Source organism: Salegentibacter salegens (genome assembly GCF_900142975.1).
Lineage (GTDB): Bacteria > Bacteroidota > Bacteroidia > Flavobacteriales > Flavobacteriaceae > Salegentibacter > Salegentibacter salegens.
The window spans coordinates 3,803,131-4,009,999 of the sequence record NZ_LT670848.1 but is presented as its reverse complement, the minus strand read 5'-3'; the positions used below and the strand labels follow the sequence as shown (position 1 = coordinate 4,009,999).

181 protein-coding genes, 3 pseudogenes and 1 riboswitch (1 of these 185 cut by a window edge) are annotated in these 206,869 nt (G+C 37.5%); of the genes and pseudogenes, 96 read left to right on the top strand and 88 right to left on the bottom strand.

What is annotated here, in order from left to right:
* The 5 genes and pseudogenes from B5488_RS18065 to B5488_RS17790 form a co-directional block, all read left to right on the top strand.
* Positions 1 to 659, top strand: a pseudogene (locus B5488_RS18065) (metalloprotease); the annotation flags it as partial.
* Positions 660 to 714: 55 nt separating this feature from the next.
* Positions 715 to 978 carry a hypothetical protein gene (locus B5488_RS18060; protein WP_197686269.1) on the top strand — a complete coding sequence of 88 codons (264 nt, stop codon included), beginning with the start codon at positions 715 to 717 and terminating at the stop codon, positions 976 to 978.
* 372 nt (positions 979 to 1,350) lie between these two features.
* Positions 1,351 to 1,503 carry a hypothetical protein gene (locus B5488_RS18445; RefSeq protein ID WP_407690211.1) on the top strand — a complete coding sequence of 51 codons (153 nt, stop codon included), beginning with the start codon at positions 1,351 to 1,353 and terminating at the stop codon, positions 1,501 to 1,503.
* Positions 1,448 to 1,741, top strand: coding sequence for a hypothetical protein (locus B5488_RS18440; RefSeq protein ID WP_407690210.1), 294 nt, complete (start codon positions 1,448 to 1,450; stop codon positions 1,739 to 1,741). The genes B5488_RS18445 and B5488_RS18440 overlap by 56 nt, the downstream gene beginning before the upstream one ends.
* Entirely contained in the window at positions 1,630 to 3,648 is a 2,019-nt protein-coding gene (locus B5488_RS17790) for an alpha-ketoacid dehydrogenase subunit alpha/beta (RefSeq protein WP_407690224.1), read from the top strand. The genes B5488_RS18440 and B5488_RS17790 overlap by 112 nt, the downstream gene beginning before the upstream one ends.
* Before the next feature lie 96 nt (positions 3,649 to 3,744).
* On the opposite strand, the gene B5488_RS17785 is transcribed toward B5488_RS17790, so the two are convergent.
* The 3 genes from B5488_RS17785 to B5488_RS17775 are packed head-to-tail and all read right to left on the bottom strand — an operon-like array spanning position 3,745 to position 6,609.
* Positions 3,745 to 5,265: a PH domain-containing protein gene (locus B5488_RS17785; protein ID WP_079733427.1), complete on the bottom strand. Its 1,521-nt coding sequence runs from the start codon at positions 5,263 to 5,265 to the stop codon at positions 3,745 to 3,747.
* On the bottom strand, positions 5,255 to 5,782 hold the full coding sequence (locus B5488_RS17780; RefSeq protein WP_079733426.1) for a PH domain-containing protein: 528 nt from the start codon (positions 5,780 to 5,782) through the stop codon (positions 5,255 to 5,257). Before B5488_RS17780 ends, B5488_RS17785 begins: the two co-directional genes overlap by 11 nt.
* Positions 5,770 to 6,609, bottom strand: coding sequence for a 1,4-dihydroxy-2-naphthoyl-CoA synthase (locus B5488_RS17775; RefSeq protein WP_037320904.1), 840 nt, complete (start codon positions 6,607 to 6,609; stop codon positions 5,770 to 5,772). The genes B5488_RS17780 and B5488_RS17775 overlap by 13 nt, the downstream gene beginning before the upstream one ends.
* A gap of 106 nt (positions 6,610 to 6,715) precedes the next feature.
* On the opposite strand from B5488_RS17775, the gene B5488_RS17770 reads away from it, so the two are divergent.
* On the top strand, positions 6,716 to 7,207 hold the full coding sequence (locus B5488_RS17770; protein ID WP_079733425.1) for a hypothetical protein: 492 nt from the start codon (positions 6,716 to 6,718) through the stop codon (positions 7,205 to 7,207).
* Here the strand turns inward: B5488_RS17770 and B5488_RS17765 are convergent.
* From B5488_RS17765 to B5488_RS18055, 8 genes and pseudogenes are all read right to left on the bottom strand, one after another.
* Positions 7,204 to 8,040: a CvfB family protein gene (locus B5488_RS17765; RefSeq protein WP_079733424.1), complete on the bottom strand. Its 837-nt coding sequence runs from the start codon at positions 8,038 to 8,040 to the stop codon at positions 7,204 to 7,206. The two genes, B5488_RS17770 and B5488_RS17765, sit on opposite strands and share 4 nt — an antisense overlap.
* Before the next feature lie 114 nt (positions 8,041 to 8,154).
* Positions 8,155 to 8,499, bottom strand: coding sequence for a DUF2853 family protein (locus tag B5488_RS17760; RefSeq protein ID WP_079733423.1), 345 nt, complete (start codon positions 8,497 to 8,499; stop codon positions 8,155 to 8,157).
* Positions 8,500 to 8,566: 67 nt separating this feature from the next.
* Positions 8,567 to 10,300, bottom strand: coding sequence for a 2-succinyl-5-enolpyruvyl-6-hydroxy-3-cyclohexene-1-carboxylic-acid synthase (menD, locus tag B5488_RS17755; protein ID WP_079733422.1), 1,734 nt, complete (start codon positions 10,298 to 10,300; stop codon positions 8,567 to 8,569).
* A gap of 250 nt (positions 10,301 to 10,550) precedes the next feature.
* A complete protein-coding gene (locus B5488_RS17750) occupies positions 10,551 to 11,699 on the bottom strand; it encodes a chorismate-binding protein (protein ID WP_079733421.1) in 1,149 nt (382 codons plus the stop codon).
* Positions 11,700 to 11,702: 3 nt separating this feature from the next.
* Positions 11,703 to 11,867: pseudogene (locus B5488_RS17745) on the bottom strand (PaaI family thioesterase); the annotation flags it as partial.
* Between the two features lie 63 nt (positions 11,868 to 11,930).
* Positions 11,931 to 13,178 (bottom strand): IS4 family transposase, encoded by a 1,248-nt coding sequence (locus B5488_RS17740; RefSeq protein ID WP_079736478.1) that lies wholly within the window; start codon positions 13,176 to 13,178, stop codon positions 11,931 to 11,933.
* Between the two features lie 77 nt (positions 13,179 to 13,255).
* A pseudogene (locus tag B5488_RS17735) lies at positions 13,256 to 13,519 on the bottom strand (PaaI family thioesterase); the annotation flags it as partial.
* A 147-nt stretch (positions 13,520 to 13,666) separates the two neighbouring features.
* A complete protein-coding gene (locus B5488_RS18055; protein WP_079736475.1) occupies positions 13,667 to 15,526 on the bottom strand; it encodes a motility-associated ABC transporter substrate-binding family protein in 1,860 nt (619 codons plus the stop codon).
* A gap of 196 nt (positions 15,527 to 15,722) precedes the next feature.
* Here B5488_RS18055 and B5488_RS17725 point away from each other — a divergent pair, with 196 nt between their 5' ends.
* Together B5488_RS17725 and B5488_RS17720 are read left to right on the top strand one after the other, a co-directional pair.
* Entirely contained in the window at positions 15,723 to 16,358 is a 636-nt protein-coding gene (locus tag B5488_RS17725; protein WP_079736474.1) for an alpha/beta hydrolase, read from the top strand.
* Positions 16,359 to 16,445: 87 nt separating this feature from the next.
* Positions 16,446 to 17,714 carry an NRAMP family divalent metal transporter gene (locus B5488_RS17720; RefSeq protein WP_079736473.1) on the top strand — a complete coding sequence of 423 codons (1,269 nt, stop codon included), beginning with the start codon at positions 16,446 to 16,448 and terminating at the stop codon, positions 17,712 to 17,714.
* A gap of 21 nt (positions 17,715 to 17,735) precedes the next feature.
* Here the strand turns inward: B5488_RS17720 and B5488_RS17715 are convergent, their stop codons facing one another.
* The 3 genes from B5488_RS17715 to dnaK form a co-directional block, all read right to left on the bottom strand.
* Positions 17,736 to 18,338: a hypothetical protein gene (locus B5488_RS17715; protein WP_079736472.1), complete on the bottom strand. Its 603-nt coding sequence runs from the start codon at positions 18,336 to 18,338 to the stop codon at positions 17,736 to 17,738.
* Between the two features lie 114 nt (positions 18,339 to 18,452).
* Positions 18,453 to 18,842 (bottom strand): hypothetical protein, encoded by a 390-nt coding sequence (locus B5488_RS17710; protein WP_079736471.1) that lies wholly within the window; start codon positions 18,840 to 18,842, stop codon positions 18,453 to 18,455.
* A gap of 240 nt (positions 18,843 to 19,082) precedes the next feature.
* Entirely contained in the window at positions 19,083 to 21,014 is a 1,932-nt protein-coding gene (gene dnaK / locus B5488_RS17705; protein ID WP_079736470.1) for a molecular chaperone DnaK, read from the bottom strand.
* A gap of 314 nt (positions 21,015 to 21,328) precedes the next feature.
* On the opposite strand from dnaK, the gene B5488_RS17700 reads away from it, so the two are divergent.
* From B5488_RS17700 to B5488_RS17685, 4 genes are all read left to right on the top strand, one after another.
* The gene (locus tag B5488_RS17700) at positions 21,329 to 22,762 is read left to right on the top strand and encodes an L-serine ammonia-lyase (protein WP_079736469.1); all 1,434 of its coding nucleotides are present in this window, start codon (positions 21,329 to 21,331) and stop codon (positions 22,760 to 22,762) included.
* A gap of 250 nt (positions 22,763 to 23,012) precedes the next feature.
* Positions 23,013 to 23,633, top strand: coding sequence for a CPBP family glutamic-type intramembrane protease (locus B5488_RS17695; RefSeq protein WP_079736468.1), 621 nt, complete (start codon positions 23,013 to 23,015; stop codon positions 23,631 to 23,633).
* Between the two features lie 74 nt (positions 23,634 to 23,707).
* The gene (locus B5488_RS17690) at positions 23,708 to 24,712 is read left to right on the top strand and encodes an alcohol dehydrogenase (protein ID WP_079736467.1); all 1,005 of its coding nucleotides are present in this window, start codon (positions 23,708 to 23,710) and stop codon (positions 24,710 to 24,712) included.
* A gap of 254 nt (positions 24,713 to 24,966) precedes the next feature.
* A complete protein-coding gene (locus B5488_RS17685; RefSeq protein ID WP_079736466.1) occupies positions 24,967 to 25,998 on the top strand; it encodes a formylglycine-generating enzyme family protein in 1,032 nt (343 codons plus the stop codon).
* A gap of 5 nt (positions 25,999 to 26,003) precedes the next feature.
* Here the strand turns inward: B5488_RS17685 and B5488_RS17680 are convergent, their stop codons facing one another.
* Positions 26,004 to 26,459 (bottom strand): nuclear transport factor 2 family protein, encoded by a 456-nt coding sequence (locus tag B5488_RS17680; RefSeq protein WP_079736465.1) that lies wholly within the window; start codon positions 26,457 to 26,459, stop codon positions 26,004 to 26,006.
* A gap of 62 nt (positions 26,460 to 26,521) precedes the next feature.
* On the opposite strand from B5488_RS17680, the gene B5488_RS17675 reads away from it, so the two are divergent.
* The 4 genes from B5488_RS17675 to B5488_RS17660 are packed head-to-tail and all read left to right on the top strand — an operon-like array spanning position 26,522 to position 30,009.
* The gene (locus tag B5488_RS17675) at positions 26,522 to 27,640 is read left to right on the top strand and encodes a glycoside hydrolase family 18 protein (protein ID WP_079736464.1); all 1,119 of its coding nucleotides are present in this window, start codon (positions 26,522 to 26,524) and stop codon (positions 27,638 to 27,640) included.
* A 60-nt stretch (positions 27,641 to 27,700) separates the two neighbouring features.
* On the top strand, positions 27,701 to 28,519 hold the full coding sequence (gene panB, locus B5488_RS17670; protein ID WP_079736463.1) for a 3-methyl-2-oxobutanoate hydroxymethyltransferase: 819 nt from the start codon (positions 27,701 to 27,703) through the stop codon (positions 28,517 to 28,519).
* A 44-nt stretch (positions 28,520 to 28,563) separates the two neighbouring features.
* Complete coding sequence (locus B5488_RS17665) at positions 28,564 to 29,262, top strand: RluA family pseudouridine synthase (RefSeq protein ID WP_079736462.1); 699 nt, start codon at positions 28,564 to 28,566, stop codon at positions 29,260 to 29,262.
* 18 nt (positions 29,263 to 29,280) lie between these two features.
* Positions 29,281 to 30,009, top strand: a complete 729-nt coding sequence (locus B5488_RS17660; protein WP_079736461.1) for an energy transducer TonB — start codon at positions 29,281 to 29,283, stop codon at positions 30,007 to 30,009.
* On the opposite strand, the gene B5488_RS17655 is transcribed toward B5488_RS17660, so the two are convergent.
* A complete protein-coding gene (locus tag B5488_RS17655; protein ID WP_079736460.1) occupies positions 30,010 to 31,554 on the bottom strand; it encodes a hypothetical protein in 1,545 nt (514 codons plus the stop codon). It abuts the gene before it with no gap.
* Between the two features lie 147 nt (positions 31,555 to 31,701).
* Between B5488_RS17655 and B5488_RS17650 the strand changes: the two genes are divergently transcribed.
* The 4 genes from B5488_RS17650 to leuB all read left to right on the top strand — a co-directional run bounded on the left by B5488_RS17650 (position 31,702) and on the right by leuB (position 36,208).
* Positions 31,702 to 32,874, top strand: a complete 1,173-nt coding sequence (locus B5488_RS17650) for a 2-isopropylmalate synthase (RefSeq protein ID WP_079736459.1) — start codon at positions 31,702 to 31,704, stop codon at positions 32,872 to 32,874.
* A 48-nt stretch (positions 32,875 to 32,922) separates the two neighbouring features.
* Entirely contained in the window at positions 32,923 to 34,305 is a 1,383-nt protein-coding gene (leuC, locus tag B5488_RS17645) for a 3-isopropylmalate dehydratase large subunit (RefSeq protein ID WP_079736458.1), read from the top strand.
* Positions 34,306 to 34,920: a 3-isopropylmalate dehydratase small subunit gene (leuD, locus tag B5488_RS17640; RefSeq protein ID WP_079736457.1), complete on the top strand. Its 615-nt coding sequence runs from the start codon at positions 34,306 to 34,308 to the stop codon at positions 34,918 to 34,920.
* A 172-nt stretch (positions 34,921 to 35,092) separates the two neighbouring features.
* Complete coding sequence (gene leuB / locus B5488_RS17635) at positions 35,093 to 36,208, top strand: 3-isopropylmalate dehydrogenase (RefSeq protein ID WP_079736456.1); 1,116 nt, start codon at positions 35,093 to 35,095, stop codon at positions 36,206 to 36,208.
* A gap of 273 nt (positions 36,209 to 36,481) precedes the next feature.
* On the opposite strand, the gene argH is transcribed toward leuB, so the two are convergent.
* The 34 genes from argH to B5488_RS17465 all read right to left on the bottom strand — a co-directional run bounded on the left by argH (position 36,482) and on the right by B5488_RS17465 (position 78,281).
* On the bottom strand, positions 36,482 to 37,759 hold the full coding sequence (argH, locus tag B5488_RS17630; RefSeq protein ID WP_079736455.1) for an argininosuccinate lyase: 1,278 nt from the start codon (positions 37,757 to 37,759) through the stop codon (positions 36,482 to 36,484).
* A gap of 61 nt (positions 37,760 to 37,820) precedes the next feature.
* Complete coding sequence (locus B5488_RS17625; RefSeq protein ID WP_079736454.1) at positions 37,821 to 38,891, bottom strand: M20 family metallo-hydrolase; 1,071 nt, start codon at positions 38,889 to 38,891, stop codon at positions 37,821 to 37,823.
* Positions 38,888 to 39,670, bottom strand: a complete 783-nt coding sequence (gene argB / locus B5488_RS17620) for an acetylglutamate kinase (RefSeq protein ID WP_079736453.1) — start codon at positions 39,668 to 39,670, stop codon at positions 38,888 to 38,890. Before argB ends, B5488_RS17625 begins: the two co-directional genes overlap by 4 nt.
* A gap of 36 nt (positions 39,671 to 39,706) precedes the next feature.
* Complete coding sequence (locus B5488_RS17615) at positions 39,707 to 40,681, bottom strand: N-acetylornithine carbamoyltransferase (protein ID WP_079736452.1); 975 nt, start codon at positions 40,679 to 40,681, stop codon at positions 39,707 to 39,709.
* 167 nt (positions 40,682 to 40,848) lie between these two features.
* On the bottom strand, positions 40,849 to 41,982 hold the full coding sequence (locus tag B5488_RS17610; protein WP_079736451.1) for an aspartate aminotransferase family protein: 1,134 nt from the start codon (positions 41,980 to 41,982) through the stop codon (positions 40,849 to 40,851).
* A 2-nt stretch (positions 41,983 to 41,984) separates the two neighbouring features.
* On the bottom strand, positions 41,985 to 42,779 hold the full coding sequence (gene proC, locus B5488_RS17605) for a pyrroline-5-carboxylate reductase (RefSeq protein WP_079736450.1): 795 nt from the start codon (positions 42,777 to 42,779) through the stop codon (positions 41,985 to 41,987).
* A gap of 189 nt (positions 42,780 to 42,968) precedes the next feature.
* Positions 42,969 to 43,931 (bottom strand): N-acetyl-gamma-glutamyl-phosphate reductase, encoded by a 963-nt coding sequence (argC, locus tag B5488_RS17600; protein ID WP_079736449.1) that lies wholly within the window; start codon positions 43,929 to 43,931, stop codon positions 42,969 to 42,971.
* The gene (gene argG / locus B5488_RS17595; protein ID WP_079736448.1) at positions 43,928 to 45,115 is read right to left on the bottom strand and encodes an argininosuccinate synthase; all 1,188 of its coding nucleotides are present in this window, start codon (positions 45,113 to 45,115) and stop codon (positions 43,928 to 43,930) included. Before argG ends, argC begins: the two co-directional genes overlap by 4 nt.
* A 122-nt stretch (positions 45,116 to 45,237) precedes the next feature.
* Positions 45,238 to 45,873 carry a GNAT family N-acetyltransferase gene (locus B5488_RS17590; RefSeq protein WP_079736447.1) on the bottom strand — a complete coding sequence of 212 codons (636 nt, stop codon included), beginning with the start codon at positions 45,871 to 45,873 and terminating at the stop codon, positions 45,238 to 45,240.
* A 335-nt stretch (positions 45,874 to 46,208) separates the two neighbouring features.
* A complete protein-coding gene (gene ilvA, locus B5488_RS17585) occupies positions 46,209 to 47,483 on the bottom strand; it encodes a threonine ammonia-lyase IlvA (protein WP_079736446.1) in 1,275 nt (424 codons plus the stop codon).
* A 3-nt stretch (positions 47,484 to 47,486) separates the two neighbouring features.
* Positions 47,487 to 48,962 (bottom strand): ketol-acid reductoisomerase, encoded by a 1,476-nt coding sequence (gene ilvC, locus B5488_RS17580; RefSeq protein ID WP_079736445.1) that lies wholly within the window; start codon positions 48,960 to 48,962, stop codon positions 47,487 to 47,489.
* A 9-nt stretch (positions 48,963 to 48,971) separates the two neighbouring features.
* Positions 48,972 to 49,502: an acetolactate synthase small subunit gene (gene ilvN / locus B5488_RS17575; protein ID WP_079736444.1), complete on the bottom strand. Its 531-nt coding sequence runs from the start codon at positions 49,500 to 49,502 to the stop codon at positions 48,972 to 48,974.
* Positions 49,502 to 51,235: a biosynthetic-type acetolactate synthase large subunit gene (gene ilvB, locus B5488_RS17570; protein WP_079736443.1), complete on the bottom strand. Its 1,734-nt coding sequence runs from the start codon at positions 51,233 to 51,235 to the stop codon at positions 49,502 to 49,504. Before ilvB ends, ilvN begins: the two co-directional genes overlap by 1 nt.
* An 11-nt stretch (positions 51,236 to 51,246) precedes the next feature.
* The gene (gene ilvD, locus B5488_RS17565; protein ID WP_079736442.1) at positions 51,247 to 52,920 is read right to left on the bottom strand and encodes a dihydroxy-acid dehydratase; all 1,674 of its coding nucleotides are present in this window, start codon (positions 52,918 to 52,920) and stop codon (positions 51,247 to 51,249) included.
* A 518-nt stretch (positions 52,921 to 53,438) separates the two neighbouring features.
* On the bottom strand, positions 53,439 to 54,962 hold the full coding sequence (locus B5488_RS17560) for a bifunctional GNAT family N-acetyltransferase/carbon-nitrogen hydrolase family protein (RefSeq protein WP_037320845.1): 1,524 nt from the start codon (positions 54,960 to 54,962) through the stop codon (positions 53,439 to 53,441).
* Between the two features lie 522 nt (positions 54,963 to 55,484).
* Complete coding sequence (locus B5488_RS17555) at positions 55,485 to 56,117, bottom strand: response regulator transcription factor (protein WP_079736441.1); 633 nt, start codon at positions 56,115 to 56,117, stop codon at positions 55,485 to 55,487.
* The gene (locus B5488_RS17550) at positions 56,110 to 56,898 is read right to left on the bottom strand and encodes a sensor histidine kinase (RefSeq protein ID WP_079736440.1); all 789 of its coding nucleotides are present in this window, start codon (positions 56,896 to 56,898) and stop codon (positions 56,110 to 56,112) included. The genes B5488_RS17555 and B5488_RS17550 overlap by 8 nt, the downstream gene beginning before the upstream one ends.
* Positions 56,888 to 57,604, bottom strand: a complete 717-nt coding sequence (locus tag B5488_RS17545; RefSeq protein WP_079736439.1) for a hypothetical protein — start codon at positions 57,602 to 57,604, stop codon at positions 56,888 to 56,890. Before B5488_RS17545 ends, B5488_RS17550 begins: the two co-directional genes overlap by 11 nt.
* Positions 57,604 to 57,990 (bottom strand): hypothetical protein, encoded by a 387-nt coding sequence (locus tag B5488_RS17540; RefSeq protein WP_079736438.1) that lies wholly within the window; start codon positions 57,988 to 57,990, stop codon positions 57,604 to 57,606. Before B5488_RS17540 ends, B5488_RS17545 begins: the two co-directional genes overlap by 1 nt.
* A gap of 1,126 nt (positions 57,991 to 59,116) precedes the next feature.
* The gene (locus B5488_RS17535) at positions 59,117 to 59,974 is read right to left on the bottom strand and encodes a 5-oxoprolinase subunit C family protein (RefSeq protein ID WP_079736437.1); all 858 of its coding nucleotides are present in this window, start codon (positions 59,972 to 59,974) and stop codon (positions 59,117 to 59,119) included.
* On the bottom strand, positions 59,964 to 60,695 hold the full coding sequence (gene pxpB, locus B5488_RS17530) for a 5-oxoprolinase subunit PxpB (RefSeq protein WP_079736436.1): 732 nt from the start codon (positions 60,693 to 60,695) through the stop codon (positions 59,964 to 59,966). Before pxpB ends, B5488_RS17535 begins: the two co-directional genes overlap by 11 nt.
* Positions 60,692 to 61,441, bottom strand: a complete 750-nt coding sequence (gene pxpA, locus B5488_RS17525) for a 5-oxoprolinase subunit PxpA (protein WP_231919770.1) — start codon at positions 61,439 to 61,441, stop codon at positions 60,692 to 60,694. Before pxpA ends, pxpB begins: the two co-directional genes overlap by 4 nt.
* 113 nt (positions 61,442 to 61,554) lie before the next feature.
* The gene (locus B5488_RS17520) at positions 61,555 to 62,775 is read right to left on the bottom strand and encodes an Nramp family divalent metal transporter (RefSeq protein ID WP_079736435.1); all 1,221 of its coding nucleotides are present in this window, start codon (positions 62,773 to 62,775) and stop codon (positions 61,555 to 61,557) included.
* Entirely contained in the window at positions 62,775 to 63,926 is a 1,152-nt protein-coding gene (locus B5488_RS17515; RefSeq protein ID WP_079736434.1) for a DUF2891 domain-containing protein, read from the bottom strand. The genes B5488_RS17520 and B5488_RS17515 overlap by 1 nt, the downstream gene beginning before the upstream one ends.
* A 202-nt stretch (positions 63,927 to 64,128) precedes the next feature.
* Entirely contained in the window at positions 64,129 to 65,667 is a 1,539-nt protein-coding gene (locus B5488_RS17510) for a YifB family Mg chelatase-like AAA ATPase (protein ID WP_079736433.1), read from the bottom strand.
* 47 nt (positions 65,668 to 65,714) lie between these two features.
* Positions 65,715 to 66,575, bottom strand: coding sequence for an N-acetylglucosamine kinase (locus B5488_RS17505; RefSeq protein WP_079736432.1), 861 nt, complete (start codon positions 66,573 to 66,575; stop codon positions 65,715 to 65,717).
* Positions 66,576 to 66,671: 96 nt separating this feature from the next.
* Complete coding sequence (gap, locus tag B5488_RS17500; protein WP_079736431.1) at positions 66,672 to 67,670, bottom strand: type I glyceraldehyde-3-phosphate dehydrogenase; 999 nt, start codon at positions 67,668 to 67,670, stop codon at positions 66,672 to 66,674.
* Between the two features lie 18 nt (positions 67,671 to 67,688).
* Entirely contained in the window at positions 67,689 to 68,675 is a 987-nt protein-coding gene (gene pfkA / locus B5488_RS17495) for a 6-phosphofructokinase (protein WP_079736430.1), read from the bottom strand.
* A gap of 124 nt (positions 68,676 to 68,799) precedes the next feature.
* The gene (locus B5488_RS17490) at positions 68,800 to 70,239 is read right to left on the bottom strand and encodes an alpha-amylase family glycosyl hydrolase (RefSeq protein WP_079736429.1); all 1,440 of its coding nucleotides are present in this window, start codon (positions 70,237 to 70,239) and stop codon (positions 68,800 to 68,802) included.
* A gap of 132 nt (positions 70,240 to 70,371) precedes the next feature.
* Positions 70,372 to 72,228: a glycoside hydrolase family 13 protein gene (locus B5488_RS17485; RefSeq protein WP_079736428.1), complete on the bottom strand. Its 1,857-nt coding sequence runs from the start codon at positions 72,226 to 72,228 to the stop codon at positions 70,372 to 70,374.
* 181 nt (positions 72,229 to 72,409) lie between these two features.
* Positions 72,410 to 74,716: a glycoside hydrolase family 65 protein gene (locus B5488_RS17480; protein ID WP_079736427.1), complete on the bottom strand. Its 2,307-nt coding sequence runs from the start codon at positions 74,714 to 74,716 to the stop codon at positions 72,410 to 72,412.
* A gap of 81 nt (positions 74,717 to 74,797) precedes the next feature.
* Positions 74,798 to 75,457, bottom strand: coding sequence for a beta-phosphoglucomutase (gene pgmB / locus B5488_RS17475; RefSeq protein ID WP_079736426.1), 660 nt, complete (start codon positions 75,455 to 75,457; stop codon positions 74,798 to 74,800).
* 319 nt (positions 75,458 to 75,776) lie between these two features.
* The gene (locus B5488_RS17470; RefSeq protein ID WP_079736425.1) at positions 75,777 to 77,123 is read right to left on the bottom strand and encodes an MFS transporter; all 1,347 of its coding nucleotides are present in this window, start codon (positions 77,121 to 77,123) and stop codon (positions 75,777 to 75,779) included.
* A gap of 135 nt (positions 77,124 to 77,258) precedes the next feature.
* Positions 77,259 to 78,281, bottom strand: a complete 1,023-nt coding sequence (locus tag B5488_RS17465; RefSeq protein ID WP_079736424.1) for a LacI family DNA-binding transcriptional regulator — start codon at positions 78,279 to 78,281, stop codon at positions 77,259 to 77,261.
* 225 nt (positions 78,282 to 78,506) lie between these two features.
* Between B5488_RS17465 and B5488_RS17460 the strand changes: the two genes are divergently transcribed.
* From B5488_RS17460 to B5488_RS17440, 5 genes are all read left to right on the top strand, one after another.
* Positions 78,507 to 81,425, top strand: a complete 2,919-nt coding sequence (locus tag B5488_RS17460; protein ID WP_079736423.1) for a SusC/RagA family TonB-linked outer membrane protein — start codon at positions 78,507 to 78,509, stop codon at positions 81,423 to 81,425.
* Positions 81,426 to 81,449: 24 nt separating this feature from the next.
* Entirely contained in the window at positions 81,450 to 83,036 is a 1,587-nt protein-coding gene (locus B5488_RS17455) for a RagB/SusD family nutrient uptake outer membrane protein (RefSeq protein WP_079736422.1), read from the top strand.
* 18 nt (positions 83,037 to 83,054) lie between these two features.
* Entirely contained in the window at positions 83,055 to 84,194 is a 1,140-nt protein-coding gene (locus B5488_RS17450) for a SusF/SusE family outer membrane protein (RefSeq protein WP_079736421.1), read from the top strand.
* 163 nt (positions 84,195 to 84,357) lie between these two features.
* On the top strand, positions 84,358 to 85,815 hold the full coding sequence (locus B5488_RS17445) for an alpha-amylase (protein ID WP_079736420.1): 1,458 nt from the start codon (positions 84,358 to 84,360) through the stop codon (positions 85,813 to 85,815).
* Between the two features lie 442 nt (positions 85,816 to 86,257).
* Positions 86,258 to 88,813 (top strand): adenosylcobalamin-dependent ribonucleoside-diphosphate reductase, encoded by a 2,556-nt coding sequence (locus B5488_RS17440; protein ID WP_079736419.1) that lies wholly within the window; start codon positions 86,258 to 86,260, stop codon positions 88,811 to 88,813.
* Positions 88,814 to 89,162: 349 nt separating this feature from the next.
* Here the strand turns inward: B5488_RS17440 and B5488_RS17435 are convergent, their stop codons facing one another.
* The 10 genes from B5488_RS17435 to pabB form a co-directional block, all read right to left on the bottom strand.
* The gene (locus B5488_RS17435; RefSeq protein ID WP_079736418.1) at positions 89,163 to 91,733 is read right to left on the bottom strand and encodes a cellulase family glycosylhydrolase; all 2,571 of its coding nucleotides are present in this window, start codon (positions 91,731 to 91,733) and stop codon (positions 89,163 to 89,165) included.
* A 9-nt stretch (positions 91,734 to 91,742) separates the two neighbouring features.
* On the bottom strand, positions 91,743 to 92,639 hold the full coding sequence (locus B5488_RS17430) for a hydroxypyruvate isomerase family protein (protein ID WP_079736417.1): 897 nt from the start codon (positions 92,637 to 92,639) through the stop codon (positions 91,743 to 91,745).
* A gap of 208 nt (positions 92,640 to 92,847) precedes the next feature.
* Entirely contained in the window at positions 92,848 to 93,552 is a 705-nt protein-coding gene (locus tag B5488_RS17425) for an NUDIX hydrolase (RefSeq protein WP_079736416.1), read from the bottom strand.
* Between the two features lie 51 nt (positions 93,553 to 93,603).
* Positions 93,604 to 95,193, bottom strand: a complete 1,590-nt coding sequence (locus B5488_RS17420) for a solute:sodium symporter family transporter (protein WP_079736415.1) — start codon at positions 95,191 to 95,193, stop codon at positions 93,604 to 93,606.
* Positions 95,194 to 95,263: 70 nt separating this feature from the next.
* Positions 95,264 to 96,259, bottom strand: a complete 996-nt coding sequence (locus B5488_RS17415; RefSeq protein WP_079736665.1) for an aldose epimerase family protein — start codon at positions 96,257 to 96,259, stop codon at positions 95,264 to 95,266.
* Positions 96,260 to 96,269: 10 nt separating this feature from the next.
* Positions 96,270 to 98,090: a DUF885 domain-containing protein gene (locus tag B5488_RS17410; RefSeq protein ID WP_079736414.1), complete on the bottom strand. Its 1,821-nt coding sequence runs from the start codon at positions 98,088 to 98,090 to the stop codon at positions 96,270 to 96,272.
* 3 nt (positions 98,091 to 98,093) lie between these two features.
* Positions 98,094 to 99,941 carry a CocE/NonD family hydrolase gene (locus tag B5488_RS17405; RefSeq protein ID WP_079736413.1) on the bottom strand — a complete coding sequence of 616 codons (1,848 nt, stop codon included), beginning with the start codon at positions 99,939 to 99,941 and terminating at the stop codon, positions 98,094 to 98,096.
* A gap of 150 nt (positions 99,942 to 100,091) precedes the next feature.
* Positions 100,092 to 102,110 carry a protein-disulfide reductase DsbD family protein gene (locus tag B5488_RS17400; protein ID WP_079736412.1) on the bottom strand — a complete coding sequence of 673 codons (2,019 nt, stop codon included), beginning with the start codon at positions 102,108 to 102,110 and terminating at the stop codon, positions 100,092 to 100,094.
* Positions 102,107 to 103,417, bottom strand: coding sequence for a tRNA lysidine(34) synthetase TilS (gene tilS / locus B5488_RS17395; RefSeq protein WP_079736411.1), 1,311 nt, complete (start codon positions 103,415 to 103,417; stop codon positions 102,107 to 102,109). The genes B5488_RS17400 and tilS overlap by 4 nt, the downstream gene beginning before the upstream one ends.
* A gap of 71 nt (positions 103,418 to 103,488) precedes the next feature.
* Entirely contained in the window at positions 103,489 to 104,799 is a 1,311-nt protein-coding gene (gene pabB / locus B5488_RS17390; protein ID WP_079736410.1) for an aminodeoxychorismate synthase component I, read from the bottom strand.
* A 214-nt stretch (positions 104,800 to 105,013) separates the two neighbouring features.
* Here pabB and B5488_RS17385 point away from each other — a divergent pair, with 214 nt between their 5' ends.
* Positions 105,014 to 105,970: a sterol desaturase family protein gene (locus B5488_RS17385; protein WP_079736409.1), complete on the top strand. Its 957-nt coding sequence runs from the start codon at positions 105,014 to 105,016 to the stop codon at positions 105,968 to 105,970.
* Here the strand turns inward: B5488_RS17385 and B5488_RS17380 are convergent.
* The 3 genes from B5488_RS17380 to B5488_RS17370 are packed head-to-tail and all read right to left on the bottom strand — an operon-like array spanning position 105,967 to position 107,124.
* Entirely contained in the window at positions 105,967 to 106,515 is a 549-nt protein-coding gene (locus tag B5488_RS17380; protein WP_079736408.1) for an NADPH-dependent FMN reductase, read from the bottom strand. The two genes, B5488_RS17385 and B5488_RS17380, sit on opposite strands and share 4 nt — an antisense overlap.
* Positions 106,481 to 106,894, bottom strand: coding sequence for a hypothetical protein (locus tag B5488_RS17375; RefSeq protein WP_079736407.1), 414 nt, complete (start codon positions 106,892 to 106,894; stop codon positions 106,481 to 106,483). The genes B5488_RS17380 and B5488_RS17375 overlap by 35 nt, the downstream gene beginning before the upstream one ends.
* Positions 106,885 to 107,124 (bottom strand): hypothetical protein, encoded by a 240-nt coding sequence (locus B5488_RS17370; RefSeq protein WP_079736406.1) that lies wholly within the window; start codon positions 107,122 to 107,124, stop codon positions 106,885 to 106,887. The genes B5488_RS17375 and B5488_RS17370 overlap by 10 nt, the downstream gene beginning before the upstream one ends.
* A 250-nt stretch (positions 107,125 to 107,374) precedes the next feature.
* Here B5488_RS17370 and B5488_RS17365 point away from each other — a divergent pair, with 250 nt between their 5' ends.
* The 3 genes from B5488_RS17365 (at position 107,375) to B5488_RS17355 (ending at position 110,777) form a co-directional block, all read left to right on the top strand.
* A complete protein-coding gene (locus B5488_RS17365) occupies positions 107,375 to 108,724 on the top strand; it encodes a DEAD/DEAH box helicase (protein WP_079736405.1) in 1,350 nt (449 codons plus the stop codon).
* Positions 108,725 to 108,729: 5 nt separating this feature from the next.
* Positions 108,730 to 109,602, top strand: coding sequence for an aldose 1-epimerase family protein (locus B5488_RS17360; protein ID WP_079736404.1), 873 nt, complete (start codon positions 108,730 to 108,732; stop codon positions 109,600 to 109,602).
* Positions 109,603 to 109,682: 80 nt separating this feature from the next.
* Complete coding sequence (locus B5488_RS17355) at positions 109,683 to 110,777, top strand: DUF748 domain-containing protein (protein ID WP_079736403.1); 1,095 nt, start codon at positions 109,683 to 109,685, stop codon at positions 110,775 to 110,777.
* Between the two features lie 119 nt (positions 110,778 to 110,896).
* Here the strand turns inward: B5488_RS17355 and B5488_RS17350 are convergent, their stop codons facing one another.
* Together B5488_RS17350 and ytxJ are read right to left on the bottom strand one after the other, a co-directional pair.
* Entirely contained in the window at positions 110,897 to 111,139 is a 243-nt protein-coding gene (locus B5488_RS17350) for a hypothetical protein (protein ID WP_079736402.1), read from the bottom strand.
* Positions 111,140 to 111,232: 93 nt separating this feature from the next.
* The gene (gene ytxJ / locus B5488_RS17345; protein WP_079736401.1) at positions 111,233 to 111,622 is read right to left on the bottom strand and encodes a bacillithiol system redox-active protein YtxJ; all 390 of its coding nucleotides are present in this window, start codon (positions 111,620 to 111,622) and stop codon (positions 111,233 to 111,235) included.
* 180 nt (positions 111,623 to 111,802) lie between these two features.
* Here ytxJ and clpB point away from each other — a divergent pair, with 180 nt between their 5' ends.
* Complete coding sequence (gene clpB, locus B5488_RS17340; RefSeq protein ID WP_079736400.1) at positions 111,803 to 114,373, top strand: ATP-dependent chaperone ClpB; 2,571 nt, start codon at positions 111,803 to 111,805, stop codon at positions 114,371 to 114,373.
* 29 nt (positions 114,374 to 114,402) lie between these two features.
* Positions 114,403 to 115,641 (top strand): IS256 family transposase, encoded by a 1,239-nt coding sequence (locus B5488_RS17335; RefSeq protein ID WP_079733433.1) that lies wholly within the window; start codon positions 114,403 to 114,405, stop codon positions 115,639 to 115,641.
* 211 nt (positions 115,642 to 115,852) lie between these two features.
* Here B5488_RS17335 and B5488_RS17330 read toward each other — a convergent pair whose 3' ends face one another.
* Positions 115,853 to 116,038 carry a CsbD family protein gene (locus B5488_RS17330; RefSeq protein ID WP_079736399.1) on the bottom strand — a complete coding sequence of 62 codons (186 nt, stop codon included), beginning with the start codon at positions 116,036 to 116,038 and terminating at the stop codon, positions 115,853 to 115,855.
* Between the two features lie 120 nt (positions 116,039 to 116,158).
* Here B5488_RS17330 and B5488_RS17325 point away from each other — a divergent pair, with 120 nt between their 5' ends.
* Together B5488_RS17325 and B5488_RS17320 are read left to right on the top strand one after the other, a co-directional pair.
* Positions 116,159 to 117,253 (top strand): esterase-like activity of phytase family protein, encoded by a 1,095-nt coding sequence (locus tag B5488_RS17325; protein WP_079736398.1) that lies wholly within the window; start codon positions 116,159 to 116,161, stop codon positions 117,251 to 117,253.
* A gap of 4 nt (positions 117,254 to 117,257) precedes the next feature.
* Entirely contained in the window at positions 117,258 to 117,797 is a 540-nt protein-coding gene (locus tag B5488_RS17320; RefSeq protein ID WP_079736397.1) for a SixA phosphatase family protein, read from the top strand.
* 65 nt (positions 117,798 to 117,862) lie between these two features.
* On the opposite strand, the gene B5488_RS17315 is transcribed toward B5488_RS17320, so the two are convergent.
* Positions 117,863 to 119,248: an NAD-dependent succinate-semialdehyde dehydrogenase gene (locus tag B5488_RS17315; RefSeq protein ID WP_079736396.1), complete on the bottom strand. Its 1,386-nt coding sequence runs from the start codon at positions 119,246 to 119,248 to the stop codon at positions 117,863 to 117,865.
* Positions 119,249 to 119,377: 129 nt separating this feature from the next.
* Positions 119,378 to 120,121, bottom strand: coding sequence for a DUF6503 family protein (locus tag B5488_RS17310; protein WP_079736395.1), 744 nt, complete (start codon positions 120,119 to 120,121; stop codon positions 119,378 to 119,380).
* A gap of 161 nt (positions 120,122 to 120,282) precedes the next feature.
* Here B5488_RS17310 and B5488_RS17305 point away from each other — a divergent pair, with 161 nt between their 5' ends.
* From B5488_RS17305 to B5488_RS17290, 4 genes are all read left to right on the top strand, one after another.
* A complete protein-coding gene (locus B5488_RS17305; RefSeq protein WP_079736394.1) occupies positions 120,283 to 120,717 on the top strand; it encodes a lipocalin-like domain-containing protein in 435 nt (144 codons plus the stop codon).
* Positions 120,718 to 120,911: 194 nt separating this feature from the next.
* Positions 120,912 to 121,376 carry an SsrA-binding protein SmpB gene (gene smpB / locus B5488_RS17300; RefSeq protein ID WP_075326275.1) on the top strand — a complete coding sequence of 155 codons (465 nt, stop codon included), beginning with the start codon at positions 120,912 to 120,914 and terminating at the stop codon, positions 121,374 to 121,376.
* 7 nt (positions 121,377 to 121,383) lie between these two features.
* The gene (locus B5488_RS17295) at positions 121,384 to 122,559 is read left to right on the top strand and encodes an MFS transporter (RefSeq protein ID WP_079736393.1); all 1,176 of its coding nucleotides are present in this window, start codon (positions 121,384 to 121,386) and stop codon (positions 122,557 to 122,559) included.
* 73 nt (positions 122,560 to 122,632) lie between these two features.
* Positions 122,633 to 125,122 carry a DUF5686 and carboxypeptidase regulatory-like domain-containing protein gene (locus B5488_RS17290; protein ID WP_079736392.1) on the top strand — a complete coding sequence of 830 codons (2,490 nt, stop codon included), beginning with the start codon at positions 122,633 to 122,635 and terminating at the stop codon, positions 125,120 to 125,122.
* 245 nt (positions 125,123 to 125,367) lie between these two features.
* On the opposite strand, the gene B5488_RS17285 is transcribed toward B5488_RS17290, so the two are convergent.
* The 4 genes from B5488_RS17285 to ruvX all read right to left on the bottom strand — a co-directional run bounded on the left by B5488_RS17285 (position 125,368) and on the right by ruvX (position 127,370).
* Complete coding sequence (locus B5488_RS17285; RefSeq protein ID WP_079736391.1) at positions 125,368 to 125,802, bottom strand: DUF5606 family protein; 435 nt, start codon at positions 125,800 to 125,802, stop codon at positions 125,368 to 125,370.
* A 60-nt stretch (positions 125,803 to 125,862) separates the two neighbouring features.
* A complete protein-coding gene (gene def / locus B5488_RS17280; RefSeq protein ID WP_079736390.1) occupies positions 125,863 to 126,453 on the bottom strand; it encodes a peptide deformylase in 591 nt (196 codons plus the stop codon).
* Positions 126,454 to 126,493: 40 nt separating this feature from the next.
* Entirely contained in the window at positions 126,494 to 126,856 is a 363-nt protein-coding gene (locus B5488_RS17275) for a four helix bundle protein (RefSeq protein ID WP_106197172.1), read from the bottom strand.
* 106 nt (positions 126,857 to 126,962) lie between these two features.
* Positions 126,963 to 127,370 carry a Holliday junction resolvase RuvX gene (gene ruvX, locus B5488_RS17270; protein ID WP_079736388.1) on the bottom strand — a complete coding sequence of 136 codons (408 nt, stop codon included), beginning with the start codon at positions 127,368 to 127,370 and terminating at the stop codon, positions 126,963 to 126,965.
* A gap of 124 nt (positions 127,371 to 127,494) precedes the next feature.
* On the opposite strand from ruvX, the gene B5488_RS17265 reads away from it, so the two are divergent.
* The 3 genes from B5488_RS17265 to B5488_RS17255 all read left to right on the top strand — a co-directional run bounded on the left by B5488_RS17265 (position 127,495) and on the right by B5488_RS17255 (position 129,821).
* Positions 127,495 to 128,181 (top strand): hypothetical protein, encoded by a 687-nt coding sequence (locus B5488_RS17265; protein ID WP_079736387.1) that lies wholly within the window; start codon positions 127,495 to 127,497, stop codon positions 128,179 to 128,181.
* Positions 128,182 to 128,216: 35 nt separating this feature from the next.
* Positions 128,217 to 129,032 (top strand): 2,3,4,5-tetrahydropyridine-2,6-dicarboxylate N-succinyltransferase, encoded by an 816-nt coding sequence (locus tag B5488_RS17260; RefSeq protein WP_079736386.1) that lies wholly within the window; start codon positions 128,217 to 128,219, stop codon positions 129,030 to 129,032.
* Positions 129,033 to 129,158: 126 nt separating this feature from the next.
* Positions 129,159 to 129,821, top strand: coding sequence for a glycosyltransferase family 9 protein (locus B5488_RS17255; protein ID WP_079736385.1), 663 nt, complete (start codon positions 129,159 to 129,161; stop codon positions 129,819 to 129,821).
* A gap of 141 nt (positions 129,822 to 129,962) precedes the next feature.
* Here the strand turns inward: B5488_RS17255 and B5488_RS17250 are convergent, their stop codons facing one another.
* Positions 129,963 to 130,946: an IS5 family transposase gene (locus tag B5488_RS17250; protein WP_079733655.1), complete on the bottom strand. Its 984-nt coding sequence runs from the start codon at positions 130,944 to 130,946 to the stop codon at positions 129,963 to 129,965.
* Between the two features lie 81 nt (positions 130,947 to 131,027).
* Between B5488_RS17250 and B5488_RS17245 the strand changes: the two genes are divergently transcribed.
* Together B5488_RS17245 and B5488_RS17240 are read left to right on the top strand one after the other, a co-directional pair.
* Entirely contained in the window at positions 131,028 to 131,462 is a 435-nt protein-coding gene (locus B5488_RS17245) for a glycosyltransferase family 9 protein (protein ID WP_079736384.1), read from the top strand.
* Positions 131,459 to 132,490: a CDP-glycerol glycerophosphotransferase family protein gene (locus B5488_RS17240; protein ID WP_079736383.1), complete on the top strand. Its 1,032-nt coding sequence runs from the start codon at positions 131,459 to 131,461 to the stop codon at positions 132,488 to 132,490. The genes B5488_RS17245 and B5488_RS17240 overlap by 4 nt, the downstream gene beginning before the upstream one ends.
* 118 nt (positions 132,491 to 132,608) lie before the next feature.
* Here the strand turns inward: B5488_RS17240 and B5488_RS17235 are convergent, their stop codons facing one another.
* Together B5488_RS17235 and B5488_RS17230 are read right to left on the bottom strand one after the other, a co-directional pair.
* Positions 132,609 to 133,454, bottom strand: coding sequence for a glycosyltransferase (locus B5488_RS17235; protein ID WP_079736382.1), 846 nt, complete (start codon positions 133,452 to 133,454; stop codon positions 132,609 to 132,611).
* 23 nt (positions 133,455 to 133,477) lie between these two features.
* Complete coding sequence (locus B5488_RS17230; RefSeq protein ID WP_079736381.1) at positions 133,478 to 134,221, bottom strand: lipopolysaccharide kinase InaA family protein; 744 nt, start codon at positions 134,219 to 134,221, stop codon at positions 133,478 to 133,480.
* A 205-nt stretch (positions 134,222 to 134,426) separates the two neighbouring features.
* Between B5488_RS17230 and B5488_RS18050 the strand changes: the two genes are divergently transcribed.
* From B5488_RS18050 to B5488_RS17190, 8 genes are all read left to right on the top strand, one after another.
* Complete coding sequence (locus B5488_RS18050) at positions 134,427 to 135,188, top strand: DUF5672 family protein (RefSeq protein ID WP_079736380.1); 762 nt, start codon at positions 134,427 to 134,429, stop codon at positions 135,186 to 135,188.
* A gap of 3 nt (positions 135,189 to 135,191) precedes the next feature.
* Positions 135,192 to 135,938: a glycosyltransferase gene (locus tag B5488_RS17220; RefSeq protein ID WP_231919768.1), complete on the top strand. Its 747-nt coding sequence runs from the start codon at positions 135,192 to 135,194 to the stop codon at positions 135,936 to 135,938.
* A gap of 141 nt (positions 135,939 to 136,079) precedes the next feature.
* Complete coding sequence (locus B5488_RS17215; RefSeq protein WP_079736379.1) at positions 136,080 to 137,195, top strand: glycosyltransferase family 4 protein; 1,116 nt, start codon at positions 136,080 to 136,082, stop codon at positions 137,193 to 137,195.
* Positions 137,182 to 137,751, top strand: a complete 570-nt coding sequence (locus tag B5488_RS17210) for an L-threonylcarbamoyladenylate synthase (RefSeq protein ID WP_079736378.1) — start codon at positions 137,182 to 137,184, stop codon at positions 137,749 to 137,751. Before B5488_RS17215 ends, B5488_RS17210 begins: the two co-directional genes overlap by 14 nt.
* 336 nt (positions 137,752 to 138,087) lie before the next feature.
* On the top strand, positions 138,088 to 139,521 hold the full coding sequence (locus tag B5488_RS17205; RefSeq protein ID WP_407690209.1) for a CCA tRNA nucleotidyltransferase: 1,434 nt from the start codon (positions 138,088 to 138,090) through the stop codon (positions 139,519 to 139,521).
* 33 nt (positions 139,522 to 139,554) lie between these two features.
* Positions 139,555 to 140,580: a COX15/CtaA family protein gene (locus B5488_RS17200; RefSeq protein ID WP_079736376.1), complete on the top strand. Its 1,026-nt coding sequence runs from the start codon at positions 139,555 to 139,557 to the stop codon at positions 140,578 to 140,580.
* Between the two features lie 24 nt (positions 140,581 to 140,604).
* Positions 140,605 to 141,114, top strand: coding sequence for an IS1096 element passenger TnpR family protein (locus tag B5488_RS17195; protein WP_079736375.1), 510 nt, complete (start codon positions 140,605 to 140,607; stop codon positions 141,112 to 141,114).
* A 264-nt stretch (positions 141,115 to 141,378) separates the two neighbouring features.
* Positions 141,379 to 142,437: a nucleoid-associated protein gene (locus B5488_RS17190; protein ID WP_079736374.1), complete on the top strand. Its 1,059-nt coding sequence runs from the start codon at positions 141,379 to 141,381 to the stop codon at positions 142,435 to 142,437.
* Positions 142,438 to 142,760: 323 nt separating this feature from the next.
* Here the strand turns inward: B5488_RS17190 and B5488_RS17185 are convergent, their stop codons facing one another.
* Positions 142,761 to 143,831, bottom strand: a complete 1,071-nt coding sequence (locus B5488_RS17185; protein ID WP_079736373.1) for a hypothetical protein — start codon at positions 143,829 to 143,831, stop codon at positions 142,761 to 142,763.
* A gap of 94 nt (positions 143,832 to 143,925) precedes the next feature.
* On the opposite strand from B5488_RS17185, the gene B5488_RS17180 reads away from it, so the two are divergent.
* The 5 genes from B5488_RS17180 (at position 143,926) to B5488_RS17160 (ending at position 151,954) form a co-directional block, all read left to right on the top strand.
* The gene (locus B5488_RS17180) at positions 143,926 to 144,831 is read left to right on the top strand and encodes an ABC transporter ATP-binding protein (protein ID WP_079736372.1); all 906 of its coding nucleotides are present in this window, start codon (positions 143,926 to 143,928) and stop codon (positions 144,829 to 144,831) included.
* Complete coding sequence (locus tag B5488_RS17175; protein WP_079736371.1) at positions 144,831 to 145,667, top strand: ABC transporter permease; 837 nt, start codon at positions 144,831 to 144,833, stop codon at positions 145,665 to 145,667. Before B5488_RS17180 ends, B5488_RS17175 begins: the two co-directional genes overlap by 1 nt.
* Positions 145,668 to 145,691: 24 nt before the next feature.
* Complete coding sequence (locus B5488_RS17170; protein WP_170065292.1) at positions 145,692 to 148,451, top strand: T9SS type B sorting domain-containing protein; 2,760 nt, start codon at positions 145,692 to 145,694, stop codon at positions 148,449 to 148,451.
* A gap of 161 nt (positions 148,452 to 148,612) precedes the next feature.
* Positions 148,613 to 150,622, top strand: coding sequence for an excinuclease ABC subunit UvrB (gene uvrB, locus B5488_RS17165; protein WP_079736369.1), 2,010 nt, complete (start codon positions 148,613 to 148,615; stop codon positions 150,620 to 150,622).
* Positions 150,623 to 150,736: 114 nt separating this feature from the next.
* Entirely contained in the window at positions 150,737 to 151,954 is a 1,218-nt protein-coding gene (locus B5488_RS17160) for a hypothetical protein (protein ID WP_231919767.1), read from the top strand.
* Positions 151,955 to 152,091: 137 nt separating this feature from the next.
* Here B5488_RS17160 and B5488_RS17155 read toward each other — a convergent pair whose 3' ends face one another.
* Positions 152,092 to 152,406 carry a rhodanese-like domain-containing protein gene (locus B5488_RS17155; RefSeq protein WP_079736368.1) on the bottom strand — a complete coding sequence of 105 codons (315 nt, stop codon included), beginning with the start codon at positions 152,404 to 152,406 and terminating at the stop codon, positions 152,092 to 152,094.
* A 195-nt stretch (positions 152,407 to 152,601) separates the two neighbouring features.
* Between B5488_RS17155 and B5488_RS17150 the strand changes: the two genes are divergently transcribed.
* The 13 genes from B5488_RS17150 (at position 152,602) to B5488_RS17095 (ending at position 163,353) form a co-directional block, all read left to right on the top strand.
* Positions 152,602 to 153,051, top strand: coding sequence for a MarR family winged helix-turn-helix transcriptional regulator (locus B5488_RS17150; protein WP_079736367.1), 450 nt, complete (start codon positions 152,602 to 152,604; stop codon positions 153,049 to 153,051).
* A 2-nt stretch (positions 153,052 to 153,053) separates the two neighbouring features.
* Positions 153,054 to 153,686: an NAD(P)H-dependent oxidoreductase gene (locus tag B5488_RS17145; RefSeq protein WP_079736366.1), complete on the top strand. Its 633-nt coding sequence runs from the start codon at positions 153,054 to 153,056 to the stop codon at positions 153,684 to 153,686.
* A gap of 34 nt (positions 153,687 to 153,720) precedes the next feature.
* Entirely contained in the window at positions 153,721 to 154,299 is a 579-nt protein-coding gene (locus B5488_RS17140; protein ID WP_079736365.1) for a YceI family protein, read from the top strand.
* Positions 154,300 to 154,363: 64 nt separating this feature from the next.
* Positions 154,364 to 154,864: a YceI family protein gene (locus tag B5488_RS17135; RefSeq protein WP_079736364.1), complete on the top strand. Its 501-nt coding sequence runs from the start codon at positions 154,364 to 154,366 to the stop codon at positions 154,862 to 154,864.
* Positions 154,865 to 155,238: 374 nt separating this feature from the next.
* Positions 155,239 to 156,633: an anthranilate synthase component I family protein gene (locus B5488_RS17130; RefSeq protein WP_079736363.1), complete on the top strand. Its 1,395-nt coding sequence runs from the start codon at positions 155,239 to 155,241 to the stop codon at positions 156,631 to 156,633.
* A 135-nt stretch (positions 156,634 to 156,768) separates the two neighbouring features.
* Positions 156,769 to 157,335 (top strand): anthranilate synthase component II, encoded by a 567-nt coding sequence (locus B5488_RS17125; protein WP_079736362.1) that lies wholly within the window; start codon positions 156,769 to 156,771, stop codon positions 157,333 to 157,335.
* Positions 157,336 to 157,462: 127 nt separating this feature from the next.
* Complete coding sequence (gene trpD, locus B5488_RS17120) at positions 157,463 to 158,455, top strand: anthranilate phosphoribosyltransferase (protein WP_079736662.1); 993 nt, start codon at positions 157,463 to 157,465, stop codon at positions 158,453 to 158,455.
* A gap of 239 nt (positions 158,456 to 158,694) precedes the next feature.
* Entirely contained in the window at positions 158,695 to 159,480 is a 786-nt protein-coding gene (gene trpC / locus B5488_RS17115; protein ID WP_079736361.1) for an indole-3-glycerol phosphate synthase TrpC, read from the top strand.
* A gap of 169 nt (positions 159,481 to 159,649) precedes the next feature.
* Positions 159,650 to 160,297 carry a phosphoribosylanthranilate isomerase gene (locus B5488_RS17110; protein WP_231919766.1) on the top strand — a complete coding sequence of 216 codons (648 nt, stop codon included), beginning with the start codon at positions 159,650 to 159,652 and terminating at the stop codon, positions 160,295 to 160,297.
* Between the two features lie 481 nt (positions 160,298 to 160,778).
* Positions 160,779 to 161,960, top strand: a complete 1,182-nt coding sequence (gene trpB, locus B5488_RS17105; RefSeq protein ID WP_079736359.1) for a tryptophan synthase subunit beta — start codon at positions 160,779 to 160,781, stop codon at positions 161,958 to 161,960.
* Between the two features lie 266 nt (positions 161,961 to 162,226).
* Complete coding sequence (trpA, locus tag B5488_RS17100) at positions 162,227 to 162,994, top strand: tryptophan synthase subunit alpha (protein ID WP_079736358.1); 768 nt, start codon at positions 162,227 to 162,229, stop codon at positions 162,992 to 162,994.
* A 77-nt stretch (positions 162,995 to 163,071) separates the two neighbouring features.
* Positions 163,072 to 163,215 (top strand): hypothetical protein, encoded by a 144-nt coding sequence (locus tag B5488_RS18000; protein WP_172840006.1) that lies wholly within the window; start codon positions 163,072 to 163,074, stop codon positions 163,213 to 163,215.
* A 3-nt stretch (positions 163,216 to 163,218) separates the two neighbouring features.
* A complete protein-coding gene (locus tag B5488_RS17095; RefSeq protein ID WP_070054019.1) occupies positions 163,219 to 163,353 on the top strand; it encodes a 30S ribosomal protein THX in 135 nt (44 codons plus the stop codon).
* A 391-nt stretch (positions 163,354 to 163,744) separates the two neighbouring features.
* Here B5488_RS17095 and B5488_RS17090 read toward each other — a convergent pair whose 3' ends face one another.
* The 4 genes from B5488_RS17090 to B5488_RS17070 all read right to left on the bottom strand — a co-directional run bounded on the left by B5488_RS17090 (position 163,745) and on the right by B5488_RS17070 (position 172,123).
* Positions 163,745 to 164,404, bottom strand: coding sequence for a uracil-DNA glycosylase family protein (locus B5488_RS17090; protein ID WP_079736357.1), 660 nt, complete (start codon positions 164,402 to 164,404; stop codon positions 163,745 to 163,747).
* Positions 164,405 to 164,673: 269 nt separating this feature from the next.
* On the bottom strand, positions 164,674 to 168,126 hold the full coding sequence (locus tag B5488_RS17080) for a pyruvate carboxylase (RefSeq protein ID WP_079736355.1): 3,453 nt from the start codon (positions 168,124 to 168,126) through the stop codon (positions 164,674 to 164,676).
* Positions 168,127 to 168,539: 413 nt separating this feature from the next.
* Positions 168,540 to 170,825 carry a TonB-dependent receptor gene (locus B5488_RS17075; RefSeq protein WP_079736354.1) on the bottom strand — a complete coding sequence of 762 codons (2,286 nt, stop codon included), beginning with the start codon at positions 170,823 to 170,825 and terminating at the stop codon, positions 168,540 to 168,542.
* 11 nt (positions 170,826 to 170,836) lie between these two features.
* Complete coding sequence (locus B5488_RS17070) at positions 170,837 to 172,123, bottom strand: PQQ-dependent sugar dehydrogenase (protein ID WP_079736353.1); 1,287 nt, start codon at positions 172,121 to 172,123, stop codon at positions 170,837 to 170,839.
* A gap of 156 nt (positions 172,124 to 172,279) precedes the next feature.
* Here B5488_RS17070 and B5488_RS17065 point away from each other — a divergent pair, with 156 nt between their 5' ends.
* Complete coding sequence (locus B5488_RS17065) at positions 172,280 to 174,031, top strand: M14 family metallopeptidase (protein WP_079736352.1); 1,752 nt, start codon at positions 172,280 to 172,282, stop codon at positions 174,029 to 174,031.
* Here the strand turns inward: B5488_RS17065 and B5488_RS17060 are convergent.
* Positions 173,999 to 174,622 carry an NUDIX hydrolase gene (locus B5488_RS17060; protein ID WP_079736351.1) on the bottom strand — a complete coding sequence of 208 codons (624 nt, stop codon included), beginning with the start codon at positions 174,620 to 174,622 and terminating at the stop codon, positions 173,999 to 174,001. The two genes, B5488_RS17065 and B5488_RS17060, sit on opposite strands and share 33 nt — an antisense overlap.
* Before the next feature lie 7 nt (positions 174,623 to 174,629).
* Here B5488_RS17060 and pyrE point away from each other — a divergent pair, with 7 nt between their 5' ends.
* Positions 174,630 to 175,271 (top strand): orotate phosphoribosyltransferase, encoded by a 642-nt coding sequence (gene pyrE / locus B5488_RS17055; protein WP_079736350.1) that lies wholly within the window; start codon positions 174,630 to 174,632, stop codon positions 175,269 to 175,271.
* Between the two features lie 3 nt (positions 175,272 to 175,274).
* Positions 175,275 to 175,667 carry an SRPBCC family protein gene (locus tag B5488_RS17050; protein WP_079736349.1) on the top strand — a complete coding sequence of 131 codons (393 nt, stop codon included), beginning with the start codon at positions 175,275 to 175,277 and terminating at the stop codon, positions 175,665 to 175,667.
* Between the two features lie 120 nt (positions 175,668 to 175,787).
* Here B5488_RS17050 and B5488_RS17045 read toward each other — a convergent pair whose 3' ends face one another.
* Positions 175,788 to 176,519, bottom strand: a complete 732-nt coding sequence (locus tag B5488_RS17045; protein WP_079736348.1) for a biotin--[acetyl-CoA-carboxylase] ligase — start codon at positions 176,517 to 176,519, stop codon at positions 175,788 to 175,790.
* 95 nt (positions 176,520 to 176,614) lie between these two features.
* On the opposite strand from B5488_RS17045, the gene rsfS reads away from it, so the two are divergent.
* From rsfS to B5488_RS17015, 6 genes are all read left to right on the top strand, one after another.
* Entirely contained in the window at positions 176,615 to 176,986 is a 372-nt protein-coding gene (gene rsfS, locus B5488_RS17040; RefSeq protein WP_079736347.1) for a ribosome silencing factor, read from the top strand.
* Positions 176,987 to 177,010: 24 nt separating this feature from the next.
* Positions 177,011 to 179,077: an ATP-dependent zinc metalloprotease FtsH gene (ftsH, locus tag B5488_RS17035; protein WP_079736346.1), complete on the top strand. Its 2,067-nt coding sequence runs from the start codon at positions 177,011 to 177,013 to the stop codon at positions 179,075 to 179,077.
* A 99-nt stretch (positions 179,078 to 179,176) separates the two neighbouring features.
* Entirely contained in the window at positions 179,177 to 179,788 is a 612-nt protein-coding gene (locus B5488_RS17030) for an LUD domain-containing protein (RefSeq protein ID WP_079736345.1), read from the top strand.
* Positions 179,789 to 179,791: 3 nt separating this feature from the next.
* Positions 179,792 to 180,595: a phosphatidate cytidylyltransferase gene (locus B5488_RS17025; protein ID WP_079736344.1), complete on the top strand. Its 804-nt coding sequence runs from the start codon at positions 179,792 to 179,794 to the stop codon at positions 180,593 to 180,595.
* Complete coding sequence (locus tag B5488_RS17020) at positions 180,585 to 181,241, top strand: phosphatidylserine decarboxylase family protein (RefSeq protein ID WP_079736343.1); 657 nt, start codon at positions 180,585 to 180,587, stop codon at positions 181,239 to 181,241. Before B5488_RS17025 ends, B5488_RS17020 begins: the two co-directional genes overlap by 11 nt.
* A complete protein-coding gene (locus tag B5488_RS17015) occupies positions 181,234 to 181,527 on the top strand; it encodes an acyl-CoA-binding protein (protein ID WP_231919765.1) in 294 nt (97 codons plus the stop codon). The genes B5488_RS17020 and B5488_RS17015 overlap by 8 nt, the downstream gene beginning before the upstream one ends.
* Before the next feature lie 31 nt (positions 181,528 to 181,558).
* Here B5488_RS17015 and B5488_RS17010 read toward each other — a convergent pair whose 3' ends face one another.
* On the bottom strand, positions 181,559 to 184,189 hold the full coding sequence (locus B5488_RS17010) for a valine--tRNA ligase (protein ID WP_079736342.1): 2,631 nt from the start codon (positions 184,187 to 184,189) through the stop codon (positions 181,559 to 181,561).
* Positions 184,190 to 184,324: 135 nt separating this feature from the next.
* Between B5488_RS17010 and B5488_RS17005 the strand changes: the two genes are divergently transcribed.
* The 3 genes from B5488_RS17005 (at position 184,325) to murB (ending at position 187,190) form a co-directional block, all read left to right on the top strand.
* The gene (locus B5488_RS17005; RefSeq protein ID WP_079736341.1) at positions 184,325 to 184,714 is read left to right on the top strand and encodes a DUF1573 domain-containing protein; all 390 of its coding nucleotides are present in this window, start codon (positions 184,325 to 184,327) and stop codon (positions 184,712 to 184,714) included.
* A gap of 269 nt (positions 184,715 to 184,983) precedes the next feature.
* Positions 184,984 to 186,174, top strand: a complete 1,191-nt coding sequence (locus tag B5488_RS17000; RefSeq protein ID WP_079736340.1) for a pyridoxal phosphate-dependent aminotransferase — start codon at positions 184,984 to 184,986, stop codon at positions 186,172 to 186,174.
* A 2-nt stretch (positions 186,175 to 186,176) separates the two neighbouring features.
* Positions 186,177 to 187,190, top strand: a complete 1,014-nt coding sequence (gene murB, locus B5488_RS16995; protein ID WP_079736339.1) for a UDP-N-acetylmuramate dehydrogenase — start codon at positions 186,177 to 186,179, stop codon at positions 187,188 to 187,190.
* A gap of 97 nt (positions 187,191 to 187,287) precedes the next feature.
* Positions 187,288 to 187,374: riboswitch (TPP riboswitch) on the top strand.
* Between the two features lie 133 nt (positions 187,375 to 187,507).
* Here the strand turns inward: murB and B5488_RS16990 are convergent.
* Entirely contained in the window at positions 187,508 to 188,128 is a 621-nt protein-coding gene (locus tag B5488_RS16990; protein WP_079736338.1) for a fasciclin domain-containing protein, read from the bottom strand.
* 231 nt (positions 188,129 to 188,359) lie between these two features.
* Here B5488_RS16990 and B5488_RS16985 point away from each other — a divergent pair, with 231 nt between their 5' ends.
* The 6 genes from B5488_RS16985 (at position 188,360) to B5488_RS16960 (ending at position 194,488) form a co-directional block, all read left to right on the top strand.
* Positions 188,360 to 188,572, top strand: coding sequence for a membrane or secreted protein (locus B5488_RS16985; RefSeq protein WP_079736337.1), 213 nt, complete (start codon positions 188,360 to 188,362; stop codon positions 188,570 to 188,572).
* Positions 188,573 to 188,577: 5 nt separating this feature from the next.
* Complete coding sequence (locus B5488_RS16980) at positions 188,578 to 189,681, top strand: glycosyltransferase (protein WP_079736336.1); 1,104 nt, start codon at positions 188,578 to 188,580, stop codon at positions 189,679 to 189,681.
* Complete coding sequence (locus tag B5488_RS16975; RefSeq protein ID WP_079736335.1) at positions 189,672 to 190,244, top strand: RNA polymerase sigma factor; 573 nt, start codon at positions 189,672 to 189,674, stop codon at positions 190,242 to 190,244. The genes B5488_RS16980 and B5488_RS16975 overlap by 10 nt, the downstream gene beginning before the upstream one ends.
* 73 nt (positions 190,245 to 190,317) lie before the next feature.
* On the top strand, positions 190,318 to 191,196 hold the full coding sequence (gene lipA, locus B5488_RS16970) for a lipoyl synthase (protein WP_079736334.1): 879 nt from the start codon (positions 190,318 to 190,320) through the stop codon (positions 191,194 to 191,196).
* Positions 191,197 to 191,214: 18 nt separating this feature from the next.
* Positions 191,215 to 192,222, top strand: coding sequence for a type I glyceraldehyde-3-phosphate dehydrogenase (gap, locus tag B5488_RS16965; RefSeq protein ID WP_079736333.1), 1,008 nt, complete (start codon positions 191,215 to 191,217; stop codon positions 192,220 to 192,222).
* 40 nt (positions 192,223 to 192,262) lie between these two features.
* Positions 192,263 to 194,488 carry a response regulator gene (locus tag B5488_RS16960; RefSeq protein WP_079736332.1) on the top strand — a complete coding sequence of 742 codons (2,226 nt, stop codon included), beginning with the start codon at positions 192,263 to 192,265 and terminating at the stop codon, positions 194,486 to 194,488.
* A 107-nt stretch (positions 194,489 to 194,595) separates the two neighbouring features.
* On the opposite strand, the gene lpxK is transcribed toward B5488_RS16960, so the two are convergent.
* Complete coding sequence (lpxK, locus tag B5488_RS16955) at positions 194,596 to 195,582, bottom strand: tetraacyldisaccharide 4'-kinase (RefSeq protein ID WP_317041951.1); 987 nt, start codon at positions 195,580 to 195,582, stop codon at positions 194,596 to 194,598.
* Between the two features lie 122 nt (positions 195,583 to 195,704).
* Between lpxK and B5488_RS16950 the strand changes: the two genes are divergently transcribed.
* On the top strand, positions 195,705 to 196,799 hold the full coding sequence (locus B5488_RS16950; protein WP_079736330.1) for a Nif3-like dinuclear metal center hexameric protein: 1,095 nt from the start codon (positions 195,705 to 195,707) through the stop codon (positions 196,797 to 196,799).
* Positions 196,800 to 196,801: 2 nt separating this feature from the next.
* On the top strand, positions 196,802 to 197,581 hold the full coding sequence (locus B5488_RS16945) for a zinc ribbon domain-containing protein (RefSeq protein WP_079736329.1): 780 nt from the start codon (positions 196,802 to 196,804) through the stop codon (positions 197,579 to 197,581).
* 116 nt (positions 197,582 to 197,697) lie between these two features.
* Here B5488_RS16945 and B5488_RS16940 read toward each other — a convergent pair whose 3' ends face one another.
* The gene (locus B5488_RS16940) at positions 197,698 to 198,339 is read right to left on the bottom strand and encodes a hypothetical protein (RefSeq protein WP_146128756.1); all 642 of its coding nucleotides are present in this window, start codon (positions 198,337 to 198,339) and stop codon (positions 197,698 to 197,700) included.
* Positions 198,340 to 198,723: 384 nt separating this feature from the next.
* Between B5488_RS16940 and B5488_RS16935 the strand changes: the two genes are divergently transcribed.
* The 3 genes from B5488_RS16935 (at position 198,724) to B5488_RS16925 (ending at position 201,680) form a co-directional block, all read left to right on the top strand.
* On the top strand, positions 198,724 to 199,329 hold the full coding sequence (locus B5488_RS16935; RefSeq protein WP_079736327.1) for a hypothetical protein: 606 nt from the start codon (positions 198,724 to 198,726) through the stop codon (positions 199,327 to 199,329).
* A 4-nt stretch (positions 199,330 to 199,333) separates the two neighbouring features.
* A complete protein-coding gene (gene msrA, locus B5488_RS16930) occupies positions 199,334 to 199,996 on the top strand; it encodes a peptide-methionine (S)-S-oxide reductase MsrA (RefSeq protein WP_079736660.1) in 663 nt (220 codons plus the stop codon).
* A gap of 196 nt (positions 199,997 to 200,192) precedes the next feature.
* Entirely contained in the window at positions 200,193 to 201,680 is a 1,488-nt protein-coding gene (locus B5488_RS16925; protein ID WP_079736326.1) for a potassium/proton antiporter, read from the top strand.
* Here B5488_RS16925 and B5488_RS16920 read toward each other — a convergent pair.
* Positions 201,672 to 203,033 carry an FAD-dependent oxidoreductase gene (locus B5488_RS16920; protein ID WP_079736325.1) on the bottom strand — a complete coding sequence of 454 codons (1,362 nt, stop codon included), beginning with the start codon at positions 203,031 to 203,033 and terminating at the stop codon, positions 201,672 to 201,674. The genes B5488_RS16925 and B5488_RS16920 overlap by 9 nt on opposite strands.
* Positions 203,034 to 203,334: 301 nt before the next feature.
* Here B5488_RS16920 and B5488_RS16915 point away from each other — a divergent pair, with 301 nt between their 5' ends.
* From B5488_RS16915 to B5488_RS16900, 5 genes are all read left to right on the top strand, one after another.
* Positions 203,335 to 204,444, top strand: coding sequence for an alkene reductase (locus B5488_RS16915; protein WP_079736324.1), 1,110 nt, complete (start codon positions 203,335 to 203,337; stop codon positions 204,442 to 204,444).
* Positions 204,445 to 204,552: 108 nt separating this feature from the next.
* A complete protein-coding gene (locus B5488_RS16910; RefSeq protein ID WP_079736323.1) occupies positions 204,553 to 204,798 on the top strand; it encodes a hypothetical protein in 246 nt (81 codons plus the stop codon).
* Positions 204,799 to 204,909: 111 nt separating this feature from the next.
* Positions 204,910 to 205,560 carry a flavin reductase family protein gene (locus B5488_RS16905; RefSeq protein WP_079736322.1) on the top strand — a complete coding sequence of 217 codons (651 nt, stop codon included), beginning with the start codon at positions 204,910 to 204,912 and terminating at the stop codon, positions 205,558 to 205,560.
* A gap of 361 nt (positions 205,561 to 205,921) precedes the next feature.
* Positions 205,922 to 206,077, top strand: coding sequence for a lmo0937 family membrane protein (locus tag B5488_RS17935; RefSeq protein ID WP_106197114.1), 156 nt, complete (start codon positions 205,922 to 205,924; stop codon positions 206,075 to 206,077).
* Between the two features lie 129 nt (positions 206,078 to 206,206).
* On the top strand, positions 206,207 to 206,869 hold the 5' portion of the coding sequence (locus tag B5488_RS16900) for an SDR family oxidoreductase (RefSeq protein ID WP_079736321.1). 96 nt of this gene lie beyond the right edge of the window; the window shows 663 of its 759 coding nt (coding positions 1–663); the start codon lies at positions 206,207 to 206,209; its stop codon lies off the right edge, out of view.

The window sequence follows — 206,869 nt, the reverse complement described above, 5'->3', positions numbered from 1 at the left end:
ATATAGAAGACCCCAGGTATAACCAACTATTTTTTATGCCAGAATTCAATTATAACTTGTACGATGGTATTTCTATTGGGCCCAAATTGTATAATAAAACGGTTCTTTCAAAAACCTTCAATTTTAATATTTCACCCAAATATGGTTTTAATAGTGAAACCATAGTTGGCTCGGCATCTCTTAGCAATACCCACCAGTTTGAAAAAAAAGAACTCTACAAAATCTCTTACGGCCTGGGAGGAACGCGCTATTCGTATGGTTACAATCTATTCTATGAAAAATACACGCCGTTTTTAAATTTTTCTTTCAGAGATAAATATTTGCGTGATAATGAGCGTCAAAATTTATTGATAAGAAATGTAAATGTAAGGCGGGATAGCGATCCAGATAAAACATTAGATGAACCTAACTATAATGTTTTCAACATTAATTATAGATACAGCAAGCCCCATTTGGTAGATTATTATAGCGCTTCTTTTGATTTTCAACTGGCAGAAAAATTCAGTAAAATTTCCATGAGCCTGGAATATCGAAAATTGTTTAGAAATAATCGTCAAATCAATCTACGCTTCTTTACCGGTACATTTTTGTATAGCGATGATATGGAAACCAATTATTTCAGTTTTGCTTTAGATCGCCCCTACCGATTATCTTTTTGATTATAATTACTACGGAAGAAGCCAGGGTTCAGGTTTATTCAGTCAGCAAATTATTGTGGCAGAAGGTGGGTTTAAATCCCAATTACAACCCGAATATGCTAACCAATGGCTAACCACTTTAAATGCCAGTACTAACCTCTATAAATGGTTTTTTATATATGGTGATGTAGGTTTGGTGAAAATCAGCATCAAAATGCACGGTTTTTTATACGATTCTGGCGTTCGTTTAAGTTTAGTAGACGATTATTTTGAAGTTTTCTTTCCTGTTTATTCTAATTTAGGCTGGGAAGTAGCTCAGGAAATTACGACCAGAAAATAAGGTTTATTGTTTCTTTAGATCTAAACACATTAATCAGGTTGTTTACCCGCCGCTGGTATTAACAAAGATTTAAATGCTTAGGTAATTCTTAGCAATCTTCAATTGAATTACATTTTAATCAGTATTTACTATTAAATTCTATATTTCTTTTCAGTAAATACAATAAAAATCTTTTAAAATACACTTTTCTTAAAATATTTTGATTTTAATGAATTGTGTACAATCTAAGTTTTCGTTACATTTGTTATTATTCATAAATTACGTTCATGCAAAGCGAAACAAAAACTAAAGATTCAATTTCATTTGAGGATTTCAAGACCGAGGTGCTGGCAGATTTTAAAAATAGCCGTTACCAGCCGGGAATGTAGCCTTTTGGGTAGACGCGAAGTGCTTACCGGAAAAGCTAAATTCGGAATCTTTGGCGATGGAAAAGAAGTGCCACAGCTTGCTATGGCAAAAGCTTTTAAAAATGGTGATTTTAGATCTGGTTACTACCGTGACCAAACTTTTTATGATGGCCATTAATCAATTTAGCATAGAACAATTCTTTTCCGGTTTGTATGCCGATTCTAACCTGGAAAACGAACCAATGTCTGGCGGAAGACAAATGGGAGGCCACTTTACCACCCACAGTCTTAATGACGACGGCAGCTGGAAAAACTTGATAGACCAAAAAAATTCCAGTGCCGATATCTCCCCAACAGCCGGCCAAATGCCAAGACTTTTAGGCCTTGCCCAGGCTTCAAAATTTATAGAAACGTAGAAGGTTTACCTGCCGAGAAATTTTCAGAAAACGGAAATGAAATCGCCTGGGGAACTATTGGAAATGCCAGTACCAGCGAAGGCCATTTTTGGGAAACCCTGAACGCTGCAGGCGTAATGCAGGTGCCTATGGTTTTAAGCGTATGGGACGACGAATATGGGATTTCGGTACACGCCAAACATCAAACTACAAAAGAAAATATTTCTGAAATCGTAAAAGGTTTCCAAAGAGATGAAGAAAATAAAGGCTACGAGATTATCGTGGTTAATGGCTGGGATTATGTAGCGCTAATTGAAGCCTACGAAAAGGCTGAAAAAATAGCACGAAGAGAACATTGTCCGGTTCTTATTCACGTGGTAGAACTAACACAACCACAAGGGCACTCTACTTCCGGTTCTCATGAGCGATACAAAAATGAGCAACGTTTGTCCTGGGAACGTGAATACGATTGTAATGTAAAGTTTAGAAAATGGATTTTAGAGAACAATATTAGCACAGATGAAGAGCTGCAAAATATTGAAAAAGAAATAAAACGCGAGGTAAGAGAAGGCAAGAAAAAAGCGTGGAATAAGTATGCTGAACCCACCAAAGCCAAACAAAAAGAATTACTCGTTGTACTTTCTAAACTGGCAAAAAATACCGAGAAAAAAGATACAGTAGTTAAACTTGCTAAAGATCTTAACGCTAATAAAGAACCGCTTAAAAAAGATCTTGCGGTTGCAGCAAGAAAGACTTTAAGGGCAATTAGAAAAGAAAATTCTGAAGAAAAATCCCAATTACTGAATTGGCTTAAGGAATTTGAAAAAGATATGGCTAATGATTATAACAGCCATTTGTATATTGAATCTAACGGGATTCAAACTGAAGTTTTACCGGAATATGATGAAGATTCAGCTGAAGTTGATGGAAGAATTATTCTGCGTGATAACTTTGACCAGATTTTTGGCAATATCCCTGAAACCCTCATCTTTGGTGAAGATACCGGTGAGATTGGTGATGTAAACCAGGGACTGGAAGGTCTTCAGAAAAAATACGGAAAACTACGCGTTGCCGATGTTGGTATTCGCGAGGCCACGATCCTCGGCCAGGGAATTGGAATGGCAATGCGAGGTCTAAGGCCTATTGCTGAAATTCAATACCTGGATTACGTTATGTATGCTATACAGGGGATGAGTGACGATCTTGCTACCTTACAATACCGAACCAAAGGAAAACAAAAAGCTCCGCTAATTATAAGAACCCGTGGCCATCGCTTAGAAGGAATTTGGCATAGTGGTTCCCAAATGGGAGGAATTCTAAACCTGGTACGCGGAATGTATGTTCTGGTACCAAGAAATATGACCAAAGCAGCAGGTTTTTATAATACTCTTTTAAAACAGGATACTCCTGCGCTATTGGTGGAGTGCTTAAACGGGTACCGTTTAAAAGAAAAAAAACCGAGTAACTTAGCCGATCTTAGAACGCCAATTGGCAAAGTAGAAACCATTAGAGAAGGAAGCGATATTACCTTAGTTTCTTATGGCTCTACCTTAAGAATTGTAACTCAAACGGCTGAAGAATTAAGTGAATATGGTATTAATGCTGAAGTAATAGATATTCAATCTCTACTTCCTTTTGATTTGGATCACGACATTGTAAAAAGCGTAGAAAAAACTAACAGACTTCTGGTTATAGACGAGGATGTTCCGGGAGGAGCCTCAGCCTATATTTTAGATAAGGTTTTAAACGAGCAAAACGCCTGGAGATACCTGGACAGCAAACCGCAAACACTAACCGCTAAGGAACATCGCCCGGCTTATGGAACCGATGGAGATTATTTTAGTAAACCTTCAGCAGAAGATATTTTTGAAAAGGTTTATTCAATTTTCAACGAGGTAAATCCAGAGGAATATCCGGCGATACGATAAATCTTGTTAATTGTTTAAAGTGAAAATCCCCAATCTAGTTTTAGATTGGGGATTTTTTTTATTTTAACTTCTTGCGAGTAACAAATTCAACACTTCTTACATCCAGTTTTTTGAACTAACCTCTGCCTTATACAACACATAATTTACGTATTGCAAAATATCTCTATTCACAGCATAAAAGTTTAAATCACCCCCGGCGGTATGGAAAACTACATTCACGAGGTTTTTTCTTTTATACCAAATAGGTTGCTTTACACTTATAGATTGGATTTTAAATAATTCCAGGGTTTCTTCGGTTTTATTCCAAAAGCCAGTTTTTTTCTGAAGAAATTCTTCGGTAATTATAAGTTTTCTAGCTCTAAAGGCAAGAATTTGTAAAGATAAAGCGGCAAGCATATATAAACTTGCTACGGCTAAAACAGCCCATAATTTTAGTCTTATAAAATCTGTAAAATACCAGAGTGCGAGAAATATCAATACCGGCAATACTGCCAATGAAATTTTTCTGAATAATAATAATTTATCTGGTCTAAAGGTCGTGCTGAAACTAGATTTAGAAGATTCTGGATATAAAAAATACTTTATCTTTTTTACGATCTCTTTTCCCAGGCCGGGAATCTTTATTTTATTTTTTTGAAGTTCATTTTCGCTGCTGGATAAGGAAATTTGGGCTTCATAAAGATTGAACCGCTTTTGAACCGGGTTGGTTTTAATTCTCATCAATTGAAGCCGTCTTGGTTGAAGGGAAACCTTGGTATTGGTTTTTAACCCCATTTCTACCTCCATTTTATCCTTATTCTGCTGAATTGTTAAGCCATAATACTTAATAAATACTTCAATAATTGTAATACTTATACTTAAAAGTAAGAGAAGCACAAAAAGCAGTGCTAAGAACCCGATAGATTGCAAGACCCCAGAAAACTGATCAAAATAAACTTCAACATCTTCTACCCGATCTTTAAAATAGGTGTTTACTCTATTATAAATAGTCATTACAAATGCAAAAACCAACGAAAGCCCGCGAAGATAATTAGTGCTTATCCCAATTTTAAGAAGCGTGAGAAATCCTACCTTATGAGTCCAAAAAACCTCGTTATTATCCTCAGTTTCTAAAGATTCTTCTATTGAATTTTCTTCGGTATTTTTAGCTTTCGCTTTTAATAGAATTTTTGAAAGCTTATTAGCATCTTCGCCAGATATAGCTTTAATTTCAACCTCTTTTAGATTGCTTCCAGCGGTATCAATTATCAGGCTGTACACCTTGATTATTCGTTGCAGAATAGAACGTTTAAAATAAACCTGCTGAATTTTATCAAAAGGAATCGCAGTATTTTCGGTAGAAAAAATTCCTTTTTCCAACACAAATTCCTCCCGTTTATAATCTATATAAAAAACAAATTTGCGATAGTACAGGTAGCTATAAATAAAGGTTAGAATCCCAATAAAAAGCAAACCCAAACCAATATAAATTAAAGTATTTCTACTGGGGCCGCTAACTAACAAATAGGCACCAACCGCCCAAAAAGTTCTAAATAATTTATAGAGGCTTGAAATAAATATAAGAAGGATTCCGGCTATAGATTGGCGCTGGGCGTTACTGTAGGCTTCAGGATTCATCTTCAGAAATCTTAACCGCAATTGCCTCTTTTAATTGAACAGCCATTTCGGGATCTAAACCGGGAATAGTAATATCACTTCCTCCTCCACCGGCAGTAAAAATATTAAGGCTGGAAATTCCTAAAATCTTATCCCAAATCCCTCTTGAAATTGAAGCGTGCTGTACCCTATTAAACGGAATTACCGTTGTTTTACTAAAAATAAATCCTCTTCTATAAATAATATCTCTTTCCCTTATAGCATAACCCAAACTTTGAAGCAGCTTATAATTATTCCAAAATCTAAATATAAAAGCGATTAATACAAAGGCAAAAATAATTCCCGATTGAATATAATTTAGCTGAAAAAACCAAAAAACACCAAGCGCCACAGTAAGCACGAGCATAAAAATGCCCGTCTGAATATTCATTTTTATAAGATATTTAGACGAAACTGAAGAAAACGCTACCGACTCATATTTGGGCAGGGAAGCTAAATCTATTTGTTCGTTACTAAAATCTTTGGCTATGGAATCCATTTTTTATCAAAATTAGGTTTTCTTTTTTCCAGAAAAGCATCACGGCCTTCTTTTGCTTCATCTGTCATATAAGCAAGTCGGGTAACTTCTCCTGCAAACACTTGCTGGCCAACCATTCCGTCATCGGTCATGTTCATGGCGAATTTCAGCATCTTTATAGAAGTTGGCGATTTTGCCATAATTTCCTGTGCCCATTCATAAGCAGTATCTTCCAGCTCATCGTGCGGAATTACCGCGTTCACCATTCCCATTTCATAAGCTTCTTGCGCAGAATAATTTCTTCCGAGGAAAAAGATTTCCCGTGCCTTCTTCTGCCCTACCATTTTCGCCAAATAAGCTGAACCATAACCGGCATCAAAACTAGTTACATCGGCATCGGTTTGTTTAAAAATAGCGTGTTCTTTACTGGCAAGTGTTAAATCGCAAACTACGTGCAAACTATGCCCACCTCCTACTGCCCAGCCGGGAACTACACAAATTACAGCCTTTGGCATAAACCGTATTAACCGCTGAACTTCCAAAATATTTAATCTATGGTAGCCATCTTCACCTACGTAACCCTGGTGTCCACGTGCTTTTTGATCGCCACCGCTACAAAACGCCCATTTCCCGTCTTTTGATGATGGGCCCTCGGCCGAAAGTAAAACGCAGCCAATTTCAGTATCTTCGTGTGCATTATGAAAGGCATCTAACAGCTCTGAAGTAGTTTTAGGTCTAAACGCATTGCGAACATCGGGACGGTTAAAAGCAATTCGCGCCACGCCACCCGATTTTTTATAAGTTATATCTTCGTATTCTTTTACAGTTTTCCAGTTGATTTCACTCATAGGTCTTTATTTTATTCAAAAATAAGCTTTTCAATTTATCTTAATATCTTTGCTGTGCAATTAGATTTGCATTGTTTTTGCTATATTAAAGACAAAAGCCCTGAAAATGAAATTTCGCTTCCTATTTCTAAGTCTGTTTTTATTCAGCATAACTTCAGTTTCTGCCCAGGAATACTGGGATATTGCCGATTTTGAAATTAGCAACTACAGTATAGAACCTTCCTGGAGCGATCTTAGTTTTGGACAACAATTCTTTAAAGGAGATTTTGATCTTCCCAGCGGTGAATTTATAAATGTAGATGAAAACAAACGTTCTAGCGTAGATATGGTTGGAATCCTGGAACAGCAGCGTAATATGAAAAAACGCACCGTAGATATTGGAAGTCCTTTACCTACAACCACGCAAAAGAAAAAAGCTTTCGAAATTTCTAATAATTACCGACTTAGGGATAATGACGAAGTTTACAATGATGCCCTGAATTCGAATCCTTATTACCAAAACCAGCGAATTTATCAAAACGCCCTTCACAGGCAAACCCAGCGAAGAATGTATTACGGCTCACAATATTACTCGCCAAGAGGGAGCTACTTTTACTAATCTTCTTTAAGATAAATACCGTCGTCTTTAATATCTATTTTTCTTTGTTTATAAAGATTCCCTGCGGCACGCTTAAAGCTCTTTTTGCTAATTCCTAACTGACTGTGAATAGCTTCGGGAGAAGATTTATCGGTAAGGTTTAGATAACCTTCGTTTCTCTTTAATTTATCAAGGATTAACTCAGCATTTGGTTCAATACTTCTGTAACCTGGTCTTTGCAGGCTAACATCAATTTTGCCATCGGGACGGGTTTTAGTGATAAATCCGCGCATTTCATCACCAACATTTATTTCCTGGAAAACATCGTCGTGATAGATCAAACCTAAATGCAGCTGATTAATAATTACATTGTAACCTAAATCACTTTTATTGCTAATTATAAGATCTACCTCTTCAAAAGGCGCTATGGTTAATTCAGAATTATCCAAAAATGCATGTACTTTGCTTGAACCTACCAAACGATCGGTTTCTTCATCTAAATAGCAAAAAATAAGATAGCGTCCGCCCTTTTTCATAGGGTAAGCCTGCTCCTTAAACGGAACAAATAAGTGTTTTTCAAGTCCCCAATCTAAAAAAGCACCAAATTCAGTGGTTTCTACACATTTTAGAAAAGCAAATTCATCAAGTTTCACTAGAGGTTCTAAGGTAGTTGACACTGGTCTTTCTTCATGATCCAGGTAAACAAAAACATCAATCTCTTCACCTATTTCAAAAGTTTCGGGTATATATTTATTCGGAAGTAAAACTTCATTCCCTTCATTATCTGTTAAGAAAAGTCCAGGCTCGGTTTCCCTTACAATATTAAGCGTATGATTTTCACCAATTCTAAGCATAATCTATATTTTGAGGTGCAAAGATACTTTATATTTTACGGTTTCTCTATAAAACAGAAAAATCCGTCTTTCACTCCAGAAAAACGGATTTTTATAATATTTAGACCATTTATTTTATTTAAAAACACTTTCTTTTTTAAAGTATTTTGTAAGTAAATAATAGACTACCGCACGATACTTATTCCTATTAGATTTACCATATTTTTCCATTACGGCATTTAAACCTACATCTAATTTCTCGTCATCCTTAAGCCCTAATTTTTTGATTAAAAAATTGCGTTTTACGGTTTCCATTTCAGACTCTGAAGAACTGGAAACGGTTTCAGCATCGCTTCTAAAAATACTTGGACCACAAGATTCGGTTACTTTTCTAAGCAAACCAACATCGGGTTCTTCGCCCGTTTTGTCTTTCACATCCTGAATGTATTTACCTACTTTTTCATCGGTTTTTGTACTCATAATTAAGAATTTTGGTTTATTTCTCAACAAGTTACTTAAATGAGTGTTTATCAACGAATTTAAATTCTTAAGATTTCATAAAATTGAAGTATTCCAGTAGCACTTTATCGTTAATCTTTCTCGGTGTAAAAATTTCCAGGATTTTTGGTTGAACCGAATCGCTAAAAAAAGTTTTTAATTGCTCTTTTATTTCTTCGGAAGTTTCCGCAGAACGGTATTCAAAACCGTACATTTCACTTAACGATTTCGCCTGAAGCTGATGCGTGGTTTCAAAATAAGTCTCAAAATTCTCTGTATTCTTATTTCCGGGTAGGATTCTAAAAATCCCGCCTCCGTTATTATTCAAAATTATTATTCTAAAATTCTTCGGAATATAATTATTCCACAACGCATTGCTATCATAGAAAAAACTCAAATCTCCTGCTATCATTAACGTAGGTTCAGCATTTAAAGAAGCCGAACCAACTGCCGTAGAAATACTACCATCAATTCCGCTTGTACCTCGATTACAAAAAATACGCAAACTTTCCTTCCACTTAAACAATTGCGCATACCTAATCGTAGAACTATTACCAAGGTGTACAATATAATTCTCAGGCACCGCGGGAACAATTTCCTGCATCGCTTTAAGGTCTGAATACGGAATTTCGTCCATATACTCTTCGTGCCGAACCTGGCGCTTGCTTTTCACTTCCTTCCAGAACTTTCCATAATCACTTTCTACATTTTCGGTAAGCGAAAAGAAATGTTTAAAAAATGAATTTACAGTGGTTTCAAAATGCTTATTTAAGCAGAAAAATGTGTTGTAGGCTTTTTTAGAATCGATATGCCAGTGTTGTTGGGGCTGGTAATTTCTTAAAAATGCTTTAATCTTTTTTGAAACGATCATTCCGCCAAAAGTCAGTAATATTTCCGGCTGAAGCGTTTTGAATAATTCTTCCCGATTTTCATCTTTTTCAATCGGGCCTATAAGAGTATCAATTCTCGTAAAAAATTCAGGATGATTTAAATTCGAGGTGGTTTCAGTAAGCACAATAACCGAATCGTCTTTGGCGAGTTTTTCCAGAAATTCCTGTTCCACTGCATTAGGTTGCGCCACTCCAACAATTACCATTTTCCGCTTTGCTCTATTCCAAAGCTCGGCATAACCGCCTAATTGACTTTCGGTATAGGTACGTTCTTTAATTTCTGGCAGAATCTGTATGGGATTTACCTCAACATTCTCTACCAAATCGTACAAAGGTTCATAAAAAGGAACATTAATATGAACCGGTCCCTTCTCTTCTATCGCTTTGTTTAGCGCCAGATTGACTTCCCGCTCGTTATGTTTTTGCGATTCAAATTGTTTTTGCTGAAGTTTTTTATCGGTTGCTTCAGAATCTAAAACTAATTCTGAATGCAAGTTCGCCGAATATAAAATATGGTTTTCAAATACGTTTTTCTGCCTAATTGTTTGTCCGTCGCCAATATCTATACGTTCAATAGGCCGGTCTGCCGAAATAATTACCAGCGGAATATCACTATAAAAAGCTTCGGCAATCGCCGGATAATAATTTAGCAATGCAGAGCCCGAAGTACAAACCAGGGCCACCGGTTTTTGTAATTGCTGCGCCATTCCTAAAGCATAAAAAGCAGCGCATCTTTCGTCTACAATACTGTAAGGCTTAATATCGGGATGGTGCGTAAAACCAATGGTTAAAGGCGCATTTCTAGAACCGGGAGAAATTACTACGTGATTTATATTTTTAGCAACGCATAGCGCTACAATAGATCTGGCAACAGGTATTTTGGAATATTTCACAAAGTTTATTTTTCAAACCAGACCTCACAGGTTTTGAAAACCTGTGAGATCTTTATTTTTAACCCCGTCAACCTAAACTTGATTCAGGTTCTAGGTTGAACGATAACATAGATTCTGAAATAATCCCGAAGCATCGGGACAGAGTAACGAGAAATTTTACATTAGAACTAGTAGATTTTTCAACCTTATTAGTTAATTTGAATAGCTCAAAATTACAATTTCAAAAGGATTTCCAGTGGAGGTTTTGACCTTATTTAACAAGTACCGATTTTATGGTATGCGATTTATTTACGGTTTCCTGCCATTCATCGGCAGGATTGGAATCTTTTGTAATCCCACCACCAATAAATAACCTGGCTTTTCCCGCTTCCAGTTTCATGCAACGTAGATTTACAAATAAGGAAGTTTGTTTCAGGATGCTTCCATAAGCTTGATTTTCCTGGTTTCTGCGATTGTTATTTCGCTTTACCTCCTTTTTCATATTCAATTCTCCTAAAAAGCCCGAATAAAATTCGCGATCATAGTCTTCATTTTCTAAAATAAATTGTTGCGCCATTTTCTTCGGAAGTCCGCATACGGCTGGAGTTGGGTGTAAGGCTAAAATCAAGCTTTTAAGGCTTGTTTTTTTTTCCAGATTCAACATTCCCGTTATATCGGTTTGCAAATGCAGCAAATTACCGGCTTTAGATGTATATGGCTCTGATTTATGAATGGTGCCCGAAACTTTATGTTCGAGATTTTCCAAAATCGAATCGGTAACAATTTGTTGTTCTTCAATTTCTTTTTCTCCCCAGTTAACAGACGAAGTTCCCTTAAAAGCCTGGGTTCCCGCCAGGGCCATAGTTTTAAATTTATCACGCTCTACGTTTAAAAGTGTTTCTGGTGTGGCACCAAGCCAAATCCCGGTTTGGGGATGAAACCAGAAATACACAAAAGCCGTTTCATATTTTTTAAGCAAATTCTTAAAAATATCCAGGGCATTGAGTTGGGTTTGCACATCTTCTTTACGGGACAAAACTACTTTTTTCAATTCTCCCTCTTCTATGACTTCAATCCCCTTTTGAACCAATTTTTCGTGCTTAATTTTCGCTTCATTATTGGTATAAGCCGGGGGAAATGCTGTGTTTTCTTTCTTTACTCCTTCTAAATTTTCAGCCGGGTATTCCGCAGTAATAATTTCGGCATTTTCTGAGGGAATCAAAAATGTATTTTCAGCATTTTTAAAAGGCGAAAATATAAATCCGTTTTCGGTGAAATTACTGGTTTTATAAATTTCAGCTGAATCCTGAAGCAAAGCTTTGGTTAACCCATTCTTTGCCTTAGGATTTCTATAGGCTACAAAGGGATTTCCGCTTTGAATTTGTGCATCTAATTTTGTGAAAAATTCGTCGCTCATCATTTTTTATTTCTTTTTTGGCAAAGCTATGGTAGTCAGTTTTACCATAGAAATCAGGTTATCGGCTTCGTCGGTAATTTTTATTTCGCACAACTGCGTTGTTCGGCCTTTATGAATAAATGAAGCCCTGGCAAACACAAAACCTTCAGCAATACTTTTTAAATGATTGGCCACACTCATCCGAAAGTTTTTGACTTTAAACCTAAAACCTTCGGCCACCCCTATTTTCAGGCTTCAATTAGGGCTAATGGGAGAAAATAAGTCTGGATCTACCCTATAGTGGAGTTTGGTCTGACCCCTTATTCTTTTCGCCCCTTCTCCTACGGTATTGCAGGCATAATCGAGGGTAAGATAAAAACATAGACAGATCCTGATCTTTTCCACGAAATTGGAAAATGCATGTTCTTTTTTGGCTATTGTCCTCACAATTATCTGGAGCAGCAAATAGGTTATGAGCGCGATGTATATTTGTGATTTTACGGCGTTCTCACTGGTTCCAAGGAAGGTCTTTATTTGGAGGTTCTGTTTTATCGCCTTAAAAAAAAGTTCAATATCCCATCGTTTTTTATAAAGGTCCGCGATGGTCCTGGCGCTCCAATCCAAGTTGTTGGTGATTATTTCTATCACTTTGTTCTCGTCCTGCTTATAAACGTGCACCAACCGGAGAGGGTGTTCCGCAATGCCTGTTTCCACGGCCTTCTTGCTTGGTAAAACGATGATCTCGTCTTTTAGGATATCCTGATCGCTACCTTCGGGGAGCTCCAGTTCTTCCAAGGTTTGATAGACCGTATTGATCTTGATGCGAGTGACAAAAACATTTTCTGCCGCGATCCTCTGGCGCATCAACAGAAAATCGAAGTACGCCCTGTCCTCCACGATGACCGTTCCCTTTCGGAAAACGGATTGGGCCAGTCCTTTGCTGTCATGGAGCTTTGCCTCTGTTATATTGACCATATCGGGGATCATCATGGCATCGTCCCAGCAGGTATGTATTTTTATACCTCCTTTAGCTGTCCGAAACTTTGCCCAATCGAACATGGACAGACATAGACTGATCGTGGTGCTGTCGATCAATTTTATGTCACGGTCTTTGATTTCCTTGATTATATGAGACTGTCCGTGCTTCGACAATAGTCGGCCATAGTGCCCTAACAACCGGTAATATAAGCTCTCGAAGACTTTATAACTCCTCTTTTTGTTGCCATCGCTCATGGTAGAACGCGCTGGGCTCTGCTCAAGACCCAAATCCGAAATAAATGTTTCGCTGACCCCGATACCAGTGGAAATGTCACTAAGAGTGTAGCATTTATTCAGCTGTCCGAAAGTTTGGGCAACGAATTGATCGTAGGTCTTATATCTGCTGCACCCCTTGTCGCCATTGTGCTCATCGGCACAACGCGTGAGCATCCAGCGAGGACATAGGTCAATTATTTGTCGAAGAAGAGGTTTGTTTGTATTTTTAGTGCGCCTGAAGAGTCCCATAAAAATTATTTTTTTTGTCCAAAACAAAAATAAGGGATTCTCAGGCTATTTTATTTTTCAACTTTCGGATGGTTGTGATGATTGGCAGAAATTTCAATCCCGCGTATAAAAAACTCTTCCGTATCTAAAAAAACATAACTGGCCATACTGCCAACACTTTCTGCCAAAGCCACGCTGGCGCCACCGTGCAACACGCCATCGGGCTGGTGCACTTTTGGGGTAACCGGCATTTTGGCTATTAAATAATCTTCCCCCACTTCGGTAAATTCAATTTCCAAAGTTTCCATAAGCGTGTTTTTACACACTTTTTTAGAAAGGTCCAGAATTTCTTCTTTGGTCATCATTTAAAAAATTGGTTATATCGTAAAAGTACGAAACCAATAATAAAAATAAGTATTGAGAAAGAAGTAAGAGGCTAAGAACAATTTGCACTGTTTATAAAAAAAGCCGCTTTATAGCGGCTTTTTAATTGATTAAAAATTTATTTATTAATATCCTGTAGACGAAGATTGATTAGATATACGTGTGGTTGTTGCTCTAAGTTTCGATCTTGCTGCCTGCTTAAGTTCAGTTATTGGTGCTGTATCTATTTTTGCTACTCCCCCAAGAACTAAAGTATTTGTAGTATCATAGAATAAGGCAAAGTCTCCATCTCCGGGTTCTATTACAGAAGCACAGGCAATAGTTAGATCTTCTATACCTGCCATAATGGGATGATCTCTATTCGATGCTGAAGGTAATATGGTATAATCACAATCAACTCGTCCACCACTATTGAATAAAACCGCACCCATATTTGCAAGGAACTGATTTTCGACTTCAATATTTGCATAAAATGAGTCATACTCCCCAACAAAAATTATTCTTCCACCATCGGCAGCAAATTGCTTTAAAGTATTGATTTCGTCTACCGTATATTGCGAAGTTGGCATAACCAGCATCACTATTTTAACATCTGAAGGAATGCTTGTTAAAGAACCTACAGTTGAGAAAATACTCTCTACGGTAAAACCTTCATCTTCCATAACAGATTCGGTGGTAGCCCATCCTGTTTCGGTACATTCTCCATTACTATAGCATCTTGCATTGCGCCCACGATCTATCCAAACTACATCACCGCTGTTTCTTACTCCCGTGGTTGTATAATTCACGAGATTTTGAACAAATCTCACATTATCGGGATCTGCGAGGGCGGTATTATCAAATATATTTATATCGTTTAATACAACCACATCTCTTCCGGGAACCTGGATACTTTCACATCCAACTGTATCTACTTCTACTCCGGGATCTGTATCTGGACATTCATCAATATCATTAGGAACTCCATCCCCATCATCGTCTGAGCCGGTTTGACCACCATCATCATCTTCGCAATTAAAGAATATATGCCAGTAATTCATGTTATCACCATCTACAAAGAAACTCTGTACCTCGTTCCAGCTTAAATCTTCAGAAATAGGATCTACAGCGCCTGGTGCAGGATAATTAGCATCCCAATTCGTCAGGGTAGCAGTAACCCTAATATAATCAGTATCGGGTCCCTCTCCATATATAGGAGCTGGAATAGCTAAACATAAAGGATCGGCATACCAGTCGCCAGAATCGTCATCTTCTGTATTCCCTGTCATTGGCATTTCGCCGGTATATAACGGTATATTGTTATCATCACCTATATAAGTTATATCAAATGTATAATTAGCGGTAAAATGTCTTCCAGCATCGTTACAGTAATTGGCAAATACGCAGAATTCATAAATTTCTACAGGTATAATATCAAAGAATTGATAGCCGAACAGATTCACATCTCGGTCATCAAAGCACAATACCTCAACATCGGTATAGGTTTTGGATCCTGCTCTCAAATCCCAGCTAAAAGGAAGGGATTGAGAAACGATGCCAGCAAAATCGCTTCCAGTCTTGGGAGCTGCCCATATTACTTCTCCTGGAGCACCTCCATCGTCATTCCATACAAGAAAATCGTTTAAGGTAACAGAGACTGTTGTTTCGCCGGAAGCCACAGGAATTTCCAGAGCTTCATCATAATCGGTAAACAAATCATTTCCATCAATTATAATGGGAACAATAACATCTACAGGTGTATTAGCATCACCATATACCAAAGAAATTTGTGCATAAGCTGGCGCATCTTCTGAACATTCAGGAAGGTCGGCCTCCTGTTTTTGGAGGGCTTTTCTTATCTCAGCATCAAGCACAGGACCTAAGTAAAGCTCTGCTACACCATCTGAAACTTGTTGCTCGACTCCAGGGTTCTCATCTTCACTACAAGAAAAACATACAACGCATAGGAAAACAGATAAAAATAATCTAGTTATAAAAATTTTCATAATAATTAGTATTAATTAATTTTGTTGGTTATAAATAATAGGGGGGAATTTATTGCATAACACGATTGTTTATTGCAATAATTAAAGGTCACAGGGCCTAATAATGTACTCTTCGAAGATATTTTAAATTTAATGAGAAATTCTCAATGATTAAGGGAGGGTTTCCCTTTAAAAAACACATAAAAACCAATTCTGAATGAGTACCGAAAAGCTGCTTTCTTACCAGATCACAAACACCTACAGCGTTTTAAACGATTTTACTGAAAAAACAAAAACCGTATGGCTGGTTTGCCACGGAATTGGCTATTTAAGCAGATATTTCCTGCGACACTTTCACCACTTAAACTCTGAAGAAAATTATATTATCGCTCCGCAGGCCCAGTCTAAATATTACCTTAACAACGAGTATAAACACGTAGGCGCATCCTGGCTTACCAAAGAACGCACCGAGGCCGAAACCGAAAATGTATTAAATTATTTAGATGAAGTTTACAAAGCTGAAAACCTCGAAAATGCACCCAGACTTATTATTTTAGGATATTCGCAAGGAGTTTCGGTAGCGACACGTTGGATCGCGAAACGAAGAATTAAGTGCGATGAATTAATTATGCATTCAGGAAAAGTTCCAGCAGAATTAACGAGGGAAGATTTTCAATTTTTAAAAAATACCAATTTCACCTTTATTTATGGGACCGAAGATGAATACCTAAAAAATGGAATTATTAAAGTGGAGGAAAAAAGACTAAAAGATTTATTCCCTGATAATTTTGAAATAAAAACATATAACGGTGGTCACGAAGTTAATACCGACCTTATTGGTGAATTTGCTTAATTTAAGAGAATTTTGAAACCTTATACTATTCTTTCTGAACCTGTCACTTAGAGCGCAGTCGGGAAGTCTATAAAGTCAAACTTTGAAATGAAACAAAAAACTACTTCAAAATCATCCATTTTAAAAAGTATAGGACCCGGTTTTTTACTGGCGGGAGCGGCTATTGGGGTTTCGCATTTAATACAGGCCACCCGGGCCGGTGCCGATTATGGATTTATCCTCATCTGGGTTTTGATTATAGCTTGTATTTCAAAATACCCTTTTCTTGAATTTGGTCCCAGGTTTGCCGCAGGTACCGGAAATCACCTAATTACCGGTTATAAAAAGCTTGGTAAATTTCCTTATTGGATCTATATTTTAATTACTGTAGGAAGTATGTTTATTATTCAAGCCGCGGTGACTATTGTGACTGCTGGCCTGGCCGAGCGTTTATTCAATTTTGGCTGGTCTCCTTTTCTTTGGAGCGGAATTATTCTCGCTGCTTGCATCGCCTTATTGCTAATAGGAAAATATCCCGGACTTGATAAAAGTATGAAAGTGATCGTTACTGCATTAACCCTCGCTACACTCGCTGCAGTAATTATGGCTTTTGGTGCGGGAACGGTTAACGATGCAGTTACCACCAAACCGCCTTCGTTATGGACTACCGCCAGTTTGGGTTTTATAATCGCTTTTATGGGATGGATGCCTATTCCGCTAGATGCTTCGGTTTGGCATTCTATCTGGACTAAAGAGAAAGCATTACAAAACCAACAAAAAATTTCTGTAAAAGGTGCTTTCGCCGATTTCAATGTGGGTTATTTTTCGGCTGCTTTTATAGGTTTGCTATTCTTTTTGCTTGGTGTTTTAGTCATGTTTGGCAGCGGAACTTCATTTTCTAGTAATAGTGTGGAATTCTCGAGTCAGTTGGTGGAATTATACGGAAAAACGCTTGGCGAATGGAGCAAACCTTTAATTTCGGTTGCGGCTTTTATTACCATGTTAAGTACGGTTTTAACCGTAACCGATGCTTACCCTAGAGTAATTTCTGAATTAAAAAACCCGGAAAAGGATAAACCTGAAGACAAAAAAGAAAAATGGAAAATTTACCGAATTTCCATTTTTATTATCCCGGTTCTTTCGCTTTCTATTTTGTATTTTCTCTCCGGTTCGTTTACAATTTTGGTAGATTTCGCCGCCGGACTTTCATTTCTATCAGCACCATTTCTAGCCTGGTTTAATTATAAACTGGTTACAGGAAAGCAAATGCCTGAAAAACACCGCCCTGTAAAGAGTTATAGGATTTTCAGCTTAGTATGCTTCGCTCTTTTAGTAGTTTTTAATTTTGTGTATTTGTATATTACGTTTTTAGGATAGTGACGCTATAATAAGCACTAACTATCTGTCTAAACAAAATTTAAAATCTATAGCAACTGCTTTTTCTACACTAATTTCTTCAGTACAAATCCCCATGATATCATCCATTATACAATTAGGATCATCTGATTGTTTAACTTTAGTCATTTCTGATATATCACCTATTAGCGAACCAGTAATAACTCCATCTTCATAATTATCAAAACTTAGAGTAAAGCCTTCTTCACTCGGAGTGTTCAATTCTCTTATGGGTAATTTGTGAACATAAGCATATGACATACTATCTGTTTTTTGTTCAGGAAATCTTATAACAAAATTCAAGTATTCGAAATTGTTTCTTAAAGTTTCAAGGCTAAAATTATTTTCAATTTGGGAATTGAAGTACATGGTAAATTCTAACTCAGAGTCATTATATTGGAAATCAATTAAATTTAAAAACTCCTCACCGCACGTATCACTCATGGCACAGTAAGTTTCGGTTTCTGCACAATTTTCCTCTAAACCAATATTAAGAGAAACAGGATCGGTATTGAAATTTTCTTGTTCATCATCAGTATTTTCCGGACTGCAGGCCAAAAAAATAGTTGTCGAACTCAAAATTGATAATAGAATAAATTTCTTCATAATTTTTGGTATTTATATAGTAGATGTAAAAATCACAAAATGGTTGCTGTAAAAACGAAAAAAGCGCAATTTCTTTCAGAATTAGGAATTTTGCGCCTCTTAAAACTGAATCATTTATACATTACAACTAAAGATTTCCTCGACCTCTCGCCCTGGACTATTTACGAACTCCATGCTTTCTTCAATACTAAATGATTCAACCTTTTTTCCCGTACAGTTGTATAAAGTAATCTCGTCGAATCCATTGCATACCGGGTCTGTCATTTGAATATAAAAAACTGTTTCGCCTTCATATTCACTTTTTAAAATAGAGACCTTACAGGCATATTCACCGCAGTTTAACTCAGTTATTAAATCCTGCATCCACTCTAATTCTAATGGTTTATCTGCAGTGCATGCGTTTTGAACTTCTAGTTGTGAATCTGCAATCACTTCATCATCATTATTGGTACAAGAAATTATCGTTGCTGAAAAGAATAATGCAAATAGTATAAATTTTTTCATAATTGTTGGTATTTATATAGTAGATGCAAAAAACACGAAATGGTTGCGTGTAAAAATGAAAAAAGCACAACCAAATTAATGATTGCGCTTTTTTTTATTGCTCAGATGTGAGTTTGAGGTTTTAAGATCCCGAAGCAAGTTCGGAATAAGCCTCTCGTTTTCTTGAGATCCCGACTTTCGTCGGGATAAGCGATTCGCACATTTTTCACAACGCTTTGCGCTATGAAAATGGCTCTCTGCTTACTTCACTTCCTCAAAATCTACATCTTCTACGTCGTCTCCACTCTTAGAGTCCTTTCCTCCAGCTTGCTCTCCACCTTCAGCTCCGGTAGCACCTTGTTGTGGTCCTGCCTCACCGTCTTGGGCTTCAGCTTGTGCTTTATACATTTCTTCAGAAGCTGTTTTCCAGGCTTCGTTTAATTTGTCTAAAGCAGGAGTGATTTGATCCAGCTCTTTAGTTTCGTAAGCTTTCTTCAATTCTTCTAAAGCTTCTTCTACCGGCTTTTTCTTATCTTCAGAAATCTTATCACCAAATTCCTTCAACTGCTTTTCAGTTTGGAAGATCATAGCATCAGCTTCATTAAGCTTATCTACTTTTTCTTTGGTTTTCTTATCAGCATCAGCATTTGCTTCAGCTTCTTTCTTCATTTTCTCGATTTCTTCCTCTGTTAATCCTGAAGAAGCCTCGATACGAATATCCTGAGATTTACCGGTTGCTTTATCGGTAGCGCTTACTTTAATGATACCATTGGCATCAATATCAAAAGTCACTTCAATTTGAGGTGTTCCTCTTGGCGCTGGTGGAATTCCGTCTAAGTGGAATCTACCAATTGTTTTATTATCGGTCGCCATTGGACGTTCACCCTGCAACACGTGAATTTCTACTGAAGGCTGATTATCGGCCGCGGTAGAGAATGTCTGTGATTTCTTAGTTGGGATCGTAGTATTAGACTCGATAAGTTTCGTGTTAACTCCTCCCATAGTTTCAATACCTAAAGAGAGTGGAGTAACATCAAGTAACAATACATCTTTTACATCTCCAGTTAATACACCACCCTGGATAGCTGCACCAATAGCAACAACCTCATCTGGATTCACCCCTTTAGAAGGTTTTTTACCGAAAAATGCTTCTACTTCTTCTTGAATCTTAGGCATACGGGTAGAACCACCAACAAGAATTACCTCATCGATATCGCTTTTTGAAAGTCCTGCATCGCTAAGTGCTTTTTTCACAGGATCCATAGAGCGTGTTACTAATTCTGAAGCTAATTGCTCAAATTTAGAACGGCTAATAGTTTCTACAAGGTGTTTTGGTCCGCTTGACGTTGCCGTTACATAAGGTAAGTTGATTTCTGTTTGTGTTGAAGAAGACAACTCAATTTTAGCTTTTTCAGCAGCTTCTTTTAAACGCTGAAGTGCCATTGGGTCTTTTCTTAAATCGATATCTTCAGCTTTCTGAAAAGAATCTGCAAGATAATCGATTAATACCTCATCAAAATCATCACCACCAAGGTGCGTATCACCATTTGTAGACAATACCTCAAATACACCATCACCTAATTCCAGGATAGAGATATCAAAAGTACCACCACCAAGGTCATATACAGCGATCTTTTGGTCCTGAGATTTTTTATCAAGTCCGTAAGCAAGAGCTGCAGCAGTTGGTTCGTTTATAATACGGCTAACTTTCAATCCTGCGATCTCACCGGCTTCTTTTGTAGCCTGACGTTGAGAATCGTTAAAGTATGCAGGTACGGTAATTACCGCTTCAGTTACATCCTGTCCAAGATAATCTTCTGCGGTTTTCTTCATTTTCTGAAGTACCATTGCAGAAAGTTCCTGCGGAGTATATTTTCTACCGTCAATCTCTACACGTGGAGTATCATTATCCCCCTTAACAACTTTATAAGGAACTCTTCCAGCTTCTTTAGAAGCTTCAGAATATTTATTCCCCATAAATCTCTTTATAGATGCTACGGTCTTTGTTGGGTTAGTAACAGCCTGTCTTTTTGCAGGGTCACCAACCTTTATTTCGCCACCTTCTACAAATGCGATTACAGATGGTGTAGTTCTTTTTCCTTCGGCATTAGGTATTACCGTAGGCTCGTTACCTTCCATTACTGCAACGCAAGAGTTGGTAGTACCTAAGTCAATTCCAATTATTTTACCCATAATTCTATTCGTTATATTTTATATTATTGATTTCAATTCTTCGAGGTCTTAAAGTCAATCATTATGCCAGCGGAAAACTTATGACAGGTTGTCATTTTTTCCTGAAAGCACTTGCCAAATCTGCGCTTTAATCGATCATCGAAATTTAAATACACCTGAATTCTCCTTAAAACCAAAAATATTATTACACTATATTGCCTCTCCATCTTATTTCAAAGTAGTTTACTCCCTACGAAATCGTTTTAATATTTTTTCAATTCATTCTACATCATACTAACAAATCCTTATTTTTGTAGCAAAATAGGAGTTATACAATGCGAAAAATTGAATGTATTAGTGTTTTTGATATGTTGAAGGTGGGCGTAGGCCCTTCCAGTTCTCATACTTTAGGTCCCTGGCGAGCAGCGCAACGCTGGATTGCAGAATTAAAGCAAAAAGGGACTTTTGATGACGTGGAACACATTCACATAGATCTTTATGGCTCTCTTTCCCTTACCGGTATAGGTCACGCCACAGATATCGCTACCATTCTGGGACTTTGCGGCCATGATCCTGTAACTATGGATATTTCCATTATTGATTCTGAAATTGAAAAAATCAGGGAATCTAAAAAACTCCATTTAAACGCTGAAAGAGAGATTGATTTTAGCATTGCTGAAGATGTGAAATTCAATCGTAATTTCCTTGAATTTCATCCCAACGGAATGACCTTTCGGGCAACTCTGGTAAACGGTAAAAAAATATCTTCTTCCTTTTATTCTATTGGCGGCGGTTTCGTTGTTAAAAAAGAACGTAAAAACGCCAGTAAGAAGATGAAAAGCTTTTTGGAATTTCCCTTTCCAATTGAAAAAGCTACAGAACTTCTCGCCTACTGCAAAGCTGAAAACAAACCTATTTCTGAAATTGTTCTGGAAAATGAAAAATCCCTTAGAAGCGAAGAAGAAATAAATTCCGGTTTAAAACAAATTTGGGATGTGATGCTGGAATCTATGTACATTGGCTGCCATACCGAAGGAACCCTTCCCGGCGGACTTAATGTAAAACGCCGTTCTTTTGAAATGCATCAGCGTCTTATTGGCGAAGAAAAATATAACTCTCCCGAAGAATGGACCAGTGCTATTAGAAGAACTGAAGTAAAATTTAGGCAAATCCTTAAGTGGGTTAGCTGTTTTGCTATTAGTGTGAACGAGGTAAATGCATCTTTGGGTCGTGTAGTTACCGCACCTACAAATGGTAGTGCCGGCACCGTACCTTCAGTAATGATGTATTATATGGTAATCGAAAACCACGAGGCTACTTTTGAAGATATGAAACGCTTTATGTTGGTTGCCGGTGAAATTGGCAGTCTCTTTAAAAAAGGTGCCACGATCTCTGCCGCTATGGGGGGTTGCCAGGCCGAAATTGGCGTATCCTCGGCAATGGCTGCCGGCGGATTAACAGAATTACTTGGTGGCACACCAGAACAGGTCCTTATGGCTGCTGAGATTGCGATGGAACATCACCTTGGTCTAACCTGCGATCCTATTGCCGGTTTGGTGCAGGTGCCTTGTATTGAAAGGAATGCGATGGGCGCCATAAAAGCCATTAACGCTGCTGAAATTGCTCTGGAAAGTGATGCCACTAAAGCTAAAGTTCCACTGGATAAAGTGATTGAAACAATGTGGGACACCGCAAAAGATATGAATTCCAAATACAAAGAAACCTCAGAGGGCGGACTTGCAGTTAAAGTGAATTTAAGCGATTGTTAGTAATAAATAATTATAATCGTCATTGCGAAGAGCGAAGCGATGCGGCAATCTGTTTTTGATCTGTTCTCGGTTTTCGGTTATTGTTCATTTTTTTAATTATCAGTTTTTATTATTTCACAAATAAAAATTCGTGAATTCGTGGCTTAAAATATCACCACAGTATTAAATTGCAGCAATAATCAAATTCAATCCTTTGCAGCTTCCAAAAATCCCACCTAAAGTCAGCAATCTCTTTCGCAACTACTGGTTCATGATTGGGACCTATTTTTTGTTTTTCTTTCTACTGGGATTTTTAAATACATTTTTACCGGAATTAGACCTGGAAAAATACCAGCAAACCGAACTATTCGATTTAATGAACGAAAGTCCGTTGGCATTTGTCCTAATGGCGGTAATTATCGCGCCACTCCTGGAAGAAAGTATGTTTAGAACACTTATAAAACCTTCTTTTACCGAAATCTATATTTTCATTTGTGCTGTACTTGCCTTTGTAGGACTCGGTTTTATTCCACAGGAAGCTCATTCATTACTTAAATATGGCCTGGTAATTTTATCGGCTATTATCATTTTTCTGTTTTTACAATCTCTTACTCCTTCAAGGTTTCTTAGAGTATTTCGCATAATTCTATACCGGAATTATAGGTTTATTTGGCTACTTACTGCTGTGCTTTTTGGGCTGGTTCATATTTGGAATTATGTTGAAGGATGGGAATTTGATCTTATTCTATTTATATTAATTTTTCCAAGAATTATCGCCGGGTATTTCTTCGGAAAAATAAAAGTCGAAAACGGAAACCTTATCTGGCCAATCGCTATGCACGCCATGAACAACGGAATTGTAGTATTCTTCCTTCTTCCAAAGCTTTTATAAACTTATTTAACAAAGGATTAAAACAGAAGCATTTAGCCTTTTTGTAACTTCAGTTTCCAACCAAAAAAAAAGTTATGAAAGCTGTACAGGTAAAAGAAAAAGGTGGTGATTTTCATGTTGTAGATATCGACAAACCTTCACCAAAAGAGAACGAAGTTTTAATTAAAGTAGAAGCTTGCGGTATTTGCCATAGCGATGCTTTTGTAAAAGATGGCGCGTTTCCAGGCATTGAATATCCGCGCGTTCCCGGCCACGAAGTGGTAGGAATTATAGAAGAAGTTGGTGCACGCGTAAACAACTGGAAAAAAGGCCAGCGCGTTGGTGTAGGATGGCACGGCGGACATTGTTTTGAATGTGAACCCTGCCGCCGCGGTGATTTTATAAGCTGCGAAAACGGAAAAATAAGCGGAATCTCTTACGATGGTGGTTACGCCGAATTTATGACAGCTCCACAAGAAGCCGTGGTAAATATTCCTGAAGAATTATCTTCGGCAGAAGCCGCTCCCCTGCTCTGTGCCGGGATTACTGTTTTTAACGCTTTACGAAATTCAGGAATTACAGCCGGAGATACCGTTGCCGTGCAGGGAATTGGTGGTTTAGGCCATCTGGCTTTACAATATGCGGCAAAAATGGGAATGCGCACCGTGGCAATTTCTACCAGTGACAGCAAAAAAGAGCTAGCCGAAGAATTAGGCGCACATCATTTTATAAACGCCAAACAAAAAGATGCTGCCAAAGAATTGAAAAAGCTGGGCGGTGCTAAACTCATTTTGGCCACTGCTCCAAATAGCGAAGCAATTACCTCTGTAATTGGTGGTTTAGGAATAGACGGGAAGCTATTAATGGTTGCAGCAACCGGAGATCCTATTCAAGTTTCTCCAATGGAACTTCTAATGGGTAGAAAATCGGTTGCCGGTTGGCCTAGCGGTACCGCAATGGATTCTGAAGATACTTTAAAATTTAGCGCAATGACCGGGACAAAACCTAAAATAGAAGAATATCCGCTAGATAAAGTTAGCGAAGCCTACGATAAAATGATCAATAACAAAGCGAGATTTAGAGTGGTTTTAAAACCTTAATAGACTTTTATTTTTAAATAAACTGCCACGAAATTTTCAAATATTAATTTTGAATTTAGTGGCTTTTTATTTTCGTGATTTTGCCACCAATAATACTTTTTGAAAGTTCTGCTTTCTAAATTTCAGAAAACCTATTGAATATTCTTATTCCTTTTATGAGTATAAAATTTGTATGTTCTTGGCTGGAAAACATTTTCAGTATCAGTTAATCTTTAGTTGGAAACACTTCTATACCTTTAGCCGAAAATTTAAAAATGCGTTTCTTCCTTTCAAAATATACTATTATCACTTTTCTATTTTTTTCATTTTTCAGCTGTAAAAATCAGGAAAAGGAAAAAAATGAAACTTCCGAAGAAAATATTCAACAAACTGAAAAATCCTACCACAAAAAATATTTAGAAGAAATTGCTGAAATCAAAGAACGCGATTCGGTTTCAACTTCCAAAATGCTAAAAATTGAAGGTGGGGATTATACGATGGGTGGAAATTCGCAACAAGCCAGGCGCGATGAATTTCCGCAGCATCAAGAAACTATTGAAACCATTTGGGTAGACGAAACGGAAGTAACTAATGCCGAATTCAGGAAATTTGTAGAAAAAACCGGTTATATAACAACCGCCGAGCGCAGTTTTGAAATCAACGGAGAAAGTTTTCCTCCCGGCGCAATGGTTTTTGATCCCGAAAATCCGCAGGCCTGGTGGAAATTTAAAGAAGGTGCCAACTGGAAACATCCACAAGGCCCGCAAAGTGATATTGAAGGAAAGGAAAATCATCCCGTAGTGCAGGTTTCCTGGTACGATGCCTTAGCATACGCGAAATGGGCAGGAAAACGTTTACCAACAGAAGCAGAATTTGAATACCTGGCCCGAGGCGGAAAAGAAAATCAAATCTACCACTGGGGAAATGATTTTGAAAAAGCTACCGGGTTTGTTAATTTTCATCAGGGTGATTTTCCTGTTGCTAACGAAGTAAAAGATAATTTTGAGAAAACAGCGCCGGTAAAAAGTTTTTCTCCCAATGCTTTCGGGCTTTATGAAATTGCAGGAAATGCCTGGGAATGGGTTTTAGATACTTATTATCCCAATGCCTACTCAAAACTGGAACAACGCACCGATGGTTATTTCAAGGAATATTTTAATGCAGAACAACAAAAAGTTATTCGTGGTGGTTCATTTTTATGCAGTGAATCTTATTGTACAGGTTATAGAAACGCTGCCAGAATGAGTTCTACTCCCGAAAGTGGCCTGGAACATTTAGGCTTTAGATGTGTAAAAGATGTAGAATGAAGAAATTATTCGCACCCCAATTTACTGCGCGTATCAACCAGATAAATAATTTTCCATTCGCCTTTAGACTTCATCAATTGAAAAGTGTTCACGCCGCAATGACTCAATTCATTATTTATAAAAAACGAATAAGGAATACTTACATTGGCGATCATATCATTGATATTAATTTCGAATCCATGTAATTGTTCTTCAAATTTAGTGGTCTCCGGAATTGACGCAATAGATTTTAAAAAAGTAGTGTATTCTTCGGTAGAAAGGGTAGTATTTCCTTCAGCATCAATAGCTACAGATTGCATTTTAATTTCTGGATGGGCAAAATTTCGTAATGCTTTAGAATCCTGGGCGTGAAAAGCTTCAAAAAAGTCTTCGATCAAATTTTGAAGATCTTCTTTTTCTGAATTTTGACTCCAGCCTAACTGGCAGAAAAACAAAAAACTAATTAGGAATAACTTATTCATTAAGGTATTTTTATAGAACCGCTAATTTAGTATTTTAAACCTTCAAGCTAATCCCTTAAACTATGAAAAGAGCATCTGTAATTTCTCTAATTCTACTTTTAGTTTTTCTTTTTAGTAATTCAGCATTAAGAGCACAAAAGAAGATTGTGGGGTATATTGTAGCCGGCAATGTTGATGACAGGTTTAATGAAATTTTTGCCGAAAAACTTACTCATATAAATTATGCTTTTGCAAATATTAAAGACGGAAAAATTATAGAGGGAAATCCCAAAGATGTAGAACGCTTAAAGAAATTAAACAGTTTAAAGAATAATAATCCCGAATTAAAAATCCTGATTTCGGTTGGGGGCTGGACCTGGTCTGGTGGCTTTTCTGAAGCTGTGGCTACCAAAAGTGACAGGGAGCGATTTGCCAACAGCGGAATTTCATTTCTTAAAAAACACAATATAGACGGGATAGATTTAGACTGGGAATATCCAGGACAACCGGGAGCAGGAAATAATCATTCTCCCGACGACAAAGAAAACTTTACCTCTATCTTGAAGCTTTTTAGAAAAAAGTTAGATTCGGTTGGCAAAATTGATAATCGAAATTATCTATTAACTATTGCCACCGCTGCAAATGAAGAATATTTAAAGCACGTTGAATTAAACAAGATTCATCCCCACCTGGATTTTATTAATATTATGAGTTATGATTACCAGGGAGGTTGGAACGATTCTACTTCGCATCATACCAATTTATATGTCTCAGAAACCGATCCCGAAGTTTATAAACAGAGCACTAAAAAGGCTGTAGAAGAACATTTAGCGGCTGGCGCTCCTTCAGAAAAACTTGTTATAGGAATGGCTTTTTATGGGCGCGGTTGGCACGAAACCCAAAACAGAAACTCAGGTCTTCACCAAAAAGCTTTCGGAAATTCTTTCAGTATAAATTATCGGGAATTAAAAGACAGTTTAAAAACAAGTAATTACAGGCGCTTGTGGGATAAAACGGCTAAAGCACCCTATTTATGGCGCGAAGATACCGGCACCTTTATCACCTATGATGATCCCGAGTCTATAAAGGAAAAAGCTCGGTTTATTAAAGAGAATGATCTTGGTGGCGCAATGTTTTGGCAATACCACGGAGACGATGGCGAATTATTAAAATCGCTTTTTACTGAACTTAAAAAACAATAAAACCAGCTTCTTGCCTTAAAACCGCGTGTTTTTGTACTTTTACCTTCCAAAATTGGAAATATGTCTATAGCTAAGAAAGAATATAAAAGAGTTACCACCAAGTCATTGGTAGATATGAAAAAGAATGGCGAGAATATCGCTATGCTTACCGCATATGATTACTCGATGGCAAAAATTGTAGATGGCGCCGGAATAGATGTAATTCTTGTGGGAGATTCTGCCAGTAATGTAATGGCTGGCCATGAAACTACCCTTCCTATTACTTTAGACCAAATGATTTATCACGCAACCAGCGTGGTAAGAGCTATAAATCGTGCGCTTGTTGTTGTAGATCTTCCGTTTGGAAGTTACCAGAGTGATCCTAAAGAAGCTTTAAGATCGGCTATTAGAATTATGAAGGAAAGCGGCGGACACGCTGTAAAACTTGAAGGTGGAAAAGAGATTAAAGAATCGCTTAAACGAATCCTTAATGCCGGAATTCCGGTGATGGGACATTTGGGTTTAACACCACAATCAATTTATAAATTTGGTACATATACCGTTAGAGCAAAAGAGGAAGAAGAAGCTGATAAGTTGAAATCTGATGCGCTATTGTTAGAACGTCTTGGTTGTTTTGCCATAGTTTTAGAAAAAGTTCCGGCAAAACTCGCTAAAGAAGTGGCCGAAAGTATAAGCATTCCAGTAATTGGAATTGGCGCCGGCAACGGTGTAGATGGCCAGGTTTTGGTGGTTCACGATATGCTGGGAATGACACACGAATTTAACCCAAGATTCTTAAGAAGATACGCCGATTTACATACCGAAATGACCAAAGCTTTTGAAGGCTATCGGGACGATGTAAAAAGCAAAAAGTTCCCATCTGATGATGAGCAGTATTAGTTTAGTGAACAGTTACAGTTGGCAGTACAAATAAAAACTTCTCTTTGGAAAAAGTAATTTCAGATAAAAACAACCTACAGGTACTTTTTGAAGACAACCACATTATTGTGGTAAATAAACGGCCCGGTGATATTGTTCAGGGCGATAAAACAGGCGATAAGCCGCTAAGCGAAGTCGTAAAATCTTATATAAAAGAAAAATATAATAAACCCGGAAATGTCTATTTGGGCGTAGTTCATCGTCTCGACAGGCCAACCAGTGGCATTGTTCTCTTTGCGAAAACCTCTAAAGCTCTTCCCCGGCTCAATAAACTTTTTCAAGAAAAAGAAGCGCAAAAAACTTATTGGGCAATAGTAAAAAATCCTCCGCCGAAAAAATCGGATACTTTAGTTCATTTTTTGAAAAGAAATCCGAAACAAAACAAATCTTACGCACATATTAAAGAAGTTCCTGAAAGCAAAAAAGCTATTCTGGAATACCGACTTCTGAAAAAACTCGATAACTACTTTCTGTTGGAAGTAGATTTGCATACCGGGCGACATCATCAAATTAGAAGTCAGCTTTCGGCGATAGGCAGCCCGATTAAGGGAGATCTAAAATACGGATTTGACCGAAGTAATAAAGATGCCAGTATTCACCTGCACGCCAGGGAACTTAAATTTATTCATCCTGTAAAAAAAGAAGAAATCCAAATTATTGCACCTCCTCCAGATGAAGTGCTTTGGAATAATTGTATAAACTAAAAACTACCTAAATCACCTATGAAGAATCTTTACCTCAGCTTAATTTTTACTGTTATTTCATTTTCCGCATTTGCCCAGGATACCATTTATATGGATAATAAGTACCAGGACTTGGATACCAAAGAAGGCGCTGAATATTTTAAAATTATCACTCCCACTCCAGACCAGAAATATGATTTTCTACGAACTACCTATTTTATAGATGGAACGAAAAAAGCGGAGCACACTTACGATCTTAGAGGTAAAACAAAGGTTTATGATGGTTTGCATAAACAGTTTTATAAATCTGGCGAGTTATTTTATCAGCTTCCTTTTAAAAATGGAAAAAAGCACGGAACGCTTATCGCCTATTGGGAAAATGGAGATCTAAGAAGAAAGGATGTTTTTAAAAGAGATAAGCTAAAAAAAGGGCAGGTATGGAATGAAAAAGGTGAGGAAATAGAGTATTTTGAATATCATATTCCTGCTTCCTATCCGGGCGGTGAGAAAAGATTATATAGTTTTTTGCAGGAAAATATAAATATTCCACAGGAACATGATAAAGACATGGAAGTTAAGGTAGTTTTGATGTTTACCATAAATCCTGACGGAGATCTATCTGAAATTAAGATAGTAGATGGCGCTCCACATCGTTACAATGCAGAAGCTGTAAGGGTTTTGACCAAAATGCCAAAATGGAATCCTACCAAACGTTTTGGAGAACCCATTGCTACGCGATACGCTCTACCTATAATCTTTAGAAAATAACTAACGGCTCACTAAAGCCACTTTCTCAGCAATAACATCGGCTACAGGGCGGTTTTCTATTTTACTTTCCAACCAGGAAAGGATATCAAGATAGAGGAATGCCCTGCGTTCGTAAGGATGATCTTCATATTCCTTTAGTTTACTGTGCAGCTTTTTAAATTCATCTTTAATTTCAAGAGGCGAAACTTCGGGTAAATTTCTAAGAAAACGAATCATTTCTTTCTGTACCTCGTGCAAATCGTTCATTTTAATTAAAAACTTATAGGTAGATTTTACTAAACGGTCTAAATGATAATCCAGGCCGGCTTCATAATGGGCTACCAGACTTAAAATTCGGGCGAAACACATAAGGTCTTCCCGCATTTCCAGCGATTTGTTATTGATGATTTTATTTAGGAATTCGATACACTTTTTATTGTTTCCGTCACCAAAATATAAACAGGCAATTTTATAATAAAACACCATAATGTGATGCTCATCAATTCGGTCTTTATATTTTTTCACCCGTTTCTGAATTTTTTCGACTAACACATCCCCATTGGAAAAATTGCCCTGCATAAAGCGTAAATTCAGTTTATTGGAGTATAAATAAAGAAAAGCCAGGGCCTTGATATTATCATCGTCGGGGATTTTGGCGTCCTTCAGCATCCCTTCAAGATTCTTAAGGGTTTTCTCGAATAAATTGGTATGATTAAGGTAAAATAAAGATTCCAGTAAATAATGATTTCCTTTTAAATAGGAAACGGGGTGAATAGATACCAAATGTTTATGCTCGTTAAAAAGATCTATCCATTTCATAGAATAACGGTAGCACGCCAAAAAATCCTGGGTAATAAAGCTAAACCATAAATGAGCTTTATAGAGCCAAAGCTTTTCTCTAAAACCTATGTTTTTAATCTTATATTCCGGAAGGCTCTGGTAAAAATAATTTCTGATACTATCAGCTTCTTCCTGAGTTCTGGCATATCCCATTTTCAGGAATATAGCATATAATTGTAAAGATAAATTTGAAAGTTTACTCGAAATTAAATTTAGATCACTCAAATCCCGGGTTTGCTGGATAAGGCTTTCGGCCCGGTTTTCTATACTTCGGGTAATATATTGTGATTCTATTATCTTTTCCAGCTCCAGAATCTCATAAGCCAGGTTTTTTTCCTCATATTCAAGCGCCTGTCCTTTTATCTTATCGAGCAATTTCAGACTTTGTTTATACAATCCTTTTCGGTAAAGGATATATGCAAAATCAAACTGCTCTCTAATTTGCACCGGTATACTCTGGTGCGCAGGATTCAGCCTTAAACTAATAAGAATTTGCTTGTATAAATGTGCTTTTACATTAGACAGTTGCTGCTTGCTAATTTTTGTTTTTAAAAGAATTTCTTTCTCATTGTACTTCTTTAGCTTGGTCATTACCTTAAATAAATTCAGGAACTTACTATCGGTATTCACACCAATTCTTCCAACATACAATGAAAACTGGCGCTTTTCTGAAGGCGAAAGCGACTTTATCAAAGAAAATAAGTTATCGGTTAAATCATTAGTCATTGTAACAGAATCGTTTATAAAACACTGATTTACAGTGATATTACATCTTATTTTTTAGTTTAATTATCGTAATGACCTAATCCGCGCAGGTCTGGAGTGTATAGATTAACAATACTTTAGTTAAAGATAAAGCAAAATAAATCTCTTATGAGCACAGAAAAGGTAGAAATTTTTGACACGACGTTACGAGACGGAGAGCAAGTTCCAGGTTGTAAATTAAATACAGCCCAAAAACTTAAAATCGCTGCACGCCTTGATGAGCTGGGAGTAGATGTTATAGAAGCAGGTTTCCCTGTTTCAAGTCCCGGCGATTTCCAATCGGTTTACGAAATCTCTAAACTGGCAAAGAATGCCGCCGTTTGTGGACTCACCCGTGCTGTTAAAAAAGATATCGAAGTTGCAGCTGAAGCTCTAAAATATGCCAGAAAGCCACGTATTCATACTGGAATTGGTACTTCAGATCCTCACATTAAATATAAATTCAATTCTACAAGAGAAGAAATTATTATTCGCGGTGTAGCTGCAGTAAAACACGCAAAGAATTTTGTTGATGACGTTGAATTTTATGCCGAAGATGCAGGAAGAACAGACAATGAATTTTTAGCTCGTGTTTGTACCGAAATGATCAAAGCCGGAGCAACAGTATTGAATATTCCAGACACTACCGGATATTGCCTTCCAGAAGAATATGGAAGAAAAATAAAGTATTTAAAAGACAACGTAAAAGATATTGATAAGGTCACGCTTTCGTGTCATTGCCATAACGATTTAGGCCTTGCTACTGCAAACGCAATTGCCGGGGTAATGAATGGTGCACGCCAAATAGAATGTACTATTAACGGAATTGGCGAGCGTGCCGGGAATACCGCTTTAGAAGAAGTCGTCATGATCTTAAGACAGCACCCCACTTTAAATTTAAATACACACATAGACCCTAAATTCCTTTTTGACACCAGTTGTATGGTTTCTCGAGAAATGGGAATGTTCGTGCAGCCAAATAAAGCTATTGTAGGTGCCAATGCCTTTGCACATAGCTCCGGAATACACCAGGACGGCGTGATTAAAAACCGCGAAACCTACGAAATTATAGATCCTGCAGAAGTTGGCGTAACCGAATCGGCCATTGTACTTACTGCAAGAAGCGGAAGAGCAGCTTTAGCCTACAAAGCAAAGAAAATGGGATACGATTTAACCAAACTTCAGTTAGATGAAGTTTATTCAGAATTCCTGAATTATGCTGATGCCAGAAGATGCGTGGAAGACAACGATATTCACGAAATAATGGAAATTTCAGAAAGAAAAATAAGAGCCATAGCCTAAAATGCCAGCAGAAAGCTGAACACAAATTGGGATTGAATTTATAAAAAAATGAAGAAAACTTTATTCGATAAAATTTGGGATGCACACGTGGTAGAATCTATACCCGATGGTCCCGATATTTTATATATCGATAAACACTTAATACACGAAGTCACGAGTCCTCAGGCTTTTAATGAGCTAAAGGAGCGAGAAATTTCAGTATTCAGGCCAGATAAGACTGTAGCAACAGCAGATCATAATACACCGACTGAAAATCAACATTTACCGGTTAAAGATTTATTGTCTAGAAAACAGCTTAAAGAATTAACCCAAAATTGCGAGGAAAATAATATTACACTTTACGGCCTGGGCCATCCTTATAACGGGATTGTTCACGTAATGGCTCCTGAACTTGGAATTACCCAACCGGGAATGACGATGGTTTGCGGCGACAGTCACACCTCTACTCACGGCGCTTTTGGCACTATTGCCTTCGGAATTGGCACCAGCCAGGTTTCCCAGGTTTTTGCCAGCCAGTGTGTTTTGGTTCAAAAACCAAAAAAATTACGCGTAAATGTGAACGGTAAACTCAAAAAAGGGGTTTTACCAAAAGATGTGATTCTTTATATAATAAGCAAACTCGGAACAAATTCGGGAACCGGATATTTTTGCGAATATGCAGGAAATGTATTCGAAGAAATGTCTATGGAAGGCCGAATGACGGTTTGTAATATGAGCATAGAAATGGGTGCCCGCGGTGGCCTAATCGCTCCAGATGAAACCACTTTTGAATATGTAAAAGGCAAAGAATTCGCACCAAAAGGTGAAGAGTTTGAAGCAGCACAGGCATCTTGGAAAACGCTAAAAACCGATGAGGACGCTGAATTCGATCAGGAATATTCATTTGAGGCCGAGGATATTGAACCGATGATTACCTACGGAACAAATCCCGGGATGGGCATAAAAATCACCGGCGCCATTCCAATGGAAGGTGGAAAAAGCGATGCTAAAGCTTTGGCTTATATGGGCTTTAAACCCGGTGAATCTTTACTCGAAAAAACCATTAACTGGATTTTTATTGGTAGTTGTACTAATTCCAGAATTGAAGATTTTCGCCAGGCAGCGGCTTATATAAAAGGTAAACAAAAAGCAGCAAATGTAAATGCACTAATTGTGCCCGGTTCACGCCAGGTTGCAGCGCAAATAGAAGCTGAAGGACTTCGAGAAGTATTCGAAAATGCAGGGTTTACACTGCGACAACCGGGTTGTTCGGCTTGTTTAGCAATGAACGACGATAAAATTCCTGCAGGCGAATACTGTGTTTCTACCAGTAACCGAAATTTTGAAGGAAGACAGGGACAGGGTTCCAGAACCATATTAGCGAGTCCGTTAACTGCTGCGGCTACAGCTATTTCAGGGAAATTAACCGACTTTACAAAACACTTAAATTAAATGGAAAAGTTTATCACATTAACCGATACGACGGTTCCTTTAGAAATAGAAAACGTAGATACCGATCAGATTATTCCGGCTAGGTTTCTAAAAGCTACTGATAAAGCTGGCTTTGGAGAAAACCTTTTTCGGGACTGGCGTTTTGATAAAAACGACCAGCCAAATCCTGAATTCGCTTTAAACAAAACAGAATATAAAGGATCTATTTTAGTAGCCGGAGATAATTTTGGTTGCGGCTCCAGCCGGGAACACGCCGCCTGGGCTTTAAAAGCCTATGGATTTACCGTAGTTGTTTCCAGCTATTTTGCCGATATTTTTAAAGGAAATGCACTTAATAACGGATTGCTTCCGGTTCAGGTAAGCCCGGAATTTTTGGACCAGCTTTTCGTTGAGATTACCAAAGATCCTTCCGTAGAAATTAAGGTTGACCTCGAATCTCAGAAAATTGGGATTCCGAAGCAAGATATTTCAGAAAGTTTTGAAATAGATCCTTATAAAAAAACCTGTATGATCAATGGTTTTGACGATATAGATTTTCTGGTAAGTAAACTGGACGCTATAAAAGAATTTGAACAGAAAAAATCACAAAAACTACAAGGGACCACAGCCTTGTAGTTTTTTAGATAATTAGAAGTGTACTGAAAGCTGATTTTTTAACGTCATCCTGAACTTGTTTCAGGATCTAAGTTGACAAGGTGTTAGAAGCTGAAACAAGTTCAGCTTGACGAAGATTAAAAATCTGAGACGTTTCTAAATAAAAAATAACCACACATAAAGAAGAAGAAAAATGAAATTAAAAATAGCAGTCTTGCCCGGAGACGGGATAGGCCCCGAAATTACACAGCAATCAGTAAAAGTTTTAAAAGCTGTAGCAGATCGTTTCGATCACCATTTTCAATTTGAAGACGCCTTGGTAGGTGCGGCAGCAATAGATTTGCTGGACAATCCGTTACCTGAAGCTACGCTGGAATTGTGCAAGAAATCTGATGCTGTGTTATTTGGGGCGATAGGACATCCAAAATACGATAATAACCCAGATGCTAAAGTAAGACCTGAACAGGGGCTTTTGCAATTAAGAAAAGGTCTCGGACTTTTCGCTAACATTAGGCCCGTAAAGGCTTACGACAAACTTATAGAACAATCGCCTTTAAAGGCAGATCGTATTGCCGGTGCCGATATGGTAATTTACAGAGAACTTACTGGCGGAATTTATTTTGGCGATAAATTTACTGCCGAAGATGGCCAAAGCGCTACCGATGTTTGCACCTACTCGGTAGAAGAAATTTCCCGGGTGGCTCACCTGGCTTTTAAAGCTGCTGAAAAGCGTTCAAAAAAATTAACTTTGGTAGATAAAGCCAATGTATTGGAGACCTCCAGGTTATGGCGTAAAACAGTTACCGCAATTGGTAAAGAATATCCCGAAGTAGAACTGGATTTTCTTTTTGTAGACAATGCCGCAATGCAAATGATTTTGAATCCGACCCAATTTGATGTAATTCTTACGGAAAATATGTTTGGCGATATCCTTTCAGATGAAGCCAGCGTAATTGGCGGAAGCATCGGCTTACTCGCATCTGCATCGGTAGGAAAAGAAAGCGCGATGTTTGAACCTATTCACGGGTCATATCCGCAGGCAACCGGAAAAGGAATTGCAAACCCGGTAGCTTCCATTTTATCTTCAGCCATGCTTTTAGAGCATTTCGGACTTATAGAAGAAGCTGAAGCGGTGAAAAAAGCGGTAGAACTTAGCATTAAGCTAAATGTTTGCACCATAGACATTAACAAAGACAACCATTATACCACGGAGAAAGTGGGTGATTTCCTTGAGGGGCTTATCAGTGAAGTTGATAATATTAGCATTAACAACGAAAATCTAAACCTCAGGCAAATGACTATTATTTAAGATTATTTTTCTTCATTTATGTTTTGACCTCTCGCATTTCGTGTGGTTTTGCGGGAGGTTTTTTAGTGATACCCACTAGACAGGCGTTTGAGAAGACGTCTGTCTAGTGCTGGTAGAACTATCCCGACTTTAGTCGGGATCTTATTTTCGGTGTGTTTCTTAAAATACCGGAAGAATTAACAAAAAGTGACGCTCCTATGGAGCTCACATTCATCCTGTTCCTATTTCTAAAAATATTTCGCTTCTAACGGAGCTATTATTGAATAACCTAGTCTAAACCTGATCCTTTTTTCTCCTAATCTCTTCCAGCGCAAGATTATCTTTACTTCCCAAATGAGAATGCTTCTTACCTTCCGCAGCTTCATAAGTTCCTTCCTGAACCTGGCCGCCAATAATCTGATAAGCTTCTCTAAATGATTTTCCCTGCATTACCAAATCGTTGATGCTATCTACCGTAAATAAATATTTATATTTTTCATCCTTCAAATTGATATCCTTCACCTTAATTAAAGCGATGGAATGGATAAATATATCCAGAATCTCTTTAATATTTTCAACCGCATAAATGCTATTCTCTTTTATCAACTGGTAATCGCGATGATAACCACTCGGCAAATTATTGGTGATTAAGATCATCTCGTTGGCAATGCTTTGTAGCTTATTACATTTCCCTCGAATCAATTCAAAAACATCAGGGTTCTTTTTGTGAGGCATAATACTGGAGCCGGTAGTAAGCTCATCGGGAAAAGTGATAAAATCGAAATTTTGACTCATATACAAACAAATATCCATTGCAAACCTGGAAAGCGTATTGGAAACCGAAGCGATATTCGAGGTTACCGTTCGCTCACATTTTCCACGTCCCAATTGTGCGGCTACTACGTTATATTTTAAAGTTGAAAACCCCAACTCTTTGGTAGTAAATTCCCGGTCTATAGGAAATGAAGAACCGTATCCTGCCGCTGATCCCAATGGATTCTGGTCTACAACTTTTAAACCGGCTTCCAATAAATAAAGGTCGTCTACAAGCAGTTCTGCATAAGCCGAAAACCATAAGCCGAAACTTGAAGGCATCGCTACCTGTAAATGTGTATACCCGGGAATTAATTTTTCCTGATGTTCATCTGCAAGATCTAAAAGAATATCTATCAATTGCTTCGTTTTACCAGAAATCTCCTGTAGATTTTCTTTAAAATACAATTGCATCGCCACCAAAACCTGGTCGTTCCTGGAGCGGGCGGTATGAATTTTCTTTCCGGTATCGCCTAAAGCTTTTGTAAGTTCAAATTCAATTTTCGAATGTACATCTTCAAAATCTTCTTCAATCTCAAAAGTTCCGTTTTCAAGTTGTTGCTGAAGTTTAGCCAGTTCATTTTCAATATCTTCAACTTCGTCTGAATTAAGAATCCCAACTTTTCCCAGCATTCTGGCGTGCGCTTTTGAAGCTTTTAAATCGTATTCAGCAATATGCATATCCAGCTCACGATCGTTTCCTACCGTAAACTTTTCTATTTTTTTATCTATAGATAATCCTTTATCCCAGAGTTTCATAGTTTCGTCTTATTTCCAGATCTCACAGGTTTTTAAAACCTGTGAGATTTAATTAATTTGTTTATTCTTTTAAAGTTCTTTTCAGCAACCGAACATACTTCTCAATCCCTTCTTCCACTTCTTTTACATAAATAAATTCATCTGCAGAATGCGACCTGGTAGAATCTCCCGGACCTAATTTTAAAGAAGGGCAATTCAGCATAGCTTGATCTGAAAGCGTAGGCGATCCATAGGTTTCCATTCCCAAGGCAATTCCTGCTTTAACCAGTTCGTGATCTGGAGGAATGGAAGACGAGTTTAACCGAAGTGAACGCGCTGTAATATCATCTACAGGTGCTTTTTCCTGAAGAATTTGATCAATTTCAGCATTGGAATAAGCATCGTTCACCCGAACATCAATTACCAGATCTACGTGACCCGGCACTACATTATGTTGGCTTCCGGCATTAATTTGGGTTACCGTAAGTTTTACTTTCCCCAAAGCTTTAGATTCCTTCGGAAAATCAAATTCCTCAAACCATTTCAAAACATTAGCAGTCTTATAAATCGAATTATTATCGTTAGGATGTGCCGCGTGTGAAGGTGTGCCTTTTACTTTAGCATCAAAAACTACAAGGCCTTTTTCGGCAATTGCCAATTGCATTAAAGTAGGCTCACCTACGATTGCTACGTCTATTTCTGGCATTTTCGGCAACATACAGGCAATCCCGTTTTGGCCATTAATTTCTTCTTCCCCGGTTCCAGCGAAGATTAAGTTATATTTTAAATCTTTGGTATCATAATACCAGGTAAAAGTCGCAAGTAAAGAAACCAGGCAACCACCCGCATCATTGCTGCCCAAACCATATAACTTTCCGTCCTCAATTTTAGCTTCAAATGGATCTCGAGTATATGCTGAATTCGGTTTTACCGTATCGTGATGTGAATTTAGAAGCAAGCTGGGTTTGTCTGGGTCAAAGTACTTATTGGTAGCCCAAACATTGTTTAAATGCCTATAAAAAGTCATCTCCTTTTCCTTAAACCAGCCTTCCAGCAAATCGGCCGTTTTATCTTCTTCCTTAGAAAAAGACTGGGTCGCAATGAGTTTTTTAAGTAATTCTATCGCATCATTCTGTAATTCTTTGAGCTTCATTCGTTACTTATTTTAGTATAAACAGATTCTTTTTTTAGCAGCCTGAAATCTCCCAAACATATATTCTTAACGCCGCTTTCTAAAGCCTCAAAACAGTTATGCAATTTGGGCAACATTCCATCACTAATTACTTTTTCTTTCAATAACTCCTGATATTTCTTACGGGTGATATTTTCAATTACCGAATCATTGTCTTCTGCATTTGCAAGCACGCCTTTTTTCTCAAAACAGAAGTATAGTTCGGTTTCATAAATTGAACTCATTGCTTTAGCGATTTCTGCAGCTACAGAATCGCCATTTGTATTTAAAAGCAATCCTTCTTCTGTACAGGAAATAGCCGAAAAAACGGGAGTGATATTTTGTTTTAAAAGGGAATCGATAAACTTAGAATTCACCTTCTGCACATCCCCAACAAAGCCGAAATCGACTTCCTTCACAGGACGTTTTTTAGAAATAATACTCATCCCGTCTGCACCACTTAAACCAATTGCATTAGTTTGAAGCCCCTGAAGTTTGGCAACAATATTTTTATTGATAAAACCTCCATAAACCATAGTGATCACCTTAATCGAATCGACATCAGTGATTCTACGCCCCTCAAACATTTGGGTTTTATAACCTAGCTTTCCTGCAATTTCGGTAGCAAGATTTCCCCCACCATGAACAAGAATTTTCGGACCTTCTAAATCAACAAAATCATTTAAAAATTCGGCGAATTTCGATTCATTCTCAATGAGCTTCCCTCCTATTTTTATGACTTTTAAAACCTCTTTTTTCATTTGTTCTTTATGATCAACTCGAGCCGCGTCGAGATTTTAAGCATTTTTACCTAATTCGGTTTGCTTTACCTTCTCTTCTAGAATCCTTTTTAACACTGCCTGAGCAGCAAAAGTGCGATTTCCCGCTTGCTGAATTACCACAGAATTTTCAGAATCCAGAACTTCATCAGCAATTACCATATTTCTTCTAACCGGTAGACAATGCATTACTTTTGCGTTATTGGTTTGCATTAATTTTTCTGCTGAAAAAGTCCAGTTTCTGTCTTCGCTTAGTTTCTGTCCATAACTTTCATAACTGCTCCAGTTCTTTACATACACAAAATCGGCATCTTTTAAAGCTTCATCCTGATTATGGATTATCGGGATATTCTTCGTGATTTCAGGATTCAAATCATAACCCTCAGGATTGGTGATCACAAAATTAACATCCAGCTTTTGCATTATTTCAGCAAAAGAATTTGGAACACTTTGCGGCAAAGTTTTTGGATGTGGCGCCCAGCTAAGCACAACTTTTGGCCTGTCCTTTTTCTTTAATTCTGTAATAGTAATGGCATCGGTAAGTGCCTGCAATGGGTGGCCTGTAGCGCTCTCGAGATTTACAACGGGTACTGATGCATAATTTTTAAAACTATTTAATACCGTTTCGGCTTCATCTTTTTCTTTATCATTTAAATCCGGAAACGCCCTCACCGCGATAATATCACAATATTGCGATAATACGGCGGCCGCTTCTTTAATATGTTCAGCTTTATCAGAATCCATTATAGCTCCATCTTCAAACTCCAGTTTCCAACTATCGCTTCCGGCATTCATTACCATTACATCCATACCCAGCAATTTCCCCGCTTTTTCGGTACTTAAGCGCGTTCGCAAACTCGGATTAAAAAACAGCATTCCCAGGGTTTTCCCTTTGCCTATTTCCAGCGAAGAGGAAGCTTTTTTTAACTCCAGCGCTTCGGTGATTAATTGCTGCAAATCTTTTATATCTGATAATTCTGTGTAATTCTTCATTTTATTTTCTTCTTTTCAAGCGATCTAAAAGTTCTCAACCTCGTCATCCTTAACTTGTTTCAGAGCCTGCTCCGGAAATTATTCGGAGATCTAACATATTAGAAGCTGAAACAATCCCGAAACCTCGGGACAGCTTGACGATTTTTTTTTTAAAAGCGCTTCTTGTATTATTTCAAGTCTAAAACAATCTTTAAAGCTTTAAATAACTCATCAAAATGTTCCTTTTTAATATTTAAAGGCGGTAAAATTCGCAACAGCTTTTTGTTGGCAGAAGCACCCGTAAAGATTTGATGTTTAAATAAAAGCTCTTTTCTTATTTGCGCGATCTCAAAATCGAATTCTAAACCAATCATCAATCCGCGACCTTTGATCTTTTTTATCTGTGGATTTTCAGCCGCTTTTTCTTTTACATATTCAAAAAGTTCGCTGGCATTTTTTAAAAGGTTTTCCTTTTCAATAATATCCAAAACCGAAATTCCTGCCGCGCAGGCCAGGTGATTTCCTCCAAAAGTAGTTCCCAACATTCCTGATTTTGCTTCAATAGTTTTATCTATTAAAATCCCACCAATGGGAAAACCATTGCCCATTCCTTTCGCAATAGAAATAATATCAGGCTGAATTTCATGTTTCTGAAAAGCGAAAAAATCACCGGTCCTGCCGTAACCCGACTGCACTTCATCGGCAATTAAAACCGAATGGTACTTTTTACATAATTCAGCCGTTTCTTGGTAAAACTCAGTTGAAGCTTCATCCAAACCACCAACTCCCTGTATCACCTCAAAAATAACCGCAGCCACATCGCCCTTTTTCAACTCGTTTTCAAGAGCTTCAATATCTTCAAAAGCAAGTTTTGTAGCTTTATGGTTTTGATTGAAGGGTGCTTTGATGTTTTCATTATCGGTCACCGCAACCACTCCTGATGTTCTTCCGTGGAAAGCATTTTCAAAATAAATAACCCGGTCTTTCCCAGTTTGAAAAGAAGCGACTTTCAAAGCATTTTCGTTTGCTTCAGCACCCGAATTACATAAAAACAGGCTGTAATCTTTTATTCCTGCAACTTTTTCCAACTTATCGGCAAGTTTATTTTGTAAAGGATTTTTAACCGAATTGGAGTAAAAACCCAGTTTCGACACTTGCTTAGAAATTGCATTTAAATAAGCCGGATGGGAATGACCAATCGAGATTACAGCGTGACCACCATATAGGTCAAGATATTTCCTATCCTCTTTATCAAACACATAAGCGCCATCACCTTTTATCGGCGTGATATCGTAAAGCGGATAAACATCAAATAAGTCCATAGTTAATCGGTTGTTATCGTGTTTATTTTTTTAAATGAAGCCTGTATTCCTTTTATTAAAGACGAGCTAAGGCCATTGTGTTCCATTTCATTCAAACCTTCAATCGTACAGCCACGTGGCGTGGTTACTTTGTCTATTTCTTCTTCGGGGTGTTTACCAGATTCTAAAAGCAAGCTGGAAGCACCCAAACAGGTTTGCATGGCCAGTTGCTGTGCATCTTTTGCATCAAAACCAAGTTGTACCGCTCCCTGGGTGGTAGCGCGAATAAGCCGCATCCAAAATGCGATCCCACTGGCACAGATTACCGTGGCAGCCTGCATTTTATTTTCTGGTATAATTATAATGTTTCCCAAACGATTAAAAATAGCTTCAGCAATAGCGATGCGTTTCTTGCCTTTTTCGTTACTGCAAAGGCAGGTCATAGATTTTCCCACCGCAATTGCCGTGTTGGGCATTGAGCGAACAATAAACTGTTCTTCCCCAACAATAGCTTCAATAGCAGCGATTTTAAATCCGGTAATTGTAGATATTAAGACGTGCTTTTCATGAAGATCGTCTTTAATTTCTTCCAGAATCCGTTCCATTTGTGTAGGCTGCACCGCAAAAATCAGGATGTCTGAATTTTGTACCGCTTCCCTATTATCACTTGTGACCTTAACCTTGGCATATTCCTCATACTCCTGAATTTCTTCAGTTTTTCTTTTGGTGAGGTACAAAGTGGTAAACGCATTGTTTACAATAAGTCCTTTTGCAATGGAAAGTCCGAGATTCCCAGCTCCTATAATAGCTATTTTCATTTTTTTGGTTTTAGTTGGTTATTCTTGCCACGAATTCACTAATATTCTGTAAAAAACCTTTATAAAACTCGTCATTGCGATCCCGATTTTTATCGGGAGAAGCAATCTCCAATTACTAGTTATAAATTGTGAGATTACTTCACTGCGTTCGTAATGACGTTTAAATTCGTGTATTAGTGGCATATCTCATTAAAAATAACTCGCTTTTAATTTTAAGCCGGCGGTTTCTTCAAAACCAAACATCAAATTCATATTTTGAACAGCCTGTCCTGAAGCACCTTTCAGTAAATTATCAATCACACTGGTAATCAAAATCTTATCGCCGAATTTCTGTAATTGCAAGAGACATTTATTGGTATTCACTACTTGCTTTAAATGTAAATCTTCTTCAACAACAAACGTAAAAGCCGAATCCTGATAAGCTTCAGCATATATCGCTTTTACTTCCTCCAGGCTGCCTTCAAATTTTGTGTAAGCTGTAGCATGGATTCCCCTTGAAAAATTTCCCCTGTTCGGTATAAAATTAATTTCCGGGAGTTTAAAATTCTGAAGTAGTTTTAGGCTCTGCCCTATTTCATTTAAATGTTGATGTTCGAAAGCCTTGTAACTGGAAAAATTATTATCCCTCCAGGTGAAATGCGTAGTTGCAGAAAGTGAGGTGCCAGCACCCGTTGCCCCGGTAACCGCATTGATATGAACATCATCATGCAATAATCCAGCTTTGGCAAGTGGTAGAATAGCTAAGCTAATAGCCGTGGCAAAACAACCGGGATTGGCTATAAAACTAGCTTTTTTGATCTTTCCTTTATTATATTCAGGAAGACCGTACACAAAGGAATGTTCGCCGCTCATCCTGTAATCAGTGCTTAGATCTACGATTTTAGTCTTTTCTGAGAACTGATTTTCAGCAAGGAATTTTATCGAATTTCCATGTCCTAAACATAGAAAAACCACATCTGCATTTTTGTTGATCTCGCCGCTGAATTGAAGCTCAGTTTCACCAAGTAAATCCTGGTGTACTCCTGCCACAGGTTTTCCGGGCTGGGAAGTGCTGTAAACAAAATCCAGTTCAGTTTCAGGGTGGTTTATTAGTATCCTGATAAGTTCGCCGGCCGTATACCCCGCACCTCCAATTATTCCTGCTTTAATCATTTCCCTTCTTTTACGTGTTGGTAAATTTTCCCGGCATTCGATAGAATTTTGATAAATCCTTTTGCATCATCTGCAGTCCATGCTTTATTTTCTTCGCCGTAATTTCCAAATCCGCTGTTCATTAAATCGTTTTCCGAAGAAATTCCGTCTAAAGTAAATCGGTAAGGATGCAAAGTCACGAATACATCACCGTTCACCTGCTCCTGCGAACTTTGTAAAAAGGCTTCCAGATTGCGCATTACGGGATCCAGATACAAACCTTCGTGAAGGTGTGTGCCGTACCAATTGGCCATATAATCCTTGTGCTGCAGTTGCCATTTGCTAAGCGTGTGCTTTTCCAGCAAATGATGTGCTTTGATAGTGATTAAGGCCGCAGCAGCTTCAAAACCAACCCTTCCTTTAATCCCTATAATCGTATCGCCCACGTGAATATCCCTGCCTATCGCATATTTTGAAGCGATATTTTCAAGAATTTCAATATTTTTTTCAGGCGTATTTTCTTTTCCATTTACTGCGGAAAGTTCCCCTTTGGTAAACTTTAAACTTATCTGTTTTGGTTCTTTTTCCTGTAGTTGGGAAGGATAGGCACTTTCAGGCAAAGGTTTTTCTGAAGTGAGCGTTTCGGCTCCCCCTACGCTGGTTCCCCAAAGGCCTTTGTTTACCGAATATTTCGACTTTTCCCAATTCATTTCCACGCCATTTTGTTTCAGGTATTCAATCTCTTCCTGACGGCTAAGTTGCTTATCCCTAATAGGAGTGATTATCTCAATTTCCGGAGCGATAATCTGAAAGATCATATCAAACCTCACCTGGTCGTTTCCAGCACCTGTACTACCGTGGGCAATATATTTCGCATCGATCTTTTTCGCATAATTCACGATCTCGATGGCCTGTACAATCCTTTCTGCACTTACTGATAACGGATAGGTATTGTTTTTCAAGACATTTCCGAAGATTAAATATTTTACCACTTTCTGGTAAAATGAGGAAACCGCATCAATATTCTTATAGGTCTTTGCCCCAATTTTTTGCGCGTTTTCTCCAATTTTTTTAATCTCTTCTTCTGAAAATCCCCCGGTATTTACACTAACTGCGTGGACTTCAAAATTTTCTTCTTTAGATAAATATTTTGCGCAGTAAGAAGTGTCTAAACCTCCACTGTATGCTATAACTACTTTTTTCATTTGACTGATTTACTATGTTAACGTCATCCTGAACTTATTTCAGGATCTAACTAGCTTAGAAGCTGACTTCTCGACTACGCTCGAAGTGACAGGTTCAGCTTGACGATCAATAAATTTAATTTCTAACTGTCGTTTTTCTCCTTTTTATAAAACAAGGTTTGTTTTATATTCTTTAACCTTTTAAAAGCTTTATCATTCAAACTTTCCTTTTTCTGCGTTTGTTTGGAATCTTTTTTTCTTTCAGGGTCATACATCATCCCGGTACAGAGGCACATTTTTCGTTCGGTCCTGGTAAGGATATCGTAATTTTTACAGGTTTGGCAACCTTTCCAAAAAGTTTCATCATCGGTTAACTCAGAAAAGGTTACAGGCTGATATCCCAGCTCGTAATTTATTTTCATCACCGCCAGACCGGTAGTGATCCCGAAGATTTTAGCATTTGGATACATTTTCCTGGAATGGTTAAAAACCACTTCCTTGATCTCTTTGGCTAACCCCTGATTTCTATAATCGGGATGTACAATAAGTCCGGAATTGGCCACATACCTATCGTGGCTCCAGGTTTCGATGTAGCAGAATCCGGCGAATTTATCGCCGTCTAAAGCGATAACTGCATTCCCCTTTTCCATTTTTCCAATGATGTATTCGGGAGTTCGCCGGGCGATGCCGGTGCCTCGAACCTTTGCAGATTCTTCTATAGTGGTACAAATAATCTCAGCGTATTGAGCGTGAGATTTATTAGCAATGATAATCTTCATTAGCTAAAGAATTAATGAGAAAATAAAATTTGATTTGTTCTTTTTGAAAGGGGAACCGGACTCACCTAAGTTCCATTAAATTATACACGCACAAACGTGCGACGCGGGAAGCGGCGGCGAATTGGTGTGATTTCAGAAGTAATTCTGAAATTTAAATTGGCTGGTATGTTTTGTGGATCTTTCAAGTTATAATTAAAATCAAATAATATTAAAATAGAATAATAGTTTTACTTCTTACCTGCGGCGGCGCGGGAAGAAGCGAAAAACGGGAAATATTATTTGTTTCATTGAAAGCATATTGTAAATGTACATAATTATTTTAACCAACAAAATATTTATACTAAATATTGAAACAAATTAGGCTTATCGTTGAGATATTCCCCGTAAAAATTCTTCGCTTTCATCCTGGCAACCAATGGCTCAAAATCTGCAGGATCGTTTAATTCTATCCCCACAACTGCTGGGGCATTTTCACGATGATGCTTCTTTGAGTATTCAAAATGTGTAATATCGTCTTTAGGACCTAAAACCTTATCCAGAAAATCTTTCAGAGCACCTGCACGCTGTGGGAAACTTATTACAAAATAGTGCTTTAAACCGGCATATAAAAGAGCCCGTTCTTTAATCTCTGCAGTTCGGGTAATATCGTTATTGCTGCCGCTTACAATACATACCACGTTTTTACCTTTAATATCTTCGGCAAAAAAATCGAGCGCACTTATCGCCATAGCTCCCGCTGGCTCTACCACAATTGCATCCTGGTTATAAAGATCCAGGATACTTTGGCAAATCTTACCTTCAGGTACCGTGATCATGTGATCAAGATTTTCTTTACAAATCTCAAAATTTCGGGTTCCCACTTTTTGCACCGCGGCACCATCTACAAACCGTTCAATAGATTTTAATTCTACCAATTTTCCTTCTTTTAAAGAAGAGGTCATAGAAGGTGCGCCCTCCGGCTCTACACCAATTATCTTTGTATTTGGTGATAGTTCTTTAAACATTGATGACAATCCGGCTAAAAGTCCGCCACCCCCAAGTGGGGCGAAAACATAATCTATAGGTTCAGTTGCCTGTTCCAAGATTTCCAGCCCAATAGTGGCCTGGCCTTCAATCACTTTTTCATCATCAAAAGGATGTATAAAAACCAATCCTTTTTTATCACCATGTTTAATAGCACTTTTATAAGAATCATCAAAAGTATCCCCTTTTAAAACCACTTTAACCCACTCGCCACCAAACATATTTGTTTGTTCTACTTTTTGCCTGGGTGTGGTAATTGGCATATAGATTACGCCTTTCACCTGCAATTTATTACAAGCAAAAGCTACACCTTGCGCATGATTTCCGGCGCTGGCACAAATCACCCCTTTAGCTAACTGATCTTGCGGAAGACTCGAGATTTTATTGTAAGCCCCGCGAATTTTATAAGAACGCACCTGTTGCAAATCTTCCCTTTTCAGCATAACATTAGCTGAAAACTTTTTGCTATAGGTAAAAGATTGCATCAAGGGTGTTTTTACCACCACTTTAGAAATCCGCTCAGCTGCTTCTTTAACCGCCGCTAATTGAGGTTTGTATATTTTTTTATCTGCCAGCAAAGTATCCATAATTTATTCCTGTATTTTTTTCATTGCAGTCATCGCTTTTCTAAGCTTTCCTCCTACTTTTTCCACAGGGTGTTGCCTAATTTCATCATTAATGGCTATTAACTGCTGATTATCCACTCCGGTATAATCGGTTCCAAAAGAATGGCCTATCACCTCTTTTGGTAAAGCATTTACATAATCTTTAATTAAAGGTTTTGCCGAATGATCAAATAAATAGCAACCATATTCCGCGGTATCAGAAATTATCCTGTTCATTTCAAACAATTTCTTTCTCGCAATGGTATTGGCGATTAGCGGAGTTTCGTGCAGCGATTCGTAATAAGCCGAATCGGCAATAATTCCTGCTTCTACCATAGTTTCAAAAGCCAGTTCCACGCCCGATTTTACAAAGGCTACCAACAATACTCCTTTATCAAAATATTCCTGTTCTTTTATTTCTGCTGAAGTCGCTTCAGTTTTTTCAAAAGCAGTTTCCCCGGTTGCAGCGCGCCATTCCAACAATTCTTTATCGCCGTTTGCCCAGTCTTCCATCATTCTGCTGCTAAAGGCTCCAGAAATAATATCATCCATATGCTTTTGAAAAAGTGGACGCATAATTTCTTTTAATTCTTCGGAAATCTCATCGGCCTTGATCTTGGCAGGATTTGAAAGCCTGTCCATCATATTGGTGATCCCACCGTGCTTTAAAGCTTCGGTAATAGTTTCCCAACCATACTGAATCAATTTCGCAGCGTAAGCAGGTTCTGCTCCTTCAGCCACCATTTTATCAAAACTCAGGATAGATCCAGTTTGCAGCACTCCGCATAAAATGGTTTGTTCCCCCATTAAATCAGATTTTACTTCAGCTACAAAAGAAGATTCCAAAACCCCGGCTTTATCTCCTCCGGTGGCTACGGCATAAGCTTTAGCCCATTCAAAACCAATTCCCTGCGCATCGTTTTCAGGATGTACCGCAATTAAAGTCGGCACTCCAAAACCACGTTTATATTCTTCACGAACTTCACTTCCAGGGCATTTTGGCGCCACCATAATTACGGTAATATCTTCCCGAATTTTCATTCCTTCTTCCACGATATTAAAGCCGTGAGAATAAGAAAGCACCGCATCTTTTTTAATATGCGGTTGGATGGCTTTTATTACCGAGGTATGTTGCTTATCTGGCGTAAGGTTAATCACCAGATCGGCGGTTGGGATCAATTCTTCATAGGTCCCAACTTTAAAATTATTTTCTGAGGCGTTTTTAAAAGACTGGCGTTTTTCTTTGATGGCTCCTTCCCGAAGCGCATAAGAAATATCCAGTCCGCTATCGCGCATATTTAAACCTTGATTTAAGCCTTGCGCACCACAGCCCACAATTACTATTTTTTTTCCTTTTAAAGCAGCCACTCCGTCGCTGAATTCATCACTACCCATAAACCTACAGGTTCCCAGTTGGGCTAATTGTTCACGTAAAGAAAGACTGTTAAAATAATTCGTCATCACTTTTATTTAATTGGTTGTATCAAATTGTTCTAAAATGTTCGAGATTGGCATTTCGTTCTTGGTCACTGCAATAGTGCCAGAGCGTACGAACTGCATCAATCCATAAGGTTTTAATTTTTCGTAAAGACTATCGGTTTCATGACGTTTTCCAGTTTTTTCAATGACAAAAAACTTTGGGGTAACCGTCACGATGCGTGCGTTAGATCCTTTTATAAAATCCTGAATATTAAGATCTTCAACAAAATCGGCTGAATTTACTTTATACAAGGCGGTTTCCTGGTAGATCATTTCATCATCGGTATGGTAAAAAGCTTTAATTACTTCTATTTGCTTTTCAATTTGTCCAACGATCTTTTTTACCTGATCTTCTGTGACCTGTACTACGATTATAAAGCGCATCACCCCGTTTACTTCACTTCTAGAAGCGGTAATGCTCTCAATATTAATATGCCTTTTCTGAAAAATAGCCGCAATACGACTCAAAAGGCCTATGTTGTTTTCGGTATAAATCGAAACGGTGAAATTTTTCTTTTCCATTACTCTAATCTTATTTCAGAAACTGAAGCCCCGGTAGGCACCATTGGGAATACATTTTCTTCCTGTTCAACTTTTACTTCAAGGAAATAAGCTTCTTTAGAATCCATCATTTCCTTAACCGCATCTTTCAAATTTTCACGCTCACTTACCTGTTTGGCTTTAATATGATATCCTTTGGCAATCGTTATAAAATCGGGATTTACCATTTCTGTGGAAGCATATCGCTTTTCGAAAAACAACTGTTGCCACTGGCGCACCATTCCGAGGAAATCGTTATTTAAAACCACGATTTTTACCGGAACTTTTGTTTGAAAAATAGTTCCTAATTCCTGGATAGTCATTTGGTAACCACCATCGCCAATTACTGCTACCACATCGCGTTCTGGCGCACCCATTTTAGCACCAATTGCAGCTGGAAGTGCAAATCCCATAGTTCCAAGTCCACCGGAAGTAACATTACTCCTGGTTTGATTGAATTTTGAATACCTACAGGCCACCATTTGATGCTGACCAACATCTGAAACGATTACAGCATCTCCTTTTGAGCATTTATTGATCTCATCAATAACTTCTGCCATTCCGATTTTTCCACGCTCAGCATTTAAATCATTTTTAATGATTTTATCGAATTCAATTTGATAATAATCTTTAAACTTTTGATGCCAGGCCTCGTGTTTATTCGGTTTTAAAAGCTCCAATAAGATTTTTAGGGTTTCATTTACGTTCCCCAAAACCGGAATATCGGCGTAAACGTTTTTATTAATTTCAGCCGGATCTATTTCAAAATGAATCACTTTAGCCTGTTTGGCATATTTCTCCAAATTTCCGGTTACCCTGTCGTCAAAACGCATCCCGATAGCGATTAAAACATCACATTCGTTGGTTAATACATTCGGACCATAATTGCCGTGCATTCCAACCATTCCCACATTCAACGGATGATCTGTTGGCATAGCTGACAGTCCTAAAATGGTCCACGCAGCGGGAATACCCGATTTCTCTACTACCTGTTTAAAAAGTTCTTCGGCACCGCCTAAAATCACTCCCTGACCAAAAATGATCATAGGTTTTTTGGCATTATTTATCGCTTCGGCAGCTCTTTCTACTTCTAATAGATTAATTTCAGGTTTAGGTTTATAACTTCTAATCCCTGAACATTTTTTATATGAAAAATCTAGCGTAGCAAACTGCGCGTCTTTTGTAATATCAATCAACACAGGTCCCGGTCTTCCTGAACGTGCTATAAAAAAAGCTTTTGCTAAAACTTCCGGAATTTCTTCAGCTTTAGTCACCTGATAATTCCACTTGGTGATTGGTGTGGAAATCCCAATAATATCGGTTTCCTGAAAAGCATCGCTTCCCAGTAAATGTGAACCTACCTGCCCGGTGATACATACCATGGGTGTAGAATCTATTTGTGCATCGGCAATTCCTGTCACCAAATTGGTGGCTCCGGGACCCGAAGTCGCCATAGCAACACCTACTTTCCCGCTTACCCTGGCATAACCCTGTGCAGCGTGAGTAGCGCCTTGTTCGTGGCGCGTGAGGACGTGGTGAATTTGGGTTTGGTATTTGTACAATTCATCGTAGACGGGCATAATTGCTCCGCCGGGATAGCCGTAAAGCGTATCAACCCCTTCCTCCAACAAACATTTTATCACCGCTTCAGCTCCTGAAACCGTGGTTGTTTTTGGAGAAGCTGTTTTTTCGAAACTAGCTGTTTTAACTTCCATAATTCACCTTATTAAAATTCGTCGGTAACACAACCTTGTGAGGCCGATGAAACCGTTCTTGCATATTTGTAAAGCACACCCTTATTAAATTTTAAAGCGGGGGCTTTCCAATTTTCTTTTCTTTTCTCTATTTCTTCTGCTGAAAGCGCAACTTCAATTTTATTAGTTTCAGCATTTATGGTAATCTGGTCTCCATCTTTCAGGAATGCCAGCAAACCACCTTCCTGGGCTTCCGGGGTAATATGCCCGACGACAAAACCGTGGGTTCCGCCTGAAAATCTTCCATCAGTAATCAAAGCCACATCTTTGCCGAGTTTCGCACCCATTATTGCTGAAGTAGGCTTAAGCATTTCCGGCATTCCAGGACCACCTTTTGGGCCCTCATACCGAATGACGACGACATCTCCTTTTTTTACTTTTCCTTCTGAAATTCCATCGTTAGCATCATATTCACTATTAAATACTTTAGCTGTTCCGGTAAATTGCAAACCTTCTTTTCCGGTAATTTTCGCCACAGAACCGCCTTCAGCAAGGTTTCCGTAGAGAATCCTGATATGCCCGGTTTTCTTTATCGGGTTATCCAAAGGTCTAAATACATCCTGGCCTTCTTCCATATCTGGAACATCAGCCAGGTTTTCAGCTAAGCTCTTTCCGGTTACGGTCAAACAGTCGCCGTGAAGCATATCGTTTTTCAGCATATATTTTAGAACCGCGGGAATTCCGCCTATTCTATGAACATCTTCCATCGCGTACTTTCCGCTTGGTTTTAGATCAGCCAAAAACGGGGTACTATCACATATTTTTTCAAAATCGGTTAAGTTAAAATCAACCTCAGCTGATTTCGCGATAGCCAAAAAGTGTAATACCGCATTTGTAGATCCACCTAAAACGGTAAGTAATCGAATAGCATTTTCCAGCGATTTACGATTCACTATATCGCGGGGTTTAATATCTTTTTCAATTAGTAAACGAACCGCCTTTCCTGCTTCTTCGCTCTCGGTTTTCTTTTCTTCACCCACCGCTGGATTAGAAGAATTATAGGGTAAAGCCATCCCCAAAGCTTCAATAGCCGAAGCCATGGTATTCGCGGTGTACATCCCACCGCAGGCACCTGCGCCGGGACAAGCTTTTTCTATAATGCTTTCGTATTCTTCTTTATCTATATCTCCAGCAGTTTTTGCACCCCAGGCTTCAAAAGCGGAAACTACATCCAGTTTTTTACCGTCATGACAACCGGAAGCAATTGTACCACCATAAACCAAAATTGACGGACGGTTAATTCTTAACATTGCCATAAGCGCACCGGGCATATTTTTATCGCATCCCACCACGGTGATCAATGCATCGTAAGACATCGCGTGAATTACCGTTTCCATAGAATCAGCAATAATATCGCGAGATGGCAGCGAATATCGCATTCCCGGGGTTCCCATAGAAATCCCGTCACTAACACCGATGGTATTAAAAATTAAACCAACAAGCTCATTCTCATTAGCGCCCTTTTTAACCAATTTAGCCAAATCGTTAAGGTGCATATTACACGGATTGCCCTCGTAACCGGTACTGGCAATACCAACAAATGGTTTTTTAAAATCTTCTTTGGTTAAACCTATTGCGTGCAACATTGCCTGTGATGCCGGTTGCGAATCGCTTTGTGTTAAAACTTTACTGAATTTGTTATGCATTACTTATTTCTTCTTCGTGTGATTTAAAGATTAAAAGTAAGCCGATAAGTTGTCAAGGCAGTATTTTCGGAATAAAAAGCACTACTTTCGGAATAAAAATAACAGATTTAAATAGCTGTTTATCAGTATTTTAAACCTGTTTTAATTACGATAGCTGAAAAGACTTTTTGGAGAGGAAAAATTTCAATACTAAAAAGCCCAAAATTTCAAGAATTTCGGGCTATTGAAGTATTCTTAATTTATTAGGGTATTTTTTGTTTTTTGAGTGTTTTCGGGTGAATTTCTAATAATTTGATAATTCCACCCGATCCTCGAAGATCACTATCTTTTTCAGAAGAGATTACCACGGCCCTGGCCTCGCTAAGTGCAGAAAAAAACAAGCTTCATTGCGAAGGAGGGACAACTGAAGCAATCTATTGAGAAAAACCCTTCCTTCTAAGGGCAGATCGCCGCGCTCGTTCCGCGCTCTCGATAACGAGCAAAACTGCCTACTGAAAACTGAGACTGCTTACTGAAACCTACTTTTTCTTCTTTAAAGAATACAAATCCTTCCTCCTGTCTTTCATATTTCTAACACTTCCAAAAGCGTGCAGCTCTTTTAGTAGATCCAGGTCTACATCTACTAATAAGGTACTTTCAGTATTTGGGGTGGCTTCGGCTTTTATTCCGTTTACGGGAAATGCGAAATCTGAAGGCGTTAATACCGCGCTTTGAGCATACTGGATGTCCATATTATTTACTTTGGGTAAATTCCCTACAGATCCTGCAATGGCAACATAACATTCATTTTCTACCGCCCTGGCCTGTGCGCATATTTTTACACGAGAATATCCGTTTTGCGTATCGGTCATAAATGGAACAAAAAGAATATTCATTCCTTCTTCGGCTAAAATTCGGCCAACTTCAGGAAATTCAATATCATAACAAATTAGTACACCAATTTTTCCGCAATCGGTATCAAAGGTTTGGAGTTTGCTACCGCCCTTCATTCCCCAGGCCGATTCTTCAGCCGGAGTAATATGTAATTTTTCATAACGCTCATAACTTCCGTCGCGGCGACATAAAAAACCAACATTATACATATGTTCACCAATCACCATAGGCATACTTCCGGTGATGATATTTATATTGTAATTCACCGCAAATTCCTGGAAGGTTTCCAGCAAACGTTCGGTATACGTTGAAAGTCCACGGATAGCCTCAGGTTCAGTTAACTCGTTAAATTCGGCCATAAGTGGCGCGTTGAACAATTCAGGAAAAAGAATAAAATCACTCTGATAATCACTTACCGCATCTACAAAGAATTCAATTTGTGAAACCAGCGCATCATAATCCTTAAAAAGTCGCATTTGCCATTGTACCAAACCAAGCCGAACTACGGTTTTGGGCGTATCAATCAATTTAGTGGTTTTGGTGTAGTAAATATTATTCCACTCCATTAATACCGCATATTCCTTACTTTCGGCATCACCGGGCAAATAGCCTTTAATTACTTTTTTTACGTGAAAATCGTTAGAAAGCTGAAAAGACAACACAGGATCATGAATTTCCTGCAGTTTTACTTTCTCAATATATTTTTTAGGGGTGAGTTCTTTAGAATATGTCGCGTAATTAGGAATACGCCCACCAAACACAATAGATTTTAGATTAAGCTGCTCACAAACCTCTTTTCGGGCTTCGTATAAACGTCTTCCCAAGCGCATTCCGCGGTAATCTGGATGAATAAAAACATCTATTCCGTATAAAATATCACCGTTTTTAGTGTGGGTAGAAAAATTTTCACCACCAATAATTTCATCGTAAGTATGATCTTCATCAAACTTTTTAGAATCGATAATGATAGAAAGTGCACAGCCGGCAATTTTATTGTCTATAATTATGCAAAACTGCCCTTCGGGAAATTTATTGACCAGGTTCCTAATTTCGTCTTTACTCCAGTATTCCTCTGGCATTTTCTGGTAGCTCTTTATCATAGAAACTTTAAGTTCCTGATAATCTTTAAGCTTTAAATTTCGAAGTTCAATTTTGGGAGTTTCGTTCACGACATTATTTTTTTGAGATTGCGAAGATACAGCAGAAAGTAATGGTTTAAAAATGGGAAAGTGATTTGCCACGAATTCACGGATAATTTTTCGGAATTGTGTCCTATCTGCGTTAAACGTCACCCTTAAGTTTGACGTCACCCTGAACTTGTTTCAGGGTCTAAGTAGAGCTTAACTACTTTTCATCTTAGATGCTGAAATAAGTTCAGCATGACGTGGAAAAATATTAAAAATGAGTTCAACAAGAGGTGAAAAAAGAATCTCACGCACGTCACATTGATTTCAGAGCCTGCTCCGAAATTTATTCGGAGGTCTAAGTTGTGGAGAACACAAATCATGTTAGATGCTGAAACCAGTTCAGCATGACGTGGAATTCGTCACCCTGAATTTATTTCAGGGTATAGGCTGTTTTTAATTCTCAAAAAATACAGCTCACTTATTTCATTCCTGGATTCCCGAAGAAAATTCGGGATAAAGTCTGAAACGAGTTCAGCATGACGTTAAAATAGAGGTGCAAGAAGCTTACAACAACAAAATCCTGTGTTTAATAGCATACAAAACCAAACCGGTTCGACTTCTTACGTTTAGTTTATGAAACAAACTTTCACGATATCCATCTATGGTTTTTGGGCTAAGGTTCATTTCGTTCGCCACTTCTTTATAGGTCATTTCAGAACAAGCCAAGCTAAGAAATTCCAGTTCACGTTTGGTAAGGTTAACGAGTTTATTTTCTTTATTCTTATTTTTAATGGCTTCAGAAACCGCATCGCTATAGAAAAAGCCTTCTTTTATCACTTCATCCAGGGCAAACTTAAACTCATCGGGATCTATATCTTTTAACAAATAACCGCGACAACCCAATTTCACCATAAAAGTCACGGTTTCCTCATCGTCTTCCATAGTAAGCGCCAAAACTTTTTGGTCGGGAAAATTTTCTTTAAGCCAACTCATCGTTTCAGGGCCATCCATTATTGGCATCCTAATATCCAGTAAAACCAGGTCTGGTTTGGGTTGGTTCGCCTCAAATTGGGTGACCAATTCCTTGCCATTTTTATGAATTCCCGCCACTTCATATTCCGGAAACGAGTTCACCATATTTTTTAAGGATTGCGCAAATAAGGTGTGATCGTCTACAATTGCTACCGTATTATTCATCTTGTTGCCCCTTTAAAGAATAACGTAAAGATAAGGAAGTTCCCACGCCTATAGAAGTTTCCATCTTAAACTTTGCCTGTATCAGCACTGCCCTGCTTTCCATATTGAATAATCCTGAATTCTTCTTCACCGCTTCCATATCAAACCCCTGCCCGTTATCTTTTGCAGTAATAATAATTTCTTCGGAAGCAAAAGTAATATGGACACTTAATGCTGAAGCCTTCGCGTGCTTGATCACGTTAGAAAAGAATTCCTGAAGTATCCTGAATAAAATAATGCTGTGTTGCTGCGGAATTTCCTGTTTTTCGCCGGTTATTTCCAACTGAGTTTCGATAACGCCCATACGCTGAAACCTTGCCAGTTCATTTTCTACCGAAACCACCAAACCGGCATAACCAATCACCTGGTTGTTTAAGGATTTTGAAAGCGATCGCACTTCCTGAAGCGAATTCGCCACGGTTTCTTTAATTTCTGAAACAGAGTTTTGCTCGGCTGCAGGTAGCTTTTTTGAATAAATATTGAGCTGCATTTTGGCAACAGAAAGTAACTGACCAATATTATCATGCAACTCCCAACCTACATTCTTTAAAGTTTGTTCCTGCATTTCTAAACGCGATTGGGAAATTTCCCGCTCAAAACGCTGTTTAGCCTCAAATTGCTCTTGCAGCATTTTATTTTTACGCCTTTGGTACACCACAAAAAAAACGATCACAAAGGCTGTTAGCAGCAAGATGACTACCACAAAATAGATAATGAGTAAAATTTCTTCTTTAGAAAGCATTTTTTAAATTCTTAGAAGTTGGTTTTCTCTTATTGGCCAACCATAAAAAGGCAATACTATAAGCACTATACATAAATATATTCATTGCGATCATAACCGAACCACTCATCTCCACAAATTCCGGACTTTTATTATTAAAATATTTAAAATAAATAATGATAGGAGTTGTAGTTAAAAAAAACAGAAGTGCAGGAAAGGAAATATAGAAACTAATTTCCCTTTTGATATTTAGAATTTTAGAACTCAGTAAAATTTCAAAGTAATAATAGAAAATAACTCCCAGCAGAAAAAAACTTCCCAATAAATAAGTAACAACTGAATTACTCTGGAAAAATACATCTGAAAATATTAAATTAATAATGCAAATTATCACATATAATAATAAAGCTTTATCAATAAATTTTCTTGTTTTATTACTTGAAATATTCCACTTAAAATAAAGTATATAAACAACAAAACTTATAATCAGATGAGGATTATGCAGCCAAAAGTTTTGATACCAAAAGGTTCCCTTAAGGTAATGTAGCGGTTCATTCCAATAGATTATTGTTGGAATTGTTCCTATGATTTCAATAAAGTATGTTAGTAGTAAAAAATAAGCAAAAAAGCCGACCCCTTTATCGGTCGGCTTTTTCTTATAATAATAAAGGCCTGAGATTGCCGCAAAACCTTCGAGCAAAATTACCAGAAATATAAGAATTTGCATTAATAATTGTTTGGAGGCCAGCCTGAAGTAATAGTATTATAAGGCTCAATTTCATAATTATTAGGGTCAGAATCTTTCTCAGCCGTTTCAGTTTCACCCTTGGCTTCTTTGGTGGGCGAGAGAAACATGGTCGTATAACTTTTTTTCTCTTTAGTTTTAGGATAAGCCCCTAAATAAAACCGAATTCCCGGTTTCTCTATACCCTGTTCTTTAGATTTCTCCTTTACGTAATCAAGGTATTCCTGTAATTCGTCTAGGCTATACCAGAATTCGCGGGTATCTTCATAACCCTCGGCGTCCCTAATATCTTTTCCACGGGTCTTCACCCATTCGTCCTGTTCCTTACGCGCTTCTTTAACGCTAATACATTTTTTTGGTTTTTTCATTTTAAGTTGGTTGGTTGGTTAAAACTTAATTTTTTGTTAAGGTAAATTTAGGGGAATTTTTCTGTTTGGCAAATCTTTGATTAGCAGTTCTTTGTTTTTCGTTTGTTGTTTAGTGTTGGTGTTAAGGCTTGCCACGAATACATGAAAATTTTTTTCAAGTCACTGTGCGCAGGAAAGCCCCCTAGTCTCCAAAGAGGTTGTTTTTATGCATCCTATTATCTTCCTCTTCAAATAGTTCGTCACCCTGAACTTGTTTCAGGGTCTAACATGTTAGATGCTGAAATAAATTCAGCATGACGTTCTGAAAAAAGGGGGTTTTTCCCCTTGTAAAAAGTGTAGTTATCCTCTACTTTTGATATAGTCATTTTAGTTAGCTAAAGTGTTTTGGGGCAAAAAAGTGTCGTCAATGGTGGAAAATCTGATTGGTAGGGTAATCAGGTTTTTCGTAAACCGGGCGGCACTTTTTTATTAGTGAAAAGCCCCCTAACCCCCGAAGGGGGAATGTTATTTATCTTCTGAATCGTACAATTAAACTACAGATTTAGTCATTAAGAGTCTTGAAGTTTTACTCAATAATCGCGATTTAATCATCCGAGGCTTGCCTCGGAATTAAAAATATTTCTTCTAAGGCCTTGGTCCGCAATGAATATTCTAGAGCAAACTAATCCCGATTTTACATCGGGATAAAAGCCCCCTAATCCCCAAAGGGGGAATTTTTCATTATTCTCTTATCTTCTCCTTCAAATAGTTCGTCACCCTGAACTTGTTTCAGGGTCTCACATGTTAGATGCTGAAATAATTTCAGCATGACGTTTTGAAGAAAGGGGATTTTTCCCCTTGTGACGAGGATTCTTATCTTCTACATTTGACATAGTCATTTTAGTTAGCTAAAATGTTTTGGGGCAAAAAAGTGTCGTCAATGGTGAGGAGTCTGATTGGTAGGGTAATCAGGCTTCTAGTAAACCACGACGGCACTTTTTTATTAGTAAAAAGCCCCCTAGCCCCCAAAGGGGAATTTTTATTTATCCTCTTATCTTCTCCTTCAAATATCTCGTCACCCTGAACTTGTTTCAGGGTCTACCATGTTAGATGCTGAAATAAATTCAGCAAGACGTTTTAAGAAAGATCACCATTTAAACAAAAACCTAATCTTATCCCCTGCCTTTTTCTGCGACATCATATTAATTCCTTTCTCGCTTAACTGCAAAACCCTTGGATAACCACCCGTAGTTTGGCAATCGCGCATAAGAACGATTAATTTTCCGCCGGGAGTAAGTTGAACCGTGCCGGGAAGCACCGGACCGGTAATAATAGGTTCCAGTTCGTTTTCTAAGATCTCACTAAGCTGGATCGCCATTCTATTATTATTTTTATCTATGCTGAAATTACTCTGTCGTAAATGACTTTTTAGAGTCTCGGTGAGTTTATTAAACTCTGGGCCAACAAAAACTTCAATTTCTACAGAATTCAAATATTCGTCATCAAACTTTATCGCAGCGTGAGTCTCGTATTTTTCTTCCTCAGAAGCTTCGTATTGCAGTTGCATTCCTTTCTCGAGCTTTTCATGGCTGGTAATGTCTTCGTACCAACTTCGGCTTCCCAGGACCTTTTCAGTTTTAAATCCGTTGAGAATTGCTAAATAAGAACGCATTCCAAGTTCTGGCCTTCCAAAAGATAAAATATCTCCTTCCCTAATTTTTACTACTTCATTATTTTCAATTTCTTCATCATTTAATTTTGGAGAAAGATTAGCGCCGCTAATCGCAATTTTTGTGGCAGCTGAAAATTTGAGCTTTGGTCCCATTTGGGTAATTTCCATCACCGCGGCATCGGCCTGATTTTGCAAAATAAGGTTGGCGGTTTTTAAAGCGATTCTGTCCATCACTCCGCTTAAAGGAACTCCGTATTTTTGAAATCCACGACGACCAAAATCCTGGATTGTTGAAAATAATCCCGGATGTAAAATTTCAACTTCAGCCTTCATAATTTTCTTTTTTTAGTTGAAAAGTACCTTTGGAAATTTGCTTCGAAATTTCTTCAAATTGTTCTTTAGAAACCGAATAAAATTTCACTTTATCACCGGCAGAAATTTCACAGGGCGGATCGTTATTTTTATCAAAAAATTGAACCGGACAATTGCCTAAAATTTGCCATCCGCCGGGACTGGATTTTGGATAAATCCCGGTCTGGTTTTCACCTATGCCAACAGCTCCTTTTTCGATCTTCATTCGGGGCTGGCTTTTACGGGAAATTTGAAGCTTCTTATCCAGTCCTCCCAGGTATAGAAATCCGGGTAAGAAACCGGTAAAATAAACCGTGTAAAATGCTTTGGTATGAAGCTCAATAATTTCTTCTTTTGAGAGGTTTTTTTCTTTGGAGATGTGTTCCAGATCCCAACCGAATTCATCTTCATAGCAAACCGGCAAATGGAAAATTTGTTGGTTATTTATTTTTCCTATCTTAGCTTCACCAAACAACTCTTTAACCGCCGAAACCTCGCCATAGAGGTTTTCTATACTAAACATATAACTAATTAACAACGAGTTGTATGTATTGATTACTTCAACATTTACTTCATTATAAAATTCTTCCAATTTTTCCCTATAAAAAAGAAGCTTTTCCAGAAGCTTTTCATTAATCTCAGGCTCAAATTCTATCAGAATCCCCCGCTCCCCCATCGGCATTATTTTAGGAAAATCGCTCATTTTGTATTCTTAATTTTTATGTTGTGTTCAGCAAATTTTTGCTTTAAAAATTTAATAATTTCAACTGAATTTGGAGTATCACTATGCAGGCAAAAAGTAGTGGCGTTACAACTAATTTTAGCACCGTTTGCACAAGTAATTTTCCTTTCAGAAAACATAGAAAAAAGATGTTCATAAACAGCCTCTTTTTCGCTTATCAAGGCGTTAGATTTTGAACGTGAAACCAGGCTTAAATCAGGCTCATAATTCCGGTCTGCAAATGCTTCAAAAACGATTGGGATTTGACCTTTTGCAAGTTCAGAAATTAATGATTTTGGCGGACAAAATAGTGCTAAATTTTGATCTAATTCCAGTAAAGAATCAATGATAATTTTAGCTGTTTTTTCATCTTTCGCGGCTTCGTTATAAAGTGCTCCATGAGGTTTTACATGAGTGAGTTTTATCCCTTCTGCTTCCGCCAATTGTTTCAAACTTAAAATTTGCGCAACTATAGAACGCTGCAATCCTTCCGCAGAAATCTTCATTGGTTTTCTCCCAAAATTCTCCTTATCAGGATACGAAGGATGCGCTCCTATTTCTACTCCATGCTCCACAGCAAGTTTAATAGTTTGCAGCATGGTGTCCAGGTTTCCGGCGTGACCGCCGCAAGCAATATTGCAGGCTGAGATATGCGGCATTAGCTCGGCGTCAAAATCGCCGCCTTCGCCTAAATCGCAGTTTATATGGATTTCTTTTATCTTTTTCATTTTAAATTATGCAATTTTCTACTAATTAAACTTCTATACAATATCAGGAACTTTATACCTACAAGGTTTTAGAAACCTTGTAGGAAGATAAAATAGATAATCTATACAAGTTATTAAAAACTCTGTAGAACGCTTAGAATGGCTTTAATTCCTAAAAATACAGAAAGCGCAATAACAAGCACTCCCAGTGTATTTTGAAGTTTAGAATTGCGATGTTTGCCCAAAACAGAGGCTTTGTTGACTACCCAAAATAAGAAAATCGCAATTACAGGCAATAGAATTCCATTGGCAATTTGGGCGAAGCGTATAATCTCAATAGGATTAATTTGCAGGGAAGAGAAGAAAACACCCAAAATAAGAACCACGGCCCAGACCGTTTTAAATTTCGCTGACTTCATTCCTCCTTTCCAACCAAAGCAGCCTTTTACTACGTAAGCGGCTGCTAAAGGAGCGGTAATAGAAGAAGTAATCCCTGCGGCTAAAAGTCCCAAAGACATAAACCAGGTGGCAAATTTCCCGAAAAGCGGTTCCAGGCTTACAGCCATATCTGCAGCTGAATTCACATTAGTCAAACCCGAAGAAGCCGCGCTTATTAAAATTGCCATAGAAACCGTACCACCAAGAATTATAGAAACTATAAGTTCTTTCCTGGCAATTGGCAAATAAGAAGCTTCTTTCCATTTTTCACTAACGAGAGAAGCATGTAAAAACAAGTTATACGGAACAACGGTAGTACCTACGATAGCCATCACCGTAAGCAATCCGGCAGCATTGCTTTTTGGAATAAGTCCGTTTAAAATCTCTAGAATATCAGGTTTGGTAAGAATGGCAGTAAGCACAAAACTTATACTCATTAATAAAACCAGGCCTATAAAGATCTTTTCGAGGGTTTTGTAGCTTCCGGTGAATAAAAGTATAAACGCGACGGCGCCAATAAAAATACTCCATAAATTGAGCGTAAAATCGCCTAACTGGAGATTTTGAATTCCGAAGATAGCTTCAGCACCAAGAACAGCACCGGTAATATTCCCCGCCTCATAAGCGGCATTACCGATAACTATTGCTGAAAAAATAAGAATTATGGCTAAAACCCTGAATAGCGGTTTTTTGATTTCTTCGCGGATAACATCGCTTAAGCCTTTTTGCGAAACCACGCCAAGTCGCGCTGCCATTTCCTGTAAAATAATACAGGAAAATATAGAAAGTAATAAGGCCCAAAGTAAGCTGTAACCAAATTCAACCCCGGCAAGCGTACAAACGGTAACCGTTCCCGGCCCAATAAAAGCGGCCGAAACCAGGATTCCCGGACCAAGATTGTTAAGAAAATTTCGCACTACATATCTTTAGATTCCTGCAGGGCATAAAGAGCGAAGCTGCCAAGCCAGTGGCCGCCTTCGTAACTGTCACCAACTAAATTCGGAAAAGAATATGCTACATGCCTATCGGCGATTTCCTGTAAATGAGAAAATTTATCGGGATATTGATTTATTAGTCCGTAGAAAACCCAGGCACGGCTAAAGTTAAGTCCGTCAAGATGCACAAGTTTTCCATCGGTTCTATCTGAAACTTCCCCAACTTCCATCTCAAAATCTTCAGATTTTAGCTGTGGGAGAAAGTCTTCCAACCACATTTCAAAAGCATTTTTTGGCAAAACGCGGCGCATAATATTCACTTCTTCCAAACAAGGCGACAAGAAGTCGAACCCACCCGGTTCCCAGGTTATAGGGCAATCATCATCTTTTAAATAAAAATCTTTTGCTCGTTTTGAAATTAGTTCCTGGAGCTCTGTATTTTCTGTTGCAACGGCATAATCGTGTGCAAAACTTAATCCAAAAGCGGTATTGGCGTGTTCCCCAACTCTAATTGGATAATTCAGTTTTGGAAGAAACTCCAGGTATTTATTCACAATAAGATTGGTAAGCGGATCTAAATTTTGTTTTAATTCTTTAGCAAGAGGGTCGTTCCAGGTTTCAATTTCTTCAGCGAGTTTCAGTAGCCACGCCCATCCATAAGTACGTTCAAAAGAATCACTTTGTTCCCGATTAAAATAAGCTACTTCACCCTGAATATTTTCGGCAGAAAGCGATTCCTTTAGTTTTTCTTTAATGGTTTCAGCTTTCTCCAAACCGGGAAATTGCTTGAGTAAACTCAACATAGACCAATGCGCATGCACAGACGAATGCCAATCGAAACAACCGTAAAATGCAGGATGTAAATCTGAAGGTTCGCCTAAAGCTTCTTCATTTTCCAGGGTTTGATTAAGTTTATTAGGATATTCGGTATTAATACAATTTAGCGGAAGTTCGGCTAACCTATTGGCTTCCTCTTTAGTAAATTCCACACGGTCTTCACCCAAAAAATTTCCGGTTGAAGAATTTTCTTCTTTAATAGTATCACTCTCCATTTCGGAAACTTCTTTAACCTCTGGTTCTCCTTTACACGCCAATACGGAAACGGCAATAAGAAGAAGTAAACTTTTTTTCATAGTAATTTGGTCTTAGTAAACTGGGCCCGGAACTCAATTCTTCACAAGGCATTAAAAAAGAATTATTTGATTCTAATTTTTCAAATTAAACTACCTCGCAGCATTAAATCTCGATTATCGAGTAAATATAAATTTAAAAGTTGACATATTTAAACCTACAAGCTGTTCAAAAATATCAAAATTAACTTAAAATAAAAGAAATTTACCCCAACCAGCCATCTCGGTCCAGGCTTCTATATTGGATAGCCTCACTAATATGATTTCCTTTTATATCCTTTGAATTCTCCAAATCGGCGATGGTGCGGGACACTTTTAAAATACGATCGTAAGCCCTGGCAGAAAGATTTAAACGCTCCATTGCGGTTTTAAGCAATGCTTTTGAAGCTTCATCTAAAGCACAAAATTTACGAATTTGCCTTACACTCATTTGCGCATTATAATGCACTGAATCAGATTCCGCAAAACGCTCGGTTTGAAACTGGCGTGCCTGCGTAACTCTTTTCCTAATTTCAACGCTACTTTCCCCACGACGTTCTTCACTCAATTTTTCAAAAGGAACTGGAGTGACTTCAATATGGATATCTATCCTGTCTAATAGCGGGCCGCTAATCTTACTTAAATAGCGTTGCATTTCAGCTGGAGAGGAAGTTGCAGGTGCATCAGGGTCGTTAAAATAACCACTGGGGCTTGGGTTCATACTTGCTACCAGCATAAAACTGGATGGATAGGTTACCGTAAATTTAGCACGGGAAATAGTTACCTCACGATCTTCTAGAGGTTGACGCATCACTTCTAATACGCCGCGTTTAAATTCTGGTAATTCATCTAAAAATAAGACGCCATTATGTGATAAAGAAATTTCTCCCGGTTGCGGATACGCCCCACCGCCGACAAGTGCAACGTCTGATATTGTGTGATGAGGGCTTCTAAAAGGCCTTTGACACATTAAACCCACATGTTCTTTTACCCGGCCAACAACACTATGAATTTTTGTTGTTTCCAGCGCCTCGTGCAAGGTCATTGGCGGTAAAATACTGGGCAATCGTTTTGCAAGCATGGTTTTCCCGGCTCCAGGCGGACCAATAAGAATTATATTATGACCACCTGCTGCGGCAATTTCCATACAACGCTTAATAGATTCCTGACCCTTAACATCGGCAAAATCGTGTTCAGGGTGGTCCAGGTTTTTGTAGAATTCTTCTCGGGTATTAATTATGGTTCGCTCTAAAGCTTCATCTTTATCGAAAAAGTTGATTACTTCAGTAATATTTTCCACTCCGTAAACTTCGAGTCCACTTACTATGGCAGCTTCTTTAGCATTTTGCTTCGGAAGGATAAAACCTTTAAAACCTTCTTCTTTTGCTTTTATCGCAATAGGCAATGCACCTTTTATGGGTTGCAAGCTTCCGTCTAACGAAAGCTCACCCATAATAAGATATTCTGATATATTTTCTGCTTTAATTTGGCCTGAAGCGGCCAGAATCCCGAGGCTTAAACTAAGATCGTAAGCCGAACCTTCTTTTCTAAGATCGGCCGGCGCCATATTTACGATAATCTTTTTACCGGGAAATTTATAGCCATTATTTTGAAGGGCGGCAGCAATTCTAAAACTGCTTTCCCTAACCGCATTATCGGGTAATCCCACTAAGTGATACCCAATGCCGGTTGCTACATTTACCTCTATAGTAATTGTAGTTGCCTCTACCCCAAATACGGCACTTCCATAAACCTTTATAAGCATTTAAGTGTAAATTTCTTAAATGTACTAAAATTTATGAAAAATAGTAATTAATTAGGCGTAAGTACTTCTTTTCTATAATATTCTATTAATGCATCAATTGGTCTACGCACAATATTTCCAATTTCAATCCCATAAGGTTGGGCAACTGCACGAATTATATCTTCGCTAAAATAAGCTATGGTACCAATAAAATGTACAGGTGTATTTTGGGCTTGTTTGTAGCACATTACACGGGAATGAATAAAATCGGTAATTCCTTCGTGTACTAATTTGTAGAAATAGCCATTACGCTCGTTAGAGAATATAAATTCAGCAAAAGAAGCGAGATAGGTATTTGGATTTTCTTTACGATAGAGATTTTTCTTAATCTCATCAGACTCCATATTATATAACTTACCAAATTCTACCGCAAGTTCGGGAGGCATTCTTTTGTAGTAGTAATCCCTAATTAGTCTTTTTCCGAAGTAATTTCCACTAGCTTCATCCATAAGAATATAACCCAGGGAATGAACGGCCTGGTGAATATCCTTGCCATCAAAGTAACAACTGTTAGAACCGGTACCAAGAATACATACAATTCCTGGCTCTGTAGTGGCGGCGTAAACCGCGGCTACCATATCTTCAAGAATTATGACTTCTTCTACATTGGTAAAGAAATTAGTGAAAATTCCCTCCAGTAATTTTTTAGGCGTTTCGGTACCACAACCGGCGCCGTAAAAATGCACGCGTTCTACTTTGTCTTTTACTTCTCTTAAATCGGCATTTTCTTCAATACGTTCTTCCAATACTCCCTCGGGAAATACTGCCGGATTTAATCCTTTTGTGCGGGTTCTAAGTAATTCTTCCCCCGTTGCACTAAGTAAAATCCAGTCACATTTTGTAGAGCCACCGTCCGCTATTAATATCATGTGTGTGTGAATATGGTTTAATTAAAAAGCCTGAGGAAAGCGCTAAAAGATTAAAATAATCTAAGCATAGCTTTCTTCAGGCTCTAAAATAAAATATTAAATTGAATTAACGTGTGCCGCTAAATCCAAAAGTTTGGCAGAATAACCATATTCGTTATCATACCATGCAATTAATTTAAAAAAGTTATCGTTAAGTGCGATTCCAGCATCAGCATCAAAGTTACAGGTATGTGCATCTGATACGAAATCCTGAGAAACCACTGCATCATCGGTATAAGAGATCACTCCTTTATAAGCTCCTTCAGAAGCTTTTTTGAAAGCAGCTTTAACCTCATCGTAAGTCACAGACTTTTCAGTCTTAACTGTAAGGTCTACTACAGAAACATCAGCAGTTGGTACTCTAAAAGCCATCCCGGTAAGTTTTCCATCTAATTGTGGAATTACTTTACCTACAGCTACAGCTGCACCGGTTGAAGAAGGGATAATATTCATAAGTGCACTTCTTCCACCTCTATAATCTTTTGCCGATGGTCCATCTACAGTAAGCTGAGTAGCCGTAGTTGCGTGTACGGTAGTCATTAAACCTTCAACAAGACCAAATTCATCGTCTATTACTTTTGCAAGTGGAGCAAGACAGTTTGTTGTACATGAAGCGTTAGATACAATAGTATCTTCTGGCTTAACATCCTGGTGATTCACACCCATTACAAACATTGGTGCAGTTTTAGATGGTGCAGAAATTACAACTTTCTTAGCTCCTGCTTTTATATGTGCATTTGCAGTATCTTTTTCTTTAAAGATACCGGTACAGTCTATTACAACGTCTACTCCAACGTCTCCCCATTTAAGGTCTGCCGGATTTTTCTCTGCTGTAATACGAATTGTATTTCCGTTTACTACAAGGTTTCCGTCTTTTACATCAACATCACCTTTAAATCTACCGTGAACAGAATCGTATTTCAGCAAATAAGCCAAATGATCTACATCAAGTAAATCGTTGATTGCTACAACTTCTACATTATCTTTTTCAGCCGCGATTCTAAACGCTATACGTCCAATTCGGCCAAAACCATTAATTCCAATTTTTGTACTCATAATTTAAATTTTAAAAATTTACACTGAAGTGATGTTTGCCACCCTTCTTAATTCCTGATCAAATTCCCTGTCTTCTTTTAAAGCAGTTTCCAAAGGCACGTGTACCACTTTTTGATGGTGCACGCCTAACATGATATTGGTTTTACCATCGGTTAATGCTTCAACCGCACCAACACCAAGCTTACTGGCCAGAACACGATCAAAACAACTTGGAGAACCTCCTCTTTGAATATGACCCAATACAGAGACTTTAATGTCATATTCTTCGTGGCTTTGCGAAATGAATTCAGCTAACTGAAAAATATTCTTTCCGCTCTTTTCACCTTCAGCCACCACGATAATGCTGGAGGTTTTTCCAGATTTTTTACTTTTTTCCAAAGAATCCATCATACGTTGAATCCCCTGGTCTTCTTCCGGAAGCAATATTTCTTCGGCTCCTGCACCAATACCACTATTTAAAGCAATATCACCTGCATCCCGACCCATAACTTCAATTAAGAATAATCGGTTATGAGAACTCGCGGTATCCCGAATTTTATCTATGGCTTCTACCACCGTATTTAAAGCGGTGTCGTAACCCAGGGTATAATCGGTACCGTTAATATCGTTATCTATAGTTGCGGGAATGCCCACAATTGGAAAATTAAACTCGTTGTTAAAATAAAGGCCTCCGGTAAAAGTTCCGTCTCCCCCAATCACTACCAAAGCATCTATACCGGCATCGACAAGATTTTTATGAGCTTTAGCCCTTCCTTCTTTGGTTTTAAATTCTTCCGATCGGGAAGATTTTAGAAAAGTTCCTCCTTTATTAATGATGTTTCTAACAGATCTTGCGTTAAGTGGTTCAAAATCTGCCTCTATAAGTCCCTGGAACCCGCGGTAAACACCAACACATTCCAGATTATAGTATGAACAAGATCTAACAACCGCCCTTATAGCGGCGTTCATTCCGGGTGCATCACCCCCAGATGTTAAGACTGCAATTTTATTGATTTTTTTTGCCATTAGGCCAAATCTATTTTAATTCTACAATATAACCTAATTTCCTAAAAAACTAAAACGTTTTCGGTTAATAACTAACAAAAACAGCCCTTTCGAGAGGGCTGTTTTTAGTATTTTAGTAAATTTATTACTTATTTATTAAGATAAAGTACTGCCAGGACTCCAAATCCATATTTTTATCTTCTGAAATTTCTAATGTTTCACCTGATAAATAGTTTTCAAAAGTCCCATTTAATTGAATGCTGAAACTGGTATTTTCATCGCTCATATTAGCAATATAAATCAGCTCTGCACCATCTTTTTCCCTTTTGAAAGCAAGAACTTTTTCTTCTTCTGAAGTTTCAATATTCTCATAAGAAGCGGCTTCTTTTGCACCGTGAAGGGCTTTATTTTCATTTTTTAACTCACCGAGTTTTTCCAATAAAGGCCAAACTTTACCTTTTTCCTTCGGAATAGTATCTTTTTCAAAAAATAAAAGCCTTTTGTCCATATCATATTCCTGCCCACTGTATATTAATGGCATTCCCGGTAAAGTATAAGTAAGTGCCATCATAGCTTCTGAAGCATCTCCCATCCTCTCCTTTACAGTACCATTCCAGGAATTCTCATCGTGGTTGGTTACAAAACTCATCAAATAATCATCTTCCTGGTAAGTGGAATCTATTTTATGCATATAAGCATCCCAATCTTTAGCAGTCTTTTTACCCTGTGCCATTTCATTCATTATATGGTGACCTTCCCAGTTATAACCCATATCAAAAGCATTTTCAAAAAGATCTTTGTCTTCTGACTCTGCCAACATGAAAATTGGCTTAATTTCCTTTAATTGAGGAACAATGCTTTCCCAGAATTCGGTTGGTACTTCCCCGGCAACATCAGCTCTAAAGCCGTCTATATTATATTCTTCTACCCAGAACTTCATTTCTTCACCCATAGCTTCGAGAAGCTCTTTATTTTCAAAATTTAGGTGAGCCACATCGGTCCAGCCCCAGGACTCCCCTGTTGCAGGATTTATAGGATCGGTAACTTCGCCTTTAGAATTTTTATGATAGTAATCAGGGTTCTCTTCTATCCATTTGTGATCCCAACCGGTATGGTTCGCCACCCAATCCAGGATTACATACATCCCGTTTTCGTGGGCAGTTTCTACCAGTTCCTCGAAATCTTCAAAATCCCCGAATTCAGGGTTAACATCGGTATAATCTGAAATCGCATAATAACTGCCAAGATATTTTTCTCTCTCTTCCGCATCTTCAATATCTTCTACGGAAAGATCTCCAGTTGCCTTTCTATTTTTCATAGAAATAGGATAAACAGGCATTAACCAAATTACCTTTACTCCCAATTCTTTTAACTGCGGAATATCTTTGGTAAAAGCATCAAAGGTTCCTTCCGGTGAATACTGGCGAATATTTGCCTCATAAATCACTGCTGATTCTAGAGACTCGTTAGAAACGGGATCTATCGCTTTTTGTTCTTCTTTTTGCTCTGGCTGTTCCTTTTTCTCATTGTCTTTACAAGAAAACAAGGCCGTACAAGCCAGCAGTATTATTAATGTTTTTTTCATTTTTATTTATTTGATATTTGATTGGTATTCTTTTTTTAACGTCAAGCTGAACTTGTTTCAGCTTCTAATGTGATATTAAATTCAAACATGTTAGATCCTGAAACAAGTTCAGGATGACGTATCAAGATTTCTTTACTCCATTTTCGTGGTAAAGAAAGAAACCCCTTCTTCACTTAATTCCAGAGAGTTTTCCCACTCAAAAGTTTCTTCTGAAATCAGATTTTTAAAAGTTTTTCCTGCTAAATTCAATTCGCTGAAACGTTCCAGGTCTAGACTAACTGCTTCTTCACTTTTATTCAGAATTAATACTACAACCTCATCTCCAGATTTTCTTGTAATTAGATAAGTACCGTCTTCCGGAGCAAAATGTTTGGTCTCTCCTGAATGAATTGCCTCACTGTTTTTGCGATAATTCATCACTTTTTTAACGAATTCCTGCATATCAGCCTTTTCGTCTGAAAGTCCTTCACCGGTAAAAGCATTCACTTCGCTATCGTCCCAACCGCCGGGGAATTCGGTTCTAATTAAACCGTGATCGCCTGGATTTTCGGTATCGTCCATTAAAATTTCCGTACCGTAATACATTTGGAAAATTCTCGGCAAAACCGACATATAAGCGATGGTCATTTTGGTTTTGGCTACACTTTCTCCAAGTTGGGTATAAATTCGGCTTTTATCGTGATTATCGGGAAAGATCATTATGTTTTCCGGATCGGCGTAAGCAAAATCATTGGAGAGGCCTTCGTAAATTTCTACGAGCCCTGTGCCCCAGGTTTCCTCGGCTTTTAAACCGGTTACAATTTTTTCCTGCATCGCGAAATCCATGGTAGATTTCAGGTTAGAATCATAGCCATTATCAACGCCATCCTGCCAATAGCGAATAAGCAGCGGATTTAAGCTCCACTCCTCACCTACAATATTAAAATTAGGATATTCCGTCATTATCGCACCGGCCCATTCGCTCATAAATTCCTTATCGGGATAAGGATAAGTATCCTGGCGAATTCCACCCAAACCAAGGGTTTCTATCCACCAAATACTATTCTGAATAAGGTATTTGGCCATAAACGGATTTTCCTGGTTTAAATCTGGCATGGTTTCTACAAACCAACCTTCAGTCATTCCTTTTTTATCGCTTTCTGAAGCATATAAATCCTGGTTGGTAGTTCTACGATGATTGGAATACACCAACTCTTCTCCATTTTCAAATTTCTCCTGGAAGTTAATCCAATCTTCAAAAGGTAGATCTTCCATCCACCAATGCTCTACACCGGCGTGGTTAGCAACTTGATCCATAACCAGTTTTATTCCACGATCGGCAGCTTTGTCGGCCAGTTCCCTATATTCTTCTAAAGTTCCAAACCGCGGATCTACCTTATAAAAATCGGTCATTGCGTAACCGTGATAAGAACCCGAATTCATATCGTTTATCACCAAAGGTGAAGGCCAAATTGCAGTAAAGCCCATTTCGTCTATATAATCTAAATGATCTATGATTCCGCGGATATCTCCCCCGTGGCGACCATAATCATCTTCACGGTTCTTTGTTTTTTCATTTAAAAAATCAAAGCTGTCATTAGATTTATCCCCATTTGCAAATCGGTCTGGGGTGATTAAATAAAGCGCATCGGTATTATCAAAACCTACATATTCTGAAGCAGGTTTTTCCCGGTTTTTCAATTCATACTCATAAACTTCTTCTGAACCATCTTCCAACTGAAATGTAATATCAAAAGTTCCGGCTTCTGCGTTTCCAATTTCCAAATCGATAAACAAGTAATTTTGGCTATCGGCTTTTTTCACATTGCCGATGCTAACGCCCGGGTAATCGATAATTGGAGTCGCATTTCCAATATTTTCACCGTAAACCATTAACTGGAGTTCGGTTTCTTCAAAACCCGTCCACCAGTTTGGCGGCTCTATACGTTCAATTTGCGCAAAACCGGTAAAACCGGCCAGGAGCATAAATGTGATTAGTATTTTTTTCATGATTATTATTTTAAGTAGTTATATTCTCCTCTACGTCATTGCGAGGAACGAAGCAATCTTCTAATTGGCAGATTACTTCTCCCGATAAAAATCGGGATCGTAATGACGTTTTAAACCTACAAGGTTTTGAAAACCTTGCAGGTGTTTTATATCACAACAAATTTTGGGACAGGATGACGTGTTATACCGCAAATTCCTGGTTTGGCTGCACTTCCACAGCTTTACCATTTACGTTGATTTCAATTAAATTTTCGCCTTCCAAATGAAAAATCGTATTTTCCGCAGAAACTTTTACTTTTAGAATCTGGTCCCTGAAATTCACTTTAAAAGAGTAGGATTTCCAGTCCTCCGGAATTGTTGGATTAAAAGAAAGTTGATCGTCTTTAACCCGCATTCCACCAAAACCTTCTACAATACTCATCCAGGTCCCGGCCATACTGGTAATATGGCAGCCCTGCTCTACTTCTTTATTGTAGTCGTCTAAATCTAATCTTGAAGTACGCAAATAGAAATCATACGCTTGTTTAGTTCTCCCCAATAAAGCCGCTTGAATACTGTGCACACAAGGTGAAAGCGAGGATTCGTGAACGGTAATTGGTTCGTAATAATCAAAATGTTTTTCAAGCTCTTTTTTGCTAAAATGATCTTCAAAAAAGTAGAATCCTTGTAGTACATCGGCCTGCTTGATATAGCAGGAACGCAAAATTCTATCCCAGCTCCATTTCTGGTTAATTGGCCGTTGAGATTTATCCAATTCGGCGATTGGTACGATCTCTTTATCTAAAAATCCGTCTTGCTGAAGGAAAACTTCGTGTTCTTCAGAATATGGGAAATACATATTTTCAGCAACTTCTTTCCACTTGGCCAGTTCGCCTTCATTAATCTTGGTTTTACCCATTACACGCTCATAATCTTCGGCATAAGCATCCTTAACTTTTTCAATGGTTTCCAGGCAATATTCAATACACCATTTCGCCAAATAGTTAGTGTACCAGTTGTTGTGTACGTTATTTTCGTACTCGTTTGGCCCGGTTACTCCCAGCATTACGTATTTATTCCTGTCTTTGCTGAAATTGACTCTTTGCTGCCAAAATCTTGCAATCGCGATCATTACTTCCAGGCCTTTTTCAGGAATATAATCGAAATCGCCGGTGTAACGCACGTAATTATAAATGGCATAAACCATTGCGCCATTTCTATGAATTTCCTCGAAAGTAATTTCCCATTCGTTATGGCTTTCCTCGCCATTCATTGTTACCATTGGATAAAGCGCCGCGCCATTGGGAAAACCAAGTTTTTCGGCATTTTCTATAGCTTTATCTAAATGATTGTAGCGATAAGTTAATAAATTCCTGGCTACCTGCTGATCTTTGGTCGCCATATAAAATGGAATACAGTAAGCCTCGGTATCCCAATAGGTGCTACCTCCATATTTCTCTCCGGTAAAACCTTTTGGGCCAATATTTAAACGCTCATCTTTCCCTAAATAAGTTTGATTTAGCTGAAAAATATTAAAGCGAATTCCCTGTTGGGCTTTTACATCACCTTCAATAGTAATATCGGCCATTTCCCATATTTTCGCCCAGGCTTCTTTTTGCTCCTGAAGTAATTTGGAAAATCCAGCTTTGGTTGCATAATCTAAAACTTTGCTCGCCGCTTCCACCAAATCTGAACGTTTATGATTCATATCGGTTACATAGCCGGCGTATTTTCTAAGACTTAATTTCTGTCCTTTTTCAGCTTTAAGCGCATAGGAAAAAGTAAGTTGATTTTCGGTTTTCGTTTCTGTGAAATCTACATTCTGTTTTTCGCCGTTTAGCAAAACTTCAGACTGCATATAGGTGTTCACGTGAAATTCGGTTTTCAGGGTTTTAGAGAGTACAAAACCTTTATTCGCTTCAGATTTTACTTCTAAAGTCTTCCAAAAACGCTCTTCCCAATTGGCATCAGTATTGGTAATTCCGCCATCGAGATAGGGCTCAAATCTAACTTCAGCATCACTATTTAAAACTTCAATTTCAAAATCTATTGCGCCAAGTTCATCTTCAACAATAGAAAGAAAACGGGTGGCTTTTACCGAAATTTCAATGTCGTTTGGTAAAGTTGCTATGAAACTGCGGCGGTGAAAACCTTCTTTCATATTAAGCTCACGCTTAAAACCTTCAACTTTTTTACAGGTGAAAAGGTCTAAAGCTTCATCGTTCACAAATACATTTATCCCAATCCAATTAGGTGCATTCAATACCTTGGCAAAATATTCTGGGTAGCCGTTTTTCCACCAGCCTACTTTAGTTTTATCGGGATAATAAACCCCGCCAATGTAGCTTCCCTGGAAACTTGGCCCGGAATAGTGTTCTTCAAAATTGGCTCGCTGGCCCATCACGCCGTTACCGATACTAAAAAGGCTTTCAGACGATTTTACGCGTTCTCCATCAAATCCTTCTTCCAGAATAGACCACTCGTTAGCTTGTATATAATCTTGGTTCATTGCTTTATTTCTGTCTAATTTCTAATTGATTAACCCGGGACCAGCCCATAGGTTTAAGTTGTATTATTGAAAGAAATTATCTCAATTATTGAGTAATTTCTTTATAAAATCTATGTCTATTTCGGTGAAATCATTAAACACATAATCGGCTTCGCCCAGTGTTTTTTGTTCCCCTATTCCAATGCTTATCATTTTTGCATTGTTGGCAGCCTGAACTCCGGCTACAGAATCTTCAAAAACGATACTGTTTTCTGGTTTAATGTTAATTTTTTCTGCAGCAATAAGAAATACCTCAGGATCGGGTTTTGCTTTGCTAACATCATTTCCATCAACAATGGCGTCAAATTTTTCCAGCAAATTGATCTTTTTTAAGATGTTACGTGCGTTTTTACTGGCAGATCCCAAAGCGAAAGGAATATTATTTTCAATTAAATAATCTATCACTTTTTGAACTCCGGGAAGAATTTCGTCCTCATCCATTTTAGCAACATAAGAGAGATAATTTTCGTTTTTAAGCGCCATTTGACGTTTAAACTCTGTTTTGGAAAGTTCTAATTCTCCCCACTCCAGTATTTTTTTAAGGGATTCTACCCTGCTAACGCCTTTAAGCTGCTCGTTTTGCTCTTCGGTAAAATCGAAACCCAAATCGTTAGCCAGTTTTCTCCAGGCCAAAAAGTGAAATTTTGCGGTATCTACAATTACGCCGTCTAAATCGAATATTACTCCTTTGTTTGTTTCCATCGTTTTAAATTATCTCTAATTCTTTTCCTTTTATATTTTCAGCATCTCCATTATCGAGTTCACGTATGCTATAATGCCATCACTTTGAATGGAGGCTGTCTGAAAAGTCTAGTTTCGTCAAGCTGAACTTGTTTCAGCTTCTAACATGTTTTGATTATCATTATTTTAGATCTCCGAATAAATTTCGGAGCAGGCTCTGAAATAAATTCAAGATGACGGTTTTAAAAACTTTTCAGACAGTCTCTTTATTGAGAAGTTTTTGATACGATTTGATTATCACTTTGTTTTAATTAAATCTACTCGAACTGATATTCTCCTTCTATGCTTTTACGGGTTCGTCTACATCGTCTATTCTAAAAGTTAGTATAGCCGCAATTAAGAAGGCGATTCCGCTGGTAACTAAGGCGTAAATAGGGTTTCCGTCGTAAAGATATTTTACCATTAATCCGCCCAACAGTGCGTTTACAATTTGGGGGATCACAATAAAAAAGTTAAAAATCCCCATATAAACCCCCATTTTTTTCGCCGGAATAGAACCGGCAAGAATAGCGTAAGGCATTGCCAAAATACTGGCCCAGCCAATTCCAATTCCGAACATAGAAAGCAAAAGCCAATATTCGTTTGGCATTATATAAATGGAAAGCATTCCTAAGGCGCCAATAAATAACGAAACGATATGTGTACTTTTCCTTCCAATTTTTAAGGCGATAGCCGGAAGAAAAAATGCAAAAACCGCTGAAACAGCATTATAAACCCCGAAAAGTACACCAACCCAATCGCCGGCATCCTGGTAAGTTTCGCTGCTACTATCTGAAAGTGGCAATCCATAAATATGATGGGCAATTGCGGGAGTCGAAAAAACCCACATTCCAAAAAGCCCAAACCACGAAAAGAATTGGACCCAGCTAAGTTGCCGCATAGTCCCGGGCATTTTGGCAAAATCTGAGAAGATATCCATTAAACTGGATTTCTCCTTTTCATCGACCGGTTCTTCAACGTGGTCGTCCATTTTTTCCAGTTCTTCGGGAGAATATTCTTTGGTAGTAATTACCGTTACCAGAATACTTCCTACAAGGATAGCCGCACCAATTACAAAAGAAAGCAAGAGGTTTAACGGAACTTCACCTACTACCGTTCTATTACTAATATCAAACCAATTGGCCAGTACATAAGGCAACCAGGAACCAATTACAGCCCCAATTCCTATTAAAACGGTTTGCACACTAAAGCCAAGGGTTCGTTGATCTGAAGGTAGTTTATCGGCCACCAGGGCGCGAAAGGGTTCCATCGCGACATTAAAAGAAGCATCCATTATAAATAGCATCCCCGCACCCACCCAAAGGGAAGGAAGGATTGCTATAAACCAATCGGCATTAGGCATTAAAATCAAGCCTATTGCTGCTAAAATTGCTCCTGTAAGAAAGAATGGACGCCTACGGCCAAGACCGGTCCAGGTTCTATCGCTATAGTAGCCAATAATTGGCTGAACGATTAAACCGGTAACTGGCGCGACCAACCAAAACCACGAAAGCTCGTGAATATCGGCACCAAAAATTTGTAAAATTCTACTTGCGTTGGCATTTTGGAGTGCGAACCCCATTTGAATTCCAAGAAAACCGAAACTCATGTTCCAGATCTCCCAGAAACTTAATCTACGTTTTTGCATATCGTACAATTAACGTTTACGATAAGCGTAAGGCTTATCAAAACTTATTTTAGGTAGGAAGTAAAAATATAAGTTCTGATAAATTAACTAAGCTGGGGTAAATATATATAAAATTTTAAAGATGAGAATCAAAAATTACGATTTGGTAGAATTTCTTTCTATTAAACTGGTTTCTACGATCACTGTTCTGTAAGATTCTTCTTCCTCTGGTTTTCTTTCCAGTTTATCTATTAAAAGCCTTGCAGCTTCAGCTCCCATTCGCTCGCCGTGCTGACTTACCGTAGTAAGACTTGGAATAAACCTCTTTGAAAGTTCTCCATCGGTAAAACCAATTACAGAGACATCTTCTGGAACTTTTAAACCTTTTTCCTGTATAGCTTTTATAGCGTGAATAGCGAAGTGTTCATTTACAGCAAATACCGCGTCTACTTCATTTTTATTAATGAAATCCTTTATTTCGGCTTCACTATTATCCATATCTTCTATTTTAAGGATAAGATTTTCATCAATTTCTACATTATTATCTCTTAAAACTTCAAGATAACCACGAGTCCTTAATTTACCTACACTCACATAATCTACCGTAGAAACTAGTCCGATTTTCTTTGCTCCTTTATCTAATAAATACTGTACTGCCTTTTTTGCGCCAATTACATCGTCAATAATTACTTTATCGCAATGAATTTCGTCTACGACTCTATCAAATAAAACCACTGGCATTCCCTGGTTAGTTACTTCGGTAAGGTGGTGATAATCCTCTTTTTGCATAGTTTCTTTTGCCATAGAGAGAATAAAACCATCGGTACTGCCATTGGCCAGCATTTCCAGGTTTAGCACTTCTTTATCAAAAGAATTGTTAGAAAGACAAACAATTACATTATATCCCATTTCGTTAGCAACCTGCTCTACACCACTAATCACGGTAGTAAAGAAATAATGTACAATCTCTGGAATAATAATCCCAATAGTTTTTGTTTTTCGATTTTTAAGACTGAGGGCAATATTATTTGGCCTGTAGTTATATAATTTGGCAAAAGCCTTGATTTTCTTACGGGTTTCTTCCCCAATTTCAGAACTGTCTCTTAGGGCTTTTGAAACAGTAGAAATTGACACGTCCAACTCTCTTGCAATCTGTTTTAAAGTCAACTTTGGTTTCATAAAAATCTATTATTTAGAAATAACTCAGGGATTATTTTTAAGATGTCGTAAAAATACCATAAAAATTACGCTATACCCGTAAAATTTAAAAGTTTTCAACACTCAAACGTTTGCGCAAAATACTGGAAAGGGAATGCCTATTTCTTTACATTCTGTTTACATACTTTTAACCTCAGGAAGTAAAAATATAAGCATAATTTTTAGTAAAAATCAATAAAATAATTTATGAAAACACTATTTAAAAGCACGTTGATGTTGCTCTTAATGCTGCCAATGAGCTTTTTTGCGCAGGAGACTGTGAGCGGGGTTGTTAGCGAGAGCGCAACCGGCCTTCCAATTCCCGGTGCAAACGTTATTGTGAAAGGAACAACTAATGGTGCAGTCACAGATTTTGATGGTAATTATACCATTCAAAACGTTAGTGAAGACGATATTCTTGTCTTTTCTTTTCTGGGTTTTGCCAGTCAGGAAATTCCTTTTGAAGGGCAGGAAACTTTAGATGTTCAGTTAGACGAAGATCAGGCTACTTTAGAAGAGGTAGTTTTAATTGGTTATGGTAGTACTTCAGAGCAGGATGCAACAGGATCTGTAGAAAAGATTTCTTCGGAAAGTTTTAACCAGGGAGCTGTTGTTTCGCCAGAACAGTTAATTGCAGGTAAATCGGCCGGAGTTAGAATTACTCCCGGAAGCGGAGAACCCGGTGGCGGCTCTGAAATTAGAATTCGTGGTGGTTCTTCCCTATCAGGTAACAACTCTCCACTAATTGTTGTAGACGGTGTGCCCTTAGACCAACGTGGAGTTCAAGGGGTTAGAAACCAATTAAACTCTATTAACCCAAACGAAATTGAGGATTTTATAATACTAAAAGATGCTGCTGCAACTTCGATTTATGGTTCCAGGGCTTCTAACGGTGTGATTTTAATTACTACCAAAACTGGTAAAAAAGATTCTCCGTTTGCTTTAAGTTACGATCTTAAAGTATCAGCCGGGAGAATTATAGATAAAGTAGATGTATTGGATGCCGATCAATTTCGTACCTTAATAAACGAAACTCCGGGAACAGACCCTTCTTTATTAGGAGATGCTAACACCGACTGGCAGGATCAAATTTACCAAACTGCTGTAGGAGCAATTCATAACTTTACGGCAACTCAAGGTTTCGAGAATTTCTCTTACCGTGTAAATTACAACCATACTTCACAAACAGGGGTTTTAAAAACCGATGTTTATGAAAGAAATGCACTTAATATTGCACTTAACCAGGATTTGTTTGATAATCACCTAAAATTATCTTTAACTTCTAAAGGAATTGTAGATGAAAACCGTTTTGCAGATCAGGGTGCTATTGGCGCAGCTGTAGGTTTTGATCCTACAAAACCGGTTTATGAGGAAGGAAGCTACTTTGATGGCTATTTTGAACACAGCCTTTCCCCTCAACAACAGCAAATTCAGGCCACACGAAACCCTTTAGCACTTTTAGAGCAATTAGACGGGCGTGGGGTTACCAAAAGAAACATTACTAACCTGAATGCAGAATATAAATTTCATTTTCTTCCGGAATTGAAATTTAATGTAAATGCCGGTTTTGATTATTCAGAAAACGACGGTTACAATAGAAGACCATTAACTTCTGCTGCGAACAACCAGGATATTCCTTATTTTGAGGATTATGGTGGTTTCAACAGAAATACCCTACTCGATTTCTATTTCAATTATAAAAATGATATAGATTTTCTGGATACTGAAATTGATTTAACTGCAGGACACTCTTACCAGGAATTTTTTATCACCAGTAAAACAACTGAGACAGTTTCTAATAATATTCTTGAGTCCCCACGAGATACCGATCGTAATGCACTAGAATCTTATTTTGGTCGTGCCAGTTTTGATATTGCCGATAAATACCTGATTTCAGGTAGTGTACGTAGAGATGGTTCTTCAAGATTTGGAGAAGACAATAAATGGAGTATTTTCCCTGCATTATCTGTAGGTTGGAAATTACATAATGAAAACTTCCTTGCCGATTCTAATGTATTGAACCAATTAAAACTTCGTGCAGGATACGGGGTAACCGGTAACCAGGAAATTGGACCAAATTATGGCTACTTCGGAACTTATAATCCAAGTGTTGGTGGCGCGCGTTACCAGTTTGGTAATCAATTCTACAATACTCTACGTCCTGAAGCTTATGATTCTGACCTGAAATGGGAAGAATTACAAACATATAATGTTGGTATAGATTACGGTTTTTTTAATAACAGAATCTCTGGTACGGTAGAAGCTTATTACCGGGAAACAGAAGATCTTTTAGCAACGGTACCAGTACCGGCAGGAGCTAACCTTACTGACCTTTTAGTAACCAACGTAGGTAGCACGGTAAGTAAAGGACTTGAATTTGGAATTAATGGTGCTATTATTCAGCAGGAAGATTTTAACTGGGATGTAAATTACAATTTAACTTTTCAGGATTTAGAAATTACGAACCTAACCTTAGGTGACAATCCAAATTTTCAAATTCCGCAAGGAGAAATTAGCGGGGGTGTTGGTAACAACATTCAACTATGGAAAGAAGGTTACGATCCTACAACCTTCAACGTTTTCCGCCAGGTTTACAATGAAGATGGGCAACCCATAGAAGGTGCTTATGTAGATGTGAACGGGGATAATGAAATTACAGAAGAAGATAGGGTTGCTTATAAAAAAGCTACGCCAGATTACTTTATGGGATTAACTAATACTATGAGGTATAAAAACCTTGATTTCAGCTTTACCTTTAGAGGTAACTTCGGAAATTACATGTATAACAATACCCAGTCTAGTAATGGGTTTGTTGGTGCCGGTACAGTTACCCCACAGCCTTACTATTCTAACTTTAACAGCTATGTTTTAGAAAGTAATTTCAATAATAACCAGTTCTTCTCAGACTATTATATTCAGAAGGCTGATTTTGTGAAATTAGATAACATTTCTGTGGGATATTTATTCCCGGGAGAAGAGCTTGATATTAGAACTTCACTAACCGCAACCAATGTATGGACTATAACCGATTATGAAGGTTTAGATCCAGAAATTGCAAACGGTATAGACAACAATTTTTATCCAAGATCTACAACAATTGTACTTGGTTTAAATCTTTCATTTTAAGAAAAAATATATAATAAATTAGTTATGTTAAAAACACTAAAACCATTCTTAATCTTATTTATAAGTGCCGGTTTCTTCTGGTCTTGTGAAGACGATTTAGATTTGCAGCCTGAAGATAACAGGCTCACGGCCGAAACTACTTTTGAAGATCCAGCATCTTACAAACAGTTTTTGGCTAAACTTTATGCCGGTCTTGCGGTTAGTGGCCAGGAAGGTCCAGCCGGAGATCCAGACCTTATAGGTCTTGACGAAGGTTTCTCCCAGTATTTAAGATTATACTGGTCTATGCAGGAACTTACTACAGATGAAGCTGTAATTGGATGGAACGATGGTACAATTCAAGATTTGCACGCCCAAAACTGGACTGCAGGAAACGAGTTTATCAGAACTATGTACTCAAGGATTATGTACCAGGTGGCTCTTACTAATGAATTTCTAAGACAGAGCACCCCAGAACTTTTAGAATCTAGAGGCATTGCCGCTGAAGAAAGAGAGAATATAGCAATGTTCCGTGCAGAGGCTAGATTTCTAAGAGCACTACACTATTATCACGCTTTAGATCTATTTGGTAATGTGCCATTTGTAACAGAAGAAGATCCTGTTGGAGCTTTTCTTCCGCAGCAAATTCAAAGACCAGCACTATACGATTTTGTAGAAAGTGAACTTTTGGCTATAGAAAGTGAAATTGTAAGCGCAAATTCTAATGAATACGGTCGTGCCGATCAGGCTGCAGTTTGGATGCTTCTTTCTAAACTTTATTTAAATGCTGAAGTTTATACCGGTGAAGGCCAGTATGCTGAAGCATTAGATTATTCTGAAAGAGTAATTAACGCGAACTACAGTTTAGCAGATAATTATCAGAATTTATTCTTGGCAGATAACAATACTAACGGAGCACAATCTGAAGTTATCTTCCCTATCACTTTTGATGGGCAGCAAACTCAGTCTTACGGCGGAATGGCATTTATTATTCACGCTGCTGTAGGTGGCGATATGGATCCTGAAGCTTTTGGGGTAAGTAGTGGCTGGGCCGGTCTTAGAACTACTTCTGCGCTAGTAGATAAATTTCCTAATGGAGCAGATTCTGAAGACAACAGAGCCTTATTCTTTACTGAAGGACAAACAAAAGAGATAGACGAAATTTCTAGTTTTAACGACGGTTTTGCGATTACTAAATTCAAAAATGTTACCGTAGATGGTGAACAGGGATCTGATGATACCGGAGAATTTCCAGATACCGATTTCCCAATGTTTAGACTTGCAGATGCTTACTTAATGTATGCTGAAGCACACCTAAGAGGTGGCGGCGGTAGCCAATCGGCTGCGCTAGGTTACGTTAATGAATTAAGAGAACGCGTTGGTGCTGGTCAAATTGGAGGATCAGATTTAAACTTAGATTTTATATTAGATGAGCGCTCCCGCGAATTATACTGGGAAGCTCATAGAAGAACAGATCTTATAAGGTTTAACCAGTTTACTGAAAACGGAGTTTGGCCCTGGAAAGGAGATGTTCCGCAGGGAGCAACTACACAGAGTTATAGAGATCTAATGCCTATACCGGCTTCAGATTTAGGAGTGAACACCAACTTAGAACAAAATCCAGGATATTAATTTTATAAAAGAATTAAAATGAAGAAATTTTCAATTTTATTATTAGCATTTGTCGCGCTACTAAGTTTTAACGCGTGTACACAAGACGACGATATTGTTTTCGTTGCACAACCAGACCCGGAAGGAATTCAGTTTAGCAATTCATTTCAAAGCACCTATGTGTTACCGGCCGGAAACCCAGATAATCTTGCCGAAAGATTTGTTTGGAATGAAGTAGATTTTGATGCCCCTACCACTATTACTTATGAGCTTCAGGGATCAGCAGATGAAACTTTTGGAGACCTTATGTTAATAGGAAGCACAGATAGCAATAACCTTGGTGTAACCATTGGCCAAATGCGAGAACTTGCTGAAGATGCAGATCTTGATAACGATCCTGAAACCGAAATGCCCAATGCAGGCACTATTTACTTTAAAGTTCGTGCTTTTGCAGGTGACGGTGAAGGAAACGCTTTAGAAGAATTTTCTGAAACTATTGGCCTTAATGTAGAGTTACCAGAAGCTGAAGAAGAGGGTGAAGCACCTAAAATGCAGCTGTACCTTGTAGGAGATGCTACTGAAGCCGGATGGGATCCAGCCAATAATAATACTCCTTTATTTAGAGATGGTGAAAACGAAGCTATCTACTACTTTGAAGGAAGATTTGCCGGAGGAGCAGATATTGAAGGTTTCAAATTTTTAGAAACTACCGAGTGGCAACCACAATGGGGAATTTCTAATGGTGAACTTACTAATAGTGATCTCTTAGGTGATGATCCTGATGCGTTCCCGGTAGAAAACGATGCTTACTATTCTTTAATGGTGAATGTTGATGAAATGACATATACCTGGGAAGAAATAGATGAAACCGAAGCCGAAGTTCAAACAAACATTGGGATAATTGGCGATGCTACTCCTGGTGCATGGGATGATGATACTGATATGACTCAGTCTGAATTCAACCCGCATATCTGGTATATCGAAGGAATTGAATTAACTGATGGTGAAGCTAAGTTTAGAGCAGATGATGCCTGGGACCTTGATTGGGGTGGAGCAACTCCGGTAAGCGGGGAAACTACAGTAGCTGGACCAAATATTCCGGTGAGCGCAGGAACTTACAATGTGTGGTTTAACACTCTGGATGGTCGATATATCTTTATCCCTCAAGGGGAAGAGTAAAGACTAAATTAACTTAAGGGCTGCCTGGAAAGTTCAATTACCGTCAAGCTAAACTGGTTTCAGCTTCTAACTTGTTTTGATAATCAAAAACTTAGATTCTGAAATAAATTCAGAATGACGATCTAATAACTTTTCAGACAGCCCTTTTTAATTCTTATTTATTATGAAAAAAACTAAAATTTTATTTCCTTTTCTTTTCAGCTTACTTTTAGTGATATCTGGCTGTTCTAAAGACGACGACGAAGTTGTTGATGAGACAGATGATATAACCGGCGGTGAAGAACCGGAAGCACCTACTCCACAAGATCCTGAAGCATTAGATCTTTCGCTATATTCCAGCGGGCAAAAAGTAATGATGCAAACTTTTTACTGGGATGTAGAACCTCGTTTTGAGTGGTGGAACAACCTTTCAGATAAAGTTGAGGGCTGGGCAGATGCCGGGATAGACAGGTTATGGCTTCCAGTGGCTACCAAAGGCCAATCTGGCGGTTACTCTATGGGGTACGATCCTTCAGATTATTTTGATTTTGGAGAATACGATCAGCACGGGACTGTTCCTACACGTTTTGGAACGCGCGAAGAGCTGGAAAATCTTATCTCTAAATCTCACGATCTGGGCTTAGAGGTTATTGCAGATATTGTTTTAAACCATAATTCTGGTGGTGGCCTGGAATACAATCCGTATCGTGATAAAGAAACCTACACTAATTTTGATGAGGAAAACGGAAATGCCTCTGGGATGTTCAATAGAAGTTACGAGCATTTCCATCCAAATGATATAAGCCAAAGTGATGAGGGCGATCTTTTCTTTTCTGAACAGGATGTAGATCACGATGTTCCTTATGTACAGGATTGGCTTTGGAAAAATGAAAATTCTGTTGCGAAATATTACAAAAATGAAATGGGCTTTGACGGATGGCGATTTGATTACGTGAAAGGTTTTGGAACCTGGGTAATTGAAGACTGGATGAACGAAGTTGGCGGATTTGCCGTGGGAGAGAATTTTAATGGAAATGCCGATGTTTTAGTAGACTGGGTTGACGCCACCGGAGTTTCAGCTTTCGATTTTGCTGCATTCTATAAAATGGAAGAAGCTTTTGATCGTTTTGATGACCTAAATTATTTAGACGGAAATACACTGCGTAAGGTTTATCCCGACAAAGCAGTGACATTTGTAGCGAATCATGACACCGAAAAAGACGAAAATGAAGACAATCGCATCGCTACAGAAAATAAAATGAAGGCTTATGCCTATATTTTAACACACGACGGATATCCTACAATTTTCTACTCAGATTACGAAAATGAAGCTTTTAACGAGGAAATTAAGCTGTTAATCGAGATTCATAACAGTCTGGCACTTGGGGACGTAGAAGTGCTTCATGTAGATAATGACGAATATGTAATGAAAAGAGAAGGGAATGCTGAAAACCCCGGATTAATTCTATATATTAGCACCGGCAGCACTACCAAGCGTAGAAACGTCCAAACTAATTGGAATAACGTTACCCTTTTAGATTATAGTGGTAACACAACATACACCCCTACCTCCGATGAAAACGGAATGGTAACAATTGAAGCTCCGGCGAATGGATATTCAATATATTCCATCACGAAATAGGTTTTATTTTGAATTTTCATAGGTGTTAATTCAAAGACTGGCTGGTTGTTAATTCAACCAGCCTCTTTTTTTATAACAATTCAGCTTTTATTCTTCCAGCCACATTTAATTGTATCAAATTTATTCCTGGTTTCAGACTTAGATTTCCGTTAAGATTTTTGCGCATTTCAATCCTAAAATATTCGTGAATTCGTAGCAAAACTAACAGGAAATAGTTTTCTCTACTTCAGCTTCAGCAGTTTACTCCTACACAAACTTTATTTATCTTTTTTTACAAATTTGTCAACTTTCTAATGTTGATAAATTCATATTAGACTGATAATAAGCTTATTAACAATTTTTGTTTGATAACTTTTTTTAACAAGATTTTATATTCTTGTACATCTTTGTCTATATTTACATTCCGCTTGAAACGAATACTAATCCAAAATCTAAAATTAATATGGGTGTGAACACTACTACCGCCGCTCCTAAGACCTATAGCCAGGATGAGGCTTTTAAAGCTTCGTTAGACTATTTTAAAGGAGATGATTTAGCCGCACGGGTGTGGGTAAACAAGTATGCGCTTAAAGATTCCCAGGGGAACCTTTATGAGCTTACGCCAAACGATATGCATCGTAGAATTGCAAAAGAAATTGCCCGTGTAGAGCAACGCTACCCAAACCCAATGAAAGAAAATGAAGTTTTTGACCTTATAAAAGACTTTAAATATATTGTTCCTCAAGGTAGCCCAATGGCCGGTATAGGTAACCCTTATCAAATTGCTTCTCTTTCTAACTGTTTCGTAATTGGTAACGATGGCGATTCAGATTCTTATGGAGGGATTATGAAAATAGACCAGGAACAGGTTCAGCTTATGAAACGCCGTGGCGGTGTTGGCCATGACCTTTCCCACATTCGTCCAAAAGGTTCGGCGGTAAAAAACTCTGCCCTTACTTCTACCGGTATTGTTCCTTTTATGGAACGTTACTCTAACTCCACTCGGGAAGTTGCCCAGGATGGGCGTCGTGGAGCGCTAATGCTTTCAGTTTCTATTAATCACCCAGATTCTGAAGATTTTATAGACGCTAAAATGGAGCAGGGAAAAGTAACCGGCGCCAATGTTTCAGTGAGAATAGACGACGAATTTATGCGTTCGGTTAAAGAAGATCGCAATTACGTTCAGAAATATCCAATTTTTAGCGAAAATCCAACGAAATCTAAAGAGATCGAAGCTAATAAGCTTTGGAAAAAAATAGTACATAACGCCTGGAAATCGGCTGAGCCGGGAATCCTTTTCTGGGATACCGTAATTAACGAATCGGTGCCAGATTGTTATGCAGATCTTGGTTATAAAACGGTTTCTACCAATCCTTGTGGTGAGATTCCGCTTTGTCCTTATGATTCCTGTAGATTACTTGCCATAAACCTATTCTCTTATGTAGAAAATCCGTTTACTAAAGATGCTTCTTTCAATTTTGAACTTTTCAAAAAACATATCGCCGCTGCACAGCGTATTATGGACGATATTATTGATCTTGAATTAGAGAAAATTGATGCAATTCTTGCTAAAATTGAAGCAGATCCTGAAGGTTCAGAAATTAAAGGTGTAGAATATAATCTTTGGAAAAATATTCAAACTAAAGCAAAAGAAGGTAGAAGAACCGGAATTGGCATCACTGCAGAAGGCGATATGTTAGCAGCTTTAGGTATTAAATACGGAAGCGATGAAGGTGTGGATTTTTCAGTGAAAATTCATAAAAACATCGCTATTGAAGCTTACAGAGCTTCAGTTTATGCAGCAAAAGAAAGAGGTGCTTTCGGAATTTTTGATTCAGAAAGAGAAAAAGAAAATCCGTTTATCCTTCGACTTAAAGAGGCCGATGAGAAATTGTATTACGATATGCTGGAATACGGCCGCCGTAATATTGCCTTACTTACCATTGCCCCTACGGGAACTACCAGTTTAATGACGCAAACCAGTTCTGGAATTGAGCCGGTATTTATGCCTGTTTACAAGCGAAGAAGAAAAGTAAATCCTAACGATAAAGATTCCCGTGTAGATTTTGTAGATGAAGTTGGCGATTCCTGGGAAGAATACGTGGTTTTCCATCATCGATTTAAAGAATGGATGAAGGTTAACGGCCACGAAATAACCGATGATTATACACAAGCCGAACTGGACAAACTTGTAAAAGCTTCTCCCTACTACAAAGCCACTTCTAACGATGTTGACTGGTTGAGTAAAGTAAGAATGCAGGGAGCAGTACAAAAATGGGTAGATCACTCTATTAGTGTGACCATTAACTTACCAAATGATGCTACCGAAGAATTGGTTGGTCAACTATATTTAGAAGCCTGGCAGGCCGGTTGTAAAGGAGTTACCGTGTATCGTGATGGTTCTCGCTCTGGAGTTCTAATTTCTAACGAAGAGAAAAAAGAAGAGGCTGAAGAAGAAAATAATACGCCATTCCCAACCACGCGCCCACAAAGTTTAACCGCAGATGTGGTTCGTTTCCAGAATAACAAAGACAAATGGATTGCATTTATTGGCTTAATTGACGATAGACCTTACGAGATCTTTACCGGTTTTGCCGATGATGAAGAAGGGATTTTGCTTCCGCGTTGGGTGACTGAAGGGACTATTATAAAAGCCAGAAATGAAGATGGAACTTCTCGTTACGATTTCCAGTATGAAAACAAACGAGGTTACAAAACAACTATAGAAGGCTTATCGCATAAATTCAACCCTGAATACTGGAATTATGCTAAATTGATCTCTACCACGCTTAGACACGGTATGCCAATTGAAAAGGTAGTAGATTTAATAAGCAGTCTGCAGTTAGACAGTGAATCTATTAACACCTGGAAAAACGGAGTTGCCAGGGCGCTGAAACGCTTCATCGCCGATGGTACCGTTGCCAAGAAACAAAAATGTACAAATTGTAATTCATCTAATCTTATCTATCAGGAAGGCTGCCTTACCTGTCAGGATTGTGGTTCTTCCAAATGTGGATAGCATAGACTCTTGTTAGATTAGATAAAAAAGGCCTTTTGGAAATCCAAAAGGCCTTTTTGTTTGTAGAAGGGAAATGTTTCTTAGCTTTCGTCAAGCTGAACTTGTTTCAGCTTCTAACTTATTCTGATTATTAACATCTTAGATTCTGAAATGAATTCAGAATGACGCATACAAAAAACAAAACCTTGCAGGAGAGAATTTAAAAGATCAAAATCCACAATCTTTTTAAGCTCCGTAGGAGCGATATATTTATAGAAACTAGAGACAGCTCCATCGGAGCGGCACATTTCACCACAAAAAACCTCACAGGTCTCGAAGACCTGTGAGGTTTAATACTCATATAATTTTCTTATTCCAAACTCACCGAAATAATCCCCACACCATGCGGATTTTCCAACTCATTATTTTCAATTCCCGGGCCGATTGAAAATTGCAAAGCTTCTGCATTTTCTAACTCAAAATCGCCTTTATAAGAATGCTTAAAATAATATGGTAAAAATGAAGGATAAGGTCTTGGCAGACTCACCGTTTTAACCGGTTTTAAAGAGGATAGATCAATTTTATAAGTTTTGGTTTCCTGGGTTAGATCTATTGATGTTCCAAAGGAGGCTCCGTTTTTCATCACCAAAGCAATTTGAAGTTTATCTGTGCTCGCGGTTAAACTTCTGGCCTTTATCATCAGGCTATCTTTGGAATTCAACTCGGCTTTTCTGCCTGCAATTTTTCTATTGAAATTATATCTAAACGAATAATCATAAACTGGTTCTGCTTCCGGGTTTTCGACATCTTCTTCAAAAAGTTTTTCCACTTTTACCTGGTATTCTGCTTCCGCAGGATTATTGGTTGGCACCAGGTTATTTTCAGGGCTCCACTCGCCTACTACATAATCTTCGTCTTCTGCAGCATTAAAAATATAAAGCGGTTTGCTCTCTTTTACAATCTGTGTGGTAAACATCTCTTCAGAATAAAAATCCCAATCTTCAGGGCTGCCTGACACTTCACCGGGAAAAGTTTCTTTTCCTTTATCCGTAGTTGCTATGATTCTATACTTCAGAAATCCATTTTTAAGCATATTTTCTGGAATTTCTGCCGAATAATTATAAGCGCTGCTATTTTCAAGTTCGATAGCTTCATAAGTATTGGCATTTTGCAACCAGGCTTCTACTTTTTCTATTTCTTTATTTGAAACGATCTCTGCAGTAATCTCTGCTGAAGAATTCTCGGTAAGTTCATTTATTGGCTGATGTAGTACATAAGTTTTTTCTACAGTACTTTCCGGGGCAGTAAATTCTTCCAATTCGAACCTTAAATCTAAGTCTGAATTTTTATCAAATTCAGCTCCTTTAGTTTTCAGAAGATAAGTTCCAGGACGAATTTTAAAGGATTTCGCTTCTATCTTTGGAGTAAATTCGTTGTCTTTATTTAAAGCTTCCAGGCTGAAGTTTTCATCCAAACCGGCAAGATCTAAACTCATTTCCCATTCATCCCACTTAATTACAGCCACGGTTTTTTCGAGGCTGTTACTTCCAAAAGGATTATCTACCAAAATAGCGTCGGGCATCACTTCCAGTCGCCAAACTCCGTCTTCTAATTTATCGAGAAAATAGGCGCCTTTTCCTTCATATTTTACAACTTCAGAATCACCAAAACCGGCAATTTGTTTAAGGTTTTTAAAGGATTTTGGCTGAATTTCGTTAGTATTCGTATAAATAAATTTTTCTTCAGAATTTAATACTGCCAGGTCTTTCTCATAATTGATCTGAAAATCCTGAAATTCCAGGTTTTCTGGATAAACACCAAAATCACTATTTACAGGAACCTGATGAAAAACCTCGCCGGCAATCATTAAAGCCAGAGCTTTTTGCGGCGTGTAGGCCAGGTTCATATAATGCGTGTTGTACTCGGTATTTCCGGGCGCTAAGTAGGTAGGATCGTAAGCAAAGTGAGTTCCAATCTGGATTCCGGCTTCCCGAAAACTTCTAGCCATTGCGGGATAGATATAAGATTTCATCACATCGGCAGCATCAAATTCGTAAACCAATTTTGCGGCGTTATTTTTTTCAATTACATCATTGAACGGAATATGATAATCGTTTACATTGGGTAACAAATTTCCTTCCAATTCCTTCTGAAATCCCAGTCCGGTGGGATACCACTGGAAAGTTCCGCCGTCTATTCCAGCATCAAAATAAGATTCGGCAAGATGAATACTATGGCTTACATTATAGAAAATTGGTTTCTCAGAACCGGTGCTTTTCATAGCCGAAACCATTTTTTCTATAAACTCCTGCACTTCTTCAGGCTCCCCTTTATGGTGCGGTTCGTTGCTAATTTCAAAAGCAATGAGGTTTGGGTCATTTTTATAAGCCACACCGGTATGCGGATTCACATGATTTAGAAATTGTGCCAAATAATTTTCCTGTGCTTTAATAGCGCCGGGTTCAATAAGGCTTCCTGCTTTTCCGTATTTATTAGAAAATCCAGGGGTATCTTCATCGGGTTCCGGCCAGCCATTTCCCCAATATGCGATGGGCGTGATCACGAAATTTATGTCACGCTCCTTGAGCTTTTTCAGTAAATAATCGAATAATTCCAGATGTTCATTTTCCAGAAGATTTCCTTCTTCATCGCTGATTTCGGTATCCCAAACGTGAATTCGATAAAGATCAAAACCTAATCTTGAAAAATGGTAAACATCCTTATCTATAGCTTCTTTTAGAGCTACATTCAATTTCTGGCCGCTACGGTACCCGTGTGCAAAAGGCACCGAATAATTTGCCCCAAAGCCTTTTACTTCCTCATCATTATGGCCCCAGCGCATTAGGCCCTCATCATCTACGTATGCATCTTGTTTTTCCTGGGAAAATCCTGCGAAACCTATAACCCCAATTAAAAAGATTAAAAAAATATTCTTTCTCATAAATAAAACTTAGACATCACAAATTTCAATAGCTTTCTTTAATGAAGCAATTTCATCAGGATTGGTAGGAATAAACTCTTGCGCTACAAATCCTTCAAAACCGGTTTCCACAATGGCTTTCATAATTGCAGGATAAAATAATTCCTGAGAATCGTCAATTTCATTTCTCCCGGGAACTCCTGCAGTGTGGTAATGATTAATGTGCTTATGATGTTTTTTAATTGTAGCAATAATATCTCCCTCCATAACCTGCATATGGTAGATATCGTAAAGCAGTTTAAAGTTCTCTACTCCCATTTCTACGGCCAGCGCCACACCCCATTCGGTATGGTCTGCCATATAATCGGGATGATTTACTTTGCTATTGAGTAATTCCATAACCAGGGTTATATTTTTCTTTTTTGCGTATTTAAGCAGCGGTTTTAAGCCCCTGGAACAATTTTTAATTCCGGTTTGCTCATCCATTCCACGCCGGTTTCCGGAGAATACAATTACATTTTTTATGTTGTGTTTTGCAGCCTTATCAATTAAACCCTTGTATCTTTCCTGAAGATCTTTATGATTTTTAGGCTCGTTAAATCCATTTTCAATATTGGCAAAATCATCGGTAGCCATAGAGCACACCAATCCATATTTCTCTACAGTATCCCATTCTGATGGTTTTAAAAGATCTATAGCCTGAATTCCCATATTGGCACAGGTTTTTGCAAATTCATCTAAGGGAATATCCTGAAAACACCAACGACAAACTGAATGCTTAATATTGTTCTTTTTTCTATTGGGTAATGTATTATTATCAATATAATTCATAGCAGCAAAAGAAGATGCTACTCCCCCAAGGCTTAGGATTCCTGAACCAATGGCTATACTCTTTAGCGCATTGCGTCTTGTAAATTTCTTATCCATTATTTATATATTAAGTTGGTACAATAAAGTATAGCACCTAATTAGGCTAAAGAAAAAGCCAGATCAAAAATTAAAAATGGTTTCTATAACTTTCTTTTCTTAGTAAATTATTATAAACGTAAAATTTACAATTATTTTTCAGAAAACAAATTTTTTAGAATAAATTTTTTAAATTTTTCTTAACATATTTAAGGTAGGAAAACTTCTATTATCCAATTTCAAAATTGAATCCTGAATCTTGAAGTTTCAGGTATTTATTTCGGTCAAATTTGTATAAAAAAGCGCCCCGGCGAGAGGTAGACATATCTTTTTCATCTAATTTAACAAGCACATTTAAGGAAAGTACTTTTTTTCTGAAGTTACGGGCATCGATTTCTTTATGATAAACAGCCTCATAAAGCCTTTGTAATTGCGGAATTGTAAATTTCTCTGGAAGTAATTCAAACCCAATTGGTTTATATCTCGCCTTTCTGCGAATTCGAATTAGAGCATCCTTTACCATTTGGTTATGTTCTAACACTAGATCAGGTACATCTTCTATATCATACCAATGCGCCCCATGTCTTTCTACTAATTCCTTATCATACTCACCAATTCTTATTAAAGCGTACTGGGCGATAGAAATAGTGCGGTAACCAGGATCCCGAAATGTGGTGCCATACGTTTTTAGTTCTTCCATAAAAACGTTTTCCAGGCCGGTTATTTCCTTTAAAACACGTTTTGCGGCTTCTTTAACGTCCTCATCCAGTTTTACAAAACTTCCTATAAGAGACCAGGTTCCCATAAGTGGTTTAACCCTTCTTTTAAAAATTAAAAGTTTCAGGTTTCCTTCATCGAATCCAAAAATTACGCAGTCTGTTGCTACGTACATCTTATCTTCCTGACTGTAGAAATCCTTTTGAAACGGTTTCATTAAAAATATTGAAGTTTAAACTAAGATATAAAAATGTTTACGGACCTAAATTTACTGGGCAAAATAAGCATAGATAAATACCACAAGCACCACAATTCCCAGGCCAACCGGTTTTACCACCTTCCACGGCTGAATATCTACCTGCCTGGTGTAATCTAAAATAAAAGGCTCAATTCTTGGCTTCCATTTCCCGATTATGAACATAATAAGAACATTTAGCACGAATAAAATAGCCATTACGTGAAGATAATGTGGTAAGGCATCCTCGCCAACCACAAAATACTTCAACCCTAAATAAATTAAGTAGAAACCAACACCACTAAAGATTGCCACTTTTGCAGCAATGGCCGGAATTCTTTTAGTTAGGTAACCTACAATTACAATAGTTAAAATAGGAATACTGTAACTCCCGTTTACCTCCTGCAAATAGCCGAAAAGACCTTGTGGAGCGTTAGCAATAAAAGGCGCTATTAGCATAGCACCAATTGCCAGAAATATTCCGAAGCGTTTTCCCTGTTTCACCACTTTAGCTTCACTGGCTTCCTGGTTAAAATACTGCTTGTAGATATCTATCCCAAAAAGGGTGACCGAACTATTTAATGCTGAATTGAAAGAGCTTAAAATTGCACCAAAAAGTACAGCTGCAAAAAATCCTGTAAGCACCGGCGGAAGTACCGCATTTACCAATGCAGGATACGCCTGATCGGCATTATCTAAATCTCCCTGAAACATATGCCAGGCAATAATACCGGGGAGAACCACAATAATTGGTCCCAGGATTTTAATAAAAGCAGCCAGCATTAAACCTTTTTGACCTTCGCGAAGGTTTTTCGCTGCTAAAGCTCTTTGAATAATCGCCTGGTTGGTTCCCCAGTAAAATAATTGAACCAGCATCATCCCGGTAAATATGGTTGAAAAAGGTACCGAAGCATCAGGCCCTCCAATCGAGTTAAACTTTTCGGGGTTGGAATCTACTAAAACTTCCAGACCATTAATAATTCCGCCATCTCCAATAGCCATAAGCCCAAAAATGGGAATTAATAGACCCCCAACAAGTAAACCTACAGCATTAATAGTATCTGAAACGGCAACAGCTTTTAAGCCACCAAAAATTGCGTAAATAGATCCTATAATTCCAATGCCCCAAACTGTAAGCCATAGCGCTGTATTTGCACTAACTCCCAACATTTCAGGAATTCCGAACATTGTACTAATCGCTAATGCACCAGAATACAAAACAATAGGCAGGAAAATAATCATATATCCCGAAAGGAATAGCGCAGAAACCAGGGTTTTGGTTCCTTTATCAAATCGTTTTTCAAGAAATTGCGGGACCGTGGTTAGACCGCCTTTTAAATACCGTGGTAATAAAAATAATGCGGTTATTACTATAGCGATAGCTGCAAGGGTTTCCCACGCCATTACTAAAATTCCTTCACTAAAAGCCTGACCATTAAGGCCTACAATTTGCTCTGTAGATAGATTTGTGAGTAAAACTGAACCTGCAATAACTCCAGCAGTAAGACTTCTTCCTCCAAGGAAATACCCATCACTTGTACTTTCATCAGTTTTTCTTGTAGCTAAATAGGCAATTATTGCGACTAAAAGAGTAAAACCAACGAACGATAAAATTCCAACCATAGCTTATTTAAAAATTTTGTTAAATATAAAATTTTATAATAGAGTTAATCCTATTTCGGCCTTAAACTTCTTATTGACCGCCAACCGAAAATTTATAGGCAATCCAATTGTAGTATTGTTCTCCCGGTTTTAAAACCGCTTCGGGAAAGTTTCTGAAATTAGGTGCATCAGGGAAATTTTGTGCCTCTAAACATAGCGAAGGATATTCTTCTGCAATTTCGGTATGGTAATTCAAGTCGTCGGGCAGATTTTCAGGAGCATAAGCAACCAGGGCTTTTTGATTGGTTTTCACCTCCATTTTTATGCCTGTTAAAGGAGCAAAAAGTCTTGCTGCAGCTTCTTCTTTATCAGATTTTAAAACGTAGGTGTCATCCAGACTTCGGTTTCCTATTAATTTACCTTCGATAAAATTTTTAGGATGCTTTTTAAGCTTGGTTAAGTTGCCAGTAGGTAATAAATTCTTATTTACTTCAAGGATCTTTTCAGCTTTAATCTTTAAAAAATGATCACTTATACTCCCGGCGCCATTTAGATTAAAATAAGTATGATTGGTAAGATTAATCACTGTTTTTTTATCGGTTTTGGCCGAATATTCTATAAGTAATTCATCATTTTCGGTAAGGGTATACTTAACCTCAACCTGTAAATTTCCGGGATAATATTCTTCACCATCCTGGCTAAAATAACTTAGTTTCACCGAAGGATTGGGCGCAGCTTCCTCTTCTTCAACTTTCCATATTTTATATTGAAACCCATTATCACCACCGTGAAGATGCACATCGTTCTTTTGAAATAACTTATAAGTAGTATTATCCAGTTGAAATTCTCCATTGGAAATTCTGCCGGCATACCGCCCTACTGAAGCTCCAAAACATTTGTTATGCTCTTTGTAAACTGAAGTAATAAATTCTTCAGCCCGAGGGCTAACCACTACATTCACTTTATTCCCAGCCTTGTCTTTTATTTTTAGGCTTAGCACAGCAGCGCCATAATTAAGAACCTGGAGTTCGCTTCCCTGATTATTAACAAGATTTACTGTCTTTAGATCTTCTTTTAAAGTTTTCAAATTCAATTTTTTAGTTGGTTTTACCGGAAATCCAGTCATCTACTTTTTCTTCGAGAATGTTTAAAGGTAAAGCTCCGTCTAATAGAATCACCTCGTGGAATTCCCTTATATCAAAATCTTCACCCAATTTCTCTTCTGCTTCTCCTCTTAATTCAAGTATTTTGTTCATTCCAATTTTATAAGCCGTAGCCTGGCCGGGCATAACAATATGCCGTTCTACCATTTTCACACAATCACTTTCAGCATTTGGAGTATTTTGCTTATAGTATTCTATACCTTCCTGGCGGGTCCATTTTTTAGCGTGAATTCCCGTGTCCACCACGAGCCTGCAGGAACGCCAAAGTTCCATCGCCAACCTACCAAAATCGGAATAAGGATCTTTATAATAGCCTATTTCCTTTGGCAGAAATTCGCTATAAAGCCCCCAGCCTTCTACATAAGCGGTATAAAAACTAAACTTTCTAAACTGCGGAATATCCTCCAATTCCTGAGCTATGGCAATTTGCATATGATGCCCTGGGATACCCTCATGATATGCCAAAGCTTCCATTTGGTAAGTAGGCATAGCCGCCATATCATATAGATTAGCATAATAAGTTCCCGGCCTTGAACCATCTTTTGCGGGTTGCTGATAGAATGCTTTTCCGGCGCTTTTCTCTCTAAAAGGTTCAACCGCTTTCACCACTAATGCTGCTTCAGGTTTAGTTATAAAGAGTTCATCTAAGTTAGCCTTCATTGTATTTATAATATCGGTAGCTTCAGCAAGATATTTTTGTCTGCCTATAGAATCGCTGGCGTAATAAAATTGCTCATCTGTACGCATAAATTCAAAGAAATCCTGCAGTGTTCCTTCAAAGCCAACATCTTCCTTAATTGTTTCCATTTCACCATGAATACGCGCTACCTCATCGAGACCAATTTGATGAATCTCCTGGGCTGAAAGGTTAGTTGTAGTTGTTCTTTTTAGGGCGCTGGCATAAAATTCATCTCCTTTTGGAAACTTCCAGGCACCGGCGTCATTATTTGCACGTTTCTGCTGAGTTTCAAGAAAAGAAATTAAATTTTCGTAAGCAGGCTTCACTTCTTTAACCAGGACATTTTCAGCATTGAAAATGAGTTCTTTTTCTTGCTCTTTTGAAATCTCCAGGTCGGCTATTTTAGATTTAAAATCGCTTAGTAACGCACTGTTTTCTAAAGATTTCCCAAAGGGCTTGCCTTTAATCACATTTCTACTGGATTCCAAAACTCTGTCAAAAACAAAAACCGGTGGGACAATCCCATTTTGTTCCCTGATTTTTAGATTTCCGATAACCTCTTCCATCACCTTTGGAATACCTTTCAGCCTGGCAATATAAGCTTCGGCGTCGCTTACCGAATCTATTCGGTGCATATTGATTAAAAAAGCAGGCAGCTCGGCGTGGTAACCAAACATTTGGTTTACCGGGTAATTATAAAACCGGTAATCATAATCGGCTAATTCATTTTCTAACTTCTGCCGGTATAAATCGTAGCTTAAACGTGTTTGTTCATTTAGAGCAGAAACATCTACCTTTTTTAGATATTCCAACCGGTTTTTTGCTTTCTTACGATCTTCGGCATATTTAAGGTGTGAAAAATCGTCCCACTTACCGTAATTGGTTTTTTGCCCCAATTGGGTTTGCATCATTGGCGATTCTTCAAGATCTTTTTGAAATTCTTCTTCAAAATATTCGTTCAATGCTGCGGAATGTTCTGCGATTTCTTCTTTGGAATAATTCTCTTCCTTTTGATCACAGGAAATGACCATAAAAAGCAGACTGATAAAAAAAAATTTATGAATAAATCTAATCATGGGCTATTCTTTTAATACTGAAAATTCTATTGCAGAATCTCCAAAAACGGTATGGGTTTGCTTCTGAAAATCTTCTTCTTCCGCTTCAAAAATATTGGGAACAAAAGTTTGCGGATTCCTATCTATAAGCGGGAACCAGGTACTTTGCACCTGAATTTGCAATTTGTGCCCTTTTTTAAATGTATGGTTAATATCCTGAAGCGTAATATTTACCGAAGTTTTCTTATTAGGTTCAAACGGCTCGGGGTTTTCAAAGCTGTTTCTAAACCGGCCACGCATCACCTCGCTACGCACCATCATATGGTAGTTATCCATATCAAGATGTTCCATGGTTTCTTCGTAATCCTCGGCATCAGGTGGGTAAACATCTATTACTTTTACCACCCAATCTGCCGAAGTTCCTGTTGTAGCAACGTTTAAACGTGCCAAAATTTCACCGGTAAGTTTCATATCTTCTTCCAGTACTTCGGTTTCAAAAACCAAAACATCTGGTCTCCTGGCGCCAAAACGCTGGTCGCCCGTCATATATTCTCTTGGAGTGAAAACCGCCTTAATTTCATCGTTATAAGAAACCGGTTTTTCGGGATCGCTTACAAAACTTTCTTCATTATTGGTAGCTTCAGCGGTTAATTCCTGATCATCCCCAAGGTAAAAAACCTTCTCTTCGGTATTTTTTGGAGGCCAGGCTTCGTAAGAATTCCATTTTCTAGCTCCGGTATCATACACATAAGCTTCAGCAAGATCTACATTGCCATCGCCGTCTCCTTTTAGAAAATGATTAAAGAATTTGGTTTCTATATTTCGCTGATAATCTTCAGAAAGATTATCCCCAAAATATACATTTCCTACCGCCTGTCTTTCGGTTTGTCTCGCCCAATCACCGTGACTCCAGGGACCAAAAACCATAATGTTATAATTATCACTGGTTTCTTCAATTTTCTTGTAAGTATTGAAGGGTCCGTAAAGATCTTCCGCATCGAACAATCCGCCTACAACCATTACCGCAGGTTTAATATCTTCTAAATGCTGAATAATCCCGCGACTTTTCCAGAATTCATCATAATTGGGATGTTCCTTTAGTTGTTGCCAAAATACATTGTCTTCGCCATAATATTCATCTAGATTACTTAACGGACCAACATCTAAGAAGAATTGATACTGGTCTTGTGTGCCTAAATCTGGCAAATCGTACCAGCTCTCTGTGGTTGGGCCGGTTTTGTCATATCCGAAAAGCGCTGTTACTCTCCAGTAGCTCAATAAATATGCGCCATTATGATGAAAATCATCAAAAAAGAAATCTCCAATTCCTGCCTGTGGCGAAGAAGCTTTTAAGGCCGGATGCGCATCTACTAAAGAAGCAACTGCATAATGGCCAGGATAAGAAATTCCCCAGGTGCCTACTCTTCCATTATTATTATCTACATTTTCAATAAGCCATTCAATGGTATCATAAGTGTCGCTGGATTCATCAAATTCATCTCCCGATTTATTCGGGATTATCGCTCGCATATTATCGTATTTCCCTTCACTCATCCAACGGCCACGCACATCCTGGTAAACAACTATATTCCCTTCTTTCATCAAATACTCGTTAGGGCTAATAAGGGATCGAAACTGGTCTTCCCCATACGGCCTGGAACTATAGGGCGTGCGTTGCATTAAAATAGGGTATTCTTTAGAAGTATCTTTCGGGGAATAGATTGTAGTGTGCAGCAAAGTCCCGTCTCGCATTGGGATATCTACTTCTGTTTTATTGTAATGTTCTTTGACATCATATTCTTCCTGCGCAATAATTTGAACAGGTAAAAAACTTAAAAACAAAAGGATAAGACTAAACCGGAATAATTTCATAGGTATGAGATATTTTAAGCCCCTAAGATAGAAATTACCCCGATAAACCTAAAGGAATTTTACTCGATAATCTAGATTTTAAAACTCTAAGACATAACTCTTAATTCAAAATTACTCCCGCTCTAAATTCCTGGCGAACTCTAAGGTAGTTCACTTTTTCGCTGTCTCTTGAAATTTAGCAAGTCCTTCGTTAAGCCAGCTTAGATATTCAGCCTCGTTTGGCGTGTAACCAACCGGTTCGTTTAGGAGGTTTACATCATTATCCAGCAACACGTAAAACGGTTGGGAATTATTCTGAAAATTAAGGGTTTGGAAGGTTGCCCATTTATCGCCAATGGTTTCAATAGGTTTTATTCCGCCTTTTGGTTTTAGATAATTAAACTGTGCTTCTTCCGGGAGTTCCTTTCTATCGTCTACATACAGGGAAATGAGAATATATTCTTCATTTAAAACATCAAAAACTTCGGGATTACTCCAAACCTGTTCTTCCATTTTTCGGCAATTAACGCAAGCCCAACCTGTAAAATCAAGGATTATAGGTTTATTTTGTTCCCGCGCGGCTTCCAGGCCTTTATCCCAATCTTTATAAGCTTCTAAACCTAAAGGAGCTTCGGTACCTTTATCATAGATACTATAAAATAATGGTGGTGGAAATCCGCTAAGTAGTTTAAGATTCGCTGTAGACGTATTGGTTAAACCGGGAATTAAATAAAGTACAAAAAAGAAGGTAATTACCCCTACACCAAACCTGGCTTTACTAATTTTCTTTTTAGGCCCATCGTGCGGAAAACGAATAAGTCCGAATAAATAAGCCATAAGTCCCAAACCAACCAGGATCCAGATTCCGAGGAAAATTTCGCGTTTTAAAATTCCCCAGTGCTGTACAAGATCGGCATTAGAAAGAAATTTAAAAGCCAGGCCTAATTCTATAAACCCTAAAGTTACTTTCACTGTATTAAGCCAACCACCGCTCTTTGGCAACGAATTAAGCCAATTAGGAAATAAGGCGAAAAGTGCGAAAGGAAGCGCGAGGGCAAGACCAAAACCGGCCATTCCCATAGAAAGTTGCATAGCACCACCATCGCTGGTAAGCGACCCGCCAAGTAGCGAACCTAAAATTGGCCCGGTGCAGGAAAAAGAAACCAAAGCTAAAGTAAGCGCCATAAAAAAGATGCCTACAAAACCGCCTACGCTAGAAGCTTTATCATCCATTTTATTGCTCCAGGAACTCGGCAAAGTAATCTCGTAATAGCCAAAAAAGGAGAAGGCGAAAATGATAAAAATGATAAAGAAAATAATATTCAGCGTAACATTGGTGGAGATATTATTGAGAATTTCAGGATTTACACTATCTAGTAAATGAAAAGGCAAACTAAGTAAAAGATAGATCACAAAAATAAAGAAACCATACAGAATTGCGTTTACCAGCCCTTTTTGCCGGTTTTTAGCGCCTTTTGTAAAAAAGGAAACTGTTAGCGGAATCATTGGAAATACACAAGGTGTAAGCAAGGCGATTAAACCTCCCACAAAACCAAGTAGAAAAATACTCAGGAAGTTGTTGCCTTCCTCCTTTTCAGGCGCAAATTTTTCCATTCCAGAAACTTCGATATTTAAAGCTTCAGTAAGTTCTTTATCTTTTTCTGAAATTTCCAGATCGGTAAAACCTTCGGTTACTTCATTTTCTTCAAGTGAGATTGTAAAGCGTTCGGTTTCCGGAGGCAGACACTTTTCATCATCACAAACCGAAAAATATATTTCGGCAATAATTTGGGGCTTGGATTCAGCAAGTACTTTTATTTTCTGGGTAAAAACCGCTTCGTCTTCAAAATAGGTGATATCGGCTTCAAAAACCTGATCGTAAATGGGTTCTATATCTGGCTCTGTAGTTTCCCCAATAAGCTCAAAATTTTCTTCAGCATTATTATAAGAGAACGTTGTGGCGATTGGCGCGATATCAATATCAGCCTCTTTTTGCGAATATAAATGCCAGCCTTCTTCAAGGTTTGCAGTAAAAACCAGGGTAAAAATACTGTCGTTTTCCTTTTCTACGGAAGCCTCCCAGCTTATAGGATCGGACATTTGGGAATCTTCGCTCCCATCGTTAAAATATTGTGCCTGTAATTGAAGTAAAGGGATTACGAATAAAAGCAGACTCGCCAGGTATTTCATAAACTGAAGGTAATTTTTATAATTTTTTGACCGGGAGATGTAATTGAAAATCGCCTATCGGCGCGCTGATTAATCACCCAAACAATTTTATCTCCGGAACACAGCAACCAGCTGTTTTCTTTCTCGGGCAAAGATAATTTTTTGTCTTTAAAGAAGTCGCTTAACTTCTTCTTTCCTTTCATCCCAAATGGATAAAACAAATCGCCCTCCTGCCGTTTTCTGACTGTGAGCGGATAATCAAGTTTTTGAGGATCTACATAAATACAATTTGGAGTTTTTTCCTTGATTTCTTTAACTTCAGAAAAGGAAAAAGTTCCCATTGGCAGCATTGCAAAGTCTTCATCTTTCGCGATTTTATATGTTTTATTTTCAGTTCTATCAATTTCGGTAAGCAGCAAATGCTCACGATCTTTTATTAATCTATGCGATGCTGAAAAAACCATTTTTCCGGGCTGGGCGTCCATTAAATTATAGACATCGTTCCATTCGGTAAAGCCGAAAGATTTAAGCAATTGGTATAAAATGGCTGAAGTATTCGGTACTTTTTTAAGATAATTTATATCCAGGCTGTAACCGTATTTTGTTTTACCTATAATTTTCGGGTAGAGCAAACTCATATAATCCTCTACCAATTCCTCATTTTCTTTTAAATGAGATTGAGTTTTTAAAAAAGTTTCCAAAAACTGTGGATTCAGGTCTTCCAAAATCGGAACAAGCTCGTGCCTAATTTTATTCCGAAGATATTTTGTAGACGCATTCGTGCTATCTTCCCGCCACGAAATATTATTTTCTTCGGCAAAAGCTGCGATTTCCTTTCGGGAGAAATTCAATAAAGGCCTTATTATTTTGTTGCTATCAGAATTAATGCCACTTAAACCTTCCAAACCGGCACCACGCAATAGGTTAATAAAAAAAGTTTCCAGGCTATCGTTGGCGTGGTGCGCGGTTAAGGTATAATCAAATTGATGTTTAAGGCGTAATTCCTCAAACCATTCGTACCGAAGATCACGTGCCGCCATTTGAATAGATAGACCATTGTCTTTAGCGTATTGCTCGGTATCAAAATTCTCTACAAAAAGCTTCACTTTTAGCTTTTTTGCCAGATCGGTCACGAAATCTTCATCGGCATCACTTTCTTCATCCCTCAGATTAAAATTGCAATGTGCCAGGGCGAAATCAAGCTTAGCTGTTTTACACAAATGAGCAAGCACCACGCTGTCTACCCCACCGCTTACCGCCAGTAAAAGCTTAGCGTTGCACAAATAAGGAAACTGTAACTTGATCTCGTTTTTGAAGGCTTTTTCCATAGGAAATCAAAGATACGAAAACAGTTGGCAGTGTTTCAGTTGGCAGTTTGCGAAATTTTATTCCGAAAAAATTATTTTAAAGCCTGTCGCATTGCGGCTGCTTTTAGTAGGCATTCCTCATATTCTTTCTCCGGTTTAGAACCCGCAGTAATCGCCCCTCCAACCGAAAAAGACACATATTTTTTAGCTGAATTATAAAGAATACTTCGTATTACCACGTTGAAATCAAAATCTCCGTTTGGAGTGAAATAACCTACGGCCCCACTGTAGAGTCCGCGTTTTGTTTCTTCCAGCTCTTCGATAATTTTCATTGCTGAAATTTTTGGAGCGCCCGTCATACTTCCCATAGGAAATGTTGCGCGCAAAGCTTCTACTGGCGGAATGCCATCATCAATTTCAGCAGAAATCGTAGAGATCATTTGATGCACTTGTTTAAAGGAATAAACCTTGCAAAGTTCATCTACATTTACACTAGCCTTTTTGGCAATTTTAGAAAGGTCGTTTCGCACCAGGTCTACAATCATCACGTTTTCAGATTGCTCTTTTGGGTCTTTGGAAAGCTCTTCTGCAATTTTGATATCTTCTTCTGGATTCTGCGAACGCCTGGCTGTTCCCTTTATAGGTTGGGAAATTAATTTTGAACCAGATTTCTTTAAATAGCGCTCCGGTGAAGCCGAAAGTAAATAATGTTCTTCCAGTTTGAGAAAAGTAGCAAATGGAGGACCGGAGATTTCATTAAGATCCTGGAATACTTTAAAAGGCTCCATTTCTCTATTTTCTGCAAAAAACTCCTGACAAAAATTAGCTTCATAAATATCGCCACGCTGGATGTAAGCGAGCATTTTTTCGACTTTTTGAAGATACTCTTCTTTAGAAATTCGGGATTGTATCTTCGGTTGTGAGTTCTCGGTTTTCGGTTCTCCGGTTTCAGTTATCGTCTGGCTTGTTGGGAGATTTGAAATTTTGGTAAAATCTTCTTCAATTTCATCATCTACCATTCTTAGATAATGCATTTCTAAATGGTTTCCTTTCAGCAGAAATAATTTTTGAGGCTGAAAAAAATACAAATCCGGGAAATCCAATCCGTCGTGATTTTTAGAAGAAAGCCTTTCCACATCATTTTTAAGATCGTAAGACAAATACCCAAAAATCCAGTCTTTGGTAGTTTGCTGGTATTCCTGAAGCTTCGCAAAAGCCTGGTGATAATCGGTTTTTATTGCGGTAAACGCGCCGAGGGCAAGCAAAGCGTCAAATTCGCCGTGATCCTGATGATAATTATTGCTATCCAGCCAGGCAATTTCTTCAAACTCCCGGCTCCATTGCAACAATTGTTGTTTAAATTTTAATGGTTCTTCTAAAGTGTAAGTCGATTTGGTGCGCACCTGGCTTCTAATTTGGAGCGCAAAGGTAAGAACAATTTAACGTAGCACATATTTAAAATATTTTGTAATTTTGCTGAAGGTTTAATGGAAAACAAAGCGCTGTAAAAACGGAAAGAAATTAACTAAAAAATACTTTTGAATTTGCAGGAAAAAAGTTTAATATTAATCCAAGCCTATCGAGTACAAAATATAAGATAAAGATCCAATATTACCAATGTTTACAAATTCAGAAAAACTCACTTTAGCCGATATAGAAAACCTTGATTTCACTACAGTTATTTGGATAGTAGCACCACTTATGTTTCTGTTTGTTCTAATTGAATTTTTAATTGGAAGAAAAAAATACAAAAACCTTTATTCAGGGAAAGATTTTCTAGCTTCTACAGCTATCGGGGTTGGTAATTTAATCCTGAACGGATTCATGAAAATTGGGGTCTTTATGATTTTCCTTTTCTTTTTTAATTTGGCACCCTTTAAAATACCACCTACCTGGTGGTCTTATGTTTTGTGTTTAATATTGTTAGATTTTGCCAGATACTGGTCCCATCGGTTTGCACACGAACAACGTTTTTGGTGGTCAACACATGTAGTTCATCATTCTTCAGAACATTATAATTTATCGACTTCTTTTAGATTGTCCTGGACACAGAATTTAAAAATAATTTTCTTTTTGCCGGTAGTTTTGGTAGGCTTCCATCCATTGGTATTTTTTATAGTTCACCAGCTTGCAGTACTCTACCAATTTTGGATTCATACTGAATTGATAAAAAAATTACCTCGACCAATTGAATATATTTTCACCACGCCGTCGCATCACCGGGTACACCATTCGGTAAATGAAAGATACCTCGATAAAAATTACGGTTCTACGTTTATATTTTGGGATCGCATTTTTGGAACTTTCCAGGAAGAAGATGAAAAACCCCGTTACGGTATTACCAAACCCGTAAACTCCTACAATCCATTTTTCCTTGTTTTCCACGAATGGATTGAAGTTGGAAAGGATATTGGAAAGGCAAAATCGTTAAAAGAAGCCTGGATAATTTTATTTGGAAGTCCTGTAGATAAGCATAAAGAAGATATGGGAATCACAGGAAAAACTGAAGCCGAACTGCACAATATAGGAAAGGCCAACGAAGAGTTTAGCCCTAATGTGAAGAAAGCGAATTAATCTATCTTGCCCGATTCCAATTGATGAGAAAAAGTAGTTAACACATCTTCTATTCCCATATCCAGCACTTCATTTAGCATCTTCCCGTCTTTAAAATTATCGTTGAAAGAAGGTAAACTGAAGCTTTCTATAATCTCACCGCCAAATCTTGGTAAAATTCCTTTCGTATATTCTAAAGCAGATGCGGCTCCCCGTTTGCCGGGAGAGGTACTAATCAACAATATCTTTTTATTGGCCAGGAAGTTGCGGTCTAATCGGGAAAGCCAGTCGATTATATTTTTGAAATAGGCTGATACATTGCCGTTATGTTCATTTACTGCAATTACCAAAGCATCATGCTCCTGGATTATCTTATTAATTATTTTAGCACTTACGGGAATACCTCTATCTTTTTCCCTATCGGCGCTATAAATAGGTAATTCATACTGGTTAAAATCCTGAACTTTCACTTCATGCCCCTGGATGCGATTGGCCACGTGGGTTAATAGCTGAAAATTAAGTGAAGTGCTACTATTGGAACCGGCAAAGGCGAGGATTTTTTTCATCTAATTGATTTTTACCAAAAATAGGGAAATAAATAATATTGCTTTTACTATATAAAAGAGAGGTTTTAATTAATTTTAGAAAGCTTTTTTGGGTTTTGCCGTGTATCAAAAACCGTAGCAATATCAATTCGGTTTTTAGCCTGATTAATCCAGTAAATAATTTTATAATTTTTATAGGTCTATCTAAGTTTTGTGGTTTACTTTCTAAACTTATTTCTAGCTGACCGGAAAATGGACTTTTCTCCAAACCTATTGCTCTGTCAATTATTCCATTTATAAGCTTATCCGCAATTTCTATACTCGCTCTATTAATGTAATATTCTTTAATTTGTATGAGTTTATTTTGAGTAAATTCTGTCCAATAAACACTTAATTCCATTCCCTCATTTTACGCTTCAGTTCTTTGGCTTCCATAACGCGGTCATTTTTGGAATCTTCAAGAGATTTTTCAATATCCGAATCCAGTTGTTCCTGGCTCATTGGTTCAATATTTTCTTCCGAAGATTGTTTTTCCCTTTTTAGCAACTTTTCAAATCGCGCTATAGCCTTCTCATTCTGAATTTTCAGAAACTCATCTACAAATTCTTTTTTGCGCGTTTGCAAATCCATAACAACAGGTTTTATTCAAAAATACAAAATATATTTTTAGATATTACTGAAGTAAAATTTCGCTGATACCGCTCTACGACGGGATTAGTTCATCTAACTAATTTAAATTCGACTTATTTATTCAAGATATATTGAGGAGTTGAGATCCCGCCCTGCAGCGGGATTAGTTCAACTAGCTAATTTAAAATTGCCTACAGCAATTTTAAATTAGAGTTTCACTAACTTTGCCAGTTCATAAAAACTTCATTTAGTGACTTTTCAGGATTTAAATATTACCACTCCCCTGCGCAATGCGCTGGAAGATATTGGCATTAACACGCCTACGCCCATCCAAGAGGAATCTTTTTCTACAATAATGTCTGGGAAAGATATGGTGGGAATCGCGCAAACCGGTACCGGAAAAACCTTTGCTTATATGCTTCCAATATTACGAATGCTTAAATATTCGGAACAAAAAAATCCGCGAGTATTGGTTTTAGTACCTACACGGGAACTTGTGGTGCAGGTAGCTGAAGAAATTGAAAAATTAACTGCTTATATGAATGTTCGCACTACCGGAATTTACGGCGGCGTAAATATGAACACTCAACATCAATCGCTCTTGCGGGGGCAGGATATTGTGGTAGCAACACCGGGAAGATTATACGATCTTGTGCTTAGGCGTGCGCTTCAGCTAAAATCTATTCAAAAATTAGTGATAGACGAAGTAGATGTAATGTTAGACCTGGGCTTTAAATTTCAGATCAATAATATCTTTGAACTGCTTCCGGAGAACCGTCAAAACATTATGTTTTCAGCAACTATTACCGAAAATGTTGAAAATCTAATCGAAGCTAATTTTAAAAGTCCGCAAACTATTTCTGTAGCCGCCAGCGGAACGCCACTTGATAATATTAAACAAACCGGTTATAAAATCCCGAATTTCTATACTAAAGTAAATCTGCTAAAACATATTTTAGCAGATAAAGAAACCTACTCCAAGGTTTTGATCTTTGTAGCTTATAAAAGAATGGCCGACCGACTTTACGCGGAATTAGAACAGTATTTCCGGGATGAATGCACGGTGATTCATTCCAATAAAACTCAAAATTATCGTCTGCGAAGCATCAAACAATTTGGCAGCGGATTTTGCCGAATTTTAGTAGCAACCGATGTTATGGCGCGTGGACTTGATATTGAATCGGTGAGTCATGTGATTAATTTTGATACGCCCAAATATCCTGAAAATTATATGCACCGAATTGGCCGTACCGGAAGGGCCGAAAAGGAAGGGAATTCGATATTAATGACTACGGAAGCTGAAATGGAATCGCTTGAAAAAATTGAAGCTTTGATGAAAATGGAAGTTCCGCAGGAAGAATTACCAGCGGAAATTGAAATTTCTTCAGAATTAATTCCGGAAGAGCAACCTAAGGTTTATGAAATCAATAATCCCGGGAAAAATAAAGATGAAGATGCTCCGGGACCTGCATTTCACGAGAAAAAAGAGAAAAACAGAAAAGAAAATCTTGGTGGATCTTACCGAAGGGAAATTGCCAAAAAGTATAAAAAGCCAAAAACCCGCGGTGATAAAAATGCTAACCGAAAAAGAAAAAAATAACCCAAATGCACGAATTACAGAATGAATTTCTAAGTATAAAAGTCAATCCCATTGGTGCTGAATTATCCAGCCTTAAAAACCTGGAGACCGGAATTGAACATTTATGGCAGGGAAATCCCGAATTCTGGGCAAGCCAGGCGCCAAATTTATTTCCGGTAATTGGTGTTTTAAAAGAGGGGAAATTCATTTTTGAAGACAAAGAATACAAAATGCCAAAGCACGGTTTTGTTAGGCATAACGAGAATATTCAGTTAAAAGAAAAAACAGAGAATAAATTGGTTTTTCAATTGGCGTATTCTAAAGAAACGCTGGCGATCTTTCCTTTTAAATTCCGTTTTGAAATTTCTTTCCAATTAAATAAAAAATCGCTCACTGTACATCATAAAATTTCTAATTTAGATGATAAACCTTTGTATTTTTCGTTAGGCGGGCATCCTGCGTTTAATGCCCCTATTAGTGAAAATGAAGTTTACGAAGATTATTACCTCGAGTTTGATAGAAAAATGGATCTTAGAACTCACGTTTTATGTGAAAACGGACTGGTAAGTGATAAAACTGTAGGAATTTTAGATAATGAAGATAAAATTAGATTGCATAAAGAGCTTTTCGCTAAAGATGCACTGATTTTAAAAAAAATTCCTTCAAAAAAAATAGCCTTAAAAAGTAAAAACTTGGGTACCGTTTTAAGCGTGGAATATAAGGATTTTAAGAATTTAGGCATTTGGGCGAAACCGGGTGCACCATATGTTTGTATAGAACCCTGGTTGGGAATTGCTGATGTTGAAGGTACCGATCAAAACCTAAAAACCAAAGAAGGAATTGAAACTCTTGAAGCCCAAAAAACCTTTGAAGCTTCCTATACAATTCATATTAATTAGCATTTTTTTATAAGTATTTTTAAAAAATTTTTAACTTAACATACTGATTATTAATCTCATTTTAGCATAAAATACTGCGCATGAGTGATAATGGGAACAGAAAAAAATACCGTAAGAAAAGGTATGTATTGCCTATTCTTATTGTTTCGTTATTAATTATTGGCAGGATCGCACTTCCTTATATTTTAGAAAATTATGTTACCAAAACTCTTAATAATATTCCCGGCTACGAAGGCAGTGTTTCAGATATTGATCTATCCCTTTGGCGTGGCGCCTACCAAATAGAAGGTTTAATCTTACAGGAAGAGAATTCCCAGGGAGAAAAACCACTTTTAGACTTTCCGTATAGCGATATTTCTATAGATTGGCGCTCTTTATTTAAAGGAAAGATTGTTAGTGAAATTGAAATGCAAGATCCTAATTTCAATTATATTTTCGAAAATCAGGAAGAGGAAGATGAAGCAGATGTTGAAGATTGGACTGAAGCCCTCACTAATTTGGTACCAATAGATATCAACCATTTTGCAGTGCATAACGGGACTGCGAATTTTGTAGAAGTATCTGCCGATCCACAAATCAGCTTGTTTTTAAAACAGATTAGTTTGGAAGCGCATAACCTTAGTAATGTTGTGGACAAAGAGAAAGAACTTCCCTCCCACTTGTGGGCCAATGCTGTTTCTATGGGTGGTGGCGATGTTGAAATTCACGGAAATTTAAATTTGCTAAAACAAATCCCTGATATAGATATGGAATTTAGCCTGAAGAAAGCTGAAGCCACGTCTTTAAATGATATTACCCGCCGATATGCCGGAGTGGATTTTGAAAGTGGAACCTTTGAATTATATAGCGAAGTTGCTATAGCCGACGGATTTTTAAAAGGTTATATAAAACCGATGTTAATCAACACAAAACTTCTTTCAAAGAATGACGAAGGCGGTTTCTTTAAGACATTATGGGAAGGTTTCGTTGGTTTCTTTAAGTTTGTTCTTAAAAACCAGGGTACCGATACTCTGGCTACTCGCGTTCCTTTGGAAGGAGATTTAAATAAGGTGGAATCTGGCGTTTGGACAACAGTTTTAAACATTTTTAAAAATGCCTGGATAGAAGCTTTCAAGGGTTCTATAGATAAAGATATTGAGTTTGAAGACGCTAAGCAGGAAAGCGTAGAAGAATAGTCTTATTATAAAAATCAGTAAAATACCTCACAGCATTAAATCTTGACTATCGGGTAAAAGATAGAACTGCTTCAGTTTTGCTCGAATACAGAGGTTTAATAAAGCAGTTCTTTCTCGGTTTATCGCTTATCTTTCTTTGCGGTTTTTTCCTTCTGGGCTTGATCCATAAATTCCCGCTCTTCCCGGGCACTGGCTTTTTCGCTTTTTGAATCTTTTTTACTATTTTTCTCAGCTTTATCTTTATCCCTTTTGCGTTCTTTTTGTTTAAGATCACGAAATTCTTCCTGCTCCCGGTCTTTATCCTCCTGTTTTAAAGACTCCCAGTTCTCCTCCATTTTCTTAATATCTTCCTTCTTAGCCATTGTTTTTTAATTTATTGGTTTTCGTAGATAAAAGATACAAAGGCAATTCCATCAAACTCAGGTTGCCAGCAGTTTTAACAAGAATTTATTTTTTTAGGCTAAATCCTCCAATTTTGTAGCATCAATATCCTGATGAGAGGCATGGTGTACTACTTTTTCATCCCTTAAAACAATAAACTGCGGACTTTCGTGTCTCACGCTCAATTCATCTGCCACCGCATTAGAAACATCCCGATGTTTTACCAAATCAAGAAAATAGAGTTTTATGTTTTCGTTTTCCTGGTATTGTTTTTCAAAATTTCTAAGCACCATTCTGCTAATACCGCATCTCGTAGAATGCTTAAAAATCCCAATTAATTTATCTTTAGATTCCTCTTTGGCAATTGTAATCTGGTCTTTATCGGTTAAATCTGTCCACGGAATTTCAGATTTCTCCTTCGTTTCATCCCCATCACTTTTAAATATTTTATCTAGTAAGCCCATAGTTTTTTCTTTAGTATAAAATTAATTCTTAATAAATTTAATCTTCTCCTCAAATCAAAATTATTTTCAATATTTTAACCCAAGTGTCAATTTGACGTTAATTTCTGAATAAAATCAGCCAATTTGTCTTAATTTTTTAATGGTATATCAATTGCTTTATTCTTCTCAAAAATAACAACTATGAACTTCAACAATTTTACTATAAAATCACAGGAGGCAATTCAGCAAGCTCAACAACTTGCGCAGGAATTAGGCCATCAGCAAATTGAAAATGAGCATATTTTTAAAGCAATAAGTATTGTTGACGAAAATGTAGCTCCTTTTTTATTGAAAAAGCTCAATATTAACGTCAACCTCTTTAACGAAATTCTGGATAAAACCTTACAGAGTTTTCCGAAAGTAAGCGGCGGCGATATCATACTTTCACGCGAAGCAGGAAAATCGGTTAACGAAGCTTCTACCATCGCAAAAAAAATGAAAGATGAGTATGTTTCTATTGAACATCTTATCCTCGCCATTTTTAAGTCATCAAGCAAAGTGGCCCAAATCTTAAAAGACCAGGGAGCGACTGAAAAATCCTTAAAAGCAGCGATAGAAGAATTACGAAAAGGCGATCGTGTAACTTCCCAAAGCGCAGAAGAAACCTATAACTCTTTAGATAAATACGCCAACAATTTAAACAAAATGGCCGAGGAAGGAAAACTGGATCCTGTAATTGGCCGAGACGAAGAAATTCGTAGAATTTTACAAATCCTTTCCCGAAGAACCAAAAACAACCCAATGCTGGTTGGGGAACCGGGAACCGGTAAAACGGCAATTGCCGAAGGTTTAGCGCATAGAATAATTGCCGGCGATGTACCAGATAATCTTAAAAACAAAGTAATCTACAACCTGGATATGGGAGCGCTTATTGCCGGTGCAAAATATAAAGGTGAATTTGAAGAACGTCTTAAAGCGGTAATAAAAGAAGTGACCTCCAGCGATGGGAATATCGTTTTATTTATAGACGAAATTCACACACTGGTTGGTGCCGGTGGTGGCCAGGGCGCAATGGATGCTGCGAACATTTTAAAACCTGCTTTAGCGCGTGGTGAACTTCGAGCAATTGGTGCAACTACCTTAGATGAATACCAGAAGTATTTTGAAAAAGATAAAGCCCTGGAAAGAAGGTTTCAAAAAGTAACGGTAGATGAACCCGATACAGAAAGTGCAATTTCCATTTTACGTGGGATTAAAGAAAAATACGAAACTCATCATAAGGTTAGGATAAAAGATGAAGCGATTATCGCGGCGGTAGAACTATCGCAACGCTATATTACCAACCGGTTTCTACCAGATAAAGCCATTGACTTAATGGATGAGGCAGCTTCTAAACTGCGTATGGAGATTAATTCTAAACCAGAAGAACTAGATGTTCTGGATAGAAGAATTATGCAGCTTGAGATTGAAATTGAAGCTATTAAGCGTGAAAAAGATGAATCTAAATTAAAAGTGCTTCGGGCCGAATTGGCTAACTTAAAAGAAGATAGAAACGAGTTGCATGCGCGTTGGCAGAATGAAAAAGGTGTGGTAGATAATATTCAGAACTTAAAATCTGATATTGAAAATTTTAAAGCTGAAGCTGAACGCGCCGAACGGGAAGGAGACTATGGAAAAGTAGCTGAAATTCGCTATGGAAAAATCAAAGAGGCCCAGGAGAAACTGGAAGTATTACAAAAAACCGTAGCTGAAAATCAGAATGAAAAATCCCTAATACAGGAAGAAGTAACTAACGAGGATATCGCTGAGGTTGTTGCAAAATGGACCGGAATTCCGGTTACCAAAATGTTACAAACCGACCGTGAAAAATTACTAAAACTGGAAGACGAACTGCATAAACGTGTGGTTGGGCAGGAAGAAGCAATAATTGCCGTAAGTGATGCTGTAAGAAGAAGTCGTGCAGGATTACAGGATCAAAAAAGACCAATTGGTTCTTTCTTATTCCTGGGAACCACCGGAGTTGGAAAAACCGAACTTGCAAAAGCCCTGGCCGAATATTTGTTTGATGATGAAGCTGCGATGACGCGAATTGATATGAGCGAATACCAGGAAAGACATTCGGTGAGTCGTTTGGTGGGAGCACCTCCGGGATACGTGGGGTATGATGAAGGCGGCCAGCTTACCGAAGCTGTTCGAAGAAAACCTTATTCTGTAGTGCTTTTAGATGAAATTGAAAAAGCGCACCCAGATACTTTCAATATTTTACTGCAAGTATTGGATGAAGGCCGATTAACCGATAACAAAGGGCGCCTGGCTGATTTTAAAAACACCATTATCATTATGACCTCAAATATGGGAAGCCATATTATTCAGGATAAATATGAGAATATGAAAGACCTGGATACAGCAATGGAATCGGCTAAAACTGAAGTTCTGGCGTTATTGAAGCAAAACGTAAGACCTGAATTTATAAACAGGATAGACGATATTATCATGTTTAGTCCTTTAACGCAAAAGGATATCAGGAAAATTGTTTCACTTCAGCTTAAAGGTGTTAAGAAAATGCTGGAGAAACAGCATATTGTTTTAGATGCCACCGAAGAAGCAATCAGCTATCTTGCCAGCCGAGGTTTTGATCCACAATTCGGTGCAAGACCGGTAAAAAGAGTGGTGCAGCGAGAAGTTCTCAATAAACTTTCAAAAGAAATTCTTGGCGGCAATATTAAAACCGACAGCATTGAGGGTGTAATCTCAAGTCTGTCTAGACTTTGAAAATTAAATTAAAATTTTTAGACTAGATTATGACACAAGAAGAGATTAAGGAATTAAAGGAAAAAGCATTAAAACAATTTTTATCAGGAGAATCCCTAACCGGCAAAAACGGCGCTTTTGCTCCAATGCTTAGGGAGTTTATGGAAGAGGCCCTGGAAGCAGAAATGTCTTCGCACCTTTCCGATGAAGAAAAAGGCTCAAAAGCAGGTAATAAGCGTAATGGCAAAGGCAAAAAGACCCTAAAGAGCAGCCAAGGGGACGTCACCATTAACACGCCCCAGGATCGTAACAGTACCTTTGAGCCGGAGATCGTAGCGAAACGCCAGCGTATCCTGGCCGATAATTTAGAAAAGCAGATTATAGGCATGTACGGGATGGGCAATAGCCTGCGGGATATCTCAGCTCATATAGAGGAAATGTATGATTCCAAGATATCCACACACGTTCTAAGTGATATTACGGACCGGGTGATTCCCAAGGTTAAGGAATGGCAGGATCGCCCCTTGGAGCCGGTATATTGCATCCTATGGCTCGACGCGATGCACTTCAAGGTACGCGAAGAAGGCAAAGTAAAGCACAAGGCCTTGTATAATATTTTAGGAATAAATAAAGCTGGAAGAAAGGAAGTGCTGGGTATGTATATCTCGGAAAGTGAAGGGGCCAATTTTTGGCTTCAGGTGCTGACCCAATTAAACAACCGTGGCTTAAAAGATATTCTGATTGCCTGTACGGATAATCTTACGGGCTTTAGTGAAGCCATTCATTCTGTTTATCCCAAGACTGATATTCAGCTATGTATTGTCCACCAGATCCGCAATAGTATGAAGTATGTGGCCAGTAAGGATCAAAAAGATTTTATGAAAGACCTTAAACTGGTGTACAAGGCTGACACCAAAGACCAGGCTGAATCGGCTTTACTGGATCTGGAAGAAAAATGGGGCAAAAGATATCCCATAGTGATCCGTTCCTGGAATGATAACTGGGACCGATTGAGTGCTTATTTTGAATATACCGCACCCATTAGAAAACTCATATACACCACAAATGCCGTAGAGGCTTTTCACCGGCAGGTAAGAAAAGTAACCAAGACCAAAGGCGCTTTTACCAATGATATGGCACTATTGAAGCTGGTTTACCTAGCTACCAGAAGAATTGAAAAGAAATGGAACGCCCCACTGCAGAACTGGGGTTTGGTAGTTCAACAATTAGCTATTAAATTTGAAGGTCGGCTAGAGTTGGACTTAGCCACCAATGAAACGAAAAACTAAAATTTTCTTCTCCCGGGGGTACCCCCGGGAGAAGAAGCAGACAGAGTTGAGCTAACACTCCCACAGCATTATTCTCATAGATGAATTTGATGATCAACTGGTATTTAGAAATGAAACTAAGCCGGTAGAAACCGAATAGTTTTTCAAAAAAACCATAAAAAAAGGCTCGGAAAAATTTTCCCGAGCCTTTTCTCTTTTTCATAGTTGCGAGTTACATACTATCTATCTCTTTTTTCAATTCTTCCTTGGTCTTACCGGTTTTTTCCTGTAAACGGCCAAGCATCTCATCAAATTTTCCTTCAGAATACGTAGTATCATCGTCGGTCACATCGCCATACTTTTGCTTAAATTGACCTCTAACTTGTTTCCACTTTCCTTCTAATTGATCATTATTCATAATATATGGTTTTAGATGTTAATTATATTACCAATTTAAGATTTGCATTCCCTTTAAACTCTCAAGAAACTCCCATATTTCTCTTAAGGATTTGTTATTTTTGAAACCTAAAATCTCTTGATGCAAAAACTTCTTTTATTCCTTGTAGCTATAAGCCTTTTTGGCTGCGCTACAACGAAAAATATTGACAATTCAAATATTAAATTGCGTTATTTAGACGATGTGGTAATACCACAAAATCTGGAAGTTGAAGGGACAAAAGTTGGCGGACTTTCGGGAATTGATTATTACGACGGAACTTATTACCTGGTTTGCGATCAAGCTTCTAATCCAAGAATTTATAAAGCTGAAATTCCATTACTAAATCGTTCTATAGATACCGTATTAATTACTGAAGTGGTACAATTAAATAAAAACAATGAGTTTTATAAAAAACACACACCCGATTTAGAAGGAATTAGATTTGATGCTGAAAAAAATCAACTGGTTATTTCGGCTGAAGGTTCTATTCAAAATGGTAAAGATCCCTCAGTTTTTCATATTTCTACTGAAGGGGAATTTCTTTCAGCTTACAAAATTCCGGAATATTTTACAGCTTCAGGAGAGCAAAAACCCAGAAATAATGGTGTTTTTGAAGGGATCGCCGAAAGTTTTAATAAAATCGGATATTGGGTTGCGATGGAACTTCCGCTGAAAAAAGACGGACCTAAACCTAAAATCTTCGCTACAAACTCCCCGATTAGAATTACCAAATACGATAAAAATACACGAAAGGCAGAGAAACAATTCGCTTATAAATTAGACGGAATTTCAAAATTGCCCATCAATTGGTTTGCGGTAAATGGTGTTACCGAAATTTTAGAATATGCTGAAGATAAATTCCTGGTTTTGGAACGGGCCTACTCTGCCGGCTATGGTTCTAACGGAAATACGGTAAAGATTTTTGAGGTAGATGCTTCTAAGGCTACCAATACTTTAGAAATGGAAAACCTCAGCAAATCTAATTATCAGTACGCAGAAAAAAGATTGGTTTTCAATTTTAAAACGGTTAAAAATTTTCTCACTGAAGAAACTATAGACAATATTGAAGGAATGACCTTTGGCCCCGATTTACCTAATGGACAAAAATCTTTAATGCTGGTTTCAGACGATAATTTTAGTAGCTTTAGTGATCAAATAACCCAGTTTATACTTTTAGAACTGGAAATAAATTAAAAATATGCGTTACTTTTTATTATTCAGTATTGTATTATTAACCTCCTGCAATTTTGGAGATAAGGAACCTGAAGAAATTATGGAAGATGCAAAAGATCCTTCAGAAGAAATCACGACTTATTACTTTATTCGTCACGCCGAAAAAGACACTACCGATGCTAAAAACGAGGATCCTGAACTAACTGAAGCCGGCCGAAAAAGAACCCAGAACTGGGTAAAAACATTTCAGGATATAGACTTTGACCTTATTTATAGTTCAGACTATAAACGAACATTAAATACCGCCCAACCCATTGCTAAATCTAAGAGTAAAGAGGTTAAATTCTATAATACAGAGAAATTAAACGATAAAGAATTTCAGGAAAGCACTAAGAATAAAACAGTTTTGGTAGTGGGTCACAGCAACCTCAATCCCGAATGGGTAAATTATATTTTAGGAAGAAAAAAATACCAGGATCTTGATGAAAAAGTCTACGGCAGTTTATTTATAGTGACCATTCATCCAGATGATTCCAGGACTTCGCAAGTTTTATATTTAGATTAAAAAAAAATGTAGTTTAAAAACTAAAAGCCTTCAAACTACATTTTTCTATAAGCATAATTGGAAAATTATCCGTTTAGGATATTAATCGCTTTGGCATTTACAAATTCTTTAAGTCCGAAGCCACCATGTTCACGGCCGTAACCTGAATTTTTCACGCCACCAAAAGGCATATTTGGTTGTGCGAGACCGAAAGAATTGATGAATACCATTCCGGTATCAAAATGTTTGCTGGCCAGTTCTACGGCTTTATCAACATCTTCAGAGAAAATACCACCTCCAAGTCCGAAGCGGCTATCATTAGCAATTCTCATTGCATCTTCATCATCTTTAGCTTTTATCAACGAAGCAACGGGACCAAAGAGCTCATCGTCGTAAGCGGGTTGTCCCGGTTTAACGTTTGCTAAAACGGTAGCAGGATAATAAAAACCATCACCATCAGGGATATTACCGCCACAAAGTACAGCAGCACCCTTTTTTACACTGTCTTCAACCTGCCCGTGCAATTCTTCCCGTAGATCCTCTCTCGCCATTGGTCCCAGGTCGCTGTCTTCGCTGGTTGGGTCCCCGGCCTTTAAATTCTTCATCTTTTCTACAAAAGCTTCTTTAAATTCATCGTAAACTTTTTCGGTGACCACAAAACGTTTAGCAGCAACACAGGTTTCGCCATTATTGTAAACTCTACCTTTCACGCACCATTCCACTGCTTTCTTAATATCGGCATCTTCAAGTACTAAATAAGCATCGTTTGAACCAAGTTCCAGAACAGTTTTCTTAAGGTTAGCACCTGCTTTTTTACCAATTATTTTTCCGGCTCCGGGGCTTCCGGTTAAGGTTACACCTCTAACAAGATCGTGCTCAATTATAGAATCTGACTGGTCGTGATCTATTAACAGCACTTTAAAAAGGTCTTTTGGCAAGCCGGCTTCCTTAAATATTTTTTCAAGCAGTAATCCAGAACCGGTAACACTTTCAGCGTGTTTCAATAAAACTCCATTTCCTGCCATTAGGTTAGCAATTGTGTATCTAATTACCTGGTAAGCCGGGAAATTCCAGGGCTGGATGCCGTAAATTACACCAAGTGGAGAATAAGTAATTATTCCGCGACCACCATCTGGCAATTCCCGTTCTTCATCTTTTAAGTTTTCAGGACCATTGGCTGCTGTCCATTCACAAATTCCGGCGCAAAGATCTATTTCCTGCTCTCCCTGTTTGAGTAATTTACCCATTTCGGCAGTCATTAATTTCACCAATTCAGATTTGTGTTCGGTTAACTTCTCACCTATTACTTTTATTACCTCAGCTCTCTGTTTTGGAGATTTTTCACGCCATTTTAAAAATGCCTGATGACATTCTTCCACAGCATCTTTTGCTTCCTGGTCTGTAAAATAATCGTAAGTGTCTAATTCTTTTCCCGTAGCCGGGTTAATGGTTTTCAATGTTTTCTCTTTCATAACTATTTTTTTGGAAATTTAAAGTTATGAACTGAGGCAAAGAATGTGAACTAAGGCGTTGTTAAAGCTTTTAAAACAACGCGTTAATTAGGAAGAATTAACAGATGTACGTAAGAAAATTCTTCAGGTTTACTCCAAAAGATTCACTTCAATATTCCTGTTTTCAATTTTGGAGAGTAATTCCAGTTGCCTGGCTTCATAAAGATCATCCAATTGTTTTAACGGGGTATCCAAATCATCGGTTTTATAGTTTTCGTAATCTACAAACCTAATTCCTTTAATAGTTCTTGGGTTATAAGCTTTTCTAAAACGTAGCCCACCATCATTCACCTCAAAACTATAAGCCAGGTAATCTACATTGTAATTTTGAGTATCAATCCAATACATATATACATCTTCGTGATCTGCGCCCCCGCCTTCAGCATTAAAAGTAACTTTCACTTCATAATATTCTTTATTATGAACAGTGTCTTTTCCTATTAATTCTTTATTTACCGCGGCATCGTTTAAACCGAATGGTAACTGAACAAAATAGTGAACAGAGTTAACCGAGTTGGCATACACATTTTTCATAGAATCTGAAAGTTGCACCATAGTATCCTTATAATACCGCGTAAAACCTTCATTATTTACCACATCGCGATATTGAGTGCCGGTAGAATCGGGCAGGATACGCTTTAATTCAAATTTTCCGCCTTCTCTTATACTTTTGTAGGACCCTTTTCTAAAATCGAAACTAATTTCGGCATTATTATAATTTTCTCCACCTGCATTTTCAATGGCCTTATCTATAATTTGCTGTACATTTTCTTGTTTAGAATTACAGGCAAAAGTTACTGCTATAATAAGCACTCCTAAAATGTATTTTTTCATCTTTAAATTATAAATATTGAAAGGTTTTGAGATATCAAAATTGTTTGCAAAGGTAAATAAAATGCTGAACTGACACGTTACATAAGTTACATATAGAAGTCGTGAGATTACCTTATTTCGCTTTCATTTTACTATTTTGCAGCTTCTAATCAAATACACCTATGAAAAAACAAATTTTACTTTTCGCATTTTTAAGCTTTGGATTATTCACCGCCTGTGATTCAGATGATGATTCACCCGAAGAACCGCAACAAATAAATGAAAATTTAGTGGGCACCTGGTATATTGACGCCATGATCGTAGAGGGCGAAGAAATACCTTATAATGATCACGAAGATTGCGGTAAAGATTATGTTGAATTCAATGAAGATGGAACTTATCGGCAGGTTGATATCTGGGGTTGTGAAGAAGACGTTGATGCCGAAGGAACATATACAGCAAACGAAAATAGCATTTCACTCACGTTAACTGATAGCGAAATGGTTGTTCTGGATATTGTTACTCTAAACTCTGAAACGCTTTTAGTTGAAGGAATGGAAGATTTTGATGAAGATGGTGAGGAAGAAGTAGTACAACAGCGTTTTACCAGGGAGTAAGCTGGTAATTCTTCGTAAAATGCCTCGGGACAAGCCCACGAGGCATTTTATAAGAAAAACATTTTGATTCGGGGCATCCCGATGCTTCGGGACGGAGCATTTAAATCTCGATTATCGAGTAAAATCGTTTTAAAGTGTTACGAATTCTGTAAATACAGGTAAAGTTTCTGTAAAGCTTCCTATTTTTGTTTCTTATGAAGAAGACCAGCAATACTATAAATATAAAAAATCGAAAGGCCCGGTTTGAGTATGAAATCCTCGATAAATACGTGGCCGGGATTAAACTGGCCGGTACCGAGATAAAAGCCATCAGGCAGGGAAAAGCGTCTATAGCTGAGAGTTTTTGTGAATTTCAGAATCACGAATTATTCGTAATTAATATGCACGTTGAAGAATATTCTCACGCCACGCATTTTAATCATAATCCTAAAAGTGAACGGAAACTCCTATTACAACGTCGCGAATTACGAAAACTGGAAAAAGAAGTAAAGAATTCCGGACTAACCATAATTCCGCTTCGCGTTTTTATTAACGATCGCGGGCTGGCGAAAATGCAAATTGCATTGGCAAAAGGTAAAAAGCTCTACGATAAACGAGAAACGATAAAAGACCGCGAAAGCAAAAGGAAATTAGACAGGATTAAGAAAGAATACAAATAGTATCTGGATGCAGCCGGCAAAACAGATTCTACCACTAATAGTTTTTTCCCAGTTTTGCTGCACCTCGCTTTGGTTTGCCGGGAATGCCGTAATGCCAGAGCTTTACCTCAACTTTAATTTAAACAACGAAGCGCTGGGGCATTTAACCTCTGCGGTGCAATTCGGTTTTATTTTAGGCACGCTCATCTTTGCTTTTCTTAGCCTGGCTGACAGATTCTCACCTTCAAAACTCTTTTTTATTTCTGCTGTTTTTGGCGCGATTTTTAACCTGGGAATCGTTCTGGAAAACAATAATTTAAACTCCTTGCTTCTACTGCGTTTTCTCACCGGATTTTCACTCGCCGGAATTTATCCCGTAGGAATGAAAATTGCTGCAGATTATTATGATAAAGGACTCGGAAAATCGCTTGGTTACCTGGTAGGTGCGCTGGTTTTAGGCACAGCATTTCCTCATTTTTTAAAAACTTTTACCGCCACCGAAGCCCTGCCCTGGCGATGGGTGATTATGGCAACTTCTGGTTTCGCGTTCCTCGGCGGACTTTTAATTTTCTTGTTTGTTCCCAATGGCCCGTTTAGAAAAGCAAAGGGGAAGTTTAAAGTAAATGCTGTTTTTAGTGTTTTTAAAAATAAAAATCTGCGTAGCGCCGCTTTTGGATATTTTGGCCATATGTGGGAACTTTATACATTTTGGGCTTTTGTGCCTATTATTTTAGCCATGTATAAGGTCTCATTTTCCGAAAGCAATTTTGATATTCCTTTTTGGTCGTTTATAATTATAGGAATTGGCGGACTTTCGTGTGTGTTGGGTGGTTATATTTCAGAATTTGTTGGGGTAAAACGCACCGCCGCTATTGCTTTGTTTCTATCAGGTTTATGTTGTATCATTTTCCCCTTTATTTTTCTTCAGCCCTCAGCAACAATACTTATTGCATTTTTATGCTTTTGGGGAATTGTAGTAGTAGCAGATTCTCCTTTATTCTCAACATTAGTAGCCGGCAATGCTCAACCAGATATTAAAGGAACAGCACTCACCATTGTGAATTCAATTGGTTTTGCCATTACTATTCTCAGTATTCAGTTAATTACTTTTTTAAATCAATTAGCACCGGTTTATAGCTTGAGTTTACTCGCTATAGGGCCAGCCTTAGGTTTGTTTGGATTATTTCAGAAGAAAAAAGTTTAATTTACAGCGCTCAGCAGCTTCCATAAACTATAATTATTTTGTCTATTTTGGTTGCATCAAAAAATTCATCATCATGCATCAAAAAATCATCATCATTTTTCTTATTCTTTCATCAATTAATTTATCGGCACAAATTACCGGCAAGCTTACCGACACCGATAATAAAAGCCTCCCTTATGTAAATATTTATACGGAAGATGGAAGATTTGGAACCACTTCTAACGAAAATGGCTTTTATGAGCTAAAAATAAATCAGCCTGGAAATTACAATTTAGTATTTCAGTTTTTAGGTTATCAAACACAGAAAAAGACTATTTCAGTTGAAGAGTTTCCGTACGAATTAGATATTAGTCTAAAAACGGAAACCACCAGTTTAGATGAAGTAAATATTTCTTCAGGAGAAAATCCCGCGAATGCAATTATTAGAAAAGCTATTGATTTTAGGAAACGAAATGCAGAAAAACTTGAAGCATATTCTGCCGATTATTATTCTCGCGGATTATGGCGAATTAAAAATGCCCCGGAAAAGATACTTGGGCAGGAAATTGGCGATCTTGGCGGCGGCCTCGACTCTACCCGAAGCGGTATTGTTTATTTAAGTGAAACTATTTCTGAAATTGCATATAAACGTCCAGACGATTTTAAGGAAAAAATAATTGCCTCTAAAGTTAGTGGCGACGATAATGGTTTCAGTTTAAACTCGGCGCAGGAATCTTATTTTTCATTCTATGAAAATACCATTGAGATTAACAGCGAAATGGTTTCCCCAATCGCCGAATATGCCTTTAATTACTACGATTATAAGTTAGACGGAACTTTTTATGATGAAAACGGAAACCTTATCAATAAAATAGAAGTAAGTCCTAAACGCGAAAAAGACCGGGTATTTTCTGGTTTTATTTATATCGTGGAAGACCTTTGGCAAATTTTTGGGGTAGAGCTGCAAACCACCGGCCAGGCCATACAGGTGCCACCCATTGAAACTTTAGATTTTAAACAGAATTACCGTTTCTCTAAAGAAAACGGGTTTTACGTTCAAATTTCACAAACTGTAGATTTTAAATTTGCGATGTTTGGAATTTCTGGAGATGGTAGGTTTACCGCGGTTTACAGCAATTATGATTTTGAACCGGAATTCAGCAAAAACGATTTTGGTAATGAGATTATGTCTTTTGCTGAAGCAGCGAATAAAAAAGATTCTACTTATTGGCAAAAGTTGCGCCCGGTGCCGCTAACCGATGAGGAAATTAACGATTATGTAAAAAAAGACAGTATTCAAACGCTTCGGAATTCAAAACCTTATTTAGATTCGATTGACGGAGTACGAAATAAATTCAATTTAACCGATCCTGTTTTTGGCTATTCCTGGCAAAATTCCCACAAAGACAGGTATTTTAATATAAGTTCCCCGCTTATGGGTACGCATTTTAATACCGTACAGGGTTGGAATACTTCTACCACAATTTCATATAGGCAAAATGACGCTGAAGACGAGAACTCCGGGAAATTCTGGCGTTTATATACAACGCTTAATTACGGTTTTAGTGAAGAACGCTTTAGAATTAAAGGAGGATTTCAGAAACAATTTAATAACTCCAGCAGGCCGGTTTTAAGGCTTTCTGGAGGAATAGAAACCGCACAAATTAACGATAGAACTCCAATTTCGGAACGATTAAACGATATTACTACCATATTCTTTGAACACAATTACCTGAAACTTTATGAACGTTCTTTTGCAGAAATCGCGTACCAGCAGGAAATATCTAACGGATTATACTTTTTTGGAGATTTTAGATATGAAAATAGAAATCCGCTATTTAACAATACCGACCAGGTAATTATTGATAATGAAGGTGTAGAATACACTTCCAACAATCCAATAGATCCGCAACATTTTGGCACCATTTTATTCAGAGAACACGACATTTTTAAACTGAATCTTACTACCAGAATAAGATTCGGGCAAAAGTATATGAGTTATCCCAGCGGAAAATTCAATATTAATGACGAGAAATATCCCACATTGTACCTGGGATATGAGAAAGGCTTTGGCGCGAGTATAGAAGAATATAATTTTGATCAATTTAAAGCTTCGGTAACCCAAACTTTAAAACTGGCCAATAAAGGTGAATTTGGCTATAATTTAAATGGTGGAACTTTTTTAAATGCTGAAGATATGGCCTTTGTAGATTACCGGCATTTTATTGGAAATCAAACCCGGGTAAATAATGGTTTTAGCAATTTATCTAGATTCAACCTCCTGCCCTATTATGCGATGAGTACCAACAAAACCTATGCTGAAGCACACGCCGAACACGATTTTAAAGGCTGGGTGTTAGGAAAAATTCCTTTTTTAAATCAGCTTAATTATAATTTGGTAGTTGGCGCTCACGCTCTTTATACTCAAGATAACAAACCTTATTCTGAATATTCAGTAGGAATAGATAACCTTGGCTTTGGAAAATACAGGCTGTTAAGATTAGATTACGTGGTTTCTAATATGGATGGACAGCGGGAAGGCGCGTTTATTTTTGGACTAAAGTTTTTAGGGGTTTTGGATTAAAAGCCCCCTAACCCCCGAAGGGGGAACTCAAAATTTTTATGCCAAAAATACTTGAAATCTATTATAAATTATAAAGCAAACTTAGTGTGATTTCGAACTTAATCCGGGATAACGGAATTTTTGAAGGTATTAAAAAACCTCACAGGTTTTAAAATCCTGTGAGGTTTGTATTTTGAATGTCATTTCGATGTTCGATAATTCAATACAAATTGCTTGGTTAGAAATAACAGGAAATATTTAAGTTCCTATTCTTCCTCCCCTGTATTATCTTTATCGGCTGGTTTTTCTTCTTCAGTAGAGAAATCGGTTATTCCGTTTTTAACCAACAAGTTATACCATTGGAAAATTTTCTTCATATCGCTGGCATAAACTCGGTCTACGTCATAATCGGGTAAAATTTCAGCAAAATAATTCTCCAATTCAGCTTTATTAGATTTGTGGCTTATTGCCTCTCCCCCATCTTCCTTTTCTTTCATCTTTTCAAAGATTTCCGCAAGCGGAACTTCTTCGGTATATGTATAAATCGCTATTTCGCTTAACAAGCTAACATTATGGCGAATATTTACGGCCATTTTCTTTCCCTCAGGAATTGATTTCACAATAAATCCGCCACGGCTTTGTGCGGTTAATTCGTATAAACCGGGTTTTCCCGAAATCGCTAATATTTTATCTAATCCCATAGAGTGTGTGTTAAATTTTGGCTGGCAAATATCAGCTGCCAGAACTAATTATCAAAGTGATTACCGTCCTTTTTTCATTTCAGGAAAACGCATTTTATATTCAATCTTTATTTTCCCTTTAGAAATGCCGGAGAGTTTTCCTTTTAGCAAACGTTTTTTTAAGCTGGATAGTTTATCGGTAAATAAAATTCCTTCAATATGGTCGTATTCGTGCTGAATTACCCTCGCAGACAAGCCGGTAAAAGTATCACGATGCGCTTCAAAATTTTCATCCTGATATTCTATGGTAATCTTTGGCTTTCTAAATACATCTTCCCTAATTTCAGGAATACTTAAACAGCCTTCGTTAAAAGCCCATTCTTCTCCTTCTTCTTCAACAATTTTAGGGTTGATAAAAACCTTTTTTAGTTTCTTAAGCTCTTCTCGTTCCTGAAGTTCTAATTCTTCATCTTCAGCAAACGGACTTGAATCTACGAGAAACAAACGTATTGGCCTCCCAACTTGTGGTGCGGCCAAACCAACACCAAAAGCATTATACATAGTTTCCCACATATTTTCTATCAACTCATCCAGTTTTGGATAATCCTCCGGAATTTCTTTACATTTTTTTCGTAAAACCGGATCTCCGTAAGCTACAATTGGTAAAATCATTCTTTTTAATTGTATATTTTATAATGTATAATTTATAATCCTATTTTCCAGAATTGAGATTTCTCACCGAGGTTATTCTTGATGCTATAAAAATTGATGTCAACTCTTTGGCCTCTACGATCAACTCTTTTGAATTTTCCTCATTAATCAAATTTTCATCCTTTGCAAACTCAATCCAGAAAATACATTCATCGGCTTCTTCAATTACTATTCCTAATTTTGAAATAAACGCTTTTTTTGATTGTCCCAAACAAACAGCCCGATAATTTGCTGCAACGGAGGTGCTGCACCGTATCAACTGACCTTCAATATGACTCCCCAATTTATTTTTAGGAAGATTTATTGCCAATTTCACACATTTATGTGCGAAAATATTGGAACGTTTAATTAAGTCGTTTTTCATAATATGAACCTCCGAAAAATTATTCATTAATCATTATTCACTATTCATTTTTTAACGTCAAGCTAAACTTGTTTCAGCTTCTAATTTATTATTTATTCTTACTTAATTACTCGTATAAGTAAGTCTGCAGAATTATCGTTGCGCTTATTTCATCTATCAGGGCTTTATCCCTACGTTTTTTCTTTTTAAGTCCGCTGTCTATCATAGACTGAAATGCCATTTTGGAAGTAAACCTTTCGTCCACCCTTTTCATAGGCATTTCGGGAAATTTTTTAGTAAAAACCTTTAAAAATTCCTGAATATACACTTCACTTTCTGAAGCTGAATCGTCTTTTTGCTTAGGTTCTCCCACTAACACCAATTCTACGTATTCCTCTTTAAAATATTTATCGAGAAAATTTAAAAGTTCCGGTGTTTTTACGGTAGTTAATCCTGAGGCAATCATTTTAAGCTCATCACTAACCGCAATACCAGTGCGTTTTGTCCCAAAATCAAGTGCTAATACTCTTCCCATTTCGTTTGCAAAAATACGCTTAAATAGACAATATAAAAATTTGTCCTGGCTAATCTATTATTTAAGGCTTAGGTGTGAAATTCTTCTAATTGTTTTAGCTTTGCACTTCTAAAAATGAGAAAAATTGAAAAAGAATTATCCTGAAAAAATATTTACGGGAATTTTAGTGTGTATTCTGATCCTCCTGGTGCTAAATATTTTAAGTTATTTAGATTTCTATTATAACAATTTAGAGCAAAGAGATTATTTTTTCAGAAAAACCAATTTTAACCTGGAGCGAAACGCGCCTACTATTTTTTCCAGTAGTCTTCATTTTACTGCATCAATTCTACTGGCCATTATAGCTTTTAGTAAGCTTAGCATTAAGAAGGTCAAAAGTTTCTGGATATTTTTAAGTATTCTTATTTTGTTTATAGGTCTTGATGAGTTGCTTGTTATTCATGAGAAGGTAGGAAGAGCTTTTGGGGAAAATGTAGAAACGTCAGGCATATTTTTCTTCGCCTGGGTAGTGCCCTACGGAATTGCATTGATTCTTATTGGGTTAACATTATTAAAATCCTTACTAAAACTTCCTAAGAAAACAAGATTAAACTTTATAATGGCGGGAGCAATTTTCGTCTCGGGGGCCATGGTAATAGAAATGTTTACCGGCTGGTATGTAGAGTATAACCAGCTACAAAACGAGAATTTACTAAGGGTACCAGATACTTTTATATTGTCTACTTTTGAAGAACTTTTTGAAATGATAGGAATAGGTTTCTTTGTATATAGTATTTTAGATTTTATAAGAGAATATAAAATAAAGACATAAACCGTTCACAAATTTACAACAAACGATATTTACGTATGGAACAATTAAAGAATACAATAGAAGCTGCCTGGGAAAACCGTGAGCTTCTAAAAGATACAGAAACCATAAAAGCCATTCGCGAAGTTGTCTCGCTATTAGACGCCGGCAAATTGCGTACCGCAGAGCCTACCGAAAACGGCTGGCAGGTAAACGAGTGGGTAAAAAAAGGCGTAGTACTTTATTTCCCTATCCAGCAAATGGAAACTTTAGAAGCAGGTATTTTTGAATACCACGATAAAATCCCATTAAAGAGAGGTTATAAAGAAAAAGGAATTCGTGTAGTTCCCAATGCAGTGGCAAGACATGGAGCATATATTTCTAGCGGAGTGATTATGATGCCGAGCTATGTAAATATTGGTGCTTATGTAGACGAAGGTACTATGGTAGATACCTGGGCTACCGTTGGTAGTTGTGCCCAAATTGGCAAAAATGTTCACCTTAGTGGCGGAGTAGGAATTGGCGGTGTTTTAGAACCTCTACAAGCATCTCCCGTTATTATAGAAGATAACGCATTTCTTGGCTCAAGAAGTATTGTAGTAGAAGGTATTAAAGTTGAAAAAGAAGCAGTTTTAGGAGCTAATGTGGTACTTACCGCTTCTACAAAAATAATAGATGTAACCGGTGATGAACCTCAAGAAATGAAAGGGATTGTTCCGGCAAGATCGGTAGTAATTCCGGGGAGTTATGTAAAGAAATTTCCTGCGGGAGAATACAATGTTCCCTGTGCGTTAATTATTGGAAAAAGAAAAGAATCTACAAACAAAAAGACTTCTCTTAACGATGCTTTGAGGGAATATAATGTAGCGGTTTAAAATAGCAGTACCCTACCCCCAAAAGGGGAATTCTTGCGATAACTTCATTTTGGAAGAATTTTTGAAAGGGGTTATAAAATATTAATTAACAACAAGACCACCCCTTGGGGGAGGCTTGGAGGGTCTATGAAAATACTCATAATTCAGCAAAAAATGATTGGGGATGTACTTACGTCCTCAATCTTATTTGAAGCGCTTCGGAAGAACTATCCTGAAGCTGAGCTGCATTATTTAATATATCCTCATACCCGCCCGGTTATTGAAAATAATCCATTTATAGATAAGGTGATAGAGTATGATCCTAAAATCAATAATGCTCCATTAAACTTTATCTCATTCCTGCAGAAAATAAGAAGGGAAAAATATTCCGTAGTAATAGACGTTTATTCCAAGATCAGCACCGGCATTCTAAGCTTTATGTCTAAGGCTGATATTAGAATTGCTTATAAAAAACAATATACCCAGTTTTTCTACACCAGCGTTTTTAATCAAAATATTCAGGAAAAAAGTTCGGCTGGGATAGCTATAGAAAAGCGCTTGAAACTGCTGGAACCACTCAACACCACTTTTTTATCAGAAATTAAACCAAAGATTTATCTTACTGAAAGTGAAAAGTTAAAGGCAAAAAAGGAATTAACCACTGCCAGACTTTTAGAGAGTAAACCCCTTTTTATGATTTCTGTTTTAGGAAGTTCAATAGAAAAAACCTATCCGCCGGAATATTTAGCTGTGCTGCTAAATCATATAGTGGAAGTTACGGCTGGTAATCTTATAGGAAGCTTTGAATAAGTAATGGTTTTTCTTTTATTTCTCTTTTCCGAGAATTTTTTTGGACTATTTTGCCTAAATCCTTGACTTTTGGCCAATTTTTTTCATCATTTTCGTTATTTTATTCCCTTTTTGTTCCAACACTGCGCACGTTCCCACGTTTTAGGCTTTCGAGAGCAGATAACTGGCCCGAAAAATATTGTACAGGATGCAGTTGAAGTCAAACCTTAATTCGTTCCTTGCCATTGTTTTAGCAACCGTTCTTTTGTAGTTCAACTTTTCCTTCAAATAGGCGAAAGGGTGTTCAACCTTGCATCTTATCTTTGATTTCTTCTTGTTGTTTTTCTTTTGCGTCGCGGAGAGTTTCCGCTTTCGTGTCCCTTTGTCCAGCATCCCGTAATAAACACCCTCTTTCCTGGCCTTTCGCTTGTCGGCAATAGTGCCATAGGCGCTATCGCCAAAAATCATCTGCTCATCGCCGCTAAGGAGTTCATCTTTTAGCTGGGAATCATGAGGACGTGCCGAAGTGAATGTCCTTTTCCTTATCAGCTCACTGCCCACATCGGTTCCAATATGACCTTTATAACCAAAATATTTCTTCCCCCGCTTTGCCGTGGATTGGGCATCGGTATCTATTTGCGCACTCGGGTGTTTTTCCAGTTCTTCCCGCCGCTCCTTGCTCAACGGCTTGGTGGTGGACTGAAGGATGGTGGCATCTACACTCGTTCCTTTTTTCAGCAACAAACCTTTTGATTCAAGACTGGCCAAGATCAAAGCAAACAACCCATCCATCAAGCCTTCCCGTACCAAGGCTTCTTTGAACCGCCATATGGTCGTGAAATCTGGCACCGTGGTAGTGTAGTTGATCCCTGCAAATTTTTGAAAACTCAAGCGGTCGTTGACCTGATCCTCCAGTTCCGGGTCGCTCAGGTTATACAGGTGCTGAAGAAAAAGCATTTTGACCTTAATGGAAAGATCGCGGTGCGGCGCTCCACCGATAACTTTATTGGTGTTGTCCACTGCCTGCACCAGATTGAAGACTTTGTCCCATTCCACCAAATTATTGATCTTGTTTAACTTGGAGGATACCCTGCTGGGCTTTCTACTGCGTCCCAATTCTATATCGGAAAAACTTAACTGGCTCATAGGAGATGGTTTTTGTAAAGCATGAAATTAGTGAAAACCAACCATGCACACAAATTTTTTATGCTATGTTTGTAAGGGGTTATGCAAAGGATTCTTATATTTAATTATATCCCATCACAAGAAAAAAAAGCTTTAGATACCTACAATCTTTGCACCCCACTTACCCAACAAGCTATTCATTTAGATATATTGGGAAAAAGCCTTCGGGAATTTATGGCTTTAAGTTCTTTTTGCACCGCACTAATTGGTAATGAAGGTGGTGCGGTAAATATGGCCAAAGCATTAAATATTCCTACTTTCGCAATTTTCTCACCATCGGTAAAAAAGCAAAACTGGAGTATATACGATGATGGAGTATCACAAGTTTCTGTGCACCTGGAAGATTTTATGCCTGAAGATTTTAAACAGTGCTCTAAAAAGAAAATTAGAAAAAAGACCTCGTTTCTCTACGATAAATTTAAACCCAGTTATATAAAACCCGGGCTAAATAAATTTTTGGAAAGACTTAAAAAATGAAGTATCGATTCTTAATTTATATAAGCTATCCTTACGCTTTACCAATAGGTGCTCCCCTTCAGGAAGAAATCATGAAGCGTGGGTATGAAGTCAAATGGTTTTGCGATGTAAAAGAAACCAAAGAATATTTTCCAAAAAATGGAGAATTATTACCTGAAGTAAACGATGCCGTTTTGTACAATCCAGATGTGGTCCTTACTATAACGGATAGTGTAGCTGATTTTATACCCGGAATAAAAGTGCAGGTTTTTCACGGTTTTCCTGCCAATAAAAGAAAAGGTACCGATCAGTTTAAAATTCGTGGTTTTTTTGATCTTTATTGTACCCAGGGGCCATCCAGCACTATTCCATTTCAGGAAAAACAACGAAAGCACAAAAACTTTGAAGTTATAGAAACCGGCTGGTCTAAGTTAGACCCTTTGTTTCCGCTAGAGCCAACCACCAATGAAAAACCGGTTGTTTTAATTGCTTCAACCTTTACTAAACAATACAGCCTGGCCTTAAACGAAGCAGTAGTAGCCGAAATTGAAAGACTTTCTAAAACAAATCGTTGGAAATTTATGGCTGTTTTACATCCAAAATTAAGCAAGGAAGTCTATAGGAAATTTAAAGCGCTGGAGAATGAGAATTTCAGGTTTTATGATACTACAAACCTCGTCCCGCTATTTAAAAAGGCTGATGTAATGTTTGCCGATACGACTTCTGCTCTTATTGAATTCCTTATTCAGGAAAAGCCCGTGATTACTTTTAAAAATAATATGCCCGGACCATATTTAATAGATATTTCCAAGGTTTCAGAAATTGAACCTGCCTTAAAAAAAGCAGTTTCTAAACCTGCATATTTAATGGAAGAAATTAAAACATTTGCCGATTATTCGCATCCATATAGAGATGGTAATTCAAGTGAAAGAGTGCTTGATTCCTGTATTGAATTTTTACATAAAGACAGGTCACATCTTAAAAAAAAACCACTCAACTTAATCAGAAAATATAAGATGCGAAAAAAACTGGGCTATTTCAAATTTTAATTGAGAGCTTAATTTCCCGCCACTTTTCTTTGATTATTTCCTGCAACTTAGGCTTACTAAAAAAAGGATTGAGCCCGGCAAACTCATAGATAAAACCGACCAAAAAATCTACTAATTTTTATTTTTTATAAACTCCAATAAAAGATTTAAAATCTTTATAATATTGTTTACTTGTTAACTTCACCCTGTTTTTAAAGCTTAAAAATCTCCAGGAATTAAAGGGCACTAGACGATCCAAAATTTCTGCAGTTTGCTCTTTTGAAATATGGAATTCATAAAGTTTTTTAGGGTCTATATTTCCATAGCCCGAGAATCTATTCACTTTATTTTTAGAATGAATAATACTTAACCAGAGCCTCTGGTTTCTAATCCTGGTCATGTTTTTTTCATATTTCCAGGAACCATGACGTTTTCGAAACCAAACCGTTTTAAAATTATCTTTCTTTTCTATAAGGCTAATAAAAGGGTTATTCAATTTCGTTAACACACCTAAACGCGTGCTTTTTCCTGTTTCTAAGGTATAGCCATCAATTATATCAAGGGCCTGGTGATCTTGATTATTAAAATAACTTTGAATAACCTCGGTATAATTCTCGTGAATACAATCGTCGTTATCAAGACGAGAGGTAATTATATATTCCTTAGAATCGAGTTTATTAATATTATTTAGCATCTCGGGTAAAAAATTATTCATTCCATCAATAAAAAATGGAAGGAAATTCTCGTAAGTTTTTCTATAATTTTCTACTTTTTGCTTATAAACTTCAGGGGTATTAATATCAAAGAAAACTAACCATTTAAAGTTTTGATTGGTTTGATTTTTTACCGAGGTAAAACAGTAATTTTCGAATAAATCAAAACGTTCTTCTAACCATTCTTCAGTAAGTACTTTTTCGTTGTTTTTTGTGGTAGTCCAATCTTCGGCTCGCAAATTAAAGCGGGTAAGAATATAATGTTGAAACATAATTTTAAATTGTAAATGATTCTTTATAGTTTGAATTTTTTCTTAAATGCTTTTTTTCGAAGAAATCCCTCCTGGAATTTCTTAATATAGAACCACATCTTTTCAAATACTTCGTCTTTATTTTTATTAATGTGCTTCGCATATTCAATGGCCATAATTCTCACTACCTCCTTATCCTGGGTTAACCGCGAGAAATTTCTCATTCGCTCTGAAAAATTAAGAGCTTTAAAATTCATTCTATTTAAATCTACTAGAAAAAATTTAGGCTTTCCGCCATTTAAGCGGATTAATGTATTGCCGGGAGAATTATCTAAAAACTCTATTTCTTTTTCGTGAAGTTCAAAAATAAACCGGGTGAAAGCCTTTAAAATGGCTTCGTGACCGGGTTTACTTAAATCTATTTCTCTAAAACTTAAATCGTAATCTAACTGCTCACTCAAATAGAAACTTCGTAAAAAGGAAAAAGCAACAGTTTCTTCCACATAAGCTATAGGCTGCGGAGTACCCACGTTTTTGCTTAGTAAATACTCAGCGTATTTAAAGGAACGTTCGGCTTTGGATTTTCTAAAAAAACGATAAGCTATTTTATTAACCGTATTGGGAATTTTAAAAGATTTTACATTAATCTTAATTCCTTCCAGTTCAAATAATTTAAGCTTATTACGCTTCCCGTCTACCAGCATATCGCCGGTTTCATTAAAATTTTGAATTAAATTTTTAATATCTGCCCTAAGATGCCGGTAATTTTCAGAAGTTATAATTTTCATAGAAACTAATTAAGCTATGCTCGCAATAGCGACAAATTTAGGATATAATATATCCAAAAGTATAAAGAGCAAGGGAATATTATATAGATGCGCTGTTTTTATTGATTTCAAATTCAAAGAATATATTAGATTAACCGGGATGGCCTTTAGAGCAATTAAACTACGAATTTAATATTATATTCGCATCTAAAGATTAAAAAACGCAATGAAGACCGCTGTTGTTATTCCTGTCTACAAACAAAAAATGTCTGAAACGGAAGAGATTTCGTTTAAGCAATGCTTAAAAGTTCTAGGCGATTTCCCAATTATTATTGTTTGCCCCAAAGGTTTTAATAAACAGTCATTCAACAATTACAAGCTGATTTTTGAAGAATTTGAAGCTCATTATTTTAAAGATATTTTTGGTTATAACAGCCTTATGTTAGCGTCTCATTTTTACGAACGCTTTTTAGCTTATCATTATATTTTAATTCATCAATTAGACGTGTTTATCTTTAAAAATGAATTAGAAAAATGGTCAAATCAAGGTTACGACTATATTGGCGCGCCCTGGCTGGCTACAGATAACCTCACTTCCAAAATCCTGAAACCTTTTCAGTCTAAAAAGAAGAAAAAAAGGGAACCCATTTTTTACAAGGTGGGAAATGGAGGTTTATCTCTGCGCAAAACACAAAGCTTTTATCAAATTTCTAAAGAACTTGAGCCTTTAATTGAAAAGCAGCTTGAGAAAAAAGATAAAATTTATGCTATTGAAGACGTATTTTGGTCTTTAAGAGTTCCTGAACACTTCCCCGAATTCAGCATCCCAGATTTTAAAATAGCTGCTGAATTTGCCCTGGATAGAAAACCAAAAATTGGATTTAAAATAAATAGAGGCGAATTACCATTTGGATGCCACGGATTTAATAAACCTAAGGTTATTGATTTCTGGAAGCCTATAATTAAAAAAGAATTTCAAAAGAAATAGGATATGGCCCAGGTTTTTAAAGAAAAAATACGACGTTTTTTTGAAACTATCTTTGGTTCAGCAACTAAAGACTTTAAACAAATTCCCATTATTATAAATAATTATAATCGGGTCTCCACCTTAAAAAAATTGATTTCCGATCTTGAAAAACGTGGTTATTACAACATTCATATAATAGATAATAAATCTACCTATCCTCCCCTTCTCGATTACTACAAGGTCTGCCCTTACCGGGTATACAGGTTAAAAAAGAATATTGGTTTTAAAGCGCTTTGGCGTAGTGGTTTATGGTACAGGTTTTTTCAGGGGTATTATTGCTATACCGATTCCGATTTAAGCCTGGTAGAAGATTGTCCTGATGATTTCCTGAAAACTTTTTATAATCTGCTAAAAAAATATCCTAAAGTTCATAAAGTGGGATTTTCCCTAAAAATTGACGATTTACCCAATACCTATCATTTCAAGAAAGAAGTTATAGATTGGGAATCTAAATTTTATCAAAACCCAAAAGAAAAAAATGTATTCATCGCCCCAATAGACACCACCTTTGCGCTTTATCGGCCGTTTTCAAAAAGAGGAAAACGGGATGGATCTATGGAAATGCTGCGTACCGGTTGGCCATATCAATGCCATCATCTTCCCTGGTATGTAAACTCGGCTAAGCTTTCTGCAGAAGAAGAATATTATATAAAATCTTTAGAAGCACCAACACATTGGGGTGCAAAAGACCAAAATTCCGAGGAGAAATAGTACCTCTTTATCAGGTTTTTAAAAACAGAATAAAAGCTAGTTTTAACGGCTAATATCAACTTCACAAGTATGCTTTAAAATATTTGTAATTTTTACCATAGTTTTGTCATTAATTTCATCCCAGATAATCAAAGAAAAAGTATGAATATTCTCCATCTATCGGCTGTTAGAAACTGGGGTGGTGGGGAAAAACATATCGAAAACTTATGTTTAGAACTGGCAGAATCAAATCCCGAGGTAAATAATATTATTTTATGTAAAAAAGGCGATTTGTTTGAAAAAAGCCTTGAAAGAAGTAAGCTGACTTATACTACCGCGCCCATTCTAACCAATTTTGATTTGCGCTATGTCATTAAATTAATCACACTGGTTAAAGAAAAAAAAATTGACATTATACATATTCACGATCCTACTGCACTTGCTTTTGCGGTAATTTCAGATAAATTTATTGCGCTCCCACCTTTCATTTTCAGCAAAAAGACATCTTTTCCTATTAGAGATAGAAAACGTACTCTTTATAAATACAACTATCCAAAAATTAAAAAGATACTTTGCGTTTCCGAAAAAAGTAAAAGTGTAATTGCAGAACATATAAATGAGCCTTCAAAACTTATTAAAATATACCACGGATTTAGATCGGAAAGGGAGCAATTTAAGAACACCAGAGAGGAGCTTTTAGCTGAATTGAATATTCCGAAAGAAAAAACAATTATTGGTAACATTGCTAACCATATTTGGCCAAAAGACCTGGAAACCTTTTTAAAGGTTGCTCACCACTTAGTGTATACCAAAAACCGAAAGGATCTATATTTTGTACAAATTGGATTTTATTTTAGGGAAACACCGCATTTATTAAAAAAGCTTAAAGAACTAAAATTAGAGAATCATGTTAAATGTTACGGCTTTAAAAACAATGCGTCAAGGTTTTTTAAAGTTTTTAATTATTTCCTTTTAACCTCTAAGATGGAAGGTCTGCCTAATGTTATCTATGAAGCTTTTTACCACAAAGTTCCTGTAATCGCTACAAATGTGGGCGGAATTCCCGAAATTGTGACCCATATGGAAAATGGGCTTTTAGCCAATACTTTTGATGCTGAAAAATTGGCTGAACACATCCTTTTTTTAGAAAAAAACCATGAACTAATTTCTCGTTTTACTAAAAATGGCTATAAAAACCTGGTAGAAAATTTTACCACAAAACAAATGGCCCAACAAACACTACAAGAATACAAAAACGTCCTTTATGGAAGATATTAAAACCGAAATGCAAAACGCCCTTGCTACTTTAAAACGCGGCGGACTTATACTCTACCCTACCGATACGGTTTGGGGAATTGGCTGTGACGCCACAAATGCCGAAGCGGTTGAGAAAGTTTATGCTCTTAAAAAACGAAAGGAAAGTCAGGCGCTGATTTGCCTGGTTTCAGATTATAAAATGCTGAATCAATTTGTTGAAGACGTACCTGAAGTTGCTTACGATATTCTAAAATTTGCCCGCAAACCCACTACGATTATCTATGACGATCCTATTCGGGTTGCCGAGAACCTTATCGCAGCTGATAATTCTTTAGCGATAAGAGTTTCCAAGGATAAATTCAGCAATGATTTGGCAAAAAGATTTAGAAAACCAATCGTATCTACATCAGCCAATATTAGTGGTGAAAAAACACCCGAATCCTTTGCTGAAATAAGTCCCGAAATTTTAGAAGGTGTAGACTATGTAGTAAATTTGCAAAAAAATAAAAAATCGGCCAAACCTTCCGCCATCATTAAATTAAGCAATGATGGAAAGGTAAAAGTGATTAGGAAGTAAGTTGGTTCGCCACGAACCTATTTGATATAATTGGCTTTAGTTTAATCTGGCGACGCAATTATAAGTTAAACATATTATTTAGATCGTCATGCTGAACTCGTTTCAGCATCTAACATTATAGTATTACAGCTCAGCTTAGATCCTGAAACAAGTTCAGGGTGACGATTTAATTTGAGATAGGAATAAATCTTAAAATGTAATAGCTGTTCTAAAGCAGAACTAAATAATTCAAACCTCATAGGTTTTAGGAACTTGTTTGGTCTCATAAAAGCACAGGCTTGCCCAAAATTTTACTTGTGAATTCGTGGTTAGAACTTAAAAAAAGAAATTACAATAGTGAAGAATTATAAAGGAGCTTTAAGCCACAATATTTTCAGAGTCATTACCCGGGCCTCAGAAGAACTTAACCTTGAAAGTTATGTGATTGGCGGCTTTGTTCGCGATCATATTTTGCAGCGTGGAGAACCCAAAGATATTGATATTGTTGCGGTAGGCAGCGGAATAGCATTAGCGCGAAAAGTTGCTGAAATTCTCCCTCACAAACCCAAAGTACAGGTTTTCAAAAACTACGGCACTGCAATGCTACGGGCTTACGATATGGAAATTGAATTTGTGGGCGCCCGTAAAGAAAGTTATCAAAAAGACAGTAGAAAACCACTGGTAGAAGACGGAAGTTTGGAAGACGATCAAAACCGTCGCGATTTCACCATAAATGCACTGGCATTAAGTTTAAATGAAAATAGTTTCGGAAATCTATTAGATCCTTTTAACGGAATTGAAGATTTAAATTCTAAAATAATCAGAACGCCTCTGGATCCGGATATTACCTATTCTGATGATCCTTTAAGGATGCTTCGCGCAATTCGGTTTGCAACCCAGTTAAATTTTAAGATCGAACAAGAGTCTTTAGATGCAATTACCAGGAACAAAAAACGCATCAAAATAATTTCAAACGAAAGAATCACAGACGAGCTTCACAAAATTATGCTTGCTGAAAAACCTTCAAAAGGATTCTCTCTTCTACATAAAACCGGTTTGCTTCATATTATCATGCCCGAACTAACTGCTTTGGAAGGCATAGATGAAATTGAAGGCCAAAAACACAAAGATAATTTTTGGCATACTTTAGAAGTGGTCGATAATATTGCCGAAAACACCGATGATCTTTGGCTGCGATGGGCCGCTTTATTACACGATATTGGAAAAGCGCCAACTAAAAAATTTCATAAGAAAATCGGGTGGACCTTCCACGGGCACGAGTTTGTTGGTGCAAAAATGGTTTTTAAACTATTTAAACGCCTTCGCCTACCCTTAAATGATAAGATGAAATATGTGCAAAAGCTGGTTCTAATGAGCTCACGCCCCATCGCTATTGTAGATAACGATGTAACCGATTCCGCCGTACGTCGACTTATTTTTGACGCAGGAGAAGATATTGAAGATTTAATGACGCTATGTGAGGCCGATATTACTACCAAAAATCCGAAGCGCTATAAACAGTATCACAATAATTTTAAAGTGGTTCGCACCAAAATGAAAGAAGTGGAAGAACGCGACCACGTTCGTCAATTTCAACCTCCGGTAAGCGGGGAAGAAATTATGAAAACCTTTAATATAAGCCCTTCAAGGGAAATTGGAATCATAAAAGAAACCATTAAAGAAGCAATTTTAGAAGGCGAAATTCCCAACGAACACGAAGCGGCGAGAGAATTAATGTTGAAAAAAGGAAAAGAACTGGGGTTATCAGTAGGCAGTGGGCAGTCTCAGTAGAGAGTTTGCAGTAGAAATAAAGATTGAATAAAAATGTATAGAAAATCGGTTAAAATTTCCCTCATTCTAGTTTACCTGGTGATTATTGCCGGGGCAGTGGTTAGAATGACTGGCTCTGGGATGGGTTGTCCCGACTGGCCAAAGTGTTTTGGATATTACATTCCTCCAACAGAAGTTTCAGAATTGGAATTTCAGGCAAATCGCGAGTATGAAAAAGGCCAGGTAATTATCGTTGATGAAACCTTAAAAGTCGCCAGAACCGACTTTACTTCCGAAGAAAATTATTCCGAAGAAGATTGGGAAACCTATACTAAACACGATTATGCGATTTTTAACCCTGCGCATACCTGGGTTGAATATATAAACAGGCTTGCCGGAGCAGTAGCGGGATTTGCCGTGCTCATCATGGCCGTGCTTTCCTTTAAAAAATGGAAAAAAAGAAAAAGAATTACGTTGCTCTCATGGCTTTCGGTTTTCCTTATGGGATTCCAGGCCTGGCTTGGCGCAACAGTAGTTTATTCGGTGCTATCGCCAGTTAGGATCACCATTCATATGGTGATGGCGCTGGTAATTGTAGCACTCTTACTTTATTTATTATTTATCGCTGAAGAAAAAATTAAAAACAAGGTTCCGAATAGAAGTTTCAGAAACTTAATGATCCTGGCAGTTGCCTTAACGCTTATCCAGGTTGTTTTAGGAACCCAGGTGAGGCAGTTAGTAGATGAACAGGTAAAAATACTAGGTTACGATGCTAAAGAATTATGGCTCGCTAATCCAGATCTAAATTTCTATGTGCATCGCAGTTTTTCTATTCTTGTACTTCTTGTAAACGCTGTACTTTGGTGGAAAAACCGAAAACTCGAGCTTCAGTTTGGGAAAATAAACTGGGTAATAATTTTTCTTTTATTAGAAATTACTACCGGAATTGCAATGTATAATTTTGATTTTCCGTTTCTTTCCCAACCGCTTCATTTAGTTATTGCCTCGGTATTGTTCGGATTTCAGTTTTATTTATTATTGGAATGCTTTGCGGCGGGCAGAAAGTTGAAAACTTTGTAACTTTGCCCCTTAAAATTTGATATTATGGTTTACCGATTTAGAGTAATTCTTGATGCTGAAGAAGATGTGTTTAGAGATATAGAAATACTGCAGGAAAACACCCTGGAAGATCTGCATAACACCATTTTACAATCCTTTGGGTTTGATGGCACAGAGATGGCCTCCTTCTACTTAAGCGACGATAAATGGCAGCAGGGCGAAGAGTTTTCGCAGTTTGATATGGGCGGTGAAGTCCGTTTAATGAACGAAACCAGCCTTGAGTCTATTTTAGATGAAGACAATAGAAATATAATCTATATTTACGACTTCCTAAAGATGTGGACTTTCTTAATTGAGCTTGCCCAGATTGGTGAAATTGAAGCTGGCAGAGATTACCCAAATCTTATGTTTGTTCACGGTCAACTTCCTGATAGTGCACCAGATAAAGATTTTGTTGGCGAAGACGATGAAGATGCAGGTGGTGGAGATATGTTTGACCAGGGATTCAACACCAACGATTACGACGATCTATCTTTTGATGAAAATTGGAATTGATTGCGAAACAATCATCCCGAACTTGCTTCTCGATTTTAAAGTAAACGTCATCCTGAATTTATTTCAGGATATAAGTTGTTGATATTTCAACACAAGGTAGATAAATTCTAATTCCTTATTAAAAACAGATTGCTTCGTGCCTCGCAATGACAATTAAAAACTAAAAACAAGATTTCCGCCGGAGTTTATCCCGATTTTTATCGGGGCGGGAATGACAAAACTAAGATTTCCGCCTTCGCGGAAATGACAAAAACTATATACTGAATGATCAACCTTTTTAATGCGCAAATTGAATCCCTTTCTATTCACAGGGTTGGGAACAAAAGTCGAAACGAGAATATTTTTCTCTCGGCGGCACCTTATCAATTAAATGATGAGATCACTCCTTTGATAAAGGAATATTTTCTGAAACCTTTTCGGGAAAAAGAAGAGAATTACTTCAATTTTTCTCACGAAACCGATATTGAATTCAACGAATTATACAATCTGGCAAACGGGATTTTTGATGATCCGGGAAACATTCATGAGGCTTCAAAAAAGATAACTACTTTATTATTTGAACAATCTGCACATCCTCATATTAAAAGCGGAGAGGTATATGTGGTTTATTTCGAAAATCTACAAATAGATAATGAAAAGGTTTCAGGAATCGGGATTTTTAAATCTGAATTAAAACACGATTTTCTTCAGTTTGAGGAGAACGGTAGCATTTTAGAAATGATTGTTCAGCAGGGAATTAATCTTAACAAACTGGATAAAGGCGCGCTTATTTTTAATAAAAATAGGGAAGAAGGTTATAAAATTCTTTCGGTAGATTCTAATAAATACGATACCAAATACTGGCTGGAAAACTTTTTGGGTGTAGATGTGATGCGTGATGAGAATTACAACACCAAAAGTTACCTGAATTTCTGTAAGAATTTCGCCAAAGACGTGGTTTTACCTGCGGAAGACAAAAAAGAAGAGGTGATGTTTATGAACCGAAGTATGGATTACTTCGCCAAAAATGATGATTTTGAGGAAAGTAATTTCTTAAATTCGGTAATTGATAATCCTGAGTTACTACCCGAATTTCAGCATTATAAAACTGAAAAAGCGCCTAAATATAAAATCGAAGATCTTACCAATTTCCCCATCGCAAACAAAGCGGTAACCGATGCGCGAAAGAAAATTAAAAGTGTGATCAATCTGGACACACACATCCAAATTAAAATGGATTTTGTAAACGCTGAATCGGCAGATAAGTTTGTTGAAAAAGGTTGGGATGAGGAAAAGCAAATGTATTATTACCTGGTTTATTTCAATAAAGAAGAGAAAAGTTAAGAAATTCTGCAATTAGACCTTACAGATTTTAAAAACCTGTGAGGTCTTTTATTTTACTCGATAATCGAGATTTAAATGCTCCGAGGCTTGTCTCGAATCAAAATGTTTTGCTTATAAAATGCCTCATGGGCTTGCCCCGAGGTAGTTTACTTATTTCATAAGCCATCTTTAATAAAGTGCTTAAAATCGTCATCCTAAACTTGCTTCAGAGCTTGCTCCGAAATTTATTCGGAGATCTAAAATGTCGATAATCAAAACATCTTAGAAGCTGAAACAAGTTCAGCTGGACGCAACTATATTTTTCAAACAACCTCCTTCTTATTTTACGAACTTTCCAGCAAACGTTTCATATTTACATCTTCATAATTGCGGCGCACAAAATCTAGTGCAGTTCTTAGAATTTGCCCCATAGTACTGGCGCGTTTAAATTTAATATCCCTGGTATATTTATAAAGGTCGCTTCTTAAAGTTTTTACATTGGCCTGGGTAGAAACGTGATCGTTTATCATACAGCGCAGCAATTCTTTATAACGGGGCCGTGTATTGATAATTCTTTTGGCAAGCAGGGAACGCTCTTCTTTTCTATATTGTTCTATTGAAGATTCCTGGAGTTTATCCTGGACCAACTCCACCATTTTTAAATTCTCTTTAAAAAACTGCGGACGATAGACTTTCAAATTCCCCTCAAAACACTGCTGATCAAAATCTATCGCCCTAATTTGATATTCTACATGATCGAAATCGTGCGTGGGAATCACCACATAATTATAAGAACGCATATCTCCCAAAAGTCTAACTGTACAGCGTTCGTTGAATTTCACAAATTGTTTGGCAATTTGGGTTTGTGCCCGGTTGTCACAGCTCGGCAAATGGTCTTCAATAAAAACATCTCCCGGTATTCCGGCAATATGTTCTTCAATTAAAGTGTCTTTATAAACCAGGAAATTAATTCGGTGTGGGGAAAGCAAGTGCTCAAATTCGAGTCCGTAGATTCTGGAAGCATCAGCTTTTTTTACGTAGAAATAGGTAAAACTATCGTTTAAGATATTTCGCACTTTTATGCGGAAGGGTTTCGAATTTCCAAAGGTGCAATAATCTATAGCATCCACATTTAAAAATTCCAGCGAGTCGTCACTACCATCAGAATGCATAATGGTATACACCTGTTTCAGGCTATTATCTATTTCTTCGCGTTCAAAATCGGGATAGTAACAACGCACCCAAAATGTATCTTCTTCGTGCTGATCATAAACCACCACAGACCCTGAAAAGCGTAACAAATCGTCATAGAAAACCGGAATTTTGGTATTACGGTTATGTTTGGCCAGATATCGGTTTAACCTTTCATTTACAGCAAATGACGGTTTTTTCTTAGACATCAGCTTTTCTTCCATATTGTGTGTGCTTTTTATCAAAAATAAGCTTTCTAAAGTGAAATCTGTAACAATTCCCTAACTTCGTCGTCATACTTTAAACTTTTCTTCAATTTTGGAAACAATTCTAAGTCTCAAAGACCTTACTAAAAAATATGGCGCGTTAACCGCGGTAGACAACCTGTCTTTTACCATAAAAAAAGGCCACGTATATGGTATTTTAGGCCCTAACGGAAGTGGAAAATCTACCACGCTAGGGATGGTGCTAAACGTAGTTAATAAAACCTCTGGCGAGTTTGCCTGGTTTAGTGGAAATATCAACACTCACGAAGCTTTAAAGAAAGTGGGCGCCATTATAGAACATCCTAATTTTTACCCTTATATGACGGCCTCACAAAACCTGGCGCTGGTATGTAAAATTAAAGATGTTCCGAAAGATAAAATTGACGAAAAACTGAAAATTGTTGGTTTACTGGATAGAAAAGACAGCAAATTCAGAACTTTTTCTTTGGGAATGAAGCAACGTCTTGCAATTGCCTCTGCCCTACTTAACGACCCGAAAATTTTAATTTTAGATGAGCCTACCAACGGATTGGATCCGCAGGGAATTCATCAAATTCGGGAGATTATCAGGAAGATCGCAGCAGGAGGAACTACCATTTTACTGGCTTCGCATTTACTGGATGAAGTTGAAAAAGTTTGTTCGCATGTGGTGATTATAAGAAATGGAAAGAAACTATACAGCGGCCCTGTAGATGCTATTAATGCCAGCCACGGTTTCTTTGAACTGCAGGCAAAAAATATGCAATTACTCCAGGAGTTACTTATTGCCCATCCGGGGATAGAAAATGTTTCAGAAAAAGAAAATATTGTAACGGCTATTCTTAAAGAGCCTATGGATGCTGAAACTATTAACGAATATTTATTTCAAAAGGGACTTTCTCTTTCCTACCTGGTAAAACGAAAAGAAAGCCTGGAAGAACAATTCCTTGAATTAACCAATCAAACTCCATCTGCATAATGTTACGACTTTTAGAGATAGAATATCATAAATTACGCTATAGCCGTTCGGCAAAAATACTGGTCCTCACCTATTTTATTTTAATAACTTTTATTGCATTAATTGCTTCTATTGAATTCAATTTAGGCGCGATTAACTTTCGCGTAGCCGACCAGGGAATTTTTAATTTCCCTTACATCTGGCATTTTAATTCTTATATCGCCGCCTTGCTAAAATTGTTCCTGGCTATTGTAATTGTTTCCATGATGTCCAACGAATATACCAACCGGACGCTAAAACAAAATTTGATTGACGGCCTAAGCAAAAAAGAATTTATCGCTTCTAAGTTCTTAACTGTAATGGTATTTTCCCTGGTTTCTACAATCTTTCTGTTTATTGTTTCCCTAATTCTAGGGCTTTCATTTTCAGATTTCACAGAGGTTTCTATCATCTTTTCAGATATGGAATATATGATCGCTTATTTCGTAAAACTCACTGGATTCTTTGCCTTTTGTATGTTCCTGGGAATTCTTATAAAACGTTCTGCATTTGCACTTGGCTTTCTGTTTATCTGGTGGATTTTAGAAAGTATTGTTTATGGAGTTTTAAAGTGGCAGATTTTTAGAGATTCTGAAATTGCTGATAATATCGCTAGATTTTTTCCGCTGGAATCTATGAGTAACCTTATCAAAGAACCCTTCTCCAGGCTATCGGCGGTACAAACCGCAGCGACTCAAATAGGTTCTGAAATTGATAAAGACTATGGAATTCACTGGGACCAGTTAATAATTGTGATATTTTGGACTGCTATTTTTGTATTTTTATCCTTCAGACTTCTAAAAAAGAGAGATCTGTAGAATAAAATGTATGGGGGAGGGCGAATGAAAATTATTTATCTTTTTCTTATAAATTTTCTGGTTTTAAGCCTCCAGCTTAATGCCCAGCAAGAAGCGGCCAACTGGTATTTTGGTGATGGTGCAGGACTTTCTTTTTCTTCTGGTGAGCTCGAAAATTTAGATAATGGAAGGCTACGAACAGTAGAAGGTTCTACCAGCATTTCAGACCAAAATGGAAACCTACTCTTTTATACAGACGGAACAATTGTGTTTGATCGCAACCACGATTTGATGCAAAATGGGACCGATTTAAAAGGAAATGTTTCTACTACCCAATCTGCAATTATTGTCCCACGACCTGCCCATCCTGGTAGATATTTTATTTTCACCGTAGATAAACCTGACTATTACCTTACTCCAAACGACGAAATTGAAGGCGTTCACTTTTCTGAAGTAGATATGAATCTAAATAATGGAAATGGCGGTATTGTTGAAGGGAGAAAAAATATTCATTTAGAAACCTATAATTCTTCAAATGCGAGCGAAAACGAATTTAAAAGTTCAGAAAAAATTTCTGCAGTAATTTCTGGAGACTGCGTTTCATATTGGGTAGTTACCCAATTCACAAATAAGTTTTATTCTTTTAGGGTGAGTGAAAGTGGCGTAGAAACCACCCCTGTAGTCTCTACCCTCTCCAATAACTTCCCTCCCATTCTCAATGAAAATGATATTAATATAACCGCAGGCGGATACTTAAAAATATCTCCTGATGGAAAAAAAATGGCAGCAGCATATACAGGTACTTCATTGGGAAATTCAAATTCTGGAACCAAAAATACCGGAAAAGTCTTCCTGTATGATTTTAATGATCTAACAGGAAAGGTTACAAATGAAGAGTTAATCCTTGAAAACAGTTATCCTTACGGAGTTGGTTTCTCCCCTACCTCATCTAAGCTTTATATTACAGCGAATATCTTTAATTCTAATGATTTTTTGGAAAATAGTGAACTTTATCAGTTTGATTTAGCAAGCAATAATATTATGGATTCCAGAGAATTGATTCATTCTTCCCGAAACGTAGCTGGAGGCTTACAACTTGCTATAAATGGAAAAGTTTATAGAGCCGGCTACCCAACAGATGATGGCGGCTATTTAAATCACACGCGAATTTCGGTAATAAATAAACCCGAAGAAGATGCACAAAATGTAGATTACCGTCATAATTCAGTAGATATTGCTCCCAATAATTCAAAATTAGGGCTTCCTCCTTTCGTTCAATCATTATTTAAAAATTCATTTGAAGTTGAGAACTTATGCTTCGGTACGAGCACCGAGTTTACAATTTCAGGAGAACCGGATTTTGATGCTGTTCTATGGGAATTTGGGGATGGCGAAACTTCTAACACTCCAAATCCATCCCACGTCTATTCAGAACCTGGTACCTATACCGTAGCACTTATAAAAACCAGGAATGGTATTCCCCAGGATCCCGTTTGTAAGGAAATAACCATCTTAAAGTTACCTGAAATAAATCAAGATTTTACGCTTCAGCAATGTGATATTACAGATAATGATCCCGGAGATGGAATCACAACTTTTAACCTACAATTAGCCAGGAATGAGCTACTGTCAGCTGAAAATTCATCTGTTCAGCTCTATTTTTATGAAGATGAGCAAAGCGCGATAGATGATGTGGAAAATGAGGAAGCTTTAAGAAGTACCTATAGAAATAACATTCCAAACCAGGAGTTAACTATAAAACTGGTTGATTTGAATGGAGAATGTAGTAAATTAAATAAGATTACGTTAGAAGCTACCGGTGGCGTACAGCTCAACCCGGCACCGGTTAGTGGTTGTGAGCTTACCGATGGCGAAGGTGAATTTAATCTCACTGAAATTGAACAAAATATAATTCAGGAGTTAGGTTTAAGCCAAAATATAACCTTAAGTTTTCACCAAACTGAAAATGATGCAATCCTGGGGGAAAATTATTTACCTCAAATCTATCTTTCTGCCCCAAAGACCATTTATATTAGGGCTGAAGCGGATAATTCGTGTTACGGCTTTGGATCTATAGAGCTATCATTAAATAGTCTTCCAGAAATTCGGGATGCAATGGTAACCCAGGCTTGTATAGACGATTTTCCTTTAACACTTGGTAATGATATTAATATGCCCAACCCAGGCGATTATAATTACTCCTGGAATACCGGCGAAACTTCCCAAACCATCTTAGTTAATGCGCCTGGCACATATAATTTAAGTATTACAGATACTAATCTGGGGTGTAGCCGTGAAATTCAGTATATAATTGAGCAATTCCCTAATCCAGAAATTTTAGAACTGGAAATTGAAAACCAGGGAGAAACCAATCAGGTCACGGTGCTCACCAACGAACTTTCCGGATTAAGCTTTGCTATGGATAATCCCGATGGCCCTTACCAAAGTAATCCTACTTTTAGAAATGTGCCCGGCGGCACCCATACTTTTTACGCAAGAACTAATAACGCCTGTAAAGTTGCTCAATTTGAAGAGATCATTTTCGGTTTTCCGGCCTTCTTTACACCAAATGCAGATGGCTATAATGACTACTGGCTTCCTTATGAAACCAACACCACAGAATTTCAGGTAGAATACATTCATATTTTTGATCGCTATGGAAAACTTTTAAAAGAATTACCTGCCAATTCACAAGGCTGGGATGGTGATTATAATGGAAGAGCTATGCCGCCGAGTGACTATTGGTTTAAAGGTAAACTGGCAAATGGTCAGGAATTTAGCGGTCATTTCACCCTGAAACGTTAAGGAAAAGTTTCTCAGTTTGAAGCGGCAGGATTATTGATTAGTTTCGTGAGAATAAGTCAGTAAACTACCTTGCGGCAAGTCCAAGAGGCATTAAATAGAAAAATTTTTGAATTTCGAGCCAAGCCTCGGAGCATTTAAATCTCGATTATCGAGTAACACGAATGAAATTTAAGATAGAATCAGATTACAAGCCTACCGGTGACCAACCTAAAGCGATAGATCAGTTGGTTGGTGGAATTAACAATAACGACCAATATCAAACCCTGCTTGGGGTGACGGGATCTGGTAAAACTTTTTCTGTAGCCAACGTGATTCAGGAGGTGCAAAAGCCCACCCTGGTTTTGGCGCATAATAAAACCCTTGCTGCCCAGCTTTATTCAGAATTCAAACTGTTTTTTCCGGATAACGCTGTGGAATATTTTGTGAGTTATTACGATTATTATCAGCCCGAAGCTTTTATTCCAACCTCGGGAACTTATATTGAAAAAGACCTTTCTATTAATGAGGAAATTGAAAAATTAAGACTCAGCACCACTTCCTCCCTTTTAAGCGGAAGACGTGATGTTATTGTTGTCGCTTCAGTTTCTTGTTTATATGGTATAGGAAACCCGGTAGAGTTCCGAAAAAATGTGGTTTCTATTGAACGGGATATGCAACTTTCCCGAACCAAATTTCTACATCAACTTGTTCAAAGTCTTTATTCCCGAACCGAAGCTGAATTCTCCCACGGAAACTTCAGAATTAAAGGAGACACGGTTGACGTTTACCCGAGTTATGCCGATAATGCCTTCAGAATTCACTTTTTTGGAGATGAAATTGAAGAAATTGAAGCTTTTGATCCCGGCACTAACGATATTATTGAAAAATACGAACGCCTGAATATTTATCCTGCTAATATGTTCGTAACCTCGCCCGATGTGATGCAAAATGCTATTCACCATATTCAGGACGATCTTGTAAAACAGGTAGATTATTTTAGGGATATTGGGAAACATTTGGAAGCGAAACGTTTAGAAGAAAGAACAAATTTCGACCTGGAAATGATTCGGGAATTGGGTTATTGTTCTGGTATTGAGAACTATTCCCGTTATCTTGATGGTAGACAACCCGGTACCCGCCCCTTCTGTCTTTTAGATTATTTTCCTGACGATTTTTTAATGATAGTAGATGAAAGTCACGTAACCATTCCGCAGGTACATGCGATGTATGGTGGGGATAGATCCAGGAAAGAAACCTTAGTTGAATACGGATTTCGACTTCCCGCTGCGATGGATAATCGTCCGTTGAAATTTGAAGAATTTGAGGCCTTACAAAATCAGGTGATTTATGTAAGCGCCACCCCGGCAGATTACGAATTACAAAAATCTGAAGGAGTTTACGTAGAGCAAGTGATAAGACCAACCGGACTTTTAGATCCTGTGATAGAAGTACGTCCCAGCCTAAACCAGATTGATGATCTTATTGAAGAAATTCACACCAGGAATGAAAAGGATCAAAGAACCCTGGTAACTACCCTTACCAAAAGAATGGCTGAGGAACTCACCAAATACCTTACCCGTATTGATATAAGATGCCGCTATATACACTCTGATGTTGATACGCTTGAACGGGTAGAAATTATGCAGGATTTACGCCGCGGAATATTTGATGTACTCATTGGGGTGAACCTGCTAAGAGAAGGTCTGGATCTTCCAGAAGTTTCTTTGGTAGCCGTAATAGATGCCGATAAAGAAGGATTTTTAAGAAGTAATCGCTCGCTAACCCAAACCATTGGACGTGCGGCGCGTCATGTAGAAGGAAAAGCGATTTTATATGCCGATAAGATTACCGATAGTATGCAAAAAACCATCGATCAAACTGAATATAGAAGGACCAAGCAGATAAATTATAACAAAGAAAATAACATGAGTCCTACTCCACTGGTTAAGAGATTGGAGAACAGTACCTTGATTAAAGAAAAACTGGATGTATATGATGCTGAAAAACCATTAACTACCAAAGCTGCTGAAGCCGAGGTTGCTTATATGAGTAAACCCGATTTGGAAAAAAGAATTCGCGAGAAAAGAAAGGCTATGGAAAAAGCGGCAAAAGACCTCGACTTTATGGCTGCTGCAAAACACAGGGATGAAATAAAAATGCTTCAGAATAAAGTAAAAGAAGCAAAGGGCTAGGGAAATCCCTTAATATTGGTAGATTCTTTAGAAAAAGTTTTTCAGAAAGTATATTTAAAAATCCAAAACACCCCTAACTAAAAAACACCTTATTACTTAACTGTTATTTTTAGTATGATGAAAAAAATTATACTTTTCTATTTTTTAATTTTAGCCACTACAGCTTTCTCTCAGGTAGGAATTGGAACAACCGAACCGGGAGCCCAATTGGATATTGTTGCTTCAGATAAGGACAGTCCGTCAAACATAGATGGAATACTAATTCCTCGTCTAAAGAAATTTCCTTCACAAAACCCGGGAAGCGCACAACACGGGATGCTAATTTTTCTTAGTGAAGATTTTAATAATTCTCCATCAGGATTTTACTATTGGCATCATCAGGAAAACAACTGGAAGTCTATAGTTTCAGATGCAAAAGCAACGAATTTCTATAAACCTAATTCTACCGAAAGCCCCGGCAATATTGAAGATAATATATACAGAGAAGGAAATATCGGTATAGGAACCGAAGATATTATTAGTAAACTTCAAATTGCGATAAATCCCGGTGATGCTCAGGATATTAAAAAAGGCCTGGAAATAGATAACAACAACTCCGCTGAAACCAGGAATACTTACGGAATTGAAATAAGAAATCGTAGTAAAACCAATGCGATCAAATATGGATTAAAATTAAATGTTTCCGGTGAGGGAGAAGGCGAGCGATATGGTATTCATAATGTCACAAACAAGACAACCGGTAGTAATAACATTTATGGCATATACAATAAAGTGGGACGAACAGAAGGTGCTAACAGCAATAATTACGGAATCTTAACTGAAATTGGAACTTCCACCGGAAGAGGTAATATATACGCAATTTACGCCCGTGCCGAAGGCAATTCTAGCTCAAGGGTTTTTGCCGGATATTTCGCAGGCCGTGTAGGAATAGGTCAAACCCACGCTGAAGAATATATTTTTCCGGATTCCCGGGGAGTAGAAAATCAGATTTTAGTTTCTGATAATTCAGGCAAACTTGATTGGAAACACAACCACACCAGAAATTATATAAGTACAGGAAGTCAAACTGGTACTTACACCATTGGGGAAGAAGTTTATTTCTTAAGGATTAACCCGAATATTTCATCAATTACATTTCCTGATGCCTCGTCTAATAAAGGTCGGGAACTGGTATTAATAGGTAAGGGAAGTAGTACCACGGCGCTTAATTTCGTAAATGGAGATACCCTGGACGATATTCAGGATAATAGTATAACCAGTATATCAAATGGCGAAATCCTTACTATAATAAGTATAGGAACACGTTGGTTGTTAATAGATAGATCTAATTAAATAAAAAAAGCAGTAAACTACCTCGGAGCAAGCCCACGGGGCATCCATTGAAAACTATTGTTTAATTTTCGAGGCAAGTCTCGGAGCATTTAAATCTCGATTATCGAGTAAAATTGATTTTACTGCTTTTTAAAAACTTAATCCTCAGCCTTCTCGCCTTCCCATTCCATAAATCCGCCTTCAAGGTTATAGGTGTTAGCAAAATTCATCTGGTCTAAAATAGTGCAAGCTTGTGCGCTGCGTTTTCCAGAACGGCAATAGATATAGTAATTTTTATTCTTATCCAGTTTTTCCACTTCATTTACAAATTCCTGTCCTTTATAAATATCAAGGTTTTTAGCGTTGGGGATATACCCATCCTCTACCTCTTCTTCAGTTCTAACATCTAAAATCACTGCGTTTTCATCTTGTTGTAGCTGTGATTGCCATTCTTCCTGACTAAGTTCTTTCATACATCTTATTTTTTACTGAATCCCTTTGAAGCAGGGAATCTATTATTCCTATTAATTTTTCACTGTAAAGATATTGAAAGTTTTAAAAAACAGTGGTTTCAATCCATTAGATTCTGGTACAAAAATTTAACATTTAATTTAGAACTAAATTATAAAACCTGCTTATATTTGTATATACAAATGTTGTTTAGACAAATGAAAATCGAAGACCAATTAAAAACAAATAATTTACCACCGGCAAGAAAGCTAAGCCTTAGCATTCTGGTAACCGCAAATCTTATAGATGAGAATGTAGCCGCTGCGCTTAAACCTTTCGATATTTCTATTCAGCAATTTAATGTCCTTCGAATTTTAAGGGGTCAAAAAGGAAAACCGGCCAATCTTAGCACCATCCAGGAGCGTATGGTGAGTAAAATGAGTAATACCACCCGGCTGGTAGATAAACTTATCGCCAAAGAACTTACGCAAAGAATTATTTGTGAAGCCAACCGGCGGAAGGTTGAAATAAGCATTACCGAAAAAGGTTTAAACCTTTTAAAAGAAATTGACCCAAAGGTAGATGCAGTAGAACAAGAACTGATTAAAGAAATCAGTGAAGACGAAATTGAATTTGTTACTAATTGCTTAAATAAAATAAGAAAATAACTATGGAAAATTATATAGAAAATTTAAACTGGCGTTACGCCACTAAAAAGTTTGATGCAGAAAAATCTTTAAGTCAGGAAGACGTAGAGAAACTTCAAAAAAGCATTCAGCTTTCAGCCTCTTCATACGGACTTCAGCCTTACAAGGTATTTGTAATTTCCGATAAGGAAACCAAAGAAAAATTAAAAGCGGCTGCGTGGAACCAGTCTCAACTTACCGATGCTTCACACGTATTTGTATTTGCCGGACTTAAAAAGCTCAATGAAGCTTATATCGATGCATACCTGGAAAACATCAGTAAAATTCGTGAAGTTCAGGTTCAGGATTTAAGCGGATTGAAAGATATGCTGACATCCAATATCTTAGGAAAAACCGAAGAACAGCAATCAGTATGGGCACAAAAACAAGCCTATATCGCCCTTGGTAATTTGCTTTCTGCAGCAGCACATTTAAAGATCGATACCTGCCCAATGGAAGGTTTTGATGCGCAAAAGTTTGATGAGATCCTGGGAATTTCAGGAACTAATTTAAGCACTGCTGTAATTGCTACCGCAGGTTACAGAAGTGAAGCAGACCAATTGCAACACGCTAAAAAAGTTAGAAAACAAGAAGAAGAATTATTCCACTTAATATAAACCAAAATCAAATTAATTTAAATTAAAAATTGCTATGAAAAAGAATCTATTTAAAGGTGCTCTTGCATCTACAGTTATCGTATCTCTTTTATCTTTTACCAATGTAAACGCACAGGAAAAGAAAATTGATGTAAAAAACAGCAACATTGAATGGGAAGGCGAAAAAGTAACCGGTTCTCACGAAGGAACCATAGACTTGAAAGAAGGTTATTTCACTATGGAAAACGGCGAACTTAAAGGTGGTGAATTTGTAATGGATATGTCTTCTATTACGGTAACCGATCTTAAAGGAGAAGACAAAGGAAAGTTAGAAGGTCACTTAAAATCTGATGATTTTTTTGGAGTGAATAACTACCCTAACGCCAAATTGGTAATTACCAGTGTTGCAAAGAAAAGTAATGACACTTATGGTGTAGTTGCCGATCTTACTATTAAAGAAAAAACAAACTCTATTACTTTCGATTTAGATATGGACAAGAATTCAGCTTCTACCGATTTAACCATAGACCGTTCTAAATACGATGTACGTTACGGTTCTGGAAGTTTCTTTGATAACCTTGGTGACCAAACTATCTACGATAATTTTGAACTTGATGTAGAATTAAAATTCTAATTAGAGACGGGAAAGAAATTGCTATTGAAATTGAAAAAAGAAAAAGAAAAAGAAAAAAATTATTATGGAAAAACAAGTAAACGCACAGGCCAGTAACATCGCCTGGACAGGAAAAAAAGTATTAGGATCTCACTCTGGAACCATAGATCTAAAAGGTGGGAAATTCCAATTTGAGAATGATCAAATCGTAGGTGGTGAATTTGTAATGGATATGAGCACGATCACCGTAACCGATCTTAAAGGAGACAACAAAGCAGGTTTGGAAGGTCATTTAAATTCAGACGATTTCTTTGGTGTGGATAATCATCCAACTTCAAAATTAGTGATTACCAGCGTTGCCAAAAAAGAAGACGGCACCTATGGTGTGGTTGGCGATCTTACTATTAAAGAAAACACCCATCCCGTGACTTTCGATTTGGATTATAATAACAATACTGCTACTACTAAATTAAGTATAGATCGTTCTAAATATAACGTGAAATACAATTCCGGTAGCTTTTTTAGCGGACTTGGAGACCAAACGATTTACGATAATTTCGATTTAAATATTGAGTTGAAATTCTAATTAGTTGAATTGCACATTTCCAGCCGGAAAAGTTAAATTTACTTTTCCGGCTTTTCTTTTTATAAAATTGACTTGTTTATTTAAAAGAGCTTTCTATCTTTGAAGTAATGAAAGCCCAAATGGGTATTTATTACACTTTATGAAAACAATTACAACAAATACCTGGTGGTGGAACAATTTACGTCAAACGTCGTGAAGTAACATCGCTATAGTATAAATTCATACAAAAGGCTTGTCTCACGACAAGCCTTTTTTTATTTAGTTTTTTTGTCATTTCCGCGAAGGCGGAAATCTCAGAACATAGAATTTAAAAAGAAACACATTAATTTAAGAATAGACTCCCGCCTTCGCGGTAGTGACAGAAATAAACATTTATGTACCAACTAAAAACCACCTATAAAAAACTCCTTGCCGATACCATTACGCCGGTGAGTGTCTATTTAAAAATCCGGGACAAATATCCCAATAGCCTCTTGCTGGAAAGTAGCGATTATCATGCCAACGATAATAGTTTCTCCTATATATGCTGTAATCCTATCGCTTCTATCAAGATTCAAAATGAAGTGATTACCGAAGTTTTTCCTGACGGAAGTAAAAAAACAACCGAGATTACTCCTGAAGTAAACGTACCGCATCAAATCCAGGAATTTTCAAAGCAATTTGAAACTGAAGATTCTGATTTTAAATTCATCAACAACGGACTTTTCGGTTATATCGCTTACGATGGGGTTCGGTACTTTGAAGATCTGGAGATCAAGAAACGTAATGGCGACCTCAAACTTCCAGATATTTATTATGCGGTTTATCAAAATATAATCGCAATTAATCATTTCAATAATGAAGCTTATATTTTTGATCACAGTTACAATACCGATTCAAAAATCGCTGAAATCGAACAATTAATTAAGGTTAAGAACTTCGCAACCTATAATTTCGAACGTCAGCAGGAACCAATATCAAACCTTACCGACGAAGAATTTAAGGCAAATGTAAGACTTGGCAAAAAGCACTGCTATCGTGGCGATGTTTTTCAAATTGTGCTTTCCCGCAGATTTTCTCAAAAATTTAAAGGAGACGAATTTAATGTTTACCGCGCTTTACGCAGCGTAAATCCTTCACCCTACCTTTTCTATTTTGATTACGGAAACTTTAAGATCTTCGGAAGTTCGCCTGAAGCCCAATTGGTGGTGCAGGATGGTCAGGCAGAAATTCATCCTATCGCCGGAACTTTTAAACGTACCGGAAACGATGAAGAAGACGCTGAATTAGCTAAAAAACTCGCAGCAGATGAAAAGGAAAATGCTGAACATGTGATGTTAGTTGACCTGGCTCGTAACGACTTAAGCCGCCATGGAAGTAATGTGAAGGTAGAAAAATATAGGGAAATTCAGTTTTTCTCTCACGTGATACATTTAGTAAGCAAAGTTACTGGCACTAAAGACCCAAAAACACCTACAATGCAGGTTGTAGCCGACACTTTTCCGGCGGGAACTTTAAGCGGCGCGCCAAAACACAGCGCGATGAAACTTATTGAAAAATACGAAAATGTAAATCGTGATGCCTACGGCGGCGCCATCGGTTTTATGGATTTCCACGGAAATTTTAACCACGCCATTATTATTAGATCTTTTGTAAGTAAAGATCATCAATTGCATTATCAAGCAGGCGCAGGTGTTGTTTCAGAATCTGTAGAAGAAAACGAATTACAGGAAGTTTACAATAAACTAGGGGCATTAACCAAGGCATTAGATATCGCTGAGGATATTTAAAAGAATTAAAAACAATACGTCATCCTGAACTTGTTTCAGGATCTAACATGTTCTCATTTAATAATATTAGAATCTGCAGCAAATATAGATTGACGCAACTTTTAGTATTAAAAACAGAATTTCACACCAGGTAGAATGAAAAAAATATTAGTTATAGATAATTACGATTCTTTTGTGTACAACCTTGTGCATTATCTTGAAGAATTGGATTGCGAGGTTACGGTTGTAAGAAACGACCAGTTAGAGTTGGAAGATGTTGAAAAATATGATAAAATCCTGCTTTCCCCCGGTCCAGGAATTCCCAGTGAAGCCGGATTATTAAAGCCCATTATAGAAAAATATGCTTCTTCAAAAAGCATTTTAGGAGTTTGCCTCGGCCAGCAAGCCATCGGTGAAGTTTTCGGCGGGAAATTAGGGAATTTGGAATCGGTTTATCACGGTATTGCCACCACGATGGATCTTTGTGTAGACGACGAACCACTTTTTAAAGATCTCCCAAAAACAATGAACGTAGGCCGTTATCATTCCTGGGTAGTTTTAAAAGAACTACCAGATTCTCTGGAAGCCACTTCCTACGATGAAAAAGGGCAAATTATGTCCCTTCGCCACCGTGAATTTGATGTGCGTGGAGTGCAATTTCACCCCGAATCGGTATTGACTCCAGATGGGAAAAAGATGATTCAGAATTGGGTAGAATCTTAGTCATTTCCGCGCAGGCGGAAATCTCTAAGCAACAAAATTTATGTTTTAAAAAAGACTCCCACCTTTGCGGGAGTGACAAAGTGCAATTAAAAAGATTCCCGTCTTCACGGGAATGACAAAATTAGATATGAAAGAACTACTAAACAGACTCATAAACCACGAAACCATCTCTAAAGATGAAGCGAAGCAGGCGCTTTTCAGTATTTCAAATGGGGAATATAACGAAAGTCAGATCGCTGCATTTCTCACAGTTTATATGATGCGTAGCATTACCATAGAAGAACTGGAAGGTTTTCGGGATGCGCTTTTAGAACTTTGTGTAGCCATTGATCTAAGCGCTTATAATCCCATTGATCTCTGCGGAACCGGGGGCGATGGTAAGAATACTTTTAATATTTCTACCACTTCTTCTTTTGTTACGGCAGGAGCGGGAGTAAATGTGGCGAAACACGGAAACTACGGAGTTTCTTCGGTTAGCGGAAGTTCTAATGTTATGGAAAGCCTGGGAATCAAATTTAGTAACGATGCCGGATTTCTGGAAAAATGTATCGCTGAAGCCGGAATTTGTGTGTTGCACGCTCCCCTATTCCACCCGGCGATGAAAAACGTGGCACCAATTCGAAAGTCGCTTGCTGTTAAAACCTTTTTCAATATGCTTGGGCCAATGGTAAATCCGGCTTTTCCAAAAAATCAGTTAGTCGGAGTTTTTAACCTGGAACTCGCCAGAATGTATGGTTATTTGTACCAGAACACCGATAAGAATTTCACTATTTTACACGCCCTAGATGGTTATGATGAAATTTCCCTTACCGGAAATACCAAAACCATTTCCAATAATTCTGAAGGAATGTTAAGTCCGGAAGATTTTGGAGTTGAAACTTTAAAACAGAAAGATATTGCCGGGGGTGGTTCTATAGAAAGTTCAGCAGAAATCTTTGTGAATATTCTAAAAGGGAAAGGCACCAATGCACAAAATAACGTGGTTTGCGCCAACGCCGGTATGGCCATCGCCACCGCAAAACAAATTAGTGTCAAAGAAGGTTTTGAAACTGCCCGGGAATCTATAAATTCGGGTAGGGCTTTAAAAGCATTGGAGAAGTTGCAGAGGTTGAGTGTGTAGTTTATAGTAAAATAGTAACAAATGATAAACACCAAACTGAAGAAGAGATTGCCGCATCTGGCTGCTGCCATCTTCGCAATGACAGATTTAAAAAGAAATGTCATTGCGAAGGAGGAACTACTGAAGCAATCTTTTGAATAGAGTTACGAATATAATAACAGATTGCCACAGGCTTCGCTTTCGCAATGACGAGAAGGAAAAAACGGAAAACCCACAACTGAGAACAGACAACAGAAAAAATGAACATTCTAGATAAAATAATAGCCGATAAGCATAAAGAACTGGTCTTAAAAAAACTGGTGGTTCCCGTTTCACAATTGGAGAAATCTGCGCTTTTTGAGCGCGAAACGGTTTCTCTAGCCGAAAAATTGAGAAGCAGTAAAACCGGAATTATTGCAGAACATAAAAGGCGCTCGCCGTCAAAATCGGTTATCAATCAGGATTTAAATGTGGAAGACGTATCCAAAGGTTATGAAGAAGCAGGTATATCAGGAATGTCAGTACTAACTGACGGCAAGTATTTCGGCGGATCTTTAGACGATTTACTTTATGCCCGTGCTGCGGTTAAGATGCCTTTGTTGCGAAAGGAATTTATTATTGATGAATACCAACTTCTTGAAGCCAGGGCTCACGGTGCCGATGTTATTTTACTTATCGCTGCAGTGCTGGAAAGGGAAGAAATTAAAAGACTTTCAGAATTTGCAAAAAGTATAGGTCTGGAAGTATTACTGGAAGTTCATAACGAAGAAGAATTACAAAAATCCATTTTGCCCAGTCTGGATATGTTAGGCGTAAACAACCGGAATTTAAAAACGTTTGAAGTGAGCACCGATATAAGTAAAGAGCTTTCGGGGAAAATTCCTGATGATTTTGTAAAGGTTTCTGAAAGCGGAATTAGCTCGGTTGAAGCGATCAAAGATTTACAGCAATACGGTTATAAAGGCTTTTTAATCGGGGAGAATTTTATGAAGACAAACGATCCCGGAAAAGCTGCGGCTGAGTTTGTAAAAGAATTGAGCAAGTAATAAAATAGTTGGGCTATCTCTAAAGTCTGGTTTTCGTCAAGCTGAACTTGTTTCAGCTTCTAACAAATTTGGATTATCAATAACTTAGATCCTGAAATAAATTCAGGATGACGTTTAATAGACTTTCAGTAATCCCGAAGTTAAGGTGGGTAATAAAAGAATGCTAAGAATGAAAAACTTAAAACTCAAAATCTGTGGGATGAAACATCCCGAAAATATCAGCGAAGTTGCAAAACTTCAGCCTGACTATATGGGTTTTATCTTTTATGAAAAAACCCCAAGAAATTTTGATGCTGAAATCCCGGAGATTTCTTTGGCAATAAAGAAAACCGGTGTTTTTGTAAATGAAGAAATCGACTTGATCCTTGAAAAAATCAAGAAACACGATCTTAATGCGATTCAATTGCACGGGGATGAAAGCGCGGCTTTTTGCGCTGAATTAAAAACCCTGTTGATCGAAACCGAGGTGGAAATTATAAAAGTTTTTTCGGTAAAAGACGATTTTGATTTTGAGCGTTTAGAGGAATATGAAGCTGTAGTAGATTATTTTCTTTTTGACACTAAAGGAAAAAACAAAGGCGGAAATGGGATCACTTTCAACTGGGAGATTTTAAAAGAATATCCTTCAGAAAAACCTTTTTTCCTCAGTGGGGGAATTGGACCGGAGGAAGTTGAAGCTATTAAAAAACTAAAAGCTTATTTTGAAGAAAATGGAAAGGGAAATTTGCTTTATGCCATAGATGTAAATAGTAAATTTGAAGAGGAAGCTGGTTTTAAAAATGTTGATAAACTGAAAGAGTTTAGAAAACGGTTTTGAGTTGTCAGTTATCGGTTGTCTGTTTTGGTTTATCAGTTTGGAGTTTGGAATTAAAACAACTTAGATTCTGAAATGAATTCAGAATGACGAAAGAAAAACACTAAAACTGCTAAGGGCCCTGTCCTCGCAATGATTAGATAAAAATTAGTGAATTCGAAAACGAAATAAAAACTCCTGCAAGGTTTCCAAAACCTTGTAGGTATGATTTTAAAAGATCAAATCGTTTTCCCCTAGAAACAAAATACAGTAATAAAATAGAAAAATATTAGTGTATTTGTGGTAAAAGGATCAAAACAAGTTAGATTCTGAAATGAATTCAGAATGACGAAAGAAAAATACTAAAAACTGTTAAGGGCGATGCCCTCGCAAGAAAGATTAAAAATTGATCGTCAACCTGAACTTGTTTCAGGTTCTAGGTTCAGGAGGTTGCAAAAATTATAAAAAAATAGTGCACTTGTGGCGCTAAATAAAACAAATAAAAATGAGCTATCAGGCTAACGAAAAAGGATATTACGGCGATTTTGGGGGAGCTTTTATTCCCGAAATGCTCTATCCAAATGTAGAGGAATTGCGTTCGCAGTACCTGGATATCATGAAAGAGGAATCTTTTCAAAAAGAATTTAAGGATCTATTGCGCGATTATGTAGGGCGTCCAACTCCGCTTTATTATGCTAAACGTTTTAGTGAAAAATACAATACAAAAATATACCTAAAACGCGAAGATCTTTGCCATACCGGTGCGCATAAAGTGAACAATACCGTGGGGCAAATTCTAATGGCAAAACGCCTTGGCAAAGACCGAATTATCGCTGAGACCGGTGCCGGACAGCATGGCGTTGCTACCGCTACTGTTTGCGCGCTTATGGGCATTGAGTGTATCGTTTATATGGGCGAGGTTGATATTGAACGCCAGGCGCCAAACGTAGCCCGAATGAAAATGCTTGGAGCCAAAGTGGTTCCGGCAAAATCAGGTAGTCGAACTTTAAAAGATGCCACCAACGAAGCGATTCGAGATTGGATTAACAACCCACTAGATACACATTATATTATTGGTTCTGTGGTTGGGCCTCATCCCTACCCTGATATGGTAGCGAGATTTCAGGCAGTGATTTCGGAGGAAATTAAAATTCAGTTGAAGGAAAAAGAGAATCGTGAAAATCCTGATTATGTAGTGGCTTGCGTAGGTGGCGGAAGTAACGCCGCTGGTGCTTATTTCCATTATTTAGACAATCCAGATGTGGGGATTATTGCGGTAGAAGCAGCCGGAAAAGGCATACAAAGTGGTGAAAGTGCCGCGACTTCTGCTTTGGGGAAAGAAGGTATTATTCACGGCAGTAAAACGCTACTGATGCAAACCGACGACGGGCAAATTACTGAGCCTTATTCTATTTCCGCGGGACTCGATTATCCGGGTGTGGGGCCAATGCACGCCAACTTATTTAGAAGTGGCCGTGGAGAGTTTATTTCCATAACCGATAAAGCTGCAATGGATGCCGGCCTGGAACTTGCAAAACTGGAAGGGATTATACCTGCTATTGAAACCTCTCATGCCCTGGCGATTTTTGAAGACCGAAAGTTTAAAAAAGACGATGTAGTAGTGATCAATCTTTCAGGTCGTGGCGACAAGGATTTGAGTACGTATATTGATTATTTTGATCTTTAGCATAAGACCTCACAGGTTTCCAAAACCTGTGAGGTCTAAAAGTTTGAAAAGATTACCAAAGGCGATACCCTCGCAAACGGAGTAAAAATAAAAATTAACCGTCAACCTGAACTTGTTTCAGGTTCTAAGATGAGTGTGATTTGAAAGTTAGGTAAAATTTATGCCCTGAAAATTCTAACAAATTAGATTCTGAAATAGAAATCAGAATGACGTAAAAATAAAAAGATTGCCGCGGGCACTGCCCTCGCAATGACAAATAAATAGAAATGAACAGAATAAATAAAAAACTTCAGGAAGAGCAAAAGATGCTTTCTATCTATTTTACAGCTGGTTATCCTGAACCTGAAGATACAATTTCCATTATTCAGGATTTAGAAAAAAACGGGGTAGATTTTATTGAAATCGGTTTGCCATTTAGCGATCCGCTGGCGGATGGTCCAACTATCCAGAAGAGTTCTACCAAAGCGCTAAAAAGTGGAATGACTACCATTAGACTCTTTGATCAGCTGAAAGGAATTCGGGAGTCTGTAGAAATCCCGCTGATTATTATGGGATATTTTAATCCTATTCTTCAGTATGGCGTGGAGAAATTCTGTAAAAAATGCGCTGAAACTGGCATTGACGGACTTATAATACCAGATCTCCCGGTAGATGTGTATAATGAAGAATATAAATCGATTTTCGAGGAAAACGGACTTCAGAATATTTTCCTGATAACGCCGCAAACTTCCGAGGAGCGTATTCGATTTATAGATTCAGTTTCTAACGGGTTTATCTATATGGTAAGTTCTGCGAGCGTGACCGGTTCTACCAGTGGTTTTGGCGATGAAACCAAAAAATATTTTAAAAGAGTGAGCGATATGCAACTCAAAAATCCGCAGGTGGTTGGTTTTGGAATTAGTGATGCCGAAAGTTTTCAGCAGGCGACTCAGTATGCTAAGGGAGCTATTATTGGTTCGGCTTTTATTAAACACCTCAACGCTGATGGAAAAAATAATATAGCTGACTTTGTGAAAAGCATCAGGCCGGTTTAACCAAATTCTAACATGCTCTTGGGAGCTTTTTAGGTTCTCATTTCTTATCTTAGTAGGTGAACCAAAAAATGATAATTATGGGAGGGCCAATTGAAGATAATAAAAGGAAGAGAGATAAAGATCAGACTAATCCAACCAATCCAACCGGGAAAACTGATAAACAGACCAACGAGGTGGATATCGATGAAAAAACCATAAAAGACCAACAAAACAAAAAGTAATTTATGGGACGTGGAGACAAAAAAACGAAACGAGGAAAAATTGCTATCGGTACACATGGAAAATTGCGCCCTAAACGTAAAAAGTTTAAGGTGAAACCAACCACCATGGCCGAGCAGGAAAAGAAAGAGTTACAGTAGTTTTAAGTTGACTACGTCTGGAAACCCTGAATTTAAAAGTTTATACTTTTAGATTCAGGGTTTTTGTTTTTACTAAGGTTATTTTACAAACGAAATTTATAAGTTTTTCTTTCTAAATTATTTCGAAATCTGGCTCGATTTTTCATTTAGGGTATAAGTAATTGTGATTTCAATCATGTTAGATCCTGAAACCAGTTCAGGATGACATTGAATTCGTCACCACGAATTTATTTCGGGATCTAAGATGAAATCAAGTTTACATTTTTAAACATGCTAGATGCTGCAACAAGTTCAGCATGACGAGAGTAATTAAAGTGAAAATTTTCGGTTCATGTTAGATCCTGGATCCATTCCGAAGCTTCGGGACAGCATGACGTTAAAATCGTAAAATTTAAAACCACTCCCTATACTGCATTACCCTAAAATCTATGGTATTAAAATCCTTATCTTTTTGTTTTAGTTGTTTGTAAAGCTCCATACTTCCAATAGCACGATTGGCCGAACCCGAAGGCGCGGTTAGAGAGACTGTTTTTATGAGTCGGCCATTCAGAACAAACTGGTGAACCCGCGGAACTTCGTTGGAAATTACTTTTAAACGGATATCACTTTCAATTTGCTTTAAATGCCTTCGGAAAAAATATTCAGGACCATTTTTGGAATTTCCGCCGGTAAAAAGCAGGGTTTCTATATTCGGATTTTCTTCTAAAATCCCTATCATATCCCTAAGTTCTACTTCCTGCATCCCAAGATCGGAAGCATCTACCTTTTCCCTCCTACTGCTTTCTACCATATCACAGATTCCTATCCCTCTTTCTTTTAAAAACTCTTTACGTTGTTTTACCGCTTCTTCTGTGGTTTCAAATTTAAGGTCCAGCTCGAAAATATTATCCAGCACGAGCCATAAAAGTCCGTCGCGGCTACCGTAGCAAAAATTAACATCACCTTCCTTAAATTCCCCTTTCGTAAATCTTGGAGGCGGTAATGTTCCTACAATTAGTTTTGTTGCGTTTTCCGGAATAAAAGGTTTATAGGGATGTGTGTGGTGAAACATTGTGCTTCGCTTTTTACGTTGGTTTATGGTTATTTTTTAATCTTTCGTCATAAAAGCTGTTTGGTTGTATCTGCCCTTCATTTCTTTTGCTCGTCCAAAAGAAACGAAGCAAAGAAAAAGACGCCTTTTTCAAGGAATTTTTTGGCGAAAATGCCAAAAACCGTAGTCAAAACCCCGCGAAAATCCGATGAAAAATCGGACTTTCTGAATCTCGAGGTTTTGACTACATATTCTGCGAAAAAGGAATTTAAATTGAATATAAATTCAGCCTAGTCTTTAAGTTTAATCACCAAATCATCAGCAAAAACCATGGTGCCTTCTTTATGGATTATTTCATCTATTTCGCCTTCTTTAGTAGCGGTGATCGTGGTTTCCATTTTCATAGCTTCAATCACAAATAAAGGTTCGTTCTTTTTAACTTTTTGTCCTTTTTCCACTAAAACCGAAGAAATAGAGCCCTGAATAGGTGCACCGACTTCCTTATCGTTCGATTTATCAATCTTTTGATGAACCACTTTTTCAACCTTAACCGATTTATCCTGAATTTTTACTGTTCTGGTCTGGCCATTTACTTTAAAGAATGCATCTACGAGTCCGTCTTCATCTGCAGTTCCCACCGATTGGAATTCTATAAGCAGAATTTTCCCTTTATCCATTTCAACCGTGATCTCTTCGCCGGGTTGCATTCCGTAGAAAAAATTAGGAGTGGGAATATTCATTACTTCCCCGAATTTTCTATAATGATTAAAATATTCGGTAAACACCTTTGGATATAATTTATACGAAAGGAAATCTGTCATTTCCAGTTTTCGGCCCATCCCTTCCTTGAAAATATCGCAGAATTCCTTGAATTCCTTTTCAAAATCTATGGGTTCTAAATGTGCATTAGGCCTGTCGGTATAAGGTTTTTGATCTTTTAAGATGATCTTTTGCAGCTCAGCAGGAAAACCGCCATAAGGCTGACCAAGATCGCCTTTAAAAAAGTTTACCACCGATTGCGGAAAAGAAAGGTTTTCGCCTTTTTCCATTACATCTTCTATACTCAAATTATTACTCACCAGGTACTGCGCCATATCGCCCACCACCTTACTACTTGGCGTCACTTTAATAATATCGCCAAATAGTTTATTCACCTTAGAATACATCGCGGTGATCTCGTGAAACCTGGAAGCCAACCCTAAAGATTCGGCTTGTGGTTTAAGGTTGGAATACTGCCCGCCAGGAATTTCGTGTTTATAAACATCGGCAGTTCCGGCTTTAAGTCCGCTTTCAAATGGGAAATAATACTTTCTTACCGCTTCCCAATAATGCGAATATTCATTGAGTTTCTCCATATTGAAATCGGCTTTACGCTCGCCAGATTTCGTCATTTCCACCAGGGAATTAAAATTAGGCTGCGAGGTAAGTCCGGAAAGTCCACCCAGCGCAACATCTACCACATCTACCCCGGCTTCTATGGCTTTTAAATAAGTAGCTGATTGTATGGAAGAAGTATCGTGAGTATGCAAATGCACCGGAATATTGATCTCTGATTTTAATGCGGAAACCAACTCGCCGGCGGCGTAAGGTTTTAGCAGCCCGGCCATATCTTTTATCGCCAAAATATGCGCCCCGGCGTTTTCAATATCTTTCGCCAGCTGAAGATAATATTCCAAATTATACTTACTGTTTTTGTCGAGTATATCGCCGGTGTAACAAATGGAAGCCTCTGCAAGGCCGGAAGTATTTTTACGCACGTATTCTATACAGGGCGCAATGGATTTCATCCAGTTTAAAGAATCGAAAATCCTGAAAATATCTACTCCGTTTTCCCAGGCTTCAGCCACAAATTTCTCAATCAAATTATCTGGATACGCGGTATAGCCTACCCCGTTTGAACCTCGCATTAGCATTTGCAGCAAGATATTTGGCATCGCTTTCCGAAGTAGTTGCAAACGTTCCCAGGGGTTTTCTCTTAAAAATCTGAGGCAAACATCAAACGTAGCGCCTCCCCAAACTTCCATACTGAATGTTTCAGGATGGTTTTTAGCAAAACCTTCAGCCACTTTTAGCATATCTGTACTTCGCATCCTGGTAGCCAGCAGACTTTGATGCGCATCCCTAAAAGTAGTATCGGTAAAATGAATCTTCTTTTCATTTTTTAACCATTCTGCAAACTTCTCTGGGCCAAGCTCGGTAAGCAAATCTTTGGTTCCTTTTGGATATGATGCATGGCGATCAAAAGCAGGAACATCGGCTTTTATAAGTTTCGGTTTTTCTATTATTTCCTTTACATCGGGATTTCCGTTTACCACCACATCACCTAGAAATTCCACCATCCTGGTAGCGCGATTCCGGGTTTCCTTCAGTTTAAATAGATCGGGATTATTGGCGATAAAATTAACGGTTACGCTCCCCTCCCTAAATTTTTCATGCTGAAGAATATTGTCTAAAAACGGAATATTGGTTTTTACGCCCCTAATTCTAAATTCAGTTAAAGCACGACGCATTTTACGGCAGGCGCCATCTAAAGTTCTTCCGCTAGAAGAAACTTTTACCAGCATAGAATCAAAGAAAGGCGAAATTGTCACGCCCTGATACAAACTACCGGCATCCAATCTAATCCCAAATCCGGAAGCACTTCTATACGTGGTAATGGTCCCATAATCGGGTTGAAAATCGTTGGCGGGATCTTCGGTTGTAATTCTACATTGCAGCGCAAAACCGTTAGTGCTTAGCGAAGCCTGATCTTTAATTTTTATCTGCTCATCGCTTAGTTTATAACCACCGGCGATAAATAACTGCGCTTTAACCAGGTCTATTCCCGTTACAACTTCAGTAACAGTATGCTCTACCTGGATTCGTGGATTTACTTCAATAAAGTAAATACTGCCATCGTGATCTACCAGAAATTCTACCGTCCCGATATTATTATAATTCACCGCTTTACAAATATTTACGGCATACTCATAAAGTTTCTCTTTTGTGGTTTGGTTTAGATTATACGAAGGCGCAAACTCGATCACCTTTTGATAGCGACGTTGCACCGAGCAATCACGCTCAAAAAGATGCACCATATTCCCGTGGTTATCTCCCACGATCTGGATTTCAATATGCTTCGGATTTTCAATGAATTTTTCAATAAAAACGGTATCATCTCCAAAGGCATTCAGCGCTTCGCGTTTAGATTCTGAAAAAGCTTTTCTCAGTTCAGCTTCTTCTCTAAGCACTCGCATTCCACGGCCTCCACCACCGCTGGCAGCTTTCAGCATAATGGGATAACCTATTCGGTCGGCTTCTTCGATAGCAATATCAAGGCTTTCCAGATCTTTTTCGTTGCTCTGGATCACCGGAACATTATTCTTTACCGCTACAGTTTTCGCGGTAACTTTATCGCCCAGGCTCTTTAATACCGAAACCTCGGGCCCAATAAAAATAATATTGTTGTCTTTACAGGCTTGTGCAAAACCGGCGTTTTCTGAGAGGAATCCATAACCGGGATGGATAGCATCGGCACCCACCTCTTTGGCGGTATTGATTATCGCATCTATATCCAGATAAGGTTTTAAAGGCTCTTTATCGGGGCCTATTTGGTAAGATTCATCGGCCTTATAGCGGTGCAGGGAGTAGCGATCTTCAAAGGTGAAAATACCTACAGTTCTTATTCCTATTTCGGTGCAGGCTCTAAAAATTCGAATCGCGATTTCCCCACGATTGGCCACTAATACTTTTTGAATCTTCATGTTTTTGGTTAGGTTAATTAGCAATGATTAGTTGTTGCCGTAAACTATTAAAACATTCAGAAGAACAGGTGGTTTTATATGCTAAATTTTATATAAAAGTTTGATCGGTTTTCGGTTGTGAGTTCTCGGTTGTCGGTTTTTTGTGTTTTTTGTTTGTTGTTTGGGGTTTATTGTTTCGCGTTGCTCGTCATTGCGAGGACTGCGGTAGCGGGACGTGGCAATCTGTTCCTGAGAAGTTCCTATTTCTTAATTAAAAGTTCTGAGTTTAAAGTTTCGAAAAACACCCTCATTTTTACCTCTTTTCTCTTTACTCTTATCTATTCACTTTTAACTAAAAAAGATCGCCGCCCTCATTCTTCGGTCGCGATAACGTTTAATATTAAAGTTTAGGAAAACCTCCCAGGTTTAGGCTTTTAAAAAACATAATTCAGTTGAACGCCTCCAAAATAGTTTCTGGGATTACCGGGATAATAAGAACGTGGTGCTGAACCTCCAAATCCTACGGCATTAGTTAAAACACTTGCTGCATATTGTTCATCCAACACGTTGTTTACTCCGCCATAAAGATTTATATCAAAATCCTGAAATAAATTAAAAGTATAACCCGCTTTAAAATTCAGCAAACTGTACTGATCTGTATAACCAGAATTCGCATCATCCAAAGGAATTTCACCCACGTTTCTAAAATTTCCGTAGAATTCAAAACCTGATTCGCTTTGAATATCGACTCCCAGGTTTATCGTATATTTTGGTACACCGGGCAGTTCATTTCCGGAGAAATCCTCCTCATTATTTATAAATTCATCGAACTCAAAGAAGTTTATAGCGCCATTAATATAAGGTTTAATCGAAATGTCAGAACCTACTAAAAAGCGGTAGTTGGTTAGGAATTCAATTCCATTATGATTGGTTTTTCCTGCATTTATTCCTACATATTGATCTTCAGCCACACGTTGTGCTACAAGTAGATTTTCTATTTGAATGGAAAAAACCGAAATTTCGGTATACAACTTATTTTGAAGCCAGTTTCCTTTAAATCCGGCTTCATAATTAATCCCGGTTTCCGGTTCAAGGTTGGTGTTTATCTGCCCTTCGGGAGTTAAGGTTTCAGCAACCGTGGGTGTTGAAAATCCGTGGCTTATGGAGGCATAGATATTTTTGCCCTCACCAATTTCATAACTCGTTCCAATTCTAGGTGAAAAAACCGGATCAAAACTATAATCCCCGGTTTGGTCTACCTCGTCTTGTGTATAAAGATCGGTTAATCTGTAATTGGTAGTATTCAGGTTAAATCCTGCTTCAAGATTCCATTTTTCAGTAAATTCAAAATTAATTTGAGCGAAAAAATTGGCGTAATTTCTATCCTGTTCATTATTGCTTTCGCGCTCACCCAACACACTTCCTTCCCCAGGAAACTCTTCGTATAAATTCTCAAAAGTTCCTGTTTCATACCATTCGTTATAATATTCGGCACCAAAACTAATTTCTGAAGGGAATTCAAAAACCCGGGTATTTAAATTGAACTTTGTTCGAACCCCGGCCGAAACACGCTCTTCCTTTAAAATATCAAAAGGACGCGGCTCGTAAGCGTCTCTAAAACTTAAGAAAACACTGGTAGTATTGCTGAAATTATCAAAAAGTGAATGTGTATAAGAACCGCCCAGCATTCCACGATCGTAAGATTCGTAGCCCTGGGATTGCCCCCAGGTAAATGCCTCGGTTTTGGGATTGTTTAGAAAATCATCTTCGTTAATAGAACTCGGAATAAATGCTTTTAAACGGGTGAAATTTGCGAGATAAGACAAACTACCGTTTTCGCCGGTTTTTAAACTTCCATTTACCAAAGCCGATTTTCTGTCGTAATTTCCATTATCACGGTAACCATCGCTAGTTAAGTTAGCAAACGTTGCAAAAAGTGAAGAATTTTTAGTGGTATTTGAAGCCTGATAAACCTGTTTTTGGGTATTAAAACTTCCAAATTGCGTTTTTGCAGTCAGTCGGGCTTCTTCCTTTTCGGGTTGTTTTGAATAAAGGTTAATAGACCCTCCCAATCCGGCACCGTAAATACTCGAAGTTGGTCCTTTTATCACTTCAATTCTATCCAGACTTTCCTGGTCAAAATCATCTAAAGTTAATTCCCCTTCGGCGGTGGTTAATGGAATTCCATCAAAGTAAGCCTGAATTCTATTGGTGCTGTATTGCGAACGTGCACCGATACCACGAATATTTATTTTGTTAGTATTTAAAGCGCCCTGGTTTACAAACATTCCGGGAACATTATTAAAAGTTTCCAACACATTTGTAGCATCGGTACGATTAAAGTCCGTTTGAGTTACCAGGTTTACCGACGCCGGCACTTTTCTAAGTGTTTTGGGTATGACCGTACTTCGCACCACCACTTCTGAGAGTGCTTCGGAAATTGGACTCAAATATATTTCCTGTGGCGTAGTTGCTGTAAGTCTAATTTCTAAAGTTTCAAAACCAAGTGCTGAAATTTGAAAATTCCCGGGTAATTCTTCTAAATTCAAACTGAAATTTCCATCTTCATCTGTAACAGCAACTAGCGATGAATTTTTGTAGACAGAAATATCTTCTAAAGGTTCAGTAGTATTTGCATTTAGGACTTTAAATTGATTTTCCTGAGAAAACAGGTTACCAAGACAAAATAGGCATAAAAGCGCCAGTAATTTTTTTTCCAATATTCTATATTTTATTCTGCTGAAACTTTCCAGATTATGTTTGCATCGTCGTCATTTACCAAAAGAGCTCCATCTGGTGTAACAGTAACTCCTACAGGTCTCCCGTGCACCTTACTTTCGGCTTCATCGGCTATAAATCCGGTAAGGAAATCTTCGGGCTGGCCGGGTTTTCCGTTTTCATCAAAAGGCACAAAAAGTATCTTATACCCAGAGAAAACCGCCCTGTTCCAGGAACCGTGCTGGCCTACAAAAACGCCATTTTTATATTTTTCCGGAAATTTATTTTTAGTATAAAATGCAAGACCTAAAGAAGCAGTATGTGGTCCCACGGGCACATCTGGCACAATGGCTTTTTCAACTAAATCAGTATGCGGATCATCTGCCCATCTTGGATCCTGAATCTGCCCGTAATAAGAATAAGGCCAGCCGTACCAACCATCTTCTTTCACACTGGTAATATAATCTGGCACTAAGTTGTTTCCAATTTTATCTCGCTCGTTCACAGCGGTCCAAAGTTCACCAGTAACAGGATTCCAATCCATCCCAACGGGATTTCTTAACCCGGCAGCATAAATTTTCTCCCCGCTTCCATCAGGATTAATTTCAAGAATAGCTGCCCGTCTTTCTTCTTTATCCATTCCGTATTCGCCTACATTACTGGCAGAACCTACAGAGACATAAATTTTACTTCCATTTTCATTAGCGAGTAAATTACGCGTCCAGTGATTATTATATCCGCCTGCAGGAAGACTAAGAATTTTCTCTCCTTTGGCTTCAATTTTTGTAGCTCCTTCAGTATATGGATACCGGTAAAGTCCGTCGGTATTGGCAACGTAGAAATAATTATTCAAAACCAACATTCCGTAAGGTTGATTTAAATCATCTAAAAATACGTCCTGATAATCTGGAGTTCCGTCCCCATCTTTATCTCTTATCAGCGTAATTCTGTTGGCGCTGTTTTTCGTATTAGATTCAACCACAAAAATATCTCCATTTGGCGCTATGTAAGTTCTTCGTGGGTGTTTTAAGTTCTCTGCGAATTTGGTAACTTTAAATCCGGCCGGGGCCTGTGGTTTTTTATCTCCCCAACCAATCACTTCACTCTCTTTGGTAACCGATTCTGAAGAAAAAGGCGGCACTAACCTAAGTTCGCCAATTGCTGTCTCTACAACGTCTGTGGGTTGTTGTGACAATTCTTTTTTCTTCTCTTCACTAAGATTGGTATTCACCTGAGCCTGGGCTGGAATAGCAAGCCAGCAGGAAAGAGAAATACCTATAATTGTAGTAAGCTTTTTCATAATTTCAGCATTTTAGTTTAAAATTAGCCTTTAATATTTCCGCTGAAAAGTTTTTACAGTAGATTAGGTTTACTTTAACATGAGCCAATTAACCCAAGTTTTTTGGTGGCTAGGCGGGTTTTAGTTAAGTTTATACCTTCAATTGCTAAGGATACTATGAAAAAAATTCTCGTTTTGAGTGTGGGGCTACTTTCGCTGATTTCTTGCGATTTAGAAAAATATCAACTGGTTACTGATTATGATCTTGAAACCAGATTTGAAAAAAGTGATGGTAAAGAAACCGGCACTTATGAAGAAGTTATTGATTTTTACACCCAACTTGCCAAAAGTTCGGGCAAAATAAGCCTCGAGGAATTTGGGAAAACCGATAGTGGTAAACCGCTGCATCTTGCCATTTATAGCCCAAATAAAGATTTTGATTTTGAAGAGTTAAGGGAAGAAAATAGTATTATTCTTATAAATAATGGTATTCACCCCGGGGAAAGCGATGGCATAGATGCCACTATGATGCTTTTTAGGGATTTGGCAGGAGATTCTATTACCGCACCAAAAAATACCGTTTTAGCTACTATTCCCATTTATAATATTGGTGGTGCTTTAAATCGTAATTCCACAAGTAGAACCAATCAAAACGGACCTGCCGAATATGGATTTAGAGGAAATGCCAGGAACTACGACCTTAATCGTGATTTTATAAAAGCAGATACGCGAAACACCCGAAGTTTCTACGAGATTTTTCACCACGTAAGACCAGATATTTTTATTGATAACCACGTGAGCAATGGTGCCGATTATCAATATACACTCACCCATCTATTTACCCAGCATAATAAATTAGGCGGTGAACTGGGAACTTATTTGAATGAACAAATTATGCCGGCGCTGGAAGATTCACTCGCTAAAAAAGACTGGGATATTACTCCTTATGTGAATGTTTTTAATACAGTCCCGGAAGAGGGATTTTCACAATTTAACGATCATCCTCGCTATTCTACTGGTTATACAACGCTATGGAATACTATTGGAATGATGGTAGAAACGCATATGCTAAAACCCTACCCCAAACGAGTTAGGGGAACTTACGAGTTGATGCGCAGTATGATTGGTATTGCCGAAAATGACAGGGAACGAATGAAAGATATTCGCAATCGGGCTTCACGAAAATACCTGACAGATCGCTGGTACCCCATAAATTTTAAACCCGATATGGAAAATCCCAGCGAAATGGAATTTAAAGGTTATGAAGGGGAAATGATTGCCAGTGAAGTTACCGGGAACGATCGTTTAAAATATGATAGTGACAAGCCGTTTACGAAACAAGTTGATTACTACAATAATTTTATTGCGGAAGATACCATAGAGATCCCCAGGGCATATGTCATTCCGCAAGGTTGGTGGCAGCTCACCGATCTTTTAAAACTCAACAAAATAAAGCTGGAACCGCTACAGCGAGATACTACTTTATATGTAGAAACTTATAAAATAGAAGATTTTAAAACCAGGGATCAAGCCTACGAAGGTCATTATATGCATAGTGAAACCAAAGTTTCTAAAAAGATGGATTCAGTGAAGTTTAGAAAAGGGGATTTTGTGATTAAAACCTTTCAGGATGGTGCCAGGTATTTAATTGAAACTTTAGAGCCAGAAGCGCCAGATTCTTTCTTTAACTGGAATTTCTTTGATACCGTTCTTCAGCAAAAAGAAGGTTTTTCGCCTTACGTTTTTGAAGATATTGCAAAGAAAATGCTAGATGAAAATCCTGAATTAAAAGAACGTTTTGAAGAAAAGAAACGCAGTGATTCCGAATTTTCTAACAGTTCATACAATCAATTAGCCTGGCTGCACAAACAATCTAAACATTATGAAGCGGCGCATCTACGCTACCCTATCTTCAGAATGCCGCGCTAAGTATTTTTCAGAAAAAAGGAGCTTAATATTAGCATAAGATTTTTGAAGGGCCTTTTGGCTTTTCTTTAAATCTTTCCATTTTGCTTTTTCAATTCCTTCTTTGGTTTCGGGACGTAATTCGCCATCGTAGGAGGTTCGCATTTCGTACCAGTGTGTAACTTTTAGCCTGTAACGGCCTTTTCGTTTAAAAATATGATAAGTTTTCTGTAAGAATTTGGTCACTTTTAAACCTTCAACCCCGGTTTCCTCTTCTACTTCCCTTATTGCAGAAGCCTCGATAGTTTCGTTCTTTTCAGTTTTACCTTTAGGAAGATCCCAGCGTTTTTTTCGGTAAATGAACAGTATTTCATCTTTATCGTTTAAAACCATTCCACCTGCGGCAGTAACCACACGTAGCTTTTTAAACAAATGTTTCAGCAGTTTTTCTTCTTTTTCGTGATAAAGATTGACGTAAAGCAGTTCTCCTTTACTAATTTTTTTAATTATCCGTTTAATTCTCACCTTCTTAATGGGCAGTGATACATAATTTTCGCCAAAATCTTTCTTTGTAGAGAGAATTAAGGGAATATCATTTACAAAAACTTTATACATTTGCAGTATGATTTTAAATAAAGAAACAGCCAGAACAACTGCTGAACTGTTATTGCAAATTAAAGCAATAAAATTAGATGCACAAGAACCATTTACATGGGCCAGCGGTTGGAAATCGCCAATATATTGCGATAACCGAATAGTGCTCTCCTACCCGCCAATTAGAAATCACATAAGGGAACAGTTTGCACGCCAAATTGAAGAACTTTATGGTAAACCCGATGTTATTGCAGCGGTAGCCACAGGCGCCATTGGTATTGGGATGTTGGTAGCCGAGATTTTGAGCCTTCCGTTTATCTATGTTCGCCCCGAAGCTAAAAGCCACGGACGAAAAAACCAGATTGAAGGAAATCTCTCTGAAGGACAAACGGTGGTGGTAATTGAAGACTTAATAAGCACCGGAAACAGCAGTTTAAATGCGGTAAAAGCTTTAAAAGAAGCCAAAGCAAATGTAAAAGGAATGCTGGCAATCTTTACTTATGGTTTTAAAACTGCCGACGAAAACTTTGCAAAATCAGGAATAGAATTGCATACCCTTAGCGATTACGATTTCTTGTTGGAAACCGCACAAAAAACTAATTACATAAATGCTACTGAAGCCGGTACTTTAAGAGAATGGCGTCAGGATCCCGCAAACTGGAAAAAATAAATAATGAATATAGAAAGCCCAAAAGTTACTGCAGATAAAAGTCAGCAGGAAATGTTTAATTTTTTGACTAAGGTTGAGAATTATGAACAATTAATGCCTGAGAGCAAAGAAGTATTTGAAGTTAGAGATGAGAAAACTTTTGTTTTTGGCCTTAAAGGAATGCCCGTAATAAAATTGGAAATTCTGGAAACCATAGAACCGGAATTGGTTGTTTTAGGTTCTACTTCAGAGAAGTTTGATTTTAAATTAAAAGCGCATATTTCGGCTTTAAATGAAAACCAAAGTGAAGTGCAAATGGAGTTCAATGGGGAATTCAATGCAATGATGGCGATGATGGTTAAAAAACCTTTAACCAAATTCATTAATACTTTAGCTGAAAATATAGGGAAGCTGTAAATTTTAAAAACTTTTATTTTAAATCAATATTTAAATTTCAGGTTCTGGCTCGATGTGAATTAATATCGAGTTAGAACCTGAAACAAGTTCAGGTTGACGTGAATACTTTTAAAATTCTTTTTAGTACATCAATTTAATCTCTTTTAAATCGAAAGTTTTAAAAACCGAATCTTCTATTTCCAAATTCAACCTGCCCGAATTGGTGACACCACGAATAATTCCCGTGAGATAAGTGTTATCTGGCAGTTGAAAAGTAGACACTACATCTCGTTTAAACATATTCTTTGCATATTTCTCTAAAATTGATGTTTCAGCTTCAGCATTTATTTGAGTTAATTTTTCTTCAAATTCATCGGTAATTCTCTTTAGTAATTCATCCAGGTTAAATTGAACTCCGGTTACCAATTTAAGCGAAGAAGCCTGTGGGAGGCCGGGAAATTGAGTTTGATTCACATTTAATCCCACGCCAATTATAGAGGCAGCTATTTCATTATTTTTCAGAATATTTTCAATAAGAATTCCGCTAATCTTATAGCGTGCTGACATTATGTCGTTAGGCCATTTCACTTTTAATGTAGGCACATTAAATTTGTTTAGCACTTCAATAATAGCCAGAGATACGGTGGCACTCATCAAAAACTGATGGTTTACACCAACTCTTATTTTGGGATATAAAACGCTAAAAGTAAGGTTATCTCCCGCATTTGAAACCCACCCAGAGCCGCGTTGGCCACGACCTTTGGTTTGCTCACGAGCCACCACACATATGGGTTCAAAAGAAGTTTTGCCGCGGTAGAGCTCCCGGGCGAATTCGTTTGTAGAATTGGTGGCATTAACTTTGATTATACGCATACTAATAGTAAGAAATGAAACGGGCGTTAAATGTTATGTAAACTAAGCCTATAAACAGCTAAAAAGTAATAACTTTGCGAAAATAATTAATTTTAATGGCAAAAAAAGAAGCGAACAACGATCAACTTATTGCGCATATAATTAAAGGAATTGAAGAGGTAAAAGGCAACGACATTGATATTCTTGACCTTAGGCAACTAGAAAATACCGTGTGTGATTATTTTATAATTTGCAACGGGACTTCCAATACACAGGTAAACGCCATTGTGAATTCCATCCAAAAAACAGTAAGTAAGGCTCTTAAAGACAAACCCTGGCACGTAGAAGGCGGAGAAAATGCAGAGTGGGTACTTTTAGATTATGTAAACGTGGTTGTTCACGTTTTCCAAAAACATATTAGAGAGTTTTACGATATTGAAAGTCTTTGGGGTGATGCAAAAATCACTTCCATAGAAACCAATTACTAATTATTTAATTTAGAATTACCAAGAATGGCGAAACAGCAACCCAAAAAAAAGACAGATCCCAAGAAGCCTAAGTTTAATGCTTACTGGATCTATGCCGCTATAATTATTATATTTATAGGAATCAATTTCTTTAGCGGAGGCGGTTTTAGTGAACCGGCTCAAACCAATCCGGCCGAATTTCTATCTTACCTTAGAGACGGTGACGTAAAAAAGGTAGAAATTGTTAACCGAAAACAAGCTAAAGTTTATCTTACCGAGGAGGCAGCACAAAAAGACATTCATAAATCAGCTAACGATCCAGAGCTTTTTAACACCGGTGGCGAAACCCCGGCCTATAGTTTTGAGTTTGGAGATTTGCAAAACCTTGAAGACGACATCAAGGAAATAAAAGCTGAAAATAATTTAGACACCACTGTAGTTTACGATACGCAAAGTAACGTAATGAGTGAGATTTTCTGGGCATTATTACCCTTCATACTAATTATTGGAGTTTGGATTTTTATAATGAAAAAAATGAGCTCTGGTGCCGGTGGTGGTGCAGGAGGCCAAATTTTCAATATTGGAAAATCTAAAGCCAAATTATTTGACCAAAATACCGATGTTAAGACTTCTTTTAAAGATGTAGCCGGATTAGAAGGAGCAAAAGAGGAAGTTCAGGAAATTGTAGACTTTTTAAAGCACCCAGACAAATACACCTCTCTTGGTGGTAAAATTCCTAAAGGAGCCCTACTTGTAGGACCTCCCGGAACCGGTAAAACCTTATTAGCTAAAGCCGTTGCAGGAGAAGCAAAAGTTCCTTTCTTCTCACTTTCGGGATCAGACTTCGTTGAAATGTTTGTAGGTGTTGGGGCTTCGAGAGTTCGTGACTTGTTTAAGCAAGCCAAAGAAAAATCACCTTCCATTATTTTTATTGATGAAATTGATGCCATTGGCCGTGCCCGTGGAAAAAGTAATTTCTCTGGTTCTAACGATGAACGTGAAAATACCTTAAACCAGTTATTAACAGAAATGGATGGTTTTGGCACAAATACCAATGTAATTGTGGTAGCCGCAACCAACCGTGCCGATGTATTGGATAAAGCTCTAATGCGTGCCGGGAGATTTGACCGCCAGATCTATGTTGATCTTCCTGATTTAAATGAAAGAAAAGAAATTTTTGAAGTTCACCTGAAGCCACTTAAAAAAGTTGCTGAAGAACTTGATACTGAATTTTTAGCAAAACAAACTCCCGGGTTTTCGGGGGCCGATATAGCCAATGTTTGTAACGAGGCTGCGCTTATCGCCGCCCGTAAAGGCAACAAAGCAGTTGGAAAACAAGATTTTCTTGATGCTGTAGACCGTATTGTTGGCGGACTCGAGAAAAAGAATAAAATTATTACACCAGACGAGAAGAAAGCTATTGCCTACCACGAAGCCGGTCACGCAACTGTGAGCTGGATGTTAGAGCACGCTGCCCCACTGGTAAAAGTAACTATTGTTCCGCGTGGACAGTCTCTTGGAGCCGCCTGGTATTTACCAGAAGAACGTCTTATTGTAAGACCAGAGCAAATGCTGGATGAAATGTGTGCAGCCCTGGGTGGTCGTGCCGCAGAGAAAGTTGTTTTTGACAAGATTTCAACCGGAGCTTTAAGTGACCTCGAAAAAGTAACTAAACAAGCGAAAGCGATGGTTACTATATATGGGTTGAATGATAAAGTTGGGAATCTTACTTATTACGATTCTTCTGGCCAGAGTGAATATAATTTCACCAAACCATATAGTGAAAGTACATCTGAGCTTATTGATAAAGAGATTTCTAATTTAATTGAAACTCAATATAAACGGGCCATAGATTTACTTACCGAGCACAAAGACAAACTGGGACAGTTAGCCGATATTCTTCTTGATAAAGAGGTGATCTTTAAAGATGATCTTGAAACTATCTTCGGAAAAAGACCTTACGATAAGGATAAGGCAAAAACTGAAGTATTAGGACAAAAAGAAACTCCTAAAATTGAAGAAAAAGCAGCTGAAACTGAAGAACAAAATCCAACCCCCGGAAATGATTCTGAAGAGAGCACTATAACTGAAAACGATTCAGTTAATAAATAGTTCACAACCACAGTTTAAAAAATCTTAATTTGCCTAAGGGTTAAATTAAGATTTTTTACCTTTGGTTAAAATGACGTTGAGAACCACACCCAAAACTCTATGAGTCTATTTAGAAGATTTCTTAACCCTAAATCTAAATCAGACAAAAAACAGGAATCTCCTGAAAAAGCTGAGCGGGGAAAATACATGCCAGAGGTAAAACTCCCTACCGATGAGCGTTTTATGCTCAATTTTAAGAATAATGGGGGAAAATTTCTCTATTGTGAAGACAATAAAGAACTACAGGAAGCCTTTGACAATATTTTGCTTGAAAACGATTGGTATGAAAAGGAATGTTTTTGCCTTGACCCCAACCTGCAGGATAAATTTAAGGGTTTCAACCTTGATTTTACGAGATCTGGGGCAGCTCCATTCTTTCTTTCTACCTGTGAATACCTGGTAGCTAACGATGGGTCTATCCTTATTTCTTCCAACCAAATTAAAGAATGCAAACTCAACGATTTACCCGATAATTTTGTTATTATTTCTTCTACAAGCCAGTTAATAGATACAATTGGCGAAGGTCTTCGCGGCATTAAATTTAGAAACAAACAGCGAATTCCTTCTAATATTACTACCATCAAAAATTTTGAAACGCAAAAAGAAGGAGATTTTATGAGCTATGGAAGTAGCACAAAAAACCTATATTTGCTCCTGCTGGAAGATTTATAACACATGAGGGAAGCTATTATTAGAACTATTTCAGGATTGTTGTACGTATCCATTTTGGTGGCTTCTATACTTTCTTCAGAGTTAATTTTTATCAGCTTATTTTACCTCTTAGGTCTTGTTTGCCTTATTGAAATGCAAAAACTTCTGCATTTAAAAAGTTATGCACTTTACGCTGTGCAAGCCTTACTTTTTTATCTTTTCAGCTATTTAAAATTCAATCAGGATGCGACTATCCTGCTCCTTTTTACCACCATTTTTGTGAACTTATTTCTTGTAAAAGATTTACTGGTAGTTAGAAAAATACCCGTTTTTGAAAAGAAAAAATATATTATTATAATATTCTACCTAATTTCATCGGTAATCTTTCTAACACTTATCCCAACTATTGAAGGCGTTTTTATTCCAAAATTGGTAGTGGGGATTTTCATTCTAATTTGGACTAATGATACTTTTGCTTATATTGTTGGTAAGAATTTTGGAAACAAAAAGCTTTTTGAACGTATTTCCCCCAATAAAACTGTGGAAGGTTTCCTGGGCGGAGTTGTTTTTAGCGGTGTAGCCAGTTTTTTTATTTTTTATTACACCCAGTTCCTCACCTTCCCTATCTGGCTGGGAATGGCTATAATACTTAGTGTTTTTGGAACGCTGGGAGATCTTATTCAATCAAAATTTAAACGGCAGGCCGGTGTAAAAGATAGCGGCACCTTAATGCCCGGGCACGGCGGTTTGTTTGACAGACTGGACAGTATTATTTTTTCGAGCCCATTTGTATATGCTTATCTATATATTCTAGATTATGTTTCATAAAGAAGGTTATAAAATTATGGCGATAGCAGCTTTGCTGTTTATCGCAATAAACGCGGTGTCTTATTCGTTAATAAATACATACTGGATAAAGTTTGCTATCCTGGTAGCCACTATAATATTGTTTTTTCTAATTATTCAGTTTTTTAGAAATCCTAAACGGAATACAATTTTAAACGATGCGCACGTGGTTGCCCCAGTAGACGGAAAAGTAGTAGCCATTGAAGAAGTAGAAGAAAAAGAATACTTTAAAGACAGGCGCCTGCAGGTTTCTATTTTTATGTCGCCCATAAACGTGCACGTAACAAGACATCCTATTGGGGGAAAAGTAAAATACAGCAAATATCATCCTGGGAAATTTTTGGTTGCCTGGCATCCAAAATCCAGTGAAGAGAACGAAAGAACTACCGTAGTGGTAGCAAACGATATTGCCGGCGAAGTTTTATACAGGCAAATTGCCGGTGCTATGGCAAAAAGGATTGTAAACTATGCTGAAGTTGATAATGAAGTGATTCAGGGTAGCGATAGCGGATTTATAAAATTCGGTTCCAGGGTAGATGTGTTTTTACCTTTAAATACACCAATCTCGGTTAAACTTAACCAGAAGGTAAAAGGTGGGCTAAGTGTAATAGCCAAAATCTATGAATAAGCAGTTAGTTATGCCTGATACAACAGAGGAAAAATTCTTAAGAGCTTATGACATGGCCAGCAAAACCGATCAAAAATTTGCGCCAGATGTTATGCTTCATTTCTACGCCTATTACAAAAAAGCCACACAGGTAAACGGTTTCTATGCTCCGCCTACTAACGAAGGAGATATTAGAAATGCCTTTAAAATAAACGCTTTATTACAGGTGAAAAACCTTAGCAAGCAGGAAGCTCGCGAAAAATATGTAGAACTTGTAGAAGAACATATTGGCGAAGTAACCGAATAATCACCTCGCCAAAATCTCTCCTTTTAATAATTTATTTCAGACTTTTTAAACTGGCCTTAATAGCTTCAATCTTAGCCTCTGCATCAGCTTTTTTAGCTTTTTCTATAGCCACAACTTTTTCCGGAGCATTATTCACAAAACGCTCGTTAGAAAGTTTCTTCTCTACAGATTTCAAGAAACCTTCATTGTATTTTAATTCCTCTTCCAGTTTTTCAATTTCAGCTTCCACATCTATAGAACCGGCTATTGGAATAAAATACTCATTAGATTTTACCCGGAAAGAAAGTGCACCTTCTACTTGCTTATCTACATAACTAAAAGCATTAATATTTCCCATTTTTAAAATCACAGGATCAAATAATTCTGAAGCTTTTTCATTGTTCATCACCATAAGATCTATGGTGTTTTTAAACGAAATATTCTTCTCTTTCCTAATTTTTCTAATTCCAGCAATAACTTCTGAAGCTAAACCAAATTCATTGATTATTTCCTCATTAAATTCCTTAAGCTCTGGCCATTTGGCAACAATTAAGGCTTCTGAAGGAGTTCTTTTGGTAATCTCCTGCCAAATCTCTTCGGTCACAAAAGGCATGAACGGGTGAAGAATCTTAAGGTTATCTTCTAAAATTTCAATTACCGCTTTATATGTTTTTGCGTCTATAGGTTCCCCATAAGCCGGTTTTACCATTTCAAGGAACCAGGAGCAGTAATCGTCCCAAACCAATTTATAAGTACTCATTAAAGCATCACTCATTCTGTATTTTGAGTAGTGATCTTCAATTTCGGCAAGAGTTTTTCTAAATCTCGCTGTATACCAGTCTATCGCAATTTTAGCCGTTTCGGGTTGTTTAGCTTCTTCTGATATTTCCCAGCCTTCTACCAGCCTAAAAGCATTCCAAATTTTATTTGAAAATGCACTTCCCTGCTTACAAAGGTCTTCTTCAAACATTAAATCGTTACCGGCAGGAGAACTTAAAAGCATTCCTACCCTAACACCATCGGCGCCATATTGCTCGATTAATCCCAGTGGATCTGGAGAATTCCCCAGCGACTTAGACATTTTTCTACGTTGCTTATCGCGAACAATTCCGGTTAGATACACATTTTTAAAAGGTCTTTCTCCTCTATATTCATAACCGGCCATAATCATACGTGCTACCCAGAAGAATAAAATTTCAGGGGCGGTTACAAGATCGTTGGTAGGATAATAATAGTTAATTTCTTCATTCTCGGGCTCAAGAATACCGTTAAAAACGCTCATTGGCCATAACCAGGAAGAAAACCAGGTATCTAATGCATCTTTATCCTGAATTAGTTCTTCAGTCTTTAAACTTGCATTCCCTGACTTTATTCTCGCTTTTTCCAAAGCCTCTTTAGCAGTTTCAGCAACTACAAAATCTTCTTTTCCACTTCCATAGAAATAAGCGGGAATTTGCTGTCCCCAAAGTAATTGACGAGAAATATTCCAGTCACGCACATTTTCCATCCAGTGCTTGTAAGTATTTAGAAATTTATCGGGAACCAAATTAATTTCATCTCCAACCACCGCATCAATTGCAGGTTTGGCCAGCTCTTTCATCTTTAAAAACCATTGGTCGCTTAGCTTTGGTTCTATTACCGCACCGGTGCGCTCACTGGTTCCTACTTTATTGGTATGCTCTTCAATTTTGGTAAGCACACCCATTTCTTTCAATTCTTCAACAATTTCTTTTCTGGCCTGGAACCTGTCTTTACCTTCATAATGCATTCCGTAGCCATTAAGACTGGCATCATCGTTAAGAATATCTATTACCTCAAGATTGTGTTTATCTCCCAGCATTTTATCGTTCTCATCGTGCGCCGGCGTTACTTTTAAACAACCGGTACCAAACTCCACATCCACATATTCATCTTCAATAATTGGAATCACGCGATTACAAATTGGCACAATTGCTTTTTTGCCTTTTAAATGTGTAAAACGTTCATCGTTTGGGTTGATACAAATTGCGGTATCGCCCAAAATAGTTTCAGGCCTTGTAGTTGCGATGGTTAAAACATCATCACTTCCTTCTACTTTATAATTTAAATAATAAAGATTTCCCTGCTTTTCAAGATGAATCACTTCTTCGTCAGAAAGTGTGGTTTTGGCTACAGGATCCCAGTTTACCATCCGGTAACCACGGTAGATAAGGCCTTTTTCATATAGATCTACAAAAACCTTAATAACCGAAGCTGACATATTATCATCCATCGTAAACTTCGTACGGTCCCAATCGCAGGAAGCTCCGAGCTTTTTTAATTGCTCCAGGATAATACCACCGTGTTTATGCGTCCAGTCCCAGGCGTGTTGTAGAAATTCCTCACGGCTAAGATCGTTTTTATCAATTCCTTCAGCCTTTAATTTTGCTACTACTTTGGCTTCAGTAGCTATAGAAGCGTGATCGGTTCCCGGTACCCAGCAGGCATTGAAGCCTTTTAACCTGGCGCGTCTCACCAAAACATCCTGTATGGTATTATTCAGCATATGCCCCATATGCAAAACCCCCGTTACGTTTGGTGGTGGGATCACAATGGTGTAAGGCTCTCTCTCGTCTACTTCTGAATGAAAATACTTGTTCTCCATCCAGTAGTTATACCATTTATCTTCTACTTTTTTTGAATCGTATTGGGAAGCAATCGCCATATTGGTCTGGTTTTTGAAAATAAAGGCAAAAGTAATTATAACTTAAGGATTATAAAAGAAGTTGATTTGAATATAATTTTGAGTGTACATCATTTCAGCTTATCTTTACCTTTCGTTTATTAAAAACCAGAAATTATGAAAAAGTTAATCGCTATTGCCATTTTTGTTGTTGCCGGTTTAGGCACTGCAATGGCACAGGAAACAGCCAAAATAGAATTCAAATCTGAAACTATTGATTATGGCGAAATAAAAAAAGGAAGTGACGGTGTTCGCGTTTTTGAATTCACCAATACTGGAAATGTCCCATTGGTTATTGCCAATGTAACTTCAAGTTGTGGCTGTACAATTCCAAAGAAACCTGAAGAACCAATTCAACCGGGAGAAACCGGGGAAATTCAGGTAAAATATAACACTAAATTGGTTGGACCAATTAGAAAGACCGTTACCGTTTATTCTAATGCCGAAGAAGCTACAAAATCGCTTAAAATTAAAGGTAGAGTTATCGAGGATGATAGTAGCCGTTAATTTTGAGATGAAGAAATAAAAAGCCGTTTGAAATGTTTTTTATAAACGTCATCCTGAATTTATTTCAGGATCTAAGATCTTAGAAGCTGAAACAATCCCGAAGCGCCGGGACAGCTTGACGGAAATAAGACTTTTCAAACGGCTTTTTTACGCCTATAAATTTAATATTACACTTAAAAATGCAATTTTGTTTAAGCCAATTATAACTAAAAATAGGCTTAGAATCTTACAGGAATTTTGCATTTTTGCACTTTATAAAAATCAATTCCATGCCAAGTATTTCAAACAAAGGGCGCAACATGCCCGAATCTCCAATAAGAAAATTAGTTCCTTTTGCTGAAGCAGCCGTAAAAAAAGGAAAAAAAATATACCAGCTAAATATTGGGCAACCAGATATTGAAACGCCAAAAGCAGCTTTAGATGCTGTAAAGAATAACAACATAGATGTTCTTTCTTACAGCCATTCTGCAGGTTTTGAATCTTATAGAACCAAATTGGCTAAATACTATCGTAAGAATGATATCCCGGTTGATGCTTTAGATATTATTATCACTACCGGAGGTTCTGAAGCTTTATTATTTGCTATGGGAAGTATTACCGACCCCGGAGATGAAGTAATTATTCCAGAGCCTTTTTATGCAAATTATAATGGTTTTGCAACGGCTTCAGGAGTGCAAATAGTTCCTATTAAAGGATCTATAGAAGACAATTTTTCGCTTCCTCCGATCTCAGAATTTGAAAAATTAATTACTGATAAAACTAAAGCGATTTTACTCTGTAATCCAGGAAATCCTACCGGATATCTTTATACGCGTGAAGAAATTCAGCAACTTGCAGATTTGGCGCTAAAACACGACTTATTTATTGTTGCCGATGAAGTGTATCGTGAATTCGCTTACGATGGTGTAAAACATCATTCTATTATGAGCATTCCCGGGCTGGAACAAAACGCTATTATGGTAGATTCTGTTTCTAAACGTTACAGTATGTGTGGCGCAAGAATTGGCTGTCTGGTTTCAAAGAATAAGGAAGTTATGATTGCCGCAATGAAATTTGCACAGGCAAGATTAAGTCCGCCTACATTTGCGCAAATCGCTGCTGAAGCTGCACTTGATACGCCAGATGAATATTTTGAAGATGTAAATAAAGAATATACCGAGCGAAGAAACCTTTTAATTGAAGGTTTAGAGCAAATTCCCGGCGTAAAAGTAGCAAAACCAAAAGGTGCATTTTACTGCATCGCAGAATTACCAATAGATAACGCCGATAAATTTGCCCAGTGGTTGCTGGAAGAATTTCAGCATAACGGAGAAACAGTAATGGTAGCACCCGCTAATGGCTTCTACTCTACCCCAAACACCGGGATGAACCAGGTGCGAATTGCTTATGTTTTGAAAAAAGAAAATCTGGAAAAAGCCATAGAAATTCTTAAAATAGCCCTGGAAGAATATAACAAATAGTTATGCAGGTTGCTGAAAATTTTTCGCTGAAAGAACACAATACGTTTGGAGTAGATGTAAATGCCCGGAAATTCGTTTCGGTGCATGCTACTGAAGAATTGCGCGAAGTATTACAGCAAACCTATGCGTCAGAAATTTTTGTACTTGGAGGCGGCAGTAATATGTTGCTTACCCAGGATATAGATAAAACCGTTGTTCATATTGGTATAAAGGGAATAGAACTTATTTCTGAAAGTCGGGATGAAGTGGTTTTAAAAGTTGGTGCCGGTGAAAACTGGCACCAATTTGTGCTTTATTGTATAGAAAAAGGATACGGCGGATTAGAAAACCTATCCCTAATCCCAGGTAATGTAGGCACAGCACCGGTACAGAATATTGGCGCTTATGGCGTGGAGCTTAAAGACACTTTTGAATCTTGCGAAGCTATGCGCATACAAACGCTGGAAATTAAAACTTTCAACCTGCAACAATGCGAATTTGATTACCGCAACTCTGTATTTAAAAATAAGCTGAAGGGAGAATATATTATCACTTCAGTAAACTTTAGATTGAGTAAAAGAAATCATCAATTAAGCACATCTTATGGCGCAATCCAGGCTGAATTAGATAAGTACGAGATTAAAGAACCTACAATTAAAAATATTTCTGATGCCGTTGTAAGTATTCGGCAGCAAAAATTACCCGATCCCAGGGAACTGGGCAACAGCGGCAGCTTTTTTAAAAACCCGGTAATTAAGGAATCGGAATTTAAAAAACTTCAGAAGCAATTTCCTGAAATCCCTTTTTATGCCTTGCAGGCAAATAACATAAAAATTCCAGCTGGCTGGTTAATAGATCAGGCTGGTTTAAAAGGCTACCGCCAGGGAGATGCCGGGGTACATAAAAACCAGGCATTGGTTTTGGTAAATTACGGAAACGCAACTGGAGAAGAAATTTTGGGTCTTTCTAAAGAAATTCAGGATAAAATCTATAAAAAATATAAGATAAGGCTTGAACCCGAGGTGAATGTTTTTTAATTCCTGTAGGAAAATATTTAACGTTCAGCCTACAAAATCAATCAGTTATTTAGCTTAAAATTAGCAATTTAAACTTAAAAATAATCTTATATTTATACTATCAATATCGGGGTGCTTAGGCTGAGATATACCCGTAAAACCTGATCTGGTTAATCCCAGCGTAGGAAATATTGAATCTGTAAAGACTTTATTGTCTTTTAAGAGAGAGCTTCATTTTCCTCAAAGAAAATGAAGCTTTTCTTTTTTAAAATAACTTCAAAAAAAAATCCACCGGCAAAATATTACCAGTGGATTATAATTAAAATCAATCTTTTATTCTAAGATTCTTTTTTCTTCATTACCACAGCATCAATAAGGTGCACCATTCCGTTGGATGCTTCAATATCTGTAGCAATAATAGTTGCTTTGTTTCCATTTTCGTCCTGGAGAACAATATTGTCTCCATCCATCATTACTTTAAGTTCTGCGCCATCCATGGTAGAAAAACTTGCTTCGCCTTCCCCATCTTCAATCATTTGGCTTAAATCTGAAGCAGTGATTTCATCATCTACTACATGATATTTTAATACCGTGGCTAATTGATCCTGGTTTTCACTTTTCATCAATTCATCCATCGTAGCCTGGTCAACCTTTTCAAAGGCACTGTTCGTTGGTGCAAACACCGTATATGGACCTTCATCTTCGGTAAAAGTATCGGCTAAATCTGCATTTTGCAGTGCGCTAACAAGAGTACTTAAAGAATCTGTTTGCATTGCTTTGGCAGCAATACTGTTAGATTCCATTTCCATACGTTCTTCTTCAGCTGCCATTTCAGCCTGCCGCTCGGCTTCTTGTTGCTCAATTTTAGCTCTTTCTTCTTCCTTTTTCTTAGTATCTTCACAAGAAGTAAAACTAAAAGCAAAAGCTGCCAGGAGTACTATTAAAATCTTAGTTTTCATAATATAGTTTTTAGTAGTTTAATCGAACTAATTTATTCCCTAATCCCGACATTTTTAGTGATTTACGATTAAATTTTAGTTAAAGTATGTAAAGCTTATACTAATATTCCCCTTAATTTTCCCAAACGTCATTTTATTGTTATTTTTGCACTAGTAATACGCCCGAGATTTTCGGGGAATTATTAAAATAAAAACCTGCTTTAAAAAGGAGGTTTTAGAAAAAATACAGCTATGCAATTATTTTTAATAACAATAGTACTTTTAGGACTGGCCTTTGCCGGAATTGCCATAAAAATATGGGGAAAGAAAGATGGTAAATTTGCAGGAACCTGCGCAAGCCAAAGTCCGTTTTTAAATAAAGAGGGTGAAGCCTGCAGTTTCTGTGGAAAAATGCCCGATGAAATGTCTGATTGCTCTGGAGAAGAAAAGAAAGCGGCTAATTAGAATAAATGGCAACACTTCTACTGGGATTTTTCTTTTTATTTTCCTTAATTATTCTCGCCTATTATTTAGCCTTTTTCGCATTTGCAAGTGATAAAACCAAAAATTCTGGTTCGGTAAACCTGCCGGTCTCGGTTATAGTTTGTGCAAAAAATGAAGCCGAAAACCTTAAAAACTTCCTCCCTCCAATCCTCGAGCAAGATTATCCCGATTTTGAAGTTATCATTATTAATGATGCTTCACAGGATGAAACTTTGGAGGTTATAGAAAATTTCCAGGCCCTGGATGGTCGGGTTAAATTAGTAGACGTCCAAAATAATGAAGCTTTTTGGGCCAATAAAAAGTATGCACTTACCCTGGGGATAAAAAAAGCCCGGAATCCTTATTTAATTTTTACCGATGCCGATTGCGCCCCCCAAAGCCGCAACTGGATTACCCATATGGCTGCCGGCTTTCAGGAAGAAAAGAGTATTGTTTTAGGTTACGGTGGTTATTTTAAAAACAGTAAATCACTACTTAACAAACTTATTCGTTTCGAGACCCTGCTTACCGCTATTCAATATTTTTCTTATGCAAAATTAGGAAATCCATATATGGGGGTAGGTAGAAATCTCGCTTATACTTCCAAACAATTCTATGATCAAAAAGGATTTGCAAATCATTTGCACCTACGTTCGGGTGACGATGATCTTTTTGTAAATGAAGGAGGAAATGAAGAAAATACTTTTATTTGTCATCACCCCGAAGCCACTACGCGAAGTGTCCCAAAAACCGATTTAAAATCCTGGTTTCATCAAAAAAGAAGACACGCTTCAGTTGCCGGGTTTTATAAAACCAAAGACAAATTTTTACTGGGCTTATTTTATGTTTCGCGATTCTTTTTCTGGATATTATTGGCTGTGTTATTAATAATTCAATTTCAATGGGAGCTAGTATTAGGTGTGGCAGGCCTCGTTTTATTATTACAAGCGATTGTTTATGCTAAATCGGCACAGAAACTCCAGGAGACCGATGTGGTTTGGTTATTTCCGTTTTTAGAAGTATTTTTAATATTTACCCAATTTGGCATATATATAGCAAACAGCGTTTCAAAACCTACCCATTGGAAATAAATCACGAATTGCTACTTACCAAAATTAAAGCTGCCAAAAAAGGGAGTCAGTCTGCTTTTAATTATTTACTCGATACTTTTTGGGATAATGTTTACGGCTTTCAGCTTAAAAAAACCGGAAACGCTTACGAATCTGAAGATATTACCATTCAAACTTTTTCCAAGGCCTTTAATAAAATTCACACTTTTAATGAAGATTTTTCTTTTAGCACCTGGCTTATCGCCATTTCAAAGAATATTCACGTAGATATGCTTCGGAAGCAAAAGTCTTCTATAAGGTCTCAAACTACTTCAGATCAGAATGAAAAGGTTTATCGAATTGCAGATGAAACCCCTACTATTGAAGATAAATTAATTAGCGAACAACATTTAGCACAATTGCTAACCGATATTAAACAACTGAAGCCACATTACCAGGAAGTGATTAATCTTAGGTATTTCCAGGAGAAATCTTATAAAGAAATCGCCCAGAGCCTGGACGAACCTATGAACAATGTAAAAATTAAACTCCTGAGAGCCAAAAAGTTACTTGCCGAAATTATTGAAGCACGAAAATCGGTGTAAGTTATCACCGACTTAACGTTCTAATTTATGCAGTTCACTAGATTATTGTATCTTTGAAACCTAGATTTTTGCTATGAGTACAGACACTATAAGCCCAGTAAAAGAAAAGCCGAAAGCCAAACCAAAATGGTTAAGGGTAAAACTTCCAACCGGTAAAAAATATACCGAACTTCGCAGCCTGGTAGACAAATACGATTTGCATACCATTTGCACCTCGGGTAGTTGCCCTAATATGGGTGAATGCTGGAGCGAAGGCACCGCTACTTTTATGATTTTGGGGAATGTTTGTACACGTTCCTGCGGATTTTGCGGTGTAAAAACCGGCCGCCCTGAAACGGTAGACTGGGATGAACCCGAAAAAGTAGCCCGTTCTATTAAAATTATGGGTATTAAACACGCCGTGGTAACAAGTGTAGACCGCGACGATCTTAAAGATATGGGCTCTATTATTTGGGCAGAAACCGTAAAGGCTATTCGCCGAATGAACCCTGAAACCACTTTAGAAACTCTTGTCCCGGACTTCCAGGGAAATGAGCGTAATATAGACCGTATTGTAGAAGTAATGCCAGAAGTTGTTTCCCATAATATGGAAACCGTAAAAAGGTTAACCCGTGAAGTGAGGATCCAGGCAAAATACGATCGTAGTCTTGAAGTACTTCGCTACCTAAAGCAACAAGGCGTGAATAGAACCAAATCGGGGATTATGCTTGGTCTTGGTGAAAAAGAAGATGAAGTTATCCAAACCCTACACGATCTAAGAAGTGTAGATGTAGATGTGGTAACTATTGGGCAATATTTACAGCCCAGCAAAAAGCACTTACCGGTAAAGCAATTTATTACGCCAGACCAGTTTAAGAAATACGAGGCTATTGGTCTTGATCTTGGATTTCGTCACGTAGAAAGCAGCGCTTTGGTTCGTTCTTCTTATAAAGCTCACAAACATATCGACTAAGTTTTTTTCCTGAAATAAATGAATAAAAGCATCAATATTGCCATAAACGGTTTTGGCCGTATTGGGCGCAGCCTCTTTAGACTTTTAATCGAGAACAAAAGCATTAAGGTTGTTGCAATAAACGACCTGGCCGATGCTAAAACTCTTGCTCATTTATTAAAGTATGATAGTATTCACGGGGTTTCCCCTGCTGAAATTTCTTCAGAAGGAAATAATATTATTGTAAATGGTAAATCAATCCCATTATTAAATGCTTCTCATCCCAGCGAAATTCACTGGAATAACTATGAAGTTGATACCGTAGTAGAATCTACCGGGAAATTTAAGACCTCAAAAGATCTTCAACACCATATTGAGAACGGAGCGAAAAAAGTAATTCTATCGGTTCCACCGGAAGACGATCAAATTAAAATGGTAGTTTTAGGAGTAAATGAGCATATTCTGGATGGCACTGAAAAAATAATTTCCAATGCCAGCTGTACCACCAATAATGCAGCCCCAATGCTCAAACTTATTCACGAAAATTTTAAAGTTGAACAGGCTTATATTACCACGATACATTCTTATACATCAGACCAAAGTTTACACGATAAACCGCATCGCGACTTAAGAAGAAGCCGGGCCGCGGCACAATCTATAATTCCTACTACCACTGGAGCAGCAAAAGCCCTAACCGGTATTTTCCCAGATATTAGCGATGTTATAGGCGGCTGCGGAATTAGAGTTCCCGTGCCAAATGGTTCTTTGACCGATATGACGTTAAATGTGAGTAAAGAAACCAATATTGAGGAAATAAACTTAATTTTTAAAAAAGCTGCAGAAACTACTTTAAAAGGAATACTTAGCTATACCGAAGACCCGATAGTTTCCATAGATATAAATAATAATCCCCATTCGTGTATTTTTGACGCACAAATGACATCGGTGATTGGAGGGAAATTAATTAAGATTATTGGTTGGTATGATAATGAAATCGGGTATTCCAGTCGTCTTATCGATTTAATTTCTATCGTTAATGATAAATAACTATATTTATCTCAATTAAGCTTTTAGCTGAATTTCCCGAATGAAGAACTTTACTCTTATACTACTTCTCGCATGTTGGTGCTCGTTCACTTATGCAATTCAGCAAGATGAAACCGAAGGCACTCAAATAACTAACGAGAGAATTCAGCAGTTACTTAACGATGCCGAAGTTTCGGTAAATATGTTGGATTTTGATAATGCCATCGAGCAATTAAATTCTTCGCTGGAACTTTCTAAATCAATAAATGATAAGCGCGCTATTGCCCTTTCCAGCAGTATACTCGCTAAACTTTACTATTTAAGGCACGATTATGATAAAGCGATAACCGAACTACAGCGAGCCATTTCTATTCAAAGAGATATTGACGACCAGAATGGTTTGGCATATAGTTATGTAAATTTCGCGAAAATTCTAATGGCTCAATTAGATAAAACAAGAGCAGATCGCTACCTAAATCTCGCTGAAGAAATATATTTAAAACTAGACAACGAGGTTTACCTTGGTATTGTAGACTTAAACCGGGCAATAATAATTCTGAATACTCAAAATGAGCCAAACAAGGCTTTAAACCTTCTTCAGCACGCAAGAAACAGACTTTCAGGTTCTAATAAGCACTATGAACTTTCCCGATTATACTATTATACTGCCCGTGCTCATTTAGAATTAAAAAATCACACCTTAGCCGCAGAAAATAATAAACGGGTATTAGACATTGCCTATGCTCAAAATTTTGGCGGGATGATTATGACTGCCAATAAACTAATGAGCAAGATATACGAGGAAACTGGAGACTTTGAATCTTCTTTAGCTTTTCTGCAAAAAAGTTTTGCCCGTAAAGACTCCATAATCGCTATGAATAATGCTGTACTCGCAGAAGAGGTTAATGCCAAGTACGGTGTAGATGCATTACAGAGTAGCCTGAACGAATTAAGTTTGCAAAATGCAGAGCAGGAAAGAAATTTAAAGGTGAATAAACTTACCACAATTCTTAGTGTAGCCCTTATTACTATTTTATCCCTGTTAACGCTTTCCTTATATAAGAATAATAACTTAAGGGCTCGCGCAAACGAGTTGTTACAGAAGAAAAATACCGAATTAACAAAAGCCAAGGAAAACGCTGAAAAAGCTTACCTTGCAAAAGCACAATTTCTTTCTACAATAACACACGAGTTAAGAACACCTTTATACGCGGTGACCGGGTTAACCCATTTATTGTTGGAAGAAAGTCCTACCGAAAATCAAAAGGAACATCTTAATTCGCTTAAATTTTCTGGGGAATACCTGCTATCGCTTATCAATAACATTTTAGACCTCAACAAGCTGGAAGCCAACAAGGTTGAAATTATGGAAGCTTCTTTTGATCTTAAAAAACGAATCTCTGATGTTTTAGTGGCTTTAAAGAATTCGGCCGATGAGAAGAATACCAAAATTCATTTTAATTACGATGAATCTATTCCGCAGGAATTAAAAGGAGATCCTTTAAAAATATCCCAGATTCTTATAAATCTTATTGGGAATTCTATAAAATTTACCGAAGACGGCGATATTTGGATCAATGTTTCTAAAAACAGCCGCGAAGGGAATTTTGTTTTCCTGGATTTTGAGATAAAAGATAATGGTGAAGGTATAAGTAAAGAAAAACAAAAAGCCATTTTTGAGAATTTCACCCAGGGATCTACTCAAATTAATCGAAAATTCGGCGGAACAGGTCTGGGGCTTTCTATTGTAAAAAACTTACTTACACTGCTTGGTAGTGAAATAGATTTAGAAAGTGAACTTGGCAAAGGCTCTACTTTTGCATTCCAGTTAAAATTTGAAGCCAAGGAGATTGAAAACCAACTTAACAATAGTCCCAGAATTGAAGCAGAACCCTTAGAAAATAGATTAGAAGGAAAAGATATTCTTATTGTTGAAGATAATAAGATTAATCAAATGATTACCCGCAAGATTTTAGAAAAACAAGGAGTGGTTTGTGAAGTCGCAGATAATGGAACTATCGCGATAGAAAAAACCCAGGAAAAAGAATACGATCTTATACTAATGGATATTCATATGCCTGGAATTAGCGGTATAGAGGCCACAAAAGAAATTAGAAAATTCAATTCTCAAATTCCTATAGTTGCACTAACCGCAGTAACTTTAGATGATAACCTTGATGAATTCTTCTTAAATGGCTTTAGTGATATTATCCCAAAACCATATAAAACCGAGGAGTTCTTCTTAAAAATTAACAGGCAATTAGCAATTAGAGAAAGTACTGTTTAATCCTTTGGCACGCGCTTTGTAAATTCAGGCATAATTGAATTATATATCGAAGAAAAAACATATATAGTTTGAATTAGCCAAAGTAAAAAATGAGGTGTGAATTCACCTCATTTTTTATGCACAAAACTCAAAATTTTCTGTTTAAATGCTTCCTCATTTTTTAAAAAAGCAGTTTTCACCGGTAAATAAAATAGCTGCCCATCTTTAAAATTTTCTCGTAATCGCACATAATCTTTTTCGGTAGTTAAAAGCAATGTTTCCTTCTGTAGCCGGGCTATTTCAGTAGTGGTAAAATTATGATGATCTTTAAATGCGAGATGTTCAAAATCAAGTCCATTTGCTTCCAGATAATTAATGAGTGGCTTAGGATTCGCTATTCCGGTAACGAGGGTGAATTGTTTGTCTTTTAAACTGCTTAATTTCGCTTTGGTACCTTCAGAAACAATCTCTTCATCGTATTCAATAAAACTAAAATAAAGCTGCTGGTAATTCTGTAATTTAAGTTTACCCCTAATCGATTCCATTTCCGTCTTAGAAAGATTTGGCGGGCATTTGGTAACGATAACTATTTTTGCGCGTTCTGCACCCACCGTGGGTTCCCGCAAATATCCTGTAGGCAACATAAAATCGTTTACATAAAGATATCCATAGGCAGTGAGCAAAATATTCAACCCGGCTTTCACCTTTCTATGCTGAAAAGCATCATCCAACAAAATAATTTCAACATTTTCTTCCTGAAGTTTTTTAATCCCATTTTGTCTGTCGGCATCTACTGCAATCACCGCATCTTTAAACTTTCTTTTAAATTGTAGAGGCTCATCCCCTACTTCTGCAGCCGTTTCGTTTCCGTTCAATAATTTAAATCCTTTGCTGCTTCGTTTATAACCCCTGCTTAAAGTTGCAACCTTAAAATCAGGAAGTAAGAACTTCAGTAAATATTCTATCATTGGAGATTTTCCGGTTCCTCCAGCATTAATATTTCCAACACATATCACCGGAAGATCGTAGGATTTAGATTTTAAGATTCCGGCGTTATAAAGCAAATTCCGGCTCCAGGTTACAAATCCATACAATAAAGCAAAGGGAAGTAGCATTTTTCGAAAAATCTTCATACAGGGCGGGCTATAATAATTATATTTGAAGTTGGACTGAATTTACAACTACTACGAAATTAATAAAAAGCAACCTGCTACGTTTATAAAAACCGAAAAACACGATGCTTGTAAAAGAAGTTATTGATATAATTGAAGAATTTGCACCACCCGCTTACGCCGAAGATTTTGATAATATAGGCCTTTTGGTTGGCGATAAAAACCTTACTGTAACCGGTGCGCTTATCACTTTAGACACTTTAGAAAGTGTGGTAGACGAGGCTATTGAGAAAAATTGCAACCTTATTATTAGCTTTCATCCTATAATTTTTTCCGGTTTAAAAAAACTTACCGGGAAAGACTACGTAGAAAAAACGGTGATTAAGGCCATTAAAAACGATATCGCTATTTATGCCATTCACACCGCGCTGGATAACCAGTATAAAGGTGTAAACGATATGATTTGCGAAAAAATAGGACTTAAAGATCGCCAAATCTTAATTCCGCGGAAAGACAGTATAAAGAAACTCACCACCTTTATTCCAAATAAACAGGCTACAGAAGTTAGAAAAGCACTTTTTGAAGCAGGTGGAGGAAGTATTGGAAATTATGACAACTGCAGCTTCAATTTAAAAGGTGAAGGCAGTTTTAAGCCTAATGAAGAAGCTAATCCGGTAATAGGAAAACGCGGGGAAGTTCATTTGGAAGAAGAGACGCAAATTAGTCTTATTTATCCATCACATATAGAAAAAATGCTGCTTCAGGCACTTTTTAATTCTCATCCTTATGAAGAAGTAGCTTACGAAGTAAGCGCTTTAGAGAATAAAAATCAGCATTTGGGAATGGGAATGATTGGAGAATTAGAGACTCCAGAAGACGAAAAAAGCTTTTTAAAACGGATAAAAGAGGAATTCAATTGTGCTTGTATTAGACATTCAGAATTCCGCGGAAAACCAATTAAAAAAGTAGCAGTACTGGGCGGTAGCGGCAGTTTCGCAATTAACCAGGCAAAGGCGGCCGGGGCCGATATTTATCTCACTGCCGATCTTAAATACCACGACTTTTATAAAGCCGATAAAAGCTTTGTTTTAGCAGATATTGGCCACTATGAAAGTGAGCAATACACAAAAGATTTATTACATTCTTATCTTACAAAAAAAATTAGTAATTTTGCACTTATTTTAGGAGAGACAAACACCAATCCAATCAAGTATATATAACTATGGCAAAAAAGAACGATGTTACTGTAGAAGACAAGTTAAGAGCGTTGTACGACCTTCAACTGGTTGATTCCAGAATTGACGAAATAAGGAACGTACGCGGTGAGCTTCCGCTGGAGGTAGAAGATTTGGAGGATGAAGTAGCCGGATTGAGCAAGCGTTTGGACAAAATGGATGCCGATATTGAGGTAATCGAGAACGATATTAAGAGCAAGAAGAATCTTATTGATGAGTCTAAAGTGACCATGAAAAAGTATGCCGAGCAGCAAAAAAACGTGCGTAACAACCGCGAATTTAATGCGCTTAGCAAAGAAGTTGAATTCCAGGAACTGGAAATAGAACTTGCCGAGAAACATATTAAAGAATACCGCGCTCAAATTGAGCAGAAAAAAGAAGTTATCGAGCAAACTAAAGGGCGTCTTGACGAAAGGAAAAAACACTTGGAGCACAAGAAAAGCGAACTTAACGAGATTCTTGCCGAAACTGAAAAAGAAGAGCAGGCACTAATCAAAAAATCTGCAGAATTCGAGAAGAATATTGAAGACCGTCTAGTAAATGCTTATAAGAGAATTAGAAGCAACGTTAAGAACGGGCTTGCCATTGTACCAGTAGAACGTGGTGCTTCGGGAGGTTCTTACTTTACCATTCCGCCACAGGTAATTATGGAAATTGCCGGTAGAAAAAAGATTATTACCGACGAGCATAGCGGTAGAATCCTGGTAGACGAAGAACTTGCTAAAGAAGAACAGGAAAAAATGCATAATCTTTTCGCTAAGGCTTAATTAGCAGAAAATTGATATAGTAAAAAGCCTCCAATTCGGAGGCTTTTTTATTTCAAGACTATTCCTGTTTTTAGCTTAGAAAAACAGCGACTGAGGCTCTTTGCTTTTTAAATAATTTAATCGTGACATTCTAAAGCGCAAGATTCAATAGATGTAAACCAACCTTTTCCATTGGTTAAAGCAACAGTAGGAACTCCGTTTGTATTCTCACACACTTCTAATGCTGCTCTACAATTTCTTAACTGTCCTTCCTGCGAAAATTCTATCATAGCTCCAATAACCGGAGTAGTATCCCCTATTACTGGTTCGTCATGCCATTTGTTTAAAGATCCATTAGATTTGCCAGGCTTATACGTTAATGATGAAAGCACCTCGCCGGTACTTAATTCTGCATCAAACTGAACTAATCCATTTTTTAATTCTTCAAAGTTTGAAAATACCATATACTCTTCAGTGTCAGGATTGGTTATTTTAAGTCCTTCTATAGCGTGTTTATTAGCTGCGGAAGTTTTATAAGATAATTGATTTACAAATTTGAAAGTAAAATCCCTGTCTTCGTTAATAAATTTGGCGGTTTCTCCGGTTTTCTTAAAAATATAAGTTGCGTCGGCTACCGTAAGAATTCCATTATTTTCTAAAGCAAGTTCCTTTTCCAATTCACTGGCATTCATTGTTGTTTCTTCAGAATCGGTACTACAGGACTGAAGCGTAATTGTAAGTAAGAAAATAGCTAAAAGTAGTTTTGTAATTTTTTTCATTTCGATTTTGGTGTTAAATTGGTTATTCTTTTTATTCTCAGTAAGCAAAGTTGCGGGTTAATGTTTCGTAAGTCGGTGTTCATTTTTACACGTTCGACTTTGGATGGTATTGTTTATCTCATATAATTATATTTTAAATATTTTATCTATTTTGAACAGTAACCAATAATTTACAGTCCTAAATATCTAATTATTATGTAAATCTATTAAAAATTGTTAATTTATACGTAATTCATTTAAGAAATTAATTTCCCGCACGTTATATTGAATATAAGTATAGAATTTCAACTAAGGAATTTGAGGTTTTCTATTGATTAACAAGCTTTTCACATTTTTAATCTATTTTAAAGCTACCTTTATTTCTGCTAACTAATACCCTTAATTATGAGATATTATGCAAGCCTACTTTGCCTAATTTTAGTGTTGGTATCCTGTAAGAATGAAGATAAAGACCGTGAACGCGAGCCTGATTTTGAATCAGAACAGACGGAAAATAAAAGCGCTTTAGAGCACAATCCTGAAGAATCTTCTTCAGCAAATTCAGATTATAATGAAAGTGAAAAAGAAACGCTAGACTTGCCCGATGCGAATTCCAATAAAACTGAAGCAACTTCTTCCACAATAAAGTCAGGCACCAACTATGTAAAAGTAGATGAAAGTGATGCAAACTGTACCTGCTACTGTTTAGAATTGGATATGAACAAGAATACAGAATTATGCCTTTCAGAAGACGAAATGTATATAAATGCCAGATTTGCAAAAACCGGAAACGTGGTGAATATTTATTATGTGAGTCCTTCTAGTAAAAATACCAATAAAGACCTTCCCTGGGAAGATTTTGATACCAATAATCCTATTGCAGTGTTAAGCCCGGGGGAAAATGAAAATATGGAATTAGACTGGAAAGGTTTTTACATAGACGGTGAGCTTGCTGTAGATTACGCCATTTATGGCAAAAAAACACTTGAAGGAACTTATAAAAAACAATAAATTAATGAAACGATTTTTCTTACCTACATTTATATTCTTATTAATTTCCTGCGGAAATAACGCCCAGCAGAAAACAGTTACCAAACCCGAAATTGCCAATGCCGATCCTGTTGAAGTACCAGCAGAAAATGGTTATGAAAAGGCCTATTTTGCAAGCGGATGTTTTTGGTGTGTTGAAGCGGTTTACGAAAGTATAGAAGGCGTAAATGAAGCTATATCTGGATATGCTGGCGGGCATGCAAAAAACCCAACTTACGAATCCAGCAATACAGGAAGAACCGGTCATGCTGAAGCTGTAGAAGTTATTTACGATCCAGAAGTGGTGAATTTTAAAACTTTAGTAAAGGTTTATTTTGGCTCGCAAGATGCTACCCAGGTAAACGGCCAGGGGCCCGATATTGGTTCCCAATACCGTTCTATAATATTTTACCAAAATAAGGAGCAAAAAGATATTATAAACAAGGTGAAAAACGAAGTAGCTCAAGATTATGATGAGCCTATTGCTGCAGAAATTTTACCTTTTCAAAAATTTTGGGTAGCTGAAGATTATCACCAAGATTACGAAAAGAATAATCCTAACAACCCTTATATTCAAAAGGTTTCTATACCTAGATTAAATCGTTTCAAAGAAAAATTTCCCGAAATCCTAAAGGATAATTCGCATTAATTTAGGTTTAAATTATTCCAAAGGTTTTTTGAATAATAAATATATTCGGCTTTATATAATAGGGCCGAATATGTATTTTTACAGCAGAAATACTTTAGAACAGGTCGTGAAATTTTCAGCCTTAAAACCATTGAATTTCTGTTCATAGGCAAATAATTTATAAATATTCCACACTGATTAAAATAACAATTAAACAATGAGCATAACGATTGAAAATATTCTCTTAATAGGCTCTTTGTTGTTATTTATTAGTATCCTGGCCGGGAAAACATCTTACCGGTTTGGCGTACCTACATTAGTACTTTTCCTTGCAGTGGGAATCCTCTCGGGTTCTGAGGGAATTGGCGGAATTTATTTTAACGATCCTCAAATCGCTCAATTTATAGGAATTGTTGCCCTTAATTTCATATTATTTTCCGGTGGGCTCGATACTAGCTGGAAAACCATAAAACCGGTAATGTGGCAGGGAATTTCCCTTTCCATTCTCGGGGTTTTATTTACCGCGGTAAGTGTTGGTGTTTTTGTTTGGTTTATCACAGATTTCACGATTTACGAAGGTTTGCTACTTGGCGCTATTGTGTCTTCTACAGATGCCGCGGCGGTATTCTCCATTTTAAGATCTAAAAATCTGGCGCTAAAATCTAATTTAAGGCCTACCCTGGAGCTGGAAAGCGGTAGTAACGATCCTATGGCTTATTTCCTAACCATCGCCTTTTTAGGTTTGGTAGTAAACCAGGATCAAAGTATTTATAGCATTATTCCGCTGTTTCTTCAGCAAATTTTAATTGGTGCTGCCCTGGGGTTTATCTTCGGAAAGTTAAGCAAATTGGTAATTAACCGCATAAAATTAGATTTTGAAGGTTTATATCCAGTACTCGCTATCGCCTTAATGTTTATTGTATTTTCCGGAACTGATGCTCTTGGTGGAAACGGATTTTTAGCAGTTTATTTAAGTGGAGTTTACCTCGGAAATCACAATATTATTCATAAAAAAACCATCATGCGAATGTTTGATGGTCTTGCGTGGTTAATGCAAATTGTATTATTCCTTACTTTGGGATTACTGGTTTATCCGTCGCATATTGTTCCGGTTATTGGCGTGGGAATTTTTATCTCGGTTTTCCTGATTTTTATCGCACGGCCTCTGGGTGTATTTTTAAGCTTAATTTTCTTTAAAATGAAGATGCGCCGGCGTTGGTATATTTCGTGGGTTGGGCTTCGCGGGGCTGTTCCTATTGTATTTGCTACCTATCCCCTACTGGCGGGAATTGAAAAGGCCGATATGATCTTCAATATCGTATTTTTTGTCTCATTAACTTCGGTTTTAATCCAGGGAACAACGCTATCTGTGGTGGCGAGATGGCTACACGTTGCGCTACCCATGAAAGCCAAACAAAAATCGCCGGTAGATGCATTTATGGCCGATGGCGCTAAATCTTTTTTAAGGGAAATAAATATTCCCGAGCAAAACCACTCAGTAGGAAAAAGAATTGTAGAATTACAATTTCCGAAGAAAGCAATTATCGCAATGATTTCCAGAGACGATCAATTTATTACTCCAAACGGAAATACGGTTATTGAAGCCAATGACATGCTGGTTGTTTTAACCGAAGATCATAAAACCATGGAAGGGGTTTATGAAACTCTGAATATTGAACCGGAATTTGAAGAAAAACTAGAATGAAAAAACCGGTTTTTTATCCAGCAGGTTAAGAATTTTGCTTTCAACTTCGGCAGTATCCCATTTCTTTTCAATTTCCGGAATTCCCATAATTTCATCCATAATTTTTCGTTGATAATCGCCAATCGCTAAAGCTTCAGCATAAGGTTTATCAGAAAAAGTAACCCTGGAATACAAAGGCACCCAAATTTCGGGATGTTTGTTAGAGAACCAGTTTTCAATCTTTTTCCGCAGTAAAAAATCGGGATCGGCAGTTTTACTACTCATTTCTATAAAGTTGCGATAACTAAGTTCTGCAATGGCATCTGTATTGGGTTTACGCGCATTTTGATATTCTTCAAAAATAAGTTCCCAATCGTCGCCGTGCTTCTTCATTTTTTGACTTAAAACCAAAATATCTTCAAAACCCGCATTCATTCCCTGCCCATAAAATGGTACAATGGCGTGCGCTGAATCTCCTACCAAAGTCACTTTTTCCCAATAAGACCAGGGAAAACATTTAATAGTCACCATACTACTGGTAGGGTTTTTAAAGAAATCCTTTTTCAAATTTTCAATCTCCTGGTTTATATCTGGAAAATGTTTCTGAAAAAATAGATCGGCATCGGTTTCTGTCTTTATACTTTCAAAAGAATTTTTACCTTCAAAGGGCATAAATAAAGTACAGGTAAAACTCCCATCTAAATTAGGCATTGCAATAAGCATAAATTCCCCGCGAGGCCAAATATGAAAAGAGGCGTTATCCAGTTTGTGGCTACCATCTTTGTTTGGGGCAATACTTAATTCTTTATAGCCAACATTTATAAAATGCTGTGAATAATTAAACCTACTTTGTCTTTGCATTTTATGCCTAACCCGGGAAAAAGCCCCATCGGCGCCAAAAATAAGATCAAATTGATATTCTTTCCATTCTCCTTTTTCACTTTCGCCGGTATACAACCTGGCTTCGGCCATATCTATATCCCAAACTTTTTCTTCAAACCTAAAGGTAGTACCGGCATCTTCGGCCAGGGTGATCATTTTTCGGTTTAAAACACCACGGGAAATGGAGTAAATTGCTTCCTCCTCTTTTCCGTATTTCTGAAAATAGAGCGGTTTATCATTAACGTGCATCGCCCTTTTTACTAAAGGAAGTGCCAGTTCTTTAATTTCATCTTCTATACCTGCAGCCCTCAAAGAATTCCAGCCTCGATTAGACATGGCCAAATTTATAGAACGACCGGAAAATTCTACATCTCTAATATCTTTCCTTCGGTCAAAAACCTCAACCTCATGTCCCGCTTTTCTAAGAAAAATAGCGAGTAAAGATCCAACCAGGCCCGAGCCAACAATGGCGATTTTTTTGGGTGTTTGCATAAAGTGCTACTGTGCATCTTCTGGAAAACAGTTTTCAGAAAATGCGATTTTAAGTTACGAAAATACTTATTTATACTGAAATTAAGGCGGTCTCCCCGCTTTAAGAAAAACCTATTTATCATTTAATTAACAGCACTTACGGGTTGCTTGCCTTAAATTTAATTGGAAACTATCTTGAATTTGCTTTGAGGTATTTATTCAAAAAAATATTTGGCAAAAGTGTCCTGGTAAATTACTTTCATTTAATGAGTGAATTACCTCGGGCATTTAAATCTCGATTATCCAGTAAAAAACTTAAATTATGATTGAAAATCAAACTTTATTAAAATCGGTTATCATTGGGGATTTGGAATTAAAAAACCGGGTAATTATGGCCCCAATGACACGTAATCGCGCCGATAATAAAGACAATGCACCCACCGAATTACACGCTGAATATTATGCGCAACGTGCAGGCGCCGGACTAATAATATCTGAAGGCTCGCAAATTTCAGAGGCCGCGGTTGGATATATAAATACACCGGGGATTTATACTGAAAATCAGGTAAAAGGTTGGGGGAAAGTAACTGAAGCAGTTCACGAAAATGAAGGAAAGATATTTTCACAATTATGGCATTGCGGTCGTATTTCCCACCCTAAATTTCACGAGGGGGAAAAGCCTTTGGCGCCAAGTGCTGTAAATCCAAACACGCAAGCTTACACCCCAGATGGTTTTGAAGATACCGTAGAACCGCAGGCTATGAGCATTGCCGATATTAAACAAACCGTGCTGGATTTTAAACACGCAGCCGAAAATGCAAAGCGCGCCGGTTTTGACGGGGTAGAGATTCACGGCTCTAATGGATATCTAATTCACCAGTTTTTTAATAAAAATGCAAATATTAGAACCGATGATTATGGTGGAAGTATCGAAAACCGGGCACGATTCTTTTTTGAAATTCTTGAGGCTATAAGTGAAGTCTGGCCAGAAAACCGTATTGGGATTAGATTAAACCCTTCGCTTAATGATGCTTTTGGAATTACAGCTTCAGAAGAATCAATTGCTACTTTCGATCATATTATTGAAAAATTAAACGCATACGATCTGGCTTATTTACACCTGTCTGAACCTTTTACAGATGTTAGCGAAATAGATTACCTGGAACCCAATATTGCCAAACACTACCGCCCTATTTATAAAGGAAAATTAATAATTAATGCAGGCTTTGATCAGGAATCGGGAAATAAAGTAATAGAAGAAGGCAACGCCGATATGGTTTCATTCGCTAAACTCTTTATTTCCAATCCCGATTTACCAGCGCGTTTTGCTAAAAATGCCCCGGTAGCTGATTGGGATGAAGATACGTTTTATACGCCAGGCCCAAAAGGTTATACCGATTACCCGACATATGATTCTGAAAAAACTAAATAGTAAAATTCATAATTTTAGATTAAATGTCCTTAAAAACAGGTTAATTCAACTTTAGTTTTATTAAGAAATAAGTAATTTTATTTACCAACTCTATAAAACTTAAAAACTATGGATGAATCGAAAATTGAGCAAATGAGGGCTACATTAAATAAATTAGAAGACATAAAAAATAGCCAGGAAAGCATTATCGATAAAATAAATCACGTGATTACAGATTTATTTCAACACCCCGATAAGGAATTGGAGAAAGCAATGAACGATGCACACCAAAAATCTTCAGATAATGTAGATGCTGTTCGTGAGGCTATGGAAGAATACGAAATGAGAATTAATAAACTGGAAAATCAGGGCTAATTAAATTTTAAAGAATAGCTAATGATTACAGTATTTAGGGTGATTAAAACATAAATTTACCAGTAAGAGGTAATTTATATTTTAGTCACCTTTTTTTATAAACATATTTTTATGCAACATATTACTTCAGAAGAAATAGCAGAAATGGAAAAACTTTTCCGTTTAAATCTTATTAATAGTGTAACCGGATATAAATCAGCTAACCTCATCGCTACAAAATCTGCAGAAAAAGGAGTAAATGTCGCGGTTTTTAGTTCGGTTACTCATTTAGGTAGCAACCCGGCATTACTTGGTTTTATTACCAGGCCCACTAAAGAAGTAGCGCGAAATACATATAAAAATATTAAAGAGAACAAATATTTTACAGTAAATCATATTCAAAAAGATATGATAGAAAGCGCACACCAAACCGCCGCTAAATATGAGGAAGAAATTTCGGAATTTCAAAAAACCGGATTGGAGGAAGAGTACCTGGATAATTTTTATGCTCCCTATGTTAGACAGTCTAATGTAAAATTAGGATGTGAATATATAAATGAATATTACATCAAAGAAAATGACACTGTAATGCTTATTGGAGCGATTAAACATATTTATTTTGATGAAGGCATACAGGCACCAGATGGCTGGTTAAGGCTGGATGATGCCGAAACGGTAGCCGTAAATGGTTTAGACGGCTATGCACTTCCCAGTCTTCTAGATCGCTTTCATTATGCGAGGCCGGGCCAGGAAATCAAGTCGTTTTTTAAGAAAGAAGAATAAATTATTCTAATCAAACTTACTTTACCACTGTATCTTATTCTTATTCCTCAAAAATTTTAACATTTGAGTTAAACACTAGTTAAAAGCTATTCTTTCAAGTAACATATTCTATAAATTCGTTCATAGATAATCATTAAACTATAATATAGGCGATTTAATTTGGCTTATTGTAGTAATCCTGATTAAGGATGGCTTATATTTTATTGGTCCTGGCCATAATTGGTATTTTATATCGCCTGGCGACCGGTAGAAGGCTATAAATCAAAAATTTATATTTTTCTGTTTTTTAAAAACTCGAATTTATTTTTTAACTTGTATAAACAATTAACCAACGTAGCGTAGCTACAAAAAACCAACCAGTATGAGAGATTTAATATGGCTTATCGTAGTATTATTAGTAATAGGATGGCTTATTGGCTATTTTGCATTTCCAGATTTGGGAAGCATAATCCACATTCTAATTGTTATAGCCGTTATCCTAATTTTGTATAAATTATTAACCGGGCGTCGCCTGTAATTAATAATTTTTTCGAATCTTATAAACCCTTTGAAATCTTCAAAGGGTTTTTGTTTTATCATCTAAACCTAAAAGTTTTTCCAAACCTTATTTACCGGGTAAATCTTATCTTCGAAATTAAAAACTACTATGTGGAACTTAAATAATAAATATGCCCTGGTAACTGGTGGAACTAAAGGAATAGGAAAAGCTGCAGTTCTGGAATTTCTAGAATTGGGAGCAGAAGTACTCTTCACTTCCAGAACACAAAAGGATATTGATCTTATGGTAGAAGAGTTGAAACAATATGATAATAAAATACACGGACTTGTTGCTGATGTTGCCGTGACAAACGACCGACAGAAGGTGCATAATTTTATAGAAAAACAATGGGGAAAACTGGACATTCTTGTGAATAATGCCGGCATTAATATTCGAAAGAAAGCAAATGATTATTCTGAAGAAGAATTCAGAAAAGTAATGGAAATTAATCTTAATGCTCCTTTTGAAGTAAGCCGAAAACTTCACTCCCTGCTTCAAAAAAGCGGCAGTGCAAAGATTGTAAATGTAGCGTCTTCTGCTGCGATGCAGGATGTTGGTACCGGCACACCTTATGCAATGTCTAAAGCTGGTTTACTCCAGCAAACGCGAAGTCTTGCCGTAGAATGGGCAGCTGACGGTATTCGTGTAAACGCGGTTTCACCCTGGTTTACAGTTACACCGCTTACAAAAGGACTTTTAAGCGAAAGTGAGAGAATGGATCCTATTATAAAAAGAACGCCTTTAAAACGAGTTGCTGAAGCCCGGGAAATG

Bases quoted from the DNA above. Each gene is read 5' to 3' on its own strand.
- trpA (WP_079736358.1), top strand. From the start codon at position 162,227: ATGAACAGAATAAATAAAAAACTTCAGGAAGAGCAAAAGATGCTTTCT.
- B5488_RS17155 (WP_079736368.1), bottom strand. From the start codon at position 152,406: ATGAAAGAACTTAGTCAGGAAGAATGGCAATCACAGCTACAACAAGAT.
- B5488_RS17275 (WP_106197172.1), bottom strand. From the start codon at position 126,856: ATGAAAAACGACTTAATTAAACGTTCCAATATTTTCGCACATAAATGT.
- B5488_RS17020 (WP_079736343.1), top strand. From the start codon at position 180,585: ATGTTTCATAAAGAAGGTTATAAAATTATGGCGATAGCAGCTTTGCTG.
- smpB (WP_075326275.1), top strand. From the start codon at position 120,912: ATGAAGAAGACCAGCAATACTATAAATATAAAAAATCGAAAGGCCCGG.
- murB (WP_079736339.1), top strand. From the start codon at position 186,177: ATGCAGGTTGCTGAAAATTTTTCGCTGAAAGAACACAATACGTTTGGA.
- ftsH (WP_079736346.1), top strand. From the start codon at position 177,011: ATGGCGAAACAGCAACCCAAAAAAAAGACAGATCCCAAGAAGCCTAAG.
- B5488_RS17175 (WP_079736371.1), top strand. From the start codon at position 144,831: ATGTTACGACTTTTAGAGATAGAATATCATAAATTACGCTATAGCCGT.
- B5488_RS17005 (WP_079736341.1), top strand. From the start codon at position 184,325: ATGAAAAAGTTAATCGCTATTGCCATTTTTGTTGTTGCCGGTTTAGGC.
- B5488_RS18000 (WP_172840006.1), top strand. From the start codon at position 163,072: ATGGGAGGGCCAATTGAAGATAATAAAAGGAAGAGAGATAAAGATCAG.
- B5488_RS16950 (WP_079736330.1), top strand. From the start codon at position 195,705: ATGCTTGTAAAAGAAGTTATTGATATAATTGAAGAATTTGCACCACCC.
- B5488_RS16905 (WP_079736322.1), top strand. From the start codon at position 204,910: ATGCAACATATTACTTCAGAAGAAATAGCAGAAATGGAAAAACTTTTC.
- B5488_RS17360 (WP_079736404.1), top strand. From the start codon at position 108,730: ATGCACGAATTACAGAATGAATTTCTAAGTATAAAAGTCAATCCCATT.
- B5488_RS17250 (WP_079733655.1), bottom strand. From the start codon at position 130,946: ATGAGCCAGTTAAGTTTTTCCGATATAGAATTGGGACGCAGTAGAAAG.
- B5488_RS17095 (WP_070054019.1), top strand. From the start codon at position 163,219: ATGGGACGTGGAGACAAAAAAACGAAACGAGGAAAAATTGCTATCGGT.
- trpB (WP_079736359.1), top strand. From the start codon at position 160,779: ATGAGCTATCAGGCTAACGAAAAAGGATATTACGGCGATTTTGGGGGA.
- B5488_RS17935 (WP_106197114.1), top strand. From the start codon at position 205,922: ATGAGAGATTTAATATGGCTTATCGTAGTATTATTAGTAATAGGATGG.
- B5488_RS17615 (WP_079736452.1), bottom strand. From the start codon at position 40,681: ATGAAGAATTACACAGAATTATCAGATATAAAAGATTTGCAGCAATTA.
- B5488_RS17090 (WP_079736357.1), bottom strand. From the start codon at position 164,404: ATGTTTCACCACACACATCCCTATAAACCTTTTATTCCGGAAAACGCA.
- B5488_RS17775 (WP_037320904.1), bottom strand. From the start codon at position 6,609: ATGAGTGAAATCAACTGGAAAACTGTAAAAGAATACGAAGATATAACT.
- B5488_RS17260 (WP_079736386.1), top strand. From the start codon at position 128,217: ATGGAACAATTAAAGAATACAATAGAAGCTGCCTGGGAAAACCGTGAG.
- B5488_RS17590 (WP_079736447.1), bottom strand. From the start codon at position 45,873: ATGAAGATTATCATTGCTAATAAATCTCACGCTCAATACGCTGAGATT.
- B5488_RS17310 (WP_079736395.1), bottom strand. From the start codon at position 120,121: ATGAAAAAATACATTTTAGGAGTGCTTATTATAGCAGTAACTTTTGCC.
- ilvC (WP_079736445.1), bottom strand. From the start codon at position 48,962: ATGACGAATTATTTTAACAGTCTTTCTTTACGTGAACAATTAGCCCAA.
- ilvB (WP_079736443.1), bottom strand. From the start codon at position 51,235: ATGGAAGTTAAAACAGCTAGTTTCGAAAAAACAGCTTCTCCAAAAACA.
- B5488_RS17540 (WP_079736438.1), bottom strand. From the start codon at position 57,990: ATGAAAAAACCAAAAAAATGTATTAGCGTTAAAGAAGCGCGTAAGGAA.
- dnaK (WP_079736470.1), bottom strand. From the start codon at position 21,014: ATGGGTAAAATAATTGGAATTGACTTAGGTACTACCAACTCTTGCGTT.
- ruvX (WP_079736388.1), bottom strand. From the start codon at position 127,370: ATGGGAAGAGTATTAGCACTTGATTTTGGGACAAAACGCACTGGTATT.
- B5488_RS16980 (WP_079736336.1), top strand. From the start codon at position 188,578: ATGGCAACACTTCTACTGGGATTTTTCTTTTTATTTTCCTTAATTATT.
- leuB (WP_079736456.1), top strand. From the start codon at position 35,093: ATGAAATTAAAAATAGCAGTCTTGCCCGGAGACGGGATAGGCCCCGAA.
- B5488_RS17450 (WP_079736421.1), top strand. From the start codon at position 83,055: ATGAAGAAATTTTCAATTTTATTATTAGCATTTGTCGCGCTACTAAGT.
- B5488_RS17220 (WP_231919768.1), top strand. From the start codon at position 135,192: ATGGCCCAGGTTTTTAAAGAAAAAATACGACGTTTTTTTGAAACTATC.
- ytxJ (WP_079736401.1), bottom strand. From the start codon at position 111,622: ATGGGCTTACTAGATAAAATATTTAAAAGTGATGGGGATGAAACGAAG.
- B5488_RS17285 (WP_079736391.1), bottom strand. From the start codon at position 125,802: ATGGGATTAGATAAAATATTAGCGATTTCGGGAAAACCCGGTTTATAC.
- B5488_RS17545 (WP_079736439.1), bottom strand. From the start codon at position 57,604: ATGCAAATTCTTATATTTCTGGTAATTTTGCTCGAAGGTTTTGCGGCA.
- B5488_RS16960 (WP_079736332.1), top strand. From the start codon at position 192,263: ATGAAGAACTTTACTCTTATACTACTTCTCGCATGTTGGTGCTCGTTC.
- B5488_RS17150 (WP_079736367.1), top strand. From the start codon at position 152,602: ATGAAAATCGAAGACCAATTAAAAACAAATAATTTACCACCGGCAAGA.
- argH (WP_079736455.1), bottom strand. From the start codon at position 37,759: ATGAAACTCTGGGATAAAGGATTATCTATAGATAAAAAAATAGAAAAG.
- leuD (WP_079736457.1), top strand. From the start codon at position 34,306: ATGGAAAAGTTTATCACATTAACCGATACGACGGTTCCTTTAGAAATA.
- B5488_RS17255 (WP_079736385.1), top strand. From the start codon at position 129,159: ATGAAAATACTCATAATTCAGCAAAAAATGATTGGGGATGTACTTACG.
- B5488_RS17625 (WP_079736454.1), bottom strand. From the start codon at position 38,891: ATGAAGCTCAAAGAATTACAGAATGATGCGATAGAATTACTTAAAAAA.
- B5488_RS17710 (WP_079736471.1), bottom strand. From the start codon at position 18,842: ATGAAAAAATTTATACTATTTGCATTATTCTTTTCAGCAACGATAATT.
- lpxK (WP_317041951.1), bottom strand. From the start codon at position 195,582: ATGCTACTTCCCTTTGCTTTATTGTATGGATTTGTAACCTGGAGCCGG.
- rsfS (WP_079736347.1), top strand. From the start codon at position 176,615: ATGGCAAAAAAAGAAGCGAACAACGATCAACTTATTGCGCATATAATT.
- B5488_RS17490 (WP_079736429.1), bottom strand. From the start codon at position 70,239: ATGAAAAAAACATTAATAATACTGCTGGCTTGTACGGCCTTGTTTTCT.
- B5488_RS17000 (WP_079736340.1), top strand. From the start codon at position 184,984: ATGCCAAGTATTTCAAACAAAGGGCGCAACATGCCCGAATCTCCAATA.
- B5488_RS17770 (WP_079733425.1), top strand. From the start codon at position 6,716: ATGAAATTTCGCTTCCTATTTCTAAGTCTGTTTTTATTCAGCATAACT.
- lipA (WP_079736334.1), top strand. From the start codon at position 190,318: ATGAGTACAGACACTATAAGCCCAGTAAAAGAAAAGCCGAAAGCCAAA.
- B5488_RS17135 (WP_079736364.1), top strand. From the start codon at position 154,364: ATGGAAAAACAAGTAAACGCACAGGCCAGTAACATCGCCTGGACAGGA.
- B5488_RS17185 (WP_079736373.1), bottom strand. From the start codon at position 143,831: ATGGAAGAAAAGCTGATGTCTAAGAAAAAACCGTCATTTGCTGTAAAT.
- B5488_RS17030 (WP_079736345.1), top strand. From the start codon at position 179,177: ATGAGTCTATTTAGAAGATTTCTTAACCCTAAATCTAAATCAGACAAA.
- B5488_RS17785 (WP_079733427.1), bottom strand. From the start codon at position 5,265: ATGAATCCTGAAGCCTACAGTAACGCCCAGCGCCAATCTATAGCCGGA.
- argC (WP_079736449.1), bottom strand. From the start codon at position 43,931: ATGATTAAAGCAGGAATAATTGGAGGTGCGGGGTATACGGCCGGCGAA.
- B5488_RS17330 (WP_079736399.1), bottom strand. From the start codon at position 116,038: ATGAATAATGATCAATTAGAAGGAAAGTGGAAACAAGTTAGAGGTCAA.
- B5488_RS17140 (WP_079736365.1), top strand. From the start codon at position 153,721: ATGAAAAAGAATCTATTTAAAGGTGCTCTTGCATCTACAGTTATCGTA.
- msrA (WP_079736660.1), top strand. From the start codon at position 199,334: ATGAAACGATTTTTCTTACCTACATTTATATTCTTATTAATTTCCTGC.
- B5488_RS17200 (WP_079736376.1), top strand. From the start codon at position 139,555: ATGTATAGAAAATCGGTTAAAATTTCCCTCATTCTAGTTTACCTGGTG.
- B5488_RS17305 (WP_079736394.1), top strand. From the start codon at position 120,283: ATGAAAAAACAAATTTTACTTTTCGCATTTTTAAGCTTTGGATTATTC.
- B5488_RS18055 (WP_079736475.1), bottom strand. From the start codon at position 15,526: ATGAAAATTTTTATAACTAGATTATTTTTATCTGTTTTCCTATGCGTT.
- B5488_RS17515 (WP_079736434.1), bottom strand. From the start codon at position 63,926: ATGAAAAAAAGTTTACTTCTTCTTATTGCCGTTTCCGTATTGGCGTGT.
- argB (WP_079736453.1), bottom strand. From the start codon at position 39,670: ATGAAAAAAGAGGTTTTAAAAGTCATAAAAATAGGAGGGAAGCTCATT.
- leuC (WP_079736458.1), top strand. From the start codon at position 32,923: ATGAAGAAAACTTTATTCGATAAAATTTGGGATGCACACGTGGTAGAA.
- B5488_RS17420 (WP_079736415.1), bottom strand. From the start codon at position 95,193: ATGGTTGGAATTTTATCGTTCGTTGGTTTTACTCTTTTAGTCGCAATA.
- B5488_RS17065 (WP_079736352.1), top strand. From the start codon at position 172,280: ATGAAAAAAATTCTCGTTTTGAGTGTGGGGCTACTTTCGCTGATTTCT.
- B5488_RS16920 (WP_079736325.1), bottom strand. From the start codon at position 203,033: ATGCAAACACCCAAAAAAATCGCCATTGTTGGCTCGGGCCTGGTTGGA.
- B5488_RS16925 (WP_079736326.1), top strand. From the start codon at position 200,193: ATGAGCATAACGATTGAAAATATTCTCTTAATAGGCTCTTTGTTGTTA.
- trpC (WP_079736361.1), top strand. From the start codon at position 158,695: ATGAACATTCTAGATAAAATAATAGCCGATAAGCATAAAGAACTGGTC.
- B5488_RS17230 (WP_079736381.1), bottom strand. From the start codon at position 134,221: ATGAAAATTATAACTTCTGAAAATTACCGGCATCTTAGGGCAGATATT.
- B5488_RS17470 (WP_079736425.1), bottom strand. From the start codon at position 77,123: ATGCAAAAACGTAGATTAAGTTTCTGGGAGATCTGGAACATGAGTTTC.
- trpD (WP_079736662.1), top strand. From the start codon at position 157,463: ATGAAAGAACTACTAAACAGACTCATAAACCACGAAACCATCTCTAAA.
- B5488_RS17025 (WP_079736344.1), top strand. From the start codon at position 179,792: ATGAGGGAAGCTATTATTAGAACTATTTCAGGATTGTTGTACGTATCC.
- B5488_RS17015 (WP_231919765.1), top strand. From the start codon at position 181,234: ATGAATAAGCAGTTAGTTATGCCTGATACAACAGAGGAAAAATTCTTA.
- panB (WP_079736463.1), top strand. From the start codon at position 27,701: ATGTCTATAGCTAAGAAAGAATATAAAAGAGTTACCACCAAGTCATTG.
- B5488_RS17740 (WP_079736478.1), bottom strand. From the start codon at position 13,178: ATGGGACTCTTCAGGCGCACTAAAAATACAAACAAACCTCTTCTTCGA.
- B5488_RS17650 (WP_079736459.1), top strand. From the start codon at position 31,702: ATGAGCACAGAAAAGGTAGAAATTTTTGACACGACGTTACGAGACGGA.
- B5488_RS17235 (WP_079736382.1), bottom strand. From the start codon at position 133,454: ATGTTTCAACATTATATTCTTACCCGCTTTAATTTGCGAGCCGAAGAT.
- B5488_RS16985 (WP_079736337.1), top strand. From the start codon at position 188,360: ATGCAATTATTTTTAATAACAATAGTACTTTTAGGACTGGCCTTTGCC.
- B5488_RS17375 (WP_079736407.1), bottom strand. From the start codon at position 106,894: ATGGAATTAAGTGTTTATTGGACAGAATTTACTCAAAATAAACTCATA.
- B5488_RS17750 (WP_079733421.1), bottom strand. From the start codon at position 11,699: ATGATGAGCGACGAATTTTTCACAAAATTAGATGCACAAATTCAAAGC.
- B5488_RS17195 (WP_079736375.1), top strand. From the start codon at position 140,605: ATGGTTTACCGATTTAGAGTAATTCTTGATGCTGAAGAAGATGTGTTT.
- proC (WP_079736450.1), bottom strand. From the start codon at position 42,779: ATGAAAATAGCTATTATAGGAGCTGGGAATCTCGGACTTTCCATTGCA.
- B5488_RS16940 (WP_146128756.1), bottom strand. From the start codon at position 198,339: ATGAAAAAAATTACAAAACTACTTTTAGCTATTTTCTTACTTACAATT.
- B5488_RS17110 (WP_231919766.1), top strand. From the start codon at position 159,650: ATGAAAAACTTAAAACTCAAAATCTGTGGGATGAAACATCCCGAAAAT.
- B5488_RS17385 (WP_079736409.1), top strand. From the start codon at position 105,014: ATGTTTACAAATTCAGAAAAACTCACTTTAGCCGATATAGAAAACCTT.
- B5488_RS16990 (WP_079736338.1), bottom strand. From the start codon at position 188,128: ATGAAAACTAAGATTTTAATAGTACTCCTGGCAGCTTTTGCTTTTAGT.
- B5488_RS17535 (WP_079736437.1), bottom strand. From the start codon at position 59,974: ATGAAGGCTGAAGTTGAAATTTTACATCCGGGATTATTTTCAACAATC.
- B5488_RS17715 (WP_079736472.1), bottom strand. From the start codon at position 18,338: ATGAAGAAATTTATTCTATTATCAATTTTGAGTTCGACAACTATTTTT.
- B5488_RS17445 (WP_079736420.1), top strand. From the start codon at position 84,358: ATGAAAAAAACTAAAATTTTATTTCCTTTTCTTTTCAGCTTACTTTTA.
- uvrB (WP_079736369.1), top strand. From the start codon at position 148,613: ATGAAATTTAAGATAGAATCAGATTACAAGCCTACCGGTGACCAACCT.
- argG (WP_079736448.1), bottom strand. From the start codon at position 45,115: ATGAAAAAAGTAGTTATAGCATACAGTGGAGGTTTAGACACTTCTTAC.
- ilvA (WP_079736446.1), bottom strand. From the start codon at position 47,483: ATGGATACTTTGCTGGCAGATAAAAAAATATACAAACCTCAATTAGCG.
- B5488_RS18440 (WP_407690210.1), top strand. From the start codon at position 1,448: ATGGTGATTTTAGATCTGGTTACTACCGTGACCAAACTTTTTATGATG.
- B5488_RS17610 (WP_079736451.1), bottom strand. From the start codon at position 41,982: ATGGACTTATTTGATGTTTATCCGCTTTACGATATCACGCCGATAAAA.
- B5488_RS17325 (WP_079736398.1), top strand. From the start codon at position 116,159: ATGCAAAAACTTCTTTTATTCCTTGTAGCTATAAGCCTTTTTGGCTGC.
- B5488_RS18050 (WP_079736380.1), top strand. From the start codon at position 134,427: ATGAAGACCGCTGTTGTTATTCCTGTCTACAAACAAAAAATGTCTGAA.
- pgmB (WP_079736426.1), bottom strand. From the start codon at position 75,457: ATGGAAACAAACAAAGGAGTAATATTCGATTTAGACGGCGTAATTGTA.
- gap (WP_079736333.1), top strand. From the start codon at position 191,215: ATGAATAAAAGCATCAATATTGCCATAAACGGTTTTGGCCGTATTGGG.
- B5488_RS17240 (WP_079736383.1), top strand. From the start codon at position 131,459: ATGAAGTATCGATTCTTAATTTATATAAGCTATCCTTACGCTTTACCA.
- B5488_RS17290 (WP_079736392.1), top strand. From the start codon at position 122,633: ATGCATCAAAAAATCATCATCATTTTTCTTATTCTTTCATCAATTAAT.
- B5488_RS17685 (WP_079736466.1), top strand. From the start codon at position 24,967: ATGCGTTTCTTCCTTTCAAAATATACTATTATCACTTTTCTATTTTTT.
- B5488_RS17655 (WP_079736460.1), bottom strand. From the start codon at position 31,554: ATGACTAATGATTTAACCGATAACTTATTTTCTTTGATAAAGTCGCTT.
- B5488_RS17505 (WP_079736432.1), bottom strand. From the start codon at position 66,575: ATGATATTAATAGCGGACGGTGGCTCTACAAAATGTGACTGGATTTTA.
- B5488_RS17480 (WP_079736427.1), bottom strand. From the start codon at position 74,716: ATGAACCAAGATTATATACAAGCTAACGAGTGGTCTATTCTGGAAGAA.
- B5488_RS16910 (WP_079736323.1), top strand. From the start codon at position 204,553: ATGGATGAATCGAAAATTGAGCAAATGAGGGCTACATTAAATAAATTA.
- B5488_RS17690 (WP_079736467.1), top strand. From the start codon at position 23,708: ATGAAAGCTGTACAGGTAAAAGAAAAAGGTGGTGATTTTCATGTTGTA.
- B5488_RS17060 (WP_079736351.1), bottom strand. From the start codon at position 174,622: ATGTATAAAGTTTTTGTAAATGATATTCCCTTAATTCTCTCTACAAAG.
- B5488_RS17440 (WP_079736419.1), top strand. From the start codon at position 86,258: ATGGGTGTGAACACTACTACCGCCGCTCCTAAGACCTATAGCCAGGAT.
- tilS (WP_079736411.1), bottom strand. From the start codon at position 103,417: ATGGAAAAAGCCTTCAAAAACGAGATCAAGTTACAGTTTCCTTATTTG.
- ilvD (WP_079736442.1), bottom strand. From the start codon at position 52,920: ATGCATAACAAATTCAGTAAAGTTTTAACACAAAGCGATTCGCAACCG.
- B5488_RS17215 (WP_079736379.1), top strand. From the start codon at position 136,080: ATGAATATTCTCCATCTATCGGCTGTTAGAAACTGGGGTGGTGGGGAA.
- B5488_RS17145 (WP_079736366.1), top strand. From the start codon at position 153,054: ATGGAAAATTATATAGAAAATTTAAACTGGCGTTACGCCACTAAAAAG.
- B5488_RS17555 (WP_079736441.1), bottom strand. From the start codon at position 56,117: ATGAATAATACGGTAGCAATTGTAGACGATCACACCTTATTTGCGCAA.
- B5488_RS17720 (WP_079736473.1), top strand. From the start codon at position 16,446: ATGAAACAAAAAACTACTTCAAAATCATCCATTTTAAAAAGTATAGGA.
- B5488_RS17335 (WP_079733433.1), top strand. From the start codon at position 114,403: ATGACACAAGAAGAGATTAAGGAATTAAAGGAAAAAGCATTAAAACAA.
- B5488_RS17460 (WP_079736423.1), top strand. From the start codon at position 78,507: ATGAAAACACTATTTAAAAGCACGTTGATGTTGCTCTTAATGCTGCCA.
- B5488_RS17660 (WP_079736461.1), top strand. From the start codon at position 29,281: ATGAAGAATCTTTACCTCAGCTTAATTTTTACTGTTATTTCATTTTCC.
- B5488_RS16915 (WP_079736324.1), top strand. From the start codon at position 203,335: ATGATTGAAAATCAAACTTTATTAAAATCGGTTATCATTGGGGATTTG.
- B5488_RS17210 (WP_079736378.1), top strand. From the start codon at position 137,182: ATGGAAGATATTAAAACCGAAATGCAAAACGCCCTTGCTACTTTAAAA.
- B5488_RS17350 (WP_079736402.1), bottom strand. From the start codon at position 111,139: ATGGCTAAGAAGGAAGATATTAAGAAAATGGAGGAGAACTGGGAGTCT.
- B5488_RS17680 (WP_079736465.1), bottom strand. From the start codon at position 26,459: ATGAATAAGTTATTCCTAATTAGTTTTTTGTTTTTCTGCCAGTTAGGC.
- ilvN (WP_079736444.1), bottom strand. From the start codon at position 49,502: ATGGAAAAGAAAAATTTCACCGTTTCGATTTATACCGAAAACAACATA.
- B5488_RS17485 (WP_079736428.1), bottom strand. From the start codon at position 72,228: ATGAAAAAAATACTAATCACATTTATGCTCCTGGCCGGTTTTACCGGT.
- B5488_RS17465 (WP_079736424.1), bottom strand. From the start codon at position 78,281: ATGAAACCAAAGTTGACTTTAAAACAGATTGCAAGAGAGTTGGACGTG.
- B5488_RS17410 (WP_079736414.1), bottom strand. From the start codon at position 98,090: ATGATTAGATTTATTCATAAATTTTTTTTTATCAGTCTGCTTTTTATG.
- B5488_RS17780 (WP_079733426.1), bottom strand. From the start codon at position 5,782: ATGGATTCCATAGCCAAAGATTTTAGTAACGAACAAATAGATTTAGCT.
- pxpB (WP_079736436.1), bottom strand. From the start codon at position 60,695: ATGAGCGATTTTCCTAAAATAATGCCGATGGGGGAGCGGGGGATTCTG.
- B5488_RS17245 (WP_079736384.1), top strand. From the start codon at position 131,028: ATGCAAAGGATTCTTATATTTAATTATATCCCATCACAAGAAAAAAAA.
- B5488_RS17405 (WP_079736413.1), bottom strand. From the start codon at position 99,941: ATGAAATTATTCCGGTTTAGTCTTATCCTTTTGTTTTTAAGTTTTTTA.
- def (WP_079736390.1), bottom strand. From the start codon at position 126,453: ATGATTTTACCAATTGTAGCTTACGGAGATCCGGTTTTACGAAAAAAA.
- B5488_RS17045 (WP_079736348.1), bottom strand. From the start codon at position 176,519: ATGCGTATAATCAAAGTTAATGCCACCAATTCTACAAACGAATTCGCC.
- B5488_RS17400 (WP_079736412.1), bottom strand. From the start codon at position 102,110: ATGAAATACCTGGCGAGTCTGCTTTTATTCGTAATCCCTTTACTTCAA.
- B5488_RS16945 (WP_079736329.1), top strand. From the start codon at position 196,802: ATGGCAAAAAAGAACGATGTTACTGTAGAAGACAAGTTAAGAGCGTTG.
- B5488_RS17425 (WP_079736416.1), bottom strand. From the start codon at position 93,552: ATGAAACCGTTTCAAAAGGATTTCTACAGTCAGGAAGATAAGATGTAC.
- B5488_RS17725 (WP_079736474.1), top strand. From the start codon at position 15,723: ATGAGTACCGAAAAGCTGCTTTCTTACCAGATCACAAACACCTACAGC.
- B5488_RS17050 (WP_079736349.1), top strand. From the start codon at position 175,275: ATGAATATAGAAAGCCCAAAAGTTACTGCAGATAAAAGTCAGCAGGAA.
- B5488_RS17010 (WP_079736342.1), bottom strand. From the start codon at position 184,189: ATGGCGATTGCTTCCCAATACGATTCAAAAAAAGTAGAAGATAAATGG.
- B5488_RS17295 (WP_079736393.1), top strand. From the start codon at position 121,384: ATGCAGCCGGCAAAACAGATTCTACCACTAATAGTTTTTTCCCAGTTT.
- pfkA (WP_079736430.1), bottom strand. From the start codon at position 68,675: ATGGCAAAAAAAATCAATAAAATTGCAGTCTTAACATCTGGGGGTGAT.
- B5488_RS17070 (WP_079736353.1), bottom strand. From the start codon at position 172,123: ATGAAAAAGCTTACTACAATTATAGGTATTTCTCTTTCCTGCTGGCTT.
- B5488_RS17160 (WP_231919767.1), top strand. From the start codon at position 150,737: ATGATGAAAAAAATTATACTTTTCTATTTTTTAATTTTAGCCACTACA.
- B5488_RS17130 (WP_079736363.1), top strand. From the start codon at position 155,239: ATGTACCAACTAAAAACCACCTATAAAAAACTCCTTGCCGATACCATT.
- gap (WP_079736431.1), bottom strand. From the start codon at position 67,670: ATGAGTACAAAAATTGGAATTAATGGTTTTGGCCGAATTGGACGTATA.
- B5488_RS17170 (WP_170065292.1), top strand. From the start codon at position 145,692: ATGAAAATTATTTATCTTTTTCTTATAAATTTTCTGGTTTTAAGCCTC.
- B5488_RS17125 (WP_079736362.1), top strand. From the start codon at position 156,769: ATGAAAAAAATATTAGTTATAGATAATTACGATTCTTTTGTGTACAAC.
- B5488_RS17435 (WP_079736418.1), bottom strand. From the start codon at position 91,733: ATGAGAAAGAATATTTTTTTAATCTTTTTAATTGGGGTTATAGGTTTC.
- B5488_RS17370 (WP_079736406.1), bottom strand. From the start codon at position 107,124: ATGGATTTGCAAACGCGCAAAAAAGAATTTGTAGATGAGTTTCTGAAA.
- B5488_RS16935 (WP_079736327.1), top strand. From the start codon at position 198,724: ATGAGATATTATGCAAGCCTACTTTGCCTAATTTTAGTGTTGGTATCC.
- B5488_RS17080 (WP_079736355.1), bottom strand. From the start codon at position 168,126: ATGAAGATTCAAAAAGTATTAGTGGCCAATCGTGGGGAAATCGCGATT.
- B5488_RS17550 (WP_079736440.1), bottom strand. From the start codon at position 56,898: ATGCTTTCTAAAGAAGAAATTTTACTCATTATCTATTTTGTGGTAGTC.
- B5488_RS17380 (WP_079736408.1), bottom strand. From the start codon at position 106,515: ATGAAAAAAATCCTCGCCTTTGCCGGTTCCAATAGTAGCACTTCACTT.
- B5488_RS17675 (WP_079736464.1), top strand. From the start codon at position 26,522: ATGAAAAGAGCATCTGTAATTTCTCTAATTCTACTTTTAGTTTTTCTT.
- B5488_RS17765 (WP_079733424.1), bottom strand. From the start codon at position 8,040: ATGCTTAGAATTGGTGAAAATCATACGCTTAATATTGTAAGGGAAACC.
- B5488_RS17315 (WP_079736396.1), bottom strand. From the start codon at position 119,248: ATGAAAGAGAAAACATTGAAAACCATTAACCCGGCTACGGGAAAAGAA.
- B5488_RS17190 (WP_079736374.1), top strand. From the start codon at position 141,379: ATGATCAACCTTTTTAATGCGCAAATTGAATCCCTTTCTATTCACAGG.
- B5488_RS17455 (WP_079736422.1), top strand. From the start codon at position 81,450: ATGTTAAAAACACTAAAACCATTCTTAATCTTATTTATAAGTGCCGGT.
- pxpA (WP_231919770.1), bottom strand. From the start codon at position 61,441: ATGAAAAAGATAAAAGAAATCCATATAAACTGCGATTTAGGCGAAGGC.
- pyrE (WP_079736350.1), top strand. From the start codon at position 174,630: ATGATTTTAAATAAAGAAACAGCCAGAACAACTGCTGAACTGTTATTG.
- B5488_RS17320 (WP_079736397.1), top strand. From the start codon at position 117,258: ATGCGTTACTTTTTATTATTCAGTATTGTATTATTAACCTCCTGCAAT.
- B5488_RS17695 (WP_079736468.1), top strand. From the start codon at position 23,013: ATGATTGGGACCTATTTTTTGTTTTTCTTTCTACTGGGATTTTTAAAT.
- B5488_RS17355 (WP_079736403.1), top strand. From the start codon at position 109,683: ATGAGTGATAATGGGAACAGAAAAAAATACCGTAAGAAAAGGTATGTA.
- clpB (WP_079736400.1), top strand. From the start codon at position 111,803: ATGAACTTCAACAATTTTACTATAAAATCACAGGAGGCAATTCAGCAA.
- B5488_RS17430 (WP_079736417.1), bottom strand. From the start codon at position 92,639: ATGGATAAGAAATTTACAAGACGCAATGCGCTAAAGAGTATAGCCATT.
- B5488_RS17700 (WP_079736469.1), top strand. From the start codon at position 21,329: ATGCGAAAAATTGAATGTATTAGTGTTTTTGATATGTTGAAGGTGGGC.
- B5488_RS17510 (WP_079736433.1), bottom strand. From the start codon at position 65,667: ATGCTTATAAAGGTTTATGGAAGTGCCGTATTTGGGGTAGAGGCAACT.
- B5488_RS17760 (WP_079733423.1), bottom strand. From the start codon at position 8,499: ATGAGTACAAAAACCGATGAAAAAGTAGGTAAATACATTCAGGATGTG.